The 178,788-nt window shown below is 73.8% G+C and carries 187 protein-coding genes, 4 tRNA genes and 4 pseudogenes (1 of these 195 cut by a window edge); 142 read left to right on the top strand and 53 right to left on the bottom strand.

The annotated features are described in order from the left end of the window. The 4 genes and pseudogenes from BGO37_RS05735 to BGO37_RS05720 form a co-directional block, all read left to right on the top strand. Window positions 1-228, top strand: a pseudogene (locus BGO37_RS05735) (NADH-quinone oxidoreductase subunit L); the annotation flags it as partial. 16 nt (window positions 229-244) lie between these two features. After that, complete coding sequence (locus BGO37_RS05730) at window positions 245-1,777, top strand: NADH-quinone oxidoreductase subunit M (protein ID WP_291753002.1); 1,533 nt, start codon at window positions 245-247, stop codon at window positions 1,775-1,777. Beyond that, window positions 1,777-3,444, top strand: coding sequence for an NADH-quinone oxidoreductase subunit NuoN (gene nuoN / locus BGO37_RS05725; RefSeq protein WP_291753018.1), 1,668 nt, complete (start codon window positions 1,777-1,779; stop codon window positions 3,442-3,444). The genes BGO37_RS05730 and nuoN overlap by 1 nt, the downstream gene beginning before the upstream one ends. 43 nt (window positions 3,445-3,487) lie before the next feature. After that, on the top strand, window positions 3,488-4,498 hold the full coding sequence (locus BGO37_RS05720) for a polyprenyl synthetase family protein (RefSeq protein WP_291753001.1): 1,011 nt from the start codon (window positions 3,488-3,490) through the stop codon (window positions 4,496-4,498). Between the two features lie 12 nt (window positions 4,499-4,510). Here the strand turns inward: BGO37_RS05720 and BGO37_RS05715 are convergent, their stop codons facing one another. Next, on the bottom strand, window positions 4,511-5,347 hold the full coding sequence (locus BGO37_RS05715; protein WP_291753000.1) for a trans-aconitate 2-methyltransferase: 837 nt from the start codon (window positions 5,345-5,347) through the stop codon (window positions 4,511-4,513). Between the two features lie 194 nt (window positions 5,348-5,541). On the opposite strand from BGO37_RS05715, the gene BGO37_RS05710 reads away from it, so the two are divergent. The 3 genes from BGO37_RS05710 (at window position 5,542) to BGO37_RS05700 (ending at window position 7,548) form a co-directional block, all read left to right on the top strand. Next, the gene (locus BGO37_RS05710) at window positions 5,542-6,090 is read left to right on the top strand and encodes an RNA polymerase sigma factor (protein ID WP_291752999.1); all 549 of its coding nucleotides are present in this window, start codon (window positions 5,542-5,544) and stop codon (window positions 6,088-6,090) included. Next, window positions 6,087-6,875 carry a hypothetical protein gene (locus BGO37_RS05705; RefSeq protein ID WP_291752998.1) on the top strand — a complete coding sequence of 263 codons (789 nt, stop codon included), beginning with the start codon at window positions 6,087-6,089 and terminating at the stop codon, window positions 6,873-6,875. Before BGO37_RS05710 ends, BGO37_RS05705 begins: the two co-directional genes overlap by 4 nt. A 127-nt stretch (window positions 6,876-7,002) precedes the next feature. Beyond that, window positions 7,003-7,548 carry a hypothetical protein gene (locus BGO37_RS05700; RefSeq protein ID WP_291752997.1) on the top strand — a complete coding sequence of 182 codons (546 nt, stop codon included), beginning with the start codon at window positions 7,003-7,005 and terminating at the stop codon, window positions 7,546-7,548. Between the two features lie 85 nt (window positions 7,549-7,633). On the opposite strand, the gene rarD is transcribed toward BGO37_RS05700, so the two are convergent. Further along, a complete protein-coding gene (gene rarD / locus BGO37_RS05695; RefSeq protein ID WP_291752996.1) occupies window positions 7,634-8,596 on the bottom strand; it encodes an EamA family transporter RarD in 963 nt (320 codons plus the stop codon). Between the two features lie 239 nt (window positions 8,597-8,835). Between rarD and BGO37_RS05690 the strand changes: the two genes are divergently transcribed. Beyond that, window positions 8,836-10,209 (top strand): FAD-dependent oxidoreductase, encoded by a 1,374-nt coding sequence (locus tag BGO37_RS05690; RefSeq protein WP_291752994.1) that lies wholly within the window; start codon window positions 8,836-8,838, stop codon window positions 10,207-10,209. 187 nt (window positions 10,210-10,396) lie between these two features. Here BGO37_RS05690 and BGO37_RS05685 read toward each other — a convergent pair whose 3' ends face one another. Next, window positions 10,397-10,816 carry an Lrp/AsnC family transcriptional regulator gene (locus tag BGO37_RS05685; protein ID WP_291752992.1) on the bottom strand — a complete coding sequence of 140 codons (420 nt, stop codon included), beginning with the start codon at window positions 10,814-10,816 and terminating at the stop codon, window positions 10,397-10,399. Between the two features lie 69 nt (window positions 10,817-10,885). Between BGO37_RS05685 and BGO37_RS05680 the strand changes: the two genes are divergently transcribed. The 3 genes from BGO37_RS05680 (at window position 10,886) to BGO37_RS05670 (ending at window position 13,216) form a co-directional block, all read left to right on the top strand. Continuing rightward, a complete protein-coding gene (locus BGO37_RS05680; protein ID WP_291752991.1) occupies window positions 10,886-11,551 on the top strand; it encodes a LysE family transporter in 666 nt (221 codons plus the stop codon). 173 nt (window positions 11,552-11,724) lie between these two features. Continuing rightward, a complete protein-coding gene (gene htpX / locus BGO37_RS05675) occupies window positions 11,725-12,618 on the top strand; it encodes a zinc metalloprotease HtpX (RefSeq protein WP_291752989.1) in 894 nt (297 codons plus the stop codon). A gap of 34 nt (window positions 12,619-12,652) precedes the next feature. Next, window positions 12,653-13,216 carry a DinB family protein gene (locus tag BGO37_RS05670; RefSeq protein ID WP_291752988.1) on the top strand — a complete coding sequence of 188 codons (564 nt, stop codon included), beginning with the start codon at window positions 12,653-12,655 and terminating at the stop codon, window positions 13,214-13,216. Window positions 13,217-13,254: 38 nt separating this feature from the next. Here BGO37_RS05670 and BGO37_RS05665 read toward each other — a convergent pair whose 3' ends face one another. After that, window positions 13,255-13,755, bottom strand: a complete 501-nt coding sequence (locus BGO37_RS05665) for a YajQ family cyclic di-GMP-binding protein (RefSeq protein ID WP_291752987.1) — start codon at window positions 13,753-13,755, stop codon at window positions 13,255-13,257. 101 nt (window positions 13,756-13,856) lie between these two features. On the opposite strand from BGO37_RS05665, the gene BGO37_RS05660 reads away from it, so the two are divergent. The 5 genes from BGO37_RS05660 to BGO37_RS05640 all read left to right on the top strand — a co-directional run bounded on the left by BGO37_RS05660 (window position 13,857) and on the right by BGO37_RS05640 (window position 16,339). Then, window positions 13,857-13,938 (top strand) — tRNA-Tyr (locus tag BGO37_RS05660). Window positions 13,939-14,060: 122 nt separating this feature from the next. Next, window positions 14,061-14,136 (top strand) — tRNA-Thr (locus tag BGO37_RS05655). Between the two features lie 51 nt (window positions 14,137-14,187). Beyond that, window positions 14,188-14,261 (top strand) — tRNA-Met (locus BGO37_RS05650). Window positions 14,262-14,397: 136 nt separating this feature from the next. Beyond that, window positions 14,398-15,786, top strand: a complete 1,389-nt coding sequence (locus tag BGO37_RS05645) for a PLP-dependent aminotransferase family protein (RefSeq protein ID WP_291752986.1) — start codon at window positions 14,398-14,400, stop codon at window positions 15,784-15,786. A 73-nt stretch (window positions 15,787-15,859) separates the two neighbouring features. After that, a complete protein-coding gene (locus BGO37_RS05640; RefSeq protein WP_291752985.1) occupies window positions 15,860-16,339 on the top strand; it encodes a carboxymuconolactone decarboxylase family protein in 480 nt (159 codons plus the stop codon). A 6-nt stretch (window positions 16,340-16,345) separates the two neighbouring features. On the opposite strand, the gene BGO37_RS05635 is transcribed toward BGO37_RS05640, so the two are convergent. From BGO37_RS05635 to BGO37_RS05625, 3 genes are all read right to left on the bottom strand, one after another. Further along, on the bottom strand, window positions 16,346-17,356 hold the full coding sequence (locus tag BGO37_RS05635) for a glycosyltransferase family 2 protein (RefSeq protein ID WP_291752984.1): 1,011 nt from the start codon (window positions 17,354-17,356) through the stop codon (window positions 16,346-16,348). Window positions 17,357-17,479: 123 nt separating this feature from the next. Next, complete coding sequence (locus tag BGO37_RS05630) at window positions 17,480-18,952, bottom strand: ATP-binding protein (protein WP_291752983.1); 1,473 nt, start codon at window positions 18,950-18,952, stop codon at window positions 17,480-17,482. Further along, complete coding sequence (locus BGO37_RS05625) at window positions 18,949-19,632, bottom strand: response regulator transcription factor (RefSeq protein WP_291752982.1); 684 nt, start codon at window positions 19,630-19,632, stop codon at window positions 18,949-18,951. The genes BGO37_RS05630 and BGO37_RS05625 overlap by 4 nt, the downstream gene beginning before the upstream one ends. Before the next feature lie 81 nt (window positions 19,633-19,713). On the opposite strand from BGO37_RS05625, the gene BGO37_RS05620 reads away from it, so the two are divergent. The 5 genes from BGO37_RS05620 (at window position 19,714) to BGO37_RS05600 (ending at window position 24,834) form a co-directional block, all read left to right on the top strand. Next, window positions 19,714-21,132 (top strand): DUF2079 domain-containing protein, encoded by a 1,419-nt coding sequence (locus BGO37_RS05620; protein WP_291752981.1) that lies wholly within the window; start codon window positions 19,714-19,716, stop codon window positions 21,130-21,132. Window positions 21,133-21,345: 213 nt separating this feature from the next. Next, a complete protein-coding gene (locus BGO37_RS05615) occupies window positions 21,346-22,281 on the top strand; it encodes an ABC transporter ATP-binding protein (RefSeq protein WP_291752980.1) in 936 nt (311 codons plus the stop codon). Continuing rightward, window positions 22,278-23,198, top strand: a complete 921-nt coding sequence (locus BGO37_RS05610; protein WP_291752979.1) for an ABC transporter permease — start codon at window positions 22,278-22,280, stop codon at window positions 23,196-23,198. The genes BGO37_RS05615 and BGO37_RS05610 overlap by 4 nt, the downstream gene beginning before the upstream one ends. Beyond that, complete coding sequence (locus tag BGO37_RS05605; protein ID WP_291752977.1) at window positions 23,195-24,106, top strand: ABC transporter ATP-binding protein; 912 nt, start codon at window positions 23,195-23,197, stop codon at window positions 24,104-24,106. Before BGO37_RS05610 ends, BGO37_RS05605 begins: the two co-directional genes overlap by 4 nt. Beyond that, window positions 24,103-24,834: an ABC transporter permease gene (locus BGO37_RS05600; RefSeq protein ID WP_291752976.1), complete on the top strand. Its 732-nt coding sequence runs from the start codon at window positions 24,103-24,105 to the stop codon at window positions 24,832-24,834. The genes BGO37_RS05605 and BGO37_RS05600 overlap by 4 nt, the downstream gene beginning before the upstream one ends. Here the strand turns inward: BGO37_RS05600 and BGO37_RS05595 are convergent, their stop codons facing one another. Continuing rightward, window positions 24,835-25,347 carry a TetR/AcrR family transcriptional regulator gene (locus tag BGO37_RS05595; RefSeq protein ID WP_291752974.1) on the bottom strand — a complete coding sequence of 171 codons (513 nt, stop codon included), beginning with the start codon at window positions 25,345-25,347 and terminating at the stop codon, window positions 24,835-24,837. It lies immediately after the preceding gene. A 227-nt stretch (window positions 25,348-25,574) separates the two neighbouring features. Between BGO37_RS05595 and BGO37_RS05590 the strand changes: the two genes are divergently transcribed. Beyond that, the gene (locus BGO37_RS05590; protein WP_291752972.1) at window positions 25,575-26,600 is read left to right on the top strand and encodes an aldo/keto reductase; all 1,026 of its coding nucleotides are present in this window, start codon (window positions 25,575-25,577) and stop codon (window positions 26,598-26,600) included. Window positions 26,601-26,640: 40 nt separating this feature from the next. Here BGO37_RS05590 and BGO37_RS05585 read toward each other — a convergent pair whose 3' ends face one another. Next, entirely contained in the window at window positions 26,641-27,399 is a 759-nt protein-coding gene (locus tag BGO37_RS05585) for an ABC transporter permease (protein ID WP_291752970.1), read from the bottom strand. A 113-nt stretch (window positions 27,400-27,512) separates the two neighbouring features. On the opposite strand from BGO37_RS05585, the gene BGO37_RS05580 reads away from it, so the two are divergent. The 5 genes from BGO37_RS05580 to BGO37_RS05560 all read left to right on the top strand — a co-directional run bounded on the left by BGO37_RS05580 (window position 27,513) and on the right by BGO37_RS05560 (window position 30,550). Further along, window positions 27,513-28,250 (top strand): TRIC cation channel family protein, encoded by a 738-nt coding sequence (locus tag BGO37_RS05580; protein WP_291752969.1) that lies wholly within the window; start codon window positions 27,513-27,515, stop codon window positions 28,248-28,250. A 204-nt stretch (window positions 28,251-28,454) separates the two neighbouring features. Continuing rightward, on the top strand, window positions 28,455-28,694 hold the full coding sequence (locus BGO37_RS05575; protein ID WP_291752968.1) for a DUF6458 family protein: 240 nt from the start codon (window positions 28,455-28,457) through the stop codon (window positions 28,692-28,694). A gap of 65 nt (window positions 28,695-28,759) precedes the next feature. Beyond that, window positions 28,760-29,029, top strand: a complete 270-nt coding sequence (locus BGO37_RS05570) for a Rho termination factor N-terminal domain-containing protein (RefSeq protein WP_291752966.1) — start codon at window positions 28,760-28,762, stop codon at window positions 29,027-29,029. A 161-nt stretch (window positions 29,030-29,190) separates the two neighbouring features. Then, window positions 29,191-29,607, top strand: coding sequence for a CBS domain-containing protein (locus BGO37_RS05565; RefSeq protein ID WP_291752965.1), 417 nt, complete (start codon window positions 29,191-29,193; stop codon window positions 29,605-29,607). 82 nt (window positions 29,608-29,689) lie between these two features. Beyond that, window positions 29,690-30,550: a Ku protein gene (locus BGO37_RS05560; RefSeq protein ID WP_291752964.1), complete on the top strand. Its 861-nt coding sequence runs from the start codon at window positions 29,690-29,692 to the stop codon at window positions 30,548-30,550. Between the two features lie 85 nt (window positions 30,551-30,635). On the opposite strand, the gene BGO37_RS05555 is transcribed toward BGO37_RS05560, so the two are convergent. Next, a complete protein-coding gene (locus tag BGO37_RS05555; RefSeq protein ID WP_291752962.1) occupies window positions 30,636-33,218 on the bottom strand; it encodes an ATP-dependent DNA ligase in 2,583 nt (860 codons plus the stop codon). Window positions 33,219-33,440: 222 nt separating this feature from the next. On the opposite strand from BGO37_RS05555, the gene BGO37_RS05550 reads away from it, so the two are divergent. Next, complete coding sequence (locus BGO37_RS05550) at window positions 33,441-33,878, top strand: hypothetical protein (protein ID WP_291752961.1); 438 nt, start codon at window positions 33,441-33,443, stop codon at window positions 33,876-33,878. A gap of 39 nt (window positions 33,879-33,917) precedes the next feature. On the opposite strand, the gene BGO37_RS05545 is transcribed toward BGO37_RS05550, so the two are convergent. After that, the gene (locus tag BGO37_RS05545; RefSeq protein ID WP_291752960.1) at window positions 33,918-34,520 is read right to left on the bottom strand and encodes a nucleotidyltransferase family protein; all 603 of its coding nucleotides are present in this window, start codon (window positions 34,518-34,520) and stop codon (window positions 33,918-33,920) included. 57 nt (window positions 34,521-34,577) lie between these two features. On the opposite strand from BGO37_RS05545, the gene BGO37_RS05540 reads away from it, so the two are divergent. Continuing rightward, window positions 34,578-35,369, top strand: coding sequence for an endonuclease/exonuclease/phosphatase family protein (locus tag BGO37_RS05540; RefSeq protein ID WP_291752958.1), 792 nt, complete (start codon window positions 34,578-34,580; stop codon window positions 35,367-35,369). A gap of 46 nt (window positions 35,370-35,415) precedes the next feature. On the opposite strand, the gene BGO37_RS05535 is transcribed toward BGO37_RS05540, so the two are convergent. Further along, window positions 35,416-36,084 carry a PAS and ANTAR domain-containing protein gene (locus BGO37_RS05535; RefSeq protein WP_291752956.1) on the bottom strand — a complete coding sequence of 223 codons (669 nt, stop codon included), beginning with the start codon at window positions 36,082-36,084 and terminating at the stop codon, window positions 35,416-35,418. Between the two features lie 115 nt (window positions 36,085-36,199). Further along, complete coding sequence (locus BGO37_RS05530; RefSeq protein WP_291752954.1) at window positions 36,200-37,060, bottom strand: SDR family oxidoreductase; 861 nt, start codon at window positions 37,058-37,060, stop codon at window positions 36,200-36,202. 187 nt (window positions 37,061-37,247) lie between these two features. On the opposite strand from BGO37_RS05530, the gene BGO37_RS05525 reads away from it, so the two are divergent. After that, on the top strand, window positions 37,248-37,733 hold the full coding sequence (locus BGO37_RS05525) for an FHA domain-containing protein (protein WP_291752953.1): 486 nt from the start codon (window positions 37,248-37,250) through the stop codon (window positions 37,731-37,733). Here BGO37_RS05525 and BGO37_RS05520 read toward each other — a convergent pair. Beyond that, a complete protein-coding gene (locus BGO37_RS05520; protein ID WP_291752951.1) occupies window positions 37,730-38,626 on the bottom strand; it encodes a hypothetical protein in 897 nt (298 codons plus the stop codon). The genes BGO37_RS05525 and BGO37_RS05520 overlap by 4 nt on opposite strands. A gap of 93 nt (window positions 38,627-38,719) precedes the next feature. On the opposite strand from BGO37_RS05520, the gene BGO37_RS05515 reads away from it, so the two are divergent. After that, entirely contained in the window at window positions 38,720-39,973 is a 1,254-nt protein-coding gene (locus BGO37_RS05515) for an MFS transporter (protein WP_291752949.1), read from the top strand. Here BGO37_RS05515 and BGO37_RS05510 read toward each other — a convergent pair. After that, window positions 39,930-40,637, bottom strand: coding sequence for a 2,3-bisphosphoglycerate-dependent phosphoglycerate mutase (locus BGO37_RS05510; RefSeq protein ID WP_291752947.1), 708 nt, complete (start codon window positions 40,635-40,637; stop codon window positions 39,930-39,932). The two genes, BGO37_RS05515 and BGO37_RS05510, sit on opposite strands and share 44 nt — an antisense overlap. Next, window positions 40,634-41,890, bottom strand: coding sequence for a phosphopyruvate hydratase (gene eno / locus BGO37_RS05505; protein ID WP_291752945.1), 1,257 nt, complete (start codon window positions 41,888-41,890; stop codon window positions 40,634-40,636). Before eno ends, BGO37_RS05510 begins: the two co-directional genes overlap by 4 nt. A gap of 274 nt (window positions 41,891-42,164) precedes the next feature. Between eno and BGO37_RS05500 the strand changes: the two genes are divergently transcribed. The 3 genes from BGO37_RS05500 to BGO37_RS05490 all read left to right on the top strand — a co-directional run bounded on the left by BGO37_RS05500 (window position 42,165) and on the right by BGO37_RS05490 (window position 45,065). Next, window positions 42,165-43,973, top strand: coding sequence for an MFS transporter (locus BGO37_RS05500; RefSeq protein ID WP_291752943.1), 1,809 nt, complete (start codon window positions 42,165-42,167; stop codon window positions 43,971-43,973). Next, window positions 43,970-44,473, top strand: coding sequence for a MarR family winged helix-turn-helix transcriptional regulator (locus BGO37_RS05495; RefSeq protein ID WP_291752941.1), 504 nt, complete (start codon window positions 43,970-43,972; stop codon window positions 44,471-44,473). Before BGO37_RS05500 ends, BGO37_RS05495 begins: the two co-directional genes overlap by 4 nt. 130 nt (window positions 44,474-44,603) lie before the next feature. Beyond that, window positions 44,604-45,065, top strand: coding sequence for a hypothetical protein (locus BGO37_RS05490; protein WP_291752940.1), 462 nt, complete (start codon window positions 44,604-44,606; stop codon window positions 45,063-45,065). A gap of 96 nt (window positions 45,066-45,161) precedes the next feature. Here the strand turns inward: BGO37_RS05490 and BGO37_RS05485 are convergent, their stop codons facing one another. Together BGO37_RS05485 and BGO37_RS05480 are read right to left on the bottom strand one after the other, a co-directional pair. Then, window positions 45,162-45,860 carry a YoaK family protein gene (locus BGO37_RS05485; protein ID WP_291752938.1) on the bottom strand — a complete coding sequence of 233 codons (699 nt, stop codon included), beginning with the start codon at window positions 45,858-45,860 and terminating at the stop codon, window positions 45,162-45,164. Window positions 45,861-45,994: 134 nt separating this feature from the next. Then, window positions 45,995-46,186, bottom strand: a complete 192-nt coding sequence (locus BGO37_RS05480; RefSeq protein ID WP_291752936.1) for a hypothetical protein — start codon at window positions 46,184-46,186, stop codon at window positions 45,995-45,997. 163 nt (window positions 46,187-46,349) lie between these two features. On the opposite strand from BGO37_RS05480, the gene BGO37_RS05475 reads away from it, so the two are divergent. Beyond that, window positions 46,350-47,006 (top strand): helix-turn-helix domain-containing protein, encoded by a 657-nt coding sequence (locus tag BGO37_RS05475; RefSeq protein WP_291752934.1) that lies wholly within the window; start codon window positions 46,350-46,352, stop codon window positions 47,004-47,006. Between the two features lie 18 nt (window positions 47,007-47,024). Continuing rightward, window positions 47,025-47,435 carry an arsenate reductase ArsC gene (locus BGO37_RS05470; RefSeq protein WP_291752932.1) on the top strand — a complete coding sequence of 137 codons (411 nt, stop codon included), beginning with the start codon at window positions 47,025-47,027 and terminating at the stop codon, window positions 47,433-47,435. 242 nt (window positions 47,436-47,677) lie between these two features. Here BGO37_RS05470 and arsM read toward each other — a convergent pair whose 3' ends face one another. Next, window positions 47,678-48,406 (bottom strand): arsenite methyltransferase, encoded by a 729-nt coding sequence (arsM, locus tag BGO37_RS05465; protein ID WP_291752930.1) that lies wholly within the window; start codon window positions 48,404-48,406, stop codon window positions 47,678-47,680. Between the two features lie 98 nt (window positions 48,407-48,504). Here arsM and BGO37_RS05460 point away from each other — a divergent pair, with 98 nt between their 5' ends. The 5 genes from BGO37_RS05460 (at window position 48,505) to BGO37_RS05440 (ending at window position 50,565) form a co-directional block, all read left to right on the top strand. After that, a complete protein-coding gene (locus tag BGO37_RS05460) occupies window positions 48,505-48,876 on the top strand; it encodes a helix-turn-helix transcriptional regulator (RefSeq protein ID WP_291752928.1) in 372 nt (123 codons plus the stop codon). Between the two features lie 23 nt (window positions 48,877-48,899). After that, a complete protein-coding gene (locus BGO37_RS05455) occupies window positions 48,900-49,388 on the top strand; it encodes a GNAT family N-acetyltransferase (RefSeq protein WP_291753016.1) in 489 nt (162 codons plus the stop codon). A gap of 139 nt (window positions 49,389-49,527) precedes the next feature. Then, window positions 49,528-49,698 carry a 50S ribosomal protein L33 gene (gene rpmG / locus BGO37_RS05450; RefSeq protein WP_263729726.1) on the top strand — a complete coding sequence of 57 codons (171 nt, stop codon included), beginning with the start codon at window positions 49,528-49,530 and terminating at the stop codon, window positions 49,696-49,698. A gap of 13 nt (window positions 49,699-49,711) precedes the next feature. Next, window positions 49,712-50,152: a MaoC family dehydratase N-terminal domain-containing protein gene (locus tag BGO37_RS05445; RefSeq protein WP_291752926.1), complete on the top strand. Its 441-nt coding sequence runs from the start codon at window positions 49,712-49,714 to the stop codon at window positions 50,150-50,152. Further along, entirely contained in the window at window positions 50,149-50,565 is a 417-nt protein-coding gene (locus BGO37_RS05440) for a MaoC/PaaZ C-terminal domain-containing protein (protein WP_291752924.1), read from the top strand. The genes BGO37_RS05445 and BGO37_RS05440 overlap by 4 nt, the downstream gene beginning before the upstream one ends. On the opposite strand, the gene BGO37_RS05435 is transcribed toward BGO37_RS05440, so the two are convergent. Beyond that, complete coding sequence (locus BGO37_RS05435) at window positions 50,566-51,657, bottom strand: LacI family DNA-binding transcriptional regulator (RefSeq protein ID WP_291752922.1); 1,092 nt, start codon at window positions 51,655-51,657, stop codon at window positions 50,566-50,568. A gap of 41 nt (window positions 51,658-51,698) precedes the next feature. Here BGO37_RS05435 and BGO37_RS17820 point away from each other — a divergent pair. The 12 genes and pseudogenes from BGO37_RS17820 to BGO37_RS05380 form a co-directional block, all read left to right on the top strand. Then, a pseudogene (locus BGO37_RS17820) lies at window positions 51,699-52,139 on the top strand (sugar MFS transporter); the annotation flags it as partial. Between the two features lie 36 nt (window positions 52,140-52,175). After that, a complete protein-coding gene (locus BGO37_RS05430) occupies window positions 52,176-53,114 on the top strand; it encodes a sugar MFS transporter (protein WP_367188086.1) in 939 nt (312 codons plus the stop codon). Then, a complete protein-coding gene (locus BGO37_RS05425; protein WP_291752919.1) occupies window positions 53,111-54,355 on the top strand; it encodes an MFS transporter in 1,245 nt (414 codons plus the stop codon). The genes BGO37_RS05430 and BGO37_RS05425 overlap by 4 nt, the downstream gene beginning before the upstream one ends. A gap of 92 nt (window positions 54,356-54,447) precedes the next feature. Then, window positions 54,448-55,158: an HAD family hydrolase gene (locus tag BGO37_RS05420; protein WP_291752918.1), complete on the top strand. Its 711-nt coding sequence runs from the start codon at window positions 54,448-54,450 to the stop codon at window positions 55,156-55,158. Between the two features lie 5 nt (window positions 55,159-55,163). After that, window positions 55,164-56,210: a phosphate/phosphite/phosphonate ABC transporter substrate-binding protein gene (locus BGO37_RS05415; protein WP_291752916.1), complete on the top strand. Its 1,047-nt coding sequence runs from the start codon at window positions 55,164-55,166 to the stop codon at window positions 56,208-56,210. After that, window positions 56,207-57,034, top strand: coding sequence for a phosphonate ABC transporter ATP-binding protein (gene phnC / locus BGO37_RS05410; RefSeq protein ID WP_291752914.1), 828 nt, complete (start codon window positions 56,207-56,209; stop codon window positions 57,032-57,034). The genes BGO37_RS05415 and phnC overlap by 4 nt, the downstream gene beginning before the upstream one ends. Next, on the top strand, window positions 57,031-57,825 hold the full coding sequence (gene phnE / locus BGO37_RS05405; RefSeq protein ID WP_291752912.1) for a phosphonate ABC transporter, permease protein PhnE: 795 nt from the start codon (window positions 57,031-57,033) through the stop codon (window positions 57,823-57,825). The genes phnC and phnE (BGO37_RS05405) overlap by 4 nt, the downstream gene beginning before the upstream one ends. Next, on the top strand, window positions 57,822-58,664 hold the full coding sequence (phnE, locus tag BGO37_RS05400; protein ID WP_291752910.1) for a phosphonate ABC transporter, permease protein PhnE: 843 nt from the start codon (window positions 57,822-57,824) through the stop codon (window positions 58,662-58,664). The genes phnE (BGO37_RS05405) and phnE (BGO37_RS05400) overlap by 4 nt, the downstream gene beginning before the upstream one ends. 13 nt (window positions 58,665-58,677) lie before the next feature. Beyond that, window positions 58,678-59,505: a MurR/RpiR family transcriptional regulator gene (locus BGO37_RS05395; protein ID WP_291752908.1), complete on the top strand. Its 828-nt coding sequence runs from the start codon at window positions 58,678-58,680 to the stop codon at window positions 59,503-59,505. 20 nt (window positions 59,506-59,525) lie between these two features. Beyond that, the gene (locus tag BGO37_RS05390) at window positions 59,526-60,611 is read left to right on the top strand and encodes a UDP-N-acetylmuramate dehydrogenase (RefSeq protein WP_291752906.1); all 1,086 of its coding nucleotides are present in this window, start codon (window positions 59,526-59,528) and stop codon (window positions 60,609-60,611) included. Between the two features lie 117 nt (window positions 60,612-60,728). Beyond that, window positions 60,729-62,288 carry a phospholipase D-like domain-containing protein gene (locus BGO37_RS05385; protein WP_291752904.1) on the top strand — a complete coding sequence of 520 codons (1,560 nt, stop codon included), beginning with the start codon at window positions 60,729-60,731 and terminating at the stop codon, window positions 62,286-62,288. 51 nt (window positions 62,289-62,339) lie between these two features. After that, entirely contained in the window at window positions 62,340-62,480 is a 141-nt protein-coding gene (locus BGO37_RS05380; protein ID WP_291752902.1) for a hypothetical protein, read from the top strand. A gap of 184 nt (window positions 62,481-62,664) precedes the next feature. On the opposite strand, the gene BGO37_RS05375 is transcribed toward BGO37_RS05380, so the two are convergent. The 5 genes from BGO37_RS05375 to BGO37_RS05355 form a co-directional block, all read right to left on the bottom strand. After that, window positions 62,665-63,696, bottom strand: a complete 1,032-nt coding sequence (locus BGO37_RS05375; protein WP_291752901.1) for an adenosine deaminase — start codon at window positions 63,694-63,696, stop codon at window positions 62,665-62,667. Between the two features lie 134 nt (window positions 63,697-63,830). Next, window positions 63,831-64,457, bottom strand: coding sequence for a response regulator transcription factor (locus tag BGO37_RS05370; RefSeq protein WP_291752899.1), 627 nt, complete (start codon window positions 64,455-64,457; stop codon window positions 63,831-63,833). After that, complete coding sequence (locus BGO37_RS05365) at window positions 64,454-65,770, bottom strand: sensor histidine kinase (RefSeq protein WP_291752897.1); 1,317 nt, start codon at window positions 65,768-65,770, stop codon at window positions 64,454-64,456. The genes BGO37_RS05370 and BGO37_RS05365 overlap by 4 nt, the downstream gene beginning before the upstream one ends. Window positions 65,771-65,802: 32 nt before the next feature. Continuing rightward, window positions 65,803-66,657 carry an ABC transporter permease gene (locus BGO37_RS05360; RefSeq protein WP_291752896.1) on the bottom strand — a complete coding sequence of 285 codons (855 nt, stop codon included), beginning with the start codon at window positions 66,655-66,657 and terminating at the stop codon, window positions 65,803-65,805. Next, a complete protein-coding gene (locus BGO37_RS05355; protein ID WP_291752895.1) occupies window positions 66,654-67,553 on the bottom strand; it encodes an ABC transporter ATP-binding protein in 900 nt (299 codons plus the stop codon). Before BGO37_RS05355 ends, BGO37_RS05360 begins: the two co-directional genes overlap by 4 nt. A 165-nt stretch (window positions 67,554-67,718) precedes the next feature. Here BGO37_RS05355 and BGO37_RS05350 point away from each other — a divergent pair, with 165 nt between their 5' ends. After that, entirely contained in the window at window positions 67,719-69,461 is a 1,743-nt protein-coding gene (locus BGO37_RS05350) for a hypothetical protein (RefSeq protein ID WP_291752894.1), read from the top strand. Window positions 69,462-69,468: 7 nt separating this feature from the next. Here BGO37_RS05350 and BGO37_RS05345 read toward each other — a convergent pair whose 3' ends face one another. Beyond that, window positions 69,469-70,404, bottom strand: coding sequence for an alpha/beta fold hydrolase (locus BGO37_RS05345; protein ID WP_291752892.1), 936 nt, complete (start codon window positions 70,402-70,404; stop codon window positions 69,469-69,471). A gap of 1,489 nt (window positions 70,405-71,893) precedes the next feature. On the opposite strand from BGO37_RS05345, the gene BGO37_RS05340 reads away from it, so the two are divergent. Together BGO37_RS05340 and BGO37_RS05335 are read left to right on the top strand one after the other, a co-directional pair. Then, a complete protein-coding gene (locus BGO37_RS05340; protein ID WP_291752890.1) occupies window positions 71,894-72,505 on the top strand; it encodes a hypothetical protein in 612 nt (203 codons plus the stop codon). Window positions 72,506-72,510: 5 nt separating this feature from the next. Then, window positions 72,511-73,011 (top strand): HNH endonuclease signature motif containing protein, encoded by a 501-nt coding sequence (locus BGO37_RS05335; RefSeq protein ID WP_291752888.1) that lies wholly within the window; start codon window positions 72,511-72,513, stop codon window positions 73,009-73,011. Between the two features lie 134 nt (window positions 73,012-73,145). Here the strand turns inward: BGO37_RS05335 and BGO37_RS05330 are convergent, their stop codons facing one another. Next, on the bottom strand, window positions 73,146-74,369 hold the full coding sequence (locus BGO37_RS05330; RefSeq protein ID WP_291752886.1) for a pyridoxal phosphate-dependent aminotransferase: 1,224 nt from the start codon (window positions 74,367-74,369) through the stop codon (window positions 73,146-73,148). Between the two features lie 155 nt (window positions 74,370-74,524). Here BGO37_RS05330 and BGO37_RS05325 point away from each other — a divergent pair. The 5 genes from BGO37_RS05325 (at window position 74,525) to rplA (ending at window position 77,066) form a co-directional block, all read left to right on the top strand. Further along, a tRNA-Trp gene (locus BGO37_RS05325) sits at window positions 74,525-74,597 on the top strand. 56 nt (window positions 74,598-74,653) lie between these two features. Continuing rightward, complete coding sequence (secE, locus tag BGO37_RS05320; RefSeq protein ID WP_291752885.1) at window positions 74,654-74,941, top strand: preprotein translocase subunit SecE; 288 nt, start codon at window positions 74,654-74,656, stop codon at window positions 74,939-74,941. Between the two features lie 48 nt (window positions 74,942-74,989). Beyond that, window positions 74,990-75,772: a transcription termination/antitermination protein NusG gene (nusG, locus tag BGO37_RS05315; RefSeq protein ID WP_291752883.1), complete on the top strand. Its 783-nt coding sequence runs from the start codon at window positions 74,990-74,992 to the stop codon at window positions 75,770-75,772. A gap of 77 nt (window positions 75,773-75,849) precedes the next feature. Beyond that, window positions 75,850-76,284 carry a 50S ribosomal protein L11 gene (gene rplK / locus BGO37_RS05310; protein ID WP_291752881.1) on the top strand — a complete coding sequence of 145 codons (435 nt, stop codon included), beginning with the start codon at window positions 75,850-75,852 and terminating at the stop codon, window positions 76,282-76,284. A 65-nt stretch (window positions 76,285-76,349) separates the two neighbouring features. Further along, window positions 76,350-77,066 (top strand): 50S ribosomal protein L1, encoded by a 717-nt coding sequence (rplA, locus tag BGO37_RS05305; RefSeq protein ID WP_291752879.1) that lies wholly within the window; start codon window positions 76,350-76,352, stop codon window positions 77,064-77,066. 207 nt (window positions 77,067-77,273) lie between these two features. Here the strand turns inward: rplA and BGO37_RS05300 are convergent, their stop codons facing one another. The 4 genes from BGO37_RS05300 to BGO37_RS05285 form a co-directional block, all read right to left on the bottom strand. Further along, window positions 77,274-79,022 carry a peptidase S32 gene (locus BGO37_RS05300; RefSeq protein ID WP_291752878.1) on the bottom strand — a complete coding sequence of 583 codons (1,749 nt, stop codon included), beginning with the start codon at window positions 79,020-79,022 and terminating at the stop codon, window positions 77,274-77,276. Between the two features lie 254 nt (window positions 79,023-79,276). Further along, window positions 79,277-79,762, bottom strand: coding sequence for a hypothetical protein (locus BGO37_RS05295; RefSeq protein ID WP_291752876.1), 486 nt, complete (start codon window positions 79,760-79,762; stop codon window positions 79,277-79,279). Window positions 79,763-79,766: 4 nt separating this feature from the next. Then, entirely contained in the window at window positions 79,767-80,462 is a 696-nt protein-coding gene (locus BGO37_RS05290; protein WP_291752874.1) for a sigma-70 family RNA polymerase sigma factor, read from the bottom strand. A 55-nt stretch (window positions 80,463-80,517) separates the two neighbouring features. Further along, window positions 80,518-81,861 carry a S8/S53 family peptidase gene (locus tag BGO37_RS05285; protein WP_291752873.1) on the bottom strand — a complete coding sequence of 448 codons (1,344 nt, stop codon included), beginning with the start codon at window positions 81,859-81,861 and terminating at the stop codon, window positions 80,518-80,520. Window positions 81,862-81,971: 110 nt separating this feature from the next. Here BGO37_RS05285 and BGO37_RS05280 point away from each other — a divergent pair, with 110 nt between their 5' ends. From BGO37_RS05280 to BGO37_RS05070, 43 genes and pseudogenes are all read left to right on the top strand, one after another. Beyond that, window positions 81,972-84,575, top strand: a complete 2,604-nt coding sequence (locus BGO37_RS05280) for a CHAT domain-containing protein (RefSeq protein WP_291752872.1) — start codon at window positions 81,972-81,974, stop codon at window positions 84,573-84,575. A 183-nt stretch (window positions 84,576-84,758) separates the two neighbouring features. After that, on the top strand, window positions 84,759-85,403 hold the full coding sequence (locus tag BGO37_RS05275) for a sigma-70 family RNA polymerase sigma factor (protein WP_291752870.1): 645 nt from the start codon (window positions 84,759-84,761) through the stop codon (window positions 85,401-85,403). Continuing rightward, window positions 85,400-85,906, top strand: a complete 507-nt coding sequence (locus tag BGO37_RS05270) for a carboxypeptidase regulatory-like domain-containing protein (protein ID WP_291752868.1) — start codon at window positions 85,400-85,402, stop codon at window positions 85,904-85,906. The genes BGO37_RS05275 and BGO37_RS05270 overlap by 4 nt, the downstream gene beginning before the upstream one ends. Window positions 85,907-85,909: 3 nt before the next feature. Beyond that, the gene (locus tag BGO37_RS05265; protein ID WP_291752867.1) at window positions 85,910-88,513 is read left to right on the top strand and encodes a CHAT domain-containing protein; all 2,604 of its coding nucleotides are present in this window, start codon (window positions 85,910-85,912) and stop codon (window positions 88,511-88,513) included. Between the two features lie 230 nt (window positions 88,514-88,743). Beyond that, window positions 88,744-89,268 carry a 50S ribosomal protein L10 gene (gene rplJ, locus BGO37_RS05260; RefSeq protein WP_291752864.1) on the top strand — a complete coding sequence of 175 codons (525 nt, stop codon included), beginning with the start codon at window positions 88,744-88,746 and terminating at the stop codon, window positions 89,266-89,268. A gap of 80 nt (window positions 89,269-89,348) precedes the next feature. Continuing rightward, window positions 89,349-89,741: a 50S ribosomal protein L7/L12 gene (gene rplL, locus BGO37_RS05255; protein WP_291752863.1), complete on the top strand. Its 393-nt coding sequence runs from the start codon at window positions 89,349-89,351 to the stop codon at window positions 89,739-89,741. Window positions 89,742-90,019: 278 nt separating this feature from the next. Then, window positions 90,020-93,453: pseudogene (locus tag BGO37_RS05250) on the top strand (DNA-directed RNA polymerase subunit beta). 103 nt (window positions 93,454-93,556) lie between these two features. Continuing rightward, entirely contained in the window at window positions 93,557-97,426 is a 3,870-nt protein-coding gene (locus BGO37_RS05245; RefSeq protein ID WP_291752861.1) for a DNA-directed RNA polymerase subunit beta', read from the top strand. Between the two features lie 381 nt (window positions 97,427-97,807). Further along, entirely contained in the window at window positions 97,808-98,176 is a 369-nt protein-coding gene (rpsL, locus tag BGO37_RS05240) for a 30S ribosomal protein S12 (RefSeq protein WP_263729703.1), read from the top strand. 5 nt (window positions 98,177-98,181) lie between these two features. Next, window positions 98,182-98,652 (top strand): 30S ribosomal protein S7, encoded by a 471-nt coding sequence (rpsG, locus tag BGO37_RS05235; protein ID WP_291752859.1) that lies wholly within the window; start codon window positions 98,182-98,184, stop codon window positions 98,650-98,652. A 79-nt stretch (window positions 98,653-98,731) separates the two neighbouring features. After that, on the top strand, window positions 98,732-100,834 hold the full coding sequence (fusA, locus tag BGO37_RS05230) for an elongation factor G (RefSeq protein ID WP_291752857.1): 2,103 nt from the start codon (window positions 98,732-98,734) through the stop codon (window positions 100,832-100,834). Window positions 100,835-100,951: 117 nt separating this feature from the next. Further along, the gene (tuf, locus tag BGO37_RS05225) at window positions 100,952-102,145 is read left to right on the top strand and encodes an elongation factor Tu (protein ID WP_291752856.1); all 1,194 of its coding nucleotides are present in this window, start codon (window positions 100,952-100,954) and stop codon (window positions 102,143-102,145) included. Between the two features lie 383 nt (window positions 102,146-102,528). Then, a complete protein-coding gene (gene rpsJ, locus BGO37_RS05220; protein WP_263729699.1) occupies window positions 102,529-102,837 on the top strand; it encodes a 30S ribosomal protein S10 in 309 nt (102 codons plus the stop codon). 23 nt (window positions 102,838-102,860) lie between these two features. Next, the gene (gene rplC, locus BGO37_RS05215; RefSeq protein WP_291752854.1) at window positions 102,861-103,520 is read left to right on the top strand and encodes a 50S ribosomal protein L3; all 660 of its coding nucleotides are present in this window, start codon (window positions 102,861-102,863) and stop codon (window positions 103,518-103,520) included. 5 nt (window positions 103,521-103,525) lie between these two features. Further along, complete coding sequence (gene rplD, locus BGO37_RS05210; RefSeq protein ID WP_291752853.1) at window positions 103,526-104,179, top strand: 50S ribosomal protein L4; 654 nt, start codon at window positions 103,526-103,528, stop codon at window positions 104,177-104,179. Beyond that, the gene (gene rplW / locus BGO37_RS05205) at window positions 104,176-104,478 is read left to right on the top strand and encodes a 50S ribosomal protein L23 (RefSeq protein ID WP_291752852.1); all 303 of its coding nucleotides are present in this window, start codon (window positions 104,176-104,178) and stop codon (window positions 104,476-104,478) included. The genes rplD and rplW overlap by 4 nt, the downstream gene beginning before the upstream one ends. Before the next feature lie 22 nt (window positions 104,479-104,500). Continuing rightward, the gene (gene rplB, locus BGO37_RS05200; protein WP_291752851.1) at window positions 104,501-105,337 is read left to right on the top strand and encodes a 50S ribosomal protein L2; all 837 of its coding nucleotides are present in this window, start codon (window positions 104,501-104,503) and stop codon (window positions 105,335-105,337) included. Window positions 105,338-105,354: 17 nt separating this feature from the next. Next, window positions 105,355-105,636, top strand: a complete 282-nt coding sequence (rpsS, locus tag BGO37_RS05195; protein ID WP_291752850.1) for a 30S ribosomal protein S19 — start codon at window positions 105,355-105,357, stop codon at window positions 105,634-105,636. Window positions 105,637-105,670: 34 nt separating this feature from the next. Beyond that, entirely contained in the window at window positions 105,671-106,048 is a 378-nt protein-coding gene (rplV, locus tag BGO37_RS05190) for a 50S ribosomal protein L22 (RefSeq protein ID WP_291752849.1), read from the top strand. After that, window positions 106,048-106,863, top strand: coding sequence for a 30S ribosomal protein S3 (gene rpsC / locus BGO37_RS05185; RefSeq protein ID WP_291752847.1), 816 nt, complete (start codon window positions 106,048-106,050; stop codon window positions 106,861-106,863). The genes rplV and rpsC overlap by 1 nt, the downstream gene beginning before the upstream one ends. 3 nt (window positions 106,864-106,866) lie before the next feature. Further along, entirely contained in the window at window positions 106,867-107,286 is a 420-nt protein-coding gene (rplP, locus tag BGO37_RS05180) for a 50S ribosomal protein L16 (RefSeq protein WP_291752846.1), read from the top strand. Then, on the top strand, window positions 107,286-107,525 hold the full coding sequence (rpmC, locus tag BGO37_RS05175) for a 50S ribosomal protein L29 (protein ID WP_291752845.1): 240 nt from the start codon (window positions 107,286-107,288) through the stop codon (window positions 107,523-107,525). The genes rplP and rpmC overlap by 1 nt, the downstream gene beginning before the upstream one ends. A gap of 7 nt (window positions 107,526-107,532) precedes the next feature. Further along, window positions 107,533-107,823, top strand: coding sequence for a 30S ribosomal protein S17 (gene rpsQ, locus BGO37_RS05170; protein WP_291752844.1), 291 nt, complete (start codon window positions 107,533-107,535; stop codon window positions 107,821-107,823). Between the two features lie 125 nt (window positions 107,824-107,948). After that, window positions 107,949-108,317, top strand: a complete 369-nt coding sequence (rplN, locus tag BGO37_RS05165) for a 50S ribosomal protein L14 (RefSeq protein ID WP_013882866.1) — start codon at window positions 107,949-107,951, stop codon at window positions 108,315-108,317. A gap of 2 nt (window positions 108,318-108,319) precedes the next feature. Continuing rightward, the gene (rplX, locus tag BGO37_RS05160; protein WP_291752838.1) at window positions 108,320-108,667 is read left to right on the top strand and encodes a 50S ribosomal protein L24; all 348 of its coding nucleotides are present in this window, start codon (window positions 108,320-108,322) and stop codon (window positions 108,665-108,667) included. Further along, on the top strand, window positions 108,667-109,239 hold the full coding sequence (gene rplE / locus BGO37_RS05155) for a 50S ribosomal protein L5 (RefSeq protein ID WP_291752836.1): 573 nt from the start codon (window positions 108,667-108,669) through the stop codon (window positions 109,237-109,239). The genes rplX and rplE overlap by 1 nt, the downstream gene beginning before the upstream one ends. A gap of 1 nt (window position 109,240) precedes the next feature. Next, a complete protein-coding gene (locus BGO37_RS05150) occupies window positions 109,241-109,426 on the top strand; it encodes a type Z 30S ribosomal protein S14 (protein WP_291752834.1) in 186 nt (61 codons plus the stop codon). A gap of 77 nt (window positions 109,427-109,503) precedes the next feature. Next, window positions 109,504-109,902, top strand: coding sequence for a 30S ribosomal protein S8 (gene rpsH / locus BGO37_RS05145; protein WP_291752833.1), 399 nt, complete (start codon window positions 109,504-109,506; stop codon window positions 109,900-109,902). Window positions 109,903-109,927: 25 nt separating this feature from the next. Next, window positions 109,928-110,467 (top strand): 50S ribosomal protein L6, encoded by a 540-nt coding sequence (rplF, locus tag BGO37_RS05140; RefSeq protein WP_291752831.1) that lies wholly within the window; start codon window positions 109,928-109,930, stop codon window positions 110,465-110,467. A gap of 3 nt (window positions 110,468-110,470) precedes the next feature. Continuing rightward, complete coding sequence (gene rplR / locus BGO37_RS05135) at window positions 110,471-110,842, top strand: 50S ribosomal protein L18 (protein WP_291752830.1); 372 nt, start codon at window positions 110,471-110,473, stop codon at window positions 110,840-110,842. 46 nt (window positions 110,843-110,888) lie between these two features. Next, window positions 110,889-111,545, top strand: a complete 657-nt coding sequence (gene rpsE, locus BGO37_RS05130; protein WP_291752829.1) for a 30S ribosomal protein S5 — start codon at window positions 110,889-110,891, stop codon at window positions 111,543-111,545. After that, window positions 111,545-111,727, top strand: coding sequence for a 50S ribosomal protein L30 (gene rpmD, locus BGO37_RS05125; protein WP_291752828.1), 183 nt, complete (start codon window positions 111,545-111,547; stop codon window positions 111,725-111,727). Before rpsE ends, rpmD begins: the two co-directional genes overlap by 1 nt. 2 nt (window positions 111,728-111,729) lie before the next feature. Next, on the top strand, window positions 111,730-112,470 hold the full coding sequence (gene rplO / locus BGO37_RS05120; RefSeq protein ID WP_291753014.1) for a 50S ribosomal protein L15: 741 nt from the start codon (window positions 111,730-111,732) through the stop codon (window positions 112,468-112,470). A gap of 166 nt (window positions 112,471-112,636) precedes the next feature. After that, window positions 112,637-113,932: a preprotein translocase subunit SecY gene (gene secY, locus BGO37_RS05115; protein WP_291752827.1), complete on the top strand. Its 1,296-nt coding sequence runs from the start codon at window positions 112,637-112,639 to the stop codon at window positions 113,930-113,932. After that, window positions 113,929-114,510: an adenylate kinase gene (locus BGO37_RS05110; RefSeq protein WP_291752826.1), complete on the top strand. Its 582-nt coding sequence runs from the start codon at window positions 113,929-113,931 to the stop codon at window positions 114,508-114,510. The genes secY and BGO37_RS05110 overlap by 4 nt, the downstream gene beginning before the upstream one ends. 11 nt (window positions 114,511-114,521) lie before the next feature. Then, window positions 114,522-115,349 carry a type I methionyl aminopeptidase gene (gene map / locus BGO37_RS05105; protein ID WP_291752825.1) on the top strand — a complete coding sequence of 276 codons (828 nt, stop codon included), beginning with the start codon at window positions 114,522-114,524 and terminating at the stop codon, window positions 115,347-115,349. Window positions 115,350-115,492: 143 nt separating this feature from the next. Then, entirely contained in the window at window positions 115,493-115,714 is a 222-nt protein-coding gene (gene infA, locus BGO37_RS05100; RefSeq protein WP_259307898.1) for a translation initiation factor IF-1, read from the top strand. A gap of 61 nt (window positions 115,715-115,775) precedes the next feature. Continuing rightward, on the top strand, window positions 115,776-115,889 hold the full coding sequence (rpmJ, locus tag BGO37_RS05095; RefSeq protein ID WP_088289657.1) for a 50S ribosomal protein L36: 114 nt from the start codon (window positions 115,776-115,778) through the stop codon (window positions 115,887-115,889). 160 nt (window positions 115,890-116,049) lie between these two features. Then, window positions 116,050-116,430 carry a 30S ribosomal protein S13 gene (rpsM, locus tag BGO37_RS05090; RefSeq protein WP_291752824.1) on the top strand — a complete coding sequence of 127 codons (381 nt, stop codon included), beginning with the start codon at window positions 116,050-116,052 and terminating at the stop codon, window positions 116,428-116,430. Between the two features lie 39 nt (window positions 116,431-116,469). Next, complete coding sequence (rpsK, locus tag BGO37_RS05085; protein WP_291752823.1) at window positions 116,470-116,880, top strand: 30S ribosomal protein S11; 411 nt, start codon at window positions 116,470-116,472, stop codon at window positions 116,878-116,880. A gap of 111 nt (window positions 116,881-116,991) precedes the next feature. Further along, window positions 116,992-117,999 (top strand): DNA-directed RNA polymerase subunit alpha, encoded by a 1,008-nt coding sequence (locus tag BGO37_RS05080; RefSeq protein ID WP_291752822.1) that lies wholly within the window; start codon window positions 116,992-116,994, stop codon window positions 117,997-117,999. Between the two features lie 72 nt (window positions 118,000-118,071). Continuing rightward, the gene (gene rplQ / locus BGO37_RS05075) at window positions 118,072-118,647 is read left to right on the top strand and encodes a 50S ribosomal protein L17 (protein ID WP_291752821.1); all 576 of its coding nucleotides are present in this window, start codon (window positions 118,072-118,074) and stop codon (window positions 118,645-118,647) included. Between the two features lie 166 nt (window positions 118,648-118,813). Next, window positions 118,814-119,599 carry an alpha/beta hydrolase gene (locus BGO37_RS05070; RefSeq protein WP_291752820.1) on the top strand — a complete coding sequence of 262 codons (786 nt, stop codon included), beginning with the start codon at window positions 118,814-118,816 and terminating at the stop codon, window positions 119,597-119,599. On the opposite strand, the gene BGO37_RS05065 is transcribed toward BGO37_RS05070, so the two are convergent. Further along, on the bottom strand, window positions 119,589-120,356 hold the full coding sequence (locus BGO37_RS05065; RefSeq protein ID WP_291752819.1) for an ROK family protein: 768 nt from the start codon (window positions 120,354-120,356) through the stop codon (window positions 119,589-119,591). The two genes, BGO37_RS05070 and BGO37_RS05065, sit on opposite strands and share 11 nt — an antisense overlap. Window positions 120,357-120,441: 85 nt before the next feature. Here BGO37_RS05065 and truA point away from each other — a divergent pair, with 85 nt between their 5' ends. Continuing rightward, complete coding sequence (truA, locus tag BGO37_RS05060; protein WP_291752818.1) at window positions 120,442-121,386, top strand: tRNA pseudouridine(38-40) synthase TruA; 945 nt, start codon at window positions 120,442-120,444, stop codon at window positions 121,384-121,386. Between the two features lie 24 nt (window positions 121,387-121,410). Here the strand turns inward: truA and BGO37_RS05055 are convergent, their stop codons facing one another. The 5 genes from BGO37_RS05055 to BGO37_RS05035 all read right to left on the bottom strand — a co-directional run bounded on the left by BGO37_RS05055 (window position 121,411) and on the right by BGO37_RS05035 (window position 125,199). Further along, window positions 121,411-121,860 (bottom strand): DUF5709 domain-containing protein, encoded by a 450-nt coding sequence (locus BGO37_RS05055; RefSeq protein ID WP_291752817.1) that lies wholly within the window; start codon window positions 121,858-121,860, stop codon window positions 121,411-121,413. A 54-nt stretch (window positions 121,861-121,914) separates the two neighbouring features. Next, entirely contained in the window at window positions 121,915-122,433 is a 519-nt protein-coding gene (locus tag BGO37_RS05050) for a MerR family transcriptional regulator (RefSeq protein WP_291752816.1), read from the bottom strand. Further along, entirely contained in the window at window positions 122,430-122,879 is a 450-nt protein-coding gene (locus BGO37_RS05045) for an SRPBCC family protein (RefSeq protein WP_291752815.1), read from the bottom strand. The genes BGO37_RS05050 and BGO37_RS05045 overlap by 4 nt, the downstream gene beginning before the upstream one ends. Window positions 122,880-122,926: 47 nt before the next feature. Further along, window positions 122,927-124,429 carry a polyprenol phosphomannose-dependent alpha 1,6 mannosyltransferase MptB gene (gene mptB, locus BGO37_RS05040; RefSeq protein ID WP_291752814.1) on the bottom strand — a complete coding sequence of 501 codons (1,503 nt, stop codon included), beginning with the start codon at window positions 124,427-124,429 and terminating at the stop codon, window positions 122,927-122,929. A 155-nt stretch (window positions 124,430-124,584) separates the two neighbouring features. Continuing rightward, on the bottom strand, window positions 124,585-125,199 hold the full coding sequence (locus BGO37_RS05035) for a LysE family transporter (RefSeq protein ID WP_291752813.1): 615 nt from the start codon (window positions 125,197-125,199) through the stop codon (window positions 124,585-124,587). A gap of 71 nt (window positions 125,200-125,270) precedes the next feature. On the opposite strand from BGO37_RS05035, the gene BGO37_RS05030 reads away from it, so the two are divergent. From BGO37_RS05030 to BGO37_RS05010, 5 genes are all read left to right on the top strand, one after another. After that, complete coding sequence (locus BGO37_RS05030; RefSeq protein ID WP_291752812.1) at window positions 125,271-126,182, top strand: ArgP/LysG family DNA-binding transcriptional regulator; 912 nt, start codon at window positions 125,271-125,273, stop codon at window positions 126,180-126,182. A 205-nt stretch (window positions 126,183-126,387) separates the two neighbouring features. Next, the gene (gene rplM / locus BGO37_RS05025; protein WP_291752811.1) at window positions 126,388-126,837 is read left to right on the top strand and encodes a 50S ribosomal protein L13; all 450 of its coding nucleotides are present in this window, start codon (window positions 126,388-126,390) and stop codon (window positions 126,835-126,837) included. A gap of 32 nt (window positions 126,838-126,869) precedes the next feature. Continuing rightward, window positions 126,870-127,358: a 30S ribosomal protein S9 gene (rpsI, locus tag BGO37_RS05020; RefSeq protein ID WP_291752810.1), complete on the top strand. Its 489-nt coding sequence runs from the start codon at window positions 126,870-126,872 to the stop codon at window positions 127,356-127,358. A gap of 73 nt (window positions 127,359-127,431) precedes the next feature. Continuing rightward, window positions 127,432-128,778 carry a phosphoglucosamine mutase gene (gene glmM / locus BGO37_RS05015; RefSeq protein WP_291752809.1) on the top strand — a complete coding sequence of 449 codons (1,347 nt, stop codon included), beginning with the start codon at window positions 127,432-127,434 and terminating at the stop codon, window positions 128,776-128,778. Continuing rightward, window positions 128,775-129,341: a peptide deformylase gene (locus tag BGO37_RS05010; RefSeq protein WP_291752808.1), complete on the top strand. Its 567-nt coding sequence runs from the start codon at window positions 128,775-128,777 to the stop codon at window positions 129,339-129,341. The genes glmM and BGO37_RS05010 overlap by 4 nt, the downstream gene beginning before the upstream one ends. An 18-nt stretch (window positions 129,342-129,359) precedes the next feature. Here the strand turns inward: BGO37_RS05010 and BGO37_RS05005 are convergent, their stop codons facing one another. Then, window positions 129,360-130,136, bottom strand: coding sequence for a head GIN domain-containing protein (locus tag BGO37_RS05005; RefSeq protein WP_291752807.1), 777 nt, complete (start codon window positions 130,134-130,136; stop codon window positions 129,360-129,362). 176 nt (window positions 130,137-130,312) lie between these two features. Between BGO37_RS05005 and BGO37_RS05000 the strand changes: the two genes are divergently transcribed. The 3 genes from BGO37_RS05000 (at window position 130,313) to BGO37_RS04990 (ending at window position 132,559) form a co-directional block, all read left to right on the top strand. Next, window positions 130,313-131,047: a glutamine amidotransferase gene (locus BGO37_RS05000; RefSeq protein ID WP_291752806.1), complete on the top strand. Its 735-nt coding sequence runs from the start codon at window positions 130,313-130,315 to the stop codon at window positions 131,045-131,047. A gap of 128 nt (window positions 131,048-131,175) precedes the next feature. Next, window positions 131,176-131,799, top strand: a complete 624-nt coding sequence (locus tag BGO37_RS04995) for a DedA family protein (protein ID WP_291752805.1) — start codon at window positions 131,176-131,178, stop codon at window positions 131,797-131,799. Window positions 131,800-131,956: 157 nt separating this feature from the next. After that, complete coding sequence (locus BGO37_RS04990) at window positions 131,957-132,559, top strand: hypothetical protein (RefSeq protein WP_291752804.1); 603 nt, start codon at window positions 131,957-131,959, stop codon at window positions 132,557-132,559. Window positions 132,560-132,562: 3 nt separating this feature from the next. Here the strand turns inward: BGO37_RS04990 and coaA are convergent, their stop codons facing one another. Further along, window positions 132,563-133,510 carry a type I pantothenate kinase gene (gene coaA, locus BGO37_RS04985; RefSeq protein ID WP_291752803.1) on the bottom strand — a complete coding sequence of 316 codons (948 nt, stop codon included), beginning with the start codon at window positions 133,508-133,510 and terminating at the stop codon, window positions 132,563-132,565. Between the two features lie 60 nt (window positions 133,511-133,570). Here coaA and glmS point away from each other — a divergent pair, with 60 nt between their 5' ends. The 5 genes from glmS to BGO37_RS04960 are packed head-to-tail and all read left to right on the top strand — an operon-like array spanning window position 133,571 to window position 136,672. Continuing rightward, entirely contained in the window at window positions 133,571-135,427 is a 1,857-nt protein-coding gene (glmS, locus tag BGO37_RS04980; RefSeq protein ID WP_291752802.1) for a glutamine--fructose-6-phosphate transaminase (isomerizing), read from the top strand. A 5-nt stretch (window positions 135,428-135,432) separates the two neighbouring features. Further along, window positions 135,433-135,738 (top strand): MazG-like family protein, encoded by a 306-nt coding sequence (locus BGO37_RS04975; protein ID WP_291752801.1) that lies wholly within the window; start codon window positions 135,433-135,435, stop codon window positions 135,736-135,738. A 32-nt stretch (window positions 135,739-135,770) separates the two neighbouring features. Beyond that, on the top strand, window positions 135,771-136,007 hold the full coding sequence (locus BGO37_RS04970) for a hypothetical protein (RefSeq protein ID WP_291752800.1): 237 nt from the start codon (window positions 135,771-135,773) through the stop codon (window positions 136,005-136,007). Between the two features lie 52 nt (window positions 136,008-136,059). Continuing rightward, window positions 136,060-136,314 carry a type II toxin-antitoxin system PemK/MazF family toxin gene (locus BGO37_RS04965; RefSeq protein WP_291752799.1) on the top strand — a complete coding sequence of 85 codons (255 nt, stop codon included), beginning with the start codon at window positions 136,060-136,062 and terminating at the stop codon, window positions 136,312-136,314. A gap of 7 nt (window positions 136,315-136,321) precedes the next feature. Next, window positions 136,322-136,672 (top strand): holo-ACP synthase, encoded by a 351-nt coding sequence (locus tag BGO37_RS04960; RefSeq protein WP_291752798.1) that lies wholly within the window; start codon window positions 136,322-136,324, stop codon window positions 136,670-136,672. Window positions 136,673-136,717: 45 nt separating this feature from the next. On the opposite strand, the gene BGO37_RS04955 is transcribed toward BGO37_RS04960, so the two are convergent. Continuing rightward, complete coding sequence (locus BGO37_RS04955; protein WP_291752796.1) at window positions 136,718-137,662, bottom strand: isoaspartyl peptidase/L-asparaginase; 945 nt, start codon at window positions 137,660-137,662, stop codon at window positions 136,718-136,720. 23 nt (window positions 137,663-137,685) lie between these two features. Beyond that, window positions 137,686-138,609, bottom strand: coding sequence for a LysR family transcriptional regulator (locus tag BGO37_RS04950; RefSeq protein ID WP_291752794.1), 924 nt, complete (start codon window positions 138,607-138,609; stop codon window positions 137,686-137,688). Window positions 138,610-138,654: 45 nt separating this feature from the next. On the opposite strand from BGO37_RS04950, the pseudogene BGO37_RS04945 reads away from it, so the two are divergent. Then, window positions 138,655-139,533 (top strand): annotated as a pseudogene (locus BGO37_RS04945) (DMT family transporter); the annotation flags it as partial. A gap of 20 nt (window positions 139,534-139,553) precedes the next feature. On the opposite strand, the gene BGO37_RS04940 reads toward BGO37_RS04945, so the two are convergent. The 3 genes from BGO37_RS04940 to BGO37_RS04930 all read right to left on the bottom strand — a co-directional run bounded on the left by BGO37_RS04940 (window position 139,554) and on the right by BGO37_RS04930 (window position 145,239). After that, window positions 139,554-141,971 (bottom strand): N,N'-diacetylchitobiose phosphorylase, encoded by a 2,418-nt coding sequence (locus BGO37_RS04940; RefSeq protein ID WP_291752792.1) that lies wholly within the window; start codon window positions 141,969-141,971, stop codon window positions 139,554-139,556. Window positions 141,972-141,998: 27 nt separating this feature from the next. Beyond that, window positions 141,999-144,173, bottom strand: coding sequence for an NTP transferase domain-containing protein (locus BGO37_RS04935; protein WP_291752790.1), 2,175 nt, complete (start codon window positions 144,171-144,173; stop codon window positions 141,999-142,001). Window positions 144,174-144,255: 82 nt separating this feature from the next. Beyond that, on the bottom strand, window positions 144,256-145,239 hold the full coding sequence (locus BGO37_RS04930; RefSeq protein ID WP_291752789.1) for an LLM class F420-dependent oxidoreductase: 984 nt from the start codon (window positions 145,237-145,239) through the stop codon (window positions 144,256-144,258). Between the two features lie 38 nt (window positions 145,240-145,277). Between BGO37_RS04930 and BGO37_RS04925 the strand changes: the two genes are divergently transcribed. The 6 genes from BGO37_RS04925 to BGO37_RS04900 are packed head-to-tail and all read left to right on the top strand — an operon-like array spanning window position 145,278 to window position 150,496. Beyond that, window positions 145,278-146,753, top strand: a complete 1,476-nt coding sequence (locus BGO37_RS04925; RefSeq protein WP_291752787.1) for a bifunctional ADP-dependent NAD(P)H-hydrate dehydratase/NAD(P)H-hydrate epimerase — start codon at window positions 145,278-145,280, stop codon at window positions 146,751-146,753. A 53-nt stretch (window positions 146,754-146,806) separates the two neighbouring features. Then, the gene (gene alr, locus BGO37_RS04920) at window positions 146,807-147,958 is read left to right on the top strand and encodes an alanine racemase (RefSeq protein ID WP_291752786.1); all 1,152 of its coding nucleotides are present in this window, start codon (window positions 146,807-146,809) and stop codon (window positions 147,956-147,958) included. Then, a complete protein-coding gene (gene tsaE, locus BGO37_RS04915) occupies window positions 147,958-148,491 on the top strand; it encodes a tRNA (adenosine(37)-N6)-threonylcarbamoyltransferase complex ATPase subunit type 1 TsaE (protein ID WP_291752785.1) in 534 nt (177 codons plus the stop codon). The genes alr and tsaE overlap by 1 nt, the downstream gene beginning before the upstream one ends. 4 nt (window positions 148,492-148,495) lie before the next feature. Then, window positions 148,496-149,179 (top strand): tRNA (adenosine(37)-N6)-threonylcarbamoyltransferase complex dimerization subunit type 1 TsaB, encoded by a 684-nt coding sequence (gene tsaB, locus BGO37_RS04910; protein ID WP_291752784.1) that lies wholly within the window; start codon window positions 148,496-148,498, stop codon window positions 149,177-149,179. A gap of 16 nt (window positions 149,180-149,195) precedes the next feature. Next, window positions 149,196-149,669: a ribosomal protein S18-alanine N-acetyltransferase gene (gene rimI, locus BGO37_RS04905; RefSeq protein WP_291752783.1), complete on the top strand. Its 474-nt coding sequence runs from the start codon at window positions 149,196-149,198 to the stop codon at window positions 149,667-149,669. Between the two features lie 14 nt (window positions 149,670-149,683). Then, a complete protein-coding gene (locus BGO37_RS04900) occupies window positions 149,684-150,496 on the top strand; it encodes a sulfurtransferase (protein ID WP_291752782.1) in 813 nt (270 codons plus the stop codon). A gap of 6 nt (window positions 150,497-150,502) precedes the next feature. Here the strand turns inward: BGO37_RS04900 and BGO37_RS04895 are convergent, their stop codons facing one another. Next, on the bottom strand, window positions 150,503-151,126 hold the full coding sequence (locus BGO37_RS04895) for a malonic semialdehyde reductase (RefSeq protein ID WP_291752781.1): 624 nt from the start codon (window positions 151,124-151,126) through the stop codon (window positions 150,503-150,505). Between the two features lie 101 nt (window positions 151,127-151,227). On the opposite strand from BGO37_RS04895, the gene tsaD reads away from it, so the two are divergent. The 4 genes from tsaD to BGO37_RS04875 are packed head-to-tail and all read left to right on the top strand — an operon-like array spanning window position 151,228 to window position 154,451. Continuing rightward, window positions 151,228-152,271 (top strand): tRNA (adenosine(37)-N6)-threonylcarbamoyltransferase complex transferase subunit TsaD, encoded by a 1,044-nt coding sequence (gene tsaD / locus BGO37_RS04890; protein WP_291752779.1) that lies wholly within the window; start codon window positions 151,228-151,230, stop codon window positions 152,269-152,271. A 60-nt stretch (window positions 152,272-152,331) separates the two neighbouring features. After that, the gene (locus tag BGO37_RS04885) at window positions 152,332-153,588 is read left to right on the top strand and encodes a hypothetical protein (protein ID WP_291752778.1); all 1,257 of its coding nucleotides are present in this window, start codon (window positions 152,332-152,334) and stop codon (window positions 153,586-153,588) included. Window positions 153,589-153,599: 11 nt separating this feature from the next. Further along, a complete protein-coding gene (locus tag BGO37_RS04880; RefSeq protein WP_291752777.1) occupies window positions 153,600-153,935 on the top strand; it encodes a metalloregulator ArsR/SmtB family transcription factor in 336 nt (111 codons plus the stop codon). Window positions 153,936-153,959: 24 nt separating this feature from the next. Further along, complete coding sequence (locus BGO37_RS04875) at window positions 153,960-154,451, top strand: SRPBCC domain-containing protein (protein WP_291752776.1); 492 nt, start codon at window positions 153,960-153,962, stop codon at window positions 154,449-154,451. A gap of 12 nt (window positions 154,452-154,463) precedes the next feature. On the opposite strand, the gene BGO37_RS04870 is transcribed toward BGO37_RS04875, so the two are convergent. After that, on the bottom strand, window positions 154,464-155,618 hold the full coding sequence (locus BGO37_RS04870; RefSeq protein ID WP_291752775.1) for a glutamate--cysteine ligase: 1,155 nt from the start codon (window positions 155,616-155,618) through the stop codon (window positions 154,464-154,466). After that, window positions 155,618-156,805: a class I SAM-dependent methyltransferase gene (locus BGO37_RS04865; protein ID WP_291752774.1), complete on the bottom strand. Its 1,188-nt coding sequence runs from the start codon at window positions 156,803-156,805 to the stop codon at window positions 155,618-155,620. The genes BGO37_RS04870 and BGO37_RS04865 overlap by 1 nt, the downstream gene beginning before the upstream one ends. 224 nt (window positions 156,806-157,029) lie before the next feature. Here BGO37_RS04865 and groES point away from each other — a divergent pair, with 224 nt between their 5' ends. Continuing rightward, window positions 157,030-157,326 carry a co-chaperone GroES gene (gene groES, locus BGO37_RS04860; protein ID WP_291752773.1) on the top strand — a complete coding sequence of 99 codons (297 nt, stop codon included), beginning with the start codon at window positions 157,030-157,032 and terminating at the stop codon, window positions 157,324-157,326. An 81-nt stretch (window positions 157,327-157,407) separates the two neighbouring features. Here the strand turns inward: groES and BGO37_RS04855 are convergent, their stop codons facing one another. Continuing rightward, window positions 157,408-157,704 (bottom strand): WhiB family transcriptional regulator, encoded by a 297-nt coding sequence (locus BGO37_RS04855; RefSeq protein ID WP_291752772.1) that lies wholly within the window; start codon window positions 157,702-157,704, stop codon window positions 157,408-157,410. Window positions 157,705-157,974: 270 nt separating this feature from the next. Between BGO37_RS04855 and BGO37_RS04850 the strand changes: the two genes are divergently transcribed. From BGO37_RS04850 to guaB, 3 genes are all read left to right on the top strand, one after another. Next, on the top strand, window positions 157,975-158,940 hold the full coding sequence (locus BGO37_RS04850) for a MerR family transcriptional regulator (RefSeq protein ID WP_291752771.1): 966 nt from the start codon (window positions 157,975-157,977) through the stop codon (window positions 158,938-158,940). 186 nt (window positions 158,941-159,126) lie between these two features. Next, complete coding sequence (locus tag BGO37_RS04845) at window positions 159,127-159,807, top strand: response regulator transcription factor (protein WP_291752770.1); 681 nt, start codon at window positions 159,127-159,129, stop codon at window positions 159,805-159,807. A gap of 35 nt (window positions 159,808-159,842) precedes the next feature. Further along, on the top strand, window positions 159,843-161,348 hold the full coding sequence (gene guaB / locus BGO37_RS04840) for an IMP dehydrogenase (protein ID WP_291752769.1): 1,506 nt from the start codon (window positions 159,843-159,845) through the stop codon (window positions 161,346-161,348). A gap of 6 nt (window positions 161,349-161,354) precedes the next feature. Here guaB and BGO37_RS04835 read toward each other — a convergent pair whose 3' ends face one another. Next, window positions 161,355-162,086, bottom strand: a complete 732-nt coding sequence (locus BGO37_RS04835; protein ID WP_291752768.1) for an exonuclease domain-containing protein — start codon at window positions 162,084-162,086, stop codon at window positions 161,355-161,357. A 127-nt stretch (window positions 162,087-162,213) separates the two neighbouring features. Here BGO37_RS04835 and BGO37_RS04830 point away from each other — a divergent pair, with 127 nt between their 5' ends. The 8 genes from BGO37_RS04830 to BGO37_RS04795 all read left to right on the top strand — a co-directional run bounded on the left by BGO37_RS04830 (window position 162,214) and on the right by BGO37_RS04795 (window position 170,591). After that, complete coding sequence (locus tag BGO37_RS04830; RefSeq protein WP_291752767.1) at window positions 162,214-163,335, top strand: GuaB3 family IMP dehydrogenase-related protein; 1,122 nt, start codon at window positions 162,214-162,216, stop codon at window positions 163,333-163,335. A gap of 218 nt (window positions 163,336-163,553) precedes the next feature. Then, the gene (locus BGO37_RS04825; protein ID WP_291752766.1) at window positions 163,554-164,315 is read left to right on the top strand and encodes a DeoR/GlpR family DNA-binding transcription regulator; all 762 of its coding nucleotides are present in this window, start codon (window positions 163,554-163,556) and stop codon (window positions 164,313-164,315) included. Window positions 164,316-164,340: 25 nt separating this feature from the next. After that, complete coding sequence (locus BGO37_RS04820; protein WP_291752765.1) at window positions 164,341-165,384, top strand: zinc-dependent dehydrogenase; 1,044 nt, start codon at window positions 164,341-164,343, stop codon at window positions 165,382-165,384. A gap of 155 nt (window positions 165,385-165,539) precedes the next feature. Next, window positions 165,540-167,138: a PTS mannitol transporter subunit IICB gene (locus BGO37_RS04815; protein WP_291752764.1), complete on the top strand. Its 1,599-nt coding sequence runs from the start codon at window positions 165,540-165,542 to the stop codon at window positions 167,136-167,138. Continuing rightward, a complete protein-coding gene (locus tag BGO37_RS04810; RefSeq protein ID WP_291752763.1) occupies window positions 167,135-167,575 on the top strand; it encodes a PTS sugar transporter subunit IIA in 441 nt (146 codons plus the stop codon). The genes BGO37_RS04815 and BGO37_RS04810 overlap by 4 nt, the downstream gene beginning before the upstream one ends. Window positions 167,576-167,666: 91 nt before the next feature. Beyond that, window positions 167,667-168,623, top strand: a complete 957-nt coding sequence (pfkB, locus tag BGO37_RS04805; RefSeq protein WP_291752762.1) for a 1-phosphofructokinase — start codon at window positions 167,667-167,669, stop codon at window positions 168,621-168,623. A 20-nt stretch (window positions 168,624-168,643) separates the two neighbouring features. Further along, a complete protein-coding gene (locus BGO37_RS04800) occupies window positions 168,644-168,916 on the top strand; it encodes an HPr family phosphocarrier protein (protein WP_291752761.1) in 273 nt (90 codons plus the stop codon). A 52-nt stretch (window positions 168,917-168,968) separates the two neighbouring features. Further along, window positions 168,969-170,591: a succinic semialdehyde dehydrogenase gene (locus BGO37_RS04795; RefSeq protein WP_291752760.1), complete on the top strand. Its 1,623-nt coding sequence runs from the start codon at window positions 168,969-168,971 to the stop codon at window positions 170,589-170,591. A gap of 55 nt (window positions 170,592-170,646) precedes the next feature. On the opposite strand, the gene BGO37_RS04790 is transcribed toward BGO37_RS04795, so the two are convergent. The 3 genes from BGO37_RS04790 to BGO37_RS04780 form a co-directional block, all read right to left on the bottom strand. Further along, the gene (locus BGO37_RS04790; protein ID WP_291752758.1) at window positions 170,647-171,852 is read right to left on the bottom strand and encodes an acetate/propionate family kinase; all 1,206 of its coding nucleotides are present in this window, start codon (window positions 171,850-171,852) and stop codon (window positions 170,647-170,649) included. Continuing rightward, complete coding sequence (pta, locus tag BGO37_RS04785) at window positions 171,849-173,957, bottom strand: phosphate acetyltransferase (RefSeq protein ID WP_291752756.1); 2,109 nt, start codon at window positions 173,955-173,957, stop codon at window positions 171,849-171,851. The genes BGO37_RS04790 and pta overlap by 4 nt, the downstream gene beginning before the upstream one ends. Window positions 173,958-174,052: 95 nt before the next feature. After that, complete coding sequence (locus BGO37_RS04780) at window positions 174,053-176,533, bottom strand: phosphoketolase (protein ID WP_291752754.1); 2,481 nt, start codon at window positions 176,531-176,533, stop codon at window positions 174,053-174,055. Between the two features lie 99 nt (window positions 176,534-176,632). Here BGO37_RS04780 and BGO37_RS04775 point away from each other — a divergent pair, with 99 nt between their 5' ends. After that, window positions 176,633-177,457 carry an SURF1 family protein gene (locus BGO37_RS04775; protein WP_291752752.1) on the top strand — a complete coding sequence of 275 codons (825 nt, stop codon included), beginning with the start codon at window positions 176,633-176,635 and terminating at the stop codon, window positions 177,455-177,457. 13 nt (window positions 177,458-177,470) lie between these two features. Here the strand turns inward: BGO37_RS04775 and BGO37_RS04770 are convergent, their stop codons facing one another. Beyond that, window positions 177,471-178,788, bottom strand: partial view of an ABC transporter ATP-binding protein gene (locus tag BGO37_RS04770; protein ID WP_291752750.1) — the 3' portion only. 416 nt of this gene lie beyond the right edge of the window; only the last 1,318 of its 1,734 coding nucleotides appear in the window; its start codon lies off the right edge, out of view; the stop codon is at window positions 177,471-177,473.

Genomic DNA, 178,788 nt, shown 5'->3' with positions numbered 1-178,788 from the left:
GTCGTCAACGACGCGGTGCTCGTCGTCCCCGGCCGGATGCTCGCCCGGTCGCTCGTGTTCGGGGACCGTGCCGTGGTCGACGGGGCGGTGTCGGGCATCGCGAAGTCGACGGTCGCCGTCGGCGACGCCGCCCGCAAGGTGCAGACCGGCTACGTCCGTTCCTACGCAGGGACGATGACCCTCGGTGTCGTCGTGCTCGCCGTCGTCGTCCTGATCCTGGGCAGCTGAGGAGAAGACCCCACCGATGTCCTCGTTCCCCTGGCTCACCACGCTCATCGTGCTGCCGCTCGTCGGGGCGGTGGTGCTGTGGGCGCTGCCCTCGACCGCCCGTGCCGCCGCGCGGCAGGTCGCGCTCGCCTTCGCCCTCGTCGAGCTCGCGCTCACCGGTGCGGCGATCGGCGCCTTCGACATCGGCAACGCCGGCGCCTTCCAGCTGGCCGAGACCCACTCGTGGATCCCCGCGTTCGGGGTGTCCTACGCGGTGGGCGTCAACGGGCTCGGCCTGGTGCTCATCGCGATGTCCGCGGTGCTCGTCCCGCTCGTCGTGCTCGCCGCCTGGCGCGAGCAGGGCAGCGAGAAGGCGGCGACCGACCGGCTGCGGCAGTACCTGGCGCTGGTCCTCCTGCTGCAGGCGTTCATCGTGGCGGTGTTCGCCGCGCGCGACCTGTTCTTCTTCTACCTCGTCTTCGAGGCGATGCTCATCCCCGTCTACTTCATGATCGGCGGGTTCGGCGGGCCGCGGCGCCGGTACGCGGCGGTGAAGTTCCTGCTCTACTCGCTGGCCGGCGGGCTGATCATGCTCATCGGCGTCATCGCGCTGTACCTGCACGGCCCCGGCGGGGCGAACGGCTTCCTCATCGACAAGCTGACGGGTGTCACGCTCGACCCGACCCTCGAGAAGTGGCTGTTCGTCAGCTTCTTCGTCGCGTTCGCCATCAAGGCGCCGATGTTCCCGGTGCACACCTGGCTGCCGGACGCCGCGGAGCAGGCGCCCGCCGGCACCTCGACGCTGCTCGTCGGAGTGCTCGACAAGGTCGGCACCTTCGGGATGCTCACGCTCTGCCTGCCGCTGTTCCCGCACGCGTCCCGCTGGGCCGCGCCGGTGGTCATCGTGCTGGCGGTCGTCTCCATCCTCTACGGCGCCCTGCTGGCGATCGGCCAGCAGGACATGTACCGGCTCGTGGCGTACACGTCGGTGTCGCACTTCGGGTTCATCGTGCTGGGGATCTTCGCCTTCACGTCGACGTCGATCTCCGGCTCGTCGTTCTACATGGTCAACCACGGGTTCTCGACCGGGGCGCTGTTCCTGCTCGTCGGGTTCCTCGGCGCACGGCGGGGCTCGGTGCGGATCGACGCGTTCGGCGGCCTGCAGCGCGCCGTGCCCGTGCTGGCGGGCCTGTTCCTCGTCGTCGGGCTCTCGTCGCTGGCGCTGCCCGGGCTCTCGCCGTTCGTCAGCGAGTTCCTCGTCCTGGTCGGCACGTTCGCCACGCAGCCCGCGGCGGCCGTCCTGGCGACCCTCGGCGTGGTGCTGGCCGCGATCTACATCCTCTGGATGTACCAGCGGGCGTTCCACGGCCCCGTGAACGTCGCCGTGGCCGGCCTGCCCGACGTGTCGGCGCGCGAGCGCTGGGTCGTCGGCCCGCTGGTCGCCCTCATGCTGGTGCTCGGGTTCGTGCCCGCCCCGGCGCTGAACCTGGTCCGCCCGGCGGCCCAGGTCACCATCACCCAGGTGGGCGTGACCGACGCGCCCGCCGTCGCCGAGGGGAGCGCGAAGTGATCGCCGCCTTCACCGCGCCGCACGTGGCGTGGACGGCCATCGCCCCGGTCGTCATCGTCCTGGGCGCCGGCGTCGTCGGCGTGCTCGTCGAGGCGTTCGTGCCGGCGCGGCTGCGCCGTCCGGTCCAGCTCGCGCTGGCGATCGCCGCGCCCGCGGCGGCCGTGGTCGCCGTCGCGGCGCTGTGGAGCGGCGTGCGGGACAGCGGCGGCACGTCGGTGCTCGGCGGCTCCGTGCTCGTCGACGGCCCGACGCTCGTCGCGTGGCTGATCATCGCCGCGCTCGGCCTGCTGTCGGTGCTGCTGGCGGCCGACCGGACCGAGGTCGGGGAGGACGCCTTCGCGCCCGCCGTGGCCGCGGTGCCCGGCTCGGCGTACGAGGAGCAGGCGCGCGCCGCGGGCACGGTGCAGACCGAGATCTTCCCGCTCATGATGTTCGCGCTCGGCGGCATGATGGCGTTCCCCGCCGCCGGGGACCTGCTGACGCTCTTCGTCGCGCTCGAGGTGCTCTCGCTGCCGCTGTACCTGCTCGCGGGCACCGCCCGCCGCCGGCGCCTGCTGTCGCAGGAGGCGTCGATGAAGTACTTCCTGCTCGGCGCGTTCGCCTCGGCGCTGTTCCTCTTCGGCATCGCGCTGATCTACGGCTACGCCGGGTCCATCCGCTTCTCGGACATCACCGCGGCGACGGCCACGCCGAGCCAGCTGGACCCGCTCCTGCTCGTCGGGCTCCTGCTGCTGCTCGCGGGGCTGCTGTTCAAGACGGGCGCCGTGCCGTTCCACCTGTGGACCCCGGACGTGTACCAGGGCGCACCGACCCCCATCACCGCCTTCATGGCGGCCTGCACCAAGGTGGCCGCGTTCGGCGCGCTGCTGCGCGTCGTCTACGCGGTGTTCCCGGGCCTGCACTGGGACATCAACCCGCTGCTGTGGATCGTCGCCATCGCGACCATGGTCGTCGGCACGGTCGCGGCCCTCGTCCAGAACGACGTCAAGCGCCTCCTGGCGTACTCGTCGATCGCGCACGCGGGCTTCGTGCTCACCGGCATCGCCGCCCTCCACCAGCGCGGCATCGCCGCGGTGCTCATCTACCTGCTGGCCTACGGCGCGGCGACGGTCGGCGCCTTCGGGATCGTCGCCCTGGTCCGTGAGCGGTCCGCGGACGGCTCCGTGGTCGGCGAGGCCGGTGCGCTGTCGCAGTGGGCCGGCATCGGCCGGTCGCACCCGGTCCTCGCGGTGACCTTCACGCTCTTCCTGCTCTCGTTCGCGGGCATCCCGCTGACGGCCGGGTTCATCGGGAAGTTCGCGGTGTTCTCCGCCGCGGTCGCCGGCGGCGCGTGGCCGCTGGCGCTCATCGGTGTGCTGGCCTCGGCGGCGGCGGCGTTCTTCTACGTGCGGATCATCGTGCTGATGTTCTTCACGGACGCGCAGGGCGAGGCGGAGCCGGCGGCGTCGGCGTCCGCGCCGGCGGCGCTGCCCGACGCGGCCGGCGGCCCGGTGGCCGTGGCCGTCGCCGAGCGCACGACGGAGCGCACGACGACGACCGTGGTGGTCGGCACCGAGGGGTTCGCCGCCGTGGCCATCGCGGTGTGCGCGATCGTCACCCTCGTCGTCGGCCTGTTCCCGACGCCGGTGCTCGACCTCATCGGCAACGTCGCGAAGTTCCTGCCCTGATCGCGGCCCGGCCGGTGCGTCGCGCGTCGGATAGGTTCGTCTCGTGACGCCGTCCGTGCCGCTTCCCCTGCGCGACGAGGCCCTCGCCGACCGCCTCGCGGAGCGGCTGTCGCTCGTCGAGGCGAAGCTGCGCGACACCGTCGCGTCGTCGGACGGGCTCATCGAGCAGGCGAGCCGGCACCTCGTGGACGCCGGCGGCAAGCGGCTGCGGCCCCTCCTGACGCTGCTGACGGCCGAGCTCGGCCCGTCCCCGGCGGGCGGCGACGTCGTCGACGCGGCGACGGTCGTCGAGCTGACGCACCTGGCGTCGCTGTACCACGACGACGTCATGGACGACGCGCCGGTGCGTCGCGGGGCACCGGCGGTGCACGAGGTGTGGGGCAACTCGGTGGCGATCCTCGCCGGCGACCTGCTCTTCGCCCAGGCGTCCAAGCTGGCCGCGCACCTCGGCGACGACGTGCTCGTGCTCCAGGCGGACACGTTCGTGCGGCTGTGCACCGGCCAGCTGCACGAGACGGTCGGCCCGCGGCCGGGCGACGACCCGGTGGCGCACTACCTGTCGGTGCTGGCCGACAAGACGGCCGCCCTCATCGCGACGTCGGCCCGCTTCGGGGCGATGCTCGCGGGCTGCTCGGACGACGTCGTCGAGACCGTCGGGCGGTTCGGGGAGAAGATCGGGGTCGCGTTCCAGCTGGCCGACGACGTCATCGACCTGACGTCCGACGGCTCGCTGACGGGCAAGACGCCGGGCACCGACCTGCGCGAGGGCGTGCCGACGATGCCCGTGCTGCTGCTGCGCTCGCGCGCCGCGGCGCCCGACGCCACGGCCCAGGACCGGGGACTCGTCGCGCTCCTGGACGGCGACCTGTCGTCCGATGCGGCGCTGGCGCAGGCCGTCGCCGCGCTCCGCGAACACCCGGTGGTCGCCCGCACGCGGCACGAGGCCTCGGCCCGCGCGCGCGATGCGGTCGCGGAGCTCGACGCGCTGCCCGACGGGCCCGTCCGGGACGCGCTGGTCGAGTTCGCCGACGCCCTGGTGGACCGGACCGCGTAGCCCGTCCGCCCGCTACGCGCGGGCCGCGGTGGCGACGATCGTCGTGTACCGCACGACGAACGAGCCACCCGCGTCGTCGATCGCCGCACCCACGCCCTCGAGCAGCGCGGCCAGCCGATCGGCGGGGAAGCTGCTGTGACCGCCGCTGGTCGGCAGCTGGTCCAGCCACTCGTCGCGGGTGTACGTCCGCTCCCAGGAGACGTCCCAGCGCTCGGGCTCCCGGAAGGCCGACGAGGCCCGCAGCCCCTCGGCCGTGGCGTCGGAGAACCGCGAGTGCCCGGCGACCGCGGGGACGACCCGGCCGAACATCGGCACCTCGGGGACCACGCGTCGGTACACGGCCGCGAAGGCGGCCGCGAGCGCGTCGTCGGGCCGGCCGGCGTTCCACAGGGCGGCGAACCGCCCGCCGCTGCGGAGCGCGAGGGCGGCCTTGCGCGCGCCGGCCACGGGCTCCACCCAGTGCCAGGTCTGGCCGGCGACCACGGCGTCGAAGAGCCGTCCGGCCGGGTGCCAGGCCTCGAACGGCGCCACCTCGACCGTCAGTCCGGTGCGGCGCGCGAACGCCGCCATGCGCTCGTCGACGTCGACGCCCAGCACGCGACAGCCGGTCGCGACGAGCTGGCGGGCCAGGATGCCGGTCCCGGTGCCGACGTCGAGGACGTCGCGACCGGGGAAGTCGGCGACGATCCGCTCCAACGCCTCGTGCGGATAGCGCGGCCGCGCCCGGTCGTAGCGCGCCGGGTCGGCCCCGAAGGACTCGGCCATCCATCGCGCCTCGTGGGGGCGCTCCGGAGGGGCAGCGTCCGCGGGCACGCCGTCGGGGACCGTGGGACCGCTCGGCTCGGGCACGTCCCCGAGGCTAGGTGCGGGGGGGGCGTCGCCGCGCCGGACGCCGCGCTGTTCACCGAAGGCAGACGCCCGTCGCCGCCGTCTCGGAGAACGGCATCCCGGTCCACACCCGTGACCTGCGGCGACCCGTCCGAGGCCCCCGCGCGGGGCGACCGGATGGCGGAGCACGGCCCGACGTCAGGCATGCTGGTCCCGTGCTCGACGCCTTCGACGAGACCCTGGCGCGTGCTCGCGCCGGGGCCGGCGACGCGTTCACGCTGCTCTACGAGGACCTCTCCCGGCCGGTGGCGGCGTACGTGCGCACGCAAGGCGTGCCGGACGTCGAGGACCTGACGAGCGAGGTCTTCCTTGCGGTGTTCACCGGTCTCGGTGGCTTCACGGGCGACCAGGCCGGGTTCCGCTCCTGGGTGTTCACCATCGCCCATCACCGCGTTGCCGACCACTGGCGGCGGGCGGCCCGGACCGTCCCGGTGGTGCCCTACGAGCCGGTGGACGACGACCGGACGGTGCCGAGCGCGGAGGCGGGCGCCCTCGACTCGATCGGCTCCCAGGAGGTCGCCGCGATGCTGGCCACGCTGACCGACGAGCAGCGCGAGGTCCTGACCCTGCGGGTCGTCGGCGACCTGACGGTGGAGCAGGTCGCGCAGGTGGTGGGGCGCAGCGTCGGGGCGGTCAAGGCGCTGCAGCGGCGCGCCCTCGCCACGCTGCGGCGCCAGGTCGAGGCGGAGGCCGTACCCCAATGAGCCGTTTCGACGATGACGAGGACGTGATGGCCGACGACATGCTGGCGGGGCGCTCCGTGCCCGGCCATGAGCCGTTGGCCGACGTCCTCGGCCTGCTGCGTGCGATGGCCGACGAGCCGGCGCCGCCGCCGTCCCCTGCCTTGGCGGCGGTGCTGAGGGACGGGCTGCCCGCCGCGGTGCTGGACCCCCTGCCGCCCGCGGCGGGCGCCCAGTCCTGGGTGCTGCGCGGTGCGCGGTGGGCGGCGGGCCTCGGCCTCGCGGCCAAGGTGCTGCTCGGGGCCGGTGTGGCGATGGCGGCCGTCGCCGGCACCGCGACCCTCCCCCTGGTCCCGCCCTCCGTCCAGGTACCGGTGCGCACGGCGCTGTCCGACCTGGGCCACCTGATCCCCGGCCCGGCCGGCGGGTCGGTCCCCGTCCCGGCGGCGACGACGCCCGAGCCCGTCGTTGGCGTCGCCCCGTCGGGGGACCACCCGTCGGCCGAGCCGGAACACCGTGACTCCGGCCAGGAGGCCGACCGTTCGAAGGACCAGCTCGCGACGCCGCCGATGCTCGGCGACGAGCCGGCCGCCGGCCGGTCCACGGGTGTCCTCGCCCCGCGCTGGGACTCGGGCGCGAACGAGAACGGCAAGGGGACCGGCGGCTCGGACGGGCGCCCGACGGCCTCGCCGGTGCGCCCCTCGCAGGCGCCGGAGCCGACGCGTAGCGCGCCGAGCCCGGACCCGACCCCGAGCGCGTCCGATCGCAACGGCGTGGGGGCGGGGCAGACCGACCAGAACCACGACTGACGGCGAGTCGTCGATCGGTCGGCCGAAGGCCGTAACCCTTTCGAGCGAATCGGCGATGACGCGAATGGTGGCGCGAGCCACCGACGGCCACCGTGGCCCCCGCCACGGTCCGACGTGAGGAGAGCATGTGAGCACCACCGCAGCAGCAGTCCTGGCGAAGCTCGCCGGGCTCGGCACCGCCGGCAAGACGGCCCTCGGCCTCGTCGTGGCCACGGGCGTCGTCGGCGTGGCGGCGGCCGTTCCGGCCATCGCGGACCCGTCCAACGACCCGGTCGCCCCCGTGCCGAGCGCGTCGAGCACGGCGCAGCCCACCGACGAGCCGACCGAGCGCACCCCCTCGGCCGAGCCGACGGAGACGCCCGAGGACTCGCCGACCGCCGAGGCGACCGAGGCCCCCCGCCCGTCGCCGAGCGACCTGCCGTCCGCGGCGGCCTTCGGCCAGCATGTGGCGGCCGACGCCCGTGACGGCGGCGTCGACGGCCAGAAGATCTCCGAGGAGGCGCACGCGAGGAACGCGGCCCGCGAGGCCGGTCACGACGCGGTGGAGCCCACCGAGGCGCCGGAGCCGACCGAGGCGCCGGAGCCGGCCCGCACGCTTCCCGCGGTGATGCCGACGGCGGAGCCGGGTCCCGGCGCTCACCCCGGCGACTGGACGGGCAGCACGCGCCCGTGAGCTGGGTGGCTTCGTAGCCACCCCCATCAGGACGCCGTCCGGCTGACCCCCCGCAGCCGGACGGCGTCCCTGTGTCCGGGGACCGTCACGCGCCGGCGATCTCCGCCGCGGCCCGTGCCTCGAGCACCTGGGCACGCCGGTTCCGGGCGCCGTCGGCGACGAGGACGACGAGCGCCGCCCAGACCAGCGCGAAGCCGGCCCAGCGGGCCGAGGACATCGCCTCGTGCTGGACGGCGACGCCGATGAGGAGCTGCAGCACCGGTGTGAGGTACTGGATGAGCCCGACCACCGACAGCGGCAGGCGCCGGGTCGCGGCACCGAAGAGCAGCAGCGGCACCGCGGTGACCACACCCGCCGACGCCAGCGCCGCCGCGTGCCACGGGCCGTACGCGCCGAACGTGGACGTGCCCTGGACCGACAGCCAGATCCAGTAGCCCGCCGCCACGGGCGAGAGCAGGGCCGTCTCCGCCGCCAGGCCGGGCGCCGCCTCGACGCGGCCACCGACGCGGGACTTGATGAGGCCGTAGAAGCCGAACGAGAGCGCCAGCACCACCGCGATCCACGGCACCGTGCCGTGCCCCAGCGCGACGACGAGCACGGCCACGGCCCCCAGGCCGAGCGCTGCCCACTGCACCGGCCGCAGCCGCTCGTGCAGGAAGATCACCGCCAGCAGGACCGTGACCAGCGGGTTGATGAAGTAGCCGAGCGAGGCGTCGACCACGTGGCCGGAGTTCACCCCGTAGACGTAGACGGTCCAGTTGACCGCGAGGAACACCGCCGCGACGCCGAGCAGCAGCAGGGTGCGCGGCGTGCGCCACAGCGCCGCGAACTGCCGCCACGACCGTGTCACGGCCAGCGCGACCAGGCAGAAGACGAGCGACCAGACCACCCGGTGCGCGATGATCTCGAACGGGCCCGCCGGCTCGAGGAGCGGGAAGTACAGCGGGAACACGCCCCACAGCGCGTAGGCGACGATGCCGGCCGCCAGGCCGGCCGACGCGCGCGAGGTGGGCGTGCTCGAGGGCTGCGGGGGCGTGGGGTCCGGCACCCGACGAGGGTAGGCGGCACGTCCGACGAGGTCACCGGGGCAGCCATCTCGTGGGCGCGCGGGGCGTCCGGGCCCGCCGTGCGCTCCGCGGCCTGGCCGCCGTGGGCGACCCGGCACCGCATCGGCACGGTCCCCTCACCGGGTCTCCGTCGGCCGCCGCCCTCCCGGCAGGGCCGCACGCGGCACGCGTCCTAGACTTCTGACCGGTCCCGTCGTCGTCCGGAAGGCCCGTCCTCGTCGTGAGCAGCACCCTGCGCGTGGCCGTCGTGGGAGCCGGGCCTGCCGGCATCTACGCGTCCGACATCCTCGCCCGCACGGGCGAGGACGTGGCGATCGACCTCATCGAGCGGCTGCCGGCCCCGTTCGGCCTGGTCCGCTACGGCGTCGCGCCCGACCACCCACGGATCAAGCAGATCATCGTGGCGCTGCACAAGGTGCTGGAGCGCGGCGACATCCGCCTGCTGGCCGGCGTGGACTACGGCACCGACGTCACGCTGGCGGAGCTGCGCGAGCGGTACGACGCCGTGATCTTCGCCACGGGCGCCATCCGCGACGCCGCGCTGCCGATCCCGGGCATCGACCTGGAGGGCTCGTACGGCGCCGCCGACTTCGTCTCCTGGTACGACGGGCACCCGGACGTGTCGCGCACGTGGCCGCTGCACGCGCGTGAGGTGGCGGTCCTGGGCGCCGGCAACGTCGCGCTCGACGTCAGCCGGATGCTCGCCAAGCACGCCAAGGACCTGCTGCCCACCGACGTGCCGGCCAACGTCTACGAGATCCTCGCGGCCAACCCGGTCACGGACGTGCACGTGTTCGCGCGTCGCGGGCCGGCGCAGGTGAAGTTCTCCCCGCTGGAGCTGCGCGAGCTGGGCCACGTGCCGGACGTCGACGTCATCGTCTACCCCGAGGACTTCGACTTCGACGCCGGCTCGATGGCGGCGATCCACTCGTCGAACCAGACCAAGCAGGTGGTCAACACCCTGACCGACTGGACGCTCAAGGAGCCGGAGGACCGGCACGCGAGCCGGCGCATCCACCTGCACTTCCTCCACAAGCCCGTCGCCGTGCTCGGCGAGGCCGGCCGCGTCGTCGGGCTCCGCACGGAGCGGACGGCGCTCAACGGCGACGGCAACGTCACCGGCACGGGCCAGACGACGGACTGGCCGGTCCAGGCGGTGTACCGCGCGGTCGGCTACTTCGGGAGCCCGCTGCCCGGGCTGCCGTTCGACGAGGCGGCGGGGGTCATCCCCAACCGCGAGGGTCGGGTCACGGGACCGGACGGGTCCGCGCTGCCCGGCGTCTACACCACCGGCTGGATCAAGCGTGGGCCGGTCGGGCTCATCGGGCACACGAAGTCGGACGCCGCCGAGACCATCGGCCACCTGCGCGAGGACGCCGCCGTGCTGCCCAAGGCGGTGGACCGCGACCCCCGCTCGCTCGACGAGCTGCTCGCCGCCCGCGGTGTGCGCGTGGTCGACTGGACGGGCTGGCTGCGGCTGGACGGCCACGAGCGGGCGCTCGGCGAGGTCGTCGGGCGCGAGCGCATCAAGGTGGTCCCGCGCGACGAGATGCTCGACATCGGCCTCGGCACCGTCGCGACGCCGACGGCGTAGTCGTCGGCGCGGTTCGCGGGACCCGTCGCGCCACGCACTCCGGTGACGCCCGGACCGTGATCGACGGTCCCAGCCGCACCGAAGTGTGACGCCAGCCCCACGCCACCACCGTCCGGCTCGGTCGCGCTGCGCACCCCGGTGAGGCCCGGACCGTGATCGACGGTCCCAGCCGCACCGGAGTCGGACCTCAGCGCAGGGCCAGCCGCGTCTGCGTCTGGGCCGCGCCGCCGGTCTTCTTCAGGGTGCGGAGCAGCGCGTCGAGCGCGCCCATGTCCCGCACCCGCACGTGCAGGTGGTAGTCGTACGGCCCCGTGACGTGCGCCGCGTCGAGCACGGCCGGCAGCGTCCGTGACCAGGCGAGGAACTCGTCGGAGTCGCGCTCCGGGGCGAGGCGGACGTCGACGAACGCCTCGATGCCGGCCGCCGGGTCGGGCACCCGGTCGGCCAGCACGGCCTGGTAGCCGACGATGACGCCGTCCCCCTCCAGCCGGCGCACGCGCGCCGCGGCGGCGTTGGTGGACAGCCCCACCTCGCGGCCGATGGCGCTGAACGATGTGCGGCCGTGGGCGACAAGAATGGCGACGATCCGGTGGTCGATGGCGTCCACGCCGCCAGAGTAGTCGTGAGACCGACGGATTCGCGGTCGACGCCGTGCACGGTCCCGCACACTGCGGTCATGGGGACGGGCGCGGCACTGGCGAGCGGGGTGGTGGCGGGCCTCGGCGTCGCCATGCCGTTGGGCGCCATCGGCGTGCTCCTGGTCCAGGAGGGTGCGTCGCGCGGCGCCCGCCGCGCCCTGCCGGGGGCGGCGGCGGTGGCGACGGTGGACACGCTGTACTGCGCGCTCGCCCTGCTCGTCGGCGGGGTGGCGGCACCGCGCGTCACCGCATGGCAGCCCTGGCCGGCCCTCGTCGGCGGCGTCGCCCTGCTCGTCGTCGCCGGCGTCGGCCTGCGCCGCGGCCTGGCCCGGCGGGACGGCCAGGCGCCCGACGAGGCCACGGGACCCCGACCGGCTCCGGCCGAGGTGCGCGATGCGACGCCCGCCGCTCTCCGCCGGTACGCGCTGTACGTCGGCCTGACAGCGGTCAACCCCGCGACGCTCGTCTACTTCACCGCCCTGGCGTCGGGGCTCGCCCTGCTGACGGACCGCCCGACGACGGCCGCGGCCTTCGTCGCCGGCGTGGGTGCCGCGTCGTTCGGCTGGCAGGCGCTGCTCGTCGTCGTCGGCGGGCTGCTCGGGGGCCGCGCCGGCACCGGCGTCCGGCGGGCGACCACCGTCGTGGGCAACGCGGTGGTGGCGCTGCTCGGGGTCGTCATGCTGTGGCGCGCGCCGCACCCGTGATCACCCGGCCGCCGCGGTGCGCCGGGCAGGCGCGGGGGATCGGCCGGTCGGGGTGAGGATAGGCATGCGCACCCGGCCGAGCTGGGTCGGGACGCCCGGTGCGCCGACGCGACGCGGGAACCGTGGGCTGCGCGGATGCGTTGACAACCACGACGAGGGGGGTAACGAAGGACATGGGTCGCCGGCACTACAACGGCCTGAAGACCGCCGCGCTGTTCGGCGGGTTGTGGGCGCTCCTGCTCGCCATCGGGTGGCTGCTCGGGCGCGGCCCGCAGTACCTGCCGATCTTCGCGGCGATCGGCCTGATCTCGACCGCCTACGGCTACTGGAACAGCGACAAGATCGCCATCCGTGCGATGCACGCCGTCCCGGTCAGCGAGCTCGAGCAACCAGGGATGTACCGGATCGTGCGCGAGCTGTCGACCGCCGCGCGCCAGCCGATGCCGCGCCTGTACGTCTCGCCCACCGCGGCACCGAACGCCTTCGCCACCGGCCGCAACCCGCAGCACGCCGCGGTGTGCTGCACCGAGGGGATCCTCCAGCTGCTCGACGAGCGGGAGCTGCGCGGCGTGCTCGGCCACGAGCTGATGCACGTCTACAACCGGGACATCCTCACCTCGTCGGTCGCGGCGGCCGTGTCCGGCATCGTCACGTCGATCGCGCAGTTCGCGTTCTTCTTCGGCGGGGGCGGCGACCGGCGCAACAACCCCGTCGGCGGCCTGCTGCTCGTCATCCTCGCGCCGCTGGCGGCGACGATGGTGCAGCTCGCCATCTCGCGCACGCGCGAGTTCGACGCCGACGAGGACGGCGCACGCCTCACCGGCGACCCGATGGCGCTGGCGTCCGCGCTGCGCAAGCTCGAGGCCGGGACCAAGGCGCGCCCGCTGCCGCAGGACCAGCGGCTGGTCGACGTGTCGCACCTCATGATCGCGAACCCGTTCCGGGGTGAGGGCATGACGCGGCTCTTCTCGACGCACCCGCCGATGGAGCAGCGCATCGCCCGCCTGACGGCGATGGCCGGCGGCACTGCCGGGACGACCGGGCAGGTGGCCCCGCCGCTCTGGTGAGGCGCGTGTCGGCGGCCTCCGGCAGCCTGGGGCCATGGCTGACAAGGAGAACCTGCACCGGTACCTGGTCCAGGCGCGCGAGGACCTCGTCGGGAAGCTGGACGGCCTGTCGGAGTACGACGCCCGACGGCCGCTGACGCCCACCGGCACCAACCTGCTGGGGCTGGTCAAGCACGTCGCGTTCACGCAGCTCGGGTACCTCACCGAGGTGTTCGGGCGGCCGCCGGGGCTGGCGTACCCCGAGGGTGACGACGACATGTGGGCCGGGCCGGGGGAGACGCGCGAGGACGTGCTCGGCTGGTACCGGCACTCCTGCGAGCGGGCCGACGAGACGATCGCCGCCCTCGACCTCGACGCGCCGGGCTACGTGTCCTGGTGGGGTCCGGAGCGCGGGCACGTGACGCTGCAGCAGGTGCTGGTGCACCTCGTCGCGGAGGTCGCACGGCACGCCGGGCACGCGGACATCCTGCGGGAGACCATCGACGGCGCCGTGGGTCGTCGGCCCGGCGACCCGAGCCTGGCCACGCGGTCCGACGAGGAGTGGGCGGCCTGGCGCGAGCGGCTGGAGGCGGCCGCCCGCGCGGCGGCGGAGACCTGAGCCGGGGCGGCGGACTGCCTGCCGCCGCGGCGCGATCCCTACCGGTAGTTGACGAACTGGAGCGCCGCGTCGACGTCCGCGCCCTTGAGCAGGGCGATCGCGGCCTGGAGGTCGTCGCGCGACTTGCCGGTCACGCGCAGCTCGTCGCCCTGGATGAGGGCCTTGACGTTCTTGGGGCCCTCGTCGCGGATCAGCTTGCTCAGCTGCTTGGCGATCTCGGAGGACAGCCCCTCCTTGATGGTGCCGGTCAGCCGGTACTCCTTGCCCGAGGGCTTCGGCTCCTTGTCGCCGAGGTCCAGGGACTTCAGCGAGATGCCGCGCTTGACGAGCTTGGTCTCGAAGACGTCGAGGATGGCCAGCACGCGATCGGGGGAGTTGGCGATCATGACGACGGCGTCGTGCCCGCTCCAGGCGATCGAGGCGCCGACGCCCTTGAAGTCGTACCGCTGCGCGATCTCCTTGGCCGCCTGGTTGAGGGCGTTGTCCACCTCCTGGTGGTCGACCTTGCTCACCACGTCGAACGACGACTCGCCGGCCATCTGTGCCCCTCCCTCGTCGGGCCGCCCGGTTCGGACGGCCCACGCTCCGCTGCTATCCTTCCATCCGCACGTCCGCGAGCTCGCCTCGTGGGGGTGTCCCCGGCGGGTTACCCGAGTGGCCAAAGGGGGCTGACTGTAAATCAGCTGGCAATGCCTACGGGAGTTCGAATCTCTCACCCGCCACGGTCGACGGGGCGTCTCTCCTGACCAGGAGGGGCGCCCCGTTCGTCGTCCCTGGGCCAGTCCCCGGGGTGCGGGCCGGGATTTCGTCGGCCCCGCGAGGCTCCTGTACGCTGATCCGCGCCGCCCCGATAGCTCAGTCGGCAGAGCGTCTCCATGGTAAGGAGAAGGTCAAGGGTTCGATTCCCTTTCGGGGCTCCAGCTGGCCTTCCGGTCACGTCGCGGTCAACGACGAGGCCGGGGGCCGGTAGTGGCGGGGTAGCTCAGTTGGTGAGAGCGCACGACTCATAATCGTGAGGTCGCGGGTTCGAGTCCCGCTCCCGCTACCGACGTCAGGCGCGGTCCCCCGGGGCCGCGCCTGTGGCGTCTTCGGGCCGATGAGGCCAGTGCTCGCGGGATCGGGCCACCTTCCGGTCCATTCCTGCGCCGGACACCTGGGCCGATCCGAGGCAGGATCGGGCCGTGGGTCTGGACGTGCACCTGGAGATCTCCCGCGCCCGGCCCGGGCGGTCGCTCGAGGAGGCGCTGCGGGCGGCGGTGGTCGAGGGGCGTCTCGCCCCCGGGACGCGGCTGCCGGCGACGCGAGCCCTGGCGTCGGACCTCGGCCTGAGCCGCACCACCGTCGCCGCGGTGTTCGCGCAGCTGACCGCCGAGGGGTGGTTCACCGCCCGCGTGGGCGCCGGGACGTGGGTCGCCGAACGACAGGCCGCCGCGCGGCCGGGAACCGTCGCGAGCGTGCGCCGCCCGGGGGTCCGCGTTGACCTGCGTGCCGGCATCCCCGACACCACGGGGTTCCCACGTCGGGAGTGGCTCGCGGCGGTGCGTCGGGCGGCGGGCTCACCGGCCGCGGACCTGGGCTACCCGGACCCGGCCGGTACGCCGCGGCTGCGCGCCGCGCTCGCCGCGTACGTCGCCCGCACCCGCGGGGTGGTGGTGCCGCCGGGCGGCCTCGTCGTCGGGCACGGGTTCGGCGACCTGCTGCTGCTGGCGTGCCGCGCGCTGCACGACCGAGGAGCGCGCCGGGTGGCGGTCGAGGAGTTCGGCCTCGCGTCGCACCGCGCGCTCGTCGCATCGGCGGGTCTGGAGGTCGTCGCCCTCCGGGTCGACCAGGACGGCGCCGTCGTCGACGTCCTGGACGACGAGGTCGACGCCGTGCTGCTGACACCGGCGCACCAGTTCCCGACCGGAGTGCCCCTGGCACCCGACCGCCGGCGGGCCGTGGTCGCCTGGGCGCAGCGGACCGGCGGGACGATCCTCGAGGACGACTACGACGGCGAGTTCCGCTACGACCGCCGGGCGGTGGGCGCGCTGCAGTCCCTCGACCCGGGTCACGTGGTCTACCTCGGCACGGCCAGCAAGGCGCTGGCCCCGGCGGTCGGGCTGGCCTGGGCCGCGCCGCCCGACGACCTGCTCGGCGACCTCCTGGCGCAGCGGGAGCTCTCCGGAGGGCAGCCGTCCGGCTTGCAGCAGCTGGCGCTGGCGGCGTTCCTCGAGGACCACGCGTACGACCGCAACGTCCGCCGCCTCCGGGCGGTGTACCGGGCGCGCCGCGCGCTGCTGGAGGAGGTCGTGGCCGCGGAGCTGCCGGGCTGCGAGGTCGGCGGGCTGCCCGCCGGGCTGCACGGGGTGCTGCGGCTGCCCGCTGAGGCGGGCGTGGATGCCGAGGAAGCGATCACCCGAGCGGCCGCGGCGCGGGGCGTGCTCGTCGAGACCTTGTCGGCGTTCCGGGCGCCGGGCCCTGCCGACCCTGCGTCGGCGATCGTCGTCGGCTACGGCGGTGCGACGCCGGGGCAGTACGAGCGTGCGCTCGTCGTTCTCGTCGAGAGCGTGCGGGCGGTGCTGACCGGGTGACCCGGATTGGCCCAGCATTCCCGCGCGCCAATGGCCTGCCGCCCGGCGCCCACGTCCTCGTAGCGTCGAGGGCATGACCACAGGAACCCTCGTCCCCGTCCACCAGCGCCTCGATGTCGACGCCCTCGTCCCTGGTTTCAGCCGCGCCGTGAGCGCGCTCGACGACGCGGCGGTCGCCGAGGCGGACCGCACCGGGCTCGACCCGGTGCTGCGCGAGCTCGTCCGCCTGCGCGCCTCGCAGCTCAACGGCTGCGCCTATTGCGTCGACCTCCACTCCCGTGCGGCGCGTGCCGCCGGTGGCGGGCAGCGGGTCGACGCCGTGGCCGTGTGGCGCGAGTCGGGCCTGTTCACCGCGACGGAGCGTGCGGCCCTCGACCTCGCCGAGGAGGTCACCCTTCTCGCGACGACGCACGTGCGGGAGGAGGTCGTCGTCGCGGCGGTCGCCGCGCTCGGGGAGGAGGGCGCCGCGGCTCTGCTGGCTCTCCTCGTGACCATCAACGCGTGGAACGCGATCGGCGTCACGGCGCGCTGCTGGGCCGTGCCCGTGCGGTAGGGCGCGCTAGGCGGGCACCGCCGGCGCGGCGGAGCGTCCCATCGGGTTGCCGTAGTTGGACGCCAGCAGCGCCCACAGCTTCACCGTGGCGACGGTGGAGCGCTGGTAGAAGCGGTGGCGCAGGACGAGCCGCACGCGCCGGGGCAGCGGATACGTGTTGAGGAGGACGAAGTCCTCGAGCACCCGCCGGCGTTCCGGGGGGATGCTCGCACCGGTGATCGCCAGCACCCGCCGCGCCTCGCGCTTCTTCTGCTCGAGGTAGTAGATCCAGAACTGCTCCGTCCTCGACCGGAACGACCCGCTGCCGGCGGACTGGTGGTCGACCCCGTACTGGTTGCCACCGTGCTGCCGGTACAGCGTCGTCGTCTCCGGCAGGTAGACCAGCTCGCCGAGCGAGGCGGCGGCCAGGCCGAGGTAGACGTCGTGCGAGCGCAGACCCTCGTAGCCCTGCCACGCGTCGGCGAGCCGCGCGTTGATCATGCTCGTCGCGCCGAGCACCGAGTTCGTCGTCAGCTGCTCGTGCAGGCGCGTCGTGGCGAAGAGGTCCTGCCGGTCGCCGACGACGGGGATGGGCCGGCCCTGCTCGTCGACCGCCTGCCAGCGTGTGTAGTAGAGGACCGGGACGGTGTTGTCGTGCCGGCCCGCCTCGGCCAGGAGCACCGCGAGCTTGGTGGGCAGCCACACGTCGTCCTGGTCGCTGAGGACGACGAGGTCGGCGTCAGCCTGCTTGACCAGGGCGAAGAACGAGCCGACGAACCCGAGGTTCTCGGCCGCGGCGCCGTCGTTGACGAACCGGATGCGCTCGTCGTCCGCGGCGTAGCGCCGGAGGAGCTCCGCGGTGCCGTCGGTGGAGCCGTCGTCGCGCACCAGCAGGCGCCAGTCGGCGTGCGTCTGGGCCCGGATGCTGTCGATCTGCTCGCGCAGGTACCGCTCGCCGTTGTACGTGGACATCACCACGTCGACGGTGGGGACCGCCCCGGCGTGCGAGTCCCCGGGAGCCGTCGGGATCGTCGACATGTCCGTCCTCGGTGTGCTCGCGTCGTCGTCGCGAGGTGCTGTCTGCGGTCTCGCCATCCTGTCACAGCGCCCGACGAGGACGGCCAGGCGGAGTGGCCCGCGGGGCGCACCGCCCGGCCGGCGTCACGGGGCCGCGGTGGCGGCCGCGGCAGGCGCCCGCGCGGGGGCCGGCTCCGGCTCGTCGGCCGCCAGGGCGGCCTGCGGCAGCCGCACGACGAACGAGGTGTCGTCCCCGCGTGACGCGGCGGTGACCCGGCCGCCGGCCCGCTCGACGAGGCCGCGCACGATCGTCAGGCCGAGCCCGGTGCCGCCCTCGTCGCGGCTCCTGGCGTCGTCGAGGCGGACGAACGGCTCGAAGATCCGCTCGCGCTCCTCGTCGGGGATGGGCGGGCCGTCGTTGGTCACCGCGAGCACGACGCCCTCCCCGTCGTCGCGGACGTCGACCCGGACGCCGGTCGCGGCGTGCCGCAGGGCGTTGTCGAGCAGGTTGCGCAGCACGCGCTCCAGGTCGACGGGTGGGATCGACGCGAGGCGCGGGACGGCCCGGTGGTCCGTCACCTGGAGACCCGCGGCGCCGTGGCCGGGGTAGGAGGCCAGCACGCGCTCGAGCGCGGCGACCGGGTCGCAGGCCCCGGCGGCCGTGGGCGCGGATCGGGTTCGCGCGACCGTCAGGAGCTGCTCGGTGAGGTCCTGCAGGCGGTCGGTCTCGGCGAGCACGTGGCGCAGGGTCTCGTCGGCCGTGGCGTCGTCGGGGTGGGCGAGGGCGACCTCGACGGCCGCCCGCAGCGAGGTGAGCGGACCGCGCAGCTCGTGCGCGGCGTCGGCGGTGAACCGTTGCTGGGCCCGGAAGCTCTCGTCGAGCCGGCCGAGCATCGTGTCCAGCGTCGCGGCCAAGGCACCGAGCTCGTCCTGCCGCGGCGCGGCGGACAGCCTCGCGCCGTCGGCGGTCGAGGTGATGCGGGCCGCCTCCCGCCGCATCCGCTCCACCGGGCGCAGCGCCAGCCGGACCGTCACGGCAGCCGTCGCCGTGATGAGCAGCCACACGAGGGCCGCGCCCCAGCAGAGGTAGCGGCTCATGCCCGCGACCACGGCATCAGCGGCCGCCGGGGTGGCGTAGACGTAGACGTGGTAGCCGAGGGTGTCGCCGCGCACCAGCATCTGGCCGCCCTGCCCCGTGAGGCTGCCACTGACCAGGTCTGGCGTCTTGGAGACGCCGATGGCGGACGGCATCAGAATGATGGTTGCGACCCCGGTGAGACTTTCCTGCGGCAAGGCCGCGGCAGGGTTGGGCATCGGCCCTGTCCACCCCTGGCTCCGCACCGTTGCCTCGTCGGACCCGTCCACGAACGTCCCGTCATCGCGGAACAGCTGGTACGGCTCGTAGGAGAGCGGTTTGACCGCGTCTGCCCAGTGTGGGGCCGCGACCAACAGGTCGAACGCCTCGGTCATGGCGGCCTGCTGGGCGGCGTCCATCTGCTGGTGGTGCACCTCGGTGCGGAACCAGAGGACCCCGCCGACCAGCAGCAGCCCCGCGACCAGGCCCGCGGCGGCGGCGACCCGCACGTCGATCCGTCGCCAGAACCGCGTGGCGCTCACAACGGCGCCGCCTGGTCGTCGACGAGCCGGTACCCCGCGCCGCGCACCGTCTCCAGCGAGCGGCGGTCGAACGCGAGGTCGACCTTGCGCCGTAGCCCGCTCATCCGCGCCTCCACCAGGTTGACGTCGTCGGCCTCGCCGGGCCAAGCCGCCACGAGGATGGCCTCCTTGCTCAGCACGGCGCCATGGGCGCGCGCGAGGACCTCGAGCAGGGCGAACTCGCGCCCGGTGACGGGCACGTCCCGCCCGCCGCGGCGGACCGCGCGGCGCGCCGTGTCCACCTCGAGGTCGCCCACCTGCAGCACGTCGCCGCCGACGAGGGGCGAGCGGCGCAGGAGGCTGCGCAGGCGGGCGAGCAGCACGGGGTAGCGGAAGGGCTTGCGCAGGTAGTCGTCGGCGCCGGCGGCCAGCGAGCCCACCTCGTCGCGCTCCGCGTCCCGCGCGGTGAGGACGAGGATCGGCGTGACGACGTCCTGCGCCCGCAGCGCGCGGCACACCTCCAGCCCGGACATGGCCGGGAGCATGAGGTCGAGCACCATCGCGTCGTAGCCACCGGTGCGGGCCAGGAGGAAGCCGGCCCGGCCGTCGTTCGCGACGTCGACGACGAAGCCGTCGAGCCCGAGCCCTCGCGCCAGCACCTGCGCCAGGCGTCGCTCGTCCTCGACCAGGAGGATGCGCACGCGCTCAACATGCCACAGCGGGCCCGCCGGCCCGGGGCCGCGGTCAGCGGCGCGTCAGGGGGCCCGGAGCACGGTGCTCGCGTGGCCACCCTCAGCAGCCCGCGCCCCCTCGTCACGACGCCGCGACCCGTGCGGGCACCGAGCGTCTGGCTCGCCGCGGCGACGGGGATCGCCCTGTCGGCGCTGTACGCCGCGGTGTCGCTGCGCCGTCACGCGCTCCTGCGCAGCACCGGGTTCGACCTGGGCATCTTCGAGCAGGAGGTGCGCTCGTACGCCTCCGGGCACTGGCCGACGTCGACGCTCAAGGGCCCGGGGTTCCCCCTCCTCGGCGACCACTTCTCGCCGATCACGGCGGTGCTGGCACCCGCCTACCGCCTGTTCCCCGGTCCCGGCACGCTGCTCGTCGCGCAGGCGCTGCTGCTGGGGCTCGCGGCGGTGCCGCTGACCCTGTGGGCGCACCGCCTGGCCGGGGCGAGGGCGGGGCTCGTCGTCGGGCTGGGCTTCGGGCTGTCGTGGGGCATCGCCCAGGCGGTGATCTTCGACTTCCACGAGGTCGCCTTCGCGGTGCCGCTCCTGGCCTTCTCCCTGTCGGCGCTGGGCGCCGGCCGGCTCCGCGCGGCGATCGCCTGGGCCGCGCCGCTGGTGCTCGTCAAGGAGGACCTCGGCCTGACCGTGGCGGTGGTCGGCATGCTGGTCGCGTGGCGCGGCGAGCGGCGGTTCGGCCTGGCCGCGGCGGTCGGGGGCGTCGCCGCGACGCTCGTCGAGATGTTCGTCGTCATCCCGGCGATCAGCCCCGCCGGGGCCGACACGTACGCCGGCCACCTCGGCGCCGCCGCCGTGTGGCGGCTGCCCACGCTGCTGACGAACGGCACCAAGCTGGCCACGCTCGTCCTGGTGCTGCTGCCGACCGGCTTCCTCGCGCTGCGGTCGCCGCTGCTCTGGGTCGCGGTCCCCACGCTCGCCTGGCGACTCCTCTCCGACTACCCGGCGTACTGGGGGACGTCGTACCACTACTCGGCCGTCCTCATGCCGGTCGTCGTCGCGGCCCTGGTCGACGTCCTCGCGCGCGGCGCCGTGGGCTCGACCGCGCGCCGATGGGGACTGGCCCTGGGGGTCGTCGCCACGGGAGCCTGCCTGCTGGCGCCGCCACCCGCGCTGTCGTCGGGCCTGCTCGACGTCGTCCGTCCCGGGTTCTGGGCGACGACGGACCACGTCGCCCTCGGTCGCGCGGTGCTCGACCGCATCCCGGCGGGTGCCACCGTCGCCGCGTCGAACGGCCTGGCGCCCCAGCTGACCGCGCGCGACGACGTCAGCCTGCTCGGCGGCACACCCCTGACCGTGTCGCGCCCGGACTACGTCGTCGCGGACACGGCCGCGGCGCAGCAGTTCCCGGTCGGAGGGCAGGAGCTGCGTGAGCTCGCGCTCGGCGGGCGCGAGCTCGGGTACCGGGTCGTCGTCGACGAGGACGGCTACCTGCTCCTGGCCGCCCCGGGCCGATGACGCGCCTCAGGCCACGGCGAGCAGGCACGCGGCGAGCGCCAGCGCCGGCGCGGCCGGTGTCCACCCCTGGGATGGTGCGGCGCGCGCAGAGTTCAGGGTCCCCTCAGGGACACCCCGGATTCCCGGGAGCCACGGCGCCGGGCGAGGCTCGCAGGCATGGAACCTGCGCGGATGGTCGGTGCGCCGGGTGGTTCGGCTGCTACGTTGCCCGACGTGTCAGCACCGGCCACCACGCCCGGCCCGGCGATCGTCACCAGTCGGGTCACCAAGACGTTCGGGCACGTCACCGCCCTCTCCAACCTCACCGTCGAGATGCCGGCGGGTGTCGTGGGCCTCGTCGGCGCCAACGGCGCAGGCAAGTCGACCCTCATCAAGATCCTCCTCGGCCTCCTGCCGCCGACGTCGGGCGAGGCGACGATCCTCGGCATGGACGCCACGACGCAGGGGCTCGCGATCCGGCAGCTCGTCGGGTACATGCCCGAGTCGGACTGCCTGCCGCCGGACGTCTCGGCCACCGAGCTCGTGGTGCACCTGGCACGGATGAGCGGCCTGCCGGGCGCGGCGGCGCGCGAGCGGGCGGCCGACACGCTGCGTCACGTCGGGCTGTACGAGGAGCGGTACCGCCCGATCGGCGGCTACTCCACCGGCATGAAGCAGCGGGTCAAGCTCGCGCAGGCCCTCGTCCACGACCCGCGCCTCGTGCTGCTCGACGAGCCGACGAACGGCCTCGACCCCGCCGGGCGCGACGAGATGCTGGACCTGATCCGGCGCATCGGCAACGACTTCGGCATCTCGGTGCTCGTCACGTCGCACCTGCTGGGCGAGCTCGAGCGGATCGCCGACCACATCGTCGTCATCGAGGGCGGCGTGCTGCAGCGCTCGACGTCGACCGCCGACGCGACGGCCCTCTCGGGGGTCATGGTCGTCGAGGTCACCGACCGGGGCCCGGAGGTCCTGGCCCGCCTGCGGGCCGCGGGTGCCGCGGTCGACGCGGCCGACGACGGCTCCAACCTCTTCACCCTGACGCAGCCCGACGAGGCGGTGCTCGACGCGGTGGCGTCCGTCGCCGCCGAGCTCGGCGTGGGGCTGGTGCGCATGCAACGGCGGCGCCACCACCTCACCGAGATGTTCCGGGAGGGCGCGGCATGAGCAGCCAGCCGATCGTTCCCGCGGTCCCGGCGCAGCCGGCCGCCGCCGAGGACGTCATCCACGACATCGGGTTCCGGCACTACGACGGGGTCCGCTTCGGGCGGGGCTGGATCGTCCGCTCGCTGCTCGTCGACACGCTGCGCGGCATCTTCGGCCTCGGCCGCCCGGCGCGCGCGAAGGTGATGCCCTGGATCCTCGTCGGGATCCTGCTCGCCCCGCCGCTCGTCGTCGCCCTCGTCGCGGTCCTCACCGGCGCGACGTCGCTGCCGATCACCTACACCGAGTACCTGTCACGGCTGTGGCTGCCGATCGCGCTGTTCGTCGCCGGCTCGGCGCCCTACGCGGTGTCGCGCGATCTGCGCTACGGCGTGCTGCCGCTGTACATGTCCCGGCCCATGGTGCGTACCGACTACGTGTGGGCCCGCTATGGCGGCCTCGCGATCGCGATGTTCCTCATCACGGCCGGCCCGCAGACGCTGCTCCTCATCGGCGCGCTGCTGGCGAAGATGCCGGTCGGCGACCAGCTGACCGGCTGGCTCGGGGGCCTGCTCGCCTCGGCGGTCCTGGCCGTGCTGCTGTCGGCGATCGGCCTGGTCATCGCGGCCTTCACGCCGCGGCGCGGCCTCGGGGTGGCGGCGATCATCACCACGCTGCTCGTCGTCCAGGGCATCTCCGAGGCGCTGTCGCGTGTCGCCCGGCTGCAGGGCGCGACCACCTGGGCCGTGCTCGCCGGGGCGATCGACCCGTCCCGCCTCGTCGACGGCCTGGCGGCGAAGATCCTCGACGTCACGCCGGCATCCCAGTTCGCGCCGACGACGGGCGGCGAGGTCGCCGTGTTCGTCCTGGTGTACGTGGTCCTCGTCGCCGGCGCGGGCGCCCTCCTGCTGCGTCGCTACCGGAAGGCGGGCCGACTGTGAGCGCCATCGTCCTCGACAAGGTGTCCCGCTGGTACGGCAACGTGGTCGCGGTCAACGACGTGACGATGACCATCGGTCCGGGCATCACGGGCCTGCTCGGCCCGAACGGCGCGGGCAAGTCGACGCTCATCTCGATGATGGGCGGCTTCCTCGCCCCCTCGGCGGGCACGGTGGCGCTCGACGGTGGCCACGTGTGGAAGAACCCCGAGATCTACCGCCAGGTGGGCCTCGTGCCCGAGGCCGAGGCGATGTACGACATGGTGACGGGCGCCCAGTTCCTCCTGGCGAACGCCCGCCTCCACGGCCTGCCGGACCCCGGGGCGGCGGCGCAGCGGGCGCTCGAGCTCGTCGACATGGTCGAACCGAGCGACCGGGCGATCGCCACGTACTCGAAGGGCATGAAGCAGCGCATCAAGATGGCCACGGCCCTGGTCCACGACCCGGCGGTGCTGCTGCTCGACGAGCCGTTCAACGGCATGGACCCGCGCCAGCGCCTCCACCTGATGGACCTGCTGCGGAGGCTGGCCGCCGAGGGGCGCACCGTGCTCTTCAGCAGCCACATCCTCGAGGAGGTCGAGCAGATCGCCGACCACATCGAGGTGCTCGTCGCCGGCCGGCACGCCGCCTCCGGCGACTACCGCCGCATCCGGCGCCTCATGACCGAGCGGCCGCACCAGTACTCGATCACGTCCAGCGACGACCGCCGCCTGGCGGCCGCGCTCGTCGCCGAAGGCGCCGCCGACGGCGTCACCCTCACCGACGGCACGCTGGCGATCCAGACCTCCGACTTCGGTCGCTTCGTCCATGCCCTGCCCCGGCTCGCCCACGCGTCCGGGGTCCGGCTGCTCGACGTCTCGCCGGCCGACGAGTCCCTCGAATCCGTCTTCGCCTACCTGGTGGCCCGATGAACCCCGTCGTCATGCAGCTGACGGTGCGCGGCCTGCTCGGCCGCCGCCGGTCCCTGCTCCTCGTCATCCTGCCGGCGCTGCTGCTCGGCCTGGCCGGGCTGACGCGCTGGGGCTCGCACGCCGACGTCGGCGCCTCGGCGGGCCTGGTCGGCAACTTCGCGCTGGGCACGCTGCTGCCGCTCATGTGCCTGCTCATCGGGACCGGCGTCATCGGACCGGAGATCGACGACGGCTCGATCGTCTACCTGCTCAACAAGCCCGTGCCGCGCCGCACCATCCTGCTGTCCAAGCTCGCGGTGGCCCTGGCGACGACCCTGGTGTTCGCGGTCCTGCCGATCGCCGCCTCGGCCGCCGTCGCGGGGGACGACCACTTCAAGCTCACCGGCGCGTACGGGCTGGCTGCGCTGCTCGCCGGCATCGCGTACACGACGATCTTCGTCGCGCTGTCCGTGCTGACCCGCAACGCGGTGATCATCGGCCTGCTCTACGCGCTGCTCTGGGAGGGCGTCCTGGGCGGCTACGTGCCCGGCGTCAAGGACGTGTCGGTGCGGCAGTGGGCCCTGGCCCCCGCCGAGCACCTGCTGGACGCGGCCGACGCCGCGGGCTGGGGCGTCACCTCGGCCGTCTCGGTGACGGTGGGGGTCACGATGCTGGCCGTCGTCGTCCTCGGCGCCGGCTGGATCGCGATCGGGAAGCTCAAGACGCTGCGCCTGGCCGCCGCGGAGTAGTCAGGCCCTCGTCGTCCCGGGCGCGCCGTCGTGGCGCAGGCCCAGGAGCAGCAGGCCGACCATGCGCTCCGCGCCGCTCCCGTGGCAGAGGTTCGCGACCGCGCTCAGGAAGTCGGCGGCCTCGACGTGCTGGTGCACCTCGCCGGACTGCGTCGCCGCCCGGAGCAGGCGGTCGAGCGTCGGCGCGAGATGCGTGGCGAAGTAGTCCCGCAGCGGCTCGTACGCCGGGTCGCCGGAGTGCAGCGCCGTCGCGAGCCCGCGCTTCGTCGCGACGAACTCCGTGTACCGCATCGTCCACAGGTCGAGCGCCTCGCCAGGGGGATGGGACGCCTCCAGCTCGCCCGCGGCCGCGACGCACTCGTCGATCTCGTGCCGGAACACGGCCGAGATGAGGTCGGAGCGCAGCGGAAAGTGCCGGTAGAGCGTCCCGACCCCGACGCCGGCACGCTCGGCGATCGCGCGGACCGGCGCGTCGACGCCGGACTCGGTGAAGACGACCTTCGCGGCCTGCACCAGCGCCGCGACGTTCTGCCGCGCGTCGGCACGCTTCGGCCGTGCCCCGGATGCCGGGCCTGCGGCGGGCCCGGCGGTCGTCTCGGTGCTCGTGGTCGTCCCCCCCCTTGCAATCGGAACAATGTTCCGCTTACGGTACATGTGAGCGGAACGATGTTCCGATTACTGGATCCTAGGACGCCTCGCCCCCCGGGGCCAGCGTCCGCGAGACGGCAGGAGAACAGATCGTGCAGTACCGCACCCTCGGCCGCACCGGCATCAAGGTCACCCCGTACGCGCTGGGCGCGATGATGCTCGGCGCGCTCGGCAACCCCGACCGGCAGGACGGCATCCGGATCATCCACCGCGCCCTGGACGCCGGGATCAACGTCATCGACACCGCGGACCGCTACGGGGACTCCGAGGAGGTCGTCGGCCAGGCGCTGCGCGGTCGGCGAGACTCGGTGGTGCTGGCCACCAAGTTCACCGGCGCCGTCGACGACGACGTCAACCACCGCGGCGCGTCCCGCCGCTGGATCGTGCAGGCCGTCGAGCGCTCGCTGCGCGCGATGCAGACCGACCACATCGACCTCTACCAGGTGCATCGCCCCGACCCGGACACCGACATCGACGAGACGCTGTCCGCGCTCACCGACCTCGTGCGGCAGGGCAAAGTGCGGGCGATCGGCACCTCGTCGATGCGGGGCTCCGAGATCGTCGAGGCCCAGTGGACGTCGGAGCGCCGCGGCTTCGAGCGCTTCCGCACCGAGCAGCCGAACTACTCGATCCTCGACCGGGAGATCGAGCGCGAGATCCTGCCGGCGGCGCAGCGCTACGGCATGGGCGTCCTCGTCTACAGCCCGCTGGCGGGCGGCACGCTCACCGGCCGCTACCGGGCCGGCCGGGAGAACGACGTCTTCCGCTCGACCCGGACCGGCATGCGTCACTTCCGCGACGAGCGTCGGCTCGCCGCCGTCGAGCAGCTCGTCGCGCTGTCCGCCGAGGCCGGGATCTCGCTGACCCACCTGGCCATGGCCTTCGCGATCGCGCACCCGGGCGTGACGTCGGCGATCGCCGGGCCGCGCACCATGGAGCAGCTCGAGGACACGCTCGCCGGCCTCGACGTCGTGCTCTCCGACGAGCTGCTCGACCGCATCGACGCGATCGTCCCGCCGGGCGAGAGCATCGGCGCCATGGACATGGTCTACCGCGGTCCCGAGGTGGGGAACCCGAGCCTGCGCCGACGCCCGGTGGGCGAGCGCTCGGCGGCGTGACCGGCGGGGCCGCCGACGCCGGACCGTGCCGGCGCCCGCGTCAGCGGCTGACGGCTGCCGTGAGGTCCGGCGGCAGCAGCCGCGCCGAGCGGACGAGCCGGTAGGCGACCACCACCGTGATCGTCTGCGCGGCCATCAGCCCGACCAGCACGAGCACCTGCGCCGCACCGGCCTGCGCGGGCGTGCCGCCGCCGAGCATGACGCCGACGAACGCGCCCGGCAGTGTGACGAGGCCGACCGTGCGGGTCTGGTCCATCCCCGGCACGAGGGCCTCCGGCAGAAGCCGGAGCGCCACGACGTCGATCGCGTCGCGCGGGTGCATCCCCAGGGCCAGCCCAGCCTCGTAGATCTCCCGCTGGTCGCGCAGGGCGCCGAACACGCGCCGCCCCGCGAGCGAGTGCGCGTTCATGACGCCGCCGATGACGATGCCCGCGAACGGCACGAGCGACGGGCCGTTGAACGGCACGGACCGCGTGGCGAAGATCACGACGAGGACGGGCAGCACGCCGCACGCCATCGCGAGGGCGGCCCACGGCCAGGCCCGCGGCGCCTCCACTCGCCGGGACGTCGTGGCGACCGCGACGCTGAACATCGCCAGGGTGAACACGAGCGACCACCCGACGGACCGCAGCACGACCGTGATGACCAGGGCGACCACCGCCAGCTGCAGCACCGCACGGGCGGCCGCCACGACGATCTGCCGCTCGCGGCGCAGCCGCCCCACCTGCGAGGCGGCGACGGCCAGGACGACGAGGACGACGAGGGCGACCGCGACCGCCGGTCCGGGCTGCGCAGGCACGGTGGCAACCCTAGGCGTCCTGCGGCCGCGGCCCGGCGGCGGCCCGGGCGTTGGGGGCACCGGGACGGCCCGGGATGCACGGTGGGTGCGGCCGGACGGGGACAATGTCCGCCGTGGACCTGGCCCCCGTCCTCCTGCACGTGCTGAGCACGCCGTCGGCGCCGGGCGTCGACGACCTGGCGCACCTCCTCGTCGACACCCGGCTCGAGCTCGTCGGCGTCTTCGCCGCCGCCCTGTCGGGAGGCCTGGCGGCGGTCCGCAAGGAGTTCGACGTGTTCGGCGTCCTCGTCCTGGCGTGGGCCACCGGCCTGGGCGGCGGCATGCTGCGCGACGTGCTCATCGGCGCGACGCCACCCGTGGGGATCGCCGACTGGAGCTACATCGTCACGGCGCTGGTCGCCGGCCTGGCGGTGCTCCTGTTCCACCCCCGGGTGTCGCGTAACCGCCGCGCGGTCGTCGTGCTCGACGCGTGCGCCCTCGGCGTGTTCGTCCTGCTCGGCACCATGAAGGCGCTGGGGATGGGCGCCAACGTGACGGCGTCCGTGGTCGTCGGGCTGCTCACCGGGATCGGCGGCGGCATCCTGCGCGACATCCTCGTCAGCGAGGTGCCGCTGGTCCTCGCCGACCGCAAGCTCTACGCGATCCCCGCGCTGCTCGGCGCGGGCCTGACGGCCGCCCTCTGGCACGCCGGCTGGCTCAACGGGGCGACGCAGTGGGCGGTCGTCCTGCTCGTCATCGGGTTCCGGCTGCTGTCGCTGCGCCTGGGCTGGGTGGTGCCGGACGCGCGGTCCGCGCGTGCGTGGCGGCGGGCGGACGACGACCGGGCCGCGGCCGATCCCGGCGAGGTGTAGCCGAGCGCGGCAGGCGTGCACGGCGGATCCCCGCCCCGACGCCCGCGCACCCGGTCGACGCGCGCCGCCCGCGCCCCGGCGTTACGGTGAACGAGCGGCCGCCGGTCCAGCAGACGTCCCGGCCGCCCCGCCAGCGGGCGTGCCTCGGGCCGCCGCGGGCGAACGGGTCCGGAAGGGGCCCGGCCCCTCGCGAGAGGAGTCGTCATGTATCTGGGACTCGGCATCTTCCTGCTCGTCGTCGGCGCCGTGCTCACCTTCGCCACGTCGATCCACGTCAGCGGCATCGACATCAGCGTCGTCGGTTGGATCCTCATGGCCGGCGGCCTCCTGGCGATCATCCTGTCGCTCACGATGACGCGCCGCCGCGGCATCGTGTCGCACGACGTCACCCAGCGTGACCCCGTGACGGGCACGGAGGTCCACGACGCCCGCATCGAGCCGTAACGAGGGACAGAGGGCGTGCGGGGCGACCCGCTCCGCACCAGGCACAACGACGTAGGGAGGTCGTCATGCCGGGACGTAGCCCGGGTCCGAGCGTCAAGGACAAGGACCTCTACGAGAAGCTGCGCGACGAGGGCAACAGCAAGGAGAAGTCGGCCCGGATCGCCAATGCCAGCGCCGCGCGCGGCCGCCGCGCCGTGGCCGCCAAGGGTGGCCGCTCCGGCGACTACGCCGACATGACGGTGAGCGAGCTGCACAAGCGCGCCGCCGAGATCGGCATCCGCGGGCGCTCGACGATGAACAAGCGCGAGCTCATCAGCGCGCTGCGGCACCACTAGCCGCGCTCGATACCAGTCGCCCGCCGGGCGCAGGGCCTCGGCGGGCGACTGCCACGGCCCCCGCCGGCCCGGTCGTCACCCCCCGACGTCCGGGCCGGCGGGTCGCGGTGCGGAGTGCGCCGCCGACCCCGGCACGCCGTCGAGGCGGGTGAGGAGCGGACATGGCAACGACAGTCAGCGACGTGCTGACCCCGGACATCATCTCGATCAGCTCCATGAGGACCGCGCGCGATGCGGCCGAGCTCATGCACACGGCCGACGTCGGAGCGGTCGTCGTCACCGACGGCGGCCAGCTCGTCGGGCTCGTCACCGACCGCGACCTCGTCGTGCGCGTCCTGGCCGCCGGCGGCGGGCCCGACACCCCGGTCTCCGAGGCCTGCAGCGGCGACCTCGTCACGGTCTCCCCGGACGACGACGTCGCCGACGCGGCCCGCGTCATGGCCCAGCACGCCGTGCGCCGGTTGCCGGTGGTCTCGGGCGACAAGGTCGTCGGGATCGTCTCGCTGGGCGACCTGGCGATCGTGAGCGACCCCACCTCGGTCCTCGGCCAGGTCTCGGCGCGGCCCGCGAACGCATGAGGCGCCACCGCCCGGCGGCCGCCCGCGGCGGTCACCGGCCGCAGCCCTGGTCAGCGGCGCGCTGACGGGGGACCATGGTCCCATGCGCTCCATCTGGAAGGGCTCCGTCGCCTTCGGGCTCGTCAACGTGCCGGTCAAGCTCTACAGCGCGACCGAGGACCATGACGTCCCGTTGCACCAGGTCCACGACGCCGACGGCGGCCGCATCCGCTACCAGCGCGTCTGCGAGCTCGACGGCGAGACCGTCGCGTACGAGCACATCGACCGGGCGTACGACGACGGCGAGCGCACGGTGGTGCTCACCAAGGAGGACCTCGCGGCGCTGCCCGCCGAGCGCGACCGGGAGATCGAGGTCGTCGAGTTCGTGCCGAGCGACCAGATCGACCCGATCATGCTCGACCGCACGTACTACCTCGAGCCCGACTCGAAGTCGACGAAGGCCTACGTGCTGCTGCGCGAGACGCTGCAGGCCACCGACCGCACGGCCGTGGTGAAGTTCGCGCTGCGCCAGCGCACCAGCCTGGCCGCGCTGCGGGTGCGCGGCGACGTGCTGGTGCTGCAGACGCTGCTGTGGGCCGACGAGGTCCGCGCGGCGGAGTTCCCGTCGCTCGAGGCGAAGGTGGAGGTCTCCGACCGCGAGCTGGCCATGAGCAAGCAGCTCGTCGACAGCTTCGCGACCGACTTCACGCCCGAGCAGTACACCGACGAGTACCAGGTGCAGCTGCGCCAGCTCGTCGAGGCGAAGCTCGAGCGGGGCGAGGCGGTCGACACCGCGGCCACCTTCGGGGAACGCGCCGAGGAGGGCGGCGGTGCCGAGGTCATCGACCTCATGGACGCGCTGCGCAAGAGCGTCGCGGAGGCCAAGGCGAAGCGCGGCGGCGCGGCCGACGAGGCCGAGGCGGAGCCGCACGCGGCGGCGCGGGCCCGCAAGAGGACCGGCTGACGCGGAACCCTCGCCCGACTTCCGTGGGCTCTGGACCGTCCAGCACGGTCCGGGCTTCACCGAGGTCGCCCCGGGGGCCGACGGGTCAGATCTCGACGACGACCTCGTCGGGCCTCTTGTCCTCGCGCCAGCCGCGCCACGACGGCGCGCGCAGGCGGGCCTCCGGGTCCGTGGCCGGGTCGGCCGTCCACTCCGCCGCCTCCACCTCGCCGACGAGGGACGGGGTGACCCAGTGGGCGTACCGGGCGTCGATCCTCGGCACGCCCTCCAGGGGCGGGCTCTTCCGGTCGAGCGACGCCAGCCGGGTCGCCACGGCCCGCCGGTCGGCGTCGCTGAACCCCGTGCCGACCCGGCCGGCGTAGCGCAGGTCGCCGTCGGGGCCGGGGACCGCGAGCAGCAGGCCGCCGACGAACCGGTCGTCGGAGCGCGGCTCGCCCGCGTGCAGCGGCCGCCAGCCGACGACCACCACCTCCTGCGTGCGCGTGCGCTTGAACTTCAGCCACAGCCGCGACCGGGCCCCCGTGGTGTAGGTCGAGTCGCGGCGCTTGGCCATGACGCCTTCGAGGCGCAGCCGCTGCGCGGTGGCGCTCGCCGCCTCGAGGTCGCCGTCGAACGCCGGCGGCACGTGGATCGGTGCCGCCGGGCCGAGCACGCGGTCGAGGACGCCGCGGCGCTCGTCGTACGGCGTGCGCAGCAGGGTCCGTGACCCGGCCTGGAGGACGTCGAACACCATGAGGTCGACCGGCCCGGTGTGCCGCTGGAGGCGCCGGAAGTCGGGGCGGCCCGCGGCGTCGACGGCGACGATCTCGCCGTCCAGCACCACCGGCAGGTCGCCGCGCACCTGGTCGGCGAGCACGTGCAGCTCGGGGTAGGTCGCGGTGAGGTCCTGGCCGGTCCGCGACAGGAGCCGGAGCCGCCGGCCACCGTCGGACGCGGCCTCGACGACGGCGAGCGCGCGGTAGCCGTCCCACTTCATCTCGAAGGCCCAGCGCGGCTCGCGCGCCGCACCGTCCGCGGTGAGCTCGCGCCGTTCGCCGGCGGTGGCCGACGAGGCCAGCATCGGGTGCAGCGGCACGGCGACTCGAGCCGGCTCGTCGTCGACCGCCGGGCGATGCCGCGTGCCGGCGTCCGCCGTCCGTCGCGGCGACGCACCGTTGTCCGCCGTGTCCGCCGGGTCCGCCGGGTCCGCCGTGTCCGCCGTGTCCGCCGGGTCCGCCTCGCCGGTCAGGTCGGCACGAGCCTCGTCGTGCGCGGCCTCGTCGGCCGCGGACTGCTCCGGGTCACCCGGCTGGTCCTTGGTGCGGTGGATCAGCCACGTGGCCTCGTCGTCCGCCTTGCCGGTGCGGATGAGCGCGAGGCGGCGCGAGCCGCGCCGGTCGCTGTGGAGCGTGACGATGACCTCGGCGCCCTCGCGCCACTTCTCGAGCTCGTACGTCCCGCGGTCCCAGATCGACACGGTGCCACCGCCGTACTCGCCCTTGGGGATCTCGCCCTCGAAGTCGCCGTACGCGAGGGGGTGGTCCTCCGTCTGCACCGCGAGGTTGTTCCGCTTCGGGTCGGTGGGCTCGCCCTTCGGCAGGGCCCACGAGACGAGCACGCCCTCGTGCTCGAGCCGGAAGTCGAAGTGCAGGCGGCGGGCGTGGTGCTCCTGGATGACGAACCGTGGCGGCGCGCCCTCCGGGCGCGGCTCGCCGCTGCCGAACGGCTCCGGCGTCCGGGCCGGGTCGCGCTTGGCGTTGTACGCCTCGAGCCGGGCGAGGTGCTCGGGCGTCGGCTCCAGCTGCGCCAGGTGGGCGCCCAGGAGCGGCGCCAGCAGGTCGCCGTCGCGTGCGACGCGGTCGAGGACCTCGTCGTACGCGAGGTGCCGCAGCTGCGGGTCCTCGAGCTCCTCCCACGTCCGCGGCGCCGCGACCATGGGGTGCGGGCGACCGCGCAGCGAGTAGGGCGCGATCGTCGTCTTGCTGCCGTTGTTCTGCGACCAGTCGACGAGCACCTTCCCGGCGCGGATCGACTTCTTCATGTCGCTGACGACGAGGTCGGGGTGCTCCGCCTCGAGGTAGCGCGCCAGCTCGTGCGCCACCGCGCTGACCTGGTCGGTGTCCTGCCGGCCGTCGAGCGCCGCGTACAGGTGGATGCCCTTCGAGCCGCTGGTGACGGGCAGCGGGTCCAGGCCCATGCCGCGCAGGATGTCGCGGGCCAGCCGGGCGACCTCGGCGCACTCCGCCAGCCCGGCGCCCTCGCCCGGGTCGAGGTCGAGCACCATCCGGTCGGGCGCCAGGTGCGCGCCGGCGCGGCCCACCTGCCACTGCGGCACGTGGATCTCCAGCGTCGCGGTCTGGCCGAGCCAGGTGAGGGTCGCCAGGTCGTCGACGAGCACGTAGTCGTTGGTGGAGCTCGTGTGCGTGATGCGGTGCGTGCGCACCCACGAGGGAGTGGAGGCGTCGGCGTTCTTCTGGAAGAAGACGGGGCCGTCCACGCCGTCGGGCCAGCGCTTGCGGGTGGCCGTGCGGTGCCGGGCATGGGGGATGAGCACCGGCGCGATGCGCGCGAGGTAGTCGAGCACCTCGCCCTTCGTCGTGCCCGTCTCCGGGTACAGCACCTTGTCGAGGTTGGTGAGCCGGATGCGGTGGCCGTCGACGGTGATCGGCTGCGACGTCTCGGGGCTCATGTCTCCTCCTCGGTTCCCGGGCTCCAGGCTCACCCCGTCGGAGCCGCCGCGCAATTCGCAGATTGCCTGGTGAGAGGCGTCCGGGGTGCGACGACGCCGCCCCGGCGGGACCATGAGACCGGGCACGCCGCGGGTGAGGACCTCGCCCGGTGACGTGTGGCCGCCGCTGTCGTGGGCGGCCGAGAGGGCGCCCGGCGCGTCCTCCACCGAAGGGAGACGACGATGAGCACGGACACGGGTATCGGCATGGGGATGGGCGGCACGAGCGGTCCGCGGGCCATCGAGCAGGTGCGGACCGGGATGCGCGTCGTCGACGTCGAGGGTGCGGAGATCGGCACCGTCACGGACGTCTACCTCGGTGACCCGGGGGCCGAGACGGTGCCGGCGGAGCCGGACGTCGGTGGCGCGGTGTTCGTCGCGCCGGGTGGCGCGGCCCCGGCGGGGGGCGGCGTCGGCTCGCTCGGCGGTGGCGTCTTCGCCGGCACCCTCGGCTCGGACCTGCCGCAGACGGAACGCGCGCGACTGCTCCGGGAGGGCTACGTCCGCATCGACGTCAAGGGGCTGTTCTCGGGGCACCGGTTCGCGGCGTCCGAGGACATCGCGGACGTCAGTGACGACGTCGTGCACCTGTCCGTCGACTCGGGCCGCCTGGTCCACTGACGGACCGGTCCACGCGCGGTTGGGCCGGCCGGCGCCGCCTCACGGGCGGTCCGGCCGGCCGCTGCCGTCCCGGTGGCCGGTGGTGAGCGGGCCCAGCGGCGACACGTCGAGCTCGTGCACGAGCGTCAGGAAGGCGCGGGCGTACGGGTAGGCCGCCGTCTCGTCGCGGACCCGCGCCCAGTCGACCTGCTCGCGCAGGGCGCGGGCCATGCCCAGCAGCGGCGTGAAGTCGCAGTAGTGCTCGCCGAGCACGCGCATCTTCGCCGAGAGGATGTCGGTGGCCGACAGCACGGGCATCCGCACCGCGAGCACCTCGAGGACGTCGCTGCCGGCCAGCATCTCCTCGGTGACGGGCTCGCCGACCATGCGGAAGAGGACGTCCACCAGGGCGCCCTGGTAGTAGGCCTTGAACAGCCAGTTCTCCGGCGGGTCCGCCAGCTCAAGCCCCGCCGCGGCGATCGCCTCGCGGGCTCGCGGCACGTCCTGCTCGCGCACCGCGAAGTCGGCGTCGTGGCTCGGCTCGGGGGCGCCCCGGGCCCACGCGGCGTAGCCGCCGACGAGGGCGAAGGGGATGCCGGCGTCCTCGAGTGCGACGGCCGTGAGGCGCAGGGCGTCCTGGAGGGCGGCGCGATCCTCGCTCATCCGTCGTTCCTACCGGACGGCGCGCGCCCCGGCACCCCGGCGGGCAGGATCGATCCGGTGCGGGTCGCGACGTTCAACATCCTCCATGGCCGGTCGCTCGTCGACGGCCGCGTCGACGTCGCCCGCTTCGCCGAGGCGGTCAAGAGTCTCGACGCCGACGTGCTGGCGCTCCAGGAGGTGGACCGCGACCAGCCGCGCTCGCTGCAGGCGGACCTGACGACGGTGGCCGCGCGGGCCGCCGGCGCCACGGCGCACCGCTTCGTGGCGACGCTGCACGGTGAACCGGGCACGTGGACGGCGGCGTCGGGCATGGAGCAGCCGGACATCGCGGCGTACGGCATCGCCCTCGTGTCGCGGTTCCCCGTGCTCGGCTGGCGGGTGACGACGCTGCCGGCCCTCGCCCACACCGTGCCGGTGATCCACCCCGGGCACCGCTGGCCGCAGCTGACGCGGGACGAGCCGCGGGCGGCGGTGTCCGCGCTGCTCGACACGCCGCAGGGCCGGCTGACGGTCGTCGCGACGCACCTGAGCTTCATCCCGGGCTGGAACGTGGTGCAGCTCCGCCGGCTCGCGCGCGCCAGCCGCGAGCTGCCACGGCCGCTGGTGCTGCTGGGGGACCTCAACCTCGGCACGCGTGCCGCCGTGCGGGCCACGGGCTGGCGGCTGGCGGCGCAGGCGGCGACGTTCCCGTCGCCCGCCCCGGCGCGGCAGATCGACCACGTGCTGGTCGACGGCGCGATCACACCGCTAGGGCCGCCGCTCGCGCCGGACGCGGGGGTCTCCGACCACCGGCCGCTGGCGGTCGACCTCGCGCTCGACGGCTGGGCCGGCGGCGCCGGGACGCCGTGAGACGACGCCGCGGTCCCGCACCACGGGACCGCGGCGTGCGCGCGGCTCAGCGATCGGCCGTCGGCGCCGCCTCGGGCTCCTCCTCGACCGGCCGCACGAGGTCCGTCAGGAGCTCCGTGCTCGGGGTGGCCTGGTGGGCGTTCGCGACGACCCGTTCGGCCAGCGTGCGCAGCTTGACGTTGGACCGCATGGACGCGCCGCGCAGGAGGTCGAAGGCCTCCTCGACCGTCACCCCGGTGCGCGCGGCCGTGACGCCCATCGCCTGGTCGATGACGGCGCGCCGCTCGTCGGCCTGGCGGATCTGCCGGGTCGCCTCGTCGGCGGCGAGCAGCCGGACGGCCGCCGTGATGTCGACGAAGTGGCCGGTGATCTCCGTGACCCGCACGCCGGGGCCGGAGGGGTGCGCGTCGCCGACGGTCGCCAGCACCCGCTCGGTGCCCTGCGCGTCGAGGATGCGGTGCACGGAGGCGAACGTGCCGCCGAGCAGGCTGGTGCTCGTCAACGCCCCCGCGTAGCGCTCGCGGTCGTCCGGGTGCTTGTGGGCGAGGATCATCGCCGTGGTCGGCACGACCTCCCCGGGCTCGAACCCGTGCATGCGGTAGACCTCGTCGGACCACCACCAGCGATCGGTCGTCACGTCATACCGGAACTCGCCGGTCTGGAACGACACCCCTGACGTCAGGGCACCGGTGATCGCTTTCGCGTTGCTCGCCATGTCGGGAACCCCCCTCGCGAGTCGAGCAGGGCCACGTCCTGACCCGTCTGCGACCGTACGCACCCGACCGCGAATTGCGCAACATGAGCGATACACAAAGGGCGGACGCTAGCCGCTAGAAGACCGGCCTGCCACCGGTGACGCCGAGCACGCTCCCGGACACGTAGCTGGCGTCGCGCTGCGAGGCGAGGAAGACGAACGCCGGGGCCACCTCGGCGGGCTGACCGGCCCGGCCCAGCGGTGTGTTCCCGCCGAACGCCGCCAGGTGGTCGGGGTCCTGGGTGGCCGGCTGCGGCTGGGTGCAGATCGGGCCGGGCGCGACGGCGTTCACACGGATCCCGCGCGGTCCGAGCTCGGCGGCGAGGTTCACCGTGATGTCGTTGATCGCCGCCTTCGTCGAGGCGTCGTCGATGGAGGGGGCCGACGGCTCGTACGCCTGGATCGACGAGGTGTTGATGATCGCGCCCCCCCGCGGCAGGTGGGGCAGGGCGGCCTGCGTGACCCACAGCAGCGCGAGAAGGTTGGTGCGGACCACCCGTTCCAGCCGCTCGGGGTCCAGGTCGTCGATCCCGCCCCCGCGCGCCGTCTGGAAGCCGGCGTTGTTGACGAGGATGTCGAGCGCGCCGAGCAGGTCCACGGCACGCTGCGGGAGCTCACGTGCGCTCAGCTCGTCCGTCAGGTCGCCCGGCAGCAGGGCGACGCGGCGCCCGGCCTGCCGCACCCAGTCCGCCGTCTCCTCGGCGTCCGCCTGCTCCTCCGGGAGGTACCCGATCGCGACGTCGGCGCCCTCGCGGGCGAACGCGATGGCGACGGCGCGCCCGATCCCCGAGTCCCCGCCGGTGACGAGGGCTCGCCGTCCGACGAGCCGGCCCGCCCCGACGTAGGACTGCTCGCCGTGGTCGGGGACGGGCTGCATCGCGCGGGTGGAACCGGGGGGCTCCTGCTGCTGCGGCGGGAAGGCTTGCTGGTCCGGCATGACGTACCTCCGAGGAAGCGTCGGTGGCCGGTGGCGGACCGCACCCCACGGTAAGCAGGTCGGCGCCGTCGGGGCACCTCGGCGTGCGTCGCCGGTCTCGCCGGCCCGCGGTGGCACGCCCGTCGGCGGGGGCCGACGATGGAGCCACGACGCCGGGCCGGCGCGCCGGACCCCGAGGGGAGGCCGCATGAACAGCGACGTCACGACGACCCATGGCGGTGACGGCGACGGTCACCCGGTCCTCGTGCTGGCGGTGGGCGAGCACGGCTGGTCGGGGGAGCGCCAGCCCGTGTTCGGCCTCGACCACGAGGTGACGACCATCGGCTCGGCGCCGGGCTCCGACATCCGCCTCACCGGGCTCGCGCCGCTGCACGCCCGGATCGTGCACGACGAGCGGGACGACTACGTCCTCACGCTCCTGGCGCCCGGCACGGCGCCGGCGGCGACCGACGACGACCCGGCCGCGACGCCCGGCCCGCAGCCGCTGCACGCGGGGTCGACCTTCCGGATCGGCGCGTGGGCCCTGACGTTCTTGCGTGCAGAGTCGGCCGACCACGGCCGGCCGGCCGGTGGCCGGGCGGGCGGCGAGGGGGAGGGGCACCCGTACCAGGGGCCGCGTCCGGACGACCGCCGGGAGCACGACGAGGCGGTGCCCCGGGAGGGCCGCGACTAGAGGTCGCGCAGCAGGCCGCGCACGGCCTGCTCGACGCCGTCGTCGGGGAGCGCCAGCAGGGTCACCTCCGTCGGCGCCAGCCGCAGCCGCCGGACGCCGGTCCACCGGGGGTCGGCGGTGACCTCCAGGCGGATGCCGCGGGTCAGCGGGACGACGGTGGTGGCGAGCGAGTGGACGCCTCGGCGGCCGTGGTCGAGCCAGACGCGGCGGTGGAGCACGACGAGCTCGGAGCCGGTGGTCTCCACCACGGCCGCGTGCAGGATCGTCGGCCACGCCCGGCCCACCGCGCCCACGAAGGCGTTCCCCGCGCGCCGGGCGGTGCGTCGGCGGCGCAGCAGCACGGGCCGCAGCAGGGGGTCGTGCCGCTGGAGGTCGCGGTGGAGGGACACCAGAGCGACGTCGTGGAGCCCCAGCGCGTCGAGCGGCATCTCCTCCGCCGGGTACCCGAACCCGTCGGACCGTCGCCAGAAGGAGCGGATCTCGTCGAGCAGGGTCCGCACGACGTCGGACGACGACCCGTTGTAGGGGATCCCGACCGGGGCGCCGGCCCGGGCGTGCAGCCGCAGCATCCCGTCGAGCAGGTCGGTGCTGTCCTCCAGAGCCAGCAGGTCGTCGGCCGGCAGCCACCGTCGCACGTGTCCCTCGGGCGCCCCGGGCGCGCGCGACCAGACCTCGACGCCGTCCCCGCGGACGACGACGAGGGCGTCGTACAGGTCCATGCCGGCGCGGGCGTCGCGGCGCTCGATGGGCCGGGGGATCTTCACGGCGGCCCGTGCGCCGGCGAGGTCCACGTGGCGGAACAGCGGGGGCAGATCGTCGCTGGTGCCGACCCGGAGGATCCAGGGGCCGAAGCCGTCCAGCTCCGGGGTGCGGACCCACGTCGACGTGGTCATCGGGAGCCCTCCTCGGGCCACCGGCCGATCTGCCGGGGCCCGTCATGGGCGCCGGTTGGCGCCGGTGACGGTCACGCTAGCAGGATGGCCCGCGTGCCGGACGTGGTTCACGACGAGGTCAGGCCGCACGAGCCGGAGGGCCGCTGGCTGACGCCGGGCGTCGCCTCGGTCTCGGTGGCGTCGTTCGGCTCCGACGCGGGCCACGAGCTCGTCACGAGCCTGCTGCCGGGGTTCCTCACGTCGACGCTGCACTCCGGGCCGGCCGCCCTGGGCGTCATCGAGGGCGTCTCGGACGCGCTCGTCGGCATCGCCAAGCTCGCCGGCGGTCCGCTGGCGGCCGACCGCGAGCGCCGTGGACGGCTAGCCTCCGGCGGCTACCTGCTGACCGCGGTAGCGACCGCGGCGATCGGGCTGACCACCGCCGTGTGGCAGGTGGCGGTCCTCCGCGCGGTCGCCTGGGCGTCTCGCGGCGTCCGCTCGCCCGCGCGGGACACGCTGCTGATGTCCCTGACCCCGGCGCGCGCCTACGGCCGCGCCAGCGGGCTCGAGCGCGCGGGTGACAACCTCGGCGCCCTCGTCGGGCCCCTGCTCGCGTCGGCCCTGGTGGCGGTCATGTCCGTGCGGCACGCCATGCTGTGGGCCTTCGTCCCCGGCCTGCTGGCGGTGGCGGCGATCACCGTCGCCGCCCGTGAGGCGCGTCGCAGCCTCGCCGCGCCCCAGGCCAGGCGTCACCTGAGCTTCAACCTGCGCGAGCTGCGCGAGGCGGGCCTGGCCCGGGTGCTGGTGCCGGTCGCGTGCTTCGAGGTCGGCAACCTGGCGACGACCTTCCTCATCCTGCGGGCGACGACCCAGCTGGAGGCGGCCGGGCGGTCGGCGACGGCGGCGACGAGCCTGGCGATCCTCATGTACGCCGCGCACAACGCCGCGGCCACGGGCGCGTCGCTCGTCGGCGGGTCGCTCGCCGACCGGCGCGGCCCCCGGGTGGTGCTGCTGGCCGGGGCGCTGGTCTACGTCGTCGGCTACCTGGTGTTCGGGCTCGGGGGTGCGGGCTGGGTGGCCCCGCTGGCCGGGATGCTCCTCGCCGGTGTCGGCATCGGCCTGGGCGAGACGAGCGAGTCCACCTTCGTCGCGCGGCAGCTGCCCGACCGGCTCCGCGGCAACGGCTACGGGCTGCTGGGCGTGGTGCAGGCGGCCGGCGCGCTCGGCGCCTCCCTCGTCGCGGGCGTGCTGTGGGCGGCGGGCTCGGCCGGCTTGGCGTTCGGCTACGCGGCCGCGTGGATGGCGGCCGCGGCCGTGCTGACCGTCACACTGCGGCCTGGTTCTCCAGGTACAGCGCCGGAGGGATGACGTCGCCGGCGGGGTCGGTCCGGTAGGCGAGGGGCTGGGCCGGCACCACGCGCAGGGTGTCGCCCTCGTCCTGGTCGCGGCCCTCGACGACGCGGCGCAGCGCCCGCAGCGAGTCGGTGTGCGCGACGACGAGCACGGTCCTGCCGGCCGCCAGCGCGGGCCGCAGCTCGTCCTCCCAGAGCGGCCGGAGCCGGTCCTCGACCTGCCGCAGCGACTCGCCCTCGCCGAACGGGAGGTGCTCGACGACGTCGGCGTCGGGCCGCCACGGCAGCGCCCGGATCCGCTCGGGACTGGCCGCCGGGGGCTTGCCGTCCGTGGAGAACCGCCACTGGCTCATCGACTCGGCGCCGAAGAGCTCGACGGCGCGCGGCTTCGCCACACCCGTCAGGCAGCCGAGGTCACGGGCGGCGAGCCGCCACGAGACGAGGCGGGACACGCCGGCCTGGCCGAGCCGCGCGAGGACGGCGTCCGCCGTCTGCGCGGCCCGGGCCAGGGGAGAGGTGACGGCGAGGTCGACGTGCACGCCCCGGCTCGTCAGCAGGTCGGCGACCCCGTGCGCCTCGGCGACCCCGGTCTGGGTCAGCTCCGGGTCCAGCAGTCCCGCGAAGGCCTGCCGGGCGTCCGCCAGGCTCTGTCCGTTGCGCAGCAGGATCAGCACCGTCACGAGATCAGACCGTAGGGCAGATCCGGTCGGGTGGCTGCGATCTCGAGGAGGCGGTTGTACTTGGCGACGCGTTCGCCGCGGGCGGGGGCGCCGGTCTTCAGCTGGCCGGTGCCGGTGGCCACGGCCAGGTCGGCGATGAAGGTGTCGCTGGTCTCCCCGGAGCGGTGGGAGATCATCTGGGCGTAGCCGGCCGCCCGGCAGATCTCCTGGGCTCGCAGGGTCTCGGTGATGGAGCCGATCTGGTTGACCTTGATGAGGGCCGCGGTGCCGACGTGCCGGGCGATGGCCTCGGTGATGATGGCGGGGTTGGTGACGAAGATGTCGTCCCCGACCAGCTGGACCCGGTCGCCGAGGCGTGCGGTCAGCCGCTGCCAGCCGTCCCAGTCGCCCTCGGCCAGTCCGTCTTCCAGGGACCACACGGGGAAGTCGGTGGCGATGGCCTCGTAACGGGCGATCATGTCGTCGCTGGTCAGCGTCTCGCCAGCGACGTGGTAGGCGCCGTCGCGGTAGAACTCGCTGGCCGCGGGGTCCAGCGCGATGGCCACGCCGGCGCGTCCGGTGGGGTACCCGGCGGCGGTGATCGCCTCGACGATGAGGGTCAGCACGTCCTCGGGCCGGGCGATGTTGGGGGCGAAGCCGCCCTCGTCGCCCAGGCCGGTGGCCTCGCCCTTCGCCTGCAGCAGGGCGCGCAGCCGGGCGTAGACCGCGGCCCCGGCGCGCAGCGCCTCGGGGAACGAGGGTGCGCCCACGGGGGCGACCATGAACTCCTGGAAGTCCAGGTCGTTGGGGGCGTGCACGCCGCCGTTGAGCACGTTGAAGTGCGGCACGGGCAGCCGGGGGATCACGCCGGCCGGCTGCAGCGACTGCCACAGCGGGCTGGTCCCGGCGAAGGCGCGGGCGGCGGCCATCGAGGTCCCGACGATCGCGTTGGCGCCCAGCCGGGCCTTGGTCGGGGTGCCGTCCAGGGCGATCAGCGCCTCGTCGACCTCCTCCAGCGAGGACCAGGCGCGGGCCGTGAGCAGGTCGGCGATCTCGCTGTTGACGTGCCCGACCGCCTGGGTGACGCCCTTGCCGGCGTAGCGGGCCTTGTCCCCGTCGCGCAGCTCGACCGCTTCGCGGGTGCCGGTCGAGGCCCCGGACGGCACGCCGGCGACGTAGCCGGCGCCGTCGTCGGCCACCAGGGTCACCTGGACCGTGGGGTTGCCGCGGGAGTCCAGGACCTCCAGGCCGGACACCTGCGTGAATCGCGTCATCGTCGTTCCTTCCCTCGTCGTGCGCCGCATGGACGGGCCGGCCGGGGAGGAGACCGGGACGCGTGGTCACGGTCGCACCCACCGGGTGCCCCAGGGACCGTTGGCGGCCACGCCCGAGAGCGAGACCGCGGTTGTGGCGAGCCCCACCGCCGTGACGGGTGTGACGCTACCGCGCACCGGACGTCTCGCGTCACGAGCGAGGGAACAACGAGCGGCGGGGAGTACTTAGCATGTGTGAAGCAAATCCGTCCCCGTGCCCGGAGGCAGTCACCGCATGCCCCGCTCGACCTTCATCGCCGCCGACCACCCCCGGTACAAGTGGGTGGCGCTGAGCAACACCACGCTCGGCATGCTCATGGCGACGATCAACGCCAACATCGTGCTGATCTCGCTGCCGGCGATCTTCAAGGGGATCGACCTCAACCCGCTGCAGGCGGGCAACGTCAGCTACCTGCTGTGGACCCTCATGGGCTACATGCTCGTGACGGCCGTCCTCGTCACGACGTTCGGGCGGCTCGGCGACATGTACGGCCGCGTCAAGATCTACAACCTCGGCTTCGTCGTCTTCACCGTCGGCTCGATCCTGCTGTCCGTCGACCCGTTCTCCGGCCAGCGCGGCGCCATGTGGCTCATCGGCTTCCGCCTGCTGCAGGCGGTCGGCGGCTCGATGCTGTTCGCCAACTCGACGGCCATCATCACGGACGCCTTCCCGCCCGAGCGGCGCGGCTTCGCGATGGGCATCAACCAGGTCGCCGCGATCGCCGGCACGTTCATCGGCCTGCTGCTGGGCGGCGCGCTCGCGGTGGTCCACTGGCGCTGGGTGTTCCTCGTCTCGGTGCCGGTCGGCGTCCTCGGCACCATCTGGTCGTACCGCTCGCTGCACGAGACCGGCGAGCGCAACCCCGGCGGCATGGACTGGGCCGGCAACATCACGTTCCTGCTCGGCCTGACCTCCGTGCTCGTCGCCATCACCTACGGCATCCAGCCCTACGGGCACTCGACCACCGGCTGGACCAACCCGTGGGTGCTCGCGGGCATCGTCGGCGGCCTCGGCGTCCTCGGCCTGTTCGCGGCGATCGAGCTCCGCGCGGCGCAGCCGATGCTGGACCTGCGGCTGTTCCGGATCCGCGCCTTCAGCGCCGGCAACCTCGCCTCGCTGCTGGCGTCCATCGGCCGCGGCGGGCTGCAGTTCATGCTCATCATCTGGCTGCAGGGCATCTGGCTGCCGCTGCACGGCTACAGCTTCGAGTCCACGCCGCTGTGGGCCGGCATCTACATGCTCCCGATCACCGTCGGCTTCCTCATCGCGGGGCCGGTGTCCGGCATCCTGTCCGACCGGTTCGGCGCCCGCGCCTTCGCGTCGATCGGCCTGCTGCTCGTGGCGGCGACGTTCCTGCTGTACCTCGCCCTGCCCGTCGACTTCCAGTACTGGCAGTTCGCGGTGATCTCGTTCCTGTCCGGCATCGGCTCCGGCATGTTCGGCGCGCCGAACCGGACGGCGATCATGAACTCGGTGCCCGCCCGCCAGCGCGGGGCCGCGTCCGGCGTCACCGGCACGCTGCAGAACGCCGGTGGGTCGCTGTCGATCGGCGTGTTCTTCTCGCTGATGATCGTCGGCCTGGCGTCCTCGCTGCCGTCGACGCTGAAGGCGGGCCTCCTGGCGCACGGCGTCCCGGACGCCGCCGCGGCGCAGGTCGCCAACCTGCCGCCGGTCGGCAGCCTGTTCGCGGCGTTCCTCGGCTACAACCCGATCCAGACGCTGCTCGGCCCGACAGGCGTCCTCGACCGCCTGAAGCCGGCGGACGCCGCCGCCCTGACGGGCAAGGAGTTCTTCCCGACCCTCGTCTCCGGCCCGTTCCACGACGGCCTCGTGGTGGTGTTCCTCGTCGCCGCCGCGATGTCCGTCATCGCCGCGGTCGCCTCGCTCGCCCGTGGCCAGCGGTTCGTGCACGAGGACGTCGTCGTCGCGGCGGCCAACCGCGTGCTCGACGAGGCCGACGCGCACGGCGCCGGCCCGGCGTTGGCGGGTGCCGACGGCGAGGCGCCCAACACGGGCACCTCGAAGGGCGGCGGCGGGCGATGACCACGCCCGCGACCGTCCCGGCGGCCGCCGGGGACGCCCGGACCGCGGTGGCGATGCGGCTCACGCCGGCGATGCTGCGGATCGGGCGGCGCATCCGGCCGTCCAGCGGCGACCTGGCGGTCGGTCACTTCTCCACGCTGGCGACCCTGTACCGGTACGGCGCCCAGCGGCCGAGCGACCTCGCGCGGATCGAGCGGTTCTCGCCGCCGGCCGTCACGCGGATCGTCGGCGCGCTCGAGGAGCGCGGCCTCGTCGAGCGGCGGCCCAGCCCCGACGACGCGCGCTCGACGCTGGTCGACATCACCGCGGAGGGGCGCCGCCTCCTGGTCGAGACCCGGACCGAGCAGGCGCACGGCGTCGCCGCGCTCCTCACGGTGCTCGACGACGACGAGGTGGCGACGGTCGCCGCCGCGCTCGACGCCCTCGAGAAGGTGGCGCGCGAGGCGAGCAACGCGACTGCGCGCGGGGTCCTGGAGGCGACGGCCGGGTCGCGCGCCTGAGCCGAGCACCGTCCGGGAGACCGTCGAACAACTCCGAACGGCCTCGCCTCTGGTGTCGCGCCGCCCGGCGACCGAGATCCTTCCCCGTCCGGGTGGCCGATCGGCGGCCGCCGTGCGGAGGGAGGGCTCGATGAACAAGACGGTTCTGGTGGGTGCCACGGTCGGGGCGTGCGGGGCGGTGCTGCTGGCATCCTGCGCGGCCTCGGCCACGATGGCCGGCTACATGAAGGGCCGTTGGGAGTGCACGTCGCCCAGCTCCGAGGGCTCGGCGACGGTGGACGTGGGCGACGGCACCTTCACGATCACCGCCGGAGACCAGACGGGCTCCGGGACGTGGGACAGCGCGTTCGGCGACCTCACCGTGAAGGTCACCCACTGGCCCTCCCCGGGCATTGCGGGAGGCGTGCTCGCGAGCTTCCCCGCCAAGGACGCGCCGCAGGGCACGTTCACCTCGCCGTGGACCCCCTCCTTCTCGGACGGCGAGAGCGCCGCGGCAGCACCGCTCGCGGTCAGCATCGACGGCAACAAGGTCCGGCTCGTGTACACGGCGACCGACGGGACCCAGACCACCACCACCTGCGCCAAGCGGTGAGCGTCGTCGCCCCGCGGCCGGGGCCGGCGCGCTCGACGCCCGGGAGAAGGCCGCCGGCGAGGCGAGCGCCGTCCTGGTGGAGCCGGCCCGCGGAGGTCAGGCCCGCCACGGCGCCGGACGGCGGCTCGCGAGCAACGCCCCCGCGGTGACCAGGGCGAGCACCACGGTGGCCGCCGCCAGCCCGGCGGCCAGCGACACCCGGTCCACGAGCAGCGCGCCCGCGGCCGCGCCGAGGAACATCGCCGCGACCGCGAGCAGCCGGCGGGTCAGGGTGCGTCCGGCCCTCGCGTCGGCGGCGATGCCGGTGAGGGTCATGGTCAGCACCGTCGTCGTGAGGTCCGGCACCGCCAGCCGGCGGGCGACCGCGTTCTGGGCGCCGAGCGCGACGGCGAGCAGGCCGGTCATCGTCCACGTCGCCGCGTGGGCGCGGGGGTCGGCGGTGGCCACGACGGTGGCGGCCGCGACGAGCCCGAGCTCGGCGGCACAGGTGCCGGCCAGCAGCGTGCCGCGGTCGGGTGGCCGGCGGCGCAGCGCGAGCCCGCCCGCCGCGGCGCCCACGAGGAAGCCGGCCAGGGCGGCGAGGGAGCCGACGAGCGAGAACCCCGGCGCCCCGGCCGCCGCGAAGGCGAGGAAGACGACGTTGCCGGTCATGTTCGCCACGAACACCCGGTCCAGCCCGAGGATGCTCGCCGCGTCGACGAGCCCGGTGAGGAACGTCAGAGCCAGCAGCAGCGCCGGCAGCGGTCCGTGGGCGGGGTCGCGGAGCAGGCCGGGTCGGGGGGCGGTGGCGCTCACCGCGTCATCCTCACCCGGCCTCGTCGGGCCGCGCGACCGCGGTGGCGCCGTGGCGGCGCACCTGGCGCCGGTGGCGTGGCACCGAGGCCGCCGGCCCGCGCGGGCGCGGCGTGGTGACTCCCGCCGCCCCGCGGTCAGGCGGGGCAGCAGGCGGGCAGCGACGGTGCGCGGCGGGCCGCGCCGAGCCGTTCGGCGAGCGGCTTCCACCACGAGCGCCTGGCGGTGGCGAGCGCCCGGCAGCACGTCTGCTGGAGCTGGCGGAACAGCCGCTGCTCGAGCTCGCGCTCCTGCTGCCGGTAGATGACGAGGTACATCTCGGGCTGCATCGTGACTCCCGGTCCGACGGTGGCAACACATCGATGTTCATCGATGGCTCTATCGTGGACCAGACATCGATGAGTGTCAATATCGATAGCCGTCAATATCTGCATACCTTCTTGACGCCCGGCTATTCACTCAGTCATCATTGACTCAATGGATAGTGAGCGAATGCCACCGGACGTGCGGGTCGCCCGCTTCGCGGCGCTCGCCGATCCCGTCCGGCTCCGGATCGTCGACCTGCTCGCGCTGGGCGACGCGGGACCTGTCGAGCTGCAGTCCGCGCTCGGTGTCCCGTCGAACCTGCTCGCGCACCACCTCGGCGTCCTGGCCGGCGCGGGGATCGTCACCCGCACGCGCTCGCACGCCGACCGGCGCCGCACGTACCTCCACCTGGCGCCACCGGCCCTCGGGGGCCTGCTGCCGTCCCCGGTGCTGCCGGTGCATCGGGTGGTGTTCGTCTGCACGGGCAACTCCGCGCGCTCGCAGCTCGCCGCCGCCCTCTGGCACGAGGCGAGCGGGATCCCGGTCGCGTCGGCCGGGACGCACCCCGCTATGGCGATCGCGGCCGGCGCCGTCGCGGCGGCGGCCCGCCACGGCCTCGTGCTCCTCGCGCCCGCGCCGCGCGCGGTGGCCGACGTCGTGCGCGACGACGACCTGGTCGTCACCGTGTGCGACGTCGCCCACGAGGAGCTGCGCGGTGCGGGCCGGCTGCACTGGTCCGTCGCCGACCCGGTGCCCGCCGGCACCGATGCCGCCTTCGACGCCGCGGTCGACGACCTGCGGCGCCGCGTCGACACCCTGGCCCGACACACCGCCGCGGCCTGAGACCACCCGAGGAGCACCATGGCCCGCCCGACCGTCCTGTTCGTCTGCATCCACAACGCCGGCCGTTCGCAGATGGCGGCGGGCTTCCTGCAGGCCCTGGCCGGCGGGGCCGTCGAGGTCCGCTCCGCCGGCTCGACCCCTGCCAGCGCCGTCAACCCCGTGGCCGTCGCGGCGATGGCGGAGGTCGGCATCGACATCGCGTCGGAGCAACCCAAGGTCCTCACCGCCGAGGCGGTCAAGGCCTCCGACGTCGTCGTCACCATGGGCTGCGGCGACACCTGCCCGTTCTACCCGGGCAAGCGGTACGAGGACTGGGAGCTCGACGACCCGGCCGGCCGGCCGATCGAGGAGGTCCGCCCGATCCGCGACGCGATCCGGGCGCGGGTCGTCGGGCTGCTCGACGAGCTGGGCGTCCCGGTCGCGGGCTAGGACGACGAAGCCCGGGCATGACGGAGCCCCGCCGGTGCGGCGGGGCTCCGTCCGCTCAGGCGGCGCTGCAGCAGGCAGCCGGTGCGGTCGTCGCCCCCCTGCGCGACGAGCGCCCGAACGGCCAGGGCCTCCGGCGCGGGCCGCTGGCCTCCGCCCGTCCCACGCGCCTGGCGTGGGCCTCCTCAAGGCCACGCGTGATGCGGTGGTGCACGAGGAGCAGCATCTGCGGGTCGCTCACGGGGCTACGCCTCCCGCGGCTTGGTCGCGCGGACCACGGCCGGGTGCACGCCGTTGTCCCGGTGCGCGGTGAACGTCACCGCCGCGTCGACGAAGCCCGCCCTGGTCAGCAGGTCGACGTACTCGCCGTCGGAGAGCGCGCCGCCGACGCAGCTCGCGTAGCTGCCGAGCTGGGCGCGACGGTCGTCGGACAACGGCTCGTCGGAGACCACGTCCGCGACCCGGAGCCGGCCCCCCGGGGCGAGCACGCGGAACGCCTCCGCGAGGACCGCCGGCTTGTCGGGGGACAGGTTGATGACGCAGTTGGAGATGACGACGTCGACGGAGGCGTCGTCGAGCGGCAGGCGCTCGATGACGCCCTTGCGGAACTCGACGTTGGCGGCGCCGGCCCGCTGCGCGTTGGCGCGGGCGACCGCGAGCATCTCGTCGGTCATGTCCACGCCGTACACGTGGCCGGTCGGCCCCACCTGCCCCGCCGCGAGCAGCACGTCGATGCCCCCGCCGGAGCCGAGGTCGACCACCCGCTCACCGGGCGCCAGCTCGGCGATGGCGGTCGGGTTGCCGGAGCCCATCGACGCCGCCTTGGCCTCGGCCGGCAGGCCGGCGATCTGGGCCTCGTCGTAGAAGGAGTTGCAGGCCGAGCTCGGGCCGCAGCAGCCGGAACCGGTGCCGGACACCGCCTCGACCACCTTCAGGGCGTAGTGCTCGCGAACCTCGTCGCGGATGTCGTTCATGACGGCTCCCCCTAGGGATCGATGACTGTCGATGTCTGCACTATCGCGTAGTGATCGATGGCTGTCAATATAGATAGGTGTCGATGTAGCATGACGCCATGGATCTCGTCCTGACCCCGGTCGGCGCCGCCGCGGGCGTCGCCGTCTGCTGCACGCCCCTCACCGCGCCGTCGATCTCCGAGGCGGACGCCCTCGCGCTCGCCACGACGCTCAAGGCGCTCGCCGACCCGGCGCGGCTGCGGCTGCTGTCGCTGATCGCCGCGCACGAGGGTCACGACGCGTGCGTCTGCGACCTGACCGAGCCCGTGGGCCTGAGCCAGCCCACGGTGTCGCACCACCTCAAGGTGCTGGTCGACGCCGGCCTGCTGACGCGTGAGAAGCGGGGCGTCTGGGTGCACTACACCCTGGTGCCCGGCGCCCTCGACGTGATCACGTCGCACCTCGCCTCGCACCTGACCGCCGCGGCGTGAGCACGTCCGTGATCGTCGTCCCCATGACGGCCGCGCACGCCGGCGACGTGCTGCGGGTCTACGCCGAGGGCATCGCCACCGGGCACGCGACGTTCGAGGCGGAGCCCCCGACGTGGGAGGCGTTCGACGCCGGCCACCTGGCGGCGCACCGCTTCGTGGCGGTCGACGGCGGCACGGTCCTGGGCTGGGCCGCCGCCTCGCCGGTGTCCGGCCGGTGCGTCTACGCCGGCGTCGTCGAGGACTCGGTGTACGTGGCGCAGGCCGCGCGCGGCCGGGGGGTCGGCCGGGCCCTCCTGGCCGCGCTCGTCGACTCGGCACGCGAGGCCGGGGCCTGGACCGTGCAGGCCGGGATCTTCCCCGAGAACGCCGCGAGCGTCGCGCTGCACCGGGCCGCCGGCTTCCGCGTCGTGGGCACCCGCGAGCGGCTGGGGCGCATGAGCCACGGGCCGCTCGCCGGGCAGTGGCGCGACGTGCTGCTGCTGGAGAACCGGCTCCCGGAGGCAGGGGACTGACCACGTTCGGCGGGGCGGTGCGCATGCCGTAGGATGGGTCGGCCTTGTGGGCGGGTGATCCCGCCGCGCCTGGCTCCAGCTTCCCGGCCCGCGTCCCGATGCGGCCGGGGCCCGGTACACAGCAGAGGGTGGCAACGCCATGGCCAGCAAGGCCCAGGACATCCGTCCGAAGATCACGCTCGCCTGCACGGAGTGCAAGGAGCGCAACTACATCACGAAGAAGAACCGGCGGAACGACCCCGACCGGCTCGAGCTGAAGAAGTACTGCCCGCGCGACGGGCGCCACACCGTTCACCGCGAGACCCGCTAGTCGCGTCGGCCCCGTGCCGGTCGACCCCTCGTTCGTCGGGCGCGTGTACCCGCCCGACGAGCCGTACGCGGTGATGCGCGAGCAGATCGCGGCGTTCGCGGAGGCCGTCGGCGCCACGCACCCGGCCCACACCGACCCGCAGGCTGCGCGTGCGCTGGGGCACGCCGACGTCGTCGCGCCCCCGACCTGGGCGGTCGTGGTGGCGCAGCGCTCCGAGGCCGCCTACGTCGATGACCCCGCGGCCGGGATCGACTTCTCCCGCGTGGTCCACGCGGAGGAGAGGTTCGCCTACACGCGCCCGATCGTCGCCGGCGACCGCCTCGTCACCACGCTGCACGTCGACTCCGTCGTCGAGCGGGCCGGGCTGGCGATGGTCACCACGCGGGTCGAGGTGGCCGACGACGCGGGCGCTCCGGTGGCGACGGTGACGTCCACGCTGGCGGTCCGCCCGTGACCCCCGCCGGTCTCGTCGTCGGGCAGGAGGTGGCCCGCGCCACCCTGCACGTCGACCGTGCCCGCCTGGTCCGCTACGCGCACGCCTCCGGCGACCAGAACCCCATCCACCAGGACGAGTCCGCCGCGCTGGCGGTGGGCCTGCCGGGCGTCATCGCCCACGGCATGTGGACGATGGGCGCGGCCGTGCAGGTGGTCGTCGACTGGGTGGGCGACCCGGGGCTCGTCGTCGGCTACGGGACGCGCTTCACCCGGCCGGTGCCGGTGCCCGCGGACGGCGAGGCGACCCCCCTCGTGGTCGCCACGGTCGGCGCGCTGGACGCCGACGAGGGCACGGCGCGCATCGACCTCGACGTCACGCTCGACGGCAGCAGGGTGCTGGGCAAGGCCCAGGTCGTCGTCCACCTGCCCTGATCAGGACGCCGGCGGCGGGCCGGTGGTGGTCCCGACGACGAGGCTGACCGGCAGCTCGACCGACGCCGGCTCCTCGCCCTCGACCAGCAGCCGGGCCGCCTCCCGGCCGGCCGCGCGACCCTTCTCGGCGAGCGGCTGGGCCACCGTCGTCAGCACGTCCGGCAGCAGCCACGGCAGGTCGAGGCCGTCGAAGCCCACGACCGAGACGTCCTGCGGCACCCGCAGCCCCAGCTCGCGAGCCGCGAGCACCACGCCGCCGGCGAGCAGGTCGGAGTGGCAGACGATCGCCGTGGGACGCTCGGGCAGCGACAGCAGGGCGCGGCCCGCCTCGGTGCCGTGCTCGACGAGCGAGGCCGAGGTCTCGTAGACGGCGACCGGCGTGACGCCGGCGTCGTGGATGCCGCCCAGGCGGCGGCGGGTCAGGTCCCACCGCACGTCGCCGAGCCGCTCGTCGTCGGCGAACCCCGACGTGCGGTCCGGGCCGAACGGCAGCGTCACGGCGGCGATCCGGGTGTGCCCCAGGCCGACGAGGTGCTCCGTCGCCTGCCGGATCCCGTCCCGGTCGGCGATGCCGATGACCGACAGGCCGGGCTGGCGGCGGCCCTCGACCAGGACGATCGGGATGCTCCGGCGCCGCAGGGCGTCGACCACGAGGTCGTTGACGGTGCCGCCCCACAGCATGATCGCGACGTCCATCGCCGCCGACCCGATGAGCGGGTCGATCACGGGCTCGGCGACGTCGAGGGGGCCGGGGATCAGCAGGACGCCCAGGCCGAGCGGGCCGAGCTCGGACGTGATGCCGTCGAGCACCTGGACCGACACCGGGTCGCGGAAGGACCGGCGCAGCGCGTCCCCGACCACGACCCCGACGATGCCCGAGCGCCCGCGGCGCAGCTGACGGCCCAGCGGGTTCGGCCCGGTGTAGCCGAGATCGGCGGCGGTCTGGCGCACGCGCTCGCGCGTCGCGGCGGCGATCGGCCCGGCGCCGGAGAACGCGAGCGACGCGGTCGACACCGAGACCCCGGCGGCCGCGGCGACGTCGGCAAGCGTCGGACGCTGCTGCGACACGGGCACCCTCTCGATGGTCGGCACCGGCGCCTCGACGGCCCCCGGCTCGCGAACAAGGATGTCACGGCGACCCTCAAAACGTTTCGAGCGGTCTGGTAGCCTGGCGGTCGAATCGATTCGATCACGTCCCGGGACCCGCCGTGCCGCCAGCCCTTCCCCTCAGCACAGCCTCGCGAGCCCGCTGGCTGCTCGTCTCCATGTACCTGCTGTTCGGGCTCATGACGTCGTCGTGGCTCGCCCGCCTGCCGACCGTCCGTGACCTGCTGCAGCTGTCCACCGCGCAGCTCGGGGCGTTCCTCCTCGTCGGCTCGGTCGGCGCGCTCGCCGCCGTGGCCTTCTCCGGCGTCGTCGTGCAGCGCCTCGGCAACCGCGGCACGCTGCTCGTCGCCTCGGGGATCCTCGTCGTCGGCTACACGCTCATGGGCGTCGGGCCAGGGGTGCGCTCCGGGGGCCTGCTCGCCGCCGGCATCCTGCTCAACGGCGTCGCGGTGGCGCTGGCCAACGTGACGTTCAACGTCGAGTCGGCGCGCATCGAGCGCGCGATGGGCCGCACGGTCATTCCCACCTTCCATGCCGCGTTCTCGCTCGGGGCCATGGCGGGCTCGGCCCTCGGCGCCCTGGCGTCGCGCGCCGGCGTGCCGCTCGTCGTGCAGATGCCCGCCGTCGTCGCCGTCGCGGTCGGTGCCCGGCTGGCCGCCCTGCCGGGCGCGCTGCTGCCGCGGACGGCCGACGAGGCCGACGAGGACCGCGAGCACCACGAGCACGACGAGGACCGCGCGGGCGGCCTGGGCGAGGTCGCCGGGCCGGTGGCGCCGGTGCGCGGGCGGGGCTTCACGGCCGCCCTCGACCCCTGGAAGGAGCGGCGCACGCTGCTCATCGGCGTCGTGGTGCTCGCCGCGTCGCTGTCCGAGGGCTCGGCGAACAACTGGCTGTCGCTCGCCGTCGTCGACGGTTTCCACGCGCCGGAGGCCTCGGGCGGGCTGGTGCTCGGGCTGTTCGTCGGGGCGATGACGGCGGTCCGCGTGCTCGGCACCCGGCTCATCGACCGGTTCGGCCGGGTGACCGTGCTGCGCGTGTCCGGCGTCGCCTCGCTCCTCGGGCTCCTGGCGTTCGGGCTGGTGCCGTCGTTGCCGCTCGCCGCGGCCGGCGTCGCGCTCTGGGGGTTCGGCGCGGCGCTGGCCGTCCCGATCGGCATCGCCGCGGCGTCCGACGACCCACGCCGGGCCGCCGGGCGGGTCGCGGCGGTGTCGGTGTTCTCGTCGGTCGCCTCGATCACCGCGCCCCCGCTGCTGGGGCTCGCCGCGGAGTCGATGGGCGCCCGGCACGCGCTGCTCCTGGTGACGGTCGCGATGGTCGCCTCGGTGGCCGTCGCCGGGCAGGTCCGCCGTTCCCGCCCCGCACCGGTCCGGGCCACACTGGCGTCGGAGCCCTTCTCAGCCGGGGCCGGCGCGCTCGTCACCACCTCCGGGGAGCTGCGATGACCATGCCCACCGACACCGCTCCACGCCTGCGGCGAGCCTCCTTCGGGGTCTTCGTGTGCTTCGCCCTGTCGGGGTTCAACTTCGCGTCCTGGGCGTCGCGGCTGCCGGCCGTCCAGGACGGGCTCGGCCTGCGCAAGGACCAGATGGGCCTGCTGCTCTTCACCGGCGCGGTCGCGTCGGTCGCCGCGCTGCCGCTGTCCGGGCTGGTCGTCGAGCGCCTCGGGACCCGCGCCACCGTCGCGGGTGCCGCCGCGCTCAACGCCGTCGGCCTCGCCGCGGCGGGCGTGTTCGCCGGCGCGCACCACGTCGTCGGGACCGTCGTCGGGCTCGTCGTGTACGGCGTCGGCACCGCCACGTGGGACGCGGCGATGAACATCGAGGGGGCGGCGGTCGAGCAGCGGCTGGGCCGCACCGTCATGCCGCGCTACCACGCCGGGTTCTCGCTCGGCACGGTCGTCGCGGCGGCGCTGTCCGCCCTGCTCGCGGCGGTGCACGTGCCGATCGGCGTGCACCTGCCGGTGGTCCTGGCCCTCTCCTTCGTCGTGCTCCTGTGGTCGATCGCCGGGTTCCTGCCGCGTGCGGAGGAGCCGCACCGCGCACCGGTCGGGGATGGTGGCGTGGTCCACCGGGGCGCGCGGGGCGCGCTGGCCGCCTGGACCGACGGGCGCACGCTGCTCGTCGGGCTCGTCGTGCTCGCCGCCGCGCTCACCGAGGGCTCCGCCAACGACTGGGTCAGCCTCTCGGTGGTCGACGGCTGGAAGACGCCGGACGCCCTGGGCGCCCTCGGCCTGTGGCTGTTCGTCGCGGCGATGACCGGGATGCGGTGGTTCGCCACCGCGCTCCTCGACCGGTTCGGCCGCATCGCGATCCTGCGGCTGTGCGCCGTGCTGTCGATCGTCGGGCTCGGGCTGTTCGGGCTGGCCGGGCCGCTGCCGCTGGCCCTCGTCGGTGTGGTCGTCTGGGGTGCGGGTGCCGCGGTCGGGTTCCCGGTCGGGATGAGCGCCGCGTCCGACGACCCGCTGCACGCCGCCCAGCGCGTCGCCGTCGTCTCGACGATCGGCTACTCCGCGTTCCTCGCGGGCCCGCCCCTGCTCGGGCTCCTCGCCCAGCACGTGGGGTACCGGCACGCGCTCCTGGTCATCGCCGTGCCGGTGGTGCTCGGGCTGCTCGTCGTACGCGCCGCCGCGCCGCTGCGCCGGCCGGTGGCGGCGGGCGTCGCGGCCACCGATGCCGAATCGTGATGAGCAGGTCACCAGCCGTTCACCTCGCCGTGGCCCATCCGTCCACATAACCGCCGTACTGTGGCCGCATTGTCCACAGGAAGGGCGGGCCGATGCGGCTGCCGACCGTCGTCTTCGACTTCGACGGGACCCTCGCGCTGGGGCGCGGACCGGTGCTCGCGTACGCGCGGCACGTGGCCGCCGCCACCGGCGACGAGGAGCTCGTCCCGGCGGCCCTCGCCGCGCTCGACCGCCTCGAGGCGGGCGAGGCGGGCTACCTCGACGGCTACGACGCCGTGCGCCACGTGGCCCTCGCCCACGCCGTGCCCGCGGCGGTCCTCGAAGAGGCCTACCAGGCGAGCCGTCACGATCTGGGCACGCCGGCCGCGCCCGTCGCGGGGCCGCCCGGCCTCGCGGGCTTCCTGGCCGAGCTCACCCCCCTCGCGCGCCTCGCGCTGGCGACCAACGCCCCGGCCACCGGCGTCGACCGCGTGCTCGCGGCGATCGGCGCCGCCGAGCACGTGACCGAGCGGCACTTCGCCATCGGCAAGCCGAGGGGCCTGGCCGCCGTCGTCGCCCGCTACCTGGCCGACGGCCCCGTCCTGTCGGTCGGCGACATCTGGGCCTACGACCTCGCCGCGGCCGACGAGCTGGGCGCCGCCACCGCCCTCGTCGGCCCCAGCGCCGGCCGCCCCGACGTGCGCCCCACGCTGCGGGGCGCCGGGCTCGCCGACCTGTACGGCGACATCCAGACTTGGGCCGCGCACGCGGCACCAGGACCGTCGGCGCCCGCCGGCGTCGATCCCCTCCCTCGAAAGGCATGACTGACATGCGCAAGACCCTGTTCGCGCCGGGTGCTCTCGCCCTGGCGGTCGTCGCCCTCGCGGCCTGCAGCAGCACGCCCTCGAACGCCGCCGCGACGGGGACCGCGGGCTCCACGCAGTCCACGCAGTCCACGCAGCCCTCGCAGTCGTCGTGGCCCAAGCAGCTCACGCTCGCCCTGATCCCCAACGAGCAGGTCAACGACCTGGTCACCTCGGCGAAGCCGCTGACCGACTACCTGTCCCAGCAGCTCGGCGTCACGGTCACCGGCGTGGTGACGAAGGACTACCAGGCCGCCGTCGAGGCCGTCTGCGCCGGGCAGGCGCAGATCGCCATCGCCGACGCCGGCTCCCTCGCCGCGGCGCAGGACCAGTGCGGTGCCTACCCGGTGCTGCAGGACGTCCGCTTCGGCGCCTCGTCGTACGCGTCGGAGTTCTTCACGAACATCGCGCACGCGAGCAAGTACTGCACCGACGCCCCGGTCAAGGCGACGTACGCGGCCAACGGCGCCAGCTACCTGTACTGCAACGGCGTCGCCGACGGCGCCAAGAACACGGGTGTCGGCCCGGTCGCCGTGGACGCGCTGAAGAAGATCACGCCCGGAACCAAGGTGGCGTTCGGCAACACCACCTCCCCGGCCGGCTACCAGCTGCCGGTGCTCGCGCTGGAGTCCCAGGGCATCAAGGTGGACGACCTGACCCAGGTCCCCGTCACCGGCAACGACAACCTCGTCATGGCCGTCTACAAGGGCGACGCCGAGGTCGGCTTCGCCTACTGGGACGCCCGCTCGGCGGTCAAGGCGTCGGAGGCCCCGGACCTCGGCGACAAGGTCGTGGTGTTCGGCCTGTCGCAGATGTACCCCAACGGCGGCGTGGTGCTCGGCAGGGACCTGCCCGCCGACCTGCGGGCGAAGATCACCACGCTCATGGCCGGGTACGACAAGGTCGACCCGACGACGCTGAAGAACATCTTCAGCCAGACGGCCTGGGTGCCGGCCGACCCCGCCGCGATCGACGTGGCGCGCCAGGTCAACAAGCGCTTCTCGGGCCAGTGACCGAGCGGCTCGCCACGGCCCCGGGGGCGGCGCAGGCCGCCTCCGGGCCGTGGCCCCTGCGCCTGAGCGACGTCACTGTGCGCTACCCCAACGGCACCGTCGCGCTGCGCAACGTGTCGCTGTCCGTGGCGCCGGGCGAGATGGTCTCGGTCGTCGGCCTGTCCGGGTCGGGCAAGTCGACGCTCATCCGCACGCTCAACGGCCTGGTCCCCGTCACGTCCGGCCACGTCGAGGTGGGGCCGTACGCGGTCGACGAGCTGCGAGGCCGGCGGCTGCGGCAGCTGCGCGGCAGCGTCGGCATGATCTTCCAGGGCTTCAACCTCGCCGACCGCACGAGCGTCTACAACAACGTCCTCGTCGGCCGGTTCTCGCACACGCCGACCTGGCGCACCCTGCTGGGCCTCGTCGGGCACGACGACCGCGACGTCGTCATGGCCGCGCTCGACTCGGTGGGCATGCTCGAGAAGGTGTGGGGCCGCGCCGGCGCCCTGTCCGGAGGTCAGAAGCAGCGCGTGGCCATCGCGCGGGCCCTGAGCCAGGAGCCCCGGGTCATGCTGGCCGACGAGCCCGTGGCGAGCCTCGACCCGCCGACGGCCCACGCCGTCATGTCCGACCTGCGCCGCATCAACTCCGAGCGGGGCCTGACCGTGCTGGTCAACCTGCACCTCATGGACCTGGCGCGGCAGTACACCACGCGCATGATCGGCCTGCGGGGCGGCGAGCTCGTCTACGACGGCCCGGCCGCGCCCGCGGACGACGCCGTGTTCGAGGAGATCTACGGCCGGCCGATCCAGGCCCGCGACACCCTCGAGCGCTCGTCATGACCTCGCTGCCCGTGCCGCGCCGCCCGCGGTCGTGGCCGCGGGTCGCCGCCGTCGTCGCGGTGATCGCGGCGATCACGGCCGTCACCGTGACGCCCGCGCTCGGCGGCATCCGGGTCGACCTCGGCGCGATCGCCCGCAACTGGCACTACGGCGCGCACCACCTCGCGCAGATGGCGCAGCTGGACTTCTCGATCCTGCCGCGCACGGCCAAGCCGCTGCTCGAGACCCTCGAGATGGCGGTGGTCGGCGCCGCGGTGGCCGCGGCGCTGGCGCTGCCGCTGTCCCTGTGGGCCGCGCGCCCGACGAACCCGGGGCCGTCCCGCCGCGCCGTCCGGGCCGTGCTCAACGTGGTGCGCTCGGTCCCCGACCTCGTCTACGCGACGCTGCTGGTCGCGATGGTCGGCGTCGGCGCGCTGCCGGGCGTCCTCACGCTCGTCCTGTTCGACCTCGGCGTCGTGGTCAAGCTCGTGTCGGAGGCGATCGACTCGGCCGACTCGTCGTACATGGAGGCGGGGCACGCCGCCGGCGGGACGCAGACCCAGATCAACCGGCTGACCGCCGCACCGCAGGCCTGGCCCGCCTACGGCAGCCAGGTGCTCTACTCGCTCGAGCTCAACGTGCGCATCTCCGCGGTGCTCGGGCTGGTCGGCGCGGGCGGCATCGGGCGCCTCATCGACGAGGTCCGCGGCTTCTACCGGTACGGCGCGCTCGCCGTGATCATCCTGGAGATCCTCGTCGTCGTCATCGCCATCGAGGTGGCCTCCAACGTGCTGCGCAAGAGGCTGCGATGACCGCCACCCTGCCCGCGACCACGCGGGTCGTCGCCGCCCCCGCGCGCCCCTCGCGCCTGCCCGTGCGGGCGGCGCAGCTCGTCGCCGGCGCCGTGGTGCTCGCCGCGCTGGTGCACCTGCGCATCGGCTGGTCGGACCTCGCCGCGCTGCCGGGCGCGCTGGGCCACTACCTGGTGCTCATGTTCGCGCACCCCAACTGGGCCAAGCTGCCGTACGCGCTGCAGCAGACGTGGGTGTCGGTCCAGATGGCGTGGGTCGGCGCGCTGCTCGGCGTCGTGGTCTCGACCATCCTCGGCATCCCGGCCGCTCAGGGCGTCAGCCCGCTGTGGGTGCGGCTGCCGCTGCGCGGGCTCTTCGCGGTGCTGCGCGCGGTTCCCGAGGTCATCATCGCGATCGTCATCCTCACGGTCACCGGCCTCACGCCGTTCACCGGGGCGCTCGCGCTGACCATCGGCGGCATCGGCACGCACGGCAAGTGGACGTACGAGACCATCGAGGCGGTGCCCACCGGCACCGCCGAGGCGGTCCGGGCCGCGGGCGGCTCGCTGCTCGAGGTGGCCCGCTGGGGGCTGTGGCCGGCCGCCGCCCCGGAGCTCATGTCGCTCGCGCTCTACCGGTTCGAGATCAACGTCCGGACGTCGGCGATCCTCGGGCTCATCGGCGTGGGCGGCGTCGGTGACCTGCTCACGGGGTACACCCAGTACCGTCAGTGGGACGCCGTGGGCGTGCTCGTCATCGTGGTGGTCGTGGTGACGATGCTCATCGACGCGGCCTCCGGGGCCATCCGGCGGCGCATCATGGGAGGGGCTCGCACGCGTGTCGTGGACCGGACCGTCTGACGCGCCCCCGTCGGTGCGCATCGCCGCGCTCGCCCCGTCGCTGCAGCCGAGCGAGCGCCGCGTCGCGGACACGATCGCGGCCGACCTCGCCGGGTCGGTGGAGTGCACCGCGCAGCAGCTGGCGGACCTCGTCGGCGTCGGCCGGGCCTCGGTGGTGCGCACGGCACGGACGCTGGGCTACGAGGGCTACCCGCAGCTGCGCGTGGCCGTGGCCCGCGAGCTGGCGTTCACCCCGGCGCCGGCCGACGAGGACGGGGACGGCACCGCGGTCGGCGCGCTCCGCGCCGGCATCGACGCGTTCGCGCGCAGCCTGCCGCGCGTCACCGCCGCCCTGACGGAGGAGGCCGTGACGGGCTTCGTCACGGCGCTCGACGAGGCCGACCGCGTGGTCATCGCCGCGAGCGGGCTGTCCACGCCGCTCGGCCTGGACGTCGCGATGCGCCTGGGCTCGGCGGGCCGGCCCTGCGAGTTCCTGCCGGACACGCTCGCGCAGCAGATCGCGGCGCGCCAGCTGTCGGCCGGCTCGGTGTGCCTGGCCCTGTCCGGCTCGGGAACGAGCCGGCCCACGCTCGCGGCCGCGACGGCGGCTCGCGGCGCCGGCGCGCGCGTGCTCGCCGTCACGTCGTTCGCCCATGCCCCGCTCGTCGCGCTCGCGGACGTCGCGCTGGTGGTGCCGCCCGTCACCGGGACGTTCCGCGACGAGCTGCTGCACACCTCGCGCGCGGCGCTCGGGCTGGTCCTCGAGCACCTGGTCGAGCTGCTCGTCGACCGTCGCGGCGGGCGGTCGGCGGACGCGCGCGACGCGGTGCTCAGCGCGCTCGGCGAGAGCCTGGGGGAGTAGCCCCGGCCTACCCTGGGGGCGTGACCGCCGCCGCGACCGACGCCCCGCCGCTGTCCGCGCTCACCACGCTGCGGCTCGGCGGCCCGGCCGCCCGGTACGTCGAGACCACCACCGAGGCCGAGCTCGTCGACGCCGTGCGCACGGCCGACGAGGCCGGCGAACCGCTCCTGGTGGTGGGCGGCGGCTCCAACCTCGTCGTGGCCGACGAGGGGTTCGCGGGGCTCGTCGTGCGCGACACCCGCAGCGGCATCGCCGTGCCGGACCACTCGGCGTGCGCGGGCGTGACCTACCAGGTGCCCGCCGGCACGCCGTGGGACGCCGTCGTCGAGGAGGCGACCAGCCATCGGCTGTACGGCCTCGAGGCGCTGTCCGGCATCCCCGGGAGCACCGGCGCGACGCCGGTGCAGAACGTCGGCGCCTACGGCCAGGAGGTGGCCCAGACCATCGCGTCGGTGCGCGTCTGGGACCGCGCGCGTGCCCGCGTGCGCACGCTGGCGCTCGACGACCTGCGCTTCGGCTACCGGACGTCGCTGCTCAAGCGCTCGATGCGGGCGTCCGACGACGACCCGCGCGCGCCGTGGGGGCCGACGCCGCGCTACGTGGTGCTCGACGTGGCCTTCCAGCTGCGGCAGGGCACGCTCTCGGCCGTCGTCACCTACCCCGAGCTCGCCCGGACCCTGGGGATCGCCGTCGGGGAGCGCGCCCCGCTGCTCGAGGTGCGGGCCGCCGTGCTGGAGCTCCGGTCGCGCAAGGGCATGCTGCTTGACGCGGCGGACCACGACACCTGGAGCGCCGGCTCGTTCTTCACCAACCCGGTGCTCCCGGCGTCGGCTGGGCTGCCCGACGAGGCCCCGCGGTACCCGGCCGGCGACGACCTGGTCAAGACGAGCGCCGCGTGGCTCATCGAGCACGCGGGGTTCGCCCGCGGCTTCGGCGCTCCCGGGCCGGCCACCGTGTCGACGAAGCACACGCTCGCGCTGACGAACCGGGGCGACGCGTCAACGGACGACCTGCTCGCGCTGGCCCGCACGATCCGCGACGGCGTGGCCGACCGGTTCGGCATCCGGCTCGAGCCCGAGCCCGTGCTGGTGGGCGTCACGCTCTGACGTCCCGACCTGCGCGCGCTGGCGCGCGGTGGTGTGATGCACGGGTCGGTCCGGGCCGCGGAGGTGTGCGATGGTCGTGACGATCCCGCTGGCCGGCGTCGAGCGGGCCCACGCGTCGTGACGGCCCGACCCGCCGGCCCGGCCCACTGGTTCCTCGCCCCGGGCGACCGCGGCAACCCGGACACCACGCTCGACTCCCGGCACCCCGACGGCTCCTCGTGGACCGAGGGCAACCAGGTGACGCCGCTCGTGCACGGTGCGACGTACTTCACGGCGCTGCTCGCGGCGGTCCGCGCGCTGGGGCCCGGTGACCTGCTGCTGTTCACCGACTGGCGCGGCGACCCCGACGAGCGCCTCGACGGCCCCGGCACCGAGGTGGGCCGGGTGTTCGCCGCCGCCGCGGACCGGGGCGTCGACGTGCGCGGGCTCGTGTGGCGCTCGCACTGGGACCGGTTCCGGTTCAGCGCCGCCGAGAACCGGCACCTCGGCGAGGAGATCGACGAGGCCGGCGGGCAGTGCCTGCTCGACATGCGGGTGCGCCCGCTCGGCTCGCACCACCAGAAGCTCGTCGTGCTGCGCCACCGCGACCGGCCGCAGGACGACGTCGCCTACGTCGGCGGCATCGACCTGTGCCACAGCCGCCGGGACGACGAGGCGCACCTCGGCGACCCGCAGCCGGTCCGCATGGCGGCGGTCTACGGCCCGCGCCCGCCGTGGCACGACGTCCAGCTCGAGATCCGCGGCCCCGCGGTCGGCGACGCCGAGGCCGTCTTCCGCGAGCGCTGGGACGACACCACGCCGCTCACGCTGAACCCGCTGCGCCGGCTGGACGACCCGCCGCAGGTGCGGCGCACGCCGGTGCGGCCGCTGCCGCCGCAGCACCCCGACCCCGCGCCGCGGGGCACCGCCGCGGTCCAGCTGCTGCGCACGTACCCGCCGCGCGTCCCGAGGTACCCGTTCGCCCGCGGCGGGGAGCGCTCCGTGGCCCGCGGGTACATCGCCGCGCTGCGCCGGGCGCGCCGGCTCGTCTACCTCGAAGACCAGTACCTGTGGTCGCGCGACGTCGCGGCCGCCTTCGCGGCGGCGCTGCGGCGGGCGCCCGACCTGCGGCTGGTCGTCGTGGTGCCGCTGCACTGCGACCAGGACGGCCGCGACGCCGTGGTCCCCACGGAGCTGGGCCGGTGGCACGCGATGCAGCTGCTGCGACGCGCGGGTGGGGACCGCGTCGCGGTCTACGGCGTGGAGAACGAGGCCGGGACGCCGATCTACGTGCACGCGAAGGTGTGCGTGGTCGACGACGCCTGGGCCTGCGTCGGGTCGGACAACGCGAACCGCCGGTCGTGGACCCACGACAGCGAGCTGTCGGCCGCGTTCGTCGAGCGCACCACGTCCGGCACGGCCCACGCGCTGCGGCTGCGCCTGGCGGCCGAGCACCTCGCGGCGCCTGAGGTCCCCGACGACCCGCTCTCGTGGTTCGCCGCATTCCGCGAGGCCGCCGCCGCGCTGGACGCCTGGTACGACGGCGGTCGACGCGGACCACGACCGCCCGGGCGGCTGCGCACCTACCGGTCGCCGCGGCTGCCCTGGCACACCCGGCTGTGGGCGGAGCCGTTGTACCGGTGGGTGTACGACCCCGACGGCAGGCGCCTGGGCGACCAGGTCGCCCGCCGCTTCTAGGGCGGTCGCGGCGCGCCGGGTCGGGTCGGACAATCGCGACAAGGAGGACCCATGACCGCCTCGACGTTCCCCCGCATCCGGCAGGTGGTGCTGGACACCACCGATGCCCGCCTCCTGGCGGAGTTCTACCGACGGCTGTTCGGCCTGGCCTACCGCCCACGCGAGGTCGATAGCTCCCGCCGGCGTCGATAGGCGCGGCCATCGACGTCGCGTGGCGGTATCGACCTCGGCGCGCGGTCTGGCCCGCATCCCCACCCCCGCGCGAGGTCGATAGCTCCCGCCGGCGTCGACAGTTACAGCCATCGACATGGCGTGGAGGTATCGACGTCGGCGAGCGGGCGGGCGGGTTGGCGGCGGAGCGGTCGGGCAACGAGCGTCAGGCGGGCGTCGCCAGCCAGGTGTCGACTCCCGCGAGGAGCGTCGCCTTGGTGGACGACGAGGCCCGGCTGGCGCGGATCGAGCCGCGTGCCAGGTCGGCGATCGCCTCGTCGGGCAGCCCGTGGACGAAGCGGGCCTGCTTGTACTGGTCGACGAGCCGGGCACGGAACAGCAGGGGGTCGTCGGCGCCCAGCGCCACGGTGGCGCCGGCGTCGACGAGGGTGCGCAGCGGCACGTCGTCGGCCGACCAGTAGACGCCCAGCGAGACGTTCGACGAGGGGCACACCTCGAACGCCACGCCCGCGTCGACGGCCCGTCGCAGCAGGTCCGGGTCCTCGGCGGTGCGGATGCCGTGGCCCAGCCGGTCCGGCGCCAGGGTGTCGAGCACCTCGGCCACGTGCGCCGGCCCCAGCAGCTCGCCGCCGTGCGGCACCGACGCCAGCCCGGCGCGCCGCGCGATGGCGAAGGCGGGCGCGAACGCCGCGGTGTCGCCGCGCCGCTCGTCGTTCGACAGCCCGAAGCCCACCACCTCGCCCGGGCCGTCGCCGGCGTAGCGCGCCGCCAGGCGCGCCAGGGTCCGGGCGTCGAGCGGGTGGCGCAGGCGGGAGGCCGCGACGATGACGCCGACCTCGAGCCCGTGCCGGGTGGAGGCGGCCCGCGCCTCGTCGAGCACGATCTCCAGCGCCGGGGTGATGCCGCCGACCCACGGCGCGTAGCTCGTCGGGTCCACCTGGATCTCCAGGCGTCCCGATCCCTCGGCGGCGTCGTCGGCCGCGGCCTCGTCGACCACGCGCCGCAGGTCGCCCTCCCCGCGCACGCAGGCCCGCGCCGCGTCGTAGAGCCGCTGGAACCGGAACCAGCCGCGCTCGTCGCCGGGCACCTGCAGCGGGTGGGCGTCGAGGAGCACCTGCGGCAGGGCGAGGCGCCGGGCGGCGGCCATCTCGGCGAGCGTCGTCACCCGCATCGAGCCGGTGAAGTGCAGGTGCAGGTGGGCCTTGGGCAGCCGGGCGAGGTCACGCGGCGGCTGCATGGCGGCCAGTATGCGCGACGAACACCCTCGCCCGGGACCGGGCTCGTGCCCTCCCGACGAGCGGTGCACCTCTCGCGCCGGGTCCGCCGCCTGACGACGGGGACCGGGCGCGTCGGGCCCGCAGCGCGCGGGTGCTACAGGCCTGCCAGGATGCCGCGCTGGATCGCGACCGTCACCGCATGCGTGCGGTCGTCGACGCCGAGCTTGCCGAACACCCGGAGCAGGTGCGTCTTGACGGTCGCCTCGGTGATGTACAGCTCGCGTCCGATGGCCGCGTTGGAGAGGCCGCGCGCCACGCCCGAGAGCACCTCGAGCTCCCGCGCCGTCAGCCGGTCGGCGTCGCTGCGGAGCTGCTGCACCAGCCGGCGCGCCACGGAGGGCGACAGCGCCGACTCGCCGCGTGCCGCGGCGCGCACGCCCGCGACGAGCTGGTCACGGGGCGTGTCCTTGAGCAGGTACCCCGTGGCGCCGGCCTCCACGGCCCGCAGGATGTCGGTGTCCGTCTCGTACGTCGTGAGGATCAGCACGTGGACGTCCGGCAGGTCCTCGGTGATCTGCGCCGTGGCGGCCGCGCCGTCGAGGACGGGCATCCGCAGGTCCATGAGGACGAGGTCCGGGGTCAGGCTGCGCGCCATCGACACGGCGGCGGCGCCGTCGGCCGCCTCGCCGACCACCTCGACGTCCGGCTCGACGGCGAGCATGCCGGCCAGCCCCGACCGCACCACCGGGTGGTCGTCGGCGATGAGCACGCGGATCGTCACGGTGCCACCCTCTCGGTTCGTGCCGGCTGCGGGCACACCGCCGCCGCGTCGTCGGGACCCGTCGGCGTCGCGCCCCCTGCGCGCGGCGCCGCCCCGTCGCCCGCGGCCGCGCCCACCGGCACCGTGAGGCGCAGGGTGGTGCCGACGCCCGGCGTGCTGTCCACCGTGAAGCTGCCCCCGGCCCCCCGGGCACGCTCCCGCATGCCACGCAGCCCCTGCCCCTCCGGGGCGCCCGCCGCGATGCCGTGGCCGTCGTCGGCGACGGCGAGCGTCACCTCGTCGTCCGCCCGCGTCACCCCGAGCGAGACGTGCGCCGCGCCGGCGTGGCGGCGCACGTTGGCCAGCGACTCCTGCGCGGCCCGCAGCAGCGCGACCTGCGCCTCGCGCGAGAGCCCGGCCGCGGCCTCCGTCGTGCCCGGCACCAGCGCCACGGCCACCCCCGTCTGGCTCGTGAACCGCTCCGCCAGCCGGCCGAGCGCCTCGGCGAGCGTCGCGTCGGCCAGGTCCGCCGGCCCGAACGCCGCCACGAGCGCTCGCGCCTCGGCGAGGTTCTGCCGGGCGACCTGCTCGATCTGCGCCACCCGGGACAGCGCGGCCTCGTCGTGCCCCCGCTCGAGCTCCGCCGTCGTGGTCTGGGCGAGCATGACGACCGACGTGAACCCCTGCGCCAGCGTGTCGTGGATCTCCTGGGCCATGCGCTCCCGCTCCGCCGTGACGCCCGCCGCGTGGTGCGTCGCGGCGAGCTCGTCCTGCGCGGCCTGCAGCTGGGCCACCAGCTGGCGCTGGACCTCGGTCTGCTCAGCCATCTGCGTCACCCACAGTCCCAGCGCGATGGAGAAGACGAGTGCGATCGCCATGGACCCGGCGAGCCCGACGAGGCTCGCGTGCTGGGCCGCGGCGACCAGCCCCAGCCGCAGGCCCACCCCGACGGTGAGCGCCACGGTCCACAGCACGCCGTGCAGCCGGCGATCGGTGAAGAACCAGATCTGCGAGTAGGCGACGAACAGCAGCACCGCCCCCAGGCTGTCCCACCCGACCTGCACCGTGGTGAGCGCCACGAGGAGGGCGAGGTAGACGTGCGCCATGCCGGGCCGGCCGCTGGCCAGCGCGCGCCGCCCGACCACCGTGTAGGCGACGGTGATGAGCGCGACGCACGTCAGCGACCCCACCCGGGCGCGGGAGCCGCCGGCCGTGACGAGCGTGGCCACGGCCACCAGCACCATCGCGACGTAGAAGAACCGGTCCCACAGGCGCACCGACCGGGCCCAGAACTCCGCCCGTTCCGACCGGTTGCCCCGCGGCCGCGTCGTCATGGCGCCGACCCTGCCACGTCCCGCCCTCGCCGTCAGCCGGCGTCTCGACGCAGCCAACGGAAGGTGCGGGCACCGAGCACCAGCCCGACCACGAGGTAGGCGGCGAGGATCGCGGCGGTCGCGCCGTGCTGCCACGAGCCGCTCGGCTCGACGAACCGCACGGCCGCGTCCGGCAGGAACACCGAGCGCATGCCCTGCGCCATCCACTTCAGCGGGAAGAGCGAGGCGACGTCCTGCATCCAGTGCGGCAGCTGGTCGAACTGGAAGAAGACGCCGGAGATGAACTGCAGCACGAGCACGATCGGCGTCACCACGGCGCTGGCCGACTTGCCGGACCGCGGCACCGACGAGAACGCGACGCCGCACACCGAGCCGGCGGCCGTGCCCAGCACCAGCACCCAGGCGAAGGTCCACCAGCGGCCGGCGTCCGTGGGCATCGGCACGTGGAACATGAGCGCCGCCACCACGAGCAGGAGGCCGGTCTGCACGAGCGAGGTGACGAGCACCTGCCCGACCTTGCCGAGGAAGTACGACGAGGCCGGCAGCGGCGTGCCGCGCAGCCGCTTGAGCACGCCCTCGTCACGCTCCACCGCGATGAAGATCGCCAGGGACTGGAAGCTCGACAGCATGACGCCGGTGGCGATCATGCCGGGCAGGAAGTACTGCGGGAACGTCACGTCGACGCCCGTGCCGCTGAAGGGGTCCTGCTTGCCGAACACCGTGGCGAAGATCGCGAGCATGAGGATCGGGTACAGGAAGATGAAGAACACCGCGTCGCGCTCGCGGGAGAACACCCGCAGCTCGTGAGCGGTGCGCGCCAGGCCCAGCCGGAGCGGGGACGGCAGCGCCCGGACGGGTCCGGTGGCGGGCAGGGTCGCGGCGGTCATCGCAGGGCCTCCTCGAGATCGGCGGTCGACGAGCGGCCGGCCGTGCCGACCAGCTCCAGGTAGACGTCCTCCAGGCTGGGCCGCAGCACCTGCAGCCCGGGGACCTCGGCGTGGCCCAGCGCTGCGAACCGCGCGGCGAGGTCGCCGACGATGCGGGTGGGGGTGTCGGTGGACACCTCGCGCGGCTCGCCGTCCTCCAGCCAGCGCACGCGCGACCGGTGGGCGGCCGCGCCGCCGAGCGACGCCGGGCTGCCCTCCGCCACGACGTGACCGCCGGTCACGACGACGACGCGGTCGGCCAGGTGCTCGGCCTCGTCGAGGTAGTGGGTGGTGAGCAGGATCGTGGTGCCGTCGGCCCGCAGGCCGGCGATGAGCTCCCAGAACGCGTGCCGCGCCTCGGGGTCGAACCCCGTGGTGGGCTCGTCGAGGAACAGCAGCTCCGGGCGCCCGACGACGCCGAGGGCGACGTCCAGCCGGCGGCGCTGGCCGCCGGAGAGGTGCCGGGCACGCGACTTCCGCTTCTCCTGCAGGCCGACGGCGGCGATGACCTCGTCGGGGTCGCGGGGCGCCGGGTAGAACAGCGCGTAGTGCGCGACGAGCTCCTCGACGGTCGACTCGGAGCCGACCGCGACGTCCTGGAGCACCATGCCGACGCGGGCGCGCCAGGCGCGGCCGGCGGCCTGCGGGTCCTCGCCGAGGACGGTGACGCGGCCGGAGTCGCGGTGCCGGTAGCCCTCCAGGACCTCCACGGTGGTGGTCTTGCCCGCGCCGTTGGGGCCGAGGACGGCGACGATCTCGCCTTCGTCGACGTGCAGGTCAAGCCCGTCGACGGCGAGCTTGTCGCCGTAGCGCTTGTGCAGCCCGGTCACGTCGACCGCGCGTGGGGTTCGGTTCATGGCAGCGAGCCTGCCGGGGACGCGGCCCCCGTCGCGACGGTCGAGCGGAGGTCACCGGCGTCAACCGATCGGTGGACGGATGGTCAATCTCGGCTCCCGACCTGCCGATACGCTCGTCGGGGGTGTGTGCCCCCGACGATGCTGGACCGACGTGGGGGCAAGGTCATGAGCAACGGATCGTGGACGTGGTCGCCGAAGCCCGAGCCGGGTGACGACCCGCTCGCCGTGCCGGGGCAGGCGCCGACACCGCCCCCCGCCTCGCACAGCGACGGCCCTGCGGGGTACGCCGGCGGAGCCGGGTACGGCGGCGGGGCGGGCTACCCCGACGGAACCGGGTATCCCGGCGGGGCCGGGTACGGCGCGACGTCGCGGTTCGGCACGCCCGCGGACCCGGGCCCCGGCGCGGGCTGGTCGGGTGCACCTCAGTCGCGGTTCGGCACCCCGCTCGGCGGCGGCGCGGCGCCCTACGGGACGCCGCCGTCCGGCGGTCCGTCGACGTTCGGGACCCCGGCCGGCGCCGGCGCGCCGTTCGGGACCCCGCCCGCGGCGCCCTTCGGGACCGCACCCGTGGGAGCCGGGTACCCGCTGTCCGCGTCCGCCGGGCCGTCCGGCTCCGTGACATGGCCGCTCGAGCCGCTGCCGCGGCGCCGGCGGCGCGGCCTGTGGATCGGCGTCGGCCTGGGCGTCGTGGCGCTCGCCGGCGGCCTGGCCGCCGGGTGGTTCTTCGTCGGCGCCAAGCTCATCGCCCCCGCGAGCCCGACGGCGGCGGTGAACCGGTTCCTCGACGGCGTCCAGCACAAGGACGGCCTGGCCCTGCTCGGCTCGCTGTCGCCGGCCGAGGTGCAGCCGTTCCGCCAGATGGTCGCCGACGTGAAGCACGACACGGCGGCCACGCCGGACCCGGCGGCGTCGAAGGCCATCCTCACGGCATTCGACTCGCTGACCGTCAAGGTCGACAACCTGCAGACCACCGAGGAGAGGCTCGACGACGGCCTCAGCAAGGTCTCGATCACCGGTGGCACGCTGACGATCGACGGTGACCCGCAGCAGATCGCGGACGCCGTGGTGGCCGCGATCGGCACCAGCAACCCGGTGCTCGGCAGCGACCCGGCGGGGGTGCGTCAGCAGGTGGTCGACGCGCTGACCGGCAAGCTGCCGTACACGGTCGACATCGCCCACGACTGGGCGGCGAACGGCGCGGCGCCCTACCTCGTGACGGTGCACGAGGGCCGCGGCTGGTACGTCAGCCCGCTCATGACCCTGGGGGAGTACCTCACGGCCTCGGAGGGCGTGCAGCGCGGCGCGATGCCGCGGGCGCAGGACGTCGCCCACCCGGCCGACCCGACGGCCGCCGCCGTGCAGCTGGCCGCCGCGATCCCCGCGCTGGTCAAGGGCGACTCCGGGCCGCTGGTCTCGGTGCTGCCGCTGGCGGAGCGGCGCTTCGTGGCCGTGTACCTGCAGCCCGCCCTCGACGCTGGTGCTGCGAGCTCCGGCGCCCCCGAGCTCACCCTCACCGGCTCCGACTTCGACGTGGCCGACCAGAACGGCGAGCGGGCGTCGGTGGTCCCGACGAACCTCGCCTACTCGATCGTCATGAACGGCGTCGCCGGCACGTTCTCGTACGACGGCAACTGCGTCAAGACGGCGGCCGCCGACGGTTCGGGTGGTGGCGTCTGCCTCAGCGACATCCCGCTGATGGGCGAGCTCGGCCTCGGACATCCCGCGCTGACTGTGGTCCACGAGGACGGCGGCTGGTACGTCTCGCTCGTCGGCACGTTCGCCGACTGGACGCGGACGCTGAGCGACAACACCGCGCGCCTGAAGGCCGAGGGGAAGCTCGACGACCCGGCGTGGCTGCAGCAGCAGCTGCCGAGCGGCATGTCGCCGCTCGCCCCGGCGGGTCTGTAGGAGGCCCTCAGGGCGTCGTGCTGTCGGCCGTCCGCCGGCCGGAGACCCACGTCGCGACGTCGTCGGCCGCGTGCCCGTTCATCGACGCCCGGAGGTGCCCACCCGGGTAGCGCACCACGGTGCAGTCGGGGATGAGCGCCGCGGTCTCCTCGACGATCGTCGGCGGGAAGAAGCGGTCCTTCGTCCCGCTGAGGACGAGCACGGGGGCCTGGATGCGGCCGAGCACGTCGCGGGCGTCGAAGGCCGCCTCGGCCTCGCCCTCGACCACCAGGTCGCCGTCGGGGACTGCGGAGTCGGCGAACATGCGGCCGACCAGGGGGCCGAGCCGGCGGCGCGCCGGCGCCCACGCGCGCCCGGGCAGCGGGTACTCGAGCATGATCGCGCCGGCGTCCGCGTACCGGTGCTCGGCCCGTGCCCTCGCCCAGCGGAGGTCGACGTCCTTGCCCCAGGGGGTGATCGTCGCGGCGGACGCCGTGAGGACGAGACGGCCCACCAGGTCCGGATGGTCGGCCGCGAGGTACAGGGCGACGAGCCCGCCGTACGACCTGCCCAGCACCACGTCCGCCCGGCCGCCGAGCTTCGCCCGGATGAAGGCGGCGTGGTCGTCGGCCATGTCGGCGATGCTGTGGCCGGCCGGCATGTCGCGGCGACGGTCGACGTTCCAGACCGTGTAGCCGGCGGCCGCGAACGGCGCGAGCTGCCGCGCCGTGAACCGCGCCCCGGAGCCGGACGTGGTGTCGGAGCCGGGTCCGCCCGGCAGGTGGAGCAGGGTCGTCGGCCCCGTCCCGAGCACGGTGTACCCCATGCCGTCGAACACCCCGCGGGACATCGCGACGGAGGCGTCGCGACGGCCGCGGACCAGTCGGCGAGCCGCCACGGCGGCTCCGAGCGCACCGAGCGCGACGAGCGCGAGCAGGGCGGTGCGACGTGACGAGACGGCCATCGGGATGCCCCTTCCTCCCCGAGCGTCGGCGCGTCCAGTCTCCTCGCGACGTCTCCGGTAAGGACAGGCTCCCTGCCGCGCCGAGCGACCGGTCGCTGCAGGGCCCTCGGCCGACGAGCGTCCGGTCCAGGGGCTGCAGCCATGGGGCGCTCCCGGCCCGTGGGCCACGGCGCGGCCTCGGCGTCGATGGCGCGTCGGTCGACTGCTTGTGCGGCTCGCCGTGCGGCGGCCGGCTTTCGTGCCGTTCTGCGCCGGGCTTCGCGGGTGAGGTTCCGGGACTCCGCTCGTTCGTCGGCGGACGACGAATTGCCCCTTTGACCTGGACAGATGGGGGTGAGTGGGCGTATCATCGAACACATGTTCGCACGCCTGGATGCCGTCGGAGAGCGCACCGTCGCGTCGTCCGACGAGCCGGGCGTGGAGGTTGTCGGGGGCAGCGCTTCGCGGTCCGGCGACCTGGGCGCGGGGGTCCGCGGGCTCAGCGCTTCGCTGTCCGACGCCCCGCGTACCGGGGTAGGCGGGGACGGTGTGCTGCTGTCCGGCGACCCTGGCGCGAACGTCGACGACGAGAGCGTTGTGCGGTCCGCCGAGCCTTCGGTGGACGAGTGGTCGTGGCTGTTCGATCCGCTGGGCGATGCCTGGTGGGACCCGGCCGACACCGGTGCGGAGCCGGATGTCGAGGTCGACCCGGAGCTGGAGCGGTTGCTGGGCGCGGCGCCCGGTCGCGGGCGTGAGCCGCAGGCCGGGGTGCCGCTGTCCGCGGCGACGGGCGCCGAAGGCGACCCGCGTGCTGAGGTTCCGTCGTCCACGGCGCGCGATGGAGCGGTCGACTCCCAGGTCGGGGCGTCGTCCGCGGCGCAGGTCGCTGGTGTGCCGGTGTGGTTGTCGGCGTCGTGTCTGGCGGCGATGACCCCCGGGTCCGGACTGGCGGGTGTGTTGGAGCGGGTGGACTTGTCCTCGGCGGATGACGAGCTGTTGGTGGAGACGGTGGCGGCAGCCGCCCGGCAGGCCGCGTTCGATCACCTGCTGGGTGCGTTGGCCGCGGGGGAGTTGTCGCGGCGGGCGTCGATGAACCCGTTGTGGCGCCAGCCGGTGCCGTCGCGCACGTGTGTGGCTGGGGATGAGCTGGCGATGCGGTTGGGCTGGTCACGTCTGGCCGCCAACCGGCTGGTCCGCGACGGGCGGGCGTTGGCGGGTGTGCTGCTGCCGGTGGCCGACGCGGTCCGCGAGGGCCTGCTGGATCTTGCCAAGCTGCGGGTGCTGACCGACAGGCTGCACGACCGCCCCGACCAGCTGTCCTGGCCGGTGCTGGAGCAGGTGCTGCCGCAGGCGCCGCGACGCGCACCCCGACGCAGCTGGCCGCCGACATCGACCGGGCCCTGCTGGCCGCCGACCCGGTGGATGCCGCGATACGCCTGCCAAGGCGTTGGCGGCCCGGCACGTGTGCCATCCGCGTCGGCTGCCGGATGGGATGGCGGGCCTGTGGGCCGTGCTCCCGGCCACGGATGCGGCCCGGATCGACGGCAGCCTGGAGGCCACCGCCCGCGCGGCCCGCGCCGCTGGGGATCGGCGCACCCTGGACCAGCTGCGCGCCGACACCCTGACCGACCTAGCCACCGGCACCGCCCTGCTCGCCGGCACCACGGCCACCGGCACCGCCCTGCTCGCCGGCACCACGGCCACCGGCACCGCGATGCTCGCCGGTGCCACGGCCACCGGCACCGCCCTGCTCGCCGGTGCCACCCTGACCAGCGGCGCACTCGGCGAGACGTTGCGCCGCGGTGCGGCAGGCACCAGCCCCGTCGCCCGTCACGGTGAAGCGCACAGCGATCGGCCGGCAGAGGGCATTACCTGCGATGCAGGGACGGACCCCGAGACGGTGGCAGCCGGTGTGGTCATCACGGATGGCGATGCGGTTGCGGCGAGCAGAAGCGTCCCTTCGGGCGCCACGCTCGTCCCACGATCGGAGGGCGCCGACCGGGAGCCGGATCTGGCGCTGGAGGCTCATTGGTCGGTGGGCCGCGTCCGCCGGGGCGGGCTGCGCCGGGGATCCGGATCCCCAAGGTCCGCATCGACGTCACCGTCGCCTTGTCCACGTTGATGGGGTTGGACGACCAGCCGGCTGAGCTGGCCGGGTTGGGACCGATCCCTGCCGAGCAGGCCCGTGCCCTGGCCCTCGGGGGAACCTGGCGACGCATCGTCACCGACCCGGTGACCGGCACCGTGCTGGACGTCGGACGCACCCGCTACCGGCCACCCGCCGCCCTGGCCGAGCATGTGCTGGCCCGTGACCAGGTCTGCGCCGGTCCCGGCTGCAGTGTGCCCGGGCACCGCTGCGACCTCGACCACACCACCGAGTACCACGGCACCCCCGCCAACCGCTCCCCGCTGCCCGGCACCACGTCGGCCGGCAATCTCGGTCCGCTGTCCAGCCGGTGCCACCGACTGAAGACCGACGGCGGCTTCACCCTGCGACAGGTCACCCCCGGCGTGTTCGAATGGCACACCCCCGCCGGGCTGACCTACCGGGTCACCCCCGGCCAGAACGGCCACACCCGAAAGCTCGACACCCACCACCACGCGATCCCCGACAACCCACCCTTCTGAGCGGGCCTCGGCAGTAGCAGGTCGGCGTCGGACGGGCGGCGCCGCGACGTGTCACCCTGCAGCGACGGTGAGCTGCCCCGGCCCTGCGGCCGGCGGTCCCGCAGACCTCGTCGGCTCCAGCTCCGGGGTGGCCGTCAGCGCGCCTCCGCCATGAGGTCGACGATCCGGCCGACACCCTCGGCGAGGTCGTCGTCCCCGAGCGCGTACGACAGCCGCAGGAAGCCGCTCGGCCCGAACGCCTCGCCCGGCACCACCGCCACCTCGACCTCCTCGAGGATGAGGGCGGCGAGCTCGGCGGACGTCGTCGGGACCTTGCCGCGGATCGTCCTACCCAGGACGCCCTGGACGGACGGGTACGCGTAGAAGGCGCCCTTCGGGCGCGGCACGACGAAGCCGTCGATCTGCTCGAGCAGGCCGACCATCGTCCTGCGGCGCCGGTCGAACGCCTCGCGCATCATCGCCACGGCCGACAGGTCGCCGGTGAGCGCGGCGATCGCCGCGCGCTGGGACACGTTGGCGACGTTCGACGTCAGGTGGGACTGCAGGTTGGTCGCGGCCTTGACCACGTCGGTGGGCCCGACGAGCCAGCCGACCCGCCACCCGGTCATCGCGTACGTCTTGGCGACGCCGTTGACGACGATCGCGGTGTCCGCCAGCTCCGGGACCGCCTTGACGATGGGGGTGAACACCGCGTCGTCGTACGTCAGGTGCTCGTAGATCTCGTCGGTGATCACCCAGACCCCGTGCTCCACCGCCCAGCGGCCGATCTCCGCGGTCTGCGACGGGGAGTAGACGGCGCCCGTCGGGTTGGACGGCGAGCAGAACAGGAGCACCTTGGTGCGCGGCGTGCGCGCGGCCTCGAGCTGCTCCACCGTGACGAGGTACTCCTGCTCCGGCCCGGCGAAGACCTCCACCGGGATGCCGCCCGCCAGTCGGATCGCCTCGGGGTACGTGGTCCAGTACGGAGCGGGCAGCAGCACCTCGTCGCCTGGGTCGACGATCGTCGCGAACGCCTGGTAGACGGCCTGCTTGCCGCCGTTGGTGACGAGCACGTTCGAGGGGCTGATCTCGTAGCCCGAGTCGCGCAGCGTCTTGGCGGCGATCGCCTGCTGCAGCGCCGGCAGACCGGCCGCCGGGGTGTACTTGTGGTTCGCCGGGTCGGTGGCGGCCGCCACCGCGGCCTCGACGACGGCCGCCGGCGTCGGGAAGTCGGGCTCACCCGCTCCGAAGCCGATCACGGGCCGGCCGACGGCCTTGAGCGCCTTCGCCTTGGCGTCGACGGCGAGGGTCGCGGACGGGGCGATGGCGCCGATCCGGGCGGAGACACGAGGTCGCGATGCGGCAGGCTGCTGGGTCACCCCGCCATCCTCGCGCACCGGCCCGGAGCGGGGAACCGCGTTTCACCACCGGGCGACCGTCGCGTATGGTTGTCCACCGGCGGTTGACGTCCGCCATGCTGGCGGCTGCCCATCCACCGGATCGGCGCCCCGTCGGCACGGAGGCGTCCGGCCGTAGGGCAGTGGCGCAATTGGTAGCGCAGCGGTCTCCAAAACCGCAGGTTGCAGGTTCGAGTCCTGTCTGCCCTGCGCACGTGGTCACCCGACCGCGGGCACGACGAAGAACGACCAGAAGAGGGCCGTACGTGAGCGAGAGCGCCGCGGAGGCACCGTCCGAGGGGCGGGCCAGCCGTTCGAGCACCGCCCCGCGCACCCGTGACGCGGGCGCGCGCCGGGGCCTGTTCGCGCGGATCGCCCTGTTCTGGCGGCAGGTCGTCGCCGAGCTGAAGAAGGTCGTCTGGCCGACGAGGCAGGAGCTGTCCACCTACGTGGTGGTCGTGCTCGTCTTCGTGGTCATCATCATGGCGTTCGTCACCCTGGTGGACGTCGGCGTCGGCCAGCTCATGCTGTGGATCTTCGGCGGCGCCAAGTAGCCCACGCCCGTTCGTCGTCCACCCCAGACGTCAGGAAGCAGGAGACAGGTGTCGCAGGATTCGCAGGAGCCCACACCGGGCGCCGAGGGCGAGCTCGAGGATGCCCTCGAGCCGATCGAGGCGGCCGAGGGCAGCACCGTGGAGCCCGTCGACGACGGCTTCGACGAGCCTGAGCCCACGGCCGAGGTCGAGGCGGAGGTCGAGCCCGTCGCCAAGGCGGAGCCCGACCCCGACGAGGACCCCGAGGCCGCCTTCAAGGCACGGCTGCGCAGCGAGCCGGGCGACTGGTACGTCGTCCACTCGTACGCCGGCTACGAGAACCGGGTGAAGACGAACCTGGAGAACCGTCGCCAGAGCCTCAACATGGAGGACTTCATCTACCAGGTGGAGGTCCCCATGGAGGAGGTCGTGGAGATCAAGAACGCGCAGCGCAAGGTCGTCAAGCGCGTCCGCATCCCCGGCTACGTCCTCGTCCGCATGGAGCTGACCGACGAGTCGTGGGGCGCCGTCCGCCACACGCCGGGCGTCACCGGCTTCGTCGGCCACACGCACCAGCCGGTGCCGCTGACGGAGTCCGAGGTCTTCTCGATGCTCGCCCCGTCGCTGGCGCCGAAGACCCCCGCGGCCGCGGCGAAGGCCGCCCCGCGGCCGGTCGAGGTCGAGTTCACCGTCGGCGAGTCGGTCACCGTCACGGACGGCGGCCCCTTCGACACGCTGCCGGCCACCATCTCCGAGATCAACGCCGAGAGCCAGAAGCTCAAGGTGCTCGTCTCGCTCTTCGGCCGGGAGACCCCGGTCGAGCTGTCCTTCAGCCAGGTCTCCAAGATCTGAGCTGAGTCCGGCCCGCGAGGGCGCTGCAACCGGGTCATCGCCCATGGCGTGGGCCCATGAACAGGAGGGAGGGCGTCATGCCCCCCAAGAAGAAGAAGATCACCGGCCTCATCAAGCTCCAGATCAAGGCCGGCGCCGCGACCCCCGCCCCGCCGATCGGCCCGGCGCTCGGTCAGCACGGCGTCAACATCATGGAGTTCTGCAAGGCGTACAACGCGGCCACCGAGGCCCAGCGCGGGAACGTCATCCCGGTCGAGATCACGGTCTACGAGGACCGCTCGTTCACCTTCATCACCAAGACCCCGCCGGCCGCCGAGCTCATCAAGAAGGCCGCGGGCGTCGCCAAGGGCTCCGCGACGCCGCACACCGTCAAGGTGGCGACGCTGAGCAAGGCCCAGGTCACGGAGATCGCGAGCCAGAAGCTCGTCGACCTCAACGCCAACGACCTGGCCGCCGCCGAGAAGATCATCGCCGGGACCGCCCGGTCGATGGGGATCCGCGTCGAGGCCTGAGCCCCGACGCCGTGGGAGGGCCCTGTGCGGCCCGCCAACCACGACTGCCGCAGAAGGAGAGAGCAGTGAAGCAGCACAGCAAGAAGTACGAGGACGCGCTCAAGAAGATCGAGCCCGGGGTGCTCTACTCCCCGCTCGCGGCCGTCCGCCTGGCCAAGGAGACGTCGACGACGAGCTACGCGGCGACCGTCGAGGTCGCCTTCCGGCTCGGCGTCGACCCGCGCAAGGCCGACCAGATGGTCCGCGGCACGGTCAACCTGCCGAACGGCACGGGCAAGACTGCCCGCGTCATCGTGTTCGCGGTCGGCGAGCGCGCCGAGCAGGCCCTCGCGGCCGGTGCCGACGAGGTCGGCGGCGACGAGCTGATCGAGAAGGTCGCCGGCGGCTACACGGACTTCGACGCCGCGGTGGCGACGCCGGACCTCATGGGCAAGGTCGGCCGCCTCGGCAAGGTCCTCGGTCCCCGCGGCCTCATGCCGAACCCGAAGACCGGAACCGTGACGATGGACGTCGCCAAGGCGGTGTCCGACATCAAGGGCGGCAAGATCGAGTTCCGCGTCGACCGGCACGCGAACCTGTGCTTCATCATCGGCAAGACGTCGTTCACCGACATCCAGCTGGTGGAGAACTACGCCGCGGCGCTCGACGAGATCCTCCGGCTCAAGCCGGCCGCCTCGAAGGGCCGCTACATCACCAAGGCGACGGTGTCGACCACCAACGGCCCCGGCATCCCGCTCGACCAGAACAAGACGCGTCACCTCACGGAGGAGGACGCGGCCTGACGGTCGCTCCGTGCATCACCGAAGGCCCGGCCCCGGAGGGGACCGGGCCTTCGGCGTTCCGGGACGGGCGTGCCTGCTTCGTCGGCTCGTGGCCTCGGACGGCCGTCGCGGACTCGGTGCCGACCCGTAAGGGTCGGCGGTCCGGCCGAGCCCATGACCGGACCGCCGAGCTCCGTCCGCGGTGTCGGGCGCTCGCACCGCGTCCGTCTAGTGCCTGCGCAGGCCTCGTCTGCGGGCCACCTGCCGCATGGCGGCGAGCCAGCCCGCCCAGAACGCCTGGCGCTGCCGCAGCGCCGCCAGCGCAGCGCCACGCACCCGCGGGTCGGCGGCCCACACCCCGCCGGGCTGCGAGAACGGCTCGGTGAACGGCTCGGTGAAGGGCTGCGCGCCCTCGCTGAACGGCTCCGTGAACGGTTCCGTGAAGGGTTCCGTGAAGGGTTCGGTGAAGGGGTCGCTCCGGAGCGCCTCCGTGAAGGGCTCGGTGAAGGGCTCCGTGAAGGGCTCCGTGAAGGGTTCGGTGAACGGCTCGGTGAACGGTTCGGTGAAGGGCTCCGTGAACGGCTGGGACGAGCCTTCGGTGAACGGCTCGGTGAAGGGCTCCGTGAAGGGTTCGGTGAAGGGCTCGGTGGACGGCTGGGACGAGGCCTCGGTGAAGGGCTGCGGCGAGGCCTCGGTGAAGGGCTCCGTGAAGGGCTCCGTGAACGGCTCGGTGTCCGCTTCCGTGGACGGCCCGGCGGAGCGATCGGCGGCCCCGGTGGCCTGGTCAGGCGCGGTCCGACGGAGCGGGAACACGGCGGGGGCCGGCACCCCCGGGCGGCCGTCGGCGCGGACCGGGCCTGCCGACCGGAGGGGTGCCTCCCACGGGTCGTCGTCCAGGTAGGCGGCCTCGATCGGCGGCAGCAGCGAGGCGTGCCGGATCGCTGCGATCGCGCGGGCGCGCGCCGCCCGTCGCGCGGCAGCGGCGGCCGCGGACGCCGGCGTCGCGACCTCGACCCCGAGCGTGCCCAGCACCGCCTCGATGGGGCACGAGACGGCGAAGGTGCCGTCGTCCTCCCCGCTCCAGTGCAGGCCCAGCACGCGCCCGGCGTCGTCGACGACGACCGAGCCGGAGTCGCCGCCGGCGGAGAAGCGCTCGACGCCCCCGTCGGGCTCGATGCGCAGCTGGTCGCGCAGGATGCGCCGGCCGGTGCCCGGCCCGAAGTCGACCACGGTGGTGAAGTCGACCGAGGCGACGACTCCCGAGGTCAGCCCGGTGGTCCGGCCGTGCTTGCGGACGTGCGTGCCGACCTGCGCGTAGGCCCAGCCGGTGACGGCGCCGATGCCGACGATCCCCGGGAACCACGGCACGCCGGGCGCGAGCGCCACCACTGCGGCGTCGACGCGGTCGGTGAGCACGCCGCGCGCGAGGGCGCCCACCCGGTCCGTCGGCGTCCCCTCGTCGGCCAGCGCGGGCTGCAGCCACGGGCTGCCGACGTCCTCCAGGCCGTCACCGGCGGCGACGTGCCAGTTCGTCAGGGCCATCGTCCGGCCGGTGCCGGGCTCGGTGACGATCAGCCCGAGCGTCCCGTTGACCGAGCGGAGGCGGGCGCCGCCGTCGGACGGGGCGATGACCGGGTCGAGCGGGCCGAAGGAGACGCCGCCGGCGAGCGGGCGCACCCGCTGCGGCGCCTCGGGCGCGACGACGGTCGGCTCCAGGCCGACGTGGTGCACGACGACGTCGGTGGGCACGCCCTCGATCTCGCCCGGGACGGCCTCGCCCGGGCCGAGCTCGTCGAGCGACCGCTTGACCTCGACGTGGACGACGATGGCGAGCCGGCCCGTCGCGTGACCTGCGCGGAGCTTCTCCGCGATGTCGACGCCGACCACGCCCGGCCGCGCGAGGAGCCCGTCCTCGACGGCGCGCTTGATGGGCCGGATGTCGTCGAGGGTCAGGGACCCCGCGTCCTGCTCGCTCATGACGTGCTCCTCCTGCCCGGGCCGGGGTCGGACGCGAACGAGGAGCGCGCGCCGGGCGTACAGATACACGCACACACCGGTGGCGTCGGGTCGGTGGCGGCGGAGGCCGGAGGTCGCGGCCGGGTGCTCGCCCCCTGAGAGCACCCGGCCGCCCGGTCGTCGACGGACGCAGCGTCCGGACAGCAGGGAAGGGACGGTCTCAGGCGCCGTGATACATCGAGCTCACGACATGGTCACGAGGAGCTGAGGCTCGGCTACCAGGTGAGCCACTGGGTGGCGCACGCCCCGCCGGCGCGGGAGCAGACGAGCCGGACGGGCCCGTGCGGGCGCACCTCGAGCCGGAAGTAGCCCACCTCGTCGGTCGCGACGTCGGCGATCTGGCCGTCGGGTCCCTGGAGCGTCACGCGCCCGGGACCGGCGGGGATCAGCTGGCCCTCGACCCGGTCGTCGGTCAGCTCCACCTCGACGCCGACGCCGTCGCCCTCGAAGACGAGCGAGCGCGACGAGTCGCCGGAACGGTCGCGGACGGCGACGAGCGCCTCGTCGTCCCGCGAGTCGTGGACGAGGTCGAGGAGCAGCAGGTCCAGCTCGTCGCGCAACGCCTGCAGCTCCCGCTGGATCCCGAACGCCTGCAGGCCGGCCGACTCGACGCGGTCGTACAGCTCCGCCTCCGCCACGGCCGTGCCCAGGTCGCGCGCGAGCGCCTCGTCGTCGGCCCACAGGCCCTGCGGTCGGTCCACGCCGTCATCCCCATGCCAGGACATCGCGCCCCCCTGCGCCGAATGCCGTTCCCGTGTTCGCCTCGACGTACCCGCGCAGCGCGTCGGTGCGTCGCAGCCGGTCCAGCCCGCGTTGCCGGGTCGGGCCGATCGAGCCCACCGGGATGCCCAGGCGCTCGGAGACCTCTTGATAGGTGGGCGGCGGGTCCGTGCTCAGCAGGAGCAGGAGCCGTCGCTGGTGGTCGGGCAGCTCGGCCAGGCCGGCGCGCAGCGCCCGGTGGCGCTCGGCCCGCAGCAGCTCGACGGCCAGGCCGTCGTCGTCGTCCGCGGCCGGCAGGTCGAAGTCACCGGTGCTCGGGTCGACGGGGATGGTGCGCCGTCCGGCGGACGCCACGCGCATGCACTCGTGCCGTGTCGTGGTGGAGATCCACCCGGGCAGCGCCTCGGGCTCGCGCAGGGTCGCCAGGCGCTCGTACAGGTTGAGCCACACGGTCTGCGCCACGTCCTCCGCCTGCTCGGGCGCGAGGCGGAACTGGCGGATGCGGGCCATGACGAGCCCGACGTGCCGCCGCACGATCTCGGCCCAGGCCGTCTCGTCGCCCACCAGCGCCGCGGCGACGAGCACGGTCAGCGAGGTGTCCGGGGTGACCGGCGCTGCCGGAGCCGGGCCGGCGTCCGGCGCAGGCCCCGGCCCGGTGTCGTGGGGCGGGCGGAGCGTCACGCGTCGTATCGTCGCGCGTCGCACCCGCAAAGTCCTCATGCTTCGCCCATCCTGCTCACACTCCGGGCAGGATCCGCAGCGCACGCCCGTAGTCGGGGACCGCCGTGCCCGTGGCGCGGAGCAGCGCGTACGCCCGGCGGGCGCCGACGCCGTGCTCGTGCATGAGGGCGGCCACCTTCCCGGCGACCTGGGGCGCGGCGAACGAGGTGCCGCTCCAGAGGGCGAACGAGTCGGCCGGGAAGTCGTCGGGGTCGGCGGTGAACTCGTACGACTCCTTGCCCTGCACGAACGGCGCGCAGATGCCCTCGGCCACCGTCGAGCAGTCCACCCAGAAGCCGTGGCTCGACCAGGGTGCGGCGTGGTGGTCGGCGGTCAGGCCCGCCACCGAGACCACCTGGCGGAACGCCGCCGGCCACATCGGCCGGGTGTCCCCGCCGTTGCCGGCCGCGGCGACGACGAGCACCTCGCGGCCCTGCTCGCGCTCGATCTCCTCGATCCGCTCCAGCGCCGCCTCGACCGCCAGCGACGGCTGGTCGTAGAGCGTCACCGAGCCGAGCGAGAGGTTGACGATGTCCGCGCCGTCCTCGACCGCCTGCACGATGGCCGTCGCGACGTCGATCTCCGTGCCGACGCCCCCGCCGAGCAGCGCGCGGTAGACCCGGATCGTCGCCATCGGCGCCACGCGTGCGACGACGCCCGCGACGAACGTGCCGTGACCGGCGCACAGGTCGAGGAAGCCGTCCCGCGGCTCGACGTCCAGCGGGTCGACGTTCGGGTCCTTGCCGTGGGCGTGGCGCGGCACGTCGACCAGCCAACCGTCGTGCCGGGCCTGGGCGGTGATGCCGGTGTCGACGATCGCCACCTGCGGCGCGTGCTCCACCGGGACGGGCACGAACGGCGCCAGCGGCGGTGCCAGCGCCGGGCCGCCGAGGTTCTTGATGACCGGGTTGCAGGGCAGCACCTGGTTCTGCGACGCGGCGAAGCCGCGCAGCCGCAGCTCGGCGACGGTGTCGTCGAGCTCGTCGGCGCTGAGGTCGTCGCGCGCGCGGAGCAGGACGATGCGGTCGTCGATGCCGGGGGCGTCGAGGGGGACGCGCTCCAGCCCGCGGATCTCGAGGTACGACCGGGCGCCCTCGTCCTCCCACGTGCGGCGCGTGACGATGATCTCGCGCTCGACGACGAGCGTCTCGACCGTCCCGTGCCCGGCGACCGTGCCGACCCAGCGGTCCGTCCGGGCGTGGTACCGGTCGCGCACCGAACGGGCGACCTGGCGCCGCAGCGCCGGCTCCCGGGGCGTGCGCACGAGCTCCGCGACCTGCTGACGCACCTTCGCGTGCGCGCGGGACTGCTCGTCACCGGGGACCGGGGAGACGGGACCGGTACCGTCGGAGGTGCTCATGCGAGGGGACTCCTTCGAAAGTCGCGTTGGACGGGCGGGGGTGTGGCGTGGTCGAGGCCGTGAGCGACGGCGCACGCCCCCTCCTCGGAACAGAGGGCGCCCACGACCTGGTGATACACGCTCGGCGGCTCGGTGAGAAGGCCTCGTCCGACCCGGCCGGCGTGGAGGCGGAGGTCCGCGGCGTCATCGCGCTCGCGGAGCGGGCGAAGGACCCCGAGGCGCTCGCGCTGGCGCTGCGGGCGCTGGCCCTCGTCCACCGGTTCCGCTGGGAGCAGGCGGACGCCTCGCGCCTCGTCGACCGTGCGATCGGGCTGGCCGTGCGGCACGGGCTGCGCTTCGCGGAGGCGGAGATCCGCGCCACCCGGGCCGTGGTCCGCCAGGACCGCGGCGACATCGCCGGGGCGCGGCGGGACGTCGCCGCCGCCCGGGCCGCGCTCGCCCGGGCGGGAGGCGGTGCCACGGACGAGCGCGCGCGGCTCGACAGCAGCCTGGAGCTCCAGCTCGCCGTCATCGCCCAGAACGCCGGGCGCCACCGCGAGGCCGAGGCGAGGTACCGGGCCCTCGCCGAGCGCCCGTTCCTCTCGGAGGGCGTCGCGCTGCGGGTCGCCAACAACCTGGCGCTGGTGCTGGCCGCGCGCGGCGCGTACGTCGCGGCGCTCGCGGCATCGGAGCGCGCCGTCGCCGTCGCGACGGCGCAGGGACCGGCGGTCGCCGCGATGGCGCGCCAGACGCACGCCTGGATCGTCGTGCGTCAGGGCCGGCTCGCCGAGGGCATGGCGGAGCTCGACGAGGTCGCGGCGGCCTACGAGCGTGCCGGGATCCCGCTCGGCGAGTACGACATCGAGCTGGCCGACGCCATGGCCGACCTGCGCCTGCTCCCCGAGGCGATCGCCGCCGCCCGCTCCGGGGTCGACGAGTTCGCCGCCGCGGGGACCTGGCTCATGTGGGTCGAGGCGCAGGTGCGGTTGGCGCGGCTGCACCTCGCCGCCGGCGAGCCGCGGCTGGCGGCCGAGCTCGCCGCGGAGGTGGCGGCCCGCGCCGGCGCGCAGCGCCGCGCGGCGTGGACGGACCGTGCCCGGCTGGTCGAGGTGGAGGCGCGGCTCGGCCTCGGCGAGCCTGCCGGGAGCGACGCCGCGTCGGCCCGCCGGGCGGCGGGCCGGTTCGAGCGGTCCGGCGACCTCGCCGACGCGGCCCACGCCTACCTCGTGGCCGGCCGCGCCGCGCTCGCCACCGGCCGTCCCGCGGCCGCCCGCACCGCGCTGGCGGCCGCCGGCCGGATCGCCGCCCGCGGACCCCTGCTGCTGCGCGTGCGCGGCCGGCTGTCGCTGGCCACCGCGGCCCGGATCGACGGCGACGGTGCGGCGGCGGTGCGCCAGGCCGGCGCCGGGCTCCGTGACCTGGCCGTGCACCGCGACAGGCTGCCGACCATGGAGCTGCGCGCGCTGGCCTCGGGCCACGGCGCCGAGCTGGGCGAGATCGGCCTGGCCGAGCTGCTGCGCGACGGCACGCCGGCGCAGACCCTCCGCTGGATGGAGCGCACCCGCGCGGCGGCGGTGCTCGCCCGGCTCCCGGTGGTCGAGGCCGAGCACGGCGCCGACGACGGTCGAGCCGAGGTCGCCCCGTGGCGCCTCGCGGCGAGCGGGGTCCGGAGCGTGCCGGCGGGGGAGAGCCCGGCACCACGGGGGGGCGTGCCGCCCACGGCGCGGTCCGGTGCGCAGGTGGTGTGGGCCGAGCCGCCCGGCCTCGCCCAGCTGCGCGCGGGGCTCGACGGGCGCGTGCTCGTCGAGACCGGCCTGTGCGAGGGGCGGTACGTCGCGGTCGTCGTGCGCCTGCGCGGCGCGCGCGTGGTCGACCTCGGCCCGCGTGCCGCGGTGGAGGAGCCCCTGCAGGCGCTCGTGTTCGCGCTGCGCCGCCTGGCCTCGCCCCGCTCGTCGGCGGCGGCGCAGGCGGCCCGCGTCAACGCCGAGGCGCGGCTGCGGGTGCTCCGCGACGTGCTCGTCGCGCCCCTCGGCGTGCGGCCGGACGACGAGCTGGTCGTCGCACCGGTCGGCCCGCTGCACGGCGTGCCCTGGTCGGCGCTGCACGACGGCCCGGTCTCGCTCGCCCCGTCGGCGACGGCGTGGCTGGCCACCGCGGGCACGGCGACGCCGCCGCGGCCCGGGGCGACCGTGCTCGTCGCCGGCCCCGGGCTGGCCGGCGCCCAGGAGGAGGTGGACGCGCTCGCGGCCGTGCACCCGGGGGCGCGGCTGTTCGGCGCCGCCGACAGCCGCGTCGCGCCCGTCTCCGCGGCGCTGGCGTCGGCCGACCTGGCGCACCTCGCGTGCCACGGCGTGCCGCGCGCGGACAACCCGATGTTCTCCTCGCTGGTCCTCGCCGACGGCGCCGTGACCGTCCAGGAGCTGCACCGCGCGGGCGTCGCCCCGCGCCGCCTGGTGCTCGCGTCCTGCCACTCGGGCGCGGACGTCGCCTACGCGGGCGACGAGGTGCTCGGCTTCGTCAGCGCGATGCTCGCCCGGGGGACGGCCGGCGTCGTGGCCAACATCGCCGCCGTGCCCGACGTCGAGGTCGTCGACCTCATGGTGGGCCTGCACCGTCGCCTGGCCGCGGGGGACACCATGGCCCGGGCGCTGCACGCGGCCCGCGGCGGGATCGACGCCCGCACCCCCGCCGGGTTCGTCAACTGGTGCACGTTCTCCGCCCACGGCGCCGCCTGACCGCTGTGACGTACGTCACACCGACCCGGGGTATCAGGTCGGCGCGGCGCCGCTCTTCAGGGTGCGACCCCACCAGCGAGGGAGGCCGCAGTGTCCGTGCACCCGGAGGAGCGCCGCACCCTTGTGGGGCGGTCAGGGTCGCCTTACCTTGTCGGGGAGTCGGCCGGCCGCCGAGGAGCTCGGGTGAGGGGTTCCATGATGAGCGACGAGGTGACGGACCCGGTCGAGACCGGCATCCAGGACGAGGATCAGGGCCTGGCCCACCAGGCCGCCCACGCCGTCGCCGCCTACCGCAGCGGCGACCGGGAGCCGTTGGCCCGCCTCGTGCGGAGCGTCACGCCGCTGCTGTGGCGCACCGTGCGGGCGCAGGGCGCCGGCCACGAGCAGGCGCAGGACCTGGTGCAGAACGTGTGGCTGACCCTGGTGCGCGACATCGAGACCATCCGCGACCCGGACGCGACGCTGCAGTGGCTGCTGGTCACCGCCCGCCGCGCGGCCTGGCGTGCCGTGCGGCGCAGCCGCGACGAGATGGTCCGCACCGAGCAGGACGAGCAGGTCACCGAGTGGCTCGCCGCGCCGAGCGACGAGGCCCCGGACGCCGCGGTGGCGCGCGACGAGCGCGACCGCGCGCTGTGGCGGCACGTCGGCGCCCTCTCCGAGCGGTGCCGGCAGCTGCTGTCCCTCGTCGCGATGGTCGACCGCCCCGACTACTCGGTGGTCTCGCGCACGCTGGGGATGCCGGTCGGGAGCATCGGCCCGACGCGTGGCCGGTGCCTCGCCAAGCTGCGGCTCGCCCTCGCCGCCGACCCCTCGTGGAGCGCCCGGTGACCGCCGCCGACGACTCCGTCCTCGCCTTCGTGGCCTCGGGCGCCATCGACGCGACCGACGAGGAGATCCTCCGCCGCCTCGACGCCCTCGTGGACGCCCGCGACCCCGTGCCCGAGGGCCTCGTCGACCGCATCGGCATCGCCCTGACCGTCGAGGCGCTGCAGGCCGAGGTCGCGCGGCTGCACCTCGTCGGCGACCTCGCCACCTCCGTCCGCGCCGACGAGGCCAGCATCGAGGCCGACACCATCACGTTCACCACGGACGTGCTCACCGTCATGATCTCGGTGCACCACGAGGGCGACCGGGTGCGCGTCGACGGCTGGGCGGCGCCGGCGGGTCCGCTGACCGTGGAGCTGCACCAGTTCGGGGACGCGCTCGTCACCAGGTCGGACGACGACGGGCGCTTCTCCTTCGAGGGCGTCGAGCGGGGACCGGCACGGCTGGTGCTGCGCCGTCCGTCCGACCCGACGGTGCCGATCGTCACGCCGCAGGTCGAGCTCTAGCCCATGGCCCGCTCCGGCGAGCGGGCGGCGCCGGGGGCCATCGACCTCGCGGCGCTCGCCGCGGCCGTGCGCCGGGCGGAGGACGAGAACGCCGAGGGCCACCCCGCGCAGGCTCGCCGGCTGCTGCGGCCGGTGCTCGCCGCGCTCCCGGAGGCCGCGGACGACCCCGCGGTCGTGCGGGTGCGCGCCTGGGCGCTCATCGAGATGGTGCGCTCCGAGTCGGAGGTGCGGGGCGGCGCCGAGCGGGCGCTGGCGGAGCTGGACCGCCTGGCCGACGAGCAGCGTCCGGGCGCGGGCTGGCCCGGGCTGGTGCCGGCCGTGCTCGGGCTGCGCGGCCTGCTCGCGCTGCGCGCCGGCCGGCTCGAGGAGGCGTTGCGGTGGCTCGACCGCGCCGTGGCGCGCATCGCCGACGCGGAGCCGCTGGACGCCTGCCGGATGCTGCTCAACCGCGGCGTGGTCCACGGCGAGCTGCGTCACCTCCCGCAGGCCCGCGCCGACTACGGCGAGTGCGCCCGCCGCGCGGCCGGCGCCGGCTTCGCCCGGTTGGCGTTCAAGGCCGAGCACAACCTCGGCCACCTGGAGTACTACGCCGGCCGGCTGCCGCAGGCACTCGCCCGGATGGAGGCCGCCACCGAGATGCTGCCCGGGCGGCGGCCCATCGCGCTCCTCGACCGCGCGCAGGTGCTCCTGGAGGCCGGCCTCGTCGGGGTGGCCGACCGCACCCTGGCCGAGGCCGCCGCCCTGTTCTCCGCCCAGCGCCTGCCGCACGACGTGGGGGAGTGCGAGCTGGGCCGCGCGGAGTGCGCCATGCTCCGCGGCGACCCGGGGGCCGCGCGCCTGCACGCGGCCGCAGCGCGGCGCCTGTTCCGCCGGCGCGGCGACGAGGCGTGGGTGCTGCGCGCCACCCAGCTGGAGCTGCAGGCGGACGCCGCGGTCCTCGCCCGGCAGCCGGCCGGCGACGCCCACCGGCGCTGGACGACCCTGGCGGCCCGCGCCGCGCGGCTGGAGGAGCAGTGCCGTGCGGCCGGCCGCCCGCTGTGGGTGACGGCCGCGCGGTGCGTGCGGATCGAGGCCGACCTGGCCCGCGGGGCGATCGCCGACCCCTACGCCGCGCTCCTCGAGCTGGGGCCCATCCCGCGGGGCGCCTCGATCGGAGGCCGTCTGGCGGCCCGGCGCGTCCGCGTCCTGCTGCAGCTGGCCGCGGGCCGGCGCGCCGCCGCCCTCGCCGAGCTCCGGGCGGGCCAGAACGAGCTGCGCGTGCACCGGGCCCGGTTCGGCTCGCTGGACCTGCGCACCGCGGGCGCCATCCACGGCGCCGCGCTGGCCGACCTCGACGCGCAGCTCGCGATCGCCACCGGCCGTCCGGCGGCCGTGCTCGACGCCGCCGAGCGGGTGCGTGCCGCCATCGGCGGCAGCCCGCGGCTCGCGCCGCACCTCGACCCGGTGGCCTCCGAGCTGCTGGCCCGGCTGCGCTACCTCGTCGTCGAGCGGCTCGGCACGCTCGGCGGCGTCCCGGCCGGCGGCCCGAGCGGCGACCGCATCGTCGCCGAGATCGACCGCCTCAAGCGCGAGATCCTCGCCCGCTCGTGGAACGAGAACGGCCGGGAGGGCGACGACCGGGCGGGTGGGGCGGCCGAGGTGCGGCGGGCCCTCGGGCGGCGGCCCGACGAGGTGGTCCTCGACCTCGTCGAGCACCGCGGCGAGCTCGTCGCGGTGCGCATGGACGGCTCGGGCGCCCGCCTGGCCCCGCTCGGCTCGTCGGCGCCGGTGCGGGAGGCCGTCCGCCGGGCGCACGCCGACCTCGAGGTCCTCGCCAACCCGCTGGTGCCGGCGGACCTGCGCGCGGTGGCGCGCACCTCGCTGGCCCGCGTGCTGGGGCTGCTGGGCACCCGCTTCGCCGACGTGCTGCCCGACGATGAGCGCACGCTCGTCGTCGTCGCCGGTGGCTGGCTGGGCATCGCCCCCTGGGCGCTCCTGCCCGGCCGGGCGGGCCGGCCGACGGTGGTCGCCCCCTCGGTCCGCCACTGGCTGTCGCACGCCGGCACCGCCCCGGCCGTCCCGCGCCGGGTGACGGCCGTGGCCGGCCCCGGGCTGGCGCTCGCCGAGCGGGAGGCGCACGAGGTCGCCGGGCTGTGGCCCGGCGGGACGGCCGTCGTCGGCCCCGAGGCGACCGCCGCCCGCACCGCCGACCTGCTGGCGTCGCCCGGCATCGTCCACCTGGCGGCGCACGGGCGGCACGAGGCCGAGAACCCGCTGTTCAGCTCGGTGCGCCTGGCCGACGGCCCGCTGTTCGCCCACGAGCTCGACGCGGCCGGCCGGCCGCCGCACCTGGTGCTGCTCTCGGCCTGCGAGGTCGGGCGGTCGACGGTCCGCGCCGGGGGAGAGGCGCTCGGCCTGGCCAGCGTGCTGCTGCGCGCGGGCGTCGCCTGCGTCGTCGCCGCCATCGCGCCGCTGCCCGACGAGGTGGCGCTCGGGGTGATGACGCGCACCCACGAGCTGTTGCGCGCCGGCGTCCCGGTGGCCGCCGCGCTGGTCGCGGCCACCACCGAGCGCGAGGACGTCACGGGCGACCCGGTGCCGCTCACCGCGTTCGGGGCGCCGGTGTAGCGCCGCGTTTTGGCGGCACCCCCGCGGTGCCGTACCCTTGGCAGGCCCAAGACCGCCGGTCGTCGGCTGCGGCTCCCTCCGGGGGCGGCAGCCGCCCGAAGTCCCGCTCACGCGGAGGCCGACGCAGGTGAGAGTTCCGCACGGCGAGCCGCCGTGCCCCGAGCCCCGCGCCTGCGCCGGGGCTCTTCGTGCGTCAGGGGACCGGTGGCACCACCATCGGAAGGAATGCCATGGCGAGGCCGGACAAGGCCGCAGCCGTTGCGGAGCTCACTGCCCTGTTCAAGGGCTCCAGCGCTGCGGTGCTCACCGAGTACCGCGGGCTGACCGTTGCGCAGCTCAAGGCGCTGCGGACCGCGCTGCGCGGCAACGCGAACTACGCCGTGGTGAAGAACACGCTGACCGCTATCGCGGCCAAGGAAGCCGGCCTCGGGGTGCTGGCCGACGAGCTCAAGGGCCCGTCGGCGATCGCCTTCGTCACCGGTGACCCGGTCGCGGCCGCGAAGAGTCTGCGTGACTTCGCCAAGGCGAACCCCGCCCTGGTCGTCAAGGGGGGCGTCCTCGACGGGCGTCCTCTGACCGCGGCGGACGTCACCAAGCTCGCGGACCTCGAGTCCCGCGAGGTGCTGCTGGCCAAGGCGGCCGGCGCGATGAAGGCCAAGCTCTACCAGGCCGCGTACCTGTTCACGGCGCCGGCGTCCAAGGCGGTTCGCACCGTCGAGGCGCTGCGTGTGAAGCAGGAAGAGACTGCGGCCTGAGCTTCGCGCAGGCCGTTCACCACAACCCCCAGCACGTCCGCCGGCAGGTGCCGGCGGCCAACCCGGAAGGAACCGCCACCATGGCGAAGCTCACCACCGCCGAGCTGATCGACCAGTTCAAGGAGCTCACGCTCATCGAGCTCTCCGAGTTCGTGAAGGCGTTCGAGGAGACCTTCGAGGTCACCGCCGCCGCCGCGGCCGCGGTCGCGGTCGCCCCGGCCGCCGGCGGCGCCGGCGCCGAGGTCGAGGAGGTCGAGGAGAAGGACTCGTTCGACGTCATCCTCGAGACCGTCGGCGACAAGAAGATCCAGGTCATCAAGGAGGTGCGCGCCCTCACGAGCCTTGGCCTCAAGGAGGCCAAGGACCTCGTCGACGGCGCCCCCAAGCCCGTCCTGGAGGGTGTCAACAAGGACGCGGTCGACAAGGCCAAGGCCGCCCTCGAGGGCGCCGGCGCCACCGTCACCATCAAGTGATCCCGGCGGTCCGTGACCGCTGACGCTCGCGAAGGCCCGCACCCCGGCACTGGGGTGCGGGCCTTCGTCGTGCCGCGGCCCTCCGACCAGGCGGTTTGCGATCGGCGAGGAGCTGAGTAGGCTAGCGCTTTGCGCTGACCTGTGCCGCGATCCCGTATAACCCGAGCTCGTCTGTCGTCGTTCGTGCCCGACGCCAGGCCGCTCAGAGGCCGGGGGGTCGCCCCTCGCCGGGCGGCGCACGTGTGCACGCGCACTCGATCCGCAGGGAAGGACCCCTCTTGGCTGCCTCGCGCACCTCTGCTGCACCGTCCGTCGCCACCCGCACCGCCTCCCGCCGCATCTCCTTCGCCAGGATCCACGAGCCCCTCGAGGTCCCCGACCTGCTCGGGCTGCAGACCGACAGCTTCGACTGGCTGCTCGGCAACGACCGCTGGCGCGCCCGCGTCGAGGCCGCCCTCGTGAACGGCCGCAACGACGTCCCGGCCACCGCCGGCCTCGAGGAGATCTTCGAGGAGATCTCGCCGATCGAGGACTTCGGCGGGTCGATGTCCCTGTCGTTCCGGGAGCACCGCTTCGAGGAGCCGAAGTACACCGTCGACGAGTGCAAGGAGAAGGACTTCACCTACTCCATGCCGCTGTTCGTCACGGCGGAGTTCGTCAACTACACCACCGGCGAGATCAAGAGCCAGACGGTGTTCATGGGCGACTTCCCGATCATGACCGACAAGGGCACGTTCATCATCAACGGCACGGAGCGCGTCGTCGTCTCCCAGCTCGTCCGGTCGCCCGGCGTGTACTTCGAGCGCATCGCCGACAAGACGAGCGACAAGGACGTGCTCACCGCCAAGATCATCCCCAGCCGTGGCGCGTGGCTGGAGTTCGAGATCGACAAGCGCGACAACGTCGGCGTCCGCGTCGACCGCAAGCGCAAGCAGAACGCCACCGTGCTGCTCAAGGCGCTCGGCATGACCGACGGCGAGATCCGCGAGGAGTTCAAGGACTTCCCGGCGGTCATCGACACCCTGGACAAGGACCACGTGCAGGGCCAGGACGAGGCGCTCCTCGACCTGTACCGCAAGATCCGCCCGGGCGAGCCGCCGACGGTCGACGCCGGCCAGGCGCTGCTCGACAACTTCTACTTCAACTCCAAGCGCTACGACCTGGCGAAGGTCGGCCGCTACAAGGTCAACAAGAAGCTCGGCCTGGACGCCCCGCTGGGCGACTCGGTGCTGAGCAAGGCCGACATCATCGCCACGATCAAGTACCTGGCGGCGCTCCACATCGACCTGCAGACGATGGCCGGCGTTCGCAACGGCGAGGCGATCGAGGTCCGTATCGAGACGGACGACATCGACCACTTCGGCAACCGCCGCATCCGCGCGGTCGGCGAGCTGATCCAGAACCAGGTGCGCACCGGCCTGTCCCGCATGGAGCGCGTCGTCCGCGAGCGGATGACGACGCAGGACGTCGAGGCGATCACGCCGCAGACGCTCATCAACATCCGCCCCGTCGTCGCCTCCATCAAGGAGTTCTTCGGGACGAGCCAGCTGTCGCAGTTCATGGACCAGAACAACCCGCTGGCTGGCCTGACCCACAAGCGGCGCCTGTCGGCCCTCGGCCCCGGCGGCCTGTCCCGGGACCGTGCCGGGATGGAGGTCCGTGACGTCCACCCGTCGCACTACGGCCGCATGTGCCCGATCGAGACCCCCGAGGGTCCGAACATCGGCCTCATCGGCTCGCTCGCGACCTACGGCCGCATCAACCCGTTCGGCTTCGTCGAGACGCCCTACCGCAAGGTCACCAAGGGCAAGGTGACCGACGAGGTCGACTACCTCACCGCGGACGACGAGGACCGGCACGTCATCGCTCAGGCCAACGCCGCCCTCAACGCGGACGGCTCGTTCGCCGAGGACCGCGTCCTGGTGCGCGTCAAGGGCGGGGACGTCGAGTACGTGCCCGGCGTCGACGTCGACTACATGGACGTCTCGCCGCGGCAGATGGTCTCGGTCGCCACCGCGCTCATCCCGTTCCTCGAGCACGACGACGCCAACCGCGCCCTCATGGGCGCCAACATGCAGCGCCAGGCGGTGCCGCTGGTCCGGTCCGAGGCGCCGTTCGTCGGCACGGGCATGGAGTGGCGCGCCGCGGTCGACGCGGGCGACGTCATCACCTCGGAGAAGCCGGGTGTGGTCGTCGAGGTGTCGGCGGACCTCATCACGGTCGCCAACGACGACGCGACGACGTCGACCTACCGGGTCGCGAAGTTCCGCCGGTCCAACCAGGGCACGAGCTACAACCAGCGCGTGCTGGTCGACCAGGGCGACCGGGTCGAGGTCGGCTCGGTCCTGGCGGACGGCCCGGCGACCGACGAGGGCGAGCTCGCCCTCGGCCGCAACCTCCTCGTCGCGTTCATGTCGTGGGAGGGCCACAACTACGAGGACGCCAGGTCGACGCCCGCGACACCAAGCTGGGCCCCGAGGAGATCACGCGGGACATCCCGAACGTCTCCGAGGAGGTGCTGGCGGACCTCGACGAACGCGGCATCGTGCGCATCGGCGCCGAGGTGAACGCGGGCGACATCCTCGTCGGCAAGGTCACCCCCAAGGGCGAGACCGAGCTGACCCCCGAGGAGCGGCTGCTGCGCGCGATCTTCGGCGAGAAGGCGCGCGAGGTGCGCGACACCTCGCTCAAGGTGCCGCACGGCGAGTCCGGCACGGTCATCGAGGTGCGGACCTTCAACCGCGAGGACGGCGACGAGCTGCCCGCCGGCGTGAACGAGATGGTGCGGGTCTACATCGCCCAGCGCCGCAAGATCACCGCGGGCGACAAGCTGGCCGGCCGCCACGGCAACAAGGGCGTCATCTCGATCATCCTGCCCGAGGAGGACATGCCGTTCCTCCCCGACGGCACCCCGGTCGACATCGTCCTCAACCCGATGGGCGTCCCCGGGCGCATGAACGTCGGCCAGGTGCTGGAGGTCCACCTCGGGTGGATCGCCAAGCAGGGCTGGGACGTCTCGCTCGCCCAGGGCGACACCGAGTGGCTGAAGAACGTGCCGCAGATCGCCCACCGCTCCGAGCACGACGGCCGCGTCGCGACCCCGGTGTTCGACGGTGTGCAGGAGGAGACCCTCAACAACCTCCTCAAGGTGACGCTGCCGAACCGCGACGGCGAGCGCCTCGTCGGCCACGACGGCAAGGCGCGCCTGTTCGACGGCCGCTCCGGCGAGCCGTTCCCGGAGCCGGTGTCGGTCGGCTACATGTACATCCTCAAGCTCCACCACCTCGTGGACGACAAGATCCACGCCCGCTCGACCGGTCCGTACTCGATGATCACGCAGCAGCCGCTGGGTGGTAAGGCGCAGTTCGGTGGCCAGCGGTTCGGCGAGATGGAGGTGTGGGCGCTCGAGGCGTACGGCGCCGCATACACGCTCCAGGAGCTGCTGACGATCAAGTCGGACGACGTGCCCGGCCGCGTCAAGGTCTACGAGGCCATCGTCAAGGGCGAGAACATCCCCGACTCGGGCATCCCCGAGTCGTTCAAGGTGCTGCTCAAGGAGATGCAGTCGCTCTGCCTGAACGTCGAGGTGCTGTCCGCGGACGGTGTCTCCATCGACATGAAGGAGAACGACGACGAGGTCTACCGCGCCGCGGAGGAGCTCGGCATCGACCTGTCCCGGCGGCCCAACGCCAGCAGCGTCGAAGAGATCTGACGCCGAGCCCGGACGGGGCGCCCAGCGCGCCCCGTCCCGGCCCGCACCCCTGCTCGAAACCGTCCCGCCGCCTGTTCGCGGCACCGAAGGGAAGTAGGACCCCTTGCTCGACGTCAACGCTTTCGACCTGCTGCGCATCGGCCTGGCCACGGCCGACGACATCCGTGCCTGGTCGCACGGCGAGGTCAAGAAGCCCGAGACCATCAACTACCGGACCCTCAAGCCGGAGAAGGATGGGCTCTTCTGCGAGAAGATCTTCGGTCCCACCCGGGACTGGGAGTGCTACTGCGGCAAGTACAAGCGCGTCCGCTTCAAGGGCATCATCTGCGAGCGCTGCGGCGTCGAGGTGACGCGCTCGAAGGTGCGCCGTGAGCGGATGGGCCACATCGAGCTCGCCGCCCCCGTGACCCACATCTGGTTCTTCAAGGGCGTCCCCTCGCGTCTGGGCTACCTGCTCGACCTGGCCCCGAAGGACCTGGAGAAGGTCATCTACTTCGCGGCCTACATGATCACGTGGGTCGACGAGGAGGGCCGCGCCGAGGACCTCCCCAACCTCCAGAACGAGATCGACCTGGAGAAGAAGGAGATCGCGGACCGCCGCGACAACGACATCAACGCCCGCGCCGTCAAGCTCGAGCAGGACCTCGCCGAGCTGGAGTCCGAGGGCGCCAAGGCCGACCAGCGCCGCAAGGTGCGCGACTCGGCCGAGCGCGAGATGGGTGCCCTGCGCAAGCGCGCGGACCAGGACATCGAGCGCCTCGACGCGGTCTGGGACCGGTTCAAGAACCTCAAGGTCAGCGACCTCGAGGGCGACGAGATGCTGTACCGCCAGCTGTCCGACCGGTACGGCAACTACTTCGAGGGCTCCATGGGCGCCGGCGCGATCAAGAAGCGCCTGGAGGCGTTCGACCTGGACGCCGAGGCCGAGTCGCTGCGCGAGATCATCCGTACCGGCAAGGGCCAGCGCAAGACCCGGGCGCTCAAGCGGCTCAAGGTCGTCAACGCGTTCCTCACGACGAACAACTCGCCGACCGGCATGGTCCTCGACGCGGTCCCGGTCATCCCGCCGGACCTGCGCCCGATGGTCCAGCTCGACGGTGGCCGGTTCGCCACGTCCGACCTCAACGACCTGTACCGCCGCGTCATCAACCGGAACAACCGCCTCAAGCGGCTGCTCGACCTCGGCGCGCCGGAGATCATCGTCAACAACGAGAAGCGGATGCTCCAGGAGGCCGTCGACTCGCTGTTCGACAACGGCCGCCGCGGGCGCCCGGTCACCGGCCCGGGCAACCGGCCGCTGAAGTCGATCTCCGACATGCTCAAGGGCAAGCAGGGCCGGTTCCGCCAGAACCTGCTCGGCAAGCGCGTCGACTACTCGGGCCGCTCGGTCATCGTCGTCGGCCCGCAGCTCAAGCTCCACCAGTGCGGCCTGCCGAAGCAGATGGCCCTCGAGCTCTTCAAGCCCTTCGTCATGAAGCGGCTCGTCGACCTCGGCCACGCGCAGAACATCAAGAGCGCCAAGCGGATGGTCGAGCGGGCCCGCCCGGTCGTCTGGGACGTGCTCGAGGAGGTCATCACCGAGCACCCGGTCCTCCTGAACCGCGCGCCGACGCTGCACCGCCTCGGCATCCAGGCGTTCGAGCCCCAGCTCGTCGAGGGCAAGGCGATCCACCTGCACCCGCTCGTCTGCGGCGCGTTCAACGCCGACTTCGACGGCGACCAGATGGCCGTCCACCTGCCGCTGAGCGCCGAAGCGCAGGCCGAGGCCCGCATCCTCATGCTGTCGAGCAACAACATCCTCAAGCCGTCGGACGGCCGTCCGGTGACCATGCCGACCCAGGACATGATCATCGGCCTGTTCCACCTGACGAGCGACCGTGAGGGTGCCGTCGGCGAGGGCCGGGCGTTCAGCTCCGTGGCCGAGGCGATCATGGCCTTCGACCAGGGCACGCTCGACCTCAACGCCGTCGTGACGATCCGCATGGACGACCTCGTCTTCGCGGAGGGCACGCAGCCCGAGGGCTGGGAGGAGGGCAAGACCCACTCCTTCTCCACGACCCTCGGCCGGGCGCTCTTCAACGAGCTGCTGCCGGTCGACTACCCGTACGAGAACGGCGTCGTCGACAAGAAGCGGCTCTCGGTCATCGTCAACGACCTCGCCGAGCGGTACCCGAAGGTGGAGGTCGCGGCCAGCCTCGACGCGCTCAAGGAGGCCGGCTTCCGCTGGGCCACCCGCTCGGGCGTGACGATCGCCATCTCCGACGTCGCGACGCCGGCCGAGAAGAAGGCGATCCTCGAGCAGGCCGAGGCGAAGGCCGCCCGTGTCCAGGGCCAGTACGACAAGGGCCTCATCACGGACGACGAGCGCCGCCAGGAGCTCATCCGCATCTGGACCGAGGCGACGGACGACGTCGCCAAGGCGATGCAGAAGAACTTCCCGAAGCGCAACACCGTCAACCGGATGGTCGGCTCGGGCGCGCGAGGCAACTGGATGCAGGTCCGCCAGATCGCGGGCATGCGTGGCCTCGTCGCCAACCCGAAGGGCGAGATCATCCCGCGGCCTATCAAGGCGAACTACCGCGAGGGCCTGTCCGTGCTGGAGTACTTCATCGCGACGCACGGCGCCCGCAAGGGCCTGGCGGACACCGCCCTGCGCACGGCCGACTCCGGGTACCTCACCCGGCGTCTGGTCGACGTGTCGCAGGACGTCATCGTCCGCGAGGAGGACTGCGGCACCGAGCGCGGCCTGCCGATGACCATCGCCGTCCCGGACGGCGAGGGCGGCCTGCGCCGGCACGACAAGGTGGAGACCAGCGTCTTCTCCCGCACGCTGGCCAGCGACATCGACATCGACGGCGAGGTCATCGGGCACGCGGGCGAGGACGTGGGCGACGTGCTGCTCGACCGCCTCATCGCGGCGGGCGTCACCGAGCTCAAGGTCCGCTCCGTGCTCACCTGCGAGTCGCGCGTCGGCACGTGCGCCAAGTGCTACGGCCGCTCGCTGGCCACCGGCAAGCTCGTCGACATCGGCGAGGCGGTCGGCATCATCGCCGCCCAGTCGATCGGCGAGCCCGGCACGCAGCTGACGATGCGTACGTTCCACACCGGCGGCGTCGCCTCGGCGGAGGACATCACGCAGGGTCTGCCGCGTGTCCAGGAGCTCTTCGAGGCCCGCACCCCCAAGGGTGAGGCGCCCATCGCGGAGTACTCCGGGCGGGTCGGGATCGAGGAGGGCGACCGCATCCGGCGGATCGTCCTCACGCCCGACGACGGCTCCGACGAGATCGCCTACCCGATCACCAAGCGCTCCCGCCTGCTCGTGGCGGACGGCGACCACGTCGCCGTCGGCACCCAGCTGGTGCAGGGCGCCGTCGACCCCAAGAAGGTGCTGCGCATCCTCGGCCCCCGGGCCACGCAGAAGCACCTGGTCGACGAGGTGCAGGAGGTCTACCGCAGCCAGGGCGTGGACATCCACGACAAGCACATCGAGGTCATCGTCCGGCAGATGCTGCGGCGCGTGACCGTGCTCGACTCCGGCGACACCGACCTGCTGCCGGGCGAGCTGTGCGAGCGCGGCAAGTTCGAGGACGCGAACCGCAAGGCGGTGTCCGAGGGCGGCCAGCCGGCGTCCGGCCGGCCGGAGCTCATGGGCATCACCAAGGCGTCGCTGGCCACGGACTCGTGGCTGTCGGCGGCGTCCTTCCAGGAGACGACCAAGGTGCTCACCGAGGCCGCCATGTCGAGCCGGTCCGACCCGCTGCTCGGCCTCAAGGAGAACGTCATCCTCGGCAAGCTCATCCCCGCCGGCACGGGCCTGGCCCGCTACCGGGACATCGAGGTGGAGCCCACCGAGGAGGCGAAGGCCGAGCTGTACCCGGCGTTCGGGTACGACGAGATCGACTTCCCGACGCTCGGCCTGGGCACCGGCGAGGCGATCCCGCTCGAGGACATCGACTTCGGCGACTTCCGCTGATCGACGCGGGCGAGGGCCCGTCCCGGTGCGCCGGGGCGGGCCCTCGCCCGTTGGTCCGGTCCTCGCTTTGGGCCCGTCCGGGCGGTGCTGTATGCTCGGACACCGTGCCCGCGTCGTCGGGCCCTTGTGCGTGCGTGCACGTCGGATCCTCACGGATCCGGGCAGCACCAGCGGGTGGACTCCCCACCACCACGGACCGACCGGGATGACGTCCTGGTCCGCGCCGCGGAGGACCGGGGCGACACGCCCGGGCGCGGGGGTCGGTGCGGGACGCACGACCTCCGGGGTAGCCGCGCGACGAGCGGCGAGCCGGGAACCAGCCGGCCGTCCTAGGTGACGGGTGCCGGTCGACCAGAGAACACCGAGTGACTCGGAGAGTCCGTGCCTACGATCCAGCAGCTGGTCCGCAAGGGCCGGCAGGCGAAGACGAACAAGTCGAAGACGCCTGCCCTCAAGGGTTCGCCCCAGCGTCGCGGGGTGTGCACCCGCGTCTACACCACCACCCCGAAGAAGCCGAACTCGGCGCTGCGCAAGGTCGCGCGCGTTCGGCTCTCCAGCCAGGTGGAGGTCACCGCCTACATCCCCGGCGTCGGCCACAACCTGCAGGAGCACTCGATCGTGCTCGTGCGCGGCGGCCGCGTGAAGGACCTGCCGGGTGTCCGCTACAAGATCGTGCGCGGCGCGCTCGACACGCAGGGCGTGAAGAACCGCAAGCAGGCACGTTCCCGCTACGGCGCGAAGAAGGGCTGAGACACATGCCTCGCAAGGGTCCGGCCCCCCGCCGTCCGCTCGTCTCCGACCCGGTCTACGGGTCGCCCGTCGTCACGCAGCTCATCAACAAGGTGCTGCTCGACGGCAAGAAGACCGTCGCCGAGTCGATCGTCTACGGCGCCCTCGAGGGCGTCCGCGACAAGACGCAGCAGGACCCGGTCGTCGTGCTCAAGCGCGCCCTGGACAACGTGCGCCCCGCGCTCGAGGTCCGCTCCCGCCGCGTCGGCGGGGCGACCTACCAGGTGCCGGTCGAGGTGCGCCCCGTGCGCGCCACGACCCTCGCGCTGCGCTGGCTGACCGACTTCTCCCGCGCCCGTCGCGAGAAGACGATGACCGAGCGGCTCATGAACGAGATCCTCGATGCCTCCAACGGCCTGGGGGCGGCGGTCAAGCGCCGCGAGGACATGCACAAGATGGCCGAGTCCAACCGGGCCTTCGCGCACTACCGCTGGTAGTCCGGGACCGTCCGCCGGCCCGCCCCTGCTCGGGGCGGGCCGCGGGCACCGACGCTAGACCGACAAGGGGCGTACACCTGTGGCACTTGACGTGCTCACGGACCTGACCAGGGTCCGCAACATCGGCATCATGGCGCACATCGATGCCGGCAAGACGACGACCACCGAGCGGATCCTGTACTACACCGGGATCAACTACAAGATCGGTGAGGTCCACGAGGGCGCGGCCACGATGGACTGGATGGAGCAGGAGCAGGAGCGCGGCATCACCATCACGTCCGCGGCGACGACCTGCTTCTGGAAGAACAACCAGATCAACATCATCGACACGCCCGGCCACGTCGACTTCACCGTCGAGGTGGAGCGCTCGCTGCGCGTGCTCGACGGCGCGGTGGCCGTCTTCGACGGCAAGGAGGGCGTGGAGCCCCAGTCCGAGACGGTCTGGCGCCAGGCCGACAAGTACGACGTGCCGCGCATCTGCTTCGTCAACAAGATGGACAAGCTGGGCGCCGACTTCTACTTCACGGTGAAGACGATCGTGGACCGGCTCAAGGCGCGGCCGCTGGTCATCCAGCTGCCGATCGGCTCGGAGCACGCGTTCGTCGGCGTCGTCGACCTCGTCGAGAACCGTGCGCTCGTCTGGCGCGGCGAGACCGCCCTGGGCGAGCACTACGAGACCGAGGACGTCCCGGCCGACATGGTCGAGCTGGCCGCGAAGTACCGCGCCGAGCTCATCGAGGCTGTCGCCGAGACCGACGAGGAGCTGCTCGAGAAGTACCTCGGCGGCGAGGAGCTGACGGTCGCCGAGATCAAGGCGGGCATCCGCAAGCTGACGATCTCGTCGGAGGCCTACCCGGTGCTCTGCGGCTCGGCGTTCAAGAACAAGGGCGTGCAGCCCATGCTCGACGCCGTCGTCGACTACCTGCCGTCGCCGCTCGACGTGCCGTCGATCGCCGGCCACGACGTCAAGGACGCCGCGGTCGTCGTCGAGCGCCACGCGGACGCCTCGGAGCCGTTCTCGGCCCTGGCGTTCAAGGTCGCGGCCCACCCGTTCTTCGGCAAGCTCACCTACGTCCGGGTCTACTCCGGCAAGGTGGCGACCGGCGCACAGGTGTTCAACTCGACGAAGCAGAAGAAGGAGCGCATCGGGAAGCTCTTCCAGATGCACGCCAACAAGGAGAACCCCGTCGACGAGGCCCAGGCCGGGCACATCTACGCGTTCATCGGGCTCAAGGACGTCACCACCGGTGACACCCTGTGCGACCCGGGCGCGCCGGTGGTCCTGGAGTCGATGACCTTCCCCGAGCCCGTCATCGACGTGGCGATCGAGCCGAAGACGAAGGCCGACCAGGAGAAGCTGTCGACCGCCATCCAGAAGCTCGCCGAGGAGGACCCGACCTTCCGCGTCCGCCTGGACGAGGAGACTGGTCAGACGGTCATCGGCGGCATGGGCGAGCTCCACCTCGACATCCTCGTCGACCGCATGCGTCGCGAGTTCAAGGTCGAGGCGAACGTCGGCAAGCCGCAGGTCGCGTACCGGGAGACCATCCGCCGCAAGGTGGACAAGTACGACTACACGCACAAGAAGCAGACCGGTGGGTCGGGCCAGTACGCGAAGGTCCAGATCACCATCGAGCCGCTGGAGTCCGAGGACGGAGCGCTCTACGAGTTCTCCAACGCCGTGACCGGTGGGCGTGTGCCGCGCGAGTACATCCCGAGCGTCGACCAGGGCATCCAGAACGCGATGCAGCAGGGCATCCTCGCCGGGTTCCCCATGGTGGGCATCAAGGCGAGCCTCATCGACGGCGCGTACCACGAGGTCGACTCGTCCGAGATGGCGTTCAAGATCGCCGGGTCCATGGCGTTCAAGGAGGCGGCCCGCAAGGCCGACCCCGCGCTCCTCGAGCCGATCATGGCCGTCGAGGTGCGCACGCCCGAGGAGTACATGGGCGACGTCATCGGCGACCTCAACTCCCGACGCGGCATGATCCAGTCCATGGAGGACGCCACCGGCGTCAAGGTGGTCCGGGCTCACGTGCCGCTCTCGGAGATGTTCGGGTACGTCGGTGACCTGCGGAGCAAGACGCAGGGCCGTGCGGTGTACTCCATGCAGTTCGACAGCTACGCCGAGGTCCCTCGCAACGTGGCGGACGAGATCATCAAGAAGACCCGGGGCGAGTAGTCCTCCTCCGGTCCATTCCAGCAACACAAAAATCCGATCCGGAGGACAACCCGGTCGTCGTCTACGCTAGGCCGGCGACCAGGGGCACTCTCTAGCAAGTCCTGAGGAGGACTCACAGTGGGCAAGGCGAAGTTCGAGCGGACGAAGCCGCACGTCAACATCGGGACCATCGGTCACGTCGACCACGGCAAGACGACGCTGACCGCCGCGATCTCGAAGGTGCTGCACGACAAGCACCCCGACCTCAACCCCTTCACGCCGTTCGACGAGATCGACAAGGCGCCCGAGGAGAAGCAGCGCGGTATCACGATCAACATCGCGCACGTCGAGTACCAGACCGACAAGCGCCACTACGCGCACGTCGACGCTCCCGGTCACGCCGACTACATCAAGAACATGATCACCGGCGCGGCCCAGATGGACGGCGCGATCCTCGTGGTCGCCGCCACCGACGGCCCGATGGCCCAGACGCGTGAGCACGTCCTGCTCGCCCGTCAGGTCGGCGTCCCCTACCTGCTCGTCGCCCTCAACAAGGCCGACATGGTGGACGACGAGGAGATCCTGGAGCTCGTCGAGGTCGAGGTGCGCGAGCTCCTCTCCGCGCAGGGCTTCCCGGGCGACGACGTCCCGGTGATCCGCGTCTCGGCGCTCAAGGCGCTCGAGGGCGACCCGGAGTGGGTCAAGACCGTCGAGGCCCTCCTCGACGCCGTCGACGAGAACGTGCCGGACCCGGTGCGCGACATCGACAAGCCGTTCCTCATGCCGATCGAGGACGTCTTCACCATCACCGGCCGCGGCACCGTCGTGACCGGCCGTGTCGAGCGTGGCCGCCTCAAGGTGAACGAGGAGGTCGAGATCGTCGGCATCAAGGAGAAGTCGATCAAGACCACCGTCACCGGTGTCGAGATGTTCCGCAAGACGCTCGACTACGCCGAGGCCGGCGACAACACGGGCCTCCTGCTCCGCGGCACGAAGCGCGAGGAGGTCGAGCGCGGCCAGGTCGTCGTGAAGCCGGGCTCGATCACGCCGCACACGGTGTTCGAGGGCCAGGTCTACATCCTGGGCAAGGACGAGGGTGGGCGTCACAACCCCTTCTACTCGAACTACCGCCCGCAGTTCTACTTCCGGACCACGGACGTCACCGGCGTCATCACGCTGCCCGAGGGCACCGAGATGGTCATGCCCGGCGACAACACCGAGATCCACGTCGAGCTGATCCAGCCCATCGCCATGGAGGAGGGCCTCGGCTTCGCCATCCGCGAGGGTGGCCGCACCGTCGGCTCGGGCCGCGTCATCAAGATCATCAAGTGAGCCGGGCCCTTCGGGGCTGCTGACCCACCGGGAGGGCCCGGGCGCCACGGCGCCCGGGCCCTTTCGTCTGCGGTCCCGGTCCGTTCCGGCACCGCCGGTGGGCTCGTCGGCCGCCCGCGGAGCGGATTGGCTTTCTCCGACCTCGTCTGGCACACTTGCCGGGTTGCCCGCTCGGGTGTGGTGCGTTCGCGCGCCTCGCCTCGGCTGGGCGAAGACGTGGAGAGCTCACCTGCCCCGGGGTCACCCGGAGGTGACGGGCTCGACCGCAACCACCGACCCGGTACCGGAAGGTACGCCGCCAACGGTGTGTCGCGCAGAGCGACACGCCCGAGTGCGGGGGTCGGACGGACCGGTTCGAACGACAGAGAGAAGTAGACGACGCCATGGCGGGACAGAAGATCCGCATCCGGCTCAAGTCCTACGACCACGAGGTCATCGACAGCTCGGCGCGCAAGATCGTCGACACGGTGACCCGCGCGGGTGCGCAGGTCGTGGGCCCGGTGCCGTTGCCGACGGAGAAGAACGTCTTCTGCGTCATCCGGTCGCCCCACAAGTACAAGGACAGCCGCGAGCACTTCGAGATGCGCACGCACAAGCGGCTGATCGACATCATCGATCCCACGCCGAAGGCGGTCGACTCGCTCATGCGTCTCGACCTTCCCGCGGACGTGAACATCGAGATCAAGCTCTGATTCGCTGGGAAGGACGCACTCACATGGCAACCCAGCAGACTGCGCGCCCCGTCACGGCGCTGCTCGGCACCAAGCTCGGCATGACCCAGGTGTGGGACGAGGCCGGTCGCCTCGTCCCCGTCACGGTCGTCGGCGTGGGGACGAACGTCGTGACGCAGGTCCGCTCCGCCGAGGTTGACGGCTACGCCGCGGTTCAGCTGGCCTACGGCCAGATCGACCCCCGCAAGGTGAACAAGCCGCTCAAGGGCCACTTCGAGAAGGCCGGGGTCACCCCGCGCCGGCACGTGGCCGAGATCCGCACGCCGAACGCCACCGACTACACGCCCGGCCAGGAGATCACCGTCGAGGTGTTCGGAGCCGGGCAGTCGATCGACGTCTCCGGCACCACCAAGGGCAAGGGCTTCGCGGGCGTCATGAAGCGCCACGGGTTCAAGGGTGTCTCCGCCTCGCACGGTTCGCACCGCAACCACCGCAAGCCCGGGTCCATCGGCGCGTGCGCCACCCCGAGCCGTGTGCTCAAGGGTGTCCGCATGGCCGGCCGCATGGGCAACGAGCGGCAGACCACCCAGAACCTGACCGTGCACGCGATCGACGCCGAGAAGGGCCTGCTGCTCGTCAAGGGCGCCGTCCCGGGCCCCAAGGGTGGCGTCGTCGTCGTCAAGACCGCCTCGAAGGGTGCGTGACCACCATGAGTGACACGCTCACCGTCGACGTCCTGGACAGCAAGGGGGAGAAGGCCGGCCAGGCCGAGCTCCCCGGCGAGGTCTTCGACGTGCAGACGAACGTCCCCCTGATCCACCAGGTCGTCGTCGCCCAGCTCGCCGCCGCGCGGCAGGGCACGCACGACGCGAAGACCCGTGGTGAGGTCAGCGGCGGCGGCAGGAAGCCGTACAAGCAGAAGGGCACCGGCCGCGCCCGTCAGGGCTCGACCCGCGCCCCGCAGTTCGCCGGCGGTGGCACCGTCCACGGCCCGCAGCCGCGCGACTACAGCCAGCGGACCCCGAAGAAGATGAAGGCCGCGGCGCTCCGCGGTGCCCTCTCGGACCGCGCCCGTGCCGGCCGCGTGCACGTCGTCACCGGCTTCGCCGCCGGCGTCGCGCCGTCGACGAAGGCAGCCGTCAAGGTGCTGGACAACCTGTCCGGCCGCCGCAGCGTGCTCGTCGTCGTCGAGCGGGACGACGAGGTCACGTGGAAGTCGCTGCGCAACGTCGAGCGGGTCCACCTGCTCGTCGCCGACCAGCTCAACACCTACGACGTGCTCGTGAGCGACGACGTGGTGTTCACCCAGGGTGCCCTGGACGCCTTCCTCGCCGGGCGCAAGGCCAAGGAGGAGACGAAGTGACCACCGTCGGCAAGGACCCGCGCGACATCCTCATCGCGCCCGTCGTCTCCGAGAAGAGCTACGGCCTCCTCGACGAGGGCAAGTACACGTTCCTCGTCGACCCGCGCGCCAACAAGACCGAGATCAAGATCGCGGTCGAGCAGGTGTTCGGCGTGAAGGTCGACTCGGTCAACACCGCGAACCGTCAGGGCAAGGCTCGCCGGACCCGGTTCGGCATCGGCCGTCGCAAGGCCACGAAGCGTGCGATCGTCACCCTCCGCGAGGGCTCGATCGACATCTTCGGCGGACCGGTCGGCTGAGCGGCCCGGAAGGACATCTGACATGGCTATCCGTAAGTACAAGCCGACGACCCCGGGTCGCCGCGGTGGCTCCGTCGCCGACTTCGCCGAGCTGACTCGGTCGGAGCCGGAGAAGGCGCTCGTCCGCCCGCTGTCCAAGTCCGGCGGTCGCAACTCGTCCGGCCGCGTGACCACCCGCCACCACGGCGGCGGTCACAAGCGCGCCTACCGGGTGATCGACTTCCGCCGCAACGACAAGGACGGCGTGCCGGCCAAGGTCGCGCACATCGAGTACGACCCGAACCGCACGGCGCGCATCGCGCTCCTGCACTACGCCGACGGCGAGAAGCGCTACATCCTCGCGCCGAACCGGCTGAACCAGGGCGACCGCGTCGAGTCGGGTCCCACGGCGGACATCAAGCCCGGCAACAACCTGCCGCTGCGCAACATCCCGACCGGTACGGTCATCCACGCCATCGAGCTGCGGCCCGGCGGCGGTGCGAAGATCGCCCGCTCGGCCGGTGCCTCCGTGCAGCTGGTCGCGAAGGACGGGCCGTACGCCCAGCTCCGCATGCCGTCCGGCGAGATCCGCAACGTCGACCTGCGCTGCCGCGCGACGGTCGGCGAGGTGGGCAACGCCGAGCAGGCCAACATCAGCCTGGGCAAGGCGGGGCGCTCGCGCTGGAAGGGCGTCCGCCCGACCGTCCGCGGCGTCGCGATGAACCCGATCGACCACCCGCACGGTGGTGGCGAGGGCAAGACCTCCGGTGGCCGTCACCCGGTCAGCCCGTGGGGTCAGCCCGAGGGCCGCACCCGGCGTCCGAACAAGCCGAGCGACAAGCTCATCGTGCGCCGTCGGCGCACCGGCAAGAAGCGCTGACAGGAGAGCAGGAGCACATGCCTCGCAGCCTCAAGAAGGGCCCCTTCGTCGACGGCCACCTTCAGAAGAAGGTGGACGTCCAGAACGCGGCCGGCACGAAGAACGTCATCAAGACGTGGTCGCGCCGTTCGGTCATCACGCCGGACTTCCTCGGCCACACGTTCGCCGTCCACGACGGCCGCAAGCACGCCCCGGTGTTCGTCACCGAGTCGATGGTCGGCCACAAGCTCGGCGAGTTCGCCCCGACGCGGACGTTCCGCGGCCACGAGAAGGACGACCGGAAGGGCCGCCGCCGCTGACGCGGCGACGCCCATCCGGCAGAAGGAGACAACGATGGAAGCCATGGCGAAGGCGCGGTTCGTCCGCGTCACGCCCCTGAAGGCACGCCGCGTCGTGGACCTCGTCCGTGGCAAGAACGCCGGCGAGGCCGTCAACACGCTGCGGTTCGCCCCGCAGGCCGCGGCCGAGCCGGTGCGCAAGACGCTGCAGTCCGCGATCGCGAACGCCGTCGAGGGCGCGCGCCGCAACAGCGAGCGCCTCGACGAGGCGGACCTGGTCGTCTCGGAGATCTACGTCGACGAGGGCCCCACGCTCAAGCGGTTCCGGCCGCGGGCGCAGGGCCGTGCCGGCCGGATCCTCAAGCGCACGAGCCACATCACCGTGGTCGTCTCGGTCCCCGAGAAGGCCGCCAGCAAGGGAGGGACCCGCTAGTGGGCCAGAAGGTCAACCCGCTCGGGTACCGCCTGGGCATCACCACCGACCACCGTTCGCGGTGGTTCGCCGACTCGACCAAGGCCGGTCAGCGGTACCGCGACTACGTCCGCGAGGACGTGCAGATCCGCAAGCTCATGAGCACGGGTCTGGAGCGCGCCGGCATCGCCAAGGTCGAGATCGAGCGCACCCGCGACCGCGTGCGCGTCGACATCCACACCGCCCGCCCGGGCATCGTCATCGGGCGTCGCGGCGCGGAGGCCGACCGCATCCGCGGTGAGCTCGAGAAGCTCACCGGCAAGCAGGTGCAGCTCAACATCCTCGAGGTGAAGAACGCCGAGCTCGAGGCGCAGCTGGTCGCCCAGGGCATCGCGGAGCAGCTGGCGAGCCGTGTCTCGTTCCGCCGCGCGATGCGCAAGGGCATCCAGTCGGCGCAGCGCGCCGGCGCCAAGGGCATCCGCGTGCAGGTCTCGGGCCGCCTCGGCGGCGCGGAGATGAGCCGCACGGAGTTCTACCGCGAGGGTCGCGTGCCGCTGCACACGCTGCGCGCCAACATCGACTACGGCCTGCACGAGGCCCGCACCACCTTCGGCCGCATCGGCGTCAAGGTGTGGGTCTACAAGGGCGACGTCACCGAGAAGGAGTACGCGCGCGAGCAGGCGACGCAGGCTCCTCGGCCGTCGCGCGGCCCGCGGCCCGAGCGCGGCGACCGCCCGGAGCGGGGCCCCCGCACCGGTGGCCGTCGGCCCGAGCGCGAGCAGGCCCCCGCCGAGGCGGCGGCCGACGCCCCCACCGAGACCGGAACGGAGGCCTGAGCCATGCTCATCCCGCGCAGGCTGAAGCACCGCAAGCAGCACCACCCCGACCGGCACGGTGCCGCCAAGGGCGGCACCACGATCTCCTTCGGCGACTTCGGCATCCAGGCCCTCGAGCCCGCCTACGTCACCAACCGGCAGATCGAGGCCGCTCGTATCGCGATGACCCGCCACATCAAGCGTGGCGGCAAGGTCTGGATCAACATCTACCCGGACCGGCCGCTGACGAAGAAGCCCGCCGAGACCCGCATGGGTTCCGGCAAGGGCTCACCCGAGTGGTGGATCGCCAACGTCAAGCCCGGCCGCATGCTCTTCGAGCTGGCCGGTGTCCCGGAGCCCCTGGCGCGCGAGGCCATGCGCCGCGCGCAGCACAAGCTCCCGATGAAGACCCGTTTCGTGGTGCGTGAGGGAGGTGCCAGCTGATGGCCATCGGAACCCAGGGCCTGGCGCCGAGCGAGCTGGACGCGTTCGACGACGAGCGTCTCGTCGCCGAGCTGAAGAAGGCCAAGGAGGAGCTGTTCAACCTGCGCTTCCAGTCGGCCACCGGCCAGCTGGAGAGCCACGGCCGGCTCCAGGCCGTGCGGCGCGACATCGCCCGGATCTACACGATCCTGCGCGAGCGCGAGCTCGGCATCCGTACTGCTCCGAGCCCGAGCGAGTGAGGCGACGTTGAACACCAAGAACGAGTCGACGACGGCCACGGCCGAGCACCGCGCGTACCGCAAGACGCGCCGCGGCTACGTCGTCAGCGACAAGATGGACAAGACCGTCGTGATCGAGGTCGAGGACCGGGTCAAGCACCCGCTCTACGGCAAGGTCATGCGGCGTACGAGCAAGGTCAAGGCGCACGACGAGGCGAACTCGGCGGGCATCGGCGACCTCGTGCTCATCATGGAGACCCGGCCGCTGTCCGCCACCAAGCGGTGGCGGGTCGTCGAGATCCTCGAGAAGGCCAAGTAGTCACGGTCTGAAGTTGCCCGCGGGGGCGTCTCGCCCCCGTGTGCTTCACGGCAACGACACGTTCGGACAGGCTCGGGCACCGGTGACGGTGACCCGAGAACCCGCCAGACGACAGGAGTGAGGAAATGATCCAGCAGGAGACGCGGCTGCGCGTCGCCGACAACACGGGTGCCAAGGAGATCCTCTGCATCCGCGTTCTCGGTGGCTCGGGTCGCCGCTACGCCGGCATCGGCGACGTCATCGTCGCCACCGTGAAGGACGCGATCCCCGGTGGCAACGTCAAGAAGGGTGACGTCGTGAAGGCCGTCGTCGTGCGCACCCGCAAGGAGCGCCGCCGTCCCGACGGCTCGTACATCAAGTTCGACGAGAACGCCGCCGTGATCCTCAAGAACGACGGGGAGCCCCGTGGGACGCGCATCTTCGGCCCGGTGGGCCGCGAGCTGCGCGACAAGAAGTTCATGAAGATCATCTCGCTGGCCCCGGAGGTGCTCTGACCATGGCCAAGATCAAGAAGGGCGACCTGGTCGTCGTCATCTCCGGCAACCGCGCCGACCGCGGCAAGCAGGGCCGGGTGCTCGAGGTGCTCACGGAGTCGCAGCGCGTCGTCGTCGAGGGCATCCACCGGGTGACCAAGCACACCAAGATGAACACGACGCAGCGCGGCACCCGCACGGGCGGCATCGAGATCGTCGAGGCCCCCATCCACATCAGCAACGTGATGCTCGTCGACCCGGACACCAAGAAGGGCACCCGGGTGGGCTACCGCACCGAGCAGATCGAGCGCGACGGGAAGCTGAAGACCGTCCGGGTCCGCGTGGCCAAGCGCTCCGGTAAGGACATCTGATGTCGCAGACCACCATCGAGACCCCGGACACCCCGCGGCTCAAGACGAAGTACGCGGACGAGATCAAGCCGGCGCTCCTGGCGCAGTTCGGCCACGAGAACGTCAACCAGGTGGCCAAGCTGGTCAAGGTCGTCGTCAACATGGGCGTCGGCGAGGCCGCGAAGGACTCCAAGCTCATCGAGGGCGCCGTCCGCGACCTGACCGCCATCACCGGCCAGAAGCCGATGGTGACCAAGGCCCGCAAGTCCATCGCGCAGTTCAAGCTGCGCGAGGGCATGCCGATCGGCGCGCACGTCACGCTCCGTGGCGACCGCGCGTGGGAGTTCCTCGACCGGCTGCTGTCGATCGCCCTCCCGCGCATCCGCGACTTCCGCGGCCTGTCGGACAAGCAGTTCGACGGCCACGGGAACTACACGTTCGGCCTGACCGAGCAGTCCGTGTTCCACGAGATCGACCAGGACCGGATCGACCGCGTGCGCGGCATGGACATCACCGTCGTCACGACGGCAACGACCGACGACGAGGCACGGGCCTTCCTCCGCGCGCTCGGCTTCCCGTTCAAGGAGAACTGACATGGCGAAGACCGCCCTTGTCAACAAGGCGAACGCGACGCCGAAGTTCGGCGTGCGCGGGTACACGCGCTGCCAGCGGTGCGGGCGTCCCCGTTCCGTGTACAAGAAGTTCGGCCTGTGCCGGATCTGCGTGCGCGAGATGGCCCACCGGGGCGAGCTCCCCGGCGTCACCAAGAGCAGCTGGTAAGCATCCGTACGACGTCGGTAGGTCCGCTGCGGGCGTGAGCCCGCTCGGATACCCCGGCGAGAAAGGGGCGACGCCCCATGACCATGACCGACCCGATCGCAGACTTCCTCACGCGGCTGCGCAACGCGAACACGGCCCACCACGACACGGTCGTGATCCCGTTCTCGAAGCTGAAGTCGCACATCGCGGAGATCCTGCAGGCCGAGGGCTACATCGCGGGCTGGATCGTCGAGGACGCCCAGGTGGGCAAGAACCTCGTCGTCACCCTCAAGTACGGCCCGAACCGCGAGCGTGCGCTCGCCGGCGTCAAGCGCGTGTCCAAGCCGGGCCTGCGCGTGTACGCCAAGTCGACCAACCTGCCGAAGGTGCTCGGCGGCCTGGGCGTGGCGATCCTGTCCACGTCCTCCGGCCTGCTCACCGACAAGCAGGCAGCCAAGAAGGGCGTGGGTGGGGAAGTCCTCGCCTACGTCTGGTGAGTCCGAGGACGGAAGGAGAACAGCCATGAGCCGTATCGGCAGGATCCCCGTCCCGGTCCCGGCCGGCGTGGACGTCACCATCGAGGGCAACGTCGTGACGGTGCAGGGGCCCAAGGGCACCCTGACCCACACGGTCGCCACCCCCATCCAGGTCGCGCGCGACGAGGCGGGTTCGCTCGTCGTGACCCGGCCCGACGACGAGCGCCTGTCCCGCTCGCTGCACGGCCTGACCCGCACGCTGCTGGCCAACCTGGTCACGGGCGTGACGCAGGGCTACAGCAAGACGCTCGAGATCGTCGGCACCGGTTACCGCGTGCAGGCCAAGGGCGCGAACCTCGAGTTCGCGCTGGGCTTCTCGCACCCGGTGACGGTCGAGCCCCCCGAGGGCATCACCTTCACGGTCGAGACCGCGACGCGCTTCGTCGTCGCCGGCATCGACAAGCAGCAGGTGGGCGAGGTCGCCGCGAACATCCGCAAGATCCGCAAGCCCGAGCCGTACAAGGGCAAGGGCGTGAAGTACCAGGGCGAGGTCGTGCGTCGCAAGGTCGGAAAGGCTGGTAAGTAAGCCATGGCGATCAGCATCAAGGGCAAGGGCAAGCAGATCGCGCGCCAGCGGCGGCACCTGCGCCTGCGCAAGAAGGTCGTCGGCACGGCCGCGCGTCCGCGCCTCGTCGTCACCCGGTCCGCTCGGCACGTCGTCGCGCAGGTCGTGGACGACGGCCTGGGCCGCACCATCGCCTCGGCGTCGACCCTCGAGGTCGACCTGCGGGCGACCGAGGGCGACAAGACCGCCAAGGCGCGCAAGGTCGGCGAGCTCGTCGCCGCGCGCGCCAAGGCCGCCGGCGTCGAGGCGGTCGTCTTCGACCGCGGTGGCAACAAGTACCACGGCCGGGTGGCCGCGGTGGCGGACGGTGCCCGCGAGGGAGGGCTCGAGCTATGAACCACGCCGGGACCCAGCCGCTCGAGACGAAGAAGAGGATCCACTGATGGCTGCTGGACCACGCAGCAACACCACTGCCGGCGGGCAGGGCGGCGAGCGTCGCGAGGGCGGCGAGCGTCGCGAGCGCCGCGACGGCGGTCGTCGGCAGGAGGCTGCCGAGAAGAGCGCGTTCGTCGAGCGCGTCGTGACCATCAACCGCGTCGCCAAGGTCGTCAAGGGCGGTCGCCGGTTCAGCTTCACGGCGCTGGTCGTCGTCGGCGACGGCGACGGCACGGTCGGCGTCGGCTACGGGAAGGCCAAGGAGGTGCCCGCGGCGATCGCCAAGGGCGTCGAGGAGGCGAAGAAGAACTTCTTCCGCGTCCCCCGGATCCAGGGCACCATCCCGCACCCCGTCCAGGGTGAGGCCGCGGCCGGCGTCGTCTACCTGCGGCCGGCCTCGCCGGGTACCGGTGTGATCGCCGGCGGCCCGGTGCGCGCCGTCCTCGAGTGCGCCGGCATCCACGACGTGCTGACGAAGTCGCTGGGGTCGTCGAACTCCATCAACATCGTCCACGCCACCGTCGCGGCCCTCAAGGGCCTCGAGCAGCCCGAGGCGGTCGCGGCGCGCCGCGGCCTGCCGCTGGACCACGTGGTGCCGGCCCCGCTGCTGCGGGCGCAGGCCGCGGGTCGGGCCGCCGCGGCGGCCGCGAAGGCGGGTGCGTGATGGCCCGTCTCAAGGTGACCCAGACCCGGTCCGCCATCGGCGGCAAGCAGAACCAGCGCGACACGTTGCGCACCCTGGGCCTCAAGCGGATCGGCGACGTCGTCGTCAAGGAGGACCGCCCTGAGATCCGCGGCATGGTCCGCACGGTGCGCCACCTCGTCGCGGTCGAGGAGGTCGAGTGAGCATGGCCGACGAGAACAAGGCCGAGGACACGACGGAAGCGAAGCCGGTCAAGAAGGCCGCCGCCAAGCCCGCCGCCGAGAAGGCCGCCAAGCCGGCAGCGAAGCCTGCCGAGAAGGCGGAGGCCGTCGAGGCCAAGCCGGCGCGCACGACGAAGGCTGCCGCGGCGAAGGCCGAGGCCGCCGAGCCGAAGGGCGCCGCCAAGGCGACGGTCAAGGCCACGCCCAAGGCCACCGCGAAGGCCGAGCCCACCGCCGCCGCCAAGAAGGCGGCGGAGGAGGCGGCGAAGCCCGGTGCCGGCGGCGTGCTCCGGGTGCACCACCTGCGTCCGGCGCCGGGGGCCAAGACGGCCAAGACCCGCGTCGGCCGCGGTGAGGGCTCCAAGGGCAAGACCGCGGGCCGCGGCACCAAGGGCACGAAGGCCCGCTACCAGGTGCCCGAGCGCTTCGAGGGTGGGCAGATGCCGATGCACATGCGGCTGCCCAAGCTCCGTGGCTTCAAGAACCCGTTCCGCGTCGAGTACCAGGTGGTCAACCTGGACAAGATCTCGGCGCTGTACCCGAACGGGGGCGACGTCACGGTGGCCGACCTCGTGGCCAAGGGCGCGGTCCGCAAGGGCCAGCCGGTCAAGGTGCTCGGCACGGGCGAGCTGACGGTCAAGGTCTCCGTGGCGGTCGACGCGTTCTCCGCGTCCGCCAAGGAGAAGATCGAGGCTGCCGGCGGCTCCGTCGTCGCGCAGGACTGAGGAAACTGACGTTCGTCCGGGGGCCGCGGTGGCTGTGCTGCCGGGGCCCCCGGACGTTCCCGGCATCGGCTAGGGTGCGCGGGGTGCTCGTGAGGTGTCACGAGCGGGCCGGCCAGGGCATCCTGGTCGGAGCGGAACCCGCTTTCGGGCGGTACCAGGAGGTCAGGTGCTAGGCGCATTCGTGCGGGCGTTCCGGACGCCCGACCTGCGGCGCAAGCTGCTGTTCACCATCGGGATCATGGTGGTGTTCCGGTTCGGCTCGTTCCTGCCGACGCCGGGCGTCTCGTACCCGAACGTGCAGACGTGCGTCTCGCAGACCAAGGCGAACGACCTGCTCGGGATCGTCAACCTGTTCAGCGGTGGAGCGCTGCTCCAGCTGTCGGTGTTCTCGCTCGGGATCATGCCGTACATCACCGCGAGCATCATCATCCAGCTGCTCCGCGTGGTGATCCCGAAGTTCGAGGAGCTCCACCAGGAGGGTCAGTCCGGCACCACGAAGCTCACGCAGTACACCCGCTACCTGACCATCGGCCTGGCGGTGCTGCAGTCGACGACGATCATCGCGCTGGCGCGGTCCGGCAACCTGTTCCAGGGCTGCTCCGTCGACGTCATCCCGAACTCCAGCTGGATGGTGCTGACGATCATGGTCATCACCATGACGGCCGGCACCGGCCTCATCATGTGGCTCGGCGAGCTCATCACCGAGCGCGGCGTCGGCAACGGCATGTCGCTGCTGATCTTCACGTCGATCGCGGCGCGGTTCCCCTCCAACATGTGGTCGATCGCGGGCGGCGACGGCGGTGCCGGCAAGTTCATCGCGGTGCTGGCCATCATCATCGTGGTCATCGGGCTCGTCGTCTTCGTCGAGCAGTCGCAGCGCCGGATCCCCGTGCAGTACGCCAAGCGGATGGTGGGCCGCCGGATGTACGGCGGGTCGAGCACCTACATCCCGATCAAGATCAACATGTCGGGCGTCATCCCGATCATCTTCGCCTCCTCGCTGCTGGCGGTCCCGGGCCTCATCGCGCAGTTCGGCAACCCGCAGCAGGGCTGGGTGCAGTGGATCAGCCGCTACCTCGCCAACCAGAGCTCGCCGCTGCACATCACGCTGTACGCGCTGCTCATCATCTTCTTCTGCTACTTCTACACGGCGATCACGTTCAACCCGGACGAGGTCTCCGACAACATGAAGAAGTACGGCGGGTTCATCCCCGGCATCCGTGCCGGGCGTCCCACGTCGGAGTACCTGGACTACGTGATCACCCGCATCACGGCCCCGGGCTCGCTCTACCTGGCGTTCGTCGCCCTGGTCCCGACCATCGCGTTCGTCGTGCTCAAGGTCGGGACGAACATCCCCTTTGGCGGGTCGTCGATCCTCATCATCGTTGGTGTCGGGCTTGAGACGGTCAAGCAGATCCAGTCGCAGCTGGAGCAACGACACTACGAAGGGTTCTTGAGGTGAGCGTTCGTCTCGTGCTGTTCGGTCCGCCCGGAGCCGGCAAGGGCACCCAGGCGGCCCGGCTGTCGGAGCGCCTGCGCGTCCCGGCGATCTCGACCGGCGACATCTTCCGGGCGAACATCGCCGGCGGGACGGAGCTGGGGCGCAAGGTCGTCGCCTACACGTCGAGGGGCGCGCTGGTGCCCGACGAGCTGACCGACGCCCTGGTGCGCGACCGGCTGGCGCGGCCGGACGCCGAGGCGGGCTTCCTCCTCGACGGCTACCCGCGCAACGTGGCGCAGGTCGAGGCGCTGGACGCGATGCTGGCGGACGCCGGCACCCCGCTCGACGCGGTGGTCGAGATCACCGCCGACCCGGAGGCCGTCGTCGACCGGCTGCTCAAGCGCGCGGCGATCGAGCGACGGGTCGACGACACCGAGGACGTCATCCGGCACCGTCTCGACGTGTACGCCGACCAGACGGCGCCGATCGCGAAGGTCTACGCCGACCGCGGGCTGCTCGTGCAGGTGGATGGCATCGGGGACCTCGACGAGGTGACCGAGCGTCTGGTGCGGGCGATCAGCCCCGCCCTCGCGCACTGACCGCGTCACGCGTGGCCCGCGAGCGCGTCCAGATCAAGACGCCGGAGCAGGTGCGCGCCATGCGGCGCGCCGGTCTCGTCGTCGCCGACGCCCTGGACGCGGTGCGCGCGGCCGTGCGGCCGGGCGTGACGACGGCCGACCTGGACGCCGTCGCCGAGCGGGTGATCCGCGGCGCCGGCGCCACGCCGTCGTTCCTCGGGTACTTCGACTACCCGGCGACGCTGTGCGTGTCCGTGAACGACGAGGTGGTCCACGGCATCCCCGGCGCGCGCGTGCTCGAGCCCGGTGACGTGGTGTCGGTCGACTGCGGCGCGATCGTCGACGGGTGGCACGGCGACAGCGCCTTCAGCACGGTGCTGCCGCCCGCCGACCCGCAGGACGTCGACCTCGTCGCGACCACCGAGGCCGCGATGTGGGCCGGCATCGCCGCGCTGCACGGCGCCGCGCGCACGTCGGCGGTGGGCCAGGCGGTCGACGACCTGGTCGGCGACCGGTTCGGGATCGTCGAGGAGTACGTGGGACACGGGATCGGGACGGCGATGCACCAGCCGCCGGACGTGCCGAACTACCGCTCGCGGGACCGCGGTGCACGGGTGCAGCCCGGTCTCGTCGTCGCCGTCGAGCCGATGCTCACCCGGGGCGGACCGGACACCCACGAGCTGGCCGACGGCTGGACGGTGACGACCGACGACGGCTCGCGCGCCGCGCACTGGGAGCACACCGTCGCGGTGCTGCCCGACGGCCGGCTCTGGGTGCTCACCGCGCGGGACGGCGGGGCGGCCGGGCTGGCGCCCTGGCTGCCGACGGGCGGCGTGGCCGCCGGCGCCGATGGGGTATGATCGCTCGTTGGTGTGTGCCGTCCCTTGACTGTGCCCGGAAGACGGGAGTTGGGGCGTGAGCACACCAGTCCACGTGTCGTCGTCCGCCATCCGGCGTGACCCGGGCGTGGGCGCGCCGTTCGGATCGAGGGTAAGCGGAGGACATGGCGAAGAAGGACGGGGTCATCGAGATCGAGGGCTCGGTGGTCGAGGCGTTGCCGAACGCGATGTTTCGCGTGGAGCTGAGCAACGGGCACAGGGTTCTCGCGCACATCTCGGGGAAGATGCGCCAGCACTACATCCGGATCCTCCCCGAGGACCGCGTGGTGGTGGAGCTGAGCCCCTACGACCTGTCCCGCGGTCGCATCGTCTACCGCTACAAGTAGGCACACGAGCAACGTCGTCGACCGCCCCTGGGCGGGACGGACGGCGGCGATGGGAAACACGATGAAGGTCAAGCCGAGCGTCAAGAAGATCTGCGACAAGTGCAAGGTGATCCGCCGGCACGGTCGCGTCATGGTGATCTGCGAGAACCAGCGCCACAAGCAGCGCCAGGGCTGAGCAGCCTCACCGCCGGCCCGTGAGGGCCGGACCAGCGCACCGCCGCTCCGGGTTCGTCGTCCGACGAGGCCCGGTGAACCCCCGGCTCGGAGGCCGGGGCCCGTGACAGCGGGAGGACGGTGCGGCAGACCTCCGACGAAGTACAGGAGCCATCAGGCACATGGCACGTCTTATCGGCGTGGACCTCCCCCGCGAGAAGCGGGTAGAGATCGCGCTCACCTACATCTACGGGGTCGGTCGCACGCGCGCGACCGAGACCCTGACGGCGACGGGCATCAGCCCGGACATCCGGGTCAAGGACCTCGACGACGCCCAGCTGGTCACGCTGCGTGACTACCTCGAGGCGAACTTCAAGCTCGAGGGCGACCTGCGCCGCGAGGTCGCCGCCGACATCCGCCGCAAGGTCGAGATCGGCTGCTACCAGGGCCTGCGCCACCGCCGCGGCCTGCCGGTGCGTGGTCAGCGCACCAAGACCAACGCCCGCACGCGCAAGGGCCCGAAGCGCACCGTGGCCGGCAAGAAGAAGGCCGGGCGCAAGTAGCCCCGCCGGCACGCCCCGTAGACCTGAGGAAAGAAGCAGATGCCCCCTAAGACCCGCTCCACCGCGAGCACCGCGCGCAAGCCGCGCCGCAAGGAGAAGAAGAACGTCTCCCACGGCCAGGCGCACATCAAGAGCACGTTCAACAACACCATCGTCTCCATCACCGACCCGTCCGGTGCGGTGATCGCGTGGGCGTCCGGCGGCGACGTCGGCTTCAAGGGCTCGCGCAAGTCGACGCCGTTCGCGGCCGGCCTGGCCGCCGAGGCGGCCGCGCGCAAGGCCCAGGAGCACGGCATGCGCAAGGTCGACGTCTTCGTCAAGGGCCCGGGCTCGGGCCGCGAGACGGCGATCCGCTCGCTGCAGTCTGCCGGCCTCGAGGTCGGCTCGATCCAGGACGTGACGCCGCAGGCGCACAACGGGTGCCGCCCACCCAAGCGCCGCCGCGTCTGACCAGCCGTTCCCAGCACGTGAGGCCGGCCCGGTGGACCGAGACCGGGCCGGCCTTCAGCAGTTGACTGCGGAGCGTCATATGGCGGACGCCCGCGGAGAGGAAACCCCACCGTGCTCATCGCACAGCGCCCCACCCTGACCGAAGAGGTCATCTCGGAGTACCGCTCCCGGTTCTCCATCGAGCCGCTCGAGCCGGGCTTCGGCTACACGCTCGGCAACTCGCTGCGTCGCACGCTGCTCTCGTCCATCCCGGGCGCGGCCGTGACGAGCATCCGCATCGACGGCGTGCTGCACGAGTTCTCGACGGTTCCGGGCGTCAAGGAGGACGTCACCGAGCTCATCCTCAACATCAAGAGCCTCGTGGTGTCGTCGGAGAACGACGAGCCCGTGGTGATGTACCTGCGCAAGCAGGGTGCCGGCGAGGTGACCGCGGCGGACATCGTGCCGCCGGCCGGTGTCGAGGTGCACAACTCCGACCTGCACCTGGCGACCCTCAACGACAAGGGCAAGCTCGAGATCGAGCTGACCGTCGAGCGCGGCCGCGGCTACGTCTCGGCCAGCCAGAACAAGTCGATGGACGCGGAGATCGGCCGGATCCCGGTCGACTCGATCTACTCGCCGGTGCTCAAGGTGACGTACAAGGTCGAGGCGACCCGCGTCGAGCAGCGCACCGACTTCGACAAGCTGGTCGTCGACGTCGAGACCAAGCCGGCGATCAGCCCGCGGGACGCGCTGGCCTCGGCCGGCAAGACCCTGGTCGAGCTGTTCGGCCTGGCCCGCGAGCTCAACGTCGAGGCGGAGGGCATCGAGATCGGCCCGTCGCCGACGGACGCGGCCCTCGCCGCGGACCTGGCGCTGCCGATCGAGGACCTGCAGCTGACGATCCGTTCGTACAACTGCCTCAAGCGCGAGGGCATCCACACGGTGGGCGAGCTCGTCGCCCGCTCGGAGGCCGACCTGCTCGACATCCGCAACTTCGGTGCCAAGTCGATCACCGAGGTCAAGGAGAAGCTGGCCGAGCTGGGCCTGGCGCTCAAGGACAGCCCGCTGGACTTCGCGACCGGCGACGCCTACTACGGCGACGACGAGGCGGACTTCTCGGACGACGAGCAGTACTGAAGCCGGGGAACGCGGACGGGACCGACGGTGCCGGCCGCGTAGCCCATCACAGAACCAAGGAGTGAGAAGACCATGCCCACGCCCACCAAGGGTCCCCGGCTCGGTGGCGGACCGGCGCACGAGCGGCTGATCCTCGCGAACCTCGCGACGCAGCTGTTCGAGCACAAGCGGATCACGACGACCGAGGCCAAGGCCAAGCGCCTGCGCCCGCTCGCCGAGCGCCTCGTCTCGTTCGCCAAGCGCGGTGACCTGCACTCCCGCCGTCGCGTCATGACCGTCGTCAAGGACAAGGGCGTCGTGCACGTCCTGTTCACGGAGATCGCGCCCGCGATGGCCGAGCGCAACGGCGGCTACACCCGCATCGTCAAGGTCGGCCCCCGCAAGGGCGACAACGCCCCCATGGCGGTCATCGAGCTCGTGCTCGAGCCGGTCTCGCCGAAGCAGGCCGTCGTCCGCGAGGCGACGAAGGCCACCGCCAAGGCCGCGCCGAAGCCGACGGCGATCGAGGTCGTCGAGGAGGCTCCGGTCGAGGAGCCCGTCGCCGACGCCGAGGCTCCTGGCGACGAGACGGTGATCGAGGAGGCCGCCGGCGAGGAGGCCCCAGCCGAGGCCGACGAGACCGTCGCGGACGAGGCCGACAAGGCCTGACCCGACCGATCGCGTCGAAGGCCCGGACCCGCCAGGGTCCGGGCCTTCGTGCATGGTGGAACGCGTTGCCCGGGGCCCGGCCTCACCGCTCGGCGGCGATACTTCGACGTAGCGACAGGGCGGTGCAGGGCGCACGCATGCCGTCGACGACGCGGGAGGGCGTGACGTGGCCAGCGGGGGCGCGAGCACGGTGCCGGCCGGGGACGTGAGCCGGACCGGGCCGGGCGGGCTGCCCGTCGTGTTCCTCCACGGCCTGCGGACCAGCCGGACGATGTGGCGCGCGCAGCTGGCGACCGTCGCGGCGTTCGGGCATCGGGCGCTGGCGGTGGACCTGCCGGGTCACGGGGAGCGGACCGACGAGCCCTTCACGCTCGACGGCGCGGTCGAGGCCGTGCGGGCGGCGGTCGACGAGGTCGGCGGCCGGGCGCTCGTCGTCGGGCTCTCGCTCGGCGGCTACGTCGGCATCGCGCACGCGGCGCGGCACCCGGAGCAGGTGGCGGGCCTCGTGGCGGCGTCGTGCTGCACGCGCCCGCACGCCGCGGTGGTGGGCGCCTGGGACCTCGCCTCGCACCTCATCCTGCGGCTGCCGGACGGTGGGGCAGGGCTCAACGACCTGTTCGTCCGGCTGGCCCTCCCACCGGCGGGAGCGGCCGACGCGGGCGCCGGGGGCTTCGCGCTCGGGGTGATGAGCCCGGTGCTGCGGGCGCTGCGGGGCGTCGACGTGCTGGGCGACCTGCGCCGGGTCGTGGCGCCGGTATGGCTCGTCAACGGCCGGTTCGACCACTTCCGCGGCGAGGAGCGGGCGTTCCTCGCCGCCTGCCGGGACGGCCGCCTGGTCGTCGTCCCCGGAGCGACGCACCTGGTCAGTCTCGTCCGCCCGACGCGGTTCGGCCGTGCGGTGCTCGAGGCCCTCGCCGTGGCCGAAGAGCGGGAGCGCGTGGCTACTCGGTGAGCGTCCAGGCACGCACGCCGCCGACGATGCCCGCCTCGTTCGGCACGACGACGACCTCGTCGCCGAGCCGGTCGAGCACGGCCGCCGTGATGCGGCGCGCGTTGCCGCCACCCAGGTAGACGCGGTCCCAGCGGAACACCGGCCGGAGCCCCTCGACGACCCGCCGCACCCGGCGCGACCAGAGCGCGTCGCCGAGGCGGACACGCTCGGGCTGGCCGATGTACTCGTCGTACGTGGTGCCCCAGCGGACGGGCGCGTGCGACCACTCGAGGTGCGGTGCGATCCGGCCGCCGTCGAAGAGCGCCGAGCCCAGGCCGGTGCCGAAGGTCAGGACGAGCTCGACGCCGGTGCCCGAGACGACGCCGGCGCCGTGCACCTCGGCGTCGTTGAGGACGAGCGTCGGGGCCGACAGGCGTGCCTCGACGAGCGCCTGCACGTCGCACCCCGACCATGCGTCGACGAGCTCGGGCAGCACGGCGGACCGGGGACCCGACCGGGTCACGTAGTGCGGCGTCGCGACGACCACGCCGTGCCGGATCATCCCCGGCATGCCGACCGTCACGCGGTCGAACCGGGGGAGGTGCTCCGCCATCGCGGCGATCGTCTCGACGAGCCGCTCCGGGGGCAGCGGGTAGGGCGTCGGCACGCGGCCGGGCGGGGCGTGCAGCGTCCCCGCGGCGTCGAGGACGGAGGCCTTGATCCCGCCGCCGCCGCAGTCGACCGCGAGCGTGAACGGGGCGTGGTGGCTGTCCGGCACGCGGCCACGGTAGCGCCGACGGCTCCCCGTGGGGATGGCGGTGGCCGGCGCCGGGACGGGCCCGCGCAGCGGCTACGGTGGGCGCGTGACGAGCACCGACGACCTGGCGACGGCGTCGGGGGACACCGTGCCGGCGGTGCGGGTGCGGCTCGATCTCTCCTACGACGGCACCGGCTTCGCCGGGTGGGCGGTGCAGCCCGGCCTGCGCACCGTGCAGGGCACGCTCGAGGAGGCGCTCGCGACGGTCCTCGGCACCGAGCGCCGGGGGGAGGGCACGCCCCGGTTGACGGTCGCCGGGCGCACCGACGCGGGCGTGCACGCCCGCGGCCAGGTGGCACACCTGGACGTGACCCCCGAGGCCCTGGTGGCGGCGCGGGGCCGGTCGGGCCGGGACCCCTTCGTCGCCCTCGTCGACCGCCTCGGCGGCGTGCTGCCGGCCGACCTCGTCGTGCGCCGCGCCGGGCCGGCCCCGGACGGCTTCGACGCCCGGTTCTCCGCGCTGGGCCGCCGCTACGCGTACCGCGTGTGCGACGAGCACGGCCGGCGCGACCCGCTGCGGCGCGGTGAGGTGCTGTGGCGGCGCCGACCCCTGGACGTGACGGCCATGGACGCCGCGGCCCGCCTGCTGGTGGGGCGGCACGACTTCGCCGCCTTCTGCAAGCCGCGGCCGCACGCGACGACCATCCGCACGCTCGAGCAGCTCTCCTGGGCACGGCCCACCGAGGGCGCCGACGCGGGGCTGGTGGTGGCGACCGTGCGTGCCGACGCGTTCTGCCACTCGATGGTGCGGTCCCTCGTCGGGGCGTGCCTGGCGGTGGGCGAGCGGCGGCGGCCCGTCGACTGGCCGGCGGCCCTGCTGGCGGCCGGGGCGCGCGACGCCGCGGCGGCGGTCGTCGAGGCGCACGGCCTCACGCTCGAGGAGGTCGTCTACCCGCCGGACGACGAGCTCGCGGCTCGCGCCGAGCGCACCCGGGCGCGACGCAGCCCCGACGAGGCCCACACGCCCGACGGCGAGGGCTGCTGCGGCTGACGGTCGGCCGGCGGCCGCGCCCGGTCAGGAGCGCTCGTCGTCCGCCCGGTAGAGCGGCTCGTCGTAGTCGGGGTCCGGAACGAGGTGCACCGCCGCCTCCTCGGCGGTCGCGGCGCCGCCGGAGACGCCGACGTCGTGTGCGAAGGTGTCGGTGCCGCCGGACTCGACGGCCGTGTCGTCCTCCTCGAGCCGGCCCGCGCGGTACTGCTCGCGGTCGGGGGAGACGCCCTCGGGGGCGTCCCAGATGTCGGGCTCCTCCTGCGCGAGCCGCTGGTCGATCGTCTCGCGGTGCTCCTCCTCCCACGGGGTCTCGCCCCAGCGCGCGCTGCGCGCGTGCTCGGGAGGGGAGTAGCCCTCGTCGAGCAGGTCGTCCACGCCCCGCTCGAGCAGCATGTCGTCACGGGTCAGCTGATCGGCGTCGCCCTCGGATCCGAGCTCGCGATCCGCGCTGGTCGCCGGGGTCTCTTCCGTCATGGCTCCACCGTGGCACCGGCGGCGGCGGGCCGCCACCGCGCGCCGGGGGGCAGGTCAGGCCTGGTCACGGAGGTGCGAGCGGAGCGCCGCGATCTCGTCGTCGGTGAGATCGAGGGCCTCGAGCAGCAGCTGGTGGAGGCGACCGTCGGCCCGCTCCGCCGCGGCGTGCCACGCCAGGTGGTCGTCGGCCATCCCCGCGTGGTCGAGGAGCGCGACGAGGGTGGCGCGGTCCGGCGTCCAGCGGCGCCCGGCGCCCTGGCCGCCCGCCAGCGCCGTGAGGATGACGCGCTGCTGGTCGCGGAGCCGGCCGATCTCGTCGTCGAGCACCGTCAGGCGCACCGCCAGCGCCTCGACGAGGTCGGGCGTGGGGGAGGACAGCAGGCGACCGATCGCCTCGAGCGGCAGCCCGGCCGCCCGCAGTCGGCAGATCGCGGCGAGGCGGGCGACGTCGGCCGGGCCGTAGCGGCGGTACCCGGCCGACGACCGCTGCGGCTGCAGGAGGCCGAGGCGGTCGTAGTAGAGGAGGGTGGTGCGCGACAGGCCGAAGCGGGCGGCGAGCCGGCCGACGGTCACGCCGGCAGCATCGTCCCCGTCCGCAGGTAGTGCTCCAGCTGGCGGCGCCGCAGGTCCCACAGCGCGCGGCGCTCCTGCTCCGTGCCGTGCGCGGGCGCGCCCGGGCGGGTCGCCGTCGTCGTGCTCGCCAGGTCCACCCGCGTGCCCGCCCCGACGGGCGTCAGCGTGAACTCGAGCATCCCCACCGACCCGCCCGGGACGAAGATCGCGTAGTCGATCCGGGTCGGCGGCTCGTAGCGGGTCGTGATCCACGTCTCTCCCTCGCGGAGGAACACGCAGCCCAGCTCGGCGACGCCGCTGGTGCTGTGGACCATCGTGCACCGCCAGTCGGGGATCCAGTCGTACTCGACGACCGGGCACAGGAGCGGGAACACCCGCTCCGGGGCGGCGTCGAGGGTGAAGGTGATGTCGACCGCCGTGCGGGCGGCTCGTGTCGTGGTGGCCATGCCGACGAGCGTCGGCCGTGAAGCCGTAGACAGGTCAAGCCCGCGGATCAGGCGTCGACGGTCGCCCGCGACGGTGCGGGCGCCTGCCTGCCGACGAGGCGGCGGCCGGTGCGCCACACGACGACGCCGCTCACGGCGAACGCCCCGAGCATGACGAGCACTCCGACGTTGTGGGCCCCGCCCCCGCCCCACGCGCCGAGCAGGGTGTACGCGACCGACAGCGCGAGCAGCACCAGCCGGCCGCGGTTCCGGCTCCCGACCGCGGCCACGAAGAGGCCCCACGTCAGGTACCAGGGGTAGGTCGTCGGGCCGGAGAACGCGACGGCCATGAGGGCCCAGCCGACGCCGAAGTAGGCGGCCCGCTCGGGGCCCTCGGTGGCGTACCACAGCAGCCGTGCGGCGACGAGCGCCCCGGCCCCGGCCACCACCAGGCGGGCGACGGTCGTCGTGGCGCCCATGCTGTGGGTGTCGACCCCGGAGACTGCCTCGAGGATCCAGGCCAGCCACGTGCTGGGCGTCAGCCCGCTCTTGATCTGGCCGGGGACGGACAGCGCGCCGACCCAGCCGAACGCGTCCGGCACAAGCGCGACCGTCGCCAGCACGGTTCCGCCGGCGGCGCCGAGCACCTGCGCGAGCCGCCGCCGCAGCGCCTCCGGATCCGTGCGGCGCAGCACGTCGAGCCCGACATACCCGATGAGCACCAGGCCCGGCAGCTTGAGCATGCACGCCACGACGGCGACGACCATGGCGACGGTCGGCAGCCCGCGGCGGACGAGGAGCACCACCGCCACCGCCATCGCGCCGACGAGCACGTCGAGGTGCGCGCCGGAGACGACGTGCACCAGAAGCAACGGGTTGAGGGCGACGAGGACGAGCACGGACGCCCGCTCGCGCAGCGGCGTGGCCTCGACGGCCAGCACGACGGCGGCCGCCAGCCCGAACACCGCCACGGCGCGGATGAGCAGCACCGCGAGGCCGACGTGGGCCCCGGCGGCGGCCGCGAGCTCGCGCAGGAGCACCACCTGCAGCGGGCCGTAGGGGCTGGGCGAGTACTGCCACTCGCTGCTGACGGCCGTCGCGAACGACTCGTACGGGCCGTGCAGCCAGTTGGGGCCGAACGCGTAGGGGTTCATGCCGATCTCGGCGAGGCGGCCGACCGCGGCGTAGCTCTGGACGTCGAGGCTGCCGATGGGTCCGGCGAGCGTGAACGGCGTGGCCCAGGCGACGGCCACCAGGAGGATCGACCGCAGCCGGGGGAGCCGTGCACCGGCGCGCATCCAGGTGCGCGCCAGGTGCGCCCACACGATGCACAGTGCGGTGATCACGCCGACGACCGCGAAGCTCCACTCGGCCCGGTACGCCGTACCCGTGGGCCAGGCGCCCCACCACTGCGGCAGCGTGACGGCCTGCGGCACACCCGTACGGGACGCGACCAGGACGAGGACGACGACGATCGCCGCGCCGGCGGAACCCGCCAGCACCGCGGTGGATGCGGATGTGATCGCGGTGCGCCCTCGCGTCGCGGTCCGCACGAGGCGATCGACGCTCATGCAGTCCTCTCGGTCGCGGCCGGCCGGGCGGTCCCCTTGCCGTCCGCCGATGACCCCGACCGTCCGACGGTACCGGTCCGCGAGGCCCGGAGCGAATCGGGCCGACCCAGGTCTTCGACTGCTCACGCGCAGGTCAGGGGCGGGTCAAGGTGCCGTCAGGCGGTGGTCAGGGCGGGTGCGAGGAGTGCCAGCCGGGCGGCGAGCACGAGCATCACGGCGGCCACCGCGAGGTCCAGCACGCGCCACGCCCCGGGCCGTGCCAGCAGGGGGCGCAGGCGAGCGGCGCCGAAGCCGAGGCCGGTGAACCACAGCGCGCTCGCCGCGCCCGCGCCGGCGGCGAACCCCCACCGGAGGGCGCCGTGCTGCGCGGCCATCGCGCCGAGCAGCAGCACCGTGTCGAGGTACACGTGCGGGTTGAGGAAGGTGAGCCCGAGCGTGGTGGCCAGCACCGTGCGCACCGGCGCGGGTGCGTCGGTCGCGGGGTCGAGGCGCCCGGGCCGCAGCGCCCGGCGCACGGCGGCCGCGCCGAGCACGACGAGGAGCGCGGCGCCCGCGAAGCGCGCCACGGCCAGGGCGGCGGGGTGCCCGCCGACGAGCGCGCCGAGCCCGGCGGTGCCGGCGCCGATGAGCACCAGGTCGGCCCCGGTGCAGACGGCGACCACGGCGCCCACGTGCTCGCCGCGCAGGCCCTGCCGCAGGACGAAGGCGTTCTGGGCGCCGATGGCGACGATGAGCGAGAGGCCGGCGAGCAGGCCCTGGAGGACGACCACGCTCGGGACCCTAGGTCGAGGCCGGATCTGAAGGCCAGTTCATGTTTCTGTCGGACCTGTAGCGTGACTGCATGAAGTTCGACCCGGCGCAGCTCGAGGCCCTCGCGGCCGTCGTGGAGGCCGGCACGTTCGACGCCGCCGCGGCGGCGCTGCACCTGACGCCGTCCGCGGTGAGCCAGCGCGTGCGCGCCCTGGAGCAGCAGGCGGGCCAGGTGCTCGTGCTCCGCACGCGGCCGTGCCGGGCAACGTCCGCAGGAGCCGAGCTGGTGCGCCTCGCCCACCAGCTGGCCGCGCTCGACGCCGACGCCACCGCCGCGCTGGGGCTGGGCGCGGGGCCGGTCCGCGTCGGGGTCGCGGTCAACGCCGACTCCCTCGCGACGTGGTTCCCGGCCGCGCTCACCGGCCTCGGGGACCACCTGGTGATCGACCTGCACCGCGAGGACCAGGACCGCACCGCCCAGCTGCTGCGGGACGGCGTCGTCATGGCCGCCGTCACCGCCGACGCGGCCCCGGTGCAGGGCTGCCGGGTGCGCCCGCTCGGCGCGATGCGCTACCGCGCGATGGCGTCACCCGCGTTCGCGGCGCGGTGGTTCGGCGAGGGCGCGGCCGCGGCGTGGACCGCCGCGCCCGTGGTGGCGTTCGCGGCGGACGACATGCTGCAGCGCCGCTTCGTCGGGCAGCCCGAGCTCGGCCCCGAGCACCACGTCCCGTCGCACCCCGCCTACGTCGCCGTGATCGCCGACGGGCTCGGCTGGGGCATGGTCTCCGAGCACGAGGCGGACGCCTTCGCGCTGGCCGGGACGCTCGTCGACCTGGCGCCCGGCCGCTGGCTCGACGTCGCCCTGTACTGGCAGCGCTGGTCGGTGCGGGCGGCGCTGCTCGACGACCTCACCGGCCGCGTCGTCGCCGCGGCGGCCGCCGCCCTGCGCCCCGTGGCCTCGTCGTCCCCGGGGTCGTCCGCCCGTCCGCCCTCGCGCGCGTGAGCGTTTTGACCGTTCAAACCCCGCCCAGGTACCCTGGTCTGTCGTTGTGCGTCCGCTGCCGAGCACCGGTGACTTCTCACCACCGCGAGCCGACTGCGACACCGGTGCGATCCCACTCACCGGCAGACGCCCCGACAGCCCACCCCGGGTGGCCGGCTCACGCCGCCGCCCGAGGTACCGACACACGACGAGAAGGCCCACACCCGTGCGCACGTACACCCCGAAGCCCGGTGACGTCGAGAAGACCTGGTACGTCATCGACGCGACCGATGTCGTCCTCGGCCGCCTGGCATCCCACATCGCCACGCTGCTGCGTGGCAAGCACAAGCCCACGTTCGCCCCGCACGTCGACAACGGTGACTTCGTCATCGTCGTCAACGCGGCGAAGATCGCGCTGACCGGCACCAAGGCCGACACCAAGCTCGCCTACCGCCACTCGGGCTACCCGGGCGGCCTCAAGGCGATCCGCTACGCGGACCTGCTGGCCAAGCACCCCGAGCGCGTCATCGAGAAGGCCGTGGCGGGAATGGTCCCGAAGACCACGCTCGGCCGCCAGCAGCTCGGCAAGCTCAAGGTCTACGCAGGCCCCGAGCACCCGCACGCTGCGCAGCAGCCGAAGCCCTACGAGCTCACCCAGGTGTCGCAGCAGGCGTGAGCCGCTGCGAGGACGAGGAACCGAGGAACCCCGTGGCCGAGACCACAACCGACGAGTACGTCGAGGGCGAGCAGACGCCCACCACCTACACCAGCGAGACCGCGCCGGTCACCGGCCGCGGCCAGTCGCTCACCGCTCCGGGCCGCGCGCTCGGCCGCCGCAAGGAGGCCGTCGCCCGTGTCCGCCTCGTGCCGGGCACCGGCACGTGGACGATCAACGGCCGCACGCTCGAGGACTACTTCCCGAACAAGCTGCACCAGCAGCTCGTCAACTCGCCGTTCAAGCTGGTCGACGTCGAGGGTCGCTTCGACGTCGTCGCCCGCATCAACGGCGGTGGCGTCACCGGCCAGGCGGGCGCGCTGCGCCTGGGCATCGCCCGCGCGCTGAACGCGATCGACGCCGAGCACAACCGCCCCGCGCTGAAGAAGGCAGGCTTCCTGACCCGCGACGCGCGCGTCGTCGAGCGCAAGAAGGCCGGCCTCAAGAAGGCCCGCAAGGCGCCGCAGTACTCCAAGCGCTGACCCTCGGGTCGGCCGACGGCCCCGTGGACGACTACAGTCCACGGGGCCGTTCCGTTCTTCGCAGGAGGTTTCCGTGGCGCGACTGTTCGGCACCGACGGGGTGCGGGGCCTGGCGAACCGGGACGTCACCGCCGAGCTGGCGCTCGACCTGTCGGTGGCGGCGGCTCGCGTGCTCGGCACGAGCGGCGCGTTCCAGGGGCGGCCGCGCGCGGTCGTCGGGCGCGACCCCCGCGCCTCGGGAGAGTTCCTGTCCGCGGCCGTGGTCGCCGGGCTGGCGTCCGCCGGCGTGGACGTCGAGATCGTCGGCGTCCTGCCGACGCCCGCCGTCGCGTTCCTCACCGCCGAGTACGGCGTCGACCTCGGCGTGGTGCTGTCGGCGTCGCACAACCCCATGCCCGACAACGGGATCAAGTTCCTCGCCCGTGGCGGCCACAAGCTGGACGACGTGCTCGAGGACGCCATCGAGACGCACCGTGGCGAGGGCTGGGAGCGCCCGACGGGCGCGGAGGTCGGTCGCGTGACGAGCGACCCGGCGCGGGCGGCCCGCCACTACGTCCAGCACCTCGTCGGGACCATCGACACGGACCTGTCCGGCCTGCGCATCGCGATGGACTGCGCGAACGGCGCCGCGTCCGAGGTGGGGCCCGCCGCGCTGCGCGCCGCCGGCGCGGAGGTGCTGGTCATCAACGCCGCGCCCGACGGCCGGAACATCAACGACCGGGCCGGGTCCACCCACCCGGAGCAGCTGCAGGCGTTCACCGTCGCGGCCGGCGCCGACTTCGGCGTGGCGTTCGACGGCGACGCGGACCGGTGCCTGGCGGTGGGTCCGGACGGCGTGCTCATCGACGGCGACCAGATCATGGGCGTCCTCGCCCTCGCGCTGCACGAGCGGGGCGAGCTGGTGCACGACACCCTCGTCATCACGGTCATGAGCAACCTGGGGCTGCGGCTGGCGATGCGGGCGCGGGGGATCACGACCGTCGACACGGCCGTGGGGGACCGGTACGTGCTGGAGGCGATGCGCGCCAACGGCTACGCGCTGGGCGGTGAGCAGTCGGGGCACATCATCCTGGCCGAGCACGCCACGACCGGCGACGGCATCCTCACGGCGATGCAGCTCGCGGCGCGCGTCGCCGCCACCGGGCGCTCGCTCACCGAGCTCGCCGCGGTGGTCGAGCGGCTCCCGCAGACGCTCGTCAACGTGACCGGCGTCGACCGCACCCGCGTGGCCGCCGACGAGGCCCTGGCCCGGACGATCGCCGACGTCGAGGCGTCGCTCGGCGACACGGGCCGCGTGCTCCTGCGCCCCTCCGGCACCGAGCCGGTCGTGCGCGTCATGGTCGAGGCCGCCACGCAGGACGAGGCCGACCGGGCGGCCGCCACCCTCGTCGGCGCGGTGCGGGACCGGCTGGCCCTGTGAGCGGCGGCGACGCCGTCCGGGAGCGCGCGCTGCGGCTGGTCGACCTCGCCGCCCGGGACGCGCGCGGCATCGTCCCCCTCGTGCTCGCGGGCGACCCGGTGCTGCGCGCCGTGACCCTGCCGTACGACGGCCAGCTGGCCGACGACGAGCTCGCCGCCCTGCTGGACGTCATGCACCGCACCATGCGCGCCGCCCCCGGTGTCGGGCTTGCGGCGCCGCAGGTGGGCCTGTCCGTGGCGCTCGCCGTCGTCGAGGACCCGCTGGCCGACGAGTCCCGCGAGCGCGTGCCGGTGCCGTTCCGCGTGCTCGTCAACCCCCGCTACGAGGCGGTGGGCGACGAGCTCGCGAGGCACGAGGAGGGCTGCCTGTCGGTGCCCGGGTACGCGGCGGTCGTCGCGCGGCACCGTGGTGTGCACCTCGTCGGGCACGACGAGCGGGGCGTGGCGCTCGACGAGGAGCTCGTCGGATGGCCGGCGCGGATCGTCCAGCACGAGACGGACCACCTGGGCGGCACGCTCTACGTCGACAAGGCCGACCTGCGGACCCTGGCGGCCGTCGGCTGAGCCGCCGCGCGCGCCGGATCAGCCGCGGGTGACGGCGCCCGAGCCGCTGACGTGCGACGTCACGCGGGCGTCGCCCTGGTACGTGATGACGCCGGAGCCGGCGATCGAGGCGTCGAGGGAGTCCGTGGCCACCACGTGCGCGGAACCCGACCCTGCGATGCTCGCGCGCACGTCGCGCGCCTCGAGGCCCTGGAGGTCGGCTGCGCCGCTGCCGGGGATCGACGCGTCGAGCGTGCCGGTCCGGCCCGCGAGCCGCACGTGCCCGGACCCGGCGATCTCGACCGCCGTGCCGCCGGCCGTGACCTGGCCGACGAGGACCTCGCCCGAGCCGCCCACGCTCACGCGGAGGGCGTCGGCGTCGAGCGCGGTCAGGTCGATGCGCCCGGAACCGCGCAGGTCGAGCGTGGCGTCGCCGGTGCCCGCGGTGTCGCCGGTGACGGTCCCGGAGCCGCGCAGGGTGACGGATGACAGCGCCGGCAGCGTCAGGTCGTAGGTGATCGGGCCCGGGTCGCGCCAGCGGTGGTCCAGGTCGATGACCAGGGTGTCGCCCTTCACCTGCGTGGTCAGGTCGGGCAGCACGTCCTGGCCGGCGGTGATCGACAGCGACGGCTCACCGACGGACAACCGGACGTCGCCGCTCGCGCCGAGGTCGAGCGCCGTGACGGCCGACACCGTGCGGGTCTGCGTCGTCTGCGGGCCGCGCGCCGGGCCGCGGGTGTCGACGTACACCGAGCAGGCGGCGAGCGCACCGGCGGCCAGGAGCGCGAGGGGCACGAGCAGGATGCGGCGGGTCATGACGGTGGGCTCCAGTGACGGCGTGCGAATGGCTGACGGTGGCGATCCTCCTCATGCGCAGGGGTGGCGGCCATCGGTTGACGCCCTGGTTCCACCCTGACCGCGCCCTGAGGATCCCCTGTGGAGCGGCGTGACCACCCGGTGCGCCCCGGGGCCCGCCCGTACGCTGGGCGCTGATGCGCCCCTTCCTGTTCCTCGCCGTCCGGCCCGAGGACGGTGCCGCCGACGACGAGTACGCCGCCATGCTGCGGTGCACCGGCCTCGACGAGTCCCGGCTGCGCCGGGTCCGGCTCGAGCGGCACCCGCTCGGCGAGGTCGACCTCGACGACTGGTCGGGGATCGTCCTCGGCGGCGGCCCCTTCCAGTCGAGCGACGCACCGGAGGCCAAGTCGGCCGTGCAGCGCCGCGTGGAGGCCGACCTGGCCCGGCTGCTGGGCGTCGTCGTGCCCGCGGACTTCCCGTTCTTCGGTGCGTGCTACGGGGTCGGGACGCTCGGCACGGCGATCGGCGCGGTCGTCGACCGCAGGTACGGGGAGCCGGCCGGCGGGGTGCAGGTGACGCTGACCGAGCAGGGGCGCGCCGACCCGGTGCTCGGCGTCGCGCCACCGGTGTTCGGCGCCTTCGTCGGCCACAAGGAGGCGATCGCCGCGTTGCCCCCGCACGCCGTGCCGCTGGCCACCTCCGCGGCGGCGCCGGTCCAGGCCTTCCGCGTGGGCACCCGGGTCTACGCCACCCAGTTCCACCCCGAGCTCGACGTCGAGGGGCTGGTCGCGCGGGTGCGGACGTACCGCGACGACGGCTACTTCCCGGCCGACGAGCTCGACCGCGTCATCGCGGCCGCTCGGGCCACCGGCATCCGGGAGCCACCGAACCTGCTCGGCCGGTTCGTCGAGCTGTTCGCCCGCCGGTGAGGCCCCTGATCCTTGCCCTGACCCGACCCTGAATCAGCCCTGCGACGGTTCCACGGGTCCACGGAGCGCCGTACGGTGAGCCCGGTCAGCAGGGCTGGCAGCAGGGCCGACACAGGGGGGAACCGTTCGTGGAGGCGTGGGCGCTGGGGCTGGCCGGGTCGCCGTGGGTCCTCCTCGTGATGTACCTCTTCGCGACCGTGGACGGGTTCTTCCCACCGATCCCCAGCGAGTCGCTGGTCATCGCGCTGGCGGCGCTGTCGGTGGCGCCGGGCGACCGCCCGGCGCTGCTGCCGGTGATCCTCGTGGCGGCCGCCGGCGCGTTCACGGGTGACCAGATCGCCTACACGATCGGCGGCCGCGTCGACGTGCGCCGCCTACGCATCTTCCGCGGCCCCCGGTCGCAGGCGGCCCTCGACTGGGCGCAGCGGGCGCTGACGGAGCGCGGCGCGTCCTTCATCATCGCGGGCCGGTACATCCCGGTCGGACGGGTGGCGGTCAACATGACGGCCGGCGCGCTGCACTTCTCGCGGCGGACGTTCGTCGGGCTGGACGCGGTCGCCTCGATCACGTGGGCCTGCTACGGGGCGGCGATCGGGGTGGGCGCCGGGCGCGTGCTCCAGGGGCACCCGATCGTGGCGATGCTCGCCGGCGTCGTCGGCGGCATGGTGATCGGGCTGCTCGTCGACACGGCGCTCGGGTGGTGGGTGCGCGGCCCGAGGCGTCCGGCCACCCGATCCGGCCCCCTCCGCTAACGATCCGGGCACGCCCGCTAACGATCCGGTGTCATCGGGTCACCCTCCCGGGTGACGCCCGTACCCTCGAACGGGCCGACGAGGACGGCGGCCCTCCCCGCACACCGCGTGGCCCCCTCGAGGGGTCCGTCGCGGCGTGCCCTGGAGAGGAGAGCCGATGGTCCGGGCCGGCCGTGCGCGTGCGGGTGCGGTCGCCGGCGCCGCGCTGCTCGTGGCCGTCGCGGCGGCGTGCAGCCCGGCCGCCGCTCCGGGTACGCCCCTGCCGACGGCCGTCGTCGTGCCCCAGGCCGACTGTCTGGCGCCGGCGGTCCTCGACCGGCTCGGCCTGACGCTCGATCCCAGCCTCGCGGCCAGGGCGACCCACGCGCCCGACCTCACCGCCGGCCGCGTCCCGGCCGGCTTCGTGGCGACGAGCGTGGTGCAGTGCCAGGTCGGCGGCCAGATGCGTGACAGCGCCGGCACCTGGACCGCGGTGACCGTCACCTCGCGCGAGGGGTCGGCGGCCGACGTGGCGGCGCTGGTCGCGGCGCTCGACGGCACGGCCAGGCGCACGGGTGCGGCCGACGTCGCCACCTCGTGCGGCCCCGACGCGGCACCGGTGGTGCTCTGGCTGCTCGACACGATGGATCGCGCCGTGCTCTCGGACGTCGCGGTCGACGGCTGCGGCGGCGTCGGCGACCAGGTCCGCGCCGCCCTGGAGCGGATACCCGTGACGGGCGCGGTCGACCAGCCGGTGGCGCTCGTGGCGGCGGCGCGCTGACGCCTACAGCTTGCGCAGCCGTACCCGCTGCACGGCGTGGTCCGCGCCCTTGGTGAGCACCAGCGTCGCGCGCCCCCGGGTCGGCCGGATGTTCTGCTCGAGGTTGGGCGCGTTGATCGAGTCCCAGATGGTGCCGGCCATCGCGACCGCCTGCTCGTCGGTCAGCGCGGCGTACCGGTGGAAGTACGACTCCGGCTGGGCGAACGCCGTCGACCGCAGGCCGAGGAACCGGTCGATGTACCAGCGCCGCACGTCCCGCTCGCGAGCGTCGACGTAGATCGAGAAGTCGAAGAAGTCGCTCACGGTGAGGCTCGAGCGGCCCTGGGCCGTCACACGCGCCGGCTGGAGCACGTTGAGCCCCTCGACGATGAGCACGTCCGGGCGGTGCACGACGATCCGGCGGTCCGGGACGATGTCGTACGTCAGGTGCGAGTACACCGGCGCGGTCACCTCGGCGTTGCCAGCCTTGACCTCCTGCACGAACCGCAGCAGCGATCGCCGGTCGTACGACTCGGGGAAGCCCTTGCGCTCCATCAGCCCGCGCCGCTCCAGCTCGGCGTTCGGGTAGAGGAAGCCGTCGGTCGTCACCAGCTCGACGCGCGGCGTCGTGGGCCAGCGCGCGATGAGCTCGCGCAGCAGCCGGGCCACGGTCGACTTGCCGACCGCGACCGAGCCCGCGACGCCGATGACGAACGGCGTGGGGTCCGGTCGTTCGCGCAGGAAGGTCGTGGCGGCCTGGTGCAGGCCGCGCGTCGCCTGGACGTGCAGGTCGAGCAGCCGGGTCAGGGGGCGGTAGACGGCGTCGGCCTCGGGCAGGTCGATCGGGTCGCCGAGCCCGCGCAGGCGCTCGACGTCGGCCTCGGTGAAGGGCAGCGGCGTGGACTCCGCCAGGCGCACCCAGGCCGCGCGGTCCAGGTCGACGTACGGGGACGGCGCGGGTGCTGGCTGCACGGGACGATCCTGCCACGGGCACGGTCGGCCCCCGGACGAGGTCCGGTTACCCTGGTCGGCATGTGCGGGATCGTGGGGTACGTGGGGAGCGCCGCGCCATCGGGCAGGCCGCTCGAGGTTGCGATCGAGGGGCTGCGGCGCCTCGAGTACCGCGGGTACGACTCGGCCGGGGTCGCGCTCGTCGCGCCCGGCGAGCCGCTGGCGGTCGCGAAGAAGGCCGGCAAGCTCGCCAACCTCGTCGAGGAGCTCGACGCCCACCCGCTGCCGGCCGCCTCGGCCGCCATCGGCCACACCCGGTGGGCGACGCACGGCGGCCCCACCGACACCAACGCCCACCCGCACGTCTCGGGCAAGGTCGCCGTCATCCACAACGGCATCGTCGAGAACTTCGCCGAGCTGCGCGACGAGCTGACGGCCGCCGGGATCGAGCTCGTCTCGGAGACGGACACCGAGGTCGTCGCGCACCTGCTCAACCGGGCGTACGACGAGGCCGGCGATCTCGCGGTCGCGATGCAGCGCGTCGCGCGGCGGCTGGACGGGACCTTCACGCTGCTGGCCGTCCACGCCGACGCGCCGCACCTGGTCGTCGGCGCCCGCCACGACTCGCCGCTCGTCGTCGGCCTCGGCGTGGGCGAGAACTTCCTCGGCTCCGACGTCGCGGCCTTCATTGCCCACACCCGCAATGCGATGGAGCTGGGCCAGGACCAGGTGGTGACCATCACGCCGGACGACGTGGCGGTGACGGACTTCGACGGGAACCCCGCGCAGGCCCGCCGCTACGTCGTCGACTGGGACGCGAAGGCGGCCGAGAAGGGTGGCTTCCGCTCGTTCATGGACAAGGAGATCCACGACGAGCCCCAGGCGGTCGCGGACACGCTCCTCGGGCGTACCGACCGGGCCGGCAGGCTGACGCTCGACGAGATCCGGATCGACGAGTCCGTGCTGCGGGCGGTCGACAAGATCGTCGTCGTCGCGTGCGGCACGGCCGCGTACGCGGGCCACGTCGCCAAGTACGCGATCGAGCACTGGTGCCGCATCCCGGTCGAGGTCGAGCTGGCCCACGAGTTCCGGTACCGCGACCCGGTGGTCGACGAGCGGACGCTCGTCGTGGCCATCTCGCAGTCGGGCGAGACGATGGACACGCTCATGGCGGTGCGCCACGCGCGGGAGCAGGGCTCCCGCGTGCTGGCCATCGTCAACACGCACGGCTCGACGATCCCGCGGGAGTCGGACGCGGTGCTCTACACGCACGCCGGCCCGGAGATCGCGGTCGCCTCCACCAAGGCGTTCCTCGCCCAGATCACGGCCACCTACCTGCTGGGCCTGTACCTCGCCGAGCTGCGCGGCAACATGTTCCACGACGAGGTCGCCGCGATCCTCGCCGAGCTGCGCGCCGTGCCGGGCAAGATCCAGCAGGTGCTGGACCGCTCCGGGCGCATCCGCGAGGTCGCGCGGTTCATGGCCGACACCCCGAGCGTGCTGTTCCTCGGCCGCCACGTGGGCTTCCCCGTGGCGATGGAGGGGGCGCTCAAGCTCAAGGAGATCGCCTACATCCACGCCGAGGGCTTCCCCGCGGGGGAGCTCAAGCACGGGCCGATCGCGCTGATCGAGCCCGGGCAGCCGGTGTTCGTCGTCGTGCCCTCGCCGCGCGGGCGGGACGCGCTGCACTCCAAGGTCGTCTCGAACATCCAGGAGGTCCGCGCCCGCGGCGCCCGCACGCTCGTCATCGCCGAGGACGGCGACGAGGCGGTGCTGCCCTACGCCGACGAGGTGTTCTCGGTGCCGCAGACCCCGACGCTCCTCGCGCCGCTCGTCTCGGTGGTGCCGCTGCAGATCTTCGCGTGCGAGCTGGCGACGGCGAAGGGGCTGGACGTCGACCAGCCGCGCAACCTCGCGAAGTCCGTCACGGTCGAGTAGCCCCGATGGAGCTCCGGGCGGCGCAGGCGGACGTCGAGGCGATCAGCCGCGTCTACGCCCGCCGGTTCGGCGTGGAGCGCAGCGACGACTGGCTGTTCCTCAAGCTGACCGAGGAGGTCGGCGAGCTGACGCAGGCGTACCTCGCGCGCGGCCGGCGCTCGCGCTCGGAGGGGTCCGACGATGCCTTCCGTGACGAGGTCGCCGACGTGCTGGCCCACCTGCTCCTCATCGCGGAGCGGTTCGGCATCGACCTCGACGACGCGCTCGAGGCCAAGTGGTTCCGGTGGCGCCACCTGCTCGACGAGGGTTGATCCGTACGACGCAACGTCATACGCTTCGTCACATGACGGTGCTCACGGTCCGGGTGGACTCCGCGGTGGAGCGCGCGCTGGAGTACCTGCTGTCGCAGCGCGTCGGCGAGACCCGGTCCGACGTGGTGCGGGAGGCGATCCTCGCGGCGGAGAAGGCGGCCCGCCGCGCCCGCATGCGCGAGGAGAGCGCCGCGCTGGCAGCCGACCCGAAGGAGCGGGCGGCGGCGAAGCTTCTCCCTGCGGAGATGGCCGAATACAGTGCGTGGTGACGTCTACCACCTGAGCGCCCCTCGGGGGGCGAAGGGGCACGAGCAGCAGGACGTGCGATACGCCGTCGTCGTGCAGTCGGACGACCTCCTCCTGTCGACCTGGCTCGTCGCGCCCACGTCCACGTCGCGAGGCCCGGCCGGCTTCCGCCCTGAGGTCGTCGTCGACGGTCGGCGAACCCGCGTCCTCCTCGAGCACACGCAGGCGGTTGATCCCGAGGTTCGACTGGGGGCCTTCGCGGGCCGCCTCTCCGCAGCCGAGCTGGCAGCCGTCGACGACGCGTTGCGGCTCGTCATGGGCCTGGACTGAGGCCGCCGTGATCGTCGGGGTGGGGATCGACGTCGTCGACGTGGCGCGGTTCGTCCAGGCGCTCGAGCGGACGCCCGCGCTGCGGCAGCGGCTGTTCACCGAGGTGGAGCGGGAGCTGCCGCCGGCCTCGCTCGCCGCGCGGTTCGCCGTCAAGGAGGCGGTCGCCAAGGCGCTGGCCTCGCCCGGCGGGATGCGGTGGCACGACGCGTGGGTGCCGGCCTCGGGGGGCCGGCCGCCCGAGCTGCACGTCGTGGGGACGGTCAGGGCTCGCGCGGACGCGCTGGGCGTCGCGCGGTTCCACCTGTCGATCTCGCACGACGCCGGCATCGCGGCGGCGGTGGTGATCGCGGAGGCGTGAGGGGCTGCCAGGTGCCTCCCAACGGCGGCCGCAGCCGGGCGCGCGTCAGGCGACGACGACCGGCCCGGCGGGACCGAGGTGGCCCCGCAGCATCGCCTGCGAGCAGTGCGCGAGCACCAGCGTGCCGTCGGCCGCCGCCGCGATGACCCCGCCGTCGCCACCGGGCACGACGAGGTCGTCGGCGATCGCGTCGCGCACCGCGTCGGCCAGCCCGGCGCCGGTCCAGCGCACCCGCGCCGCGACGTCGTGCGCCAGCGCGGCCCGCAGGAAGTACTCCCCGATGCCCGTGCCGGAGACGGCGACCCGCTCGTCCGCCCACGTGCCGGCGCCGACCACCGGGGTGTCGCCGATGCGGCCGGCCCACTGACCGGTGACGCCGCCGGTCGACGTCGCCGCGGCGAGCCGCCCCGCCGCGTCGCGCGCCACCGCGCCGACGGTGCCGTGGCCGACGCGCGGCTCGGTGAGCCCGGCCGGGACCGCGGGCGCAGTCGGGTCGGACGTGCCGGCCCGCAGCGCCGCCAGCCGGGCCGGGGTGACGAACCACGAGGGGTCGACCCGCTCCAGGCCGACCGCGTCGAGCCAGTCCGGACCCGGACCGGCCATCAGCACGTGCGGCGTCCGCTCCATGACGGCGCGCGCGGCCAGCACGGGGTGGCGCGCGAACCGGCTCGCGGCCACGGCCCCCGCCTGGGCTGCCGCCCCGTCGCACACGCAGGCGTCGAGCTCGGCGGTGCCGTCGACCGTCAGGGCGGCGCCGCGGCCGGCGTTGAACGCCTCGTCGTCCTCGAGCACCGCGACGGCTGCGCACACCGCGTCGAGCGCGGAGCCCCGGGCGGCCAGCACGGCGTCGCCCGCCGCCAGCGCGGCCCGCAGGCCCGCTGCCTGGGCGACCGCCCGCTCGGGGCCGTCGCGCAGCGGTCCGGCGCCGCCGTGGACGGCGAGCGAGAACGCGCCGTGGGGCGGCACCGTGGTCAGCTGGATCGGTGGCATGGTCCCCATCCTGCCGCCCACCGTCACGACGCCGCGGCCGGGCCCGCGCGCACGAGGTCGGACGCCAGGCCGTGGAGCGTGCGCAGCACGGCCTGCACCGCCGTGCGACGCAGCGCCTCCGGGCGGGCGAGCACGTCGACGTGGCGCGTGATCGACAGGGGTCGCGGCAGCGCCCGCAGCCGCAGCCCGGGGGAGCGGTAGGCGGCGCTCGTGTGGCGCGGCAGGAGGGCGACGAGGTCGCTGCCGGACAGCAGGGCCGCGGCGAGCGCGAACTCGTTGACCCGGTGCGCCACGACCGGCTCGGCGCCCGCCGCGGCGCCGATGACCCGCACGGCGTCGGCGAGCGGGAAGTCCTCGTGGACCGCGATCCACCGCGCGCCGCGCAGGTCGGCGGCGGCCAGCGGGCCGGGCGTGTCGAGCGGGTGGCCGGCCCGGAACGCCAGGTCGAGCGGCTCGGTGAGCAGCGGGGTCGCCACGACCTGGCGGGGCCACGGCGGCCCGTCGCCGAGCCGGTGCGCGATGACGAGGTCCAGGTCTGCGGCCAGCGGCGGGTACCCGCCCTCCTCGACGTCGTGGTCGTGGAGCTCGATCCGCGGGTGGCCGGGCACCTGCGCGGTGAGGAGCCCGGGGAAGAACGCGAGCGCGGCCGAGGAGAACGCGGACACGGAGACCGTCGCGCCCGCCTCGGCGAGGTAGGAGGAGACCGCGTCCCGGGCCGCGGCCAGGGCCGTCTCGACGTCCACCGCCGCGTCGGCGAGCGCCGTGCCGGCCCCGGTGAGCACGGTGCGCCGCCCGTCGCGCCGGGTCAGGGGCACGCCGGCGGAACGCTGCAGCGCGGCCAGCTGCTGCGAGACGGCGGACGGCGTGACGTGGAAGGCCCGCGCGACGGCCGCGATGCTGCCGCGGTCGCGCAGCTCGCGCAGCGCCCGGAGCTGAGCCACTTCCATCAGGTCAACCTAATGTGATAGTTGGCCAAGGGGCCACTTGTTCTTATGCCTTGCGCGAGTGAGGCTCGCCGGGTGCCCAGCAGCGCCCGCCTCACCGACGGCGTCCTCGTCGCCGTCGCCCTCGCGTGGGGCTCGACGTACCTCGCCACCAAGGAGCTGGTCCCCTCGGCGTCGTTCGCCCCCGTGCTCGTCGCCGCCCGCATGGCGGTGGCGGTCGCGCTGCTCGGCGTGTGGCTGGTGCTCCGCCGGGGGCGCGGGCGCGGGACGGCCGACGAGCTGCGCGGCGGCGTGGTCCTCGGCCTGCTCCTGGCGGCGGTGTTCGCGTGCGAGACCTACGGTGTGGCGATGACGTCCGCCACCAACGCGGGCGTCCTCATCTCGCTGACGATGATCCTCACCCCGCTCGCGGAGGGCCTCGTCCGCCGGCGGGCGCCCGGACGGGCGTTCCTCGGGGCGGCCGCGCTCGCCGTGGCCGGCGCCGTGCTGCTGGCCACCGAGGGCCACCTCGTCAGGCCCCGGCCCGGGGACCTCCTCGTCCTCGCGGCGGCGGTGCTGCGCGCCGGCCACGTGACGACGATGGGCGTCCTGCAGGACCGGCGGCCGCTCGACGTGCGGCGGCTGACGGCCGTGCAGCTGGCCACGGTGGCCGTCGTCTTCGCCGTGCTGACGGCGGCCGTGCGCGCGCCCGTCGGTGCCTTCGTCGCCCAGCTCGGTGGCGGGCGGTGGGCCGTGCTGGCGTACCTCGCCGTCGTGTGCACGGTGTTCGGCTTCGCCGCGCAGACGTGGGCCATCCAGCGCTCGTCGCCGAGCCACGTGGGCCTGCTGCTCGGGACCGAGCCGGTGTGGGCGGCGCTCGTGGGGCTTGTCGTCGCGCGCGACCGCATCGGCCCCGTCGGCGCCGTCGGCATCGTCGTCACGCTCGCGGCGGTGTCGCTGGCCCGGCGTCAGCCGAGGGTCACCGTCACGCGGACGGTCGAGCCGGCGGGGGCCACCGGGACAGCGGTGCCGGCCACCTCGACGCCGTCGACGGCGAGCGAGGCGACGCCGTGGGACACGTGCGAGGGGTTGCGCACCTCGATGAGGTAGGTCGCCCCCCGCCACGCCCGCTGCACGGAAAACCCGTCCCAGTCGTGCGGGATCGACGGGTCGACCACGAGCTCGGCCAGGCCCGGGCGGATGCCGAGCACGTACTTCGTCACGGCCGTGTACATCCAGCCCGCGGTGCCGGTCAGCCACGGGTTCTGCGCCAGCCCGTAGCGGGCGTGGTCGCGGCCGTAGACGAACTGGCAGTACACGTACGGCTCGGCCTGCCGGGTCTCGATGTCGTCGTTCTGCAGGTACGGGCAGATCGCGTCGTAGAACGCCACCGCCTCGTCGCCCCGCCCCAGGAGCGCCTCGGCGATGATCGGCCACGCGTTCGGGTGGCTGAAGATCGCGCCGTTCTCCTTGATCCCCGGGTACACGCGCGTGAGGAACCCGACCGTGTCGTCGACGTGCGTGAACGACGGCCAGTTGAGGTGGTTGCCGTAGGGGGACGCCAGCAGCTCGTGGACGGCGTCCATCGAGGCGAGGCCGCGCTCGCGGGTGGTCAGGCCGCCGATCACCGGCCACGCCTGGTGCTCGAGGAAGATCTTCCCCTCGGCGTTCGCGGCGGAGCCGATCGTCACCCCGGCACGCGTGATGCCGCGGCGCCACCACCGGCCGTCCCACAGCTGCTCGTCGGCGACCTGCTCCAGGCGGGCCAGCTCCTCGAGCCAGCGCGGCCGGTCCTCGTCGTGCGCGACCTCGAGGAACGCCCGGATCGCCCACGCGTGCAGGAACGTCACCAGGGCGGTCTCGCCGCCGCCGAGGTTGATGCCGTCGTTCCAGTCCGCGCGCAGGCCGAGCGCGACCCCGTTGGCACCCACCTGGGCGGCCGTGAACTCCAGCGCGCGCCGCAGGTGCTCGTACACCGTGCCCGACGAGCCCTCCGCGAAGGTGATCTCACGGTCCAGGAACGCCCGGTCGCCGGTCTCCTTGACGTACTCGACCACGGTCGGCACCAGCCACAGGTGGTCGTCGGAGCAGGTGTCCTCCAGGCCGTGGATCAGCGAGTCGCGCGATCGGCGGGGCACGATCGTCGGCGACGGGATGTCCGGCAGGCGCGGCGCGTCGGGGTCGAAGTCGTCGGGGTCGAACAGGTGCAGCCCGTAGCCGGCCTCGGTCTGGGCCCGCAGCAGCTGCGTGATCCGCCGCAGCGACGCCGCCGGGTTGGAGTGGATCACCGACATGCAGTCCTGCGCGGTGTCGCGGTAGCCCAGCCCCGACCGCCCGCCGACCTCGACGAACGAGGCGAACCGCGACCACACGACGCAGGTCTCGGCCTGGAGCAGGGTCCAGGTGTTGATGAGGGTGTTCATGCCCTCGTGCGGCGTGGCGATGCGCAGCCGGTCCTGCTTGCCGCGCCAGTGCGCCGCCAGGCGCGCCCGCTCGTCGTCCACCGTGGCCGGCGACGAGTACTTGGCCTTCATCGCCCGGCCGGCCGCGTCGCGCGAGCCGTAGCCGAGGACGAACGCCAGCCGCGCGGTCTCGCCCGGCGCGAGCGTGATCCGGTGGAGCAGCGCGCCGCAGTGGTTCTGCGTGGTGCCCTGCGAGCCGGAGCCGGTGCCGCGCTCCACCGCCAGCGGGTTGCGCTCGTCGCGGTAGGGCCCGACGAAGTCGTCGCGCATCGCGTCGAACGAGTCCGGCGTGCGCGACGAGGCGAAGTAGTGGAACGTCCACGGCTCGTAGTACGCGTCGCACTCGACGATGCCGTCGGCGTACGTGGCGCCCTGCGAGTACAGGGACATCTGCAGGTTCTCGTTGTCGACCGTGATGGTGTGGAACGAGAACTCGACGTAGCCGGTGACGGTGAGCGTGCGCTCGCGGTCCGTCCGGTTCGTCAGGCGGACGTCCCAGACCTCGCAGTCGTCGTCCAGCGGGACGAACACGGTCTGGTTCGCGTCGATGCCGCGGTAGGACGCCTCGAAGGTGGTGTAGCCGAGGCCGTGGCGCGTGGTCCAGCGGCCGGCGCTGCCGTCGTCGGGCACCGCCGCCGCGCCCGTGACGAACGGCTTGCCGACCGGCTGCCACGACACCGACCAGTGGTCCGCGGACTCGTCGTCCCGCAGGTAGACGTACTTGCCGGGCCGGTCGAGCGGCACGCCGTTCTGCCGGAACCGCGTGATGCGGCCGGTCTGCGCGGACCGGTAGTACGAGTACCCGCCGCCGTTGTGGGAGATGACCGTGCAGAAGTCCTTGCCGCCCAGGTAGTTGGTCCAGGAGACCGGGACGTCCGGGCGGTCGACGACGTACTCGTCGCCGGAGAAGTGGCCGTAGCGCATGGGTCCTCGGTGATCGTCGTCGGTGGGTCAGCCGTTGGCGGTGGCGAAGCCGCGCAGCCAGTCGAGCATCTCGTGGGCCTTCGCCTCGGTGTCCGCCTCGACCGTCAGCCGCAGCAGGGGCTCGGTGCCGGAGAACCGGAGCAGGGCCCAGTTGTCGTCCTCCAGCAGGATCTTGGTGCCGTCGAGGTGCGAGACGCCGACCACCGGGTAGGGGCCGATGTGGGTCAGCGGGCTCGCCTCGAGCCGGCGGGGCACCGCGACGCGCATCTCGGGGGTGGCCGGCACCGCGTCGTCGAGCATGACCAGGTGGCCGGTGATCGCGTCGATCGCGGCGCGCAGCTCCGAGATCGTCCTGCCGGTGCGGGCGAGCATCTCCACGACGAGGGCGCACGCGAAGATGCCGTCCTTGCCGAGCAGCCAGCCGCGGATCGTCAGGCCGCCGGACGACTCGCCGCCGAGCAGCGCGTCGATCCGCTCCATGCCGGCGGTGACGTGCTTGAAGCCGACCTTCACCTCGACGTGCTCCTCACCGAAGTGGGCCGCGAGCCGGTCGAGGCGGTGCGTCGTGGCGAGGTTGCGGGCGACGCCGCCGCGCTGGCCGCGCACCTCGTGCAGGTACCAGTAGACGAGGAGCAGCAGGTCGTTGCTCGAGATGTACTCGCCCGCCTCGTCGACGATGCCGATGCGGTCCGAGTCGCCGTCCGTGGCCAGGCCGAGGGAGTACCGGCCGGACCGCATCATGTCGATGAGCGTCGAGAGCCGCTCGAGGTCGGGGGCCGGGGCGATGCCGCCGAAGAGCGGGTTGTGCGCCGCGTGGATGAACTCGGCCTGCACCCGCATGTCCGACAGGACCGTGCCGAGCGTCAGCTGGCTGGTGCCGTACATCGCGTCGACGACGACCCGCAGCTCGGAGTCCCGCGCGGCGCGCACGTCGACGATGCCCTCGATGGCGTCGACGTAGGGGCCGGTCAGGCTGCGCTCGACGACCACCCCGGCCCGGCGGGCCAGCTCGATGTCGAGCGTGATGACGTCGGCGACGCTCATCGCGTTCGCCTCGTCCTGGTAGCGGTCGGTCTCGTCGTCCAACGGCAGCGAGCCGTCGGAGCGGAACACCTTGATCCCGTTCCACTGCGGCGGGTTGTGGCTGGAGGTGACGATGACGCCGTACGCCGCGTCGAGGTAGGGCGCGGCGAACGTCACCAGCGGGGTCGGGACGTCGTCGGGCAGGAGCGTCACCGGGATGTTGTTGCCTGCGAAGACCTCGGCGGCGGCGATCGCCGCCTCGCGGGAGAGGAAGCGGCGGTCGCCGCCGATGACGACGCCGCGCGCCTCCTTGCCCTGGCGGACGGCCTCGTTGGCGATCGCCTGGCACAGCCGACGGACGTTGGCGAGCGTGAAGCCCTCGCCGATGAGCGCGCGCCACCCGCCGGTGCCGAAGACGATCCGGGTGTCGGTGTTCTTCTTCGGGACGAACAGGCGCTTGAGGACGATGTCGGCGGCGACCGCGAGCTCGGCCGGCGTGTTGACGCCCTGGACCTCGTCGGTGTCGTCGATCCGGTAGCTGGTGATCTGCTTGCCGAGCCCGATGACGCGCCGGGCGAGGTCGGTGAGCCGGTGCTCGCCGGCCCGTGCCATCGCCTCGAGCTCGCCGAACAGCAGGCCGGGCGCGGCCACGTAGGCGCCCACGTTGACCTCGGCGGGCCCGTCGGCGCGGTCGTCCTGGTCGATGGCCACGATGCGGCCGTCCTCGCGGACGATGCGCCCGTACGCCGCGTCGGCGTGCGCCACCTGGGCGGTGAGGATCGACAGGTCGGCGCGCTTGAGGTCGTGGCGGGTGAGCAGGCCGAGGAGCGACTCCGGGCGCAGCAGCGGGGTGTCGGCGTGGACGACGAGGACCTCGTCGACGTCGTCCCCGACCGCCGCTCGCGCGGCGAGGGCCGCGGCCCCCGTGCCGTGCCGCTCGTGCTGCTCGACGTAGACCAGGTCGTCGCCGAGCAGGCGCCGGAGCTCGTCGTCCCCGGGCGCCATGACCACGACGATCCGGGCGGGCGCCACCAGCGCGCGGACGGTGGCCAGCGCGAGCTGGGCCACGGTCGCGTCGCCGAGGGAGCGCGTCAGCAGCCGGCGGGACGGCTCGTCCTGACCGGCCGCGAGGACGACCACGGCGCGCACGGTGGACGAGGAGGGCAGCGGGCGGGACATCGGTGACCCCTTGATTTGTTCGGAACCCTTCCAAACTCATCATGCCGCATCCGCGGCGCCGGGGCCAGCCTCGCGCCGGGGCTCAGGCCAGCGCGGGCAGCACCTCGCGCTCGAACAGCTCCAGGCCGGACCGGTCGTACGCGACGAGCGGGAAGTAGCAGATCGTGTACCCGAGCCCGACGGCCGCGTACGCCCGCAGCTTCTCGACGATCTGCTCCGGGGTGCCGACGAGCGGGCCGGTGCGCAGATCCTCGCGGACCTCGGCGGCCTTCGCCGGCACGGTCGTCGCGTAGTGCGCCTCGTAGCGGTCGAGCAGCGCGGGGATCTCGGCCTCGGACTCGGCGACGACCACGTTGAAGTTCGCCGAGCGGGTGATCTCCTCGAACGGCCGGCCGATGTCCCGGCAGTGGCCCGCGAGCACCTCGGACTTCGCCGCGAAGGCTTCCGGCTCGCCGGAGAAGTTCGTGTAGTCGGCGTACCTCGCCGCGATCTTCAGCGTCACCTTCTCGCCCGACCCGGCGATCCACAGCGGGATGCCGCCGGCCTGCAGCGGCAGCGGCGAGAGCATCGCGCCGTCGACGTCGTAGTACCGGCCGTGCAGCGTCGCGGTGCCCGTGGTCCACATCTGGCGGAAGACCTGCACGCCCTCGTCGAGCATGCCCAGCCGCTCGCCGGCCCGCGGGAAGCCGTACCCGTAGGCGCGCCACTCGTGCTCGTACCAGCCGCCGCCGATGCCCATCTCGACGCGCCCACCGGAGACGACGTCGGCGGTCGTGGCCACCTTCGCCAGGTAGGCGGGGTTGCGGTAGGCCATGCACGTGCACATCTGGCCGAGCCGGACGCGGTCGGTCACCGCACCGAAGGCGCTCATGAGGCTCCACGCCTCGTGGACGGCCTCGCCGTTCGGCTCGGGCACGGAGTGGAAGTGGTCGTAGACCCAGACCGACTCCCAGTCGCCCGCGTCGGCGTGCTGCACGAGGTCGCGCATGACGCGCCAGTGGTCGCGGGGCTCGATGCCGGTGAGGTCCTGACGCCAACCCTGGGGGACGAACATTCCGAAGCGCATGGCTCGCACGCTACCGACCCGGGCGGAAGGATGACGACGTGCTCCTCGCCTGGGACGCCGCCACCGTGCGCGCCGCCGAAGAACCGCTCCTCGCCGCCGGCGTCCCGCTCATGGACCGCGCGGCGTTCGCGCTGTCCGTGATCGTCGCCCGTGAGCTGCTCGAGCGGCGGGGCCGCGTCGGCGGGGCGCGGGTCGTGCTCCTCGTCGGACCGGGCAACAACGGCGGCGACACGCTGTTCGCGGGCGCGTACCTGGCGGCCCGGGGCGCGGCGGTCACCGCGGTGCTGGCCGCCGAGCGCGTGCACGACGAAGGGCTCGCCGCCCTGGTGGCGGCCGGCGGGCGCGCGGCGCGCGTGGGGCCGGACGAGGGGGCGCGCCTCGCCGCCGGCGCCGACGTGCTGCTCGACGGGCTGCTGGGGATCGGGGCTCGCGGCGGCCTGCGGGGTACCGCCCGGGACCTCGTCGGCGCGCTCGCCCCGGCACGTCCGCGGCCCTTCGTGGTCGCCGTCGACGTGCCGTCCGGCATCGGCATCGACGACGGCACCGTGCCGGGCGAGGTGCTGCCCGCCGACCTCGCCGTGACCTTCGGCGGGGCCAAGCCGGGGCTGCTGCTCCCACCGGCCGCCGGGCTCGTCGGGCGCGTCGAGGTCGTCGACGTCGGGTTGTCGCTGCCGCGCGACGAGGCCGCCGTCACGCGGCTCGGCGCCGCCGACGTTGCCGCGGCCTGGCCGGTGCCGACGGCGGACGACCACAAGTACCGCCGGGGCGTGCTCGGCGTCGTGGCCGGGACGAGCACGTACCCCGGCGCCGCCGTGCTCGTGTGCCGGGCCGCGGTTCGGGCGGGCGTCGGGATGGTGCGGTACCTGGGGGACGTGGGGTCGGCGGTCGTCGCGGCGCACCCCGAGGTGGTCACCGGTGAGGGCCAGGTCCAGGCGTGGGTGCTCGGGCCCGGTGTCGATGCGCACGACGAGGCCCAGGCCGCGCGCATCGCGGCGGCCCTGCGCTCCGGGCTGCCGGCGGTCGTCGACGCGGGTGCGCTGCCGCACCTGCCGGAACGCGTCGGTCCGCACGTGGTGCTCACCCCCCACGCCGGCGAGCTGGTGCGGCTGCTGGCGGCGCGCGGCGTGGCCGCGGAGCGCGACGAGGTCGCGGCGGCGCCGCTGGCGGTCGCCCGGGAGGCCCACGAGCTGACCGGCGCGACGGTCCTGCTCAAGGGCGCGGTGACGGTCGTCGTCGGCCCGGGTGCGGTGCACACGCAGGCGGAGGCGCCGGCGTGGCTGGCGACGGCCGGCGCGGGCGACGTGCTGGCGGGCCTGCTCGGCGCGCTGCTCGCCGGCCGCTCGTCGGACGTGCTCGCGGAGCCCACCCTCGCCGCGCGGCTGGCGGCCGTCGCCGCGAGCGTGCACGGCCGCGCCGCCCACGCCGCCAACCCCGGCGGCCCAGTGTCTGCGTCGACGGTCGCCGACGCGCTGCCCGCGACCGTCGCCGGCCTGCTGCGAGACGCCGGCCGGTAGGCGCGCCCGCTGGGGGCGGACGAGCCGGGGGCCGGCCGGGTCGCGGTGGGAGGATGGCCCGCGTGAGCGACTACCCCGCACGCGCCGTCGTCGACCTCGCCGCGATCCGCGGGAACGTCGCGGCGCTGGCCGGGTACGCGTCGACCGCGCAGGTGATGGCGGTCGTCAAGGCGGACGCCTACGGGCACGGGCTCGTCCCGGTGGCCCGCGCCGCGGTCGAGGGCGGCGCGACCTGGCTCGGCACCGCCCAGGTGAGCGAGGCGCTGGCGCTGCGCGCCGCGGGCGTCGTCGGCCCCCGGATCCTGGCCTGGCTGTACGCCCCCGGGGCGCCCCTGCGCGAGGCGATCGAGGCCGACGTCGACCTGTCGGTCGCCGCGCCGTGGGCCGTGGGCGCGGTGGTCGTGGCGGCGCGGGAGGCCGGCCGGTCCGCACGCGTCCACCTCAAGGTCGACACCGGGCTCGGCCGCAACGGCGTCATGCCGGACGCGCTCGACGAGGTCGTCGTGCCGCTGCTCGAGGCGCAGGCCGAGGGCGCGGTCGAGCTGGTCGGCGTCTGGTCGCACTTCGCCTTCGCCGACGAGCCCGACCACCCGACCGTCCGCGCGCAGGAGGACGTCTTCGACGCCGCCGTGCGGGCCGTCGAGGCGGCGGGCGCGCACCTCGAGGTGCGCCACATCGCCAACTCCGCGGCGACGCTGACGCGCCCGGCGGTCCACTACGACCTCGTCCGCCCGGGGCTCGCCGTGTACGGCCTGTCACCGGTGCCGCAGCTCGGCGGCCCGGAGGCGTTCGGGCTGACACCGGCGATGACGCTCGAAGCCCGGCTGGCGACGGTCAAGGACGTCGGCGCCGGCCAGGGTGTCTCGTACGCCCACCAGTACGTCACCGACCGGGCCACGCGGCTCGGTGTCGTGCCGCTCGGCTACGCCGACGGCATCCCGCGTCACGCGTCCGGCACGCCCGGCCGGCTCGGCGGACCCGTGCAGGTCGGTGGCCGCCGGCTCGGGATCGCGGGGCGCGTCTGCATGGACCAGTTCGTCCTCGACCTCGGGCCGGGGGCCGACGAGCAGGCCGGCGACGTGGTGACGCTGTTCGGGCGCGCCCCGGGCCCCACCGCCCAGGACTGGGCGGACGTCACCGGCACCATCTCCTACGAGATCACCACGCGCCTCGGCGCCCGCATCCCCCGGGAGTACGTGAACTGATGGCCACCCTGACGCTGCCCACCGCCGAGGCGACGCGCGCCTGGGGCGAGGCCCTCGCGCCGCTGCTGCGCGCCGGCGACCTCGTCGTGCTCACCGGCGACCTCGGCGCGGGCAAGACGACCCTGACGCAGGGCATCGGCGCCGGCCTGCACGTGCGCGGCCAGGTGGCGAGCCCGACGTTCATCATCGCCCGTGAGCACCCGCCGCTGCCGCGTGAGGACGGCACCCGCGGCCCCTGGCTGGTCCACGTCGACGCGTACCGGCTGCGCTCGTTCGACGAGGTCGCCGCACTGGACCTCGAGTCCGAGATGGACGAGGCCGTCACGGTGGTCGAGTGGGGCGGCGGCTGGGTCGAGCCGCTGTCCGACGACCGGCTGGAGCTGACGCTGCACCGCCCGCACGGCGCCGTCGACCCCACCGGCGACGAGCCGGCCGACGCGGGCGAGCGCGTCCTGGAGGTCGTCGCGGTCGGCCCCCGGTGGGCGGGCGTGGCGCTGCCCGGCGTCGGCGTCGTCGAGCCCGTGGCAGGCTGAGGCCGTGCCGATCCTCGCCCTGGACACGTCGTCCGCCGTGGCGGTCGCGGTGCTCTCCGACGACGCCCGCGACGTGCTGGCCGCCGCCTCGTCGGCACAGCCCCGCCGCCACGCCGAGCTGCTCGCGCCGATGATCACCGCGACCCTCGCCGAGGCCGGCGTGGACCGGCGCGCGCTCACCGCGATCGTCGCCGGCACCGGGCCCGCGCCGTTCACCGGCCTGCGCGTCGGGCTCGTCACGGCCCGCACGTTCGGCCTCGCCCTGGGCGTCCCCGTGTGGGGCGTGCCCTCGCTCGACGCCCTCGCCGCCGGCGCCGTGGCCGGGGCCGCCCCCGGCACCCGTGTCGTCGCCGTCAGCGACGCGCGGCGGCGCGAGGTCTACTGGGCCGCCTACGAGGCGGCACCCGGGGGCCTGACGGCGCTGGCGGGACCGGACATCGCCGCCCCCGCGGAGCTGCGGGCCTCCGGAAGGCTGGACGGAGCGCTCGTCGTCGGCCGCGGCGCGCTGCTCCACGCCACCACGCTGGGGCTGGCCGGCGAGCCCACCGTCCTCGACCCCGACCCCGCGGACCTCGCCCGCCTGGCGGTGGCCCGCGCCGCGGCCGGCCAGCCGCTGCCGACGGAACCGCTCTACCTCCGCCGCCCCGACGCGGAGCCGCACGCGGGCGCCAAGAGGGTCCTGACGTGAGCCACGGGACACCCGCGTGACGGTCCCGGGCGTCGAGGTCGTCGTGCGGCCGCTGGTCGCCTCCGACCTCGACCAGCTCGACCGCCTGGAGCGCACCCTCTTCGACGCCGCCGCGTGGTCCCGGGCGTCCTTCGCCGAGGAGATCGTGGCGGACGGCCGGTGGTACCTCGGGGCCGAGCGTGCCGCCGACGGTGCCCTCGTCGGCTACGCCGGGATCTGGTTCGACGGCTACGACGCCCAGGTGATGACCATCGCCGTCGACGCCGCCCACCAGGGGCACGGGCTCGGCCGTCGGCTGCTGACCGCGCTCGTCGGGCACGCGCGCGAGGTCGGCGCCGCGCAGGTGCTGCTCGAGGTGCGGGTCGACAACGCCCCGGCGATCCACCTGTACGAGTCGATGGGCTTCGTCATGCTCGGGCGCCGGCGCGCGTACTACCAGCCGGGCAACATCGACGCGTACACGATGCGGCTGCCGCTGGAGGACGTGTGAGGGGAGAGGTGCTGGTGACCGCCGAGGAGCTGGCGGCCGCGCTCACGGACGACGAACCACCGGTGCTGCTCGACGTGCGGTGGGCCTTGCGGCGCACGCGCGACGAGTCGCACGAGCGCTACCTCGTCGGGCACCTGCCGGGAGCGGTGTACGTCGACCTCGAGGCCGAGCTGGCGGCGCCACCGTCGCCCCTGGCCGGGCGCCACCCGCTGCCGGCGGTCGGCGACCTCGAGGCGGCCGCCCGGCGGTGGGGGGTGTGTGAGGGGTCGTCGGTCGTCGTGTACGACGACGTCGCCGGCACCTCGGCCGCCCGCGCCTGGTGGCTGCTGCGCTGGGCCGGCGTCGCCTCGGTGCGGCTGCTCGACGGCGGGCTGGCGGCCTGGACGGCGGCGGGCCTGTCGCTGGAGGCGGGGGAGGTGACCGCCGAACCGGGTGACCTCGTGGTGCGTCCGGGTGCGATGGCCACCGTGACGGCCGACGAGGCCGCGGCGTGGCCCGGCACGCTCCTCGACGCCCGTGCCGCCGAGCGGTACGCGGGGGTCGTCGAGCCGGTCGACCCGCGCGCGGGGCACATCCCCGGCGCGGTCAGCGTCCCGACGGCGGGCAACGTCGACGACGACGGCCGGTTCCTGCCCGACGAGGCGCTGCGGGCGCGGTTCGCGGGCCTCGTCGGCGCCGTGGCGGTGTACTGCGGGTCGGGCGTCACCGCCGCCCACGAGATCGCCGCGCTCGCCGCGATCGGCGCGGAGGCGGCCCTGTACCCCGGGTCGTGGTCGGCGTGGTCGAACGACCCGGCACGGCCGGTGGCGACCGGCGACAGGCCGTAGCGGCGGTCAGACGGTCGTCGTCGCCTGGTCCCAGCCGAGCCGGGCGGCGCGCGGGAACGTCGTGCCCGAACCCTCGGCCTGCGCGACGTTCACCACGAGGAGGGACGTCCAGCCGGTGCCGGCCAGCAGGTCCTCGTCGACGCCGGCGGCGTCCGCGATGGCCATCGGCCCGGCCGCGAGGCCGACCGCGCGCAGCGCGAGGATGAGGTACCCGGCCTGCAGCCACGAGTTGTTGGTGGCGAACGCCCGCCGCTGCTCGTCGTTGCCCTCGAGCATGCCGACCATGGCGGTCATGTGCGGGGCGAGCGTGGGGATGTGCTGGTGGAACCGGGTGTCGGCCGCCAGGACGAGCGACACGGGCGCCGTGAGCACGCGCTCGACGTTGCCCTCGCTCATGTGGTCGGCCAAGCGGCGGCGCGCCTCGGGCGTGCGCACGACGAGCAGGCGCAGCGGCGTGAAGTTCACCGCCGTCGGGCCCCACTTGGCGAGGTCGTAGGCCGCCTCGAGCTGCTCGTCGGTCACCTCGCCCTCGGCGAACGTGCGGACGGTGCGCGCCTCGCGGAACAGCAGGTCCGCGGTGGCGTCGTCGATGCGGGTATCGGTGGGCAGGGCGGAGAGCTCGATCGTCACGAGATCATTGAACTATCAATCACTATGAAAGCATCCCATGTCTCGTCCCGCGGGCTGGTGACATCGGTCACACGGGCGGTCGGCACCTATCCTGGGGCCCCATGACCGCCGAGCCGCTCGTCCTGGGCATCGAGACCTCCTGCGACGAGACCGGCGTCGGCCTCGTCCGCGGCTACGAGCTGCTGGTGGACGCCGTCGCCTCGTCCGTCGACGAGCACGCGCGGTTCGGCGGGATCATCCCGGAGATCGCGTCGCGCGCCCACCTCGAGGCGATGGTCCCGACGATCGAGCGCGCCCTGGCCACCGCCGGCGTCGCGCTCGCCGACGTCGACGCGATCGCCGTGACCGCCGGGCCGGGCCTGGTCGGCCCGCTCACCGTCGGCGCGTCGGCGGCCAAGGCGCTCGCGGTCGCGCTCGACAAGCCGCTCTACGGGATCAACCACGTCATCGGCCATGCCGTGGTCGACGAGCTCGTCGACGGGCCGTTCCCGTCGCGTGTCATGGCGCTGGTGGTCTCGGGCGGCCACTCGTCGCTCCTGCTCATCGACGACACCGTCAACGTCACCGAGCTGGGCTCCACGCTCGACGACGCGGCGGGGGAGGCGTTCGACAAGGTCGGCCGGCTGCTGGGCCTGCCCTACCCGGGCGGCCCGCACATCGACCGACTGGCGCGGGAGGGCAATCCGGAGGCGATCCGGTTCCCGCGCGGCCTGACCGCGGCCAAGGACCAGGCCGACCACGCGACGGACTTCTCGTTCTCTGGGCTCAAGACGGCCGTGGCCCGGTGGGTGGAGGCCCGCCAGGACGCCGGGCTGGACATCCCGCTCAACGACGTCTCGGCCTCGTTCGCCGCCGCGGTGGCCGACGTCCTGACGGCGAAGGCGATCGCGGCCTGCCGCGCCCACGGGGTCGACACGCTCGTCGTCGGCGGCGGCTTCTCGGCCAACTCGCAGCTGCGCGAGATGGCGGCGAAGCGGTGCGCCGAGGCCGGGCTGACGCTGCGCATCCCGCCGATCCGGTTCTGCACCGACAACGGCGCGATGATCGCAGCGCTCGGCTCGGCCGTGGTCCGCCGGGGGCTGCCGCCCTCGGCGCTCGACCTGCCGGTCGACTCGTCGATGCCGTTGACGACCGTCCTGCTCTAGCCCGGTCAAGGACGTTCTCCCGCCGGCCGATGGCATAGCCATGGGGGAGGGGTGGCCCGCGTGACCGCTGGACTGGCGCCCGACACGGGCTGGGGGCTCGCCGACAGTGCGAAGCTCCTGGTGTTCTTCGTGCTCGTCTTCCCGGCGCTCCACGTGGTCGGGCGGCTGATGCTGCGGGCCAAGATGACGCGGATCGCGACGCGCGGCCGGCCGGAGCTCCGCGCCGAGGCCGCCGCGAAGGCTCGACAGGCGTTCCCGCTCTTCGGTCGGATCGGGAAGGCGCCCTCGGCCTTCCCCACCGACGTCTACGCGCTCAGCTGCCCGATCGTCGTCCCCCCGCTCGGCGACGGTCGACCCGGCGAGCGTTTCGCTGCACCCTGCGCAGCCGAGCCCGACGCGCGGCTCCAGTCGGACGGCGCACGCACGGACGCCCAGCTGCGGTTGGCGCCCGGCACGGCGATCAACGTCGTCTGCTTCGGGAGGGTCGGGTCGGTGCGGGGCGGTCACGTCCTCGGGCCCGCAGCCGAACGCTGCCAGGTGACGCGCAGGGCCGTTCCGGACCGCTGGCAACCGCACGGCGACGTCTTCGCGATCGACACGCCCGCAGGGCCGGCCTGGCGGCACGTCCTCACCACGGACACGTCGTTCCTCGTCGACACGCACGTCGACCACGGTGGCTGGGCCTTCGCGATCGGTGTGATCGGGCAGAGCCCCCAGTCCTGGATGTCCGGCGTCGTCGACGCGGTGCTGGCCACCTGGCGATGGATCGAGGACGCCGGCAGGCCGGCCCGCGAGCCAGAGGCGTGGCCCGACCTTCCCGCCGACCCGCTCGCCGTGGACGTCACCGTCACCGTGGGTCCGCCCGAGTGCCCGGTGGCGACGTTCGGGGCGTCGGCACCGGCGCTGCCGGCACTCGGCGAGGCACGGCTCGACGGTCGCCGCACGGAGGCCGTCGTCAGGCTGTCCGCCGAGGCTGCGCTGATCGTCGAGAGCGCCGATGGCACGGCGTCGGCGGGGCAGCGTATGGCCGATGCGGCGCGGCCGACCCTCGGGTCGCTGCGATCTCCGGCCGGTCCGGTGCTCCATGCGGACACCGCGGCGGGGCCGGTGTGGCGTCGGCGATTCACCGTGGGGAAGGCGAGCATCGAGCACCAGGCGCACCTCGACCACGCAGGCCGAGCCTGGATGGTCACGCTCGCCCACGGGGTCGACGAGGAGGCCTTGGTGCCGGTGCTCGACCAGGCCCTGGCTACCTGGCGATGGGCCGAGGACCTCGTCGTGCCCGAACGCCTTGCGGGCGCGGAGAACCCGACCTAACGTACAACCTTGTGGTTGTAGATCTTCTGAACCAGGACGAGGTCGACCGCCTGTTCGCCGCGCTGGCGGACGCGACGCGGCGGGACATCCTCACGCGCGTCCTGCGGCAGGAGGCGAGCGTCTCGGCGCTCGCCGCGCGGTACGCCATGAGCTTCGCCGCGGTCCAGAAGCACGTCGCCGTGCTCGAGCGCGCCGCGCTCGTCACCAAGGAGCGGAGGGGTCGCGAACAGCTGGTCCGCGGCTCCGTCGACACCGTCCGTGCGGCCAACCGGCTGCTGGGGCAGTACGAGGAGATCTGGCGAGGCCGCCTCGAGCGGATGGACGCGATCCTCGCCGACGACCGCTGAACAGACCGACGAAGGAGGCATGCCATGGCCGTGATCGACACCACCCGTGACCCGCAGGCCCTGACGCTCGCGATCACGTCCCAGCTGTTCGCCCCGCCCGAGCGGGTGTGGGAGCTGTGGGCGGACCGGCGCCAGCTCGAGCGCTGGTGGGGCCCGCCGGGATACCCCGCGACGTTCCTCGAGCACGACTTCGTCCCCGGCGGTGCGGCGCGCTACGTCATGACGAGCCCCGAGGGCGAGAAGAGCGCGGCGTGGTTCCGGTTCCGGACCATCGAGCCGCACACCGGCCTCGAGTTCGACGAGGGCTTCGGCGACGTGCCCGACGAGGCGCCACCGGGCATGCCGCCCGCGATGCGGCTGAGCGCCCGCATGGCGGAGGCGTACGGCGGCACGACGATGACGATCACCACCACCTTCGCCAGCGTCGAGGCGATGGAGCAGGTGCTGGCGATGGGCATGCAGCAGGGCCTCGCGCTCGCGCTGTGGCAGGCCGACGCCATCCTCGCCGCCGGCTGAGGCCGCGGGCGGCTACAGCGGCCGGCCGGCACGCAGCTCGTCGAGCAGGGACCGCACGACGGCGTCGAGGTCGCCCGCGTGCCGGCGGGCGACCGCCCGCTGCCGCTGGTAGGAGGCGCCCCGGCGCAGGATGAGCCGGACCTGCTCCAGCTCGCCCGCGCAGCCGAGGCGCGCCGCGACCGGCGCGAGCGTCTCCAGCCACCGCTCCACCGACTCGGACACGAGCTCCTCCGCGCCCGACGAGTCCGTGACGAGGATCGCGTCCATGCCGTAGCGCGCCGAGCGCCACTTGTTCTCGGTGACGAACCACGGCTGCAGGGTCGGGAGGGGCTCGCCGGCGTCGGCCAGGCTCGTGAAGTGCTCGACGAGGCAGTGCGTCAGCGCCGAGATCGCGACGACCTCGGCGATGTTCGTGGCGCTGTCGGCGATCCGCACCTCCAGCGTGCCGAACCGCGGCGACGGGCGGACGTCCCAGCGCAGCTCGTTGAACTCGTCGATGACGCCGACGTGGAGCATGTCGCCGACGTACTGCTCGAGCTCGCCCCAGGTCACCAGCTGCGGCGGGAGGCCCGCGGTCGGCAGCTGCTGGAACAGCAGCGCGCGGTTGGACGCGTACCCGGTGTCGCGCCCACCCCAGAACGGCGACGACGCGGCCAGCGACTGGATGACGCCGAACACCGTGAGCATCGCGCGCGACAGCGGCAGCACCTTGTCGCGCGACTCGATGCCGACGTGCACGTGCACGCCGTAGATGAGCATCTGGCGGCCCCACCACTGGGTGCGGTCGATGAGCGTGGCGTAGCGCTGCTTGTCCGTCACGCGCTGCGTCGCCCAGTTCGCCGAGGGGTGAGTGCCGCCGCCCATGAGCTCGATCCGCAGCGGCGTCGCGACGGCCCGCACGCGGTCGAGGCAGTCGAGCAGCGCCGTGCCGGCCTCGCCGACGCTCGCGCACCGGCCCGACGACACCTCGATCGTGTTGAGCAGCAGCTCGCCCGTCACCTGGGGGCGCAGCGGGTCGTCGTCACCGTCCGCGTGGACGGCGTCGAGCACCGCCGTGGCGGCCTGCCGCAGCTCGCCGGAGTCGGCGTCGACCAGGGCGAGCTCCCACTCCAGCCCCACGCTCGAGCGCGGCGAGTCGGCGAAGGGCAGCGGCACCGGCTGGGCCATCAGGGCTCCCCGGCCGCCACGGGCTCGACGACGAGCACGCGCTGGGCGCCGGCGACGCGCGTGAGGACCACGGTCGCCTCGGCGCCGCCGCGCAGGTCGAGCTGGCCGCGCAGCGCCTCGGGCGTCACGGCGGTGCCGCGCTTCTTCACCGTCAGCCGGCCGACGCCGCGCTCCCGCAGGTAGGTGCGCAGCCGCTTGACGGCGAACGGCATCTCGTCGAGGACGCGGTAGGCGCTCGCCGCGGCGGTGGGGACCAGCAGGTCGGCGGTCACGTAGGCGATGGTCGGGTCGACGAGCCGGCCGTGCACCTCGGCGGCCACCTGCTGCACCAGCCCGGCCCGGATGACGGCCCCGTCCGGCTCGTAGAGGTAGGCGCCGACCGGCCCGACCTCGGCGCGCCCGGTGTCGCCGGCGACCACGTGCGCGCGCCCGCCGCGCAGGACGAGCGCCGAGCGGCCCGGTCCCTCGGGCGCGAGCGCGCCGAACCACAGGCCGGCCTCGACGACCTCGCCGTCGACCGAGACCCACTGGGCGTGGGCGTCGTCGGGCACCGCGCGGTGGGGCAGCCCCGGCCCGACCTTGAGGCCGAGCGCCGGGACCCGCGCCCGCACCGCCAGCACCGCGTCCAGCGGCGGGGCGTAGGCGGCCGGGTCCGCCACGCGGGCGCCCGACGAGGTCCGGCGGGCGGGGTCGGCGTAGACGGCGTCGATGCCGTCGAGGTCGAGGGCGAGCCCGTCGCCGTGCCGCACCACGGCCTCGGGGAAGTGGCGCAGGTTGACCGTGGCGATCGCCGCCGTCACCTCGTCGGCGTCGACGGCCACGACGTGCAGCCCCACGCCGGCGAACGCCATCGCATCCGCGCCGATGCCGCACGTCAGGTCGGCCACCGTGGTGGCGCCGGCGGCGAGGTACCGGCGGGCGTGGTGCGCGGCCACCTCGAGGCGCGTCGCCTGCTCCAGGCCCGCGGCCGTGAACAGCATGCCGTCGGCGAAGTCCCCGAACTTGGCGTGGGCTCTGGCCCGCAGCCGTGACTGGGTGAGCGCGGTGGCGACGAGGTCGGGGTCGAAGCCCTCGGCGTGCAGGCGGGTGGCCAGGGCCAGCGCCCGCTCCTCGTCGTACGGCGGCAACGCCGACAGCAGCGCCCATCCGTCCGGCGCCAGCAGCCGGCTCAGCGCCCCTGCGTCCATGGCCGTGATCCTCGCACGGTGGTGCGCGCCCGGGCGCGGCGGCACGTCGCTCGCCGTTGGCACTCGCCTTGACCGAGTGCTAACGCCTTCCTAGAGTGAGGTTCTGGCACTCTCCCCGCGAGGGTGCCAACCGCTCCCACCGGCCCCGGCACCCGCGACGACGGCGGCCCGACGGTGCGGCCTGCAGACGTACGAACTACTCACATGCGAAGGGGAGGTCCGCTGTGTCGGTCTCCATCAAGCCGCTCGAGGACCGGATCGTCGTGAAGGCCCTCGAGGCCGAGACGACCACCGCGTTCGGGATCGTCATCCCGGACAGCGCGAAGGAGAAGCCGCAGGAGGGCGAGGTCGTCGCCGTCGGCCCGGGTCGCATCGACGACAAGGGCAACCGCGTGCCGCTCGACCTCGCCGTCGGCGACAAGGTCATCTACTCCAAGTACGGCGGCACCGAGGTGAAGTACGCCGGCGAGGAGTACCTCATCCTCTCGGCGCGCGACGTCCTGGCGGTCGTCGTCAAGTAGCGCCTCCGGGCCGTGCGGCCCGAAGAAGCTCGAGGGCCCCCTCCCGCACGGGAGGGGGCCCTCGCTGTCGTTCCGGCGCTGTCAGCCGACCCGGCGGGTGCTGGTGCGCTGGGCGAGGATCGCGGCCCGCTCGTCCTCGGAGAGCCCGCCCCACACCCCGTACGGCTCGCGGACCGCGAGCGACTGCTCACGGCACTCGCGGATGACGGGGCACGTGGCGCAGATCGCCTTGGCGGCCTCCGCCCGGCGGCGCCGTGCGGCGCCACGCTCGCCCTCGGGGTGGAAGAACAGGTTCTCGTCCGCGTCCCGGCAGGCGCCTCGGAACTGCCACTCCCAGAGCTCCATCACCGGCCCCGGCAGTCGTGAGATCTCGGCCACTGCAACCTCCTCGGTCGGGGCGGGGGCCACAGCCCCTGCCCGATCGGTTCGTCCCTTCCGAGGTGCCCGAACGGGACGATCCGGACGGTTGCTCGTCACGCTACAACCGCGTCAACGGTTGTTCAATACCCTTGCCTGTACCGCACCTATGAATCGATTTGGACGGCCGACCTAGACGCGCGTCCATGTTGTTGCTGGTCACGGCCATGATCGCCGTGGGAGCGGGTCCATGAGAGAACCGATTCACGATCTGCTGGCACAATCGGTCCCATGGACCGTGAGGAGGGTTCGGAACCCCTGCTCACCGTGGCCGCCGTCGCCCGGCGGCTCGGCGTTGCTCCCGGCACCCTGCGCACGTGGGACCGGCGCTACGGCCTCGGCCCGTCCGAGCACGCGGCGGGGGCGCACCGGCGCTACGGCAGCGCGGACCTCGCCCGTCTGATCGTCATGCGGCGCATGACCATCGACGGGGTGGCGCCCGCCGAGGCGGCCGAGATCGCCCGCTCCAGCCGACCGGACGCGCTGTTCGGTCCGTTCGCGGCGACCGAGCCCGAGCCCGACTCGCAGGACGTGCCGGTCGCCTCCGACGCCGTCGTCGACGCCGCGCTGGCGGCCGACGGCGCGGAGCTGCAGCGACTGCTCACGCTGCGCCCAGGCGACGACGTGCTGCAGTGGTGGTCCACGCTGGTGGAGCCCGTGTTCGCCGCGCTGGCGCGCCGGACGGTCATCGAGCGGCCGGGCGTGTCGCCGACGCTCGCGCTCGGCTCGGCGGCGGCGGTCGCGGTCCAGGCCGCGGTGCCCCCGGCCGTGGGCGGCCAGCCGGTCGTCCTGGTGTTCGCGCCGGGGACGCGGCTGTGGGTGCTCGGCGTCCACGTCGTGGCGGCCGCGCTGGCCGAGCGGGGCGCCGACGCCCGCGTGGTGTCCGGCGTGCTCCCGCCGCGACGCACGGTCGAGCTCGTCGCGATGACGCGCGCCGGAGCGGCGATCACGGTCGCGGACGCGGTCGCCCTCGACCTCTCGTCGGTCGAGCGGCTGGCCGCGGAGCGGCCGGACGTGCCGCAGTTCGTCATGCTCCCCGAGGCCGCCGCCGACCAGCTGCCGCTGGGGCGATCGGTCCACCGCGCGCGGACCATCACCGGCGTGGTCCACGAGGCGCTCGCCGCGGTCGGGCTCACCGGAACGGGGCAGGTTCGTGCACCCGTTCGGAGCACGGCCGGCTCGAGTCACAGAGGGTGATGTCCCTGGTCAACGGGCCTATATTCACCCGGATGGCCCAGCGGCAATCGTGACGACCCGGTCGACCCGGACATATCGTCGCGAGGGAGGGCCGGGCCGTCGCCCAACGTCACTTACGCGGCGGTCCGGGGCGGCCGATGATCCTCTCAGGCTGCCGTTCAGGGGGCGAATCGTAGGAGAGGGATGATGGCCGGGGTCATCGTGTGTCACGCGGCTGCGACGGTGCGCGAGCGGTTGGTGGTGACGTCGATCGGGGTGCCGGCGCTGGCGCCGGTGCGTGCCGCGGCGTCCGCGGACGAGCTCGTGACGCTGGCGCGCCGCGTCCCGCCGACCGTGGTGCTCATCGACGCGCACCTGCCGGGGGCGGGCACGCCCGACGCCATCCGTCGGCTCCGCTCCGTGGCGCCCGCCGCGGCCGTGGTCCTGCTCGCCGGGCCCGACGACGCCGTGGCGCTCGACCGGGCGCTGGCACTCGGAGCCCGCGGGTTCCTCGCCCCGGACATCGGCCGGCCGGAGCTGGCCGCGGTCGCCGCCCACGTGCAGGCGGGTCCCGTGCTCGCCGCCGCGCGCGCCCAGGGCGTCCCGCAACCGCAGCCCCCGTCGGCGGAGGACATGGACGGCGAGACGGGCTGGGACCTCGACGACGTGCCGGTGACCCCGGGGCCGCAGCGGATCGAGCTGACGAAGCGCGAGGTGCAGGTGCTCGTCGGGATGAGCAACGGCCGCTCGAACGCGCAGATCGGCCAGGAGCTGTTCCTCTCGGAGGACACCGTCAAGACCCACGCGCGCCGGCTGTTCCGCAAGCTCGGCGCGAACGACCGCGCGCAGGCGGTGGCGATCGGGCTCCGGCGGGGCATCATCCGCTGACCGGAGGGGCTCGGCCCGTCACTTATCCTGGTTCGATGACGGACCTCGCCGACCCGTTCGCCCGCACCGGTCTCACGTTCGACGACGTCCTCCTCCTCCCGGGTGAGACGGACGTCATCCCTTCCGAGGTCGACACGACCTCCCGGTTGACCCGGGAGATCTCCGTGCGCGTGCCGCTGGTCTCCGCCGCCATGGACACGGTCACCGAGTCCCGGATGGCCGTCGCCATGGCGCGGCAGGGCGGCGTGGGCGTCCTGCACCGCAACCTGTCGATCGAGGACCAGGCCCACCAGGTGGACCGCGTTAAGCGGTCGGAGTCCGGGATGGTCGGCGACCCGCTGACCGTCGGCCCCGACGCGACGCTCGCCGAGCTGGACCGGCTGTGCGGCACCTACCGCGTCTCCGGGCTGCCGGTGGTCGACGAGCAGCGCCACCTGCTCGGCATCATCACCAACCGCGACCTGCGCTTCGTGCCCGCGGCGGACTTCGAGCGGCGCACCGTGCGCGAGGTCATGACGCCGATGCCGCTGGTCACCGGCCCGGTGGGCATCGACCGCTCGTCGGCGGCCGCGCTGCTGGCCAAGCACAAGGTGGAGAAGCTGCCGCTCGTCGACGACGAGGGCGTGCTGGCCGGTCTCATCACCGTCAAGGACTTCGTCAAGTCCGAGCAGTACCCGCACGCGACGAAGGACGCCGAGGGGCGGCTCGTCGCCGCCGCGGCGATCGGCTTCTACGGCGACGCGTGGGAGCGGGCGACGGCGCTCGTCGAGGCCGGCGTCGACATCCTCGTGGTCGACACCGCCAACGGCCACGCCCGGCTGATGCTCGACATGGTGCGGCGCCTCAAGGCCGACCCGGCCACCCGGCACGTCCAGGTGATCGGCGGCAACGTCGCGACCACCGAGGGCGCCGCGGCGCTCGTCGAGGCCGGCGCGGACGCCGTCAAGGTCGGCGTCGGTCCGGGCTCCATCTGCACCACCCGCGTCGTCGCGGGCGTGGGCGTGCCGCAGGTGACCGCCATCTACGACGCCGCGCGCGTGTGCCGGCCCGCCGGTGTGCCGGTCATCGGCGACGGCGGCATCCAGTACTCCGGTGACATCGCCAAGGCCCTTGTCGCGGGCGCGGACACCGTCATGCTCGGCTCCCTGCTGGCCGGCTGCGACGAGTCGCCCGGTGACCTCGTCTTCGTCAACGGCAAGCAGTACAAGCACTACCGCGGCATGGGCTCGCTCGGCGCGATGGCGTCCCGGGGGCGGGTCTCGTACTCGAAGGACCGGTACTTCCAGGCCGACGTGCCGTCCGACGACAAGATCGTGCCCGAGGGCATCGAGGGGCAGGTGCCGTACCGGGGGCCGCTCGGTGCGGTGGCGCACCAGCTGGTCGGCGGGCTGCACCAGTCGATGTTCTACGTCGGGGCGCACACGATCGGCGAGCTGCAGGCGCGCGGGAAGTTCATCCGCATCACGCCGGCGGGGCTCAAGGAGTCGCACCCGCACGACATCCAGATGACCGTCGAGGCCCCGAACTACACCGTGCACTGACCCCGGTCACGTCGGCCGGCCGGCGGCGACGGCCACCGGCACCCGCACCGGCCAGTCGAGCTCGGCGCCCGGTCCCGGCAGGCCGTGCTCGTCGCGCCACGCGTTGAACGACTCCGCCCAGGTCAGGTGCGCGTGCGTCTGGTAGGCCTGCAGCGTCGCCAGGTCGAGGGCGGCCAGGTACGGGTAACGCTCGACGATCCGCTCCAGCAGGTCGAGCGTCGCGACGACGTCGACGTGCGCGGCGTGCAGCGCCTCCGGCGTCGCCACGCCGTAGACCGCGCAGAGGTCGCCCAGCCGGCGCTTGCCGGGCCGGGAGCGCTCCAGGGCGCGGTCGAGGACGAGCGGGTCGATGACCGCCCCGGCCGACCGGCCCAGCCGCTGCGTGACGGTCGGCAGGCCGTGGCGGCGCAGCTCGGCGTCGAGCAGCGACAGGTCGTAGCACGCGTTGAACGCGACCACCGGGGCCTCCGCGCGCCAGCCCGCGACGAGCGTCGCCGCGACCTCGTCGAGCGCCTCGGCCGCCGGCCGCCCCTCGGTCCGCGCCTGCTCCGTGGTGATGCCGTGGACGGCGGTGGCGGCCTCGGGGATGGGCACGCCGGGGTCGACGAGCCAGGTGCGTGCGTGGGTGCCCGTGGCGTCCCGGCGGACGACGGCGGCCGTGACGATCCGGTCCGTCCCGACGTCGACGCCCGTGGTCTCGGTGTCGAAGCCCACCAGCGGCCCGCCGTACCAGCCCATCGTCCTGCCCTCGTCCTCCCGTGCCTGCGCGGCAGCATGGCACCGGCTACCGACACCCCCCTCCTCGACACGCCCGCCCGGCGGAGCGCCCGGACCGGGGTGTCCGCGGCCCCGGTAGCCTGGGGCGGTGACCGAGGTCGAGATCGGGCGTGGCAAGCGCGGGCGACGCGCGTACTCCTTCGACGACATCGCGGTGGTGCCCTCGCGGCGCACGCGTGACCCCGAGGACGTGTCGGTGGCCTGGCAGATCGACGCCTACCACTTCGAGCTGCCGGTGGTCGCGGCGCCGATGGACTCGGTGATGAGCCCGACGACCGCGGTGGCGCTCGGGCGGCTCGGCGGCCTCGGCGTGCTCGACCTCGAGGGGCTGTGGACCCGGTACGAGGATCCCGAGCCGCTGCTCGCCGAGATCGCGTCGCTCGACCCCTCGCGCGCCACCGCACGCATGCAGGAGATCTACGCGGCGCCCATCCGGCCGGACCTCGTCACGTCCCGGCTGAAGGAGATCCGGGCCGCCGGGGTGACCGTCGCCGGCGCGCTGTCGCCGCAGCGGACGCAGGAGCACTGGCGCACCGTCGTCGACGCCGGCGTCGACCTCTTCGTCATCCGCGGCACCACGGTCTCCGCCGAGCACGTGTCCGGCCGCGCCGAGCCGCTCAACCTCAAGCGGTTCATCTACGAGCTGGACGTGCCGGTCATCGTCGGCGGCGCCTCCACCTACACCGCGGCGCTGCACCTCATGCGGACCGGTGCCGCGGGCGTGCTCGTCGGCTTCGGCGGGGGAGCGGCGCACACCACGCGGCTCTCGCTCGGGATCCACGCGCCGATGGCCACCGCCGTGGCGGACGTCGCCGCCGCCCGGCGCGACTACCTCGACGAGTCCGGTGGGCGCTACGTCCACGTCATCGCGGACGGCGGGGTCGGCCTCTCGGGCGACCTGGTCAAGGCGGTCGCGTGCGGCGCGGACGCCGTCATGCTCGGCGCCGCGCTCGCCCGTGCCACCGAGGCGCCCGGTCGCGGCTGGCACTGGGGTCCGGAGGCGCACCACCAGCTGCTGCCGCGTGGCGAACGCGTCGAGGTCGGCACCGCCGGCTCGCTGGAGCAGATCCTCTTCGGCCCCGGCCGGACCGCCGACGGCACGCTCAACCTCATCGGCGCCCTGCGCCGCGCGATGGCCACCACCGGGTACTCCGACGTCAAGGAGTTCCAGCGGGTCGAGGTCGTCGTCTCGCCGTACCAGCCGCAGTAGCCCGGCACGCCCTCCGGGCGCGGCGAGCCCTCGGGCGCCGCGCCTGAGTAGTCGTCGTCATGCCCGTCGACACCCGAGTCGGCCCGCTTCTGTGTTTGGCTCGCGCCGGTTGTGTTTGTTTGAGTTGACTTCCGGGTGAAACCGGCGCACCCTGTGGTCGTCGCGGCGCCGCTGCCGCGAACCGGCCGCAGGGCCGGGGGACGTGGGACACGGTGGTCATGTACGCACCCGAACGGCACCAGCAGATCCTCGGTCGCGCGCGCGCCGAAGGTCGGGTGGACGTCGCGGGCCTGGCCGCCGAGCTGGACGTCACGCCCGAGACGGTGCGCCGCGACCTGTCCGCCCTGGAGCGGATGGGGCTGGTGCGCCGCGTCCACGGGGGCGCGATCCCCGTCGAGCGGCTCGGCTTCGAGCCGGCGCTGGCCGAGCGCGAGCGCATGTTCTCGGCCGAGAAGGAGCGCATCGCCAAGGCCGCGCTCGACGAGCTGCCCGACGGCGGCGCCATCATCATCGACGCCGGCACCACCACCGTCCGCTTCGCGGACCTGCTGCCGAGCGACCGCGAGCTCATCGTCGTGACGCACGCCCTGCCCGTGGCGACCGTGCTCGCCTCGCGGCCCAACATCACCCTGCACGTCGTCGGCGGCCAGCTGCGCGGCCGCACCCTGGCGGCGGTCGGCGCGTGGGCCGAGCGCTCGCTCGCCGACGTGCGCGTCGACGTCGCCTTCCTCGGCACCAACGGCCTGACGGTCGAGGACGGCCTGACCACCCCGGACATCGCCGAGGCCATGGTCAAGCGCGCCCTCGTCGCGGCCGCGCGCCGCACCGTCGTGCTCGCCGACCACTCCAAGGTCGGCCGCACCGACCTCGCGCTCGTCGCGCCCCTGTCCAGCGTCGACACGCTCGTCACCGACACCGGCCTCGCGGCCGAGCTCGTCGACGAGATCGAAGCCGTAGGCCCGCGCGTCGTCCGCGCCTGATCCGCACCACCACCGAAGGAGAACGATGAAGGTCTTCCGCTTCTACGCCCCGGGCGACGTGCGGATCGAGGACGACTACCCCGAGCCGGTCGCCGGTCCCGGCGAGGTGAAGATCCGCGTGCGGGCCTGCTCGATGTGCGGCACCGACGTCAAGATCTCCACCTCCGGGCACCAGCGCATGCGCCCGCCGCGCGTCATGGGCCACGAGATCGCCGGCGAGATCGTCGAGGTCGGCGAGGGCGTCACCGGCTGGGCCGAGGGCGACCGGGTCCAGGTCATCGCTGCCATCCCGTGCGGCCACTGCGAGTTCTGCACCTCCGGCCTGCAGACGATCTGCCCCAACCAGCTGTCGATGGGCTACGACTTCGACGGCGGGTTCGCGCCGTACATGGTGGTTCCGCGCGAGGTGCTCGCCGTCGACGGCCTCAACCGGATCCCCGACGGGGTGTCCTTCGCCGAGGCGTCGGTCAGCGAGCCGTTCGCGTGCGCCATCAACGCGCAGGAGCTCGTCGACACGCACGAGGGCGACGTCGTCGTGGTCGTCGGCTCCGGCCCGATCGGCTGCCTGCACGTGCGCCTGGCACGGGCGCGCGGGGCCGGCGAGGTCTACCTCGTCGAGCTCAGCCGGGACCGCCTCGACCTCGCCGCGCAGATCGTCAAGCCCGACGCGGCGATCTGCTCCGCCGAGACCGACCCGATCCAGGCCGTGCTCGACCTCACCGGCGGCAAGGGCGTCAGCCTGGCGATCACGGCCGCCGCGTCCGGCGCCGCGCAGGAGCAGGCGCTGCGCATGCTCGCCCCGCGCGGGCGCATCTCCCTGTTCGGCGGCCTGCCCAAGGACAAGCCGACGATCACCCTGGACTCCAACCTCGTGCACTACCGCGAGCTGTCGATCTGGGGCGCCAACGGCTCGAGCCCCGCCCACAACAAGCAGGCGCTCGCGCACATCGCGGACGGCAGCGTGCCCGTCGCGGACCTCATCACCCACCGGCTGCCGCTCGAGGCGATCCGCGACGGCCTCGACATCGTCCGTGCCGGCACGGGCATCAAGGTCACCATCGAGCCGTGAGGCGGTGACCCGCCGGGCGGCCTCCACCGAGGCCGCCCGGCACCACCCCGGCAGGGCATCGCGCCGGGACGCACCACAGCGATCAACGACGATTCGCGCCGGGTGGGGGGCCTCGCTCCGCACCCGACCGCCACACCGACAGGAGAGTGAGCGGCATGTCTGCAGCAGCAGCGCCGACGGTTGCCCCCACCGTGCGCCGGGGCAAGAGCGCACAGGTCAGGATCCAGAAGTTCGGGACGTTCCTGACCGGCATGATCATGCCCAACCTCCCGGCGTTCCTCGCCTGGGGCCTCATCACGTCCTTCTTCATCGCCGCCGGCTGGACGCCGAACGGCATCATCGGCGGCTTCGCCAACGCCGACACCTCAAGCTGGCAGGGCGCCGCGACGGCGCTGGCCAAGGCGGCCGACGGCACGACGTTCCACCAGTACCTCGGGCTCGTCGGCCCCATGGTGACCTACCTGCTGCCGTTGCTCATCGCCAACGCCGGCGGCCGCATCGTGTACGGCGCCCGCGGCGCCGTCGTGGCGTCGATCGCGACGGTGGGCGTCATCGTCGGCTCGACCGTGCCGATGTTCCTCGGTGCGATGGTCGTCGGCCCGCTGGCCGCCTGGCTCATGAAGCAGGTCGACCGCATCTGGGCGGACAAGATCCGACCCGGCTTCGAGATGCTCGTCGACATGTTCTCCGCCGGCATCCTCGGCGCCGGGCTGTCGATCGGCGCGTTCTTCGGCATCGCGCCGATCGTCACGCACGTCAGCGCGTGGCTCGGCAACATCGTCAACTGGCTGGCCAACCACCAGCTCATGCCGGTCATGAGCATCATCGTCGAGCCGGCGAAGGTGCTGTTCCTCAACAACGCGATCGGCAACGGCGTGCTGGTGCCGCTCGGCGCCCAGCAGGTCACGCAGCAGGGCAAGTCGCTGCTCTTCCTGGTCGAGGCCAACCCCGGCCCCGGCTTCGGCATCCTGCTTGCCTATGCCCTGCTCGGTGTCGGCGTCGCGCGGTCCAGCGCGCCGGGCGCCATCATCATCCAGTTCTTCGGCGGCATCCACGAGGTGTACTTCCCGTTCGTCCTCATGAAGCCGGCGCTCATCGTCGCCGCGATCCTCGGCGGCGCCACCGGCGTGGCGACCAACGTCGTCTTCGGCTCCGGCCTGCGCGGCCCGGCGGCACCGGGCAGCATCATCGCGGTGCTCACGGCGACGCCGCGCGGCAGCTTCGTCGGCGTCATCCTCTCGGTCGTCCTGTCGGCCGCCGTGTCCTTCGTCGTCGCGGCGATCATCCTGCGGGCCTCGCGCAAGCGGGACCTGGCGGCGGGTGAGAGCGGCGACCTGGCGGCCGCGATCGAGCAGACCGAGGCGAACAAGGGCAAGGCCAGCGCCTCGCTCGCCCACCTCGCCCAGGTCAACGACATCGCGGGGACCCGGGGGGCCGCCACCGCCACCCTCGCGCGGCCGATCCACTCCATCGTCTTCGCGTGCGACGGCGGCATGGGCTCGAGCGCGATGGGCGCGAGCATCCTGCGCGACAAGCTGAAGAAGGCCGGCGTCCCGGACGTCAAGGTCGAGTTCAAGGCGGTCGCCCAGCTCGAGGACGGCGCGGACATCGTCATCAGCCAGCGCGAGCTGACGGACCGGGCGCGGCACAAGGCGCCGAGCTCGCGGCACGTCTCGGTGGACAACTTCCTCGCCAGCCCGGTGTACGACGACGTCGTGGCCGAGGCCAAGGCGGCGGCCGGGAGCCCGTCGTGACCCAGGACGTCCTCACCCGGGACCTCGTCGTCGCGCCGGGCACCGCCCGGACGAAGGAGGAGGCCATCCGGGAGGCCGGGGCCCTGCTCGTCGGCTGCGGCTCGGTGACGCCGGCCTACGTCGACGCGATGGCGGCTCGGGAGCAGCTGGTCTCCACCTACATGGGCAGCTGGCTGGCGATCCCGCACGGCACGGACGAGTCGAAGGGCGACATCGTCGCCTCGGCGCTCTGCCTGATCCGGTACGACGAGCCCATCGAGTGGGGCGCCGGCCAGCCGGTGCGCGTCGTCGTCGGCATCGCCGGCGTCGGTGAGGAGCACCTGTCGATCCTGTCGAAGATCGCCCTGATCTTCTCCGACCCCACCGAGGTGGAGAAGGTCCTGGCGGCGGCGGGTCCCGACGAGCTCTACGCGCTGATCCAGCAGGTCAACGAGTGAGCATCCCCGGGGGTGGTGCGGCGATCCGCAGCGTCGCGCCACCCCCGGGGAGTGGTTGGCTGTGCACCGTGCAGCCGAGGAAGGCGCTCCCGTGATCGTCACCGTCACGCCCAACCCGAGCCTCGACCGGGCGCTCGAGGTCGACCACCTCGCCATCGGCGAGGTGAACCGGGCGCACGCCGTCCACGTCGACGCCGGCGGCAAGGGCATCAACGTCTCCCGTGCCCTCGTCCGCCAGGGGATCGCCTCGCTCGCCGTGCTGCCGGTCGGCGGCGTCGACGGCGCGCGGCTGGTCAGCCTGCTCGCCGAGCACGGCGTCCCCGCGGCGCCCGTGCCGGTGCACGGCGACACCCGCTCGAACGTCACGCTGGTCGACGCGTCCGGCGCGACCACCAAGGTCAACGAGCCCGGCGTGCCGATGACGCCCGACGAGGTCGACGCCCTGCTCGGCGTGGTCGCCGAGCAGCTGGCCGCGGGCCCGGCCGCCGTGGTGGCCGCGGGGTCGCTGCCCGTGGGAGCGGGCGACGACTTCTTCGTGCGGCTGGCGGCGCTGGCCGGGCGCCACGGCGTGCGGGTCGCGCTCGACACCTCCGGCACGCCGCTGGCGCACGCGGTCCACGCCGGCGGTCTCGAGCTGATCAAGCCCAACGAGCACGAGCTCGCCGAGCTCGTCGGGCGCGAGATCGTCACCGTCGGCGACACCGTCGCGGCCGCGCGCGAGGCCATCGCCGCCGGCACGCGCGCGGTGCTCGTCTCCCTGGGTGCCCAGGGCGCCGTGCTCGTCACCGCGGAGCAGGCGTGGTGGGCCGGCGGCCCGCCGCTGCAGCCGGCCTCGACCGTCGGGGCCGGCGACACCACCCTGGCGGGCTACCTGTCCGCGGTCGGGCGCGAGCCGGGGGAGCGCCTGCGCGCCGCCGTCGCGTGGGGGCGTGCCGCCGTGCTGCTCCCGGGCACCCAGGTGCCCGCCCCATCCCAGATCGACCTCGCGGCGGTCCGGCTGGTGCCGGACCCCGACCCCGACATGCCCCTCAAGGAGCTGTGCGGCTGATCGCCGCCGGAAGGACACCCATGCCCACCCGCACCGTCGCCGTCGCCTCCCGCGTCGGCCTGCACGCCCGGCCGGCCGCCCTGTTCACGCAGGCCGTGACCGCCGCCGGTATCCCGGTCACGATCGCCACCGACGGCCGCCCGCCGGTCAACGCCGCGAGCATCCTCATGGTGATGGCCCTCGGCGTGCCGCACGGCCAGGAGGTCACGCTGGCCGCCGAGGGGGACAAGGCCGAGCAGGTGCTCGACCAGCTCGTCGCGCTGCTCGCCACGGACCTGGACGCCACCGCCTGACCCTCGCGCGGCTCTCCGCGCGTCGCCAGGGCGCGGACGTACCCTGACGCGCATGGCGCACCCCGAGCTCCACGACCCGGAGACCGACCCCCTCGCGACCTACGTGCTCGAGCCGGACGACCTGCGTTCCCTGCTGCGCCGGATCGTCGTCGGCCCCGGTCGCGCCACCCACACGCCGGTCGCACCCTTCACCGGCGCACCGATCGCCCCGGTGCCGGTGTCGACGCCGGACGACGTGGTGCTCGCCGCCCGCCGCGCCCGGGCGGCGCAGCGGCTGTGGGCCGCCCGGCCGCTGCGGGAGCGTGCGGCGGTGCTGCTGCGGATGCACGACCTGCTGCTGGCCCGCCAGTCCGACGTGCTGGACCTGGTCCAGATCGAGACCGGCAAGGCGCGCGTCCACGCGTTCGAGGAGGTCGTCGACGTCGCCAACCACGCGCGGCACTACGCGCTGCGCGCGCACGCGTACCTGCGAGACCGCCGGGTGCTCGGCGTGGTGCCCGGGCTGTCCGCGACGCGCGTGGTCCGGCACCCGGTCGGCGTCGTCGGCGTCGTCGCGCCGTGGAACATGCCGCTGATCTTCGCCGCCTCCGACGTGATCCCGGCGCTCGTCGCGGGCAACGCGGTGGTGCTGCGCCCGGACCCGGCGACCACGCTGACGGCGCTGTGGGTGGCCGAGCTCCTCGACGACGCCGGTCTGCCGGACGACGTGCTCCAGGTGGTCACCGGCGGGCCCGAGGTGGGCGCGGCGGTGGTCGACGCCGCCGATGCGGTGATCTTCACCGGGTCGACCCGCTCGGGGCGGCAGGTCGCCGCCCAGGCGGGCGCGCGGATGATCCCGACGACCCTCGAGCTCGGCGGCAAGAACGGCGTCTACGTGGCCGACGACGTCGACCCGGCCGTGACGGCGTCCGGCCTGGTCCGCACGTGCTTCGCCGGTGTCGGGCAGGTGTGCGTCACGGCCGAGCGGGTGTACGTCCACGAGGCGGTGTACGACGAGGTGGTCGAGGCCTTCGTCGAGGCCACGGCGGCCCTGCGCCTGGGCGCCGGGCTGGACTACCGGGCGGAGCTGGGGTCGCTGTCGTCGGCGACGCAGCTCGCGCGGGTCGTGGAGCACGTCGAGGACGCGGTCGGCGCCGGCGCGCGGGTGCTCACGGGCGGCGAGCAGCGCCCCGACCTGGGGCCCTGCTTCTACGCGCCGACGATCCTGGCGGACGTGCCCGCCGAGGCGCGGTGCTCCCGGGAGGAGACGTTCGGCCCGGTGGTGGCGATCTACCCGGTGGCGTCCGACGACGAGGCCGTGGCCGCCATCAACGACACCGAGTACGGCCTGGCGGCCGGCGTGTGGACCGCCGACGAGCGCCGGGGCTGGTCGATCGCCCGCCGGCTCCGCGCCGGCAGCGTCGCCGTCAACGAGGCGTACGTGGTGCCGTGGGGCGCCGTCGGCGCGCCCCAGTCGGGGTGGGGCGCCTCGGGCCTCGGCGCGCGGCACGGCCGCGAGGCGATCCAGGCCGTGACGCGCGTGCAGACCATCGCGCTGCAGCACGGGACGCACGGGCTCGTCGGCGGCCGCGGGCCCGGCATCGGGCTGGACCGGCTGTTCGCGCTCGGCGGCGACGTCATGACGCCGCTGTACACCGGGGCGCTGCGCGCGATGAAGGCGGTGCGGCTGCCGTAGAGACAGCGACGTCCGGGAACCGAGGGTCCCCGGACGTCGCTACGAGCGCGAGGCGTCAGGCCTTCGCGGCCTCGATCACCTCGACGGCCTGCCGGGCGATGGCCAGCTCCTCGTTCGTCGGGAAGACGAGCACGGTGACCGGGCTGTCGTCGGTCGAGATGACCTTCGGCCCGCCGCGGCCCTCGTTGCGGGCGGGGTCCAGGACGATGCCGAGCGGTTCGAGGCCCGCGCACGCAGCGGCGCGCACGATGTCGTCGTTCTCGCCGACGCCGGCCGTGAACACCAGCACGTCGAGGCGCCCGAGGATCGCGTGGTAGGCGCCGATGTACTTCTTCAGCCGGTGCACGTAGACGTCGAGCGCGAGCTTGGCCGAGGCGTCGCCCGACTGCACCAGGGAGTGCAGCGCGCGGAAGTCGTTCTCGCCCGAGATGCCCTTGATGCCGGACCGCCGGTTGAGCAGGTCGTCGATGTCGTCGATCGACATGCCGGCGTTGCGGTGCAGGTGGAAGACGACGGCGGGGTCGATGTCGCCCGACCGCGTCCCCATGACGAGCCCCTCGAGCGGGGTCAGGCCCATCGACGTGTCGACCGCCCGACCGCCGGCGACCGCCGACGCCGACGCGCCGTTGCCGAGGTGCAGCACGATCTGGTTGAGCTCCTCGACCGGCCGGCCGAGGTATTTCGGCACCTCGTGGGACACGAACTGGTGCGACGTGCCGTGGGCGCCGTAGCGGCGCACCTGGTGCTGCGCGGCCACCTCGGCGTCGATGGCGTAGGTCGCGGCCTCCGCCGGCAGGTCGCGGAAGAACGCGGTGTCGAACACGGCGACCTGCGGCACGTCCGGCAGCAGCCGGCGGGTGACCCGCATCCCCGTGACGTGCGCCGGGTTGTGCAGCGGGCCGAGCGGGGACAGCGCGTCGATCTGCGCGACCACCTCGTCGTCGATGAGAGCGGGGCCGGCGAACACCGCGCCGCCCTGGACCACGCGGTGGCCGACGGCGACCACGTTCGAGTCGTGCAGCGCCGGCCCGACCTCCTCGAAGAGCCCGAGGACGATCCGCATGCCCTCCTCGTGGTCCGCGATCGCCAGCTGGCGCGTGGTCGTCTGGCCGGCGTGGCTGTGCTTGACGGCGCCGGTCTTCTCCCCGATGCGCTCGACGAGCCCCGACGCGACCGCCTGGCCTGCGACCGGGTCGACGAGCTGGTACTTGATGGACGACGAACCGGAGTTGACGACCAGGACGGTGGACGAGGGATTCATCGGGTGACGGCCTCCGCGGCGATCTGTTCGGGCTGCGCGGCGCCGGACGGCGTCTGCGCCTGGATCGCCGTGATGGCGACGGTGTTGACGATGTCCTGGACCAGCGCGCCCCGGGACAGGTCGTTGACCGGCTTGCGCAGGCCCTGGAGCACCGGGCCGACGGCCACGGCGCCGGCCGAGCGCTGCACGGCCTTGTACGTGTTGTTGCCGGTGTTGAGGTCGGGGAACACGAAGACGGTGGCCCGGCCGGCGACGGTCGACTCCGGCAGCTTCGTCTTGGCGACCGACGCGTCGACGGCGGCGTCGTACTGGATCGGGCCCTCGACCGAGAGGTCGGGCCGGCGCTCGCGGACGAGCGCCGTCGCCTCGCGCACCTTGTCGACGTCGGCGCCCGAGCCGGACGTGCCGGTGGAGTACGAGAGCATCGCGATGCGCGGCTCGATGCCGAACTGGGCCGCGGTCTCGGCGGACGAGATGGCGATGTCCGCCAGCTGCTCCGTCGTCGGGTCGGGGATCACCGCGCAGTCGGCGTAGACGAGCACGCGGTCCTCGAGGCACATGAGGAAGCACGACGAGACGGAGCCGACGCCGGGGACGGTCTTGATGATCTCGAAGGAGGGCTTGATGGTGTGCGCCGTGGTGTGGCTGGCACCGGACACCATGCCGTCGGCCAGGCCGAGGTGGACCATCATCGTGCCGAAGTACGAGACGTCGGTGACGACCTCGCGCGCCCGCTCGAGCGTCATGCCCTTGTGCTTGCGCAGCTGGGTGTACTCGACCGCGAACCGCTCGGTGAGCTCGCCGGCGGTGGGGTTGATCACCTGGGCGCCGTCGAGCACCAGGCCGAGCTCGGTGGCGCGGGTGCGGATCGCGGCCTCGTCGCCGAGGATCGTCAGGTCCGCGACCGAGCGCTGCAGCAGCGTCGAGGCGGCGCGCAGGATCCGGTCGTCGTTGCCCTCCGGCAGCACGATCCGCTTGCGGTCGCCCCGCGCGCGGTCGAGGAGCTGGTACTCGAACATCAGCGGCGTGACGACCTCGACGCGCGGCACGTCGAGCGCCGAGAGCAGGCCGGGCCCGTCGACGTACTTCTCGAAGAGGGCCATCGCGGTGTCGATCTTGCGCTGCGACTCGCGCGTCAGCCGCCCGCGGGTGCCGCTGGCGGCGCTGGCGGTGCGGAACGTGCCGAGCTCGGTGACGAGGATCGGCAGGCGCGCGGCCAGGCCGGACACGAGCCGGCTGATGGTCGGCGAGGGGTTGAAACCACCGGTGAGGATCACGCCGGCGAGGTTCGGGAAGCCCTCCGCCTGGTGCGCCAGCAGCAGGCCGAGCAGCACGTCGTTGCGGTCGCCGGGGGTGATGACGACGGCGCCCGGCTGGAGCCGCTCGAGCAGGTGCTCGACGCTCATCGCGCCCACCAGCACGTCGAGGACCTCGCGCGAGAGCAGCGTCTCGTCGCCGCCGATGAGCGTCGCGCCGACCGCGTCCGCCAGCTCGCGCAGCGTCGGGGCGAACAGCAGCGAGTCCTCGGGGATCGCCCAGACCGGCACGTGCCCGCAGGCGATGTGGGACCGGATCGCGTCGAGCTCGGTGGCGGCGGCGCGGTTGACGACGCACGCCACGACCTGCGCGTGGTTCGCCGCCATCTCGGTGTGCGCGATCTCCGCGACGTCGCGGATCTGGTCCGGCGTGCGGTTCCGGCCGCTGACGACGAGCACCGTCGGGGCGCCGAGGTTGGCGGCGATCCGCGCGTTGTACGCCAGCTCGGTCGGCCCGGCCACGTCCGTGTAGTCGGAGCCGACGACGACGACGGCGTCGCAGCGCCGCTCGACGTCGTGGAAGCGCTGGACGATCTTCGCGAGCGCCGCGTCGGGGTCGTCGATCACCTGCTGGTAGCTGACGCCGACCGCGTCGTCGTAGGGGATCTCCACCCCGTCGTGGGCGAGGAGCAGCTCGAGGATGTAGTCGTGGACGTCCGTCGAGCGGGCGACGGGCCGGAACACCCCCACGCGGGCCACCGTGCGGGTCAGCAGGTCGACGAGCCCCAGGGCGACGGTCGACTTGCCGGTGTCGCCCTCAGGGGAAGCGATGTAGATGGTTCGGGCCACGGGGGCATCTCCTGACAGCTGTCGACGACGGAGTCCGGGGGCATCGTCCGCCCCCGGCCCCGTCGAATCATGGGACGATTGTCCCTTGATCAGCGCTACTCATTATCACCGCCGGTCGACAGCGTGGCGGCCACCTGCTCGCCCGCCGCGACGTCCCCGGCGTCCGGCCAGACCCAGTCCCGCACCTCGGGGAGGTCCTCGCCGTGCTCCCGGGTGTACTCCCGGGCGTGCAGCCGGGCGTCGACCATCTTCTGCCGCAGGCCGGCCTGCGAGGCGCGCAGCCAGTGCACGTGGTCGATGACGTCCATGACGAGGTGGAACCGGTCGAGGTCGTTGAGCATCACCATGTCGAACGGCGTGGTCGTCGTGCCCTCCTCCTTGTACCCGCGCACGTGGAGGTTGGCGTGCCCGTTGCGGCGGTACGTCAGGCGGTGGATGAGCCACGGGTAGCCGTGGTAGGCGAAGACGATCGGCCGGTCGGCGGTGAAGATCGTGTCGAAGTCACGGTCGGACAGGCCGTGCGGGTGCTCCCGCTCGTCCTGCAGCCGCATGAGGTCGACGATGTTGACGACGCGCACCTTGAGGTCCGGCAGCTCGCGCCGCAGGATGTCCGCCGCCGCCAGCACCTCGAGGGTCGGCACGTCGCCGGCGCACGCGAGCACGACGTCCGGCTCCTGACCGGCGACCTCGGTGCCGGCCCAGTCCCAGATGCCCAGGCCGCGCGAGCAGTGCGCCACGGCCTCGTCCATGGGCAGGAAGTTCGGTGCCGGCTGCTTGCCCGAGACGACGACGTTGACGTACTGCCGCGAGCGCAGGCAGTGGTCGTACGTCGACAGCAGGGTGTTGGCGTCCGGCGGCAGGTAGACGCGGACCACCTCGGCCTTCTTGTTGATCACGTGGTCGATGAAGCCCGGGTCCTGGTGGCTGAACCCGTTGTGGTCCTGCCGCCACACGTGGCTGGACAGCAGGTAGTTCAGCGAGGCGATCGGCCGGCGCCACGGGATGTCGTTGGTGACCTTCAGCCACTTCGCGTGCTGGTTGAACATCGAGTCGACGATGTGGATGAACGCCTCGTAGCTGGTGAACAGCCCGTGGCGCCCGGTGAGCAGGTAGCCCTCGAGCCAGCCCTGGCACTGGTGCTCGCTCAGCATCTCCATCACCCGGCCGGCGCGCGCCAGGTGCTCGTCGACCTCGGGGGACAGGTACTCGGCGTTCCACTGCCGGTCGGTGACCCCGAAGACCGCCTGCAGGCGGTTGGACGCCACCTCGTCGGGCCCGAAGATCCGGAAGTTGTCCGGGTTCCGGCGCACGACCTCGGTGATGTAGTCGCCGAGCACGCGCGGCGCCTCGCTCTGGGTGGCACCCGGGCGGGGCACGTCGACGGCGAAGTCGCGGAAGTCGGGCAGGCGCAGGTCGCGCAGCAGCAGCCCGCCGTTGGCGTGCGGGTTGGCGCTCATCCGCAGCTCGCCGGCGGGGGCCAGGCCGCGGATGTCGTCGGCCAGCCGGCCGGTCGCGTCGAACAGCTCCTCGGCGCGGTACGAGCGCAGCCACTCCTCGAGCACGGTCAGGTGCTCGGCGGTGTCGCGGGCGTTGGCCAGCGGCACCTGGTGGGCGCGCCACGAACCGGTGGTCTTCTTGCCGTCGATGGTCGCCGGGCCGGTCCACCCCTTGGGCGTGCGGAAGACGATCATCGGCCAGGCCGGCCGCGTGAGGTCGCCGTCGGCGGCCCGCGCCTTGATGTCGGCGATCTCGTCGAGCGCCTCGTCGAGCAGCGCGGCGAACCGGCGGTGGACCGACTCCATCGGCTCGTCCTCGTCGTACCCGCCCGTGAAGACGTACGGGTGGTGCCCGTAGCCGTGCATGAGGTCGATGAGCTCGTCGTCGCTGATGCGGGCGAGCACGGTCGGGTTGGCGATCTTGTAGCCGTTGAGGTGCAGGATCGGCAGCACCACGCCGTCCTGGTACGGGTTGACGAACTTGTTGGAGTGCCAGCTCGTCGCCAGCGGGCCGGTCTCGGCCTCGCCGTCGCCGACGACCGCCGCGACCAGGAGGTCCGGGTTGTCGAAGACTGCGCCGTAGGCGTGCGACAGCGCGTAGCCGAGCTCGCCGCCCTCGTGGATCGACCCCGGCGTCTCCGGGGCGACGTGGCTCGGGATGCCGCCCGGGAACGAGAACTGGCGGAAGAGCTTGCGCAGGCCCTCCTCGTCCTCCGTGATGTTCGGGTACACCTCCGAGTAGGTGCCGTCGAGGTAGGCGCTGGCGACGAGGCCCGGCCCGCCGTGGCCCGGGCCGGTGAGGTAGATCGTCGACTGGCTGCGCTCGACGATCGCCCGGTTGAGGTGCGCGTAGAGGAAGTTCAGGCCCGGCGTCGTCCCCCAGTGGCCGAGCAGGCGCGGCTTGACGTCGTCCCGCGTCAGCGTGGTTCGCAGCAGCGGGTTGTCGAGCAGGTAGATCTGCCCGACGGACAGGTAGTTCGCGGCGCGCCACCAGCGGTCGAGCCGCCGGACGGTCTCGTCGTCGATCGCCGCGCCGGTGCCGCGGCGCCAGGTGGTGGGGTGCTCGGTCGTCGTCGCCATGGTCCCGTTCCTGTTCGCAGAGGTGCTCGGTGACATACAACCGCACGTGGGCGGCGGACGCCCGGTGTCGAAGGTCCGTCACGCCGATAGCGTGTGGGGGTGGCTGCCACTGCCGCGCCGGTGACGCGCGCCGACGTCTGGCGGGTCGCCCGCCGGCCGCGGATGGTCGGCCTGCTCGCGGTCTTCCTGGCCGCCGCGACCGTGTGCGGGCTGCTCGGCGCGTGGCAGCTCGACCGGGCACGCCAGCGCGGCCAGGCCGCGGTCGCCCAGCGGCAGGCGCAGCTGGTGGCGGCCGACCCGGTGCCCCTCGACTCGGTGCTCGCGCCCCAGACGGCGTTCCCCGGCGACCTCGTCGGCCGCAAGGTGTCCGTCACCGGGACGTACGAGCCCGGCCAGCTCCTGGTGACCGGCCGGTCGCACGGCGGCGTCACCGGCGAGCTGGTGCTGACACCCCTACGCGTGGGGTCCGGCGCGGACGCCGCCGTGCTCCCGGTCGTGCGCGGCTGGCTCCCGTCCGGCGCCGCGCCCGACGAGCCCCCCGCGGGGGCCGTGTCGCTGGTCGGCTACCTGCAGGCGGGGGAGTCGGCCGGCACCGGGATCGCCTCCGGCGCCACCGACGCCATCAGCCCCGCGGAGCTGCTCCACGTGTGGACCGGACCCATCTGGACCGGGTACCTGGTGCTGGCGTCGTCGGACCCCGCGCCGTCCGCCGGGCCCGCGCTGCTCGGGCCGCCGACGCCCACGCAGACCAGCCCCAACCTGCAGAACCTGCTCTACGCCGGCGAGTGGTTCGTCTTCGGCGGCTTCGCGGTGTTCCTGTGGTGGCGCGCGGTGCTCGACGAGGCCCACGGCCGGATCCGCGACCGCGGCCGCCCCGAGCGGGGCGACCGGGCTTCCGGCCCCGAGGCGGACCCGCGGGCCTGAGAGCCCGCTGCCGCTACTCGTGCTGCCAGGAGTGCCACAGGGCGGCGTAGTCGCCACCGGCCGCGACCAGCTCGTCGTGCGGCCCGATCTCCGTGATCCGGCCGTCGTCCACCACCGCGACGCGGTCGGCGTCGTGGGCGGTGTGCAGCCGGTGGGCGATCGCCACCACCGTCCGTCCGGCGAGCACCGCCGACAACGAGCGCTCCAGGTGACGGGCGGCCCGCGGGTCCAGGAGCGACGTCGCCTCGTCGAGCACGAGCGTGTGCGGGTCGAGCAGGACGAGCCGGGCCAGCGCGAGCTGCTGGGCCTGGGCGGGCGTCAGCGCCGCGCCACCCGAGCCGACCTCGGTCGCCAGCCCCTCGGGCAGGGCGTCGACCCAGTCGAGGGCGTCGACCGCCGCCAGGGACCGGCGCAGCGCCTCCTCGGTCGCGTCGGCGTCGGCGAGGCGCAGGTTGTCCGCCACCGAGCCGACGAACACGTGCTGCTCCTGGGTGACCAGCGCGACCTGGCCGCGCAGGTCGTCCAGCGGCAGGTCGACGAGCGGGACGCCGCCGAGCCGCACCGAACCGCCCGTGGGCGGGTGGATCCCGGCGAGCATCCGCCCGAGCGTGGACTTGCCGGCGCCGGACGGCCCGACGACGGCCAGCCGCTCGCCCGGCACCAGGTCGAGGTCGATCCCGTGCAGCACGTCGTGGCCCTCGCGGTAGGCGTAGCGCAGCCCGCGCGCCGTGATCCGGTCGTCGACCGGCCGCTCGCCGGACTCCTCGCGGTCCGCCTCCACGAGCTGGACGCCGACGATGCGCGATAGCGCCGTGGCGGCCACCTGGATCTCGTCGAGCCAGAAGATCAGCTCCCACACCGGCCCGGACATCTGGTACGCGTACATGACGATCGCCGTCACGACGCCGAGCGTCACGCGCCCCTGCGACGCCAGCCAGCCGCCCCACAGCAGCACCGAGGTCGGCGCGAGGACGAACGTCAGGTCGATCGCCGGGAACAGCACGGTGCGCAGGCGCAGCGTCGTCCGCTCCGCGGCGAACGCCTCGGCGAGGTCGTCGCGCACCGTGGCGTGGCGCCGCGACCCCAGCGACAGCGCGTCGACCGTGCGGGCGCCCTCGACGGTCTCGGTGATGGTCCCGTTGATCGAGGCGTACGCCGCCGCCTCGCGCAGGTACGCGGGCGTGGCGCGCCTCAGGTACCAGCGCACGACGAGCACCATCGAGGGCACCCCGACGAACAGCCCGACCGCCACCAGCGGCGAGAGCAGCAGGCACGCGACGGTCGTCAGCGTGATCGTGACCGTGGCGACGATCACGCGCGGCACCCCGAAG

Source organism: Cellulomonas sp. 73-92 (assembly GCF_001898175.1).
Classification (GTDB): domain Bacteria; phylum Actinomycetota; class Actinomycetes; order Actinomycetales; family Cellulomonadaceae; genus Cellulomonas.
This window is presented reverse-complemented; position numbering and strand designations above follow the sequence as displayed.

Excerpts from the sequence above, each read along its gene's own strand:
- BGO37_RS05360 (WP_291752896.1), bottom strand. The coding sequence starts at position 66,657 with ATGACCGCCGCGACCCTGCCCGCCACCGGACCCGTCCGGGCGCTGCCG.
- rplX (WP_291752838.1), top strand. The coding sequence starts at position 108,320 with ATGGCCAAGATCAAGAAGGGCGACCTGGTCGTCGTCATCTCCGGCAAC.
- BGO37_RS05635 (WP_291752984.1), bottom strand. The coding sequence starts at position 17,356 with ATGTCGACGATCCCGACGGCTCCCGGGGACTCGCACGCCGGGGCGGTC.
- tsaE (WP_291752785.1), top strand. The coding sequence starts at position 147,958 with ATGGCCACCCTGACGCTGCCCACCGCCGAGGCGACGCGCGCCTGGGGC.
- BGO37_RS05555 (WP_291752962.1), bottom strand. The coding sequence starts at position 33,218 with ATGAGCCCCGAGACGTCGCAGCCGATCACCGTCGACGGCCACCGCATC.
- BGO37_RS05380 (WP_291752902.1), top strand. The coding sequence starts at position 62,340 with ATGACCGCCTCGACGTTCCCCCGCATCCGGCAGGTGGTGCTGGACACC.
- BGO37_RS04850 (WP_291752771.1), top strand. The coding sequence starts at position 157,975 with ATGGACCGTGAGGAGGGTTCGGAACCCCTGCTCACCGTGGCCGCCGTC.
- BGO37_RS05520 (WP_291752951.1), bottom strand. The coding sequence starts at position 38,626 with ATGACCACGTCGACGTGGGTCCGCACCCCGGAGCTGGACGGCTTCGGC.
- BGO37_RS05575 (WP_291752968.1), top strand. The coding sequence starts at position 28,455 with ATGTATCTGGGACTCGGCATCTTCCTGCTCGTCGTCGGCGCCGTGCTC.
- BGO37_RS04955 (WP_291752796.1), bottom strand. The coding sequence starts at position 137,662 with ATGCCACCGATCCAGCTGACCACGGTGCCGCCCCACGGCGCGTTCTCG.
- BGO37_RS05535 (WP_291752956.1), bottom strand. The coding sequence starts at position 36,084 with ATGGCGAGCAACGCGAAAGCGATCACCGGTGCCCTGACGTCAGGGGTG.
- BGO37_RS05705 (WP_291752998.1), top strand. The coding sequence starts at position 6,087 with ATGAGCCGTTTCGACGATGACGAGGACGTGATGGCCGACGACATGCTG.
- BGO37_RS05345 (WP_291752892.1), bottom strand. The coding sequence starts at position 70,404 with ATGGCCGTCTCGTCACGTCGCACCGCCCTGCTCGCGCTCGTCGCGCTC.
- BGO37_RS05530 (WP_291752954.1), bottom strand. The coding sequence starts at position 37,060 with ATGCCGGACCAGCAAGCCTTCCCGCCGCAGCAGCAGGAGCCCCCCGGT.
- rplR (WP_291752830.1), top strand. The coding sequence starts at position 110,471 with ATGGCGATCAGCATCAAGGGCAAGGGCAAGCAGATCGCGCGCCAGCGG.
- rplQ (WP_291752821.1), top strand. The coding sequence starts at position 118,072 with ATGCCCACGCCCACCAAGGGTCCCCGGCTCGGTGGCGGACCGGCGCAC.
- BGO37_RS05045 (WP_291752815.1), bottom strand. The coding sequence starts at position 122,879 with ATGGCCACCACGACACGAGCCGCCCGCACGGCGGTCGACATCACCTTC.
- BGO37_RS05375 (WP_291752901.1), bottom strand. The coding sequence starts at position 63,696 with ATGCAGCCGCCGCGTGACCTCGCCCGGCTGCCCAAGGCCCACCTGCAC.
- rpsS (WP_291752850.1), top strand. The coding sequence starts at position 105,355 with ATGCCTCGCAGCCTCAAGAAGGGCCCCTTCGTCGACGGCCACCTTCAG.
- BGO37_RS05300 (WP_291752878.1), bottom strand. The coding sequence starts at position 79,022 with ATGAGCGAGCAGGACGCGGGGTCCCTGACCCTCGACGACATCCGGCCC.
- rplO (WP_291753014.1), top strand. The coding sequence starts at position 111,730 with ATGGCCGACGAGAACAAGGCCGAGGACACGACGGAAGCGAAGCCGGTC.
- rpmJ (WP_088289657.1), top strand. The coding sequence starts at position 115,776 with ATGAAGGTCAAGCCGAGCGTCAAGAAGATCTGCGACAAGTGCAAGGTG.
- BGO37_RS05670 (WP_291752988.1), top strand. The coding sequence starts at position 12,653 with ATGGCTGACAAGGAGAACCTGCACCGGTACCTGGTCCAGGCGCGCGAG.
- BGO37_RS04825 (WP_291752766.1), top strand. The coding sequence starts at position 163,554 with ATGTACGCACCCGAACGGCACCAGCAGATCCTCGGTCGCGCGCGCGCC.
- phnE (WP_291752910.1), top strand. The coding sequence starts at position 57,822 with ATGACCGCCACCCTGCCCGCGACCACGCGGGTCGTCGCCGCCCCCGCG.
- eno (WP_291752945.1), bottom strand. The coding sequence starts at position 41,890 with ATGACGCGATTCACGCAGGTGTCCGGCCTGGAGGTCCTGGACTCCCGC.
- BGO37_RS05500 (WP_291752943.1), top strand. The coding sequence starts at position 42,165 with ATGCCCCGCTCGACCTTCATCGCCGCCGACCACCCCCGGTACAAGTGG.
- BGO37_RS05455 (WP_291753016.1), top strand. The coding sequence starts at position 48,900 with ATGACGGCCGCGCACGCCGGCGACGTGCTGCGGGTCTACGCCGAGGGC.
- mptB (WP_291752814.1), bottom strand. The coding sequence starts at position 124,429 with ATGAGCGTCGATCGCCTCGTGCGGACCGCGACGCGAGGGCGCACCGCG.
- BGO37_RS05425 (WP_291752919.1), top strand. The coding sequence starts at position 53,111 with ATGACCATGCCCACCGACACCGCTCCACGCCTGCGGCGAGCCTCCTTC.
- phnE (WP_291752912.1), top strand. The coding sequence starts at position 57,031 with ATGACCTCGCTGCCCGTGCCGCGCCGCCCGCGGTCGTGGCCGCGGGTC.
- BGO37_RS05490 (WP_291752940.1), top strand. The coding sequence starts at position 44,604 with ATGAACAAGACGGTTCTGGTGGGTGCCACGGTCGGGGCGTGCGGGGCG.
- BGO37_RS04875 (WP_291752776.1), top strand. The coding sequence starts at position 153,960 with ATGGCCGTGATCGACACCACCCGTGACCCGCAGGCCCTGACGCTCGCG.
- BGO37_RS05570 (WP_291752966.1), top strand. The coding sequence starts at position 28,760 with ATGCCGGGACGTAGCCCGGGTCCGAGCGTCAAGGACAAGGACCTCTAC.
- BGO37_RS04990 (WP_291752804.1), top strand. The coding sequence starts at position 131,957 with ATGGTCCGGGCCGGCCGTGCGCGTGCGGGTGCGGTCGCCGGCGCCGCG.
- rpsE (WP_291752829.1), top strand. The coding sequence starts at position 110,889 with ATGGCTGCTGGACCACGCAGCAACACCACTGCCGGCGGGCAGGGCGGC.
- rplB (WP_291752851.1), top strand. The coding sequence starts at position 104,501 with ATGGCTATCCGTAAGTACAAGCCGACGACCCCGGGTCGCCGCGGTGGC.
- rplF (WP_291752831.1), top strand. The coding sequence starts at position 109,928 with ATGAGCCGTATCGGCAGGATCCCCGTCCCGGTCCCGGCCGGCGTGGAC.
- BGO37_RS05480 (WP_291752936.1), bottom strand. The coding sequence starts at position 46,186 with ATGCAGCCCGAGATGTACCTCGTCATCTACCGGCAGCAGGAGCGCGAG.
- BGO37_RS05525 (WP_291752953.1), top strand. The coding sequence starts at position 37,248 with ATGAACAGCGACGTCACGACGACCCATGGCGGTGACGGCGACGGTCAC.
- BGO37_RS05610 (WP_291752979.1), top strand. The coding sequence starts at position 22,278 with ATGAGCAGCCAGCCGATCGTTCCCGCGGTCCCGGCGCAGCCGGCCGCC.
- BGO37_RS05600 (WP_291752976.1), top strand. The coding sequence starts at position 24,103 with ATGAACCCCGTCGTCATGCAGCTGACGGTGCGCGGCCTGCTCGGCCGC.
- rplJ (WP_291752864.1), top strand. The coding sequence starts at position 88,744 with ATGGCGAGGCCGGACAAGGCCGCAGCCGTTGCGGAGCTCACTGCCCTG.
- BGO37_RS05285 (WP_291752873.1), bottom strand. The coding sequence starts at position 81,861 with ATGAGCACCTCCGACGGTACCGGTCCCGTCTCCCCGGTCCCCGGTGAC.
- rplL (WP_291752863.1), top strand. The coding sequence starts at position 89,349 with ATGGCGAAGCTCACCACCGCCGAGCTGATCGACCAGTTCAAGGAGCTC.
- BGO37_RS05560 (WP_291752964.1), top strand. The coding sequence starts at position 29,690 with ATGCGCTCCATCTGGAAGGGCTCCGTCGCCTTCGGGCTCGTCAACGTG.
- glmS (WP_291752802.1), top strand. The coding sequence starts at position 133,571 with ATGTGCGGGATCGTGGGGTACGTGGGGAGCGCCGCGCCATCGGGCAGG.
- BGO37_RS04835 (WP_291752768.1), bottom strand. The coding sequence starts at position 162,086 with ATGGGCTGGTACGGCGGGCCGCTGGTGGGCTTCGACACCGAGACCACG.
- BGO37_RS04930 (WP_291752789.1), bottom strand. The coding sequence starts at position 145,239 with ATGCGCTTCGGAATGTTCGTCCCCCAGGGTTGGCGTCAGGACCTCACC.
- rpsJ (WP_263729699.1), top strand. The coding sequence starts at position 102,529 with ATGGCGGGACAGAAGATCCGCATCCGGCTCAAGTCCTACGACCACGAG.
- BGO37_RS05265 (WP_291752867.1), top strand. The coding sequence starts at position 85,910 with ATGGCCCGCTCCGGCGAGCGGGCGGCGCCGGGGGCCATCGACCTCGCG.
- htpX (WP_291752989.1), top strand. The coding sequence starts at position 11,725 with ATGGGTCGCCGGCACTACAACGGCCTGAAGACCGCCGCGCTGTTCGGC.
- BGO37_RS05475 (WP_291752934.1), top strand. The coding sequence starts at position 46,350 with ATGCCACCGGACGTGCGGGTCGCCCGCTTCGCGGCGCTCGCCGATCCC.
- BGO37_RS05495 (WP_291752941.1), top strand. The coding sequence starts at position 43,970 with ATGACCACGCCCGCGACCGTCCCGGCGGCCGCCGGGGACGCCCGGACC.
- BGO37_RS05640 (WP_291752985.1), top strand. The coding sequence starts at position 15,860 with ATGACCACAGGAACCCTCGTCCCCGTCCACCAGCGCCTCGATGTCGAC.
- rplD (WP_291752853.1), top strand. The coding sequence starts at position 103,526 with ATGAGTGACACGCTCACCGTCGACGTCCTGGACAGCAAGGGGGAGAAG.
- rplV (WP_291752849.1), top strand. The coding sequence starts at position 105,671 with ATGGAAGCCATGGCGAAGGCGCGGTTCGTCCGCGTCACGCCCCTGAAG.
- rpmD (WP_291752828.1), top strand. The coding sequence starts at position 111,545 with ATGGCCCGTCTCAAGGTGACCCAGACCCGGTCCGCCATCGGCGGCAAG.
- BGO37_RS04845 (WP_291752770.1), top strand. The coding sequence starts at position 159,127 with ATGGCCGGGGTCATCGTGTGTCACGCGGCTGCGACGGTGCGCGAGCGG.
- rpsM (WP_291752824.1), top strand. The coding sequence starts at position 116,050 with ATGGCACGTCTTATCGGCGTGGACCTCCCCCGCGAGAAGCGGGTAGAG.
- BGO37_RS04800 (WP_291752761.1), top strand. The coding sequence starts at position 168,644 with ATGCCCACCCGCACCGTCGCCGTCGCCTCCCGCGTCGGCCTGCACGCC.
- BGO37_RS05680 (WP_291752991.1), top strand. The coding sequence starts at position 10,886 with ATGGGGACGGGCGCGGCACTGGCGAGCGGGGTGGTGGCGGGCCTCGGC.
- infA (WP_259307898.1), top strand. The coding sequence starts at position 115,493 with ATGGCGAAGAAGGACGGGGTCATCGAGATCGAGGGCTCGGTGGTCGAG.
- rpsK (WP_291752823.1), top strand. The coding sequence starts at position 116,470 with ATGCCCCCTAAGACCCGCTCCACCGCGAGCACCGCGCGCAAGCCGCGC.
- BGO37_RS05545 (WP_291752960.1), bottom strand. The coding sequence starts at position 34,520 with ATGAGCGAGGATCGCGCCGCCCTCCAGGACGCCCTGCGCCTCACGGCC.
- BGO37_RS04940 (WP_291752792.1), bottom strand. The coding sequence starts at position 141,971 with ATGCGCTACGGCCACTTCTCCGGCGACGAGTACGTCGTCGACCGCCCG.
- guaB (WP_291752769.1), top strand. The coding sequence starts at position 159,843 with ATGACGGACCTCGCCGACCCGTTCGCCCGCACCGGTCTCACGTTCGAC.
- BGO37_RS05005 (WP_291752807.1), bottom strand. The coding sequence starts at position 130,136 with ATGACCCGCCGCATCCTGCTCGTGCCCCTCGCGCTCCTGGCCGCCGGT.
- rplE (WP_291752836.1), top strand. The coding sequence starts at position 108,667 with ATGTCGCAGACCACCATCGAGACCCCGGACACCCCGCGGCTCAAGACG.
- BGO37_RS05470 (WP_291752932.1), top strand. The coding sequence starts at position 47,025 with ATGGCCCGCCCGACCGTCCTGTTCGTCTGCATCCACAACGCCGGCCGT.
- BGO37_RS04790 (WP_291752758.1), bottom strand. The coding sequence starts at position 171,852 with ATGAATCCCTCGTCCACCGTCCTGGTCGTCAACTCCGGTTCGTCGTCC.
- BGO37_RS05350 (WP_291752894.1), top strand. The coding sequence starts at position 67,719 with ATGAGCAACGGATCGTGGACGTGGTCGCCGAAGCCCGAGCCGGGTGAC.
- BGO37_RS04865 (WP_291752774.1), bottom strand. The coding sequence starts at position 156,805 with ATGGACGCAGGGGCGCTGAGCCGGCTGCTGGCGCCGGACGGATGGGCG.
- rpsH (WP_291752833.1), top strand. The coding sequence starts at position 109,504 with ATGACCATGACCGACCCGATCGCAGACTTCCTCACGCGGCTGCGCAAC.
- BGO37_RS05150 (WP_291752834.1), top strand. The coding sequence starts at position 109,241 with ATGGCGAAGACCGCCCTTGTCAACAAGGCGAACGCGACGCCGAAGTTC.
- BGO37_RS05355 (WP_291752895.1), bottom strand. The coding sequence starts at position 67,553 with ATGAACCGAACCCCACGCGCGGTCGACGTGACCGGGCTGCACAAGCGC.
- BGO37_RS05430 (WP_367188086.1), top strand. The coding sequence starts at position 52,176 with ATGGGCCGCACGGTCATTCCCACCTTCCATGCCGCGTTCTCGCTCGGG.
- tsaD (WP_291752779.1), top strand. The coding sequence starts at position 151,228 with ATGACCGCCGAGCCGCTCGTCCTGGGCATCGAGACCTCCTGCGACGAG.
- BGO37_RS05730 (WP_291753002.1), top strand. The coding sequence starts at position 245 with ATGTCCTCGTTCCCCTGGCTCACCACGCTCATCGTGCTGCCGCTCGTC.
- BGO37_RS05055 (WP_291752817.1), bottom strand. The coding sequence starts at position 121,860 with ATGACGGAAGAGACCCCGGCGACCAGCGCGGATCGCGAGCTCGGATCC.
- BGO37_RS05365 (WP_291752897.1), bottom strand. The coding sequence starts at position 65,770 with ATGACGACGCGGCCGCGGGGCAACCGGTCGGAACGGGCGGAGTTCTGG.
- rpmG (WP_263729726.1), top strand. The coding sequence starts at position 49,528 with ATGGCCAGCAAGGCCCAGGACATCCGTCCGAAGATCACGCTCGCCTGC.
- BGO37_RS05420 (WP_291752918.1), top strand. The coding sequence starts at position 54,448 with ATGCGGCTGCCGACCGTCGTCTTCGACTTCGACGGGACCCTCGCGCTG.
- rplP (WP_291752846.1), top strand. The coding sequence starts at position 106,867 with ATGCTCATCCCGCGCAGGCTGAAGCACCGCAAGCAGCACCACCCCGAC.
- BGO37_RS04795 (WP_291752760.1), top strand. The coding sequence starts at position 168,969 with ATGGCGCACCCCGAGCTCCACGACCCGGAGACCGACCCCCTCGCGACC.
- BGO37_RS05000 (WP_291752806.1), top strand. The coding sequence starts at position 130,313 with ATGCGCCCCTTCCTGTTCCTCGCCGTCCGGCCCGAGGACGGTGCCGCC.
- BGO37_RS04975 (WP_291752801.1), top strand. The coding sequence starts at position 135,433 with ATGGAGCTCCGGGCGGCGCAGGCGGACGTCGAGGCGATCAGCCGCGTC.
- rplK (WP_291752881.1), top strand. The coding sequence starts at position 75,850 with ATGCCCCCCAAGAAGAAGAAGATCACCGGCCTCATCAAGCTCCAGATC.
- alr (WP_291752786.1), top strand. The coding sequence starts at position 146,807 with ATGGCCCGCGTGAGCGACTACCCCGCACGCGCCGTCGTCGACCTCGCC.
- rplN (WP_013882866.1), top strand. The coding sequence starts at position 107,949 with ATGATCCAGCAGGAGACGCGGCTGCGCGTCGCCGACAACACGGGTGCC.
- BGO37_RS04815 (WP_291752764.1), top strand. The coding sequence starts at position 165,540 with ATGTCTGCAGCAGCAGCGCCGACGGTTGCCCCCACCGTGCGCCGGGGC.
- BGO37_RS05565 (WP_291752965.1), top strand. The coding sequence starts at position 29,191 with ATGGCAACGACAGTCAGCGACGTGCTGACCCCGGACATCATCTCGATC.
- rpsG (WP_291752859.1), top strand. The coding sequence starts at position 98,182 with ATGCCTCGCAAGGGTCCGGCCCCCCGCCGTCCGCTCGTCTCCGACCCG.
- BGO37_RS05665 (WP_291752987.1), bottom strand. The coding sequence starts at position 13,755 with ATGGCCGGCGAGTCGTCGTTCGACGTGGTGAGCAAGGTCGACCACCAG.
- rpmC (WP_291752845.1), top strand. The coding sequence starts at position 107,286 with ATGGCCATCGGAACCCAGGGCCTGGCGCCGAGCGAGCTGGACGCGTTC.
- BGO37_RS05460 (WP_291752928.1), top strand. The coding sequence starts at position 48,505 with ATGGATCTCGTCCTGACCCCGGTCGGCGCCGCCGCGGGCGTCGCCGTC.
- BGO37_RS04870 (WP_291752775.1), bottom strand. The coding sequence starts at position 155,618 with ATGGCCCAGCCGGTGCCGCTGCCCTTCGCCGACTCGCCGCGCTCGAGC.
- BGO37_RS04780 (WP_291752754.1), bottom strand. The coding sequence starts at position 176,533 with ATGGCGACGACGACCGAGCACCCCACCACCTGGCGCCGCGGCACCGGC.
- BGO37_RS04950 (WP_291752794.1), bottom strand. The coding sequence starts at position 138,609 with ATGGAAGTGGCTCAGCTCCGGGCGCTGCGCGAGCTGCGCGACCGCGGC.
- BGO37_RS05415 (WP_291752916.1), top strand. The coding sequence starts at position 55,164 with ATGCGCAAGACCCTGTTCGCGCCGGGTGCTCTCGCCCTGGCGGTCGTC.
- BGO37_RS04935 (WP_291752790.1), bottom strand. The coding sequence starts at position 144,173 with ATGTCCCGCCCGCTGCCCTCCTCGTCCACCGTGCGCGCCGTGGTCGTC.
- BGO37_RS04970 (WP_291752800.1), top strand. The coding sequence starts at position 135,771 with ATGACGGTGCTCACGGTCCGGGTGGACTCCGCGGTGGAGCGCGCGCTG.
- BGO37_RS05550 (WP_291752961.1), top strand. The coding sequence starts at position 33,441 with ATGAGCACGGACACGGGTATCGGCATGGGGATGGGCGGCACGAGCGGT.
- arsM (WP_291752930.1), bottom strand. The coding sequence starts at position 48,406 with ATGAACGACATCCGCGACGAGGTTCGCGAGCACTACGCCCTGAAGGTG.
- BGO37_RS04820 (WP_291752765.1), top strand. The coding sequence starts at position 164,341 with ATGAAGGTCTTCCGCTTCTACGCCCCGGGCGACGTGCGGATCGAGGAC.
- rplC (WP_291752854.1), top strand. The coding sequence starts at position 102,861 with ATGGCAACCCAGCAGACTGCGCGCCCCGTCACGGCGCTGCTCGGCACC.
- BGO37_RS05030 (WP_291752812.1), top strand. The coding sequence starts at position 125,271 with ATGAAGTTCGACCCGGCGCAGCTCGAGGCCCTCGCGGCCGTCGTGGAG.